The 213,186-nt window shown below is 69.9% G+C and carries 207 protein-coding genes and 5 pseudogenes; 137 read left to right on the top strand and 75 right to left on the bottom strand.

Annotated features, from left to right (window positions below; all coding sequences use genetic code 11):
* Positions 1–1,469 precede the first annotated feature (1,469 nt).
* A complete protein-coding gene (locus tag ABH940_RS17810) occupies positions 1,470–2,081 on the top strand; it encodes a chloramphenicol phosphotransferase (protein WP_370069980.1) in 612 nt (203 codons plus the stop codon).
* A 42-nt stretch (positions 2,082–2,123) separates the two neighbouring features.
* On the opposite strand, the gene ABH940_RS17805 is transcribed toward ABH940_RS17810, so the two are convergent.
* On the bottom strand, positions 2,124–2,372 hold the full coding sequence (locus ABH940_RS17805; protein ID WP_370105682.1) for a DciA family protein: 249 nt from the start codon (positions 2,370–2,372) through the stop codon (positions 2,124–2,126).
* Between the two features lie 368 nt (positions 2,373–2,740).
* On the opposite strand from ABH940_RS17805, the gene ABH940_RS17800 reads away from it, so the two are divergent.
* Positions 2,741–3,394, top strand: coding sequence for a hypothetical protein (locus ABH940_RS17800; protein WP_370105673.1), 654 nt, complete (start codon positions 2,741–2,743; stop codon positions 3,392–3,394).
* Between the two features lie 105 nt (positions 3,395–3,499).
* Here the strand turns inward: ABH940_RS17800 and ABH940_RS17795 are convergent, their stop codons facing one another.
* Entirely contained in the window at positions 3,500–3,709 is a 210-nt protein-coding gene (locus tag ABH940_RS17795) for a hypothetical protein (protein WP_370069986.1), read from the bottom strand.
* A 598-nt stretch (positions 3,710–4,307) separates the two neighbouring features.
* Here ABH940_RS17795 and ABH940_RS17790 point away from each other — a divergent pair.
* Complete coding sequence (locus ABH940_RS17790; protein WP_370105672.1) at positions 4,308–4,502, top strand: hypothetical protein; 195 nt, start codon at positions 4,308–4,310, stop codon at positions 4,500–4,502.
* A gap of 14 nt (positions 4,503–4,516) precedes the next feature.
* On the opposite strand, the gene ABH940_RS17785 is transcribed toward ABH940_RS17790, so the two are convergent.
* Positions 4,517–4,882 carry a hypothetical protein gene (locus tag ABH940_RS17785; protein WP_370105671.1) on the bottom strand — a complete coding sequence of 122 codons (366 nt, stop codon included), beginning with the start codon at positions 4,880–4,882 and terminating at the stop codon, positions 4,517–4,519.
* Between the two features lie 399 nt (positions 4,883–5,281).
* On the opposite strand from ABH940_RS17785, the gene ABH940_RS17780 reads away from it, so the two are divergent.
* From ABH940_RS17780 to ABH940_RS17765, 4 genes are all read left to right on the top strand, one after another.
* A complete protein-coding gene (locus ABH940_RS17780) occupies positions 5,282–5,803 on the top strand; it encodes a hypothetical protein (RefSeq protein WP_370069988.1) in 522 nt (173 codons plus the stop codon).
* 275 nt (positions 5,804–6,078) lie between these two features.
* On the top strand, positions 6,079–7,053 hold the full coding sequence (locus tag ABH940_RS17775) for a hypothetical protein (RefSeq protein WP_370105670.1): 975 nt from the start codon (positions 6,079–6,081) through the stop codon (positions 7,051–7,053).
* Positions 7,054–7,873: 820 nt separating this feature from the next.
* Entirely contained in the window at positions 7,874–9,067 is a 1,194-nt protein-coding gene (locus ABH940_RS17770) for a hypothetical protein (protein ID WP_370069992.1), read from the top strand.
* Between the two features lie 271 nt (positions 9,068–9,338).
* A complete protein-coding gene (locus tag ABH940_RS17765; protein ID WP_370069994.1) occupies positions 9,339–10,445 on the top strand; it encodes a DUF6528 family protein in 1,107 nt (368 codons plus the stop codon).
* Between the two features lie 72 nt (positions 10,446–10,517).
* Here the strand turns inward: ABH940_RS17765 and ABH940_RS17760 are convergent, their stop codons facing one another.
* The 6 genes from ABH940_RS17760 to ABH940_RS17735 all read right to left on the bottom strand — a co-directional run bounded on the left by ABH940_RS17760 (position 10,518) and on the right by ABH940_RS17735 (position 17,676).
* Entirely contained in the window at positions 10,518–11,105 is a 588-nt protein-coding gene (locus ABH940_RS17760) for a GNAT family N-acetyltransferase (RefSeq protein WP_370105669.1), read from the bottom strand.
* Positions 11,069–11,524: a hypothetical protein gene (locus ABH940_RS17755; protein WP_370105668.1), complete on the bottom strand. Its 456-nt coding sequence runs from the start codon at positions 11,522–11,524 to the stop codon at positions 11,069–11,071. The genes ABH940_RS17760 and ABH940_RS17755 overlap by 37 nt, the downstream gene beginning before the upstream one ends.
* Before the next feature lie 331 nt (positions 11,525–11,855).
* Positions 11,856–14,057 (bottom strand): exo-alpha-sialidase, encoded by a 2,202-nt coding sequence (locus ABH940_RS17750; RefSeq protein WP_370105667.1) that lies wholly within the window; start codon positions 14,055–14,057, stop codon positions 11,856–11,858.
* Between the two features lie 403 nt (positions 14,058–14,460).
* On the bottom strand, positions 14,461–15,090 hold the full coding sequence (locus ABH940_RS17745) for a hypothetical protein (protein ID WP_370105666.1): 630 nt from the start codon (positions 15,088–15,090) through the stop codon (positions 14,461–14,463).
* Complete coding sequence (locus ABH940_RS17740) at positions 15,090–17,342, bottom strand: helix-turn-helix domain-containing protein (RefSeq protein WP_370105665.1); 2,253 nt, start codon at positions 17,340–17,342, stop codon at positions 15,090–15,092. Before ABH940_RS17740 ends, ABH940_RS17745 begins: the two co-directional genes overlap by 1 nt.
* Entirely contained in the window at positions 17,335–17,676 is a 342-nt protein-coding gene (locus ABH940_RS17735) for a GntR family transcriptional regulator (protein ID WP_370070002.1), read from the bottom strand. The genes ABH940_RS17740 and ABH940_RS17735 overlap by 8 nt, the downstream gene beginning before the upstream one ends.
* Positions 17,677–17,899: 223 nt before the next feature.
* On the opposite strand from ABH940_RS17735, the gene ABH940_RS17730 reads away from it, so the two are divergent.
* On the top strand, positions 17,900–18,460 hold the full coding sequence (locus ABH940_RS17730; protein WP_370070004.1) for a hypothetical protein: 561 nt from the start codon (positions 17,900–17,902) through the stop codon (positions 18,458–18,460).
* A gap of 195 nt (positions 18,461–18,655) precedes the next feature.
* Here the strand turns inward: ABH940_RS17730 and ABH940_RS17725 are convergent, their stop codons facing one another.
* The gene (locus ABH940_RS17725) at positions 18,656–19,993 is read right to left on the bottom strand and encodes a PLP-dependent aminotransferase family protein (RefSeq protein WP_370105664.1); all 1,338 of its coding nucleotides are present in this window, start codon (positions 19,991–19,993) and stop codon (positions 18,656–18,658) included.
* An 89-nt stretch (positions 19,994–20,082) separates the two neighbouring features.
* Here ABH940_RS17725 and ABH940_RS17720 point away from each other — a divergent pair, with 89 nt between their 5' ends.
* The 4 genes from ABH940_RS17720 (at position 20,083) to ABH940_RS17705 (ending at position 23,072) form a co-directional block, all read left to right on the top strand.
* Positions 20,083–20,706: a DJ-1/PfpI family protein gene (locus tag ABH940_RS17720; RefSeq protein WP_370105663.1), complete on the top strand. Its 624-nt coding sequence runs from the start codon at positions 20,083–20,085 to the stop codon at positions 20,704–20,706.
* A 395-nt stretch (positions 20,707–21,101) separates the two neighbouring features.
* A complete protein-coding gene (locus ABH940_RS17715) occupies positions 21,102–21,338 on the top strand; it encodes a DUF4287 domain-containing protein (RefSeq protein WP_370070010.1) in 237 nt (78 codons plus the stop codon).
* 52 nt (positions 21,339–21,390) lie between these two features.
* The gene (locus tag ABH940_RS17710) at positions 21,391–21,726 is read left to right on the top strand and encodes a YciI family protein (RefSeq protein WP_370070012.1); all 336 of its coding nucleotides are present in this window, start codon (positions 21,391–21,393) and stop codon (positions 21,724–21,726) included.
* A 71-nt stretch (positions 21,727–21,797) separates the two neighbouring features.
* Entirely contained in the window at positions 21,798–23,072 is a 1,275-nt protein-coding gene (locus ABH940_RS17705; protein ID WP_370105662.1) for an RNA polymerase sigma factor, read from the top strand.
* A 78-nt stretch (positions 23,073–23,150) separates the two neighbouring features.
* Here ABH940_RS17705 and ABH940_RS17700 read toward each other — a convergent pair whose 3' ends face one another.
* A complete protein-coding gene (locus ABH940_RS17700) occupies positions 23,151–23,783 on the bottom strand; it encodes a maleylpyruvate isomerase N-terminal domain-containing protein (protein WP_370105661.1) in 633 nt (210 codons plus the stop codon).
* A gap of 233 nt (positions 23,784–24,016) precedes the next feature.
* Between ABH940_RS17700 and ABH940_RS17695 the strand changes: the two genes are divergently transcribed.
* Positions 24,017–24,310, top strand: coding sequence for a helix-turn-helix transcriptional regulator (locus tag ABH940_RS17695; protein WP_370105660.1), 294 nt, complete (start codon positions 24,017–24,019; stop codon positions 24,308–24,310).
* 26 nt (positions 24,311–24,336) lie between these two features.
* Here ABH940_RS17695 and ABH940_RS17690 read toward each other — a convergent pair whose 3' ends face one another.
* Positions 24,337–25,254 (bottom strand): helix-turn-helix domain-containing protein, encoded by a 918-nt coding sequence (locus tag ABH940_RS17690; RefSeq protein ID WP_370105659.1) that lies wholly within the window; start codon positions 25,252–25,254, stop codon positions 24,337–24,339.
* A 168-nt stretch (positions 25,255–25,422) separates the two neighbouring features.
* Here ABH940_RS17690 and ABH940_RS17685 point away from each other — a divergent pair, with 168 nt between their 5' ends.
* The 8 genes from ABH940_RS17685 (at position 25,423) to ABH940_RS17650 (ending at position 31,743) form a co-directional block, all read left to right on the top strand.
* A complete protein-coding gene (locus ABH940_RS17685) occupies positions 25,423–25,782 on the top strand; it encodes a peptidase inhibitor family I36 protein (protein WP_370105658.1) in 360 nt (119 codons plus the stop codon).
* 82 nt (positions 25,783–25,864) lie between these two features.
* On the top strand, positions 25,865–26,881 hold the full coding sequence (locus ABH940_RS17680; protein ID WP_370105657.1) for a hypothetical protein: 1,017 nt from the start codon (positions 25,865–25,867) through the stop codon (positions 26,879–26,881).
* A gap of 238 nt (positions 26,882–27,119) precedes the next feature.
* Positions 27,120–27,422 carry an urease subunit gamma gene (locus tag ABH940_RS17675; RefSeq protein WP_370070022.1) on the top strand — a complete coding sequence of 101 codons (303 nt, stop codon included), beginning with the start codon at positions 27,120–27,122 and terminating at the stop codon, positions 27,420–27,422.
* 14 nt (positions 27,423–27,436) lie between these two features.
* Entirely contained in the window at positions 27,437–27,748 is a 312-nt protein-coding gene (locus tag ABH940_RS17670; RefSeq protein WP_370070024.1) for an urease subunit beta, read from the top strand.
* Positions 27,745–29,538 (top strand): urease subunit alpha, encoded by a 1,794-nt coding sequence (locus ABH940_RS17665; protein ID WP_370105656.1) that lies wholly within the window; start codon positions 27,745–27,747, stop codon positions 29,536–29,538. Before ABH940_RS17670 ends, ABH940_RS17665 begins: the two co-directional genes overlap by 4 nt.
* 13 nt (positions 29,539–29,551) lie before the next feature.
* On the top strand, positions 29,552–30,229 hold the full coding sequence (locus tag ABH940_RS17660) for an urease accessory protein UreF (protein ID WP_370070028.1): 678 nt from the start codon (positions 29,552–29,554) through the stop codon (positions 30,227–30,229).
* Between the two features lie 78 nt (positions 30,230–30,307).
* Entirely contained in the window at positions 30,308–30,994 is a 687-nt protein-coding gene (ureG, locus tag ABH940_RS17655) for an urease accessory protein UreG (protein ID WP_370070141.1), read from the top strand.
* Positions 30,991–31,743: an urease accessory protein UreD gene (locus tag ABH940_RS17650; protein WP_370105655.1), complete on the top strand. Its 753-nt coding sequence runs from the start codon at positions 30,991–30,993 to the stop codon at positions 31,741–31,743. Before ureG ends, ABH940_RS17650 begins: the two co-directional genes overlap by 4 nt.
* 89 nt (positions 31,744–31,832) lie before the next feature.
* Here the strand turns inward: ABH940_RS17650 and ABH940_RS17645 are convergent, their stop codons facing one another.
* Together ABH940_RS17645 and ABH940_RS17640 are read right to left on the bottom strand one after the other, a co-directional pair.
* Positions 31,833–33,065: a MalY/PatB family protein gene (locus tag ABH940_RS17645; protein WP_370070032.1), complete on the bottom strand. Its 1,233-nt coding sequence runs from the start codon at positions 33,063–33,065 to the stop codon at positions 31,833–31,835.
* Between the two features lie 51 nt (positions 33,066–33,116).
* Entirely contained in the window at positions 33,117–33,803 is a 687-nt protein-coding gene (locus ABH940_RS17640) for an alpha/beta fold hydrolase (protein WP_370070034.1), read from the bottom strand.
* A 223-nt stretch (positions 33,804–34,026) separates the two neighbouring features.
* Between ABH940_RS17640 and ABH940_RS17635 the strand changes: the two genes are divergently transcribed.
* From ABH940_RS17635 to ABH940_RS17620, 4 genes are all read left to right on the top strand, one after another.
* On the top strand, positions 34,027–34,353 hold the full coding sequence (locus ABH940_RS17635) for a PadR family transcriptional regulator (RefSeq protein WP_370070036.1): 327 nt from the start codon (positions 34,027–34,029) through the stop codon (positions 34,351–34,353).
* Positions 34,350–34,706 (top strand): DUF1048 domain-containing protein, encoded by a 357-nt coding sequence (locus ABH940_RS17630; RefSeq protein ID WP_370105654.1) that lies wholly within the window; start codon positions 34,350–34,352, stop codon positions 34,704–34,706. Before ABH940_RS17635 ends, ABH940_RS17630 begins: the two co-directional genes overlap by 4 nt.
* Before the next feature lies 1 nt (position 34,707).
* On the top strand, positions 34,708–35,034 hold the full coding sequence (locus tag ABH940_RS17625; RefSeq protein ID WP_370070040.1) for a DUF1048 domain-containing protein: 327 nt from the start codon (positions 34,708–34,710) through the stop codon (positions 35,032–35,034).
* A 461-nt stretch (positions 35,035–35,495) separates the two neighbouring features.
* Positions 35,496–37,091 (top strand): peptidoglycan-binding protein, encoded by a 1,596-nt coding sequence (locus ABH940_RS17620; protein ID WP_370070042.1) that lies wholly within the window; start codon positions 35,496–35,498, stop codon positions 37,089–37,091.
* A gap of 173 nt (positions 37,092–37,264) precedes the next feature.
* Here ABH940_RS17620 and ABH940_RS17615 read toward each other — a convergent pair whose 3' ends face one another.
* Both ABH940_RS17615 and ABH940_RS17610 read right to left on the bottom strand, forming a co-directional pair.
* Positions 37,265–38,128 carry a class I SAM-dependent methyltransferase gene (locus tag ABH940_RS17615; protein ID WP_370105653.1) on the bottom strand — a complete coding sequence of 288 codons (864 nt, stop codon included), beginning with the start codon at positions 38,126–38,128 and terminating at the stop codon, positions 37,265–37,267.
* 58 nt (positions 38,129–38,186) lie between these two features.
* Positions 38,187–38,450 carry a hypothetical protein gene (locus tag ABH940_RS17610; protein ID WP_370070046.1) on the bottom strand — a complete coding sequence of 88 codons (264 nt, stop codon included), beginning with the start codon at positions 38,448–38,450 and terminating at the stop codon, positions 38,187–38,189.
* Between the two features lie 299 nt (positions 38,451–38,749).
* Between ABH940_RS17610 and ABH940_RS17605 the strand changes: the two genes are divergently transcribed.
* The 3 genes from ABH940_RS17605 to ABH940_RS17595 all read left to right on the top strand — a co-directional run bounded on the left by ABH940_RS17605 (position 38,750) and on the right by ABH940_RS17595 (position 41,083).
* Positions 38,750–39,046, top strand: a complete 297-nt coding sequence (locus ABH940_RS17605; protein ID WP_370070048.1) for a hypothetical protein — start codon at positions 38,750–38,752, stop codon at positions 39,044–39,046.
* Between the two features lie 367 nt (positions 39,047–39,413).
* Positions 39,414–40,244 (top strand): PIG-L family deacetylase, encoded by an 831-nt coding sequence (locus tag ABH940_RS17600; protein ID WP_370070050.1) that lies wholly within the window; start codon positions 39,414–39,416, stop codon positions 40,242–40,244.
* 137 nt (positions 40,245–40,381) lie between these two features.
* Positions 40,382–41,083: a restriction endonuclease gene (locus ABH940_RS17595; RefSeq protein ID WP_370070052.1), complete on the top strand. Its 702-nt coding sequence runs from the start codon at positions 40,382–40,384 to the stop codon at positions 41,081–41,083.
* Positions 41,084–41,115: 32 nt separating this feature from the next.
* Here the strand turns inward: ABH940_RS17595 and ABH940_RS17590 are convergent, their stop codons facing one another.
* Positions 41,116–41,694: a hypothetical protein gene (locus tag ABH940_RS17590; RefSeq protein ID WP_370070054.1), complete on the bottom strand. Its 579-nt coding sequence runs from the start codon at positions 41,692–41,694 to the stop codon at positions 41,116–41,118.
* Positions 41,695–41,717: 23 nt separating this feature from the next.
* Positions 41,718–42,470, bottom strand: a complete 753-nt coding sequence (locus ABH940_RS17585; protein WP_370070056.1) for a hypothetical protein — start codon at positions 42,468–42,470, stop codon at positions 41,718–41,720.
* Between the two features lie 411 nt (positions 42,471–42,881).
* Here ABH940_RS17585 and ABH940_RS17580 point away from each other — a divergent pair, with 411 nt between their 5' ends.
* Positions 42,882–45,080: an MMPL family transporter gene (locus tag ABH940_RS17580; RefSeq protein ID WP_370070058.1), complete on the top strand. Its 2,199-nt coding sequence runs from the start codon at positions 42,882–42,884 to the stop codon at positions 45,078–45,080.
* A gap of 89 nt (positions 45,081–45,169) precedes the next feature.
* Here ABH940_RS17580 and ABH940_RS17575 read toward each other — a convergent pair whose 3' ends face one another.
* On the bottom strand, positions 45,170–46,414 hold the full coding sequence (locus tag ABH940_RS17575) for an NADH:flavin oxidoreductase/NADH oxidase family protein (RefSeq protein WP_370070060.1): 1,245 nt from the start codon (positions 46,412–46,414) through the stop codon (positions 45,170–45,172).
* A gap of 98 nt (positions 46,415–46,512) precedes the next feature.
* Between ABH940_RS17575 and ABH940_RS17570 the strand changes: the two genes are divergently transcribed.
* Entirely contained in the window at positions 46,513–47,157 is a 645-nt protein-coding gene (locus tag ABH940_RS17570; RefSeq protein ID WP_370070062.1) for a TetR/AcrR family transcriptional regulator, read from the top strand.
* A 3-nt stretch (positions 47,158–47,160) separates the two neighbouring features.
* Here ABH940_RS17570 and ABH940_RS17565 read toward each other — a convergent pair whose 3' ends face one another.
* Positions 47,161–47,667, bottom strand: coding sequence for an SRPBCC family protein (locus ABH940_RS17565; RefSeq protein WP_370070064.1), 507 nt, complete (start codon positions 47,665–47,667; stop codon positions 47,161–47,163).
* A 333-nt stretch (positions 47,668–48,000) separates the two neighbouring features.
* Here ABH940_RS17565 and ABH940_RS17560 point away from each other — a divergent pair, with 333 nt between their 5' ends.
* From ABH940_RS17560 to ABH940_RS17550, 3 genes are all read left to right on the top strand, one after another.
* The gene (locus tag ABH940_RS17560; protein WP_370105652.1) at positions 48,001–49,293 is read left to right on the top strand and encodes a CopD family protein; all 1,293 of its coding nucleotides are present in this window, start codon (positions 48,001–48,003) and stop codon (positions 49,291–49,293) included.
* A 217-nt stretch (positions 49,294–49,510) separates the two neighbouring features.
* Positions 49,511–51,031 (top strand): serine/threonine-protein kinase, encoded by a 1,521-nt coding sequence (locus ABH940_RS17555; protein WP_370070068.1) that lies wholly within the window; start codon positions 49,511–49,513, stop codon positions 51,029–51,031.
* On the top strand, positions 51,031–51,501 hold the full coding sequence (locus tag ABH940_RS17550) for a PPOX class F420-dependent oxidoreductase (RefSeq protein WP_370070070.1): 471 nt from the start codon (positions 51,031–51,033) through the stop codon (positions 51,499–51,501). Before ABH940_RS17555 ends, ABH940_RS17550 begins: the two co-directional genes overlap by 1 nt.
* 42 nt (positions 51,502–51,543) lie before the next feature.
* Here the strand turns inward: ABH940_RS17550 and ABH940_RS17545 are convergent, their stop codons facing one another.
* Together ABH940_RS17545 and ABH940_RS17540 are read right to left on the bottom strand one after the other, a co-directional pair.
* Positions 51,544–53,460, bottom strand: a complete 1,917-nt coding sequence (locus tag ABH940_RS17545; protein ID WP_370105651.1) for a protein kinase — start codon at positions 53,458–53,460, stop codon at positions 51,544–51,546.
* A gap of 163 nt (positions 53,461–53,623) precedes the next feature.
* Positions 53,624–54,553: an SGNH/GDSL hydrolase family protein gene (locus ABH940_RS17540; protein WP_370070074.1), complete on the bottom strand. Its 930-nt coding sequence runs from the start codon at positions 54,551–54,553 to the stop codon at positions 53,624–53,626.
* Positions 54,554–54,843: 290 nt separating this feature from the next.
* Between ABH940_RS17540 and asnB the strand changes: the two genes are divergently transcribed.
* From asnB to ABH940_RS17515, 5 genes are read left to right on the top strand one after another with little or no spacing between them, the layout of a single operon-like run.
* Positions 54,844–56,673: an asparagine synthase (glutamine-hydrolyzing) gene (asnB, locus tag ABH940_RS17535; RefSeq protein WP_370070076.1), complete on the top strand. Its 1,830-nt coding sequence runs from the start codon at positions 54,844–54,846 to the stop codon at positions 56,671–56,673.
* The gene (locus ABH940_RS17530; RefSeq protein WP_370070078.1) at positions 56,673–57,746 is read left to right on the top strand and encodes a PrpF domain-containing protein; all 1,074 of its coding nucleotides are present in this window, start codon (positions 56,673–56,675) and stop codon (positions 57,744–57,746) included. Before asnB ends, ABH940_RS17530 begins: the two co-directional genes overlap by 1 nt.
* Positions 57,739–59,175 carry a dihydroorotase family protein gene (locus tag ABH940_RS17525; protein WP_370070080.1) on the top strand — a complete coding sequence of 479 codons (1,437 nt, stop codon included), beginning with the start codon at positions 57,739–57,741 and terminating at the stop codon, positions 59,173–59,175. Before ABH940_RS17530 ends, ABH940_RS17525 begins: the two co-directional genes overlap by 8 nt.
* Positions 59,172–60,470, top strand: coding sequence for an MFS transporter (locus tag ABH940_RS17520; protein ID WP_370105650.1), 1,299 nt, complete (start codon positions 59,172–59,174; stop codon positions 60,468–60,470). Before ABH940_RS17525 ends, ABH940_RS17520 begins: the two co-directional genes overlap by 4 nt.
* Positions 60,467–62,287 carry a multicopper oxidase family protein gene (locus ABH940_RS17515; RefSeq protein WP_370105649.1) on the top strand — a complete coding sequence of 607 codons (1,821 nt, stop codon included), beginning with the start codon at positions 60,467–60,469 and terminating at the stop codon, positions 62,285–62,287. Before ABH940_RS17520 ends, ABH940_RS17515 begins: the two co-directional genes overlap by 4 nt.
* Positions 62,288–62,354: 67 nt before the next feature.
* Here ABH940_RS17515 and ABH940_RS17510 read toward each other — a convergent pair whose 3' ends face one another.
* From ABH940_RS17510 to ABH940_RS17500, 3 genes are all read right to left on the bottom strand, one after another.
* Complete coding sequence (locus tag ABH940_RS17510) at positions 62,355–62,522, bottom strand: hypothetical protein (protein ID WP_370105648.1); 168 nt, start codon at positions 62,520–62,522, stop codon at positions 62,355–62,357.
* A gap of 189 nt (positions 62,523–62,711) precedes the next feature.
* On the bottom strand, positions 62,712–64,931 hold the full coding sequence (locus ABH940_RS17505) for a sensor histidine kinase (protein WP_370105647.1): 2,220 nt from the start codon (positions 64,929–64,931) through the stop codon (positions 62,712–62,714).
* Positions 64,932–65,034: 103 nt separating this feature from the next.
* Entirely contained in the window at positions 65,035–65,751 is a 717-nt protein-coding gene (locus ABH940_RS17500) for a response regulator (protein ID WP_370105681.1), read from the bottom strand.
* A 249-nt stretch (positions 65,752–66,000) separates the two neighbouring features.
* Here ABH940_RS17500 and ABH940_RS17495 point away from each other — a divergent pair, with 249 nt between their 5' ends.
* The 7 genes from ABH940_RS17495 to ABH940_RS17465 all read left to right on the top strand — a co-directional run bounded on the left by ABH940_RS17495 (position 66,001) and on the right by ABH940_RS17465 (position 74,145).
* Positions 66,001–67,257, top strand: coding sequence for a beta-ketoacyl synthase (locus ABH940_RS17495; protein ID WP_370105680.1), 1,257 nt, complete (start codon positions 66,001–66,003; stop codon positions 67,255–67,257).
* 44 nt (positions 67,258–67,301) lie between these two features.
* Positions 67,302–68,186 carry an alpha/beta fold hydrolase gene (locus ABH940_RS17490; RefSeq protein ID WP_370105646.1) on the top strand — a complete coding sequence of 295 codons (885 nt, stop codon included), beginning with the start codon at positions 67,302–67,304 and terminating at the stop codon, positions 68,184–68,186.
* A gap of 31 nt (positions 68,187–68,217) precedes the next feature.
* Complete coding sequence (locus ABH940_RS17485; RefSeq protein WP_370070092.1) at positions 68,218–68,457, top strand: acyl carrier protein; 240 nt, start codon at positions 68,218–68,220, stop codon at positions 68,455–68,457.
* A complete protein-coding gene (locus ABH940_RS17480) occupies positions 68,454–69,725 on the top strand; it encodes a beta-ketoacyl synthase (RefSeq protein WP_370105645.1) in 1,272 nt (423 codons plus the stop codon). The genes ABH940_RS17485 and ABH940_RS17480 overlap by 4 nt, the downstream gene beginning before the upstream one ends.
* A 210-nt stretch (positions 69,726–69,935) precedes the next feature.
* Positions 69,936–70,721, top strand: coding sequence for an ABC transporter ATP-binding protein (locus ABH940_RS17475; protein ID WP_370070096.1), 786 nt, complete (start codon positions 69,936–69,938; stop codon positions 70,719–70,721).
* A 73-nt stretch (positions 70,722–70,794) separates the two neighbouring features.
* Positions 70,795–73,440, top strand: a complete 2,646-nt coding sequence (locus ABH940_RS17470) for an ABC transporter permease (RefSeq protein ID WP_370105644.1) — start codon at positions 70,795–70,797, stop codon at positions 73,438–73,440.
* Between the two features lie 156 nt (positions 73,441–73,596).
* The gene (locus ABH940_RS17465) at positions 73,597–74,145 is read left to right on the top strand and encodes an isoprenylcysteine carboxylmethyltransferase family protein (protein WP_370070100.1); all 549 of its coding nucleotides are present in this window, start codon (positions 73,597–73,599) and stop codon (positions 74,143–74,145) included.
* 12 nt (positions 74,146–74,157) lie between these two features.
* Here ABH940_RS17465 and ABH940_RS17460 read toward each other — a convergent pair whose 3' ends face one another.
* Positions 74,158–74,742, bottom strand: a complete 585-nt coding sequence (locus tag ABH940_RS17460) for a TOPRIM nucleotidyl transferase/hydrolase domain-containing protein (RefSeq protein WP_370070102.1) — start codon at positions 74,740–74,742, stop codon at positions 74,158–74,160.
* Between the two features lie 71 nt (positions 74,743–74,813).
* Positions 74,814–75,338 (bottom strand): WHG domain-containing protein, encoded by a 525-nt coding sequence (locus ABH940_RS17455; RefSeq protein WP_370070104.1) that lies wholly within the window; start codon positions 75,336–75,338, stop codon positions 74,814–74,816.
* Between the two features lie 97 nt (positions 75,339–75,435).
* Between ABH940_RS17455 and ABH940_RS17450 the strand changes: the two genes are divergently transcribed.
* A complete protein-coding gene (locus ABH940_RS17450; protein WP_370105643.1) occupies positions 75,436–76,143 on the top strand; it encodes an MBL fold metallo-hydrolase in 708 nt (235 codons plus the stop codon).
* Between the two features lie 23 nt (positions 76,144–76,166).
* Here the strand turns inward: ABH940_RS17450 and ABH940_RS17445 are convergent, their stop codons facing one another.
* The 3 genes from ABH940_RS17445 to ABH940_RS17435 form a co-directional block, all read right to left on the bottom strand.
* On the bottom strand, positions 76,167–76,820 hold the full coding sequence (locus tag ABH940_RS17445) for a Bax inhibitor-1 family protein (RefSeq protein ID WP_370070147.1): 654 nt from the start codon (positions 76,818–76,820) through the stop codon (positions 76,167–76,169).
* Positions 76,821–76,907: 87 nt separating this feature from the next.
* The gene (locus ABH940_RS17440) at positions 76,908–77,591 is read right to left on the bottom strand and encodes a class I SAM-dependent methyltransferase (protein WP_370105642.1); all 684 of its coding nucleotides are present in this window, start codon (positions 77,589–77,591) and stop codon (positions 76,908–76,910) included.
* A gap of 183 nt (positions 77,592–77,774) precedes the next feature.
* Positions 77,775–78,122 (bottom strand): hypothetical protein, encoded by a 348-nt coding sequence (locus ABH940_RS17435; protein WP_370070111.1) that lies wholly within the window; start codon positions 78,120–78,122, stop codon positions 77,775–77,777.
* A gap of 448 nt (positions 78,123–78,570) precedes the next feature.
* Between ABH940_RS17435 and ABH940_RS17430 the strand changes: the two genes are divergently transcribed.
* Positions 78,571–79,176, top strand: a complete 606-nt coding sequence (locus tag ABH940_RS17430) for a DNA-binding response regulator (RefSeq protein ID WP_370070113.1) — start codon at positions 78,571–78,573, stop codon at positions 79,174–79,176.
* Positions 79,177–79,222: 46 nt separating this feature from the next.
* Positions 79,223–79,867 carry a carbonic anhydrase gene (locus ABH940_RS17425; RefSeq protein WP_370105641.1) on the top strand — a complete coding sequence of 215 codons (645 nt, stop codon included), beginning with the start codon at positions 79,223–79,225 and terminating at the stop codon, positions 79,865–79,867.
* A gap of 83 nt (positions 79,868–79,950) precedes the next feature.
* On the opposite strand, the gene ABH940_RS17420 is transcribed toward ABH940_RS17425, so the two are convergent.
* On the bottom strand, positions 79,951–81,180 hold the full coding sequence (locus tag ABH940_RS17420) for a peptidase S8 (protein ID WP_370105640.1): 1,230 nt from the start codon (positions 81,178–81,180) through the stop codon (positions 79,951–79,953).
* A 401-nt stretch (positions 81,181–81,581) separates the two neighbouring features.
* Here ABH940_RS17420 and ABH940_RS17415 point away from each other — a divergent pair, with 401 nt between their 5' ends.
* Positions 81,582–82,613, top strand: coding sequence for a serine hydrolase (locus ABH940_RS17415; protein WP_370105639.1), 1,032 nt, complete (start codon positions 81,582–81,584; stop codon positions 82,611–82,613).
* Between the two features lie 128 nt (positions 82,614–82,741).
* Positions 82,742–84,511, top strand: a complete 1,770-nt coding sequence (locus ABH940_RS17410; RefSeq protein ID WP_370105638.1) for an MFS transporter — start codon at positions 82,742–82,744, stop codon at positions 84,509–84,511.
* 54 nt (positions 84,512–84,565) lie between these two features.
* Here ABH940_RS17410 and ABH940_RS17405 read toward each other — a convergent pair whose 3' ends face one another.
* Complete coding sequence (locus ABH940_RS17405; RefSeq protein WP_370105637.1) at positions 84,566–86,113, bottom strand: alkaline phosphatase family protein; 1,548 nt, start codon at positions 86,111–86,113, stop codon at positions 84,566–84,568.
* 112 nt (positions 86,114–86,225) lie between these two features.
* Between ABH940_RS17405 and ABH940_RS17400 the strand changes: the two genes are divergently transcribed.
* Positions 86,226–87,353, top strand: a complete 1,128-nt coding sequence (locus ABH940_RS17400; protein ID WP_370105636.1) for a tyrosine-type recombinase/integrase — start codon at positions 86,226–86,228, stop codon at positions 87,351–87,353.
* 239 nt (positions 87,354–87,592) lie between these two features.
* A complete protein-coding gene (gene istA, locus ABH940_RS17395) occupies positions 87,593–89,074 on the top strand; it encodes an IS21 family transposase (protein WP_370105679.1) in 1,482 nt (493 codons plus the stop codon).
* 6 nt (positions 89,075–89,080) lie between these two features.
* On the opposite strand, the gene ABH940_RS17390 is transcribed toward istA, so the two are convergent.
* The gene (locus ABH940_RS17390) at positions 89,081–89,362 is read right to left on the bottom strand and encodes a hypothetical protein (RefSeq protein ID WP_370105678.1); all 282 of its coding nucleotides are present in this window, start codon (positions 89,360–89,362) and stop codon (positions 89,081–89,083) included.
* A 59-nt stretch (positions 89,363–89,421) separates the two neighbouring features.
* Here ABH940_RS17390 and istB point away from each other — a divergent pair, with 59 nt between their 5' ends.
* On the top strand, positions 89,422–90,195 hold the full coding sequence (gene istB, locus ABH940_RS17385) for an IS21-like element helper ATPase IstB (protein ID WP_370105635.1): 774 nt from the start codon (positions 89,422–89,424) through the stop codon (positions 90,193–90,195).
* 110 nt (positions 90,196–90,305) lie between these two features.
* Here the strand turns inward: istB and ABH940_RS17380 are convergent, their stop codons facing one another.
* Positions 90,306–90,479: a helix-turn-helix domain-containing protein gene (locus ABH940_RS17380; RefSeq protein WP_370105677.1), complete on the bottom strand. Its 174-nt coding sequence runs from the start codon at positions 90,477–90,479 to the stop codon at positions 90,306–90,308.
* Positions 90,480–91,153: 674 nt separating this feature from the next.
* Between ABH940_RS17380 and ABH940_RS17375 the strand changes: the two are divergent.
* Positions 91,154–91,384 (top strand): annotated as a pseudogene (locus ABH940_RS17375) (IS110 family transposase); the annotation flags it as partial.
* A 300-nt stretch (positions 91,385–91,684) separates the two neighbouring features.
* Here ABH940_RS17375 and ABH940_RS17370 read toward each other — a convergent pair.
* The 3 genes from ABH940_RS17370 to ABH940_RS17360 are packed head-to-tail and all read right to left on the bottom strand — an operon-like array spanning position 91,685 to position 94,607.
* The gene (locus ABH940_RS17370) at positions 91,685–92,887 is read right to left on the bottom strand and encodes an acetyl-CoA carboxylase biotin carboxylase subunit family protein (protein ID WP_370105634.1); all 1,203 of its coding nucleotides are present in this window, start codon (positions 92,885–92,887) and stop codon (positions 91,685–91,687) included.
* Positions 92,884–93,318: a hypothetical protein gene (locus tag ABH940_RS17365; RefSeq protein WP_370105633.1), complete on the bottom strand. Its 435-nt coding sequence runs from the start codon at positions 93,316–93,318 to the stop codon at positions 92,884–92,886. The genes ABH940_RS17370 and ABH940_RS17365 overlap by 4 nt, the downstream gene beginning before the upstream one ends.
* A 47-nt stretch (positions 93,319–93,365) precedes the next feature.
* Positions 93,366–94,607, bottom strand: coding sequence for a hypothetical protein (locus ABH940_RS17360; RefSeq protein WP_370105632.1), 1,242 nt, complete (start codon positions 94,605–94,607; stop codon positions 93,366–93,368).
* A 1,261-nt stretch (positions 94,608–95,868) separates the two neighbouring features.
* On the opposite strand from ABH940_RS17360, the gene ABH940_RS17355 reads away from it, so the two are divergent.
* The 10 genes from ABH940_RS17355 to ABH940_RS17310 all read left to right on the top strand — a co-directional run bounded on the left by ABH940_RS17355 (position 95,869) and on the right by ABH940_RS17310 (position 111,080).
* Positions 95,869–96,708, top strand: coding sequence for a TauD/TfdA family dioxygenase (locus ABH940_RS17355; RefSeq protein ID WP_370105631.1), 840 nt, complete (start codon positions 95,869–95,871; stop codon positions 96,706–96,708).
* A gap of 168 nt (positions 96,709–96,876) precedes the next feature.
* Positions 96,877–97,734 carry an isocitrate lyase/phosphoenolpyruvate mutase family protein gene (locus ABH940_RS17350; protein WP_370105630.1) on the top strand — a complete coding sequence of 286 codons (858 nt, stop codon included), beginning with the start codon at positions 96,877–96,879 and terminating at the stop codon, positions 97,732–97,734.
* Positions 97,713–98,840 (top strand): phosphonopyruvate decarboxylase, encoded by a 1,128-nt coding sequence (aepY, locus tag ABH940_RS17345; protein ID WP_370105629.1) that lies wholly within the window; start codon positions 97,713–97,715, stop codon positions 98,838–98,840. Before ABH940_RS17350 ends, aepY begins: the two co-directional genes overlap by 22 nt.
* Positions 98,837–99,976 (top strand): phosphonoacetaldehyde reductase, encoded by a 1,140-nt coding sequence (locus ABH940_RS17340; protein WP_370105628.1) that lies wholly within the window; start codon positions 98,837–98,839, stop codon positions 99,974–99,976. Before aepY ends, ABH940_RS17340 begins: the two co-directional genes overlap by 4 nt.
* Positions 99,973–104,997, top strand: a complete 5,025-nt coding sequence (locus ABH940_RS17335; RefSeq protein WP_370105627.1) for an amino acid adenylation domain-containing protein — start codon at positions 99,973–99,975, stop codon at positions 104,995–104,997. Before ABH940_RS17340 ends, ABH940_RS17335 begins: the two co-directional genes overlap by 4 nt.
* 13 nt (positions 104,998–105,010) lie before the next feature.
* On the top strand, positions 105,011–106,261 hold the full coding sequence (locus tag ABH940_RS17330; protein WP_370105626.1) for a biotin carboxylase N-terminal domain-containing protein: 1,251 nt from the start codon (positions 105,011–105,013) through the stop codon (positions 106,259–106,261).
* Positions 106,262–106,293: 32 nt separating this feature from the next.
* Positions 106,294–107,163, top strand: coding sequence for a hypothetical protein (locus ABH940_RS17325; protein ID WP_370105625.1), 870 nt, complete (start codon positions 106,294–106,296; stop codon positions 107,161–107,163).
* A 51-nt stretch (positions 107,164–107,214) separates the two neighbouring features.
* The gene (locus ABH940_RS17320) at positions 107,215–108,525 is read left to right on the top strand and encodes a lysine N(6)-hydroxylase/L-ornithine N(5)-oxygenase family protein (RefSeq protein ID WP_370105624.1); all 1,311 of its coding nucleotides are present in this window, start codon (positions 107,215–107,217) and stop codon (positions 108,523–108,525) included.
* Between the two features lie 57 nt (positions 108,526–108,582).
* Positions 108,583–109,818 (top strand): acetyl-CoA carboxylase biotin carboxylase subunit family protein, encoded by a 1,236-nt coding sequence (locus ABH940_RS17315; RefSeq protein WP_370105623.1) that lies wholly within the window; start codon positions 108,583–108,585, stop codon positions 109,816–109,818.
* Entirely contained in the window at positions 109,815–111,080 is a 1,266-nt protein-coding gene (locus ABH940_RS17310) for an MFS transporter (protein ID WP_370105622.1), read from the top strand. The genes ABH940_RS17315 and ABH940_RS17310 overlap by 4 nt, the downstream gene beginning before the upstream one ends.
* A 77-nt stretch (positions 111,081–111,157) precedes the next feature.
* Here the strand turns inward: ABH940_RS17310 and ABH940_RS17305 are convergent, their stop codons facing one another.
* Positions 111,158–111,601, bottom strand: a complete 444-nt coding sequence (locus ABH940_RS17305) for an NUDIX hydrolase (protein ID WP_370105621.1) — start codon at positions 111,599–111,601, stop codon at positions 111,158–111,160.
* Between the two features lie 548 nt (positions 111,602–112,149).
* On the opposite strand from ABH940_RS17305, the gene ABH940_RS17300 reads away from it, so the two are divergent.
* Positions 112,150–113,085 carry a DUF5655 domain-containing protein gene (locus ABH940_RS17300; RefSeq protein ID WP_370105620.1) on the top strand — a complete coding sequence of 312 codons (936 nt, stop codon included), beginning with the start codon at positions 112,150–112,152 and terminating at the stop codon, positions 113,083–113,085.
* Positions 113,086–113,180: 95 nt separating this feature from the next.
* Here ABH940_RS17300 and ABH940_RS17295 read toward each other — a convergent pair whose 3' ends face one another.
* Positions 113,181–113,927 (bottom strand): site-specific DNA-methyltransferase, encoded by a 747-nt coding sequence (locus tag ABH940_RS17295; protein ID WP_370105619.1) that lies wholly within the window; start codon positions 113,925–113,927, stop codon positions 113,181–113,183.
* 577 nt (positions 113,928–114,504) lie between these two features.
* Here ABH940_RS17295 and ABH940_RS17290 point away from each other — a divergent pair.
* The 23 genes and pseudogenes from ABH940_RS17290 to ABH940_RS17180 all read left to right on the top strand — a co-directional run bounded on the left by ABH940_RS17290 (position 114,505) and on the right by ABH940_RS17180 (position 133,188).
* On the top strand, positions 114,505–115,659 hold the full coding sequence (locus ABH940_RS17290) for a C40 family peptidase (RefSeq protein WP_370105618.1): 1,155 nt from the start codon (positions 114,505–114,507) through the stop codon (positions 115,657–115,659).
* Positions 115,660–115,751: 92 nt separating this feature from the next.
* A complete protein-coding gene (locus tag ABH940_RS17285) occupies positions 115,752–116,060 on the top strand; it encodes a DUF6112 family protein (protein ID WP_370105617.1) in 309 nt (102 codons plus the stop codon).
* A 2-nt stretch (positions 116,061–116,062) separates the two neighbouring features.
* On the top strand, positions 116,063–116,761 hold the full coding sequence (locus ABH940_RS17280) for a hypothetical protein (protein WP_370105616.1): 699 nt from the start codon (positions 116,063–116,065) through the stop codon (positions 116,759–116,761).
* Between the two features lie 28 nt (positions 116,762–116,789).
* Positions 116,790–118,166: an ATP-binding protein gene (locus ABH940_RS17275; RefSeq protein WP_370105615.1), complete on the top strand. Its 1,377-nt coding sequence runs from the start codon at positions 116,790–116,792 to the stop codon at positions 118,164–118,166.
* A gap of 144 nt (positions 118,167–118,310) precedes the next feature.
* Positions 118,311–119,774, top strand: a complete 1,464-nt coding sequence (locus tag ABH940_RS17270) for an SCO6880 family protein (RefSeq protein WP_370105614.1) — start codon at positions 118,311–118,313, stop codon at positions 119,772–119,774.
* A 34-nt stretch (positions 119,775–119,808) separates the two neighbouring features.
* Positions 119,809–120,261 carry a DUF6238 family protein gene (locus ABH940_RS17265; protein ID WP_370105613.1) on the top strand — a complete coding sequence of 151 codons (453 nt, stop codon included), beginning with the start codon at positions 119,809–119,811 and terminating at the stop codon, positions 120,259–120,261.
* Between the two features lie 29 nt (positions 120,262–120,290).
* On the top strand, positions 120,291–121,796 hold the full coding sequence (locus ABH940_RS17260; RefSeq protein ID WP_370105612.1) for an ATP-binding protein: 1,506 nt from the start codon (positions 120,291–120,293) through the stop codon (positions 121,794–121,796).
* A gap of 29 nt (positions 121,797–121,825) precedes the next feature.
* Positions 121,826–122,905 carry a hypothetical protein gene (locus ABH940_RS17255; RefSeq protein WP_370105611.1) on the top strand — a complete coding sequence of 360 codons (1,080 nt, stop codon included), beginning with the start codon at positions 121,826–121,828 and terminating at the stop codon, positions 122,903–122,905.
* Between the two features lie 201 nt (positions 122,906–123,106).
* Positions 123,107–123,862 (top strand): hypothetical protein, encoded by a 756-nt coding sequence (locus ABH940_RS17250; protein WP_370105610.1) that lies wholly within the window; start codon positions 123,107–123,109, stop codon positions 123,860–123,862.
* Between the two features lie 26 nt (positions 123,863–123,888).
* Positions 123,889–124,386, top strand: a complete 498-nt coding sequence (locus ABH940_RS17245; protein WP_370105609.1) for a hypothetical protein — start codon at positions 123,889–123,891, stop codon at positions 124,384–124,386.
* Positions 124,387–124,455: 69 nt separating this feature from the next.
* Positions 124,456–125,148: a hypothetical protein gene (locus tag ABH940_RS17240; protein ID WP_370105608.1), complete on the top strand. Its 693-nt coding sequence runs from the start codon at positions 124,456–124,458 to the stop codon at positions 125,146–125,148.
* Between the two features lie 190 nt (positions 125,149–125,338).
* Complete coding sequence (locus ABH940_RS17235; RefSeq protein ID WP_370105607.1) at positions 125,339–127,123, top strand: type IV secretory system conjugative DNA transfer family protein; 1,785 nt, start codon at positions 125,339–125,341, stop codon at positions 127,121–127,123.
* Positions 127,120–127,350, top strand: a complete 231-nt coding sequence (locus ABH940_RS17230) for a hypothetical protein (protein WP_370105606.1) — start codon at positions 127,120–127,122, stop codon at positions 127,348–127,350. Before ABH940_RS17235 ends, ABH940_RS17230 begins: the two co-directional genes overlap by 4 nt.
* Positions 127,347–128,513 carry a DnaB-like helicase N-terminal domain-containing protein gene (locus ABH940_RS17225; protein ID WP_370105605.1) on the top strand — a complete coding sequence of 389 codons (1,167 nt, stop codon included), beginning with the start codon at positions 127,347–127,349 and terminating at the stop codon, positions 128,511–128,513. The genes ABH940_RS17230 and ABH940_RS17225 overlap by 4 nt, the downstream gene beginning before the upstream one ends.
* Before the next feature lie 37 nt (positions 128,514–128,550).
* Positions 128,551–129,129 (top strand): hypothetical protein, encoded by a 579-nt coding sequence (locus tag ABH940_RS17220; RefSeq protein ID WP_370105604.1) that lies wholly within the window; start codon positions 128,551–128,553, stop codon positions 129,127–129,129.
* Position 129,130: 1 nt separating this feature from the next.
* A pseudogene (locus tag ABH940_RS17215) lies at positions 129,131–129,313 on the top strand (DNA methyltransferase); the annotation flags it as partial.
* A 121-nt stretch (positions 129,314–129,434) separates the two neighbouring features.
* Positions 129,435–129,668: pseudogene (locus tag ABH940_RS17210) on the top strand (C-5 cytosine-specific DNA methylase); the annotation flags it as partial.
* A 525-nt stretch (positions 129,669–130,193) separates the two neighbouring features.
* Positions 130,194–130,331: a hypothetical protein gene (locus tag ABH940_RS17205; RefSeq protein WP_370105603.1), complete on the top strand. Its 138-nt coding sequence runs from the start codon at positions 130,194–130,196 to the stop codon at positions 130,329–130,331.
* A gap of 150 nt (positions 130,332–130,481) precedes the next feature.
* Positions 130,482–131,066, top strand: coding sequence for a DUF4913 domain-containing protein (locus tag ABH940_RS17200; protein ID WP_370105602.1), 585 nt, complete (start codon positions 130,482–130,484; stop codon positions 131,064–131,066).
* Positions 131,063–131,815, top strand: coding sequence for a glycosyl hydrolase (locus ABH940_RS17195; RefSeq protein ID WP_370105601.1), 753 nt, complete (start codon positions 131,063–131,065; stop codon positions 131,813–131,815). Before ABH940_RS17200 ends, ABH940_RS17195 begins: the two co-directional genes overlap by 4 nt.
* Positions 131,812–132,291: pseudogene (locus tag ABH940_RS17190) on the top strand (hypothetical protein). The gene ABH940_RS17195 and the pseudogene ABH940_RS17190 overlap by 4 nt, the downstream one beginning before the upstream one ends.
* Positions 132,288–132,476 (top strand): hypothetical protein, encoded by a 189-nt coding sequence (locus tag ABH940_RS17185; RefSeq protein WP_370105600.1) that lies wholly within the window; start codon positions 132,288–132,290, stop codon positions 132,474–132,476. Before ABH940_RS17190 ends, ABH940_RS17185 begins: the two are co-directional and overlap by 4 nt.
* Positions 132,477–132,528: 52 nt before the next feature.
* Entirely contained in the window at positions 132,529–133,188 is a 660-nt protein-coding gene (locus ABH940_RS17180) for a hypothetical protein (RefSeq protein ID WP_370105599.1), read from the top strand.
* Between the two features lie 6 nt (positions 133,189–133,194).
* On the opposite strand, the gene ABH940_RS17175 is transcribed toward ABH940_RS17180, so the two are convergent.
* Entirely contained in the window at positions 133,195–134,328 is a 1,134-nt protein-coding gene (locus ABH940_RS17175) for an IS630 family transposase (protein WP_370105598.1), read from the bottom strand.
* A gap of 69 nt (positions 134,329–134,397) precedes the next feature.
* On the opposite strand from ABH940_RS17175, the gene ABH940_RS17170 reads away from it, so the two are divergent.
* The 3 genes from ABH940_RS17170 (at position 134,398) to ABH940_RS17160 (ending at position 136,260) form a co-directional block, all read left to right on the top strand.
* Positions 134,398–134,958, top strand: a complete 561-nt coding sequence (locus ABH940_RS17170; protein ID WP_370105597.1) for a hypothetical protein — start codon at positions 134,398–134,400, stop codon at positions 134,956–134,958.
* Positions 134,959–135,319: 361 nt separating this feature from the next.
* Positions 135,320–135,475, top strand: coding sequence for a hypothetical protein (locus ABH940_RS17165; RefSeq protein WP_370105596.1), 156 nt, complete (start codon positions 135,320–135,322; stop codon positions 135,473–135,475).
* Between the two features lie 20 nt (positions 135,476–135,495).
* The gene (locus tag ABH940_RS17160) at positions 135,496–136,260 is read left to right on the top strand and encodes a DUF317 domain-containing protein (RefSeq protein ID WP_370105676.1); all 765 of its coding nucleotides are present in this window, start codon (positions 135,496–135,498) and stop codon (positions 136,258–136,260) included.
* A 557-nt stretch (positions 136,261–136,817) separates the two neighbouring features.
* On the opposite strand, the gene ABH940_RS17155 is transcribed toward ABH940_RS17160, so the two are convergent.
* A complete protein-coding gene (locus ABH940_RS17155; protein WP_370105595.1) occupies positions 136,818–137,084 on the bottom strand; it encodes a hypothetical protein in 267 nt (88 codons plus the stop codon).
* Between the two features lie 440 nt (positions 137,085–137,524).
* On the opposite strand from ABH940_RS17155, the gene ABH940_RS17150 reads away from it, so the two are divergent.
* The 8 genes from ABH940_RS17150 to ABH940_RS17115 all read left to right on the top strand — a co-directional run bounded on the left by ABH940_RS17150 (position 137,525) and on the right by ABH940_RS17115 (position 145,009).
* The gene (locus ABH940_RS17150) at positions 137,525–137,638 is read left to right on the top strand and encodes a DUF317 domain-containing protein (protein WP_370105594.1); all 114 of its coding nucleotides are present in this window, start codon (positions 137,525–137,527) and stop codon (positions 137,636–137,638) included.
* 32 nt (positions 137,639–137,670) lie between these two features.
* On the top strand, positions 137,671–137,883 hold the full coding sequence (locus tag ABH940_RS17145; protein ID WP_370105593.1) for a hypothetical protein: 213 nt from the start codon (positions 137,671–137,673) through the stop codon (positions 137,881–137,883).
* Positions 137,884–137,977: 94 nt separating this feature from the next.
* Positions 137,978–138,295: an esterase gene (locus tag ABH940_RS17140; RefSeq protein WP_370105592.1), complete on the top strand. Its 318-nt coding sequence runs from the start codon at positions 137,978–137,980 to the stop codon at positions 138,293–138,295.
* A 202-nt stretch (positions 138,296–138,497) separates the two neighbouring features.
* Positions 138,498–139,616, top strand: a complete 1,119-nt coding sequence (locus ABH940_RS17135) for a hypothetical protein (protein WP_370105591.1) — start codon at positions 138,498–138,500, stop codon at positions 139,614–139,616.
* A 956-nt stretch (positions 139,617–140,572) separates the two neighbouring features.
* Positions 140,573–141,124, top strand: coding sequence for a hypothetical protein (locus ABH940_RS17130; RefSeq protein ID WP_370105590.1), 552 nt, complete (start codon positions 140,573–140,575; stop codon positions 141,122–141,124).
* A 70-nt stretch (positions 141,125–141,194) separates the two neighbouring features.
* Positions 141,195–141,848 (top strand): hypothetical protein, encoded by a 654-nt coding sequence (locus ABH940_RS17125; RefSeq protein ID WP_370105589.1) that lies wholly within the window; start codon positions 141,195–141,197, stop codon positions 141,846–141,848.
* A 550-nt stretch (positions 141,849–142,398) separates the two neighbouring features.
* Positions 142,399–144,051: a hypothetical protein gene (locus ABH940_RS17120; RefSeq protein WP_370105588.1), complete on the top strand. Its 1,653-nt coding sequence runs from the start codon at positions 142,399–142,401 to the stop codon at positions 144,049–144,051.
* 649 nt (positions 144,052–144,700) lie between these two features.
* Entirely contained in the window at positions 144,701–145,009 is a 309-nt protein-coding gene (locus ABH940_RS17115) for a thioredoxin family protein (RefSeq protein WP_370105587.1), read from the top strand.
* Positions 145,010–145,237: 228 nt separating this feature from the next.
* Here ABH940_RS17115 and ABH940_RS17110 read toward each other — a convergent pair whose 3' ends face one another.
* The 9 genes from ABH940_RS17110 to ABH940_RS17070 form a co-directional block, all read right to left on the bottom strand.
* On the bottom strand, positions 145,238–145,669 hold the full coding sequence (locus ABH940_RS17110) for a hypothetical protein (RefSeq protein WP_370105586.1): 432 nt from the start codon (positions 145,667–145,669) through the stop codon (positions 145,238–145,240).
* A gap of 79 nt (positions 145,670–145,748) precedes the next feature.
* Positions 145,749–147,494 carry a mobilization protein gene (locus tag ABH940_RS17105; protein ID WP_370105585.1) on the bottom strand — a complete coding sequence of 582 codons (1,746 nt, stop codon included), beginning with the start codon at positions 147,492–147,494 and terminating at the stop codon, positions 145,749–145,751.
* The gene (locus ABH940_RS17100) at positions 147,491–147,913 is read right to left on the bottom strand and encodes a MobC family plasmid mobilization relaxosome protein (protein WP_370105584.1); all 423 of its coding nucleotides are present in this window, start codon (positions 147,911–147,913) and stop codon (positions 147,491–147,493) included. Before ABH940_RS17100 ends, ABH940_RS17105 begins: the two co-directional genes overlap by 4 nt.
* A 179-nt stretch (positions 147,914–148,092) precedes the next feature.
* Positions 148,093–148,317 carry a hypothetical protein gene (locus tag ABH940_RS17095; protein ID WP_370105583.1) on the bottom strand — a complete coding sequence of 75 codons (225 nt, stop codon included), beginning with the start codon at positions 148,315–148,317 and terminating at the stop codon, positions 148,093–148,095.
* Positions 148,318–148,416: 99 nt separating this feature from the next.
* Entirely contained in the window at positions 148,417–149,490 is a 1,074-nt protein-coding gene (locus ABH940_RS17090; protein ID WP_370105582.1) for a DUF2637 domain-containing protein, read from the bottom strand.
* The gene (locus ABH940_RS17085; RefSeq protein ID WP_370105581.1) at positions 149,487–150,032 is read right to left on the bottom strand and encodes a WhiB family transcriptional regulator; all 546 of its coding nucleotides are present in this window, start codon (positions 150,030–150,032) and stop codon (positions 149,487–149,489) included. The genes ABH940_RS17090 and ABH940_RS17085 overlap by 4 nt, the downstream gene beginning before the upstream one ends.
* A gap of 119 nt (positions 150,033–150,151) precedes the next feature.
* The gene (locus ABH940_RS17080) at positions 150,152–150,859 is read right to left on the bottom strand and encodes an ATP-binding protein (RefSeq protein WP_370105580.1); all 708 of its coding nucleotides are present in this window, start codon (positions 150,857–150,859) and stop codon (positions 150,152–150,154) included.
* Complete coding sequence (locus tag ABH940_RS17075) at positions 150,859–151,878, bottom strand: hypothetical protein (RefSeq protein ID WP_370105579.1); 1,020 nt, start codon at positions 151,876–151,878, stop codon at positions 150,859–150,861. The genes ABH940_RS17080 and ABH940_RS17075 overlap by 1 nt, the downstream gene beginning before the upstream one ends.
* Position 151,879: 1 nt before the next feature.
* Positions 151,880–152,206 (bottom strand): transcriptional regulator, encoded by a 327-nt coding sequence (locus tag ABH940_RS17070; protein ID WP_370105578.1) that lies wholly within the window; start codon positions 152,204–152,206, stop codon positions 151,880–151,882.
* Positions 152,207–152,708: 502 nt separating this feature from the next.
* On the opposite strand from ABH940_RS17070, the gene ABH940_RS17065 reads away from it, so the two are divergent.
* The 4 genes from ABH940_RS17065 (at position 152,709) to ABH940_RS17050 (ending at position 156,067) form a co-directional block, all read left to right on the top strand.
* Complete coding sequence (locus ABH940_RS17065; RefSeq protein WP_370105577.1) at positions 152,709–153,161, top strand: helix-turn-helix domain-containing protein; 453 nt, start codon at positions 152,709–152,711, stop codon at positions 153,159–153,161.
* Positions 153,162–153,375: 214 nt separating this feature from the next.
* Positions 153,376–153,747 (top strand): hypothetical protein, encoded by a 372-nt coding sequence (locus tag ABH940_RS17060; protein ID WP_370105576.1) that lies wholly within the window; start codon positions 153,376–153,378, stop codon positions 153,745–153,747.
* 8 nt (positions 153,748–153,755) lie between these two features.
* On the top strand, positions 153,756–154,862 hold the full coding sequence (locus ABH940_RS17055) for an MAB_1171c family putative transporter (RefSeq protein ID WP_370105575.1): 1,107 nt from the start codon (positions 153,756–153,758) through the stop codon (positions 154,860–154,862).
* 14 nt (positions 154,863–154,876) lie between these two features.
* Positions 154,877–156,067, top strand: a complete 1,191-nt coding sequence (locus ABH940_RS17050; protein ID WP_370105574.1) for an amidohydrolase family protein — start codon at positions 154,877–154,879, stop codon at positions 156,065–156,067.
* A gap of 524 nt (positions 156,068–156,591) precedes the next feature.
* On the opposite strand, the gene ABH940_RS17045 is transcribed toward ABH940_RS17050, so the two are convergent.
* A complete protein-coding gene (locus ABH940_RS17045) occupies positions 156,592–157,125 on the bottom strand; it encodes a TetR-like C-terminal domain-containing protein (protein WP_370105675.1) in 534 nt (177 codons plus the stop codon).
* Between the two features lie 164 nt (positions 157,126–157,289).
* Between ABH940_RS17045 and ABH940_RS17040 the strand changes: the two genes are divergently transcribed.
* The 3 genes from ABH940_RS17040 (at position 157,290) to ABH940_RS17030 (ending at position 160,477) form a co-directional block, all read left to right on the top strand.
* Complete coding sequence (locus ABH940_RS17040; RefSeq protein WP_370105573.1) at positions 157,290–158,300, top strand: zinc-binding dehydrogenase; 1,011 nt, start codon at positions 157,290–157,292, stop codon at positions 158,298–158,300.
* 383 nt (positions 158,301–158,683) lie between these two features.
* Positions 158,684–159,721: an alpha/beta hydrolase gene (locus tag ABH940_RS17035; RefSeq protein WP_370105572.1), complete on the top strand. Its 1,038-nt coding sequence runs from the start codon at positions 158,684–158,686 to the stop codon at positions 159,719–159,721.
* A gap of 123 nt (positions 159,722–159,844) precedes the next feature.
* Positions 159,845–160,477 carry an HAD-IA family hydrolase gene (locus ABH940_RS17030; protein WP_370105571.1) on the top strand — a complete coding sequence of 211 codons (633 nt, stop codon included), beginning with the start codon at positions 159,845–159,847 and terminating at the stop codon, positions 160,475–160,477.
* Here ABH940_RS17030 and ABH940_RS17025 read toward each other — a convergent pair.
* Complete coding sequence (locus ABH940_RS17025; RefSeq protein WP_370105570.1) at positions 160,463–161,749, bottom strand: helix-turn-helix domain-containing protein; 1,287 nt, start codon at positions 161,747–161,749, stop codon at positions 160,463–160,465. The genes ABH940_RS17030 and ABH940_RS17025 overlap by 15 nt on opposite strands.
* A gap of 223 nt (positions 161,750–161,972) precedes the next feature.
* On the opposite strand from ABH940_RS17025, the gene ABH940_RS17020 reads away from it, so the two are divergent.
* The 9 genes from ABH940_RS17020 to ABH940_RS16980 all read left to right on the top strand — a co-directional run bounded on the left by ABH940_RS17020 (position 161,973) and on the right by ABH940_RS16980 (position 172,503).
* Positions 161,973–162,431: a hypothetical protein gene (locus ABH940_RS17020; RefSeq protein WP_370105569.1), complete on the top strand. Its 459-nt coding sequence runs from the start codon at positions 161,973–161,975 to the stop codon at positions 162,429–162,431.
* A gap of 217 nt (positions 162,432–162,648) precedes the next feature.
* The gene (gene fxlM / locus ABH940_RS17015) at positions 162,649–163,917 is read left to right on the top strand and encodes a methyltransferase, FxLD system (RefSeq protein WP_370105568.1); all 1,269 of its coding nucleotides are present in this window, start codon (positions 162,649–162,651) and stop codon (positions 163,915–163,917) included.
* Between the two features lie 53 nt (positions 163,918–163,970).
* The gene (locus tag ABH940_RS17010) at positions 163,971–164,126 is read left to right on the top strand and encodes an FxLD family lanthipeptide (protein WP_370105567.1); all 156 of its coding nucleotides are present in this window, start codon (positions 163,971–163,973) and stop codon (positions 164,124–164,126) included.
* A gap of 41 nt (positions 164,127–164,167) precedes the next feature.
* A complete protein-coding gene (locus ABH940_RS17005; protein ID WP_370105566.1) occupies positions 164,168–164,344 on the top strand; it encodes an FxLD family lanthipeptide in 177 nt (58 codons plus the stop codon).
* Between the two features lie 92 nt (positions 164,345–164,436).
* Positions 164,437–167,463, top strand: coding sequence for a lantibiotic dehydratase (locus ABH940_RS17000; protein ID WP_370105565.1), 3,027 nt, complete (start codon positions 164,437–164,439; stop codon positions 167,461–167,463).
* Positions 167,460–168,632 (top strand): lanthionine synthetase C family protein, encoded by a 1,173-nt coding sequence (locus ABH940_RS16995; RefSeq protein WP_370105564.1) that lies wholly within the window; start codon positions 167,460–167,462, stop codon positions 168,630–168,632. The genes ABH940_RS17000 and ABH940_RS16995 overlap by 4 nt, the downstream gene beginning before the upstream one ends.
* Positions 168,629–169,597, top strand: coding sequence for a thiopeptide-type bacteriocin biosynthesis protein (locus ABH940_RS16990; RefSeq protein ID WP_370105563.1), 969 nt, complete (start codon positions 168,629–168,631; stop codon positions 169,595–169,597). The genes ABH940_RS16995 and ABH940_RS16990 overlap by 4 nt, the downstream gene beginning before the upstream one ends.
* A 702-nt stretch (positions 169,598–170,299) precedes the next feature.
* Positions 170,300–170,572, top strand: coding sequence for a hypothetical protein (locus tag ABH940_RS16985; protein WP_370105562.1), 273 nt, complete (start codon positions 170,300–170,302; stop codon positions 170,570–170,572).
* Between the two features lie 443 nt (positions 170,573–171,015).
* On the top strand, positions 171,016–172,503 hold the full coding sequence (locus ABH940_RS16980) for a PQQ-binding-like beta-propeller repeat protein (RefSeq protein WP_370105561.1): 1,488 nt from the start codon (positions 171,016–171,018) through the stop codon (positions 172,501–172,503).
* Between the two features lie 447 nt (positions 172,504–172,950).
* On the opposite strand, the gene ABH940_RS16975 is transcribed toward ABH940_RS16980, so the two are convergent.
* The 7 genes from ABH940_RS16975 to ABH940_RS16945 form a co-directional block, all read right to left on the bottom strand.
* Positions 172,951–173,271 carry a tyrosine-type recombinase/integrase gene (locus ABH940_RS16975; RefSeq protein ID WP_370105674.1) on the bottom strand — a complete coding sequence of 107 codons (321 nt, stop codon included), beginning with the start codon at positions 173,269–173,271 and terminating at the stop codon, positions 172,951–172,953.
* Between the two features lie 34 nt (positions 173,272–173,305).
* Positions 173,306–173,647, bottom strand: a complete 342-nt coding sequence (locus ABH940_RS16970; RefSeq protein ID WP_370105560.1) for a tyrosine-type recombinase/integrase — start codon at positions 173,645–173,647, stop codon at positions 173,306–173,308.
* Positions 173,648–173,740: 93 nt separating this feature from the next.
* Complete coding sequence (locus tag ABH940_RS16965) at positions 173,741–174,034, bottom strand: hypothetical protein (protein WP_370105559.1); 294 nt, start codon at positions 174,032–174,034, stop codon at positions 173,741–173,743.
* A gap of 644 nt (positions 174,035–174,678) precedes the next feature.
* On the bottom strand, positions 174,679–175,650 hold the full coding sequence (locus tag ABH940_RS16960; RefSeq protein ID WP_370105558.1) for an aldo/keto reductase: 972 nt from the start codon (positions 175,648–175,650) through the stop codon (positions 174,679–174,681).
* 125 nt (positions 175,651–175,775) lie between these two features.
* The gene (locus ABH940_RS16955; protein ID WP_370105557.1) at positions 175,776–176,543 is read right to left on the bottom strand and encodes a glucose 1-dehydrogenase; all 768 of its coding nucleotides are present in this window, start codon (positions 176,541–176,543) and stop codon (positions 175,776–175,778) included.
* 104 nt (positions 176,544–176,647) lie between these two features.
* Positions 176,648–177,052 (bottom strand): cupin domain-containing protein, encoded by a 405-nt coding sequence (locus ABH940_RS16950; protein ID WP_370105556.1) that lies wholly within the window; start codon positions 177,050–177,052, stop codon positions 176,648–176,650.
* Between the two features lie 70 nt (positions 177,053–177,122).
* Entirely contained in the window at positions 177,123–177,449 is a 327-nt protein-coding gene (locus tag ABH940_RS16945; protein WP_370105555.1) for a carboxymuconolactone decarboxylase family protein, read from the bottom strand.
* A gap of 209 nt (positions 177,450–177,658) precedes the next feature.
* Here ABH940_RS16945 and ABH940_RS16940 point away from each other — a divergent pair, with 209 nt between their 5' ends.
* Positions 177,659–178,561, top strand: a complete 903-nt coding sequence (locus tag ABH940_RS16940; RefSeq protein ID WP_370105554.1) for a helix-turn-helix transcriptional regulator — start codon at positions 177,659–177,661, stop codon at positions 178,559–178,561.
* A gap of 389 nt (positions 178,562–178,950) precedes the next feature.
* Here the strand turns inward: ABH940_RS16940 and ABH940_RS16935 are convergent, their stop codons facing one another.
* Positions 178,951–179,535 (bottom strand): TetR/AcrR family transcriptional regulator, encoded by a 585-nt coding sequence (locus ABH940_RS16935; RefSeq protein WP_370105553.1) that lies wholly within the window; start codon positions 179,533–179,535, stop codon positions 178,951–178,953.
* A gap of 94 nt (positions 179,536–179,629) precedes the next feature.
* Here ABH940_RS16935 and ABH940_RS16930 point away from each other — a divergent pair, with 94 nt between their 5' ends.
* From ABH940_RS16930 to ABH940_RS16920, 3 genes are all read left to right on the top strand, one after another.
* Entirely contained in the window at positions 179,630–180,751 is a 1,122-nt protein-coding gene (locus ABH940_RS16930; RefSeq protein ID WP_370105552.1) for a zinc-binding alcohol dehydrogenase family protein, read from the top strand.
* A gap of 101 nt (positions 180,752–180,852) precedes the next feature.
* Entirely contained in the window at positions 180,853–182,640 is a 1,788-nt protein-coding gene (locus tag ABH940_RS16925) for a CocE/NonD family hydrolase (protein WP_370105550.1), read from the top strand.
* 485 nt (positions 182,641–183,125) lie between these two features.
* On the top strand, positions 183,126–183,869 hold the full coding sequence (locus tag ABH940_RS16920; protein ID WP_370105549.1) for an alpha/beta fold hydrolase: 744 nt from the start codon (positions 183,126–183,128) through the stop codon (positions 183,867–183,869).
* A 108-nt stretch (positions 183,870–183,977) separates the two neighbouring features.
* On the opposite strand, the gene ABH940_RS16915 is transcribed toward ABH940_RS16920, so the two are convergent.
* The 4 genes from ABH940_RS16915 to ABH940_RS16900 all read right to left on the bottom strand — a co-directional run bounded on the left by ABH940_RS16915 (position 183,978) and on the right by ABH940_RS16900 (position 186,081).
* On the bottom strand, positions 183,978–184,682 hold the full coding sequence (locus ABH940_RS16915; RefSeq protein WP_370105548.1) for a hypothetical protein: 705 nt from the start codon (positions 184,680–184,682) through the stop codon (positions 183,978–183,980).
* Positions 184,683–184,745: 63 nt separating this feature from the next.
* A complete protein-coding gene (locus tag ABH940_RS16910) occupies positions 184,746–184,970 on the bottom strand; it encodes a hypothetical protein (protein ID WP_370105547.1) in 225 nt (74 codons plus the stop codon).
* Between the two features lie 26 nt (positions 184,971–184,996).
* On the bottom strand, positions 184,997–185,446 hold the full coding sequence (locus tag ABH940_RS16905; protein WP_370105546.1) for an ATP-binding protein: 450 nt from the start codon (positions 185,444–185,446) through the stop codon (positions 184,997–184,999).
* Complete coding sequence (locus ABH940_RS16900; protein WP_370105545.1) at positions 185,443–186,081, bottom strand: HAD family hydrolase; 639 nt, start codon at positions 186,079–186,081, stop codon at positions 185,443–185,445. The genes ABH940_RS16905 and ABH940_RS16900 overlap by 4 nt, the downstream gene beginning before the upstream one ends.
* Positions 186,082–186,321: 240 nt before the next feature.
* Here ABH940_RS16900 and ABH940_RS16895 point away from each other — a divergent pair, with 240 nt between their 5' ends.
* From ABH940_RS16895 to ABH940_RS16885, 3 genes are all read left to right on the top strand, one after another.
* Positions 186,322–187,707, top strand: coding sequence for a Tat pathway signal protein (locus tag ABH940_RS16895; protein WP_370105544.1), 1,386 nt, complete (start codon positions 186,322–186,324; stop codon positions 187,705–187,707).
* 24 nt (positions 187,708–187,731) lie between these two features.
* Positions 187,732–188,208, top strand: a complete 477-nt coding sequence (locus ABH940_RS16890; RefSeq protein ID WP_370105543.1) for a TrmO family methyltransferase — start codon at positions 187,732–187,734, stop codon at positions 188,206–188,208.
* 178 nt (positions 188,209–188,386) lie between these two features.
* Positions 188,387–188,872: a hypothetical protein gene (locus ABH940_RS16885; RefSeq protein ID WP_370105542.1), complete on the top strand. Its 486-nt coding sequence runs from the start codon at positions 188,387–188,389 to the stop codon at positions 188,870–188,872.
* Between the two features lie 113 nt (positions 188,873–188,985).
* Here ABH940_RS16885 and ABH940_RS16880 read toward each other — a convergent pair whose 3' ends face one another.
* The 3 genes from ABH940_RS16880 to ABH940_RS16870 form a co-directional block, all read right to left on the bottom strand.
* Entirely contained in the window at positions 188,986–189,873 is an 888-nt protein-coding gene (locus ABH940_RS16880; protein ID WP_370105541.1) for a hypothetical protein, read from the bottom strand.
* A 217-nt stretch (positions 189,874–190,090) separates the two neighbouring features.
* Positions 190,091–190,483 carry a hypothetical protein gene (locus ABH940_RS16875; RefSeq protein WP_370105540.1) on the bottom strand — a complete coding sequence of 131 codons (393 nt, stop codon included), beginning with the start codon at positions 190,481–190,483 and terminating at the stop codon, positions 190,091–190,093.
* Between the two features lie 175 nt (positions 190,484–190,658).
* Positions 190,659–191,558: a LysR family transcriptional regulator gene (locus ABH940_RS16870; protein ID WP_370105539.1), complete on the bottom strand. Its 900-nt coding sequence runs from the start codon at positions 191,556–191,558 to the stop codon at positions 190,659–190,661.
* A gap of 100 nt (positions 191,559–191,658) precedes the next feature.
* Here ABH940_RS16870 and ABH940_RS16865 point away from each other — a divergent pair, with 100 nt between their 5' ends.
* On the top strand, positions 191,659–192,663 hold the full coding sequence (locus ABH940_RS16865) for an NADP-dependent oxidoreductase (RefSeq protein WP_370105538.1): 1,005 nt from the start codon (positions 191,659–191,661) through the stop codon (positions 192,661–192,663).
* Positions 192,664–192,998: 335 nt separating this feature from the next.
* Positions 192,999–193,199 carry a hypothetical protein gene (locus tag ABH940_RS16860; RefSeq protein ID WP_370105537.1) on the top strand — a complete coding sequence of 67 codons (201 nt, stop codon included), beginning with the start codon at positions 192,999–193,001 and terminating at the stop codon, positions 193,197–193,199.
* Between the two features lie 221 nt (positions 193,200–193,420).
* Here the strand turns inward: ABH940_RS16860 and ABH940_RS16855 are convergent, their stop codons facing one another.
* On the bottom strand, positions 193,421–193,783 hold the full coding sequence (locus tag ABH940_RS16855; protein WP_370105535.1) for a peptidoglycan-binding protein: 363 nt from the start codon (positions 193,781–193,783) through the stop codon (positions 193,421–193,423).
* A 374-nt stretch (positions 193,784–194,157) separates the two neighbouring features.
* Here ABH940_RS16855 and ABH940_RS16850 point away from each other — a divergent pair, with 374 nt between their 5' ends.
* From ABH940_RS16850 to ABH940_RS16835, 4 genes are all read left to right on the top strand, one after another.
* Complete coding sequence (locus tag ABH940_RS16850) at positions 194,158–194,640, top strand: ATP-binding protein (protein ID WP_370105534.1); 483 nt, start codon at positions 194,158–194,160, stop codon at positions 194,638–194,640.
* Positions 194,641–194,815: 175 nt separating this feature from the next.
* Positions 194,816–194,956, top strand: a complete 141-nt coding sequence (locus tag ABH940_RS16845) for a hypothetical protein (protein ID WP_370105533.1) — start codon at positions 194,816–194,818, stop codon at positions 194,954–194,956.
* 620 nt (positions 194,957–195,576) lie between these two features.
* Positions 195,577–196,149, top strand: a complete 573-nt coding sequence (locus ABH940_RS16840; protein ID WP_370105532.1) for a hypothetical protein — start codon at positions 195,577–195,579, stop codon at positions 196,147–196,149.
* The gene (locus ABH940_RS16835; protein ID WP_370105531.1) at positions 196,146–196,616 is read left to right on the top strand and encodes a hypothetical protein; all 471 of its coding nucleotides are present in this window, start codon (positions 196,146–196,148) and stop codon (positions 196,614–196,616) included. The genes ABH940_RS16840 and ABH940_RS16835 overlap by 4 nt, the downstream gene beginning before the upstream one ends.
* A gap of 161 nt (positions 196,617–196,777) precedes the next feature.
* Here the strand turns inward: ABH940_RS16835 and ABH940_RS16830 are convergent, their stop codons facing one another.
* A complete protein-coding gene (locus ABH940_RS16830) occupies positions 196,778–197,845 on the bottom strand; it encodes a fatty acid desaturase (RefSeq protein WP_370105530.1) in 1,068 nt (355 codons plus the stop codon).
* 287 nt (positions 197,846–198,132) lie between these two features.
* Between ABH940_RS16830 and ABH940_RS16825 the strand changes: the two genes are divergently transcribed.
* Complete coding sequence (locus ABH940_RS16825) at positions 198,133–198,321, top strand: transposase (protein ID WP_370105529.1); 189 nt, start codon at positions 198,133–198,135, stop codon at positions 198,319–198,321.
* A gap of 266 nt (positions 198,322–198,587) precedes the next feature.
* Positions 198,588–198,716: pseudogene (locus ABH940_RS16820) on the top strand (hypothetical protein); the annotation flags it as partial.
* A gap of 132 nt (positions 198,717–198,848) precedes the next feature.
* Here the strand turns inward: ABH940_RS16820 and ABH940_RS16815 are convergent.
* A complete protein-coding gene (locus ABH940_RS16815) occupies positions 198,849–199,109 on the bottom strand; it encodes a hypothetical protein (RefSeq protein WP_370105683.1) in 261 nt (86 codons plus the stop codon).
* Here ABH940_RS16815 and ABH940_RS16810 point away from each other — a divergent pair.
* The gene (locus ABH940_RS16810; protein ID WP_370105528.1) at positions 199,054–199,662 is read left to right on the top strand and encodes an integrase core domain-containing protein; all 609 of its coding nucleotides are present in this window, start codon (positions 199,054–199,056) and stop codon (positions 199,660–199,662) included. The genes ABH940_RS16815 and ABH940_RS16810 overlap by 56 nt on opposite strands.
* Here the strand turns inward: ABH940_RS16810 and ABH940_RS16805 are convergent.
* On the bottom strand, positions 199,581–200,486 hold the full coding sequence (locus ABH940_RS16805; protein ID WP_370105527.1) for a hypothetical protein: 906 nt from the start codon (positions 200,484–200,486) through the stop codon (positions 199,581–199,583). The two genes, ABH940_RS16810 and ABH940_RS16805, sit on opposite strands and share 82 nt — an antisense overlap.
* Positions 200,487–200,598: 112 nt before the next feature.
* Positions 200,599–201,381, bottom strand: a complete 783-nt coding sequence (locus ABH940_RS16800) for a GntR family transcriptional regulator (protein ID WP_370105526.1) — start codon at positions 201,379–201,381, stop codon at positions 200,599–200,601.
* Positions 201,382–201,949: 568 nt separating this feature from the next.
* Here ABH940_RS16800 and dapF point away from each other — a divergent pair.
* A complete protein-coding gene (gene dapF / locus ABH940_RS16795; RefSeq protein WP_370105525.1) occupies positions 201,950–202,795 on the top strand; it encodes a diaminopimelate epimerase in 846 nt (281 codons plus the stop codon).
* Positions 202,796–203,016: 221 nt separating this feature from the next.
* On the opposite strand, the gene ABH940_RS16790 is transcribed toward dapF, so the two are convergent.
* Complete coding sequence (locus ABH940_RS16790; protein ID WP_370105524.1) at positions 203,017–203,220, bottom strand: hypothetical protein; 204 nt, start codon at positions 203,218–203,220, stop codon at positions 203,017–203,019.
* Positions 203,221–204,459: 1,239 nt separating this feature from the next.
* Here ABH940_RS16790 and ABH940_RS16785 point away from each other — a divergent pair.
* The 3 genes from ABH940_RS16785 to ABH940_RS16775 all read left to right on the top strand — a co-directional run bounded on the left by ABH940_RS16785 (position 204,460) and on the right by ABH940_RS16775 (position 208,081).
* Positions 204,460–205,518 carry a helix-turn-helix domain-containing protein gene (locus ABH940_RS16785; protein WP_370105523.1) on the top strand — a complete coding sequence of 353 codons (1,059 nt, stop codon included), beginning with the start codon at positions 204,460–204,462 and terminating at the stop codon, positions 205,516–205,518.
* 14 nt (positions 205,519–205,532) lie between these two features.
* On the top strand, positions 205,533–205,700 hold the full coding sequence (locus ABH940_RS16780) for a hypothetical protein (protein WP_370105522.1): 168 nt from the start codon (positions 205,533–205,535) through the stop codon (positions 205,698–205,700).
* Positions 205,701–205,990: 290 nt separating this feature from the next.
* Entirely contained in the window at positions 205,991–208,081 is a 2,091-nt protein-coding gene (locus ABH940_RS16775) for a SpoIIE family protein phosphatase (RefSeq protein ID WP_370105521.1), read from the top strand.
* A 192-nt stretch (positions 208,082–208,273) separates the two neighbouring features.
* Here ABH940_RS16775 and ABH940_RS16770 read toward each other — a convergent pair whose 3' ends face one another.
* Positions 208,274–208,516, bottom strand: a complete 243-nt coding sequence (locus ABH940_RS16770; RefSeq protein ID WP_370105520.1) for a hypothetical protein — start codon at positions 208,514–208,516, stop codon at positions 208,274–208,276.
* A gap of 400 nt (positions 208,517–208,916) precedes the next feature.
* Here ABH940_RS16770 and ABH940_RS16765 point away from each other — a divergent pair, with 400 nt between their 5' ends.
* Together ABH940_RS16765 and ABH940_RS16760 are read left to right on the top strand one after the other, a co-directional pair.
* Complete coding sequence (locus ABH940_RS16765) at positions 208,917–210,152, top strand: PucR family transcriptional regulator (protein WP_370105519.1); 1,236 nt, start codon at positions 208,917–208,919, stop codon at positions 210,150–210,152.
* A gap of 252 nt (positions 210,153–210,404) precedes the next feature.
* Positions 210,405–212,177: an FUSC family protein gene (locus ABH940_RS16760; protein ID WP_370105518.1), complete on the top strand. Its 1,773-nt coding sequence runs from the start codon at positions 210,405–210,407 to the stop codon at positions 212,175–212,177.
* A gap of 286 nt (positions 212,178–212,463) precedes the next feature.
* Here the strand turns inward: ABH940_RS16760 and ABH940_RS16755 are convergent.
* Positions 212,464–213,186, bottom strand: a 723-nt coding sequence (locus tag ABH940_RS16755; protein WP_370105517.1) for a molybdopterin dinucleotide binding domain-containing protein, incomplete at its 5' end; no start/stop codon positions are given.

Here is a 213,186-nt window from a genome sequence, read left to right as displayed (position 1 = left end):
GTCGAGGCTTCTTCTTCCCCATGTCTTCCATGATGGACATCCCTCCGGGGCCGTGACCCCTGATCTCGGATGTCCGTCAAAGCGGACCAACCTCAGGCATCGTCTGCGACCTGGGCCCCCTGGCCCGTGCGCACTTCTACGTCCAGATCCCAGACCAGCCAACCGGGGCGCAATGGCACCACCTATAGCTGCTACACAGGCACGTTCCCAACTGACCGTCCACGGGGAAAAGTCAGTGGCCGCTGTCACGTCGGATAGGTGCCGTCCGTCGCGCAAGCGCCCAGGGTCACGACAGGGTCTTCGACAGCAGCTCCACCTGCAGCGCTCGGCCGTTCTTCCCGGAGCCCCCCCACGCAAGCGGATGCCCCGGTGGCAGTCGCTATCGCCCTGCACATGGCAGACCGTGGCTGTCCATGCGCATCTGCGGTTGCCGACACGCAACACGCGCAGTCTCGTCTTCACGCCGTCCACCCTGCCAAGGAATAGCCAAGGACACACGATGCATCCATCCACAAGGGCGGCGCCAGCGAATACCCCCAAGGCACCGGCGACCGCCCGTTCCATTGAGACCAGCCGCTACATGCCACTAGGGTCTCGGAGAACCCTTCACTATCCGGTCCCCTGGAAGTCCCCATGCCTCGCCGATCACCGGGCGAGATCAGGTCACGGCTACCGCGACGCACCGCACGCGGCCGACCTGCAGCTATCTACCGACGGCCTCCGGTCATACGGCGGCTCTCGGCTGCTACGAATCGTCAGATCGCTGACTTCGAACGCTCCCACAGCCTGCACCCCGGGTCCGTCGCCCACGCCTTCCGGCGATGGGCCTACACCGGCCGGCGTCCGCATCGAGACCCGGCACCCCACTACGGACCTGACGACTCGAACCTGCGCAGCGGCTATCACCACGTCAGGACGCTGCTGGAGCGGGCCGCCTGTTCTCTCCGGCCCCGGGCCCGGCGAGAGCTGCGGAGGGAACTCGGACCGCTCGACGATCGCGTTATCGCCCGGACAGTCAACGACCCGTTCGCCCCGCACGACCTCCCATGGTGGAAACGACGGATCGAGACCTAACGCCCGAGTGATCGTCGAGAGCCCGTGTGTGCCGGAGCCGGAAGCTGCGGCCGAGGTGCCGTCCGTCGGCACGCACCAGCGACGGCACGCCGCGCGGGCGGGGTCGATCGTGCCTGTGTGACTGCCCGCGCTGACCGCGGATGTGCTTGCGGTGACTACCGGCAGCTCCTTTCCGCCCTGGTGGAACGCCGCACGGAGGAGGACAGGGTGATGACGTGCCAGGAGGATGGCCGTCGTACTCGGGCTGGAGCTGCGCCCGGCCAGCGTGGAAGGGGTACGGTCGAAGACGAAGCGCCTCGTGGACCGCGGCTGGGCAGCCGAGCCGGCCCCCGGCCGGTTCGCCCTCGCCGACGGGCCATCCTGCGGCGCATGAGCATCGAGACAAGGGTTCTTGTATGGATGGCAAGCCCCCACTGTGTGTGGTGATCACCGGGCCTTCCGCCGCCGGAAAGTCGACGTTGGCGGCCGCTATCCAGGAGCACGCCCGTGAGCCCCTGCTGCGCTTCGGAGTGGACGAGCTTTACCGAATGGTGCCCGGGCAGTGGGCCGGTGGCGTTGCAAATGCCCGATTCGCAGAACGCGGTTTCACCTACCAGGATGTCCCGTCCATGCCTGGGGCGCGACGGATCAACAACGGCGTCGACGCCATCGCCATGCTCCGCGCGATGAACGCGGGGATCGTGGGAATTCTCGGCGCTGGCGTCGGTGTGATCGTCGACGGTCAGGCGTTCGAGCCCGTCGTCAACACGGACCTCGAAGGCCGACTCCTCGACTTGCGTGCACGGGGGCTGGCCCGGGTCGCCTTCATCGAGCTCTCGGTCACCGACGAGCCGCTGGCTGACCGGCAGCGCCGCCACGCTCATCCGGTCGGCCTTTCACTGCATCAGAACAATCTGCCCAAGCAGGCCACCAAACCCGACCTCGTCGTCGAGACGAGCGGTATGTCGGCCGGCAAGGTGGCCGCGTTCGCGTGCCGTTGGCTCGACCAGGAGTATCCGGAGGCGTGACCGCGGGCTTACCGGTCACGCCTTGTCTCCGATCAGTGCAGATCACCACCTGATCAGGCATGATCTGCTCTGTGAACGCGACAACGTATCGGCTCCGGGCCGGTTCACGCTCGCCGACGGGCCATCCTGCGGCGCACGAAGATTCAGTGCGTTGAGCAGCACCCTTGTCAGGAGCCGTAGTTGAGTCAGCCAGGCAGTGCTGGAGACGGTCATGGTCACCAGGCCAGAGCATTCGCGGAAGGACACGACCTGCGAGTGATCGGTAGTGGCCGGTCCTGCAGCGTCTTCCAGGGGATGGCCGCAGCGCCCGTGCCAGTGTCCCAGCCGCGGTCCGCGAGCATCGCGGAGAGTACGCGCACAGCGGCAGGGGCGAGCCCGGCCGCCGACGTCCTCGCCTGCGGCTCCTCGAGTTCGAGTCCGTCCCGAGCGTAGTGACTCCAGCAGGCGTAGTAGCTCAGACCGGGACAGGGCCGCTGGGGGCCTCCGTCGTTGAACTGGCTGTTCTCAAGGGAGAGTTGCATGGTCGCTCGCCTCATGCGCAGGGAGCGAAAGCCCCCACTAGGTGTACGGGCCGGGCCCCTCCTGACGCTCTCGTACGAGACGCCCGGTTTGCCGAAGGCAGCGTTGGAGGTGTGAGGGAAGTCGTTACAGTTCCGGGCATGGACTTCCCTGAGATAGCTGCACGGCTCGCTCATGACATTCCTGAGGCACGCCGACTGGTCGCACGGCTCGAAGGTAATAGCAGCACCACGACGAAGCCGGTCTACGCCGATGTGGGGCGTTCGCTCACGTCCGCGTTGTGCCACCTCAGCGCGATCGGCATGACGCATGTCTCCAACAAGGCAGGGATGTTCACAAAACGGGCGAGGACACGGCCGTTGACCCCGGCAGAGGCCGAGCAGGTGCACAGGCTGGTCGCCGAGGTCATCGTGGTGCTCGCGCAGTTGGACAAGGCACCGGGCCGTAGCCCGGAGGTCCCGGGGTACCTTGCCGAGCTACAGCGGCTGCTCGCGCAGATCGACGCCACGTGGGGCCGCTATCAGGGCAAGGCGCAGCTGTACATCCCCTTCGCCTTGGGGAAGACCGTGCTGGCGGGCGGGGTGGAGCGGATCAGCGCAACGGCGAAGTTCCGCGGCATCACCTTCACGGGCCTGGCCGGCCAGAACTCTGATCCCGATACCCCCAAGGTGGCGCAGAAGAACCTCATGGCCAGTCTCGGCAGGGAAATCGACCGGAACGGTATCGCGTGGGAGGCGCTGCCGATCCGGCCGGCGCAGGGCCCCGCAGCCGAATTCACCGCCACCGCACGCTGACAGCTGGCGAATTGGTACGCCGCGCGGGCGCGCGGCGACGGCCCAGGCGCCTGGCAGTCCACCCCCGATGCAACCTCGGCCAGGATCGAACCGCGCCCGGCGCCGTCACTCCCGCCATGACCCCCACCATGCCTCCCCTCCGTGCTCGTCATCCCCCGCGTGACGGCTGTCGACCTCGCTCCCGCCCGCCGGGCCGCCACGGAGTCTGCGGTGACGGCGCACCATGTCACGGCTCAACACGGTGATCATCAGGAGCACCAGCACCGTCATCGGCACGACCACCACGAACAGCACGACCAGCTTGAACACCTGCACGCGCACCCCTCGGGTCAACCAGCCGTGCCGAGCAAGGCCGGGTGAACAGCATCTTCCACCGCCACCAGCGGTTCACACCCCCCGATCTCCGGTGCGCCAGCTGCGGCGCAAGAACATGCGGGTGCTGCGCTCAGGCCCCGCCAGCCGCCAGCCCTTTGGCCGGGACCCGCCGCTCAGCCCGCCCCCAGTCCACCGGATAACAGCGATGACGCTCCGCGCAGAGCCCGCCCATCTCGCACCAGGCATGAGCTGCAGCATCAGCCCCTGTCGGCCGCTCCTTCGATGACCACCAGATCGTCGCCACAGCGGACCTGGAGCCGGTCAACCCCGTCTTTACGCTCAGCGGCCACGGCCAGCGACGGCTCCCGCACACCAGCACCCGCGGCTCACTCAAGGCCACCACCAAGGTGAGCGGTCGTCAGGATGGAGCGGGGGCCAGTGCCGTACGAGGACTGACCGTGCCGATTTTCGTGCGGGGACCGCTGCGGTGCGTCGTCATGAAGCTGTTCTTGTTCCAGCACGCCCAGGACGTGTGGCCCGAGGGCGAGAGCGTGCTCCATGTGTACGTCACCCCTCAGATCGAGATCGTGAGCAGCACATGACGCTCGACCACATCAGCGATGGCCACGCGGTACTGATCACGAAGGGCGCGCGGGAGGATCTGATCGCCGCCCTCACCGAGGCACTCGCGGATTTCGCTCCCTTCGAGGTCATGGATCGTTGCTGTCGTACCACCCGGAAGTCGCTGCTTATCGAGCTCGCGCATGGTCGGCGGTGGGACGTCGAGGGGTGAACTGGCGGCGCCGTTCACATCTGCTCGCCAGTCGTGCGGACGGCGGTCTGCTGGTGTGACAGCAGTCCGGCTACGGCTTGGATCGTGTCGGTCATGTGCTCGCGGCGGGCGGTCTCCAACTCGGCGGCACGCTGGTCGAAGAGTCCCAACTGGTCGCGCAGGCTGGTGAGGACTGCGGGGCAGGGGCGCAGCGTCGCCACGTCGTGGATGCGGGGCAGGACCTGGCGGGTGATGTGGGTGGGCAGGCCGGCGCCGGCCCAAGGACGTTCGCGGCCGTGGACACCCAGCCGCTGGGCGTGCGGGGGCACACAGGTCTGCGGCGTGCAGTGGCCGGCGGGGCACACCGGGCCGGGCCGCGGGCTGTCCAGTGCCCGACTCAACGCACGGTAAATCCAGTAGGGTTGCCCTGATTCGAGTGGACTGGCTCGGTCCGTCTACGTTACCCACGATTCGAACCCGTGAGGACGCGACAACCATCCCCCGGCTGCAGCCACCTCCATCCGCTCACGCGGTTCGGCCCACCTGGGTAGCCCGCAACGCCTCACATGATCGTCCCACAGAATCGTCACATGCCCCCGCATTTGCCCAGCTCAGATCGTGCCCCGTCCCACAGAACCGTCAATTCCAGGGCCGGTCTGGACACCCCTGGCAGGCGAGCCGAAAGATCCTCGGCGTCGGTGTGGATCACCGTCACCCGCCCCGGACAGGGTCGGGATCGCAGCGCCGGAATGGCCCATGGCATCGCCACCCATCCGGTCAGCAGAAGGGTTGATGTGCAGATGAGCACTTCCTCACGACGTGGGGCGCGCCTGGCCAAGGCCGCGGTGGTGGGCGCGGTTCTCGCGGCCACGACGCTCGGGGTCGCCGGGACGGCCTCGGCCAACGGCTTGGTGACCTGGACGAACAAGGCCACCGGCGACTCCCTCGCCTACGGCACGAACTGCGGCTGCGTCTACACCGGCGCCGGCGAGGACAACACCCCGTACGGCGAGTGGTACGACTACCAGCAGCCGAACGGCACCTGGATCGAGGCGAACGACGGCGAGGGCGGCAACTGGTGCCTTGACAGCAACACCCAGTGGGACAACGGCCAGCAGGGCAACGTCTACCTGACCTCCTGCAACCCTCCCACTCCCACCAACACCTACCAGCACTGGTACGAGATCTCCACCAGCAACGGCTGGGCCCTGCGTTCCCAGCAGACCGGCCTGTACCTCGACGGCGGCAGCGGCCCAGCCAACACGGGCGTCTACACCAACGGTGCCTACGGCCTGGGCAACAACTACCAGCACTGGAGCTGACGCTCTAGCACCCCTGGCCGCCGAAGGGTCCGCTCCCGGCGGCCAGGGGCAGGCATGGTATTCCACGACGCTCCTGGGCTGGGGCTGCACCCGCCCGGTCCAGGAGCGCGAATCGGGTACAGCCCGGCGCTCCTACCGACCCAGCATCCAACGCTTCCTGGTTTCGGCCGGCCTGAGCGACCGTCATCCAGCCGCGCTGGGCTGAATGCTGTTCCCGTCCTTCGGACGGGGCAGGGCACGTTCCCCTCCACCACACGACCAGGAGCCCCTTCGCGATGCAGACCGACTCCACCCGCCCTCCCCGCAAGGAGGGAGCCGTCCGACAGCCGCTGCGCCGCAAGGCGGCCCTGATCGGTCTCGCCGTCATCGCGGCCGGGGCCGTCGCCCTGGCCCGCCTGAACCAGGCACCCGTCCCACCGGCGGCGCAGCTGAGCGCGTTCACGGTCACCCCACCGAGCGGGGTGACCGTGACCTACCGGACGAGCGGCGCTGACCTCCTGTCGGACGGCTCGATGATCCTTCCGCTGGACGCCTACGACGCCTACGCCACCGCAGGCGACGAGAATCTCGTCTTCAAGGCCGCCACCCAGATCGAGCAGTCCTGCATGCACGCCCAGGGACTCACCCTGCCGACCGGGTGGGGCGGCAACTACCTGCCCACCCCCACACCCCCGCTGGTGTACTACGGCGTCTCCACCATGGCCGACGCCGAACAGTTCGGCTACCGCATGCCCGACGCCGGCTCCGGCTCCGGCTCCGGCACTCAGCCTGCCGTCCCGCAGGCCGTCGTCAACGCCTTCCACGGATGCGCGGGCAAGGCCTACACCGCACTCGACATCACCGCGGCCAACGACGCCGGCAACGCGCTGGAGAACCTCCGCTCCAACACCCTGGACCAGGTCTTCGCCGACCCCCGCCTGCGCGCCGCCAACACCGCCTGGAGCGCCTGCATGAAGCAGGCCGGCTACACCTACCCCAACCCCCTCGCCCCCCAACACGACCGAAGCCTCCTCGGACGCGGCCTCCCCGTCCCCAAGGGCGCCACGCTCCCCCCGCCCTCCCCCTACGAGAAGCACGCAGCAGAAACCGACGTCACCTGCAAAACCCGGACCCAGTACCTGCAGACCTTTACGACGCTCTGGGCCACCTACCAGCACCAGACCATCAACAACAACACCGCCCAGCTCCAGCACATCCTCAGTGAATGGACCACCGTCCTCCAACTTGCCCGCGCCCACCAAACCCCCTGACGAAGCCTCCCGGCAGTGCAGTGCCCACTTACGGTCTGCCGCACGGGCGAGCGGCCGCGACACGTGGGCACCGGGCACCACCCCGGAGCCGGCTCGGGTCGCGAGTCTGCAACCATCGGCGCACGGCCGGGCGAATGGTGGGGCGCTGGCGCGGCCAGTTCCGTTGACAGCCCGTGCAGTTCGTCATTGGCGACTACCGCGAACAGCGAGTAGTCGGTGTGCATCAGGGTGGCCACCCGCACGAGCGCGCCCAGCTGCTCGGACGCCGCATCGCTCGTGACGGCCGATGCCTCCGTCAACCTGTCGTGGAGCTCCTGGCGGCCGATGCGCGCCAGTTCGGCCGGCAGGTGGCTCTGGGAGGGGGGGTCGTGCGAGTACAGGGTCGCGGAGTTGATACCGATGACGGAGGCGACGGCGCGGATCGAACCGGCGGCGAAACGCTCCCTGGGAGGAGCCGCCGGCAGCGGTCGCCTTCGGCGGGGAGAAGAGCTGCATCCACACACCGGCCGAAAACCACCCATGTGTTGACGTGCTGGACTGTCTTGATCGCGATTCTGTTAACGCTTTATCTTCCGGCCGTTAACGGAGCTGTGGGTTTCGCATAAGGCATTGACCGGGCTCGAGCAGGTCTGCTTCGCTACACCCCGGCCAGTGGTGCACCGCTCGCCCGATCTACCGGCACTTCCTCAAGCACGTTTCCTTATCAGCCAGTTGGCACATCCCTGTCCGCGAACCCGCGGGTCAGGGGTGCGTCGGCGCACGGGAGCCGTCCCGTCCCACCCCCTCGGACGGCCCGAAACGCAGAGAGGTACTACCTTCCATGGGTCTCCCCCACCCCCACAGCGCGAGCCGCAAGCTCCTGACCGGACTCGCCTCGCTGACCCTGATCACCGGCGGCCTGCTCATCGCGGCGCAGGCCCCTGCCGCCATGGCGGCGAACGCACCGCACGCCGCAGCGCAGGCGAACCCGTACGACCCGCAGTACCAGCACCCCTACCGGCACGGAGCGATCCCCACCCTCCAGGGGAACGCGAAGGCGCAGGGCTGGACGAAGGCCCACACCGCGGCGGCAGCGACCACCGGCCCCGAGACGCTGGCCTACGGCGGCGGCATCGACGGCATCGGCGTGAACAGCGGCCATGCCAAGGTCTACCTGGTCTTCTACGGCACCCAGTGGGGCACCGAGGGCACCGACTCCAACGGCAACGCGACCTTCACCGGCGACGCGGACCACGCCGCCTCGGCCGCACAGCAGATGTTCAAGGGCATAGGCACCAACGGCGAGACCTGGTCCGCCGACCTGACCCAGTGGTGCGACGGCCCGAACGTCGCCGCCGGCGCGACCAGCTGCCCGACCAACGCCAACTTCATCCCTTACCAGACCGGTGGCGTGCTGTCCGGCGTCTGGTACGACAACTCCGCGAAGTCCCCGTCCGCCGCCACCGGCCACCAGCTCGGCGTCGAGGCGGTCAACGCGGCTGCCCACTTCGGCAACACCACCGCCGCTGCCAACCGCAACGCCTACTACGTCATCCTCTCCCCCCACGGCGTCGACCCGGACGGCTACGAGAACCCGTCCACGGGCTACTGCGCCTGGCACGACTGGAACGGTGACACCACCCTCAGCGGCGGAGCCGTCACCTCGCCGTACGGTGACATCGCGTTCAGCAACCAGCCCTACAACATGGACTTCAAGATCAGCGGCCAGAGCGCCTGCGGCATCGACTTCGTCAACTCCGGCACTAAGGGCACGCTCGACGGCTACACCATGACCATGGGCCACGAGTGGCACGAGATGATGTCGGACATGAACCCGGCCGGCGGCTGGACCAACCAGCAGACGTCCAGCTCCTACTACCAGGAGGAGAACTCCGACGAGTGCGCCTGGCTCTCCCCCGGCACGGCGGGCGGCGCGGCGAACATCTCGTTCGGATCCTTCGGCACCTTCGCTGAGCAGTCCAGCTGGTCCAACGACACCAACAGCTGCGCCATCTCCCACGCGATCCTGCACTGACACGCATAGCGGCATTCGCGTGAAGCACACGTAGAACCGCTGGGGCAAGACTTTGAACCAGCCCTGCCCCTGCCGTGGCGGGGGTGAAGGGGGCACGCGCAGTGACCACAACCCTTCACCCCCGAACACGGCCACCAGCGGGTTTCGACCTACCGCGCCGGCAGCCGGACCGGGCGAAGCCTCAGAGCTCCCCCGGCTGCGTCCTGCGCCGCGTGTTCCCGGGCGCGTGTCACTGGCCCTCTGACACGCCTTGACGTAGTGCCATGGAGGGATGAGCCCGTCCTCCACTGGAATCCTCGTGCCCCCGCGCCAGCTTGCGGCGCCGTCACGGCGGGCCGTGATCAAGGCCGCGGCCGGTGTGATCGGCGTGAGCGGCTCGGCCGCCTTCGCGAAGGACCGGCCCTGCCGGGAGCCCGCTCGGTCGGCCCCGCGCCGTGCCAGCCGCAGCCTGATCCTTGCGGCGGACCAGGCCAGCGAGCGGGTGCTCCTGCTCGACGGCAGCAATCCGTCATGGCAGCACGTCACGCCCCGGGTGCACGACCTGGGAGCTGTCCGGGCCGCCTCCTGGTCCTGGACCCCTGTGGGCCGCACGGAGCTGAGCGTCCTGGACCCGAAACGCACCTGGAGCAATGTCAACGAGGCCAAGTACCGGCTGTGGGACGGTGAGCACTGGGTGCTGACCTGCGCATCGGGGGGCTTGGCCGCGATGGTGGCCTACCCCGGCGGGTGGGTGCGGTGGGCCGGGCTCACCGGCGCCAACGCGCACACCCTGGAGGTACTCCCTGACGGCAACATCGCGATCGCCGCCAGCGTCCAGGACTTCGTGCGGATCTACACCGCCTCCCAGTCAACGCTGTCGGCCCGCTACACGCAGTTTGACCTCGCAGGCGCACACGGTCTGCAGTGGGACCAGGCCCGGCAACTGCTCTGGGCTGCGGGCACCAACCGGCTCGTGGCCCTCGCCGTCACCGGCAGCCCGAGCCGGCCGCACATCACATTGAAGAAGTCCGTGGTCCTGCCCAACCAGGGCGCCCACGACCTGAACGCCGTCGCCTCCGCCCCGAACCTGATGTGGGTCACCACCAACAGTCACGTCTACCAGTACTCCACCCCAGGGAACGCGTTCGTTCCCTTCACCGGAGAAAAGGGCATCGACGCGCCGGGCGTGACGAGCATCAGCGACGATCCCGCAACCGGCCAGGTCCTCACCGTCGCAGCCGACGGTGCGAACCCGTGCGAGTGGTGCACCTCCACCCTCACCTTCCATCTCCCCGACGGCACGCTGCGCATCGCGAAGACCAGCCTGTACAAGGCGCGCTGGATGCCCCCGATCCCGGCCGGAAGACCGTCTCCCCTCCGTCCGCCGAAACACGCCTGACAGCAAGGCAGTAGGTGGAACAGGTGTGCCCGTCCGGGGCCGAACGCGTCGGCGCCGGTCCGCGCTGTCACGTCACGGACTTACTGACCGTTTCAGAATGTGCTGCGCCACCGACGGCGTACCGTCGGTCCGCTGGGAGACCTGGGGCCCCGCATCACACGTCGCCGCGCGTCTCGGCCCGGCGCCACTACCACCCAGCTCGGGAGTCCGGACGTAGAGCCATTTATGCCAGGGGTGGGCGTCCGGCGTATATCCGGTGCGATGCATCGCTGCCATCATCGGCTGGTTCGCAACGTCGACCAGTGAGAGCATCCTGTCGAAACCGCGTGCCCGCGCCGCGAAGCTGCCTGCGTGAATCAGTACGTCAACGTATCGCTTCCCGCGATGTTCGAGGAGGACACCGATCAGGACCAGAGTTCCCGCTTCCGGCTCGTCCGGTCGGCCGGCCACCCCGACGAATCCGACCGGTGTCCCACTCTCCGTGGCGGCCAGGAGCCATGATGGCTCGTCGACGGGCTTCGCATGGCGTTCGAGAAAGCGTTCGACCCACTCCCGAGGGGTGTGCCGGATGAGCGTGAACGCGTCGCTGCGGTCGACGAGGGTGCCGAGCAGACACCGGCCGATCAAGGTGACAAAGGGCTTCCGCCCGACCATCGACATCGGTCGCGTGGTGAGTCGCGGGACTCCGGTAGCGGCTGGCCGGTGTCCGCCCAGAGAAAACCCTCCTTCTCCTGGAACAGTTCCAGCCCGCATGCCACGGCCAAGGCCCGGCGGTCGGAGTGGTCCTTGCTGACCGCAGCACTGACGGGGAAGTAGACCGATGCACCCGCGGGAGCGCAACTGAGCGCCTCCGTCCTCACAGCCTGGGCGGCGTCCAAGCGTCCTTCGCCCCAGGAAAGCCGTGCCAGCACATACTCCGGCTGCTCGCGCTCAAAGACCTCGGCGCGACCCAGAACCACCGATGCACCGTCCGCGTTGTGACGTTGCGCCGTATAGCGCGCGATCGGCTCCAAGGTCGAACCAGGCACCACTGGCCCAGGATCGAGCGGGATCCGCCGCATGTCGAAGACCCCAGACATCAAGTCCCCTTCGCCTATCCCGGCCTACCCAAGCCGTGATCATCGGTTTTCCGTGCTCGCTCCCACGCCGCGCTGGGGCGAGTCGATCAGTCATCCTCGTCCGCGTTCACCGGTGATCGTAGAAGGCTTGGCAGTGTCGCCTCACCCCCTACGGCCGAGGGCGAGCGGCCTTTCGGAGCGCCCGGTGTACGGGTCGGGGCATCGATGGGCATCGCGATGGACATCGTGCTGATCGCCGCGGGGTGCACGTCGGAGCACCCCGCGGCCCCACTGCGGTCGGGGGGTGGGTCGCCCCCGGTTCAGGACGTGTGTGTCACGGTCCGATGGTGGTTCACGAGGCGTTCAGGGCCGTGTCGTCGATGACGAACGAGGTCTGCGCGCCGGCCTTCTCGACGCCGGTGAACTTCAGGGTCACCGTCTGGCCGGCGAACGAGTTGAGGTCGAACGAGTACTGGGTGTACCCGTTGCCCGCGTTCAGGTTGGAGTAGGTGGCCAGGGTCGTGGTCGTGGAGCCGCTGGTGACCGTGGTCTTGAGGGTGTCGACAGCGGTGGTGTTGGTCTTGCCGGTGTCGACGTGCAGCCAGAAGGAGAGACCGGCGCTGCAGCCGGCCGGGATCGCGATCGACTGCGACAGGGTGTCGGTATGGCTGCTGCCGTAGCCGTCGAGCCAGGCGTCCCAACTGCCCGAGTGGGCAGGCTCGCTGGTGGTGTCGTTGTTGAGCACGCCCGCGGTCGTGCTCCACGGGGAGGCGGTGCCGGTCTCGAAGCCGGGGTTGCCGATCTTCTGGCCGGGGCTGGTGCAACCACTGGAGCTGTTGACCGTCCAGGTGAAGGACGCCTGGCCGGAGGCCGTGCCTGAGGTGGCGGTGACAGTCACGCTGGACGTGCCGGCCGCGGTCGGGGTGCCGGAGATCAGGCCGGAGGAGGAGATCGACAGACCCGCCGGGAGACCGGTCGCCGAGTAGGTCAAGGCCGCGCCGCCCGAGTCCGTGCCGGAGATCTGCAGCGAGACCGCGGAGCCGACGGTTGAGGTCTGGCTGCCCGGGTTGGTGACGGTGACGGTGTTGCCTGTCGCGGTGCCGACGGGCAGTCCGCCGACGGGCGCGTACATCGCCATGTTGAACGTGCTGCCGCTGGGGGCCTGGGCGACGGGGATGACGGTGACGGCGTTGCCGCCGGCGAGGACGGAGGTGGAGATGTAGTCGCCGAACATCCGACCCTGGCTGGTGTTCGGCAGCCAGCCCAGTGTCATCGGGCCGGCCAGCTGTACGGGTGCGGTCCAGGTGGTGCCGCCGTCGGTGGAGGAGACGTAACCCGCGTCGAGCTGGCAGGTGCTGTCCGTACAGTTGGCGTTCGGGTAGTAGTAGTACGTCAGGCCGATCCGGGCGGTGCTGCCCGAGCTGGAGGGGTCCACGCCGATGCCCGGGGTGAAGTGGTCCGCGGTGCTGGTGGCCGCGTCGATCGGCACCCGCACCGGCGTGCTCCACGAGGTGCCGTTGGTGGAGGTCGACATGATGATGTCGTTGCTCGTGCAGCCGCTGCGGAAGCGGCAGTCGGACCACACCGTGTAGACCTTGCCGGAGGCGTCGATCTCGGCCGACGGCAGCGGGCTCTCCCGAAGGGTGTCGCGCGGGGAGGCCTGCTTGGCGATGTCGGCGGCGTCGTCGTCCAGCCCGGACACCGTGTGGTGCGAGACGGTGGCGATCTGCACGCTGGAGCCCCAACTCGCGCCGCCGTCGGTGGAAGTGAAGGCGCGCTCGGCGTTCGAGCTGGCCGAGGAGAAGGGCACGACGACGGTGCCGCTCGGCTGCACGACCGGCTGGCCGCCCAGCCCGCTAGGGCTGTCCGCCGGGCCCGACTCGGCGCCCCAGGTCTGGCCGCCGTCGGTCGAGGTGCGCATGTGCTCGATGTCGCCGGCGCCCGCGTCGTCGTACTCGGTGTAGCAGTGGCCGTAGTAGGGACTGGACGCGTGGTCGTCGCAGACCGTCCAGTTCTTGTCGTAGGACGCGCCGGTGGAGACGGCGACGGGGTTGCCCCAGGTCTGGCCGCCGTCGGTGGAGCGGCTGAGCTCCACGTCGACGTTGTTGCCGGAGGTGATGCCCAGCCAGGAGACCATCCAGACGCCGTCCTTGGCGTCGTAGGACACCGACGCGTCGCTCACCTGGCCGTAGGCGCCGCCGGTGTTCGCCGTGGTGTCGGGCATGTACCCGTGGGTCCAGGTCTGACCGCCGTCGGTCGAGGTGGCCCAACCGATATTGGACGCGCCGCCGCCGGTGACCCGGCCGACCTGGAAGGCCGAGACGATCGTGCTGCCGGAGCTGAACGTGTCCGGCTCGACCTCGGTGGCGTGCTGGGCCTGTGCGTCGGAATACGGATCGCTGCTGACCTGGGCGAGCGCGGGGGTGGTGGCGTGCGTCGCGCGGCCGTGTGAGGCCGCCGGGGCGGTGGTCGCGAGCGCGGGAGCGGCGATGGCCAACACCGCGACGAGGGCGCCGACGAGGGGTAAGGATCCTGTTCGAGCCAGTCCGGACATGTCTCTCCTGACATGCAGAGCGGTACCGGTAGGTGTCGGCGGCCGCCGACACGGGACAGGCGAATGCTGGTGCCACCCCTTCCGATGGGGGAAGAGCATCGCCATGGCGGGAACATGACATGGCATGTCGTGTCGTAATCGCGCCAGACAGTCGCACCCACGCTGACGGACCATCGGGGGCGTCCCCGTATCCACCCCGGCACCCGCGCCGCGGGCCTACAGTGCCGCGGGCCTGCCGCTCCGGTGGCCCGGGCGGGAGGTGAGGGTGCGTCACCTGGTTGGGAGCTCCGCCACCAGCAAAAGGCCCGCAAAGCCGAACAGCGCAAGGTCACCGGCATCACCCAGCGCTCCCACCACGAACCCGCGCGCCGAGAAGACACACCTGCCTGCCGTGCGGCACCGCTCAGCGCAGGTCGAAGTCGCTTTCGTCCCATTCGAAGTCGTCCGGTCCGAAGCCACCGTAGACGCCGCCGTTGAAGTAGTCCGCCAGCGCTTGGCCGATGACGGCGCGCACCCCGGCCTCGTCTTCGGCCAACGCCAGGGCCGCGGCCTGATCGCCGGTCAGGGTGACGTGGACGTCGCGGGAGCGGACGGCGTCCGAGCCGCGGATGCTGAAGGTGGTGGCGCGCCCGACGCGGGCGGTGTGGCCGGAGAAGACGCCGAGCTGCTGCAGCTGCTTGGCCTTGCGCTCGCGGCCCCGCTCAGTGGTCTGCGCACGGACCGCGTCGTTGGCCAGCCGGTCGGCCGAGGTGGTCGGGCGCGGCAGCGGCGGGCGGCCCTGCCGGGCACGGACCGCGTTCTCCTTCTCCCACCGCCGCTCGGCGGCTCGGGAGAGCTCCGGGGGCGTGCGGGTGCCCTTGATCCAGCGCTCGACGCTGCGCTGGCTCACACCGTAGGCCTGGGCCATAGCCCTGGTGGAGCCGCCGAACATCTTGTCCCGCACGTGCTCGGCCTGGGTGGTGGTCTGCACCGGGGCCTTCCGCGAGGGGAACAGCGCCTCGCGCACCCTGCCGAACATGCCCCGGCCCGCCATCAGAACCCACCGTCTTCCCGGGCGTTGGCATCGGCCTGGACGACAGGCGTGCCGTCGGTGCCGTACTGGTGGACCAGCCGGGACGGGTGCTCACGGCGCTCCATCGCCACGATCGCCTCGGCAAGCGGGATCGAGGACTCGTGCTTGTGGGAGCCGGGCGCGATGCCCAGGCGCAGCGCGCCGGGCACCGGGGAGCCGTCCTCCTTGACCGGCAGCAGCTCGATCGGTGACGGCGCGTCAGTGGCGTACAGGTAGGAGTCGACGTTGACCGCGAACGGCGCCCGGCCGGTCAGCTGGAGCGTCTTGCGCAGCCGGCGGTGAGCGGCGATACGGGCGGCGGCGATGATGTGGAACCGGATCTCGGGCCGGTAGGCCCAGGACGCGGCGACCTTCTCCAACCACGTCTGGTCGTCCAGGTGTCGGGCGGAGTCGGACCACTTCCCGATGCCGCCCTTGTAGACGTTCTTGTACAGCCCGGCCAGCGTCATCGCGTCGGCCAGCTCCGGATCCCGGCCGATGTCCTTGTGCAGGGCGTAGATCGCGAGGAACGCGTCCGCGCCGAGGCCGTCGACCAGGCCGAGGACGGCGTAGGCGCGTTTGTAGCCTGCGCGCACCCTGGCGGTCCACTCCTTCAGCATGGGCGCCGTATGCACCGACAGGTACGCCTCGGTGATCGTGCCCGGGTCGAAGCCGTACGCCTGGGTCATGTAGGCGACGGTAGGGGTGGCGTACCAGCCCGGTCCGGTCGGCGCCTGCCCGTGGAACGTCGCCGGATGCGGCAACAGCTCATCAGTCGCCACCGTAGTGAAGTCCGCCCACCACAGCCCGGCGGACTTCTCGTCCCACACCGGGCTGGTCACCAACTGAAGCGGGCCGACCGGCAGGCGCAGGGACTCGGTGACGGACAGGTAGGAGGCGCAGACATCGACCGCGACCGCGAACGGCCGCTTCACCTCATCGTCGGTGAGGGGGCGGGCCCACCACTTGTAGTCCTCCTCCTCACACACCACCCCGCCCTCGACGAGGAGCTGACGGGTCAACGGGTGCCGGGCCCCGGCCGCAGGAGCCACGCACAGGTCCCCCGCCGGGAGTGCGCCCTCACGCAGGTGGGAGGTCCACTCCCCCGTCGACTCGTCTCGCACCCACTCGATCCTCGGGCGGACCGCGTCCAGGAGCAGCATCGCGGTCGACGCCGTCGACGCGCCGGGGGCGACACCGAGGTCGGCGGTGAAGGCGCGGATCCGGCGGGCCAGAGTGAGCCCGTCCGCGCTGCCGTCCACGCCCGTTGCGAGGGGCGCGGCCAGCGCGCTGGTGGCCTGCTGGCGGGCGTCGCCCTGCCCCAGCCACGGCGCAACCAGCACCCGCAGCGAAGTGCGGGGACCGCCCGCGGACCCCTTACGACGGAAGGCGCGGAACGCCGGACCGACCTGGTCGGAGACCTCCATCCCGACAGCGGCAGCGGCCTTCGCCAGCTTCGCCTGCAGCGCCGTCAGAGCCTTCTCCGTCGACGGCAGCACGGCCGGCAGGCCGAGCGCGGTGAGCGCGCCGGCAGTCAGCACCACCGTCCCATCGCCCCCACGACCCGCCGCGTGGACCCGCTCGATCCGCAAAGGCAGGCCAGTGCCCAGCCACGCGAACAAGTCCGTCAGCCTCGCGCCCGCCGGGGCCGGGACCTGCGGCACATCCAGCACCCAGCCGTCCGGCACGACGTCCAGCGCGACCGCGGGCCACCATCGAGCAGCAGACTCGGGTGCGCTCGGTCCCGGGGTACGCGGGGCAGCGGCTCGCCCACTGGCACGGGTCGGAGCAGTACGCCGGGACGGCTCAGCAGCCTGCGTGCTCGGGCGGGACGGCTGCGCCGGGGGCGCGGTCGGCGCCGGGGGCGCGGTCGGCGTGACCGGCGCCGACTGCACCGGGTCGGCCGAGCGCTCCGGGGCCGACGTCACAGTCGGCGGGGCGGCCGGGGCGGCCGACTCCACGGAATCCGCGGCCGCAGGGTAGCGCTGGGCCAGGCCCTCCAACAGCCGCCGGTACGCCGCCAACCGGTCACCGGTCGGCTCGCTGCGCCCGGCCTCCCACGACTCCAGGGTCGCGGGACGCGTACCCAGCGCCTGCGCCACGGCCGCCACGGTCAGACCGGCGGACTCCCGCAGGCGCACCCGCTCCGCCGGGACCGGCAGCACGGTGCCCGCGTTCACGGCAGCGAGCAGCGCGTCGACGCCAGCGAACCTGCTGTCGTCACTGTCAGACATCAGGCTCCCCCTCCGCCGCGGCGACCGCGATCGTCCGGCCCGCGGCCTCCAGCGCCGCGATGGCGTCGCCGATCGCCACCTGGGCGCCACGCAACCGCTCCAGCAGCTCCTCATTCGTGGACTGCGGCAGCGCGGCCAGGAACGTCCCCTCACCCTGCGAGATCCGCAACACGCCCTCGTCGCGCAGGGCGTTGGTCGCCCTGCGGACGGTATTCAAGGACGCGTCATAGTGCCCCACAAGGGCTCCCAGATCGGGGAGTTGGTCCCCGACCCCCCACTCCCCAGCGGTAATCCGCCGACGCAGGTCGATATAGATGTCCCGATACAACGCCATAAACCAAGACTAGCAGTCTATCAAGGTCTATTCCGAGCCATGAATGCTCTGGCGAACGGTGGAATTCCCGGCCGCGACAGGCATCCTGCGCTCCCGGCACCCGGCCGCGGGCCGTGTTGACGCCAGATCAGCCGGCCTTCATCCCGTCAAGGTGACCAGGAAGCACGCCAGAACAAGACCCCCCGGGGGTTGACGCATGCGGAAACCCCCGTAGGGTTGACGCATGCGGAAACCTGTCCCGAGGGACGTCATGGGCCCCACTCCGCCGAGCAATCCCGGCGGACGCCCCGAAGTCGGCCCCAAGATCGATGTTCGCCTGCCAGTTGACACTCTCCGGCGTCTCGACGCGCGGGCTGAAGCCGCCGGCGAGTCCCGTGCCGTCACCATCCGCACCCTCATCGACGACGGCCTCGAACACCCCCGCACCCTCGCGGAGCTCGCCGCCGAACGCCCCCTCGAACTCGTCGACCAGGTCGTCGACGGCGACCGCCCCCACGGCGTCTCCGTCCACAGCAGCGGCCGCACGTTCTGGCTCTCCAGCTGCCCGGACGGATGGATCCTCGCGCACAGCAGGGACGCATACCGCATCGCCGCCTTCCAAGGCGCGGCGCTACTCGCCTACCAGCGCCTCCCCGTCAGCGAAGTGACTCCCCATCTCCGCTCCGACGAGCCCGCCTTCCCCGCCCTGATCGCCGCCGGACGGGCCATCCTCGACGACATCGGCGCACAGGAACGCCTCCTGATGCGGCACCTCGACACCATGCACTGGCCGCCCATGCTCTGACTGACGCGGGCACGCTCGGCGTCGCATGGAACAACGACAGCCGCCTCCAGAGCTGACGCTTCAACAAGTCAAACCATCCGAGGGGGGCTGACGCACCGACTGGTGCAGGAGCCCCTCTCACGGGAACACGCGGCCGTCACGGGAGGGTCTGGCCGAAGGAATCAGAATCGGCCAAATCGGCTGGCCGACGGGAGTTCAGGTGTAGGCGTCCTCGACGGCGACTCGTCGCACTGTACGCAGCGTCGACCGGAGACTTTCCAGATCGGTCGAGCCCAGGGCGAGGCGGAGCGCCTGCGGTGTGTGCGTCGAGGTGGTGAACGGCTCCGCCGTGGTGACCGAGATGTGCCGGCGCGCGAGGGTGGCCGTCAGGCGGTCGGCGCGTGCGTCGTCGGGCAGCGGCAGCCATGCGAAGTAGGACGAGGGGTGGCTGACGAGTGGCAGGCCTGCCAGCTCTTGTCCGGCGAGTTCCTGACGGGCCCTGGCGTCGTCCCGTTTCTGCGCTTCCAGGTGGTCCACCGTTCCGTCATCGAGCCAGCGGCAGGCGATCGCTGTGGTCAGGGCGGGCGTGTTCCAGGTGGTCGCGCGGATCGCGCGTTCGAGCGAGGGCACCGTGGACGGAGGGGCGACGACGAAGCCGACCCGCAGGCCGGTGGCGATGCTCTTGGACAGTCCCGAGACGTAGACGGAGATGTCCGGCGCGGTCGCGGCCAGGGGCGGTGGAGGGTCCTCGACGAGGTAGGCGTAGGAGGCGTCTTCGATGACGAGCGGACCGTGCTGCCGAGCGATCTTGATCAGACGGGTGCGGTCGGCCGCGGACATGACCCAGCCCAGAGGGTTGTGCAGGGTGGGCATGGTGTAGATCGCGCGCACCGGGCGGGTCGCGCACAGTTTCTCCAGGGCATCGAGATCCGGCCCGTCGGAGGTGACGGGGATGGGCTCCAGGTCGAGATGGAAGGCGTGCGCGAGCACCTTGAAACCCGGGTAGGTGAGTGCGTCGACCGCGACGACGTCGCCGGCGCTCAGCGTGGCCATGACGGTGACGGCCAGGCCGTGCTGCGCACCGTTGACGATGAGGACCCGATCCGCCTGTGTGGTGATCCCCCGGCGTCTGAGGTGTCGTGCGATGGAGGCTCTGTCCTGGGGACGCCCGCGGTGTGGTTGATAGCGCAGCAGCGAGTCGAGATCACCGCTGGTGGCCACCTCTCGCAAGGCCTGCCGCAGAAGATCGGCCTGGCCGGGCAGCGACGGGTAGTTGAAGCTGAGGTCGACCGCGTCCGTGGCAACGACCTGCTGGTCGATGCCGTGACCGGCGGGAACCGCGACGTCACGCACGAACGTGCCGCGGCCCTGTTCCCGGCTCACCAAGCCCATCGCTTCCAGCTCGGCGTACACCCGGGTGGCGGTCACCACGGCGATGCCCTCGCGGGCGGCGAGCCCCCGATGAGTCGGCAGCCGCACACCTGCGGTGAGCCGCCCGGTCCGGATCTCGGATGCGAGCGCGTCGACCAGCGTCTTGTATCGCGAGGCTGCCATGCACCGGATTGTATCCATGACAATTCTTTGACTGTCCTGCTCGCGGGTTCCTACCGTCTGGACCCAACTCACCCGGAAGGACAGCCACGGTGCACATCGCCATCCTCACCTTCGAGGGATACAACGAGCTCGACTCCCTGATCGCGCTCGGTGTGCTCAACCGCGTCAAGACCGACGACTGGCGCGTCACCATCGCCACCCCCAGCCCCAAGGTCACGTCGATGAACGGGGTGGTGATCGAGCAGATGTCCACTCTTGAGGAGGCGTGCGCCGCCGACGCCGTCATCGTCGGCAGTGGCAGCGCCACCCGCGAGGTCGTCGAAGACCCGGCGATCATGAACATCCTGCGCGGCCTGGACCCCTCGCGCCAACTCATCGCGGCGCAGTGCTCCGGCGCGCTCGTGCTGGCCAAGCTCGGCCTGCTAGACAACATGCCCGCCTGCACCGACCTGATCACCAAGCCATGGGTCGTTGCCGCCGGCGTCGATGTCCTCAACCAGCCCTTCTACGCCAAGGACAACACCGCCACCGCCGGCGGCTGCCTGGCCTCGCACTACCTCGCCGCCTGGATCATCGCCCGCCTTCAGTGCCACGACGCCGCCGAAGGCGCGCTGCACTACGTCGCCCCGGTCGGCGAGAAGGACGCATACATCGAGCGTGCCTGGCGCAACATCTCCCCCTACCTGCCCGCTCCCGCTCCGGCACTCAGCTGACCAACCAGTCGTAAGCGGTCAGAGCCGTTCTCGACCGTCCTCATCGCCGTCGCGGTCCCCGCTGCCAGCGCCACGCAGACGCACCGCGCAGACCACCGCCGGCACCAATGCCAGCACGGGCCCCCACCCCCGACCCCGCCCCACACAAACCCGGAATAGGCCACGCCCGGAAACGGCAACCACACACCCCGAAACTGCCGCAGGCACGCCGAGCCCGAGGCCCTGCCCACTGATCGCCATGCCCGAGCCGCGGCCATCCGCCGGGTTCCGCCTCGCCGGCCGAAAAATATTTCCGGACGGTGTCGATCTGTGCCCGCGCCGTTCGAAGCATGCATGAGACCGGGTGACCAGCCCGCCGAACCACACACGCGAAGAGGTCCCTTGAGGAGAACGCCATGACCCAGCCCGTCACCGGACCCGCCTTCTACTTCCCCTCCATCGAGAAGAAGTACGGGCGACCGATCAACGAATGGATCGACCTCATCCGCTCCAGCAACCTCACCAAGCACAAACAACTCGTCGACTGGCTCAAGGCCGAGTACGGCGTCGGCCACGGACACGCCACCGCGCTCGTGGGCTACACCCTGGCCGGCCACACCTCCTGGCAGCCGACCGACCCGGATCCGTCCTGATCCCGGCAAACCACCACGCGTCAACGACCGACCCGTTCAGAAAGGAACGATCATGCGATACCTGATGACGACCTACGCCGGCGGCAGCGCCCCGGACGAGAAGATGTACGCCGAGATGGGTGCCTTCGTCGCGGAGTTGTCCAAGTCCGGCGCGCTGCTGGCCACCGGCGGCCTCGAACCGCAGGGGACGCACGCCTCCTCGACCGGCGGGCGGGTCACCTTCACCGACGGCCCGTACGTCGAGGCCAAGGAGCTGATCGTCAGCTTCGCCCTGCTCGACGTCCACTCCAAGGAGGAAGCCCTGGAACTGGCCCGGCGCTTCTGGACGATCGCCGGCGACGGCGAGGGCGACATCCGCCAGGTGTTCGGGCCCGAGGACGCGTCCTAAGGCCTGACCCCCAGCGCACGCCCGCGCGCCGCGCTTGCCATGGGGCCGACCCCGATGCTGGGATCGGCCCCATGGCGCAGTCCGAGGTGAGCCGCGCGGTCGAAGCGGTCTGGCGGCTCGAGTCCGCACGGATCATCGGCGGCCTGGCCCGCATCCTGCGCGACGTCGACCTGGCCGAGGAGATGGCACAAGAAGCCCTGCTGGCCGCACTCGAGCAGTGGCCCCGCGACGGAGTTCCCCCGAATCCGGGCGCATGGCTCACCGTCATCGCCAAACGCCGCGCCGTCGACCGGCTGCGTCGCCTCGAACGGCTCGAACGCAAACAGCAGGAGCTCGTAGCGGACCTGCACGACATGCAGCGAGCCCTCGACGACGACGCGGCCCTCGACGAACGCGAGATCAACGACGACGTGCTGCGCCTGATGTTCGTCTGCTGCCACCTGGCGCTCTCCGTCGACGCCCGCGTCTCCCTGACGCTCCGGCTCCTCGGCGGCCTGACCACCCGGGAGATCGCCCGGGCCTACCTCCTGCCCGAAGCGACGGTCGCGCAGCGCATCGTGCGGGCCAAACGCACCCTCGCCGCCCGCCGTGTCGCCTTCGAACTGCCTCCGACCGGCGAGCGTGCCGAACGCCTGGCCTCGGTCCTCGAATGCCTCTACCTGGTCTTCAACGAAGGCTACGCCGCGACGAGCGGCGAGGACTGGACGCGCCCGGACCTGTGCTTCGAAGCCCTGCGGCTCGGCCGGATCCTCGCCGAACTCGCTCCCCAGGATGCCGAGGTCCACGGACTGGTCGCGCTGATGGAACTTCAGGCCTCGCGCCTGCGGGCTCGGGTGGGCACCGACGGCGAGCCGATCGGGATTCTCGAACAGGACCGAAGCCGCTGGGACCGGCTGCTGATCGCCCGAGGATTCGCCGCGCTGCTGCGCGCCGGACAGTGCCCGCCGGGGCCGCCTGGACCCTACGTCCTGCAAGCCGCGATCGCCGCCTGCCACGCACGCGCCCGCCTGCCCGAAGACACCGACTGGTCCCAGATCGTCGACCTGTACACGGCACTGACCGCCGTCACTGCCTCGCCCGTCGTGCGCCTGAACCGGGCCGTCGCGGTGGCGATGGCCTCCGGGCCCGCCGAAGGCCTCGCCCTGGTCGACGAACTGCTCAGCGAGAACTCCCTGAACTCCTACCACGCGCTGCCGAGCGTGCGCGCAGACCTCCTTGCCAAGCTCGGCCGCCACGCCGAGGCCCGCGCCGAGTTCGAACGCGCCGCCGCCCTGACGGACAACGCCAAGGAACGCGCCATCCTGCTCAGCCGGGCCGCCGAACAAGATGACGCGCACGGCGCGTAGGACATCACCCAGCCCCGATCCGCCAACCCCTCGCCCGACACCCCACGGCGCACACGGCACGCGAGCGCGTCACCCTCGTCAGAAGGCGGCGATCGTGGCCGGCGCGCGTTCCGCCCGGGTCAGCGCGCGCAGTACGGGCACGGAGCCGTGCCTCCTGGCCGCCAGCGTGGCCAGGAGGCCGACGACCGCGTCGGTCGCCGGGGCGGGCAACTCGGGCGTCGGGACGCCCACGCTGACCGCCAAGTCGTCGAGGTGCACGACCAGTTCCATCGTGCGGTTGGTCAGCAGGTCGTCCAGGCGCAGTGACGGCGGTCCCCACGGGAACTGCACCACCCGGTGCGGGGCCTGGCGCGGTAGGTCCCGGCGCAGCCGGTCGAGCACCTCGGCGGTCCGGGTCGCCAGCGCTTGCGGGCCGACCTCGGCGTACTGGTCGCCGCTGCCTCTGATCCCGCGGTGGACCTCGCCGTCCTGGTCGGCGTCGATCCAGCTGGCCTGAAGGAAGTAGTCCAGCAGCGCCACGGGTTCGGTATCCGGTTCCGGGCCGTCGAGCGCCTTGGCCACCACGTTGACCTGCCCGGCCAGATGGCCCGCGAGCCCGCTGACTGCGTAGCCCGCCAGGGCGCTGGGCTTCTCCCACGCATCGGCCACGGACTGGTGCGCCAACAGTGACACCGCTGCTTCGGCGGCGGCGAGGTAGCTCTCCCCCATCATGTTCGTGTTATACCACGCACCTGGTGACGGCGGGCCGGCCAGCCCGCCGGATGAGGGGACGAGCCAGCCGTCGTCAACAGCCCGGGAGTTCAGCCCAAGCCCACAGCCAGTGGCACGACCGAAAAACAGCGCCGGAACCGGGAACCACCACCCCCGCCGACCAACCCGACCCAACACCCGGCACAGCGAAATACCCGAACAACAGGACAAGAGGAAAACGGGACACCAAGCACATGCTGGCCGCCGGACTCACCGACCAAGCCATCTCCCGCCACCTCGGCATCCACGAACGCACCGTCCGCCGAAAAATCGCCGAGCTCACCACCAAACTCCACGCCAACAGCCGCTTCCAGGCAGGCGTCAACGCCACCAAAGCCGGCTGGCTCAACAACACGACCCAACCACCTGAAAAGCCGGATCGGCATGCGCGTGTACTCCTGCTCCAGCCACCGCTGACCCACGACCCGATTTCGGCCCCGCCGACAACACGACGGCGGGGCCGCTGTGTTGAGCACATGCCGCGCTGACAGCCGGCGGTACACCCGGTCCGCGTTCAGCCGGCCGCGGCCCGCCCGTGCGGGCGCGGGACGCCGGGGCCCGCGTCGTCCATCAGTACGCTGGTCACCTGACCCGGGAGGAAGTCCCGCGGGTCGGTCCTGGAGCCCGCGACACGGTCCGCCCGGAACTGGCCCGGCGTGCAGCCGACCATGCGCTTGAACGTGCGGTCGAAGTGTGACTCGTCGTGGAAGCCCGCCTCCGCCGCCACCCGCGACCAGGGCAGCCCCGCCTCCTGCCGCCGTAGTGTGTGCTGGAGCCGGAGCACCTGGGCGTAGGACTTGGGACTCGGTCCGACCTGCTGGCGGAAACGGCGCTCCAGATGCCGGCGGCTCCAGCCGGTGGCGACCGCCAGCTCCTCCACCCGCACCCGACCGGCCGTGCGCCGCAGCTCGGCGCAGCACCATGCCACTTCGTCGCTGACGGCGGGGCCCCGGTCGAGCCGTTCGGACAGCAGCCGGTCCAGCAGGGCGAACCGTCCGGCCCAGTCGGGGGCCTCCGCCAGGCGCTCGACCAGCGATCCGGTGCCGCCTTCGACCAGGTCGTCGGGGGCCAGGCTGAGCTCGGCCCACTCGTCCATGGGGACTCCGAACACCCGGTAGGCCGCAAGCGGGGTGAGCAGCACCGTGATCCCCTCCAGCCGCCCCCGGTGCTCGCCGACGACCGCGGAGGTACGCACCCCGCTGGCGAGCGAGTCGACCGTCACCGCCCGTCCGCTGTCGAGGGCGTCCACGACGCGCAGCGGGCCGCCGAAGCCCCACATCACCTTCACGACACCGTCCGGCACCATGAGCCGACGCCGCACCCCCCTCGGTCCGAGGCGGAACCCGCGATAGCCGAGCACGCTGCCTCGCAGTTCCGCCGCCGCCTGCTGCCGGACCAACCCGGACTCCGCCCCTGACCTGTGCTGATGCACCATCTTCTCCCCCGCGAGCTCAGGATTTTGACTGCTCATGCCAAGGCTAGGCGGCTTCCGGCCCCGCCCGGTCCCCATGTCGCATTCGTCCAATGCACCGATCGGCTCGCCGACAGAAGCTGTCTGCGTCCCGGTAGCCACCGGGGGAAGGCAATCGGAGGGATGCACATGTTCAAGCGACTCGCTGTGACGGTGACCGCAGCGGCAGCTCTGGTCGGCGGCGGGCTGGCGACGGCCGGCCAGGCGTCGGCGACGAGCTACTACCACTGCCCGGCCGGGGACTTCTGCCTCTACACGGGCAACGACGGCCAGGGCTACCCGACCCACGAGTTCTCCGGCACCAACTCCAACTGGGCCCCGTACGGAGCCGTCGGCGCGGACGGCTCGGCGCTGAACTGGGGCACGTCCGGCATGAGCGTCACCGTGTACAACGAGTGGGGCAACTGGGACTACTGCGTGCCGTGGCACGGGCACGAGTCCAACGCCGGCAGCGTCGGCGGCTCCAACTTCTGGGTCAGCAGCTGCTGACGGTCCGGCCACGACGGGGTCCGTCGGCGTACCTGCCGGCGGACCCCGTCGCACCACCCCGCAGGAAGGAAAGAGGAGTGGGATGAACGACGCAGAGGTCGGATCGGCACGGGCCGGGGGCGGTGGAACCCACGGGAGGCGGCGGGCACGCTGGATGCTCCCCGCCCTGCTGGCCGTGGCCGTCGGCTGCGCGGGGGGCGCGTGGAGCCTGTGGAGTCCGTCGGCGGCGCCCGCGGCGACCACATCCGCGCCCGGGTCCACGCCCGTGATCGCGGGCGCACTGCCGCAGCAGGACCTGGCCACCGTCAGCCTCGCCGACCAGATGCTGCTGCAGTCCTGCATGCGCGGCAACGGCTTCCGGTACAGCCTCTTCGGCACGGGCGGCACCCGGTCCCCGGCCACGCCAAGCGCCCCCTTCGACCAGAGCGTGGCGCAGGCCGAGGCACACGGCTACGGAGGTGCCGCGCTGGCCTCGTCCCTGCACGGGAACCAGCCGCCCGACCTGAACGCCCGTTACATGACGTCGCTCTCCCCCGCCGAGCTCGCGCGGTACGAGACCGCCGCTGCGGGGTCCCCCGGAGACCGGCTCCAGCAGCGCCTCGTCAACGGGTCGATCTGGAGCGTGCCCGACCACGGCTGCCAGGCGGACGCCTACGTCCGGCTCTACGGGAGCCTCACGGCATACGCGCGGTACTTCACCTTCTCCGCCCAGGTGACCGAGGCAGCCACGCAGGAGGCAGCCGCCGATCCGGCGTACAGGTCCGCCCAGCGGGCCTGGGTGGGCTGTGTCCGTGCCCAGGGCTTCCAGGCCGCCGACCCGACAGACCTCATGGATCAGGCCCTCGCCCCCTACGCCCAGCACGGAGCGAACCTGACCGCCGTCCGCAAGCACGAGACCGCCATGGCGGTCGCCGCCGCCCGCTGCAACGCTTCGACCGGCTTGGAGGCCGCCTTCACGCGGGCCGAGCAGGGAGACATCGACCGGCTGGTGGCCCTCAACTCCGACTCCGACGCGGACTACGCCCGGACGGGCCTGCGGGCACTGGCGGCGGCAAAGACCGTCGTGGCCGACTACCGCACCGCGCCGAGCCTGCCGTGACGTTCCACCCTGCGGCCTCCGGCCACCCCGGCCTTCTGAGGGCCCTGCTTCGTCCCGGAACGGCGTGGGGCGCACGGGCCACCCCGGCATGTTCCGGCGTGCGTGGCGGGGTGTGGGTCGGTCAGGTTACTTCTGCGTGACACCCCTGGTTCTCCGGTTCTGATCCGGTAGCTTGGCCGAAACCGCGGCACGACGGGGTGCTCGCGTCCTTTCCTCCCACCCGAGGAGTTCGGCGCCGATGAGACTGACCCCGCACGAGCAGGAACGGCTGATGATCCACGTCGCCGCCGACGTCGCGTTCTCGCGACGGGCGCGCGGGCTGAGGCTGAATCATCCGGAGGCTCTCGCGATCCTCACCGTGCACGTGCTGGAGGGCGCGCGGGACGGACGCAGCGTCACTGAACTGATGGCGTCCGGACGGTCGGTGCTCGGGCGCGAGGACGTGATGGACGGCGTGCCGGAGATGATCCGCGACGTGCAGGTGGAGGCGACGTTCCCGGACGGGACGAAGCTGGTGACCCTGCACGAGCCGATCCACTGAGCGGGGGGCGTGACGTGATTCCGGGCGAACTGCTGCTGGGTGAGGACGACGTACCGCTCAACAGGGGACGGGCGGTGACGGGGCTGCAGGTGGTGAACACCGGCGACCGGCCGGTCCAGGTCGGCTCGCACTACCACTTCGCAGAGGCCAACCCCGGGCTCCGCTTCGACCGCGCCGCCGCGCGCGGCCGGCGGCTCAACGTGCCTGCCGGGACGGCCGTGCGGTTCGAGCCGGGGATACCGATGACCGTGGAACTGGTGCCGCTCGGCGGTGCCCGTGAGGTGTGGGGGCTGCGCGGCGAGACAGCGGGGCGGGTGGACGGATGAGCGCCGACGAGATGAGCGCCGACGAGACGGGTGCCGGCAGGACGAGCGCCGGTGACCCGCGGGCCGCCGCGCTGACCGTGACCCGGCGCCGGTACGCCGACCTCTACGGCCCCACGGCCGGGGACCGGATCCGGCTGGCCGACACCGACCTGCTGGTCGAGGTCGAGCAGGACCTGTGCGGCGGCGGGGACGAGGCGGTCTTCGGCGGCGGCAAGGTGATCCGGGAGTCGATGGGCCAAAGCCGCGTCTCCCGCGCCCAGGGCGCCCCCGACACCGTGATCACCGGAGCGGTGGTGCTGGACCACTGGGGCGTCGTCAAGGCGGACGTGGGCATCCGCGACGGACGGATCACCGCACTCGGCAAGGCCGGGAACCCGGAGACGATGGACGGCGTGCACCCGCAGCTGGTGATCGGCCCGGAAACGGAGGTGATCGCCGGCAACGGACGGATCCTCACCGCCGGGGCCGTGGACTCCCATGTGCACTTCATCTGCCCGCAGTTGTTCGACGAAGCGCTGGCGAGCGGGGTGACCACGCTGCTCGGCGGCGGCACCGCCCCGGCGGAGGGTTCGAAGGCGACGACGATCACGCCGGGCTCCTGGCATCTGGCGCGGATGTTCGCCGCCGCCGAGCAGTACCCCGTGAACCTCGGGCTGCTGGGAAAGGGCAACACGGTCTCGACCGAGGCGCTCCGTGCCCAACTACGCGGCGGAGCAGCCGGGTTCAAGATCCACGAGGACTGGGGTGCCACCCCGGCCGTCATCGACGCCTGCCTGCGCGTCTGCGACGAGAGCGGGGCGCAGCTCGCGCTCCACACCGACACCCTCAACGAGGCCGGGTTCGTCCAGGACACCCTCGCCGCCATCGCCGGTCGCGGCATCCACGCCTACCACGCCGAGGGCGCGGGCGGCGGGCACGCGCCCGACATCATCACGGTGGTCTCCGAGCCCAACATCCTGCCCAGCTCCACGAATCCGACCCGCCCGCACACCCGGAACACCGTCGCCGAGCACCTGGACATGCTGATGGTCTGCCACCACCTCAGCGCCGACGTCCCGGAGGACCTCGCCTTCGCCGAGTCGCGGATCCGACCGTCCACCATCGCGGCCGAGGACGTGCTGCACGACCTCGGCGCGATCTCGATGATCAGCTCGGACTCGCAGGCGATGGGCCGGATCGGCGAGGTCGTCCTGCGCACCTGGCAGACCGCGCACGTGATGAAGCGGCGCCGCGGCTCGCTGCCCGGCGACGGGCGCGCGGACAACCTGCGGGCACGTCGCTACGTCGCCAAGTACACGATCAACCCGGCGATCGCGCAGGGTATGGACGGCGAGATCGGCTCCGTCGAGCCGGGCAAGCTCGCCGATCTGGTGCTGTGGACGCCGGCCTTCTTCGGCGTCAAGCCGGACCTGGTGGTCAAGGGCGGCCAGATCGCCTGGGCGCAGATGGGCGACGCGAACGCCTCCATCCCCACGCCACAACCGGTGCTGCCGCGCCCGATGTTCGGCGGGGTCGGGCGGTCGCCGTCGGCGAACTCGCTCAACTTCGTGACGCCGTGGGCGCTGGAGGACGGACTGCCGCAGCGGCTGGGCGAGGAGCTCGGCGTCGCCAAGGCGTTCGTGCCCATCCGCGACACGCGCGAGGTGCGGAAGGAGCATCTGCGCGAGAACGCCGCGCTCCCCCACGTCACCGTGGAGCCGGACACCTTCACGGTGCGGATCGACGGCGAGGTGGTCGAACCGCACCCGGTGGCGGAACTGCCCATGGCCCAGCGGTACTTCCTCTTCTGAGGCGCGCTCCGTGATGAGGGAGTCCTCGGTCCACCCCGCCCTGCTCGTCCTCGCCGACGGGCGCTTCCCGGCAGGCGGCCACGCCCACTCCGGCGGCGTCGAGGCGGCGGTCCGGGCGGGACGGGTGGGTGACGCCGCGAGCCTTGCGGCGTTCTGCGCCGGACGGCTGCACACGGTCGGACTCACCAACGCCGCCCTGGCGGCGAGCGCGGCGGCGGGCACGGACCCGCTCGCGCTCGACGAGGCGGCGGAAGCGCGCACGCCCTCCCCCGCGCTGCGGGCCGCGTCGCGCCGCCTCGGCCGCCAACTGCTCCGCGCGGCACGGGCGGCCTGGCCCGACCCGGCGCTGGAGCGGCTGGCCGCGGCGTGCCCGGGCGGGGCACACCAGCCGGTCGTGCTCGGCGTGACCGCCTCCGTGGCGGGCCTCGGCCCGGCGGACGCGGCGACAGCGGTGGCCTACGAGACGGTGTCCGGCCCGGTCACGGCGTGCGTGCGACTGCTGGGCCTGGACCCGTTCCAGGCCACGGCTGTGCTCGCCCGGCTGGCGCCCGCCGTCGGCGAGGTCGCGGACCAGGCGGTCACCGCGGCGGAACCCGGCGACGTCGACCTGCTGCCGGTCCTCGGCGCGCCGCTGCTGGAGATCTCGGCGGAACAGCACGCGGCCTGGCCGGTCCGGCTGTTCGCCTCATGAATCACCCTTGGCGCCCGGTGCCCGAAGGCCCGCGTCGCTGCGGGCCGTCCCAACCGTCCCCCCATGAACGGAGCCGTCATGCACCTGGACCCCGACCTTCCCGCACCCGACCACCACCCGGCCCCGGCCGCGCCCCGAACCGGCTCCGGGGCCCGGCGTGCCCTGCGGATCGGCCTCGGTGGGCCGGTCGGCTCCGGCAAGACGGCAACGGTCGCGGCCCTGTGCGCCGTGCTGCGCGACGAACTCTCCCTCGCCGTCGTCACCAACGACATCTACACGACCGAGGACGCCGAGTTCCTGCTGCGCAATGCCGTGCTGCCGCCGGAGCGCATCACCGCGGTGGAGACCGGCTGCTGCCCGCACACCGCGATCCGCGACGACATCAGCGCCAACCTGGAAGCGGTGGAGGAGCTGGAAGCCGCGGTCGGCCCGCTCGACCTGGTCCTCGTCGAGAGCGGCGGCGACAACCTGACGGCGACGTTCAGTCGCGGGCTGGTGGACCACCAGATCTTCGTGATCGACGTCTCCGGCGGTGACAAGATCCCCCGCAAGGGCGGCCCCGGCGTCACCAACTCCGACCTGCTGGTCGTCAACAAGACCGATCTGGCCCCGCTGGTCGGCGCGGACCTGTCGGTGATGGCCCGGGACGCGGCCGCGCAGCGCGGCGAACTGCCGGTCGTCTTCTGCTCGCTGGTGGGCCCGGACGGAGTGGCGCCGATAGCGGCGTGGGTATGCGAGCGCCTCGCGGACTGGCGCCGGGCATGAGCGGTGTCAGCGCCGTCGCCCGGATCCGGGCGACGGCGGACGCGCGCGGAGGCACGGCCCTGCGCGAGCTGACCGGCGACGGCCCGCTCGCCTTGCGCCGCTCCCGCCACCCGCAGGACGCGGGCGCCGCACACGTGGTCCTGGTGGGCGCGATGGCCGCGCCCCTCGGCGGGGACCGGCTGCGCGTCGAGGTGGTCGTCGAACCCGGCGCCCGACTACTGGTCACCAGCGCAGCCGCCACCCTCAGCCTCCCGGGCCGCGAACCGGCACCAGCCCACTACGACCTGGACCTGACCGTCGCCGGGGACGCCGAGCTGATCTGGCGTCCGGAACCGGTGATCGCCGCCGCGGGCAGCGAGCTGCGGCTGTGGACCCGCGTCCACCTGGATCCGCACGCCCGGCTGCTGCTCCGCGAGGAGCAGGTGCTCGGACGCCACGACGAACGACCGGGGCGCCTCACCTCCCGCCTGACCGTCCGCCAGGGCGGCCGGCTCGTCCTCGACCAGTCCACCGACATCGGTACCGGCGCCCCGCCCGGCTGGGACGGCCCGGCGGTCCTGGCAGGCCATCGGACGCTGGGTCAGATGCTGACGACCCGCGCGGGCACGGTGGGGGCGTCGGCCGAGGCCGCCGCCTTCCCGCTCGGCGAGAACCTGACCCTGCTGACCGCCGTCGCCCAGGACATCCCCGCACTCCGCGCCGCGCTGGAGGCACCCGACCCGACACCAAGACCCGTGCCGGTGCCGTAAGCCCTGCCCGCAACGGGACCGGGCGCGGTTCAACGCCTGGATCGATCTCGCATGTCGGCGACCACCGCGACCACGGCGACACCGTGCGGTCACAGCTCGGCGACCGCACGTCCCATGCGTTCCACCGCCTCGCGCAGGATGGCCGGGGAGGTCGCGAAGTTGAGGCGCACACAGCCCGCGCCGCCGGTGCCGAAGACGTGCCCGGAGCTGAGGGCGACCCGGGCCCGGTCGTAGAACATCCGCGCCGGGCCGGCGAGTTCGCTGACCACGCCGGGGCCGTCGGACCCGTCCGCGTGCAGGCCGAGCGCGGTGCAGTCCAACCAGGCCAGGTAGGTGCCCTCGGGCTGACGGTACGTCACCCCGGGCAGGTGCCGTGCGACCAGGTCGCCCAGGAGACGCCGGTTGGCGTCGAGTCCGGCCCGGAGCTCGTCGAGCCACTCCCGACCGGACCGCAGGGCCGCCGTGTGGGCGATGACGCCCAGATGGCTCGGTCCGTGGCTGACCTCTTCGGGCATGCGTCGCAGATCGGCCGCGGCCTCGGGACCGGCGATGGCCAGGGCCGCCTTGATGCCCGGTAGGTTCCAGGCCTTCGAGGCAGAGGTGACCGCAAGACCGCTTTCCGCGCCGGGGACGCTGAGAAACGGGGTGAAGGTGGCCCCGGCGAGCGCGAGCGGACCGTGGATCTCGTCCGAGACGACCCTCACCTGGTGCGTCCGAGCGAGCTCCGCGACGACCCGCAGCTCGTCACGGGTGTGGACCACGCCGGTGGGGTTGTGCGGGTTGCACATCAGGAACGCCACGCGCCGACGGCCGTCGCACCGCGCGCGCACGAACGCCTCCTCGAGGCTCCCGAAGTCGATGCGCAGGTCGGCGCCGAGCGGGGCCTCGACGACCTCCCTCGCGTCATGACCGACGAACGCGTAGAAGGGCGGGTAGACCGGTGAGCAGACCACCACGGCATCGCCGGGGTCGGTGACCAGCCGCAGCAGTTCGACCACGCCCATCATCACGTCGGGCACGATCGCCGTGTGGTCGACGCGCAGGCCGTCCCAGTGCCAGCGCTCGTGGGCGAAGTCCGCCAGCGCCTCGGCGTAGGCGGTGCCGTAGGGGTAACCGGTGTCACCGAGGTCGATCGCTTCACGCAGCGCCGCCGCGACGGCGGGCGCGAGCGGGACGTCCATCTCCGCGACCCAGAGCGGGAGTACGTCCTCCGGGAAAGCGCGCCACTTCATGCTGGTGCGCCTCCGCAGCCGGTCGAGATCCAGCTGCACCAGCGGGTCGGTCCGCGCGGCGTTCGCAGCTTCGGGACCTTCGCTGCTCATACCGTCCATCACACTCCGGCCCGACCGTCGTCGTGGGGTCCTGCCGTTTGCCTAAGCCTCCAGGGTCTTCGCGGCGTCGCGGATCGCGTCAAGGACGACGTCGGGATGCGAGAGCATGGGCACGTGGCTGCTGTCGACTGCGTAGGTCTTCGCGCCCATGCGCTCGGCTGCGGCCCGCTCCAGGTCCGGGTTCACGGTGCGGTCGTTGTTCGCGACGATGTACCAGCTCGGCTTCGTGCGCCAGGCCGTGCCGGGGACCTGCTGCGTGAACAGATCCGGGACCGGCACGGCGCCTGTCGCGAGGACGAGCTTCTGCTCGGCTGCCGGCAGATCACCGCAGAAGTCGGCAACGCCCGCCTCAAGGAGCCAGATGCGGCCGTCAGCGACGTCGATGTGCTGGAAGACGGGCGTGGGGGCGAACTTGTTCTGCTGGTCCTGTGAGGTCTCGTCCTCGTCGGGGGCGAGCGCGGCGATGTAGACCAAGGCGCCGACGCGGTCGTGGGTGCCGGCTTTGGTGATCAGGGTGCCGCCGTAGGAGTGGCCGACGAGCACGACCGGGCCGGGCACGTGGTTGATGGCGCGGGTGACGCACGCGACGTCGCCTTCGAGTGAGTCGAGGCCGTGCTGCGAGCTGTAGACCTCGTGGCCTTCCGACTGAAGCGCGGGAATGAGCTTCCCGAAGCACGACCCGTCGGCCCACAGCCCATGGGCGAAAACGATGCTGGCCTTGCTGACCATGACGTCCTCCTCTGCAGATACCAAGTCGCACTAGTAGTTACAAAGAGTATCCAACTCGACACAATGAGTGGTCGCGCCACGTCTGACATTGCATCTGACATGGTCGTGCATCCCGTTTCGCCGCGATGGGCGCGCAGCCTGCTGACATCCCCCACTACTCGGTGATACTGTGTAGTGGTACTCGGTAGCACGCAGTACCGAGAGAAGCTGAGGAGGGCTAGCGATGGACGACCTGACGGAGATGCTGAAGGGCACGCTCGAAGGGTGCGTGCTCGAAATCATCGACAACGAGGAAACCTACGGGTACGCCATCACCCGTCAACTGAACGAGCTCGGCTTCGCCGATGTCGTCGAGGGGACGGTGTACACCATCCTGCTGCGACTGGAGCGGAACGGACTCGTCCAGGTGACCAGACGCCCCTCCGAGGCCGGTCCGCCGCGCAAGTTCTTCACGCTCAACGACGCCGGACGCGAGGAACTCGCGAAGTTCTGGGCGAAGTGGCAGTACGTCTCATCACGCATCAACAAGCTCAAGGAGGGCGGGAGATGAACTTCTGGGAGACCATCACAGGCAACGATCTCACCAGGGATTGGAAGGCCTTCGAAGTCCGGGCCGAGGCCCTGCCCGACGACTACCGGGCGGCGTGGGAACAGATCAAGGGCCACCTCTTTCCCCATGGGGGCCTCACCGGCCGCAACCTTATGCCGATCTTCGACGCCGCGCTGGCGCTGCTGGAGGAGACGGCGGCGGACGGGCTGAGCGTCAGCGAGGTGCTCGGCGACGACATCCGTGGCTTCTGCACGGCGCTGGCCGGTGGAGAAGGCGCTCGAACCTCTCGCGACCGATGGCGTGAGCAGTTGAACAGGAACGTCGCAAGGAAACTGAGCCGGCTGGAGGGCTGACGTGAGCGTCCACGACATCATCGAGGGCAAAAAGCAGTGGCGGGCGCACATGGCTCGGGTCAAGGCTCTCCCGCCGGACTACCAGATCGTCTACAAGGAGATGCAGAGGTACTTGTTCAAGGTCGGACCGACCGAACTCGCCGACGGGCCCCTGCTCCCCGGGATCGTCGACTTCTTCGAGGAGGGCGTCGCCGCGGGCAAGGGGGTCCTGGAGCTCATCGGCAACGACGTCGCCGCGTTCTGCGACGACCTGGTCAAGGACTCAAGCACCTACGCGGACCGCTATCAGGAGTCCATCAGCGGGAATCCGGGCCCGGCCGAGAAGTAAGACCCGTCGCCTCATGCCTCCAGGGTCAACCGCCCGACCCAACACCGAGCGTGACGTCGCGTCAGCAAGCGGAACCAGCGCACCGCTCAACTTTGAAGACCCCGGAAGGCTCTGGGCGGCTTCCTGCTGCTTCCACAGCGGGAAGCCGCCCCGCGGCAGAGACCTGGGTCGGCACCCACGCAGCCGCCCTGTTCGGCGGCCCGCGCCGACGCTGTCCCGCCCAACCGTCACGCCGCTGCGGATCCCTGCAGGTCAGGGGCGGTGCCGTCCCGCAATCCCAGCAGATCCCGACTCGCTGTGGACACGGGCCGGACCGGGGCCCAAAGATCACCTGCAGCGCTGCTTCCGACTGACACCGCCCAAGCGCTGGACAGTTGGGTTCGGCAGGGACTCGAATGCCGCGTCGCCCAGCGGCTCCCGCGTTGCTTCCCGCAACCAGAGGTCAAGAATTGGAACGTGTCATGGACCTGTTTGACCACGGCCATCGATTGTCTCGACGCAGGCTGCTGACCCTCGCCGGCGGCGCCGCGGTGGCCACCGTGGCCGGCGTCGGATTCGCCCGGTCGGCGTCCGCGGCTACCGCGGCGTCCTCGGCGACCGGCTACGGGATCGACTACTCCGACGCGTCGCTGACCGCCAGTTCGGTCGCCGCGGCGGGCTACGGCTTCGTGTGCCGTTACCTCAGCTGGCTGCCGAACCCGAAGGTCCTCACCCTGTCCGAGGCTCAGGCCCTGACCGCCGCAGGTCTGGGCATCGTCTCCAACTGGGAGTCCGACGGGCTGCAGTCCTGGCAGAGCGGCGTGCCCTCCGACCCCTACTCCCAGGGGGCCGGGCATGCCACCGAGGCGCAGCGGCAAGCGCTGGCCAACGGGATGCCGTCGTCGCGGCCGATCTACTTCAGCATCGACTTCGACCTTCAGCCCTCGATGTACTCCGCGCTCAACTCCTACTTCGACGGCGTCGCCTCGGTGATCGGCCAGTCTCGGACCGGTGCGTACGCCGGCTACCACGTGATCCAGGAGCTCTTCAACAACGGGAAGATCGCCTGGGGTTGGCAGACCTACGCGTGGTCCGGCGGGAACTGGGACAGCCGCGCGCAGTTGCGGCAGGTCCAGAACGACATCACGGTCGCCGGGCATGACGCGGACCTCGACCAGGCGATGGCCGCCGACATCGGGCAGTGGGGCGGCAAGGGCGGCGGCGGGGGTGGCGGTGTCATCCTGCCGTCCTGGCCGAACATCACCGACGGCATGACGGGGCCCAGCGTGCAGGCGGCGCAGTACCTGCTGCGCTACCACGGTGCCTCGATCACCGCCGACGGCCAGTTCGGGCCGGCCACCCTCTCCGCGACCGAGAGCTTCCAGTCCGCGCACGGCCTCGGCGTGGACGGCCAGATCGGCCCGCAGACCTGGTCGGCGCTGATCGTCCAGGTCCAGGAAGGCGCCAGCGGCGACGACGTCCGCGCCGCCCAGGTCGAGCTGAACCGGTTCGGCTACGGCCTCACGGTCGACGGCAGCTTCGGCTCCGGCACCGACACCGCCGCCCGGGCCTTCCAGTCCGCGCACGGCCTGGGCGTGGACGGCCAGGTGGGACCGCAGACCTGGCAGATGCTCGTGGGTACCGGGAACGGCGCCTCCGGCGGTGGCACCGTCGCGCCGCCCTGGCCGAATGTCATCGACGGCGACACCGGGAACAACGTGCTGGCGGCGCAGTACCTGCTGCGCTACCACGGTGCCTCGATCACCGCCGACAGCCAGTTCGGGCCGGCCACCCTCTCCGCGACCGAGAGCTTCCAGTCCGCACACGGCCTCGGCGTGGACGGCCAGATCGGCCCGCAGACCTGGTCGGCGCTGATCGTCCAGGTCCAGCAGGGCTCCAGCGGCGACGACGTCCGCGCCGCCCAGGTCGAGCTGAACAAGTTCGGCTACGGCCTCGCGGTCGACGGCAGCTTCGGCTCCGGCACCGACACCGCCGCCCGGGCCTTCCAGTCCGCGCACGGCCTCGGCGTGGACGGCCAGGTGGGACCGGAGACCTGGCAGATGCTCGTCGGCAGCTGACCGCCGAGCCCCTCCGGTGGCGAGTGTGCGGGGCGGATGAGCGCGACGGTTCGTTCGTCCCGCACTCGCTCGCCGCGGCGGAGACAGGCCCCCGGAATCATCGATCCCGAAGGCCGGGCCCGTGCCGGCGAGGCACCGACATCACTCCCACATCACTCAATCAACGTCAGTAGCTAGCCGTTCGGTGGGCGTACGGCCGAGACCAGGCTGCCGGGGCCTTCCTTGCTCTGGGGCGGGGTGCTGATAGGGCGCCCGTAGGCGGCGCCCCGCTCGCGCAGGGTGTAGACCTCGGCGTCCCATCCGTGCCCGGCCAGCCAGCCGACCGGGTCCTCAGGCATCTCCGAGACCCACATGGACGCGGCCGATCCCGGTCCGGCGTCCGCCCCGAACCGGTCGATCACCCCGCGCGAGCCCAGGGTGAGCCCCATCCGGCTGCCGGGTGCGGAGGCGGCGCCGATCCGGGTCAGCAGCAGTTCCACCGCGTCCTCGGGGAGGTAGATCAGCAGCCCCTCAGCGATCCACACCGTCGGCAGCGCGGGATCGTGCCCGGCGGCGGCCAACGCGCCGGGCCAGTCCTCGCGCAGATCCACCGGGACGGTGATCCGGGTGCAGCGCGGGACAGCCCGCTCCTGGCGCAGCACCGAGGCCTTGAAGTCCAGCGGCTCGGCGGTGTCGACCTCGAACAACCGGGTGCCCTCGGGCCAGTCCATCCGGAAGGCCCGGCTGTCCATGCCCGCGCCGAGCAGCACGACCTGCCGGACACCGGCCGCGGCGGCCTGCTCCAGCAGGTCGTCGAGGAACTTCGTCCTGACGACGATGGAGAACGCCACGCCCATCCAGCGCCGCCGGGAGGCTTCGTCCCCGCGCGGCGGCGGGGCCGAGTCCGGCCCGCGCCCGCCGGCGGTGGCGAAGGCCAGTGCGAGCGGGTCACGGAACAACGGGTTCTCCCGCGCGGTCTCCAGGGCTCGCACCCGAGCCACCCCGACCGCCGTGGCCCACACTCCGGACGGCTGCACCGGCCCTCGCTCCTCAGTCATCCCAGCAGCCTAGCGCGGTACGACCGGGCAGTTCGGACGGGCCTGTTGAGCACCGCCGCTAGGCTTCGACGTACATCACCAGCGAGTCGGGATGCACACCGTCGTGCTTCATCGCGGCAGCGGCCTCCGGGCCCTGTAGTGCGGCCAGGAGAGCGTCAAGGTCGGCCACCTCCATCGTCAGCGCGACCTTGGTCGGATCCTGCGGGTTGGTGAACGTCCGGATGTTCGTGACTCCGAGCGGCCGGAAGAATTCCTCGCGCTTGGTCGAGGTGAGCCAGTGCTTGGTGTCATCGACACTGTGGTGGACAACGATGGTCGGCACGATGCCTCCTGGGCGGACGTGATTGGCGCAGCCGTGGCAACGGTGGCCCTGCGGCCACGCTACGACCGGACAGTTCGGGGCGCGTGTCGATCACCAGCGCATGCCTGGGCCTGCTCGTCGACCGGCTCCGGTTCGTCGGCGATCTCCGTGAGCAGGATCCGTGCCGCCGCAGTTCGCAGGCCCGTCCCGGTTGGTCCCGCGCACCAATGGACCTCCCGGGAGGCGTCCGAGACATGTCCCGAACAGGCTTGCATCGATGGCACGCAGGTGCCGCCACACAGACTGAGAGTGGGTACGCCATGCGAGTTCTGCTCACCGCCGAGATGGACACGGAGAAGGCCAACAAGGCGATCAAGGACAACCGGCTGCCGGACATCATGAAGAGGGCGATCGGGTCGCTTCAGCCGGAGGCCACGTACTTCGGGGCCAAGGACGGCCGCCGTACGGCCTTCATCGTCTTCGACCTCAAGGAGCCGTCCGACATCCCCTCGGTCGCGGAACCGCTGTTCGCTGAACTCGACGCCAAGGTGGAACTCATCCCGGTGATGAACTTCGACGACGTCCAGGCCGGCCTGAGCAAGGCCAGCCACAACTGACGGTGACGTCGAAGGCCCCCGGCCCCGAGTCGGCGGATTCGAAGGATGGTCGCGACACGTGGTCGGTTGTCCAGGCCGCGAGCAGGATGTACAGGCGCTCGGCTGGGGTTGCCCAGCCGAGCGTTCTGCGTGGACGAGATTCCGGGCGACGGCGTCGACGCGGCGGGAACAGCCGGTCCGGCCGCCGTTGTTGCACTGCCCGAGCAACCGGCACGGCGCGGGTGGGGAGCGCAGGTCGACGGGTCACCCGCGCGACTGGATACTGAGCCCTCGGGCCTGCCCGAACGCCGGTCGCCGCGGCACCACGGGCGACCGCCTGCCGGCGAGGCCTGAGACCCAGAACGAGCTTGCACCGGAGGACTCTCTGATGAACGACCGGCCCCTGACCCTGATGGCCGTGCACGCCCACCCCGACGACGAAGCCACCGGGACCGGAGGCATCCTCGCCCGCTACGCGCACGAGGGCATCCGGACGGTCCTCGTCACCTGTACGGACGGAGCCTGCGGCGACGGGCCCGGGGGCGTCAAGCCGGGCGAACCCGGACACGAGCCGCAGGCCGTGGCCGCGATGCGGCTCCAGGAACTCAAAGCCAGCTGCGAAGTCCTGAACGTCCATCATCTGGAGACACTCGGTTACGCCGACTCCGGGATGATGGGCTGGCCGGCCAACGACGCCCCCGGGTCCTTCTGGCAGACCCCCGTGGAGGAGGGTGCGGCCCGTCTCGCCGAACTCCTGCGCCTCTACCAGCCCGACGTGGTCGTCACCTACGACGAGAACGGCTTCTACGGCCACCCCGACCACATCCAGGCCAACCGCATCACCACGGCCGCGCTGGCCATGACCGAAATGACGCCCAAGGTCTACTGGACGACGGCGCCCCGCTCGATGATGCAGAAATTCGGGGAGGTCATGCGCGAGTTCGGCGCGGACTGGGAGCCGGAACCGGACGAGGCCGCCACGATGCCCGAGATCGGACTCCCGGACGAGGAGATCACCACCTGGGTCGACACCACCGAGTTCGGCGGCCAGAAGTTCGACGCCCTCGCCGCGCACGCCAGCCAAGGCGAGAACATCTTCTTCCTGAAGATGGGCAAGGAGAAGTTCACCGGGCTGATGGGTGTGGAGACCTTCGTCCGCGTCCAGGACACCACAAGCGCGCCCCTCCCCGAGAACGACCTCTTCGCCGGACTGCGCTGACGATCGCCGTCGGACGGCCGGCGGGTCACACCGCGCGGGGCAGCAGCAGCGGCCGGCGCGCCGCGTCCGCACAAGAGTGTTCGCTGTCGCGCCGCCCTGGGGAGGGATGACGGCAGGTCACTTCACAGGGGGTCGGCATGGCGCGCAGGAGAGGGACCGCTGCCGCCCGGCGGCGCACCACCAGGCTCAAGGCACTCGCGGCGCTCGGCGCACTCGTCAGCGGGATACTCCTGGCCGCCCACTGGGGCACGGTGTGGCCGTACGTCACTGTCCTGGTCGGCGCCGCGGCGGTCGGTGCGGCCGGTCAGGCGCTGTGGCGCCGCGACCGGGCCGCACGCCGCCAGGACCGGCTGTGGCGCGAGCAGGACGCGATCGCGGCCGGGCACCGCACCCTCGCCGAGGTCGACCAGATGACGGGCACCCAGTTCGAGGACCTCGTGGCCGCCCTGTGCCGCCGCGACGGCTGTACCGAGGTCGTCCGCGTCGGAGGTGCCGGCGACAACGGGGCCGACGTCCGCGGGCTCCTCCCCGACGGGCGCACCATGGTCGTGCAGTGCAAGCGCTACGCGCCCCGTAACGCGATCCCCGCCCGGGAGATCCGTGACCTCATGGGCGCACTGCAGCACCACCGGGCCCAGGTCGGGATCTTCGTCACCACCACACGCTTCACCCGCCCTGCCCAGGACCTGTGCCGCCAGCACGGAATCTGGGCACTGCACCGCGACCTGCTCGGCCTGTGGAACAGCGGCACACCCCTGACATCCTTCCCCCAGGTCAACGGGGCCGGGCAAGGCGACAGGCAGCACCGCGCCCGCTGGAAGAACACCTACGAGAAGTAAGCGCCGCAGGGCCGGACACCGGGCCTGGGCTGTCACACCTGCGTGAGCCGGAGGTACGTGTCGGTGGTGCGGACACTCGTGAGGGGCGAACTCGCGCTGCACCCACCCGTGACGCTGATCACCGCGTCTGCCGAAAGGCCGGTCACCGACATGGTTGCCCCCTTGAACACCCCGGAAGAGACAGTTCCGGCGAGCACGGTGCTCCCAAGGTCCACCTGACTCGCACTCCAATTGACCCGGGAAGATCCGACGGCTGCTCCGTTGGCCTTCTTCCAGGTGATCGCCATGGTGCCGTTCAGCTTGACAGCACGCAGTGCCGGGTCGGTGAAGCAGCTGGCCTGGCCCATTCCTGTGAAGGTGGCGTCCAAGCTGGTGATGCCGTCGGCAGCAGGAGCGCAGGCGGGCCCCGCGGTCTGCCCCAGTCCGTGCAGAACCCCGCCGACGCTCTGTGGAGCGGACACCATCTGGACTCCGGGGCTGAAGCTCTCCTCGGCGCTGATGGTGCAGGAGAGGAGCTGCGTCCCTGCAGCGTGCGCCGGAGCGGCGATGCCGAGGGCGGACGGGGACGCGACTGTCAGCGCGGAGGCGAGGGCAGCAAGGCCGCGGTGCATGCTCTTCTCCTTCGGACGGGGAGTCACAGTGGTTTCACGAGTGGACGGTAGACCTGCACGCTGGAGATCTCGGTGGTGATGGGCGTCAAGGTCGTCGGCTCCCGACCCGGCTGCCCGGAGATGCTGAGGTTGACGATCAGATATGCCTTCCAGTCGGCCGGCACGCCCTTGTGGTCGTTGAAGACGGCTTTCAGGTCCCGCACTGAGTCGCCGAGATACCAGGTGACGGAGTCGGTGCCGAGCCGGGCACCGACGTATATCCACTTTCCGAAGCCGAGGAGACTGTTCCGGACCAGCGCGCCGTTGTCACCGTCCACATGGTTGACGAACTCCGCGAAACCGGGCAACTCGCTGTGCCACTCCAGGATGTCGACCTCGTTGTCACCGTCGTTCCACGTCCACACTCCGGGCCAGGCCGCGTGACCCCCGCCCTCGGTGCGGTTCGGCAAGCGTAGATGGACCACCACGTAGTCGTCGGGGCGCACCATGAACCCGTCGCCTCCGCAGGGGCCGCCGTCCCAGGGCTCGGTCGTGAGCAGACCCGTGGCCCACTGACCGACCGGAGAGTGCGTGAGCGGGCGGGCACGGAAGAGCACACCCCCGCCTTTGACGACGGACATCGCCCCGGTCGTGATGTTGTCCAGCTTCAAGTTGCCCGGGTTGGTCCGCCCGTCGGGATAGGCCGACGTGTAGGGGCACCACACGGCACCGGGCCTGCCCCAGTCCGCCTTCCGGAACAGATCGCTGAAGACCAGAGGCGTCTGCGGAGGAATCACCGGAGAAGCCGCAGCCGGAATCACCTCAGCGGCCGCAGCCGGTTGGGGCGTCACCAGTGAGATCGCAATCAGCGGGAGCAGCCCGCAGAGCCATACTCCGGGACGCGGACATATCTGGGGCCAGGACACAGGCCGATTCCCCTCTGGGACAACGCGCGACAGCCCCTGCTCATGACGGGCACTCACCCAACAAACGCCATCCCCACGCGACTCGCACTCCCCGCTGAGCCGTTCGGGATGTTCTGGAGCGGATCCCCACCTGCGGGGGCGCCGACCAGGGCGGGCCGGGAGCCCCGGCTGGACGCGCCCGAATCGCGCGAGCCCACCGGCCTGCACAGAATTGCGTGGACAGCGCGGCCGTCCCGGAGCAGATGTCCGGCGTGCCGACCGGCATCCTGCGGAGGCGCCAGCGTGTCCACGTACCTGTTCCAGCTCGCCCGCTGGGCGTTTCGGCGCCGGCGGATCGTGCTCTGCTTCTGGCTGGTCGTGGCCGTGGTCGCGATCGTGCTGGCGACAGCGAGCGGCGGCAAGACCAACGACACGTTCACCATTCCGGGCACGGAGTCGCAGCGGACGACGGACCTGCTCAAGCACACGCTGCCGGCGCTGGCCGGGGGTCAGACGCAGGTGGTGTTCGCCGCGCCCGCCGGGCAGGCGGTCACCAACCCGGGCCCACGGGCCGGTGTGGAGGCGTCCCTGGCCAGGATCAGGGGCGTGCCGCAGGTGGCGACGGTCTCCGACCCCTACGCGGCTCACGGGGTGTCGCCCGATCAGAAGGCCGCGCTGGTCAGCGTGCAGTGGAACGGGCAGCCCGGCGACGTGAAGGACGCGTCCCTGAACGACCTCAAAGCCGCGGTGGCCCCCGCACAGCAGGCGGGCGTGCAGGTGGAGTACTCCGGCAGCGTCTATCCGGGCTGGCGACTGGTGCCCTCGGAACTTCCCGAGCTCATCGGCCTGATCATCGCCTTCTTCATCCTGCTGGTCACCTTCGGCGCACTCGTCGCCGCCGGAATGCCGATCCTGACCGCGGTCCTCGGGGTCGTCGTCTCGCTGATGGGTATCACCGCACTGGCCTCGGTCATCAACATCGCCTCCGCATCGACCACGGTCGCGATCATGCTCGGGCTGTCCTGCGGCGTCGACTACGGCCTGTTCATCCTGTTCCGGCACCGCAACCAGGTGCTCCAGGGCATGGATACGGAGCAGTCCGTCGGCCTGGCCGTGGGCACCGCAGGCGGGTCGGTCGTCTTCGCCGCGCTGACGGTGATCATCGCGCTGTGCGGCATGTCCGTGGTCGGCATCCCGTTCCTGACGGTCATGGGGCTCGCCGCCGCCGCCGCGGTGGCCGTCGCACTGCTGATCGCACTGACGCTGCTGCCCGCCCTGCTCGGGTTCGCCGGCACGAGGATCACCTCGTTCGTCAGCGGCCGGCTGCGCCCCGGGCACCACGAGCGGGTGGCCAAGACCTCGGCGGAGGAGTCGCCTCGCGCGTTCGGGGCCCGGTGGTCCCGGTTCGTCGTGCGGTACCGGCCGCTGGTCGCGGTGGCCGGCGTCGGCTTTCTGCTGCTCCTGGCCGTCCCGGCGCTGGACATCCAGCTCGGGCTGCCGAGCGGGGCCTCGAAACCGACCTCCGACACCTCACGCCGCGCCTACGACCTGATCAGCGATCACTTCGGCCCCGGTTACAACGGTCCGCTGCTGGTGGTGACCGAGCACGGCGTGCCGCCGGCGAACGCCCAGCGGCTGGCGGCGGAACTCGCGACCCAGCAGAACGTCGCCGCAGCGGCGCCGCTGGCGGTGACCCCGCAGGTGGCGATCGTCCGGGTGATCCCCAAGACCGGCCCCAACGACACCGCGACGGCGGATCTGGTGCACGGCCTGCGCGACCACCGCGCCGCGATCGAGGCGGTCGTCGGCGCACCGATTCTGGTCGGCGGGACGACCGCGTCCAACATCGACGTCTCCCAGAAACTCGCCGACGCCCTTCCCGTCTTCCTCGCCGTGGTCATCGGGCTGGCGTTCGTGCTGCTGACCCTGGCCTTCCGGACGATCCTGGTGCCGATCAAGTCGATCATCGGCTTCCTGCTGTCGGTCGCGGCGGCGTTCGGCGCGCAGGTGGCGATGTTCCAGTGGGGCTGGGGACGGCACATCTTCGGCATCACGCCGACGGAGACCATCAGCTTCCTGCCGCTGATCATGCTGGCCATCATCTTCGGCCTCTCCAGCGACTACGAGGTCTTCGTCGTGTCCCGGATCAAGGAGGACTTCATCGCCACCGACGACGCGCGCGGCGCCGTCGAACGCGGTACGTCGCGGGCCGCGCGGGTGGTCACCGCGGCCGCCCTGATCATGTTCTCGATCTTCGTGGCCTTCATGTTCACCAACGACCCGACCATCAAGGCCATCGGCTTCAGCTTCGCCATCGGCGTCCTCCTCGACGCCTTCGTGGTCCGCCTGACCGTGGTCCCGGCGGTGATGGCGATCGTCGGCGCCCGGATCTGGTACCACCCACGCTGGTTCACTCGCTATGTACCCGACCCGGATATCGAGGGCAGCCGCCTGGAGCACCTCCAGACCGTCGACCGGCCCGCAGCCAAGGAATCCGGCTGAGCCTGGAGAGGCACTCTGGTTCGCACCCTCTGCCGCCATGACGGAGAACCAGAACGCCGGTCTGTGGGGTGGTCATCGCACCCGGACCGTCACCGGGTGGCCTGCGACGTGGGCAGCCAGGCGCGGTAGCCGCGCAGTGCCTTGCGCTGGTGACGCTGCTCGGCCAGCAGCGCGACGGCCGGGCGGGTGCCCGGCTTCGGGGCGCTGCCGCGGGCGATGCGACGGAGCTGGTGGCGGACCATGGCCATGCTGGCGGCCGAGGCGAGGGCCTTGTCGGACCAGGTCACCGGCCGGATCTGCCGGTCGGCCTCGCGGCCCTCGACCCAGCGGTTGGGCAGGTCGGGGGTGACGGAGAGGGCGGTGCCCATGCCGATGACGTGCACGCCGCTGTCCAGGACCGCCTCGGCGGTGTCGCGGCGGGTGATGCCGCCGGTGAGCATCAGCGGGAGGGGGCTGGTGGTGAGCAACTCCTTGGCCAACTCCAGGAAGTAGGCCTCCCGGGCCGCGGTGCGGGCGTCGGCGGGGCGGCCGGTCATCGCCGGGCTCTCGTAGCTGCCGCCGGACAGCTCGACCAGGTCGACGCCGAGCGGCGCCAGCCACTCGATCACCTGACGCGCGTCGTCGGCGTCGAAGCCACCGCGCTGGAAGTCGGCGGAGTTGAGCTTCACGGCGACCGCGAAGGAGGGCGAGACGACGCCGCGGACGGCGCGGACGACGTCCAGCAGCATCCGGGCCCGGTTCTCCAGCGACCCGCCCCACCGGTCGGTGCGCTTGTTGACCAGGGGCGAGAGGAACTGCGACAGCAGGTAGCCGTGTGCGGAGTGGATCTCCACGCCGTCGAAGCCCGCCTCCTCGGCGCGGCGGGCGGTGACCGCGAACCGGTTCACGGTGGCTTCGATCTGCTCCGCGGTCATGGCGACCGGCTTGCCGAAGCGGCTGCTGAGCTTCCCCAGATCGACACCGACGGCGGACGGTCCCCACACGACGCCGGGCATGTCGGACGAGACCTGGCGGCCGGGGTGGTTGATCTGCATCCAGATCGACCCACCGGCGGGCTTGCCGGCCTTGGCCCACTCGACGAACGGCGCAAGCGGCGCGGCCTCGTCGAGCACCACGCCGCCCGGACCGGTCAGCGCCTCGGCGTGGACCATGACGTTGCCGGTGATCAGCAGGCCGGTGCCGCCGGCGGCCCAGCGCCGGTAGAGGTCGATCAGCAGGCGGTCGGGCAGCTGACCCGCGCCGGCCAGGTTCTCCTCCATGGCCGCCTTGGCGATCCGGTTGGGCAGCACCGCCCCGGAGCGCAGCTTCAGTGGCGAGAACAGCGTGCTGGCCATCGGGAATCTCCTGTCCATCGATTTCCTCGACTACGATGTGTACAACGCTCACATTAGGCCAGGAATGTATGCGGCGTAAACATCAGAGAGGGTGACCCGTGCCACAGCCGACCAGCTCCTATCACCACGGCGATCTGCGGGCCGCGTGCCTGCGCGCGGCACGGGAGTTGCTGGAGGAGGACGGCAGCGCCGGTCTGTCCCTGCGGGCCGTCGCGCGCCGGGCCGGGGTGTCGGCGACGGCCCCCTACCGCCACTACGCGGACCGCGACGCACTGGTGTCGGCAGTCGCCGCGGAGGGCTACCGCGAGCTGGCCGACGCCCTGGCTGCCGCGCACCCCTCACCCGCGACTCCCGACGAGCTGGCCACGGTCGCGGTCGCGTACGTGCGCTTCGGGCTCGAGCGCCCGGCACTGTTCCGGGTGATGTTCGCGGAGCCCTGCGATCCGAGCAACGAGGAGCGGGTCGCTGCGACAGCCGCCATCTCGCAGTACGTCCGCGACATCGTCCACGGCGTCTTCCCTGGCAGCGATCCGGAGGCGCTGTCGACCGCGGTGTGGGCCCTGGTCCACGGCCTGGCGTTCCTGCACCTGGACGGAAAGCTCGACTCCGCCACCCCCGAGGTGGTCGCAGACCAGGTCCGCGGAGCGGTCCAGGCGATACTCGCCGCCTCCATGGCAGCTCCGCGGACGGAGGGTGGGCCGCTGGAGGAGGTCGGGACCCAGGCCGACCTTCAGCGGTCCTGACGTTCAGGGATGCTGTTCGTCTGCCGTCGAGTCGGCCTCCAGCGAGCGCTTCAGCGCGGCGAGCGTCACCGTCATGTTCCTGCGGTTCCATTCCGCGCGGCCGCCGGTGCGCAGCACGGTCTCCGTCGTCCAGGCGCTGACCCGGTCGCGGCGGTCCTGCCAGAACTGCTCCACCACCGTCACGCCGCCGTCCGCGCCGCCCGGTGTGAGGCGGAATCCCCAGCGGGCGACCGGTATCGGCCCGAAGCTGACGTCCCAGGCGAAGCTGCGCCCCGGCTCGGCTTCGACGACGCGGCAGACGGTGCTCCAGCGGATCCCGCCCTTGCGGTTGCGCCCCTGAAACCGCGCACCGAGCACCGGTCCGCCCGGACTGCCCCGCCAGGCCGCACCGGTGCACTCGGGGCTCCACTCGCCCATGCGCGTCACATCGGCGACCGCGGCCCAGACGGCGTCCGGCGCGGCGGCGATCTCCGTCCGGACGGACACGTATTCACGGCCGGCACTGGTCATGCGTACCTCCTCCTGAGGATGATTCAGGCATCGCACCGCGCCCGGGCTCGCCGCGTCAACGTGCGCCGGGTCACCGCGTCAGCGGGACGCCGTCGCGGTCATGAACGAGTGTCAGCGGAGCCGGGCAGGTGGCGGCGGTCTCCGAGTTCTGACTGGTTGTCTCAAGCGCTTCATCAGCACCGCGACAGGTCCGGCGGCCGGACGGTCCGTCAGCCGACCCCCGACCACCCGGCATGAAGCCGGTTTGCGAATCACTCGCCCCTTGAGGTTAGGTAAGCCTTACCTAAGCCAGCCTTTGCGCTGCCCGCCCTCACCCGCTAAGGATGGTTCGCCATGCCCTTTTCCGACCCGCTGCCGCAGTCGCTTCCGACTGCGGCGCCGTCGCCGTCCACCCCGCTGGGGCCGTTCCTGGACAGCGCACTGGCATGGGCGAGTTGGAGCACGGTGATGGCCTTCGTCGGGCTGATCGTGCTCGCCCTGCTGGTGGCGGCCCCCTCCGGGCGGGTCGGAGCCGATACCCAGGCCCGGGTCCGCACCCGGCTGACCGCAGCCGCCGTCGCCGCCGGAGCGCTCGCGGGCCCGGCCGCCCTGGTCGGCCTGGCGCACGACGCCGCCGGCGGACCGGGCGGAGGCTACGACTACCCCGCCGCCTGGGCCGGGCTCTTCGACGGCAGCGGTGGCGGGTTCCTCTCCGGCCTGCAGGTGGGTCTGCCGATGCTCGGGGCCCTGCTGCTCATCCCAGTGGCGCTACGCCGCGCCCCGGCCGGACGCTTCCACGGCGCACTGCTGTGGTCGGGGCTGACGGCCGGTCTGACAGCCCTGGGCAGTGCCAGGTTCCCGACGCAGGTCCGCAACGGTCTGGGGCGCACCGTCTTCGAGACGGTCGTCTGGCTGGCGCACCTCTTCGGCGCCGCGGTGTGGTTGGGCGGACTGGTCGGCCTACTGCTTCTCGCCCTGCCCGGCGCGGTGGCACCGGCCGACCGCGGCACCTTCTGGGCGCCGACCATCCGGCGCTTCTCCCTGGCGGCCACCGTCTGCGTCGCGGCGATCACCCTGTCCGGACTGTTCCTCTACTGGGAGCACGTCGACGGCCCGGGGCAACTGCTCAGCACCATGTACGGGCGCGTGCTCGGCGTGAAGATCCTGATATTCGGCTCGGTGCTCGTGCTGGGCGCCTTCAACCAGTTCTGGCTCCACCCCCGGGTCCAGGCACTGCGCACCGAGGGCGACGCCGGACGCGCCGCCGGTGTCGCCCTGCGCCGCTTCCCCATCGTCGTGGCGGCGGAGGTCGCACTGGTACTGCTGGTGCTGTTCGTCGCACCGTTTCTGCACGGCTCGGCCCGCAGCCAGGCCTACCAGGCGCAGCAAGCACAGCAGGCACAACAGGTAGGCAAGGCGCGGCAGACGACCCTCGCCGACGCCCCGCCGCCGAAGCTGCCTGCCAAGCAGGCAAGCGCGTCCACCTGGGCCTACGGCAGCGCCGAGACGGCGGTGGTGATCGCCGTCATGGTCATCGGCTACCGCTGCTCGGGCCGCCTCGCGCGACGTCGTGCCATGGCCGTGGCAGCGACCACCCCGACCTCGCACCCCTTGCCTACGAGCACGGCCCGGAACGTGCCAAGCTGATGACCCGCCACCAACAGACGCCATTTCAGGGTCGTTCACAGGCCAGGGGCGGCCCGCAGGGCGCACAGCGCCGCCGGGTGTCGCAGGGACCGGTGACGGCCGACGAGGTGCCTGCCGCGCTGGAGACGGTCCCCGACCCGGATGCTGCTCTGCCGCGTGTCGGGATCTGGAACACTGCGGTGGCGGACTGTACTTGGGACGGGGACGGGGGCAGAAGGTGTCGCAGGAAGGCAACGACGTCGGTGTCGTCGGGGACGCCGGCGCCGGCCGACCGGGGCAACTGGTCGGTGGGCGGTACCGGCTCCAGAAGCGGCTCGGCACTGGCGGGTTCGGCAGCGTGTGGCAGGCCCACGATGAGGTGCTCGGTGTGGACGTGGCCGTGAAGGAGGTCCAACTTCCCCCCACGGCCTCGCCGGAGGAACACACCGAGCGAGTGCTGCGCGCCCAGCGGGAGGCCCGCCACGCGGCCCGGTTGCGGGACCATCCGAACGTTGCCGGAGTCCACGACGTCGCCGTGGACTCCGGCGTGCCGTGGATCGTCATGCAGTTGATCGTCGGTCGTTCACTGGGCGACCGGATCGCCGAGGAAGGCCCCCTCACGCCCGTCCATGCGGCGCGGGTGGCACAGGCCGTTCTTGCCGCGCTCGCCGCGGCTCACGCGGCCGGGATCGTCCACCGTGACGTCAAACCGGCGAACATCCTGTTGGCCGACGACGGCCAGGTGCTGTTGGCCGACTTCGGGATCGCGGTGCAGCAGGACCAGACGGCACTCACTGCGTCCGGCGTGTTCATCGGATCCGTGGACTACCTCGCGCCCGAGCGGGCCCACGGTTCCCCGGCGGGCCCCGCCGGAGACCTGTTCTCGCTGGGGGCCACGCTCTACCAGGCCGTGGAAGGGCGGCTGCCGTTCCGGCGTGACACCCCCGTGGCCACCCTCGCGGCGGTCCTGTTCGAGGACGCTCCGCCGACGGCCCTGGCCGGTCCGCTGGCCTCGCTGATCAACGGACTGTTGGTGAAGGACCCGAAGGCGCGCCTCACCGGCCCGCAGGCCGAGTCGCTGCTCGCCCGGAGCCTGTCCTACACGCCGACGGCACCCGCCACCCGGCCGGTCGCCGGCGGGCCCGGCATCCACGCCGCTTACCCGCCGCCGAGGCAGCCACCGGCCTCGCCTCAGACCGCCCCCGGACCACAACCGCGGTACAGGGCCGCGGCATCCGTACTCGGGCCGGTCGGCGTGCTGGCGCTGTGCGGCATCGCCATGCCGCTGAAGGCGGTCGGCCTCCGGCTCTCTCCAACACTGGGCCTCCCCCAGGGCATGGCCGACCGGAGCAACCTGGCGCTCCACAGCGCGCTCGGACTCGACCAGTTCCCTTCCCTCTCGTCGAGCGGGACGCTGCTGCCCTGGCCGTGGCTCCTGCCCGCCCTGGCCGCGCTCGTCTGCGCAGCTGTCCTGCCCTACCGGCCGCATCCCGGCCTTCGGATCCTCGGATACGCCTGCGCCCTGGTCCTCCCGATCTGTCTGGTCATCACGGACCTACAGCTACGGCCCGATCACTTCGCGGTGGTTCACGCACTGCCGGCGGCCGTCCAGGCGGGGTTGTCGGTCACGTTCGGCCCGGGATGGTGGCTGCTCCACGCCGGTACCGCGTTGATCATCGCCACGTTGGTCTGGACACACATCCGCAGTGCCAACGGCTCGAATAGGGTGGCCGAAGGCCTCCGAGGGGAGAAGAACTGATGGCACGAAACATCGCGGCGAACACGAAGGTCGAGCGTGACGGCCTGCTGGAGTTCATCCGCCCGCGGCACCGGATGATCCTGATCACCCGGCGCGCCGACGGGGCGCCGCAGGCGTCCCCCGTGACCGGCGGTGTCGACGACTCCGGCCGGATCGTCATCTCCAGCTACCCCGAGCGCGCCAAGGCTCGCAACGCCCGGCTCCGCCCCGAGGTCAGCGTCATGGTGCTGTCCGACGAGTGGGACAGCGCGTGGGTGCAGGTGGACGGTCACGCCGAGGTACTCGAAGCGGCCGAGGGGCCGGCCGCCCTCGATGCCTTCGTGGAGTACTTCCGCAACATCTCCGGCGAGCACCCGGACTGGGCGGAGTACCGCGACGCGATGGTCGAGCAGGGCAAAGCGCTCGTGCGCATCACCCCCGACCGCTGGGGCCCGATCGCCACGGGCGGGTTCCCCGCCCGCCTCGGCTGACGGCTTTGACAGCCCGCACAGCCCGCACACCCTGACAGTCCGTCAGTCGTTGGACCAGATCTCGTCGGCGGAGGAGCTGCAGGCGGTGAGGACCGCGTAGCCGCCCACGGTGGCGTCGTTCTGGAGGCACTGCCCGGCTGAGGGGTTCTCCAGCGTCGCGCCGGAAGAGGTCGGCTGGCCGAAGCTCCACACGTCGGCGCTGGTGCTGCCGCAGGAGACCATGTAGGTGTAGTTGTCCCCGCTGCCTGCCAGGCAGTTGCCGGAGTCGGGGTTCAGCAGTTCGAAGGTGCCGCCGGAGACCGACGCGTAGGTCCACTCGAACGGGCTGCCCGAGGCGCAGGCCGCGATGTAGCCGGAGGTGCTGTGGGACGCACTCTGGGCCAGGCACTGGCCGTCCAGGGCGGACCTGAGCCGGTGGGTTCCGCTCGGGGTGACGCTGCCTCCGGAGCCGCCCGTGCCACCGCGCGTTCCCGTGCCGCCCGACGTCCCCGAGGTGGTCGAACCGGTGGCGCCGCCTGGCCCCGTGGAGCCGTTGGCCCCGGTGGAGTTGTTGGATCCGCCCGACGTCCCGGCACCACCGCTGCCGGTGCTGGTGCCGCCGGAGCCGCCCGTACTGCCGCCGTTCGCCCCGCCGGTGCCCCCACCGCTGGCGCGGGGCGACGTGGAATCGCTCGCCTTGGGCGAGGACGGCGACGACGGCGAGGCCGACGCGGACTTGCTCGCGGAGGCGGAGGCGGACGCGGACGGCGTGCCGAGCGTGGCGACCGCGCTCGTCGTGCCGCTGCCGGAGGCGGAGGGCGTGCCGCCCGCATGCTGGTCCATGAGGTACGGCACGAGCGCCACCGCGCCTGCACCGACGGCTACCAGCAGGGGAATCACGAACCCTCGGAATCCGCGCCGCCTGGGCCTCTCCGGCTCGCCGGCCGGCGCCACGATCTGGGCGACGGGCGTAGCGGGCCCGGCCGGTCCGGCGGGGCCGTCCGGCACGGGCGCCATCACCATGGTCGCCACATCAGGGACGCGCTGCACGGCATCGGCGCGCAGTGCCAGGCGCTCGCGGACCCCGGACGGCCACGGTGTCACGTCCAGGCCCACGTGCCGCGTGGCCCGCGCCACCAACTCGGCGCTGGTGGGCCGATCCTGCGGAGCGCGCGCGAGGCACTGGGCGACCACGGCGGCGAGTTCCTCGTCGACCGCACGCAACGGCTCGAGATCGGGCTGCTCGTGGACGATGCGGTAGAGCATCTGCACGCCGCTGCCGTCACCGTACGGCGGCTTCCCCGTCGCCGCGTACCCCAGCAGGCAGCCGAGCGCGAACACGTCTGTTGCCTCAGTCACCGCGCGGTCGCTGGACGCCTGCTCGGGCGACATGTACGACGGGGTGCCGATCACCATGCCCGACTGGGTCAGCCGGCTCTGCTCCAGGGCCCGCGCCACGCCGAAGTCGATGAGGGTGACGCCGTTCTGACGGAGCATCACATTCGACGGCTTCAGGTCCCGGTGCACGATGCCGATCTCGTGCACGGCTGCCAGCCCTGCGGCGGCCTCCCGCAGCAACAGCCAGATGTCCGGCACGGGCAGCGGTCCGCGGTTCAGCTCCAGCGCCTCGTCCAGGGTGATACCGGGGACGTACGCGGCGGCCAGCCACGGCGGTTGGGCCTCACGGTCGCTGTCCAGCAGGGCGGCGCTGACCCCGGCGGGCAGGCGGGCCAGGTTGTCCAGCTCGTGGCCGAAGCGCTGGACGAACTCCTTGTCCTCGGTCAGGTGCGGGTGGACCTGCTTCACCGCGGCGAATCGCCCGTCGGCGACCCCCAGGAAGACCCGGCCCATCCCGCCGGAGCCGAGCCGACCCGTCAGCGTGAACGGACCGATCCGCCGCGGGTCGCCGCCGGCCAACGGCACGGCCCCGAGGCCATGCAGGTCCGAGCCGTCCGCACTGTCTCCCCCGAGCGCCGTCATGCCGAGCAGGCTAGCCAATTCCTGCACGCGTCGTCATGTCAGAGTCACTAACTCCCCAGCCCACCACGGTTTCCGCACAACGCGGAAGGCGTCGGAACAGGCCGGTGCCGGTCGCAGGTGGCCGAGACCCTGCGCCCGGCGGAGGCCCAGCGGTGACGCTCGATCAGCCCTGGGCCAGGTGCTCGACGATGATCCGGGCGAAGTTCTGCTCACCGAGCAAAGTGGGGTGCATCGGGATGGTGCCCCCGGTGTGACCGGGGACGATCAGGTTGACCCAGTTACTGGTGGGCCGGCAGCCGTCGTGTCCCGCCCCGGGGCCGATGAAGTCGACGTACTGGGCGTGGTGCTGTGCGGCGACGGCCTCGGTCACCCGGCCGAGCTGGTCCACCAGCCCTTGCAGATACGCGGCGTCCTGCGGCCAGAACGGCTGGCGCGGGAAGCAGCCGGCCGCTCCGAAGTAGTCGGCGTAACTGGTGATCAGAATCCGGGCCTGCGGGGCCCGCTGGTGCACCGCGTCGAGGACGGCGGCCAAGCGGGGGGCCTCCGCAGCGACCAGTGCCGCGCCCTTGTCGACGCCGCCTGCGGTCTCGGTCGCCTTGCACGAGGTCCCGAGCGGGGGCGGCATCAGGTTGACGCAGCCCGCGGCGAACTGGGCCAGGTCGATGTCGTTGGCGCCGATCGTGAGGGTGACCAGCGCCGTGGACGGCGACACCGCGCCGATCTGCAGCGGGACTCCCGATCCGCCCGGCAGGTCCGCCGTCTGCGGAGTGGTCAGGACGTTCGCGCTGGTCGCACCGCTGCAGGTGACGTCGCGGAACGCGGTGATGCCCAGGTCCCTCGCGAGCAGATGAGGGTAGTCGACGTCCGACTGCAGGCAGGGGTCGGGGTGGTAGCCGTCCTGCGGCATGAGGGTCGGACCGGCCGCGAACGAGTCGCCCAGGGCGATGTACTCGACGCCCGCCGCAGGCGCGGCGACTGCCGCGGCCTGGGTGGCTGGAGTGGCTGGGGTCGCTGACACAGCAAGCAGCGCGCCGAGCAGCGCCGTCCCCGAACGCCGAAAACCCCTGCTCACCGCACGGTCAGTGGCGCTCATCGCGTCTCCTTCGATGAAGGCGTACGCGATGCAGGTTACGCTCCGTCAGCATCGGCCCGTGGGCGACGCCACGCGGATTCGCCGACGACGAGCGCAGAGTCCACCCGAACGGGGCGCGGATGCGGCGCGCCGCTGGCGGAGCCCGTCGGGCAGGAGGCTCACCCGGGCGAGGACCGGGCCCGGACCGGGCGAGGTCGGGACAACGGGCTCAGGCGGGCGGGACAGCGGGCCGGGGAGGTTGGGGGCATCGGGAATACCCCGAGAACCCCCAGTGGAAGGCACGGGCCATCATGTGCAGGATCCACGGCCACTTCGACGCCGACCTCTCCCCGCACGACATGCGCGCGGCCGGCGCGCTGCAGCGGCACGGCGGGCCGGACGAGGCGCGGCTGGCGTACGGCGCCGGTTGGGCGCTGGGCTGCAACCGGCTGGCGATCACCGATCCGGCGGGCGGGCGGCAGCCGTACGACGGCGCGGGCGGCCGGATCAAGGCCGTCTTCAACGGCGAGATCTACAACCACGACGAGCTGCGCGCCCGCCTTACGGCACGCGGCCACCGCTTCACCGACCGTTGCGACGGCGCGGTGCTGCCCGGGCTCTACCAGGAGCACGGGACGGTCTTCGCCGAGCACCTCGACGGCATGTTCGCCCTCGCGCTGGTCGACCTACGCGCCGAGCCGACGCTCGTGCTGGCCACCGACGACGCCGGGATGAAGCCGATCTACTACCGGTGGGACGGCCACCGGCTCCACTTCGCCTCCGAGCTGCCCGCGCTGCTCGCCATGGGACGGGAGCGGCCCGGCCTGTGGGAGCCCGGGCTGGAAAGCTACCTGGCGACCAAGACGCCGTTCGGCGAGCACACCCTCGTCGACGGGGTGCAGGTGCTGCCGCCCGGGACCACCGCCGTCTGCACGCGCTCGCGCGGGCTGCGGCTCCACCGCCGCCCCGCCCCCGAGCGTCCGCCCGTCGGTGAAGGCGCGCCGGGCGAGCAGGTGCGCGAGGCGCTGGCCCACGAGGTGCGCCGACTGTCGGTCGCGGACGCGAACGTGTGCGCGATCACCAGCGGCGGGCTGGACTCCAGCCTGGTCACCGCGATGATGGCCGCCGGCCGGCCCAGAGCCGCCGTGCACTCGTTCAACATCGCCTACCGGGGTGAATGGCCGCACGACGAGCGGCACTTCGCCCGTGAGGTCGCGGGCCGGGCCGGGACCGCGCACCACCAGGTCGAGCTGGACGCGGCCCGCTTCCCCGAGCTGCTGCCCGCCGTGGCCTGGCACCTGGGCCAGCCGAACGCCGATCCGATCACGCTCAGCACCTACGGCCTCTTCGAGGCCGTGCACCGGGCCGGGTTCAAGGTCGCGCTGACCGGCGACGCCGCCGACGAGATCTTCGCCGGGTACGGCCGCGTCCACACCGCCGTCACCACGCACGGCACCTGGCTCCCCGGCTACGTCGACGCCCTCGCGGCGATCCCGGCCGAGTACCGGCCGCGCCTGTACAGCGCCGAGTACGCCGCCTTCGTCCGCCAGTACGGCAGCGCCTCGGAGGCGATCACCGACCGGCTGAGGGAGGAGGCCGTGCACCGGCCACGGCTGGACGTGCTGAGCGACTTCGAGACCCAGGTCCGGCTTCCCGCCTACCACCTGCGACGGGTCGACCACCTCAGCATGGCGCATGCGGTCGAGGTCCGACTGCCGTTCTGCCAGCGGTCGGTGCGTGAGCTCGCCCGCGCCCTGCCGCCGGACCAGCGGCTCGCACCCGGGAGCGGCCGAGGCAAGGTGGCCCTCTACGCCGCCGCGCGCGGACTGCTGCCGCAGAGCGTGCTGGACCGGCCCAAGCAGCCGTTCACGCTGCCGATCACGGCCATGCTCGCGCCCGGGACGCCGCTGTGGGCGTACACGCGCGAGGTGCTCTCCCCCGCCCGGCTGCGCACCGGCGGACTGCTGGACCCTGCCGCCGTCGACCGGCTGCTGCGGGCGCAGCAGGCCCGCCCGGCCGACTGCCTGGCCCTGGCGACCTGGTCGCTGCTGATGTTCGAGCTGTGGCGCGAGGAGTTCGCGGTGCGCCGCACCGCCGCCCTCCACCCGGCCCAGGAACGAGAACTGACGGAGGTGGCGTGATGACCGCCACGATGACGACGCCCACGATCACGACGGCCCGGCCACCGACCGCTGCGCCACTGACCACGCCGACGACCCACCTGGGCTTCGCCGCCCTCGCCCGGGCCATCGGCGCGCCCGGCCCGACCCTGGTCCTGGACGCCGACGCGCTCCCCGATCCGCTCCCGGGCGACGGTGCCGAGCTCCTGTCCGCACTGACCGGGATCCGCCGCCACCTGCCGCGGCGGGCCGGTGAGCCGGAGGTGCTCAAGTGGGCGCTGATCCGGCCGTCCGCACACCCGCTCTTCGACGTGGACTACCGCTTCGTCCAGGCGATGCCGGACGCGGCCGACCACTTCGACCTGAACGGCAACTGCGGCCACTCACTGCTGGCCGCGGTGACCGCAGCCGCGCAGGCCGGGCGGTTGCCCGCGCTCCACGCCGGGGACCGCGTCCGGGCGCGGGTGCTGAACAACGGTGACCAGGTGGTCTGCCAGGTGGACCATGCCGCAGGCCGGCGCGCCGTGTTCACCGCGCACTTCATCGCCCCGCCCGGCACCCGGCTCGGCACGCTGCTGCGCGACGGCGGCCGGGTGGTCGCCATGGGCAACCCCTACCTCTTCGTCGACGCGGCCCATCTGGGCGTGCGGGACCGCGAGGCGCTGTTCCGGGGCGAACAGCCCGACCTCTACGCGACGTTGGAACGCCTGCGTCGCCAACAGGCGGCCCGGTTGGGCTGGCCGCAGGACGGGGCGTTCCCCAAGGTCGCCGCCGTCGTGCCGGTCGCCCCCGGTCACCTCGCCGTACGAGCGCTGACGGTCGGGGGGTGGCATCCGGAACTGGCGCTGACCGGCGCGGTCTGCCTCGCCGCAGCCTCCGCGCTGCGCGGCACGGTCCCGGGCCGGCTGCTGACGGCGGCCGGTGACAGCGCATGCGCCCCCGGACAGCTGGTCATCGACACGCCGGCCCGCCAGGTCGTCGCGTCCTACGCGGCCACCGGCGACGGTCCGGACGACGAGCTGGAGTGGGTCAGCGTCGGCGGCAAGGAGACCCGCGCGCTGGGCACGGTCGCGGTGGGTGTCGGCGATGAGTGAGCTGAGTGGGCCGAGTGACCTGACGACGCACCACCAGGAGCAGCCGTACGACCTGGTGGTCACCGGGGCCCGCCTCGTGAACGGGGACGAGGTGGTGACGGGCGGGCTGGCCGTGTCGGGCGGCCGGATCGCCTGCCTGCTGGGGCCGAACGAGCGTCCGCCCGCGCGGCGGACGCTCGACGGCGGCGGACGCCACCTGCTGCCCGGCCTGATCGACTCCCATGTGCACTTCCGCACACCGGGGTTGACGCACAAGGAGGACTGGGCGCACGCGAGCCGCGCCGCCGTCGCGGGCGGCGTCACCACGGTGATCGACATGCCCAACACCGTCCCGCCGCTGCGCACCGGCGAGCAGGCCCACCGCAAGGCCGAACTCGTCGACGGCAGTTCGCTGGTGGACTTCCGCTTCCACCTCGGCGTCGCGGGCGACGATCCCGCACCGCTGCGCACGGTCGGCCCGCGCGAGGCGACCAGCGTCAAGGTCTTCCTCGCCGGGCACCACACCGCCCCGGACGTGGTGCGGGACCCGGTGCAGCTGGAGAAGATCTTCCGCACCGCCGCCGAGTCCGGCCTGCGGCTGCTGCTGCACGCCGAGGACGACGGGGTGTTCGGGCTGCTGGACGAGTGGCGCGGCGAGCCGTCCGGCTACGCCGAGTACGAGCGGCACCGGCCGCGCAGCGGCGCGATCGTCGCGGTCGCGCGGGTCCTGGAGCTCGTCCGCCGCCACGGCACCACCGTGCACATCCTGCACGCGTCCACCGCGGAGGAGGCGGACCTGCTCACGGCCGCCGCGCACGCGGGCCTTCCGGTCACCTTCGAGGTGACGCCGCATCACCTCTCCTTCACCGCCGCCGAGACCTGCCGGGTCGGCGCGCGGGCCCGGCTCAGCCCCGCGCTCCGGCAGCAGCCGGACCAGGAGCGGCTGTGGCGTGCCATCCGGAGCGGTCAGGCCGCCTCCCTGGGCAGCGACCACGCCCCGCACACCCGCGAGGAGAAGCTCCGCTCCCCCGCCCAGGCCCCGCCCGGACTGCCCGGCGTCCAGGAGATGCTGACGGCCGTCCACACCGGCCTGCGGCGCCGCGCGCCCTTCGAACCGCCGGACGCCCACCTGTCCCTGCTGGTCCGGCTGCTCGCCGAGCGCCCGGCGGAGCTGTTCGGACTCGACGAGCGCAAGGGCCGGCTGCGGCCGGGCCTGGACGCCGACTTCGTCCTCTTCGACGCGGACGAACGCTGGATGCTCGGGCCCGGCACGATCCACTCCAAGTGCGGCTGGTCCGCGTACGAGGGCTGGACGATGACCGGCCGGGTCCTGCACACCGTCCGCCGCGGCGAGACCGTCTACCTGCGCGAGGGCGACGACGCGGAGTTCGGCGCGCCCGACGGCCGCTGGCTGGACGCCCGCCGCCCTGCGGACGTGGAACCGCGATGACCGAGTCCACCGCGACGACCGCGACACCCCGGACGACGGCGACGCTGCGGCGCGGCGAGCTGGCGGTGTCGGCGTTCGCCTGCGGCGTCGGCGTGGCCGGGATCTACTACGCCCAACCGCTGCTCCCCACGATCGCCTCAGCGTTCCACGCCCACCGGTCAAGCGCGGCATCGGTGGTGACGGCAGGTCAGCTCGGCTATGCGGCAGGCCTGCTGCTGATCGTCCCGCTCGGCGACCGCCTCGCCCGGAACCGGCTGGCGACGGCCCTGCTGTGGGCAGCCGTCCCGGCGGCGGTCCTCGCGGCGACAGCCCCGGCGCTGCCCGTGCTGTGCGTCGCGGCGGCGGGGCTGGGCCTCTTCGGCAGCGCGGCACAAGTGCTGGTCGCGCGGACGGCGTCAATGGCGGGCGCGGAGCGGCGGGGACGCGCGGTCGGCACCGTCATGGGCGGGTTGACGGCGGGGATCCTGCTCGCACGGGTGGTGTCGGGACAGGTCGCTGCGCTGTGGGGGTGGCGTGCGGTGTACGCGGCGGCAGCAGTCTTGTTTGTGACGGCAGCAGTTGCACTACCTCAGGGGCGCGGGGAACCACGCGACAAGCGACCCACGCCGGTGGAGCCCACCATGCGCAGGGCTATCCGCACAGGGGGGTTCGCGGCGGAGCCGCATATCAGCAGAGCCTCGCGCCCCCGGATAGGGCATCTCCTCGCCGGGGAACGCTTGCTCCTCGCCCGGTGCTTCTCCGGCTTCGCCATCTTCGCCGCGTTCTCCGCCTTCTGGACGCCCACGGCATTCCTCCTCTCCGGTCCGCCGTTCCACTTCGGGGAGAGCGCCATCGGGTTGTTCGGGCTGACCGGCATCGCCGGCGTCCTGCTCGCACAGCCCGCAGGCAGGGTGTGCGACCACGGTCACGTGCGCCCCGCACGCTTCGGTTTCAGCACGTTGATGGTCGTGGCGTTCGTGCCGCTCGCGCTCGGCCGGGGGAACCTGGTGCTGCTGGGTGTCGGAGCCGTCCTGCTGGACCTGGGGCTGCGCGGGGTGCAGACCGCCAACCAGCAGCAGATCTACGCCCTGCTGCCCGCCCACACGCACAGCCGGGTGACCACCGCCTACATGACCTGCTACTTCGTCGGCGGCGCGGGCGGCTCCGCGCTCTCCGCCGCGGTCTGGGCCGCCGCCGGATGGTCCGGCGTGTGCCTGCTCGGCGCGGCGTTCGCCGCGCTGCCCCTGATCCCCCAGGTCGTCGCCGCGCTGCGGCCACGGCCTACCACAGTCACCGGTTCCGAGGAGGCGTCGTGACATCCACCGCCACAGCCACCAGTTCCAAAGCCAGCAACACCGTCCTCACCAAGTTCCTCGATCCGCTGCGGATCCCGCGACGGCTGCGCGTGGACCGCGCGGAGCGCGAAGCCCGGTTCACCCTCCGCACCGTCGGCGTCGACCTGCGGTTGCACACGCAGCTGCCGCCGACGCCGCTGTGGACGTACGACGGCGAGTTCCCCGGCCCGGTGTTCGACGTGCACCGGGGGCAGCGGCTCCACGTGACATGGGAGAACGGCACCACGACGCCCTACCCCGTCGTGGACGCCTTCCTCACCGACGCGCCGGGCAACCCGTCGCTGGCGATGAACGACCCGGGCATCGGCCAGGCCCAGCCCGTCAAGGGCGTGGCCTCGCTGCCCGCCTGGCAGGTCACCCACCTGCACGGCGCCGTGACCGGCGGCAACAACGACGGCTGGATGGAGAACGCCGTCCTGCACGGCGACATGCAGCTGTCCGAATACCCTGACGACCAGCCCGCGATGACACTCTGGTACCACGACCACGCCATGAACATCACCCGCCTGAACGTCTTCGCCGGGCTGGTCGGGATGTACCTGCTGCGCGACGACGAGGAGGATGCGCTCGGGCTGCCCGGCGGCGACCGCGAGATCCCGCTGATCGTCTGCGACCGCAACCTGGAGACGGACGCGGCAGGGCGGTTCACCGGCCGACTGCTGCACAAGACCACCGGCACACTGCCCTTCGTCGGGCCGTACACGCTGGTCAACGGCACCATCTGGCCGTTCCTTGAGGTACGCCCGGGCTGGTACCGGTTCCGGGTGCTCAACGCGTCCAACTCGCGCACCTACCGGCTGCACCTGCTGGACGAGGCGGGCACGGTGGTCACCGGCTCCGCCTGGCAGATCGGGACGGACAGCGGTCTGCTGGGCGCTCCGCTGCCGATCACCGACGCGGGGCTGACCCTGGCCCCGGCCGAACGGGCGGACGTGCTGGTGGACTTCGGCGCGTTCCGCGACCAGTCACTGCGGCTGGTCAACTCCGCGCAGGCGCCCTTCCGCGGCGACCCGCTGCCGGCCGGTGTCAAGCCCGGCGACCCGCTCCCCGCCGACCGGCTGCCGGAGCCGGACGTGATGCAGTTCCGCGTCGCCGACGCGCCGCTGACCGACACCTTCCGGCTGCCGACGACGCTCTCCCCGTCGTACTACCGCCTGACCCACGACCGGCTCCCGCCGGACCACATGCACCGGATGCTCGGACTCGCCGCCGACCCCGACGGCACGCTCGGGCTGTGGGAGCTGGGCGAGGTCCCCTCCTCGGAGGGGCCCACGACGGCGGTGAAGGACGGCATCATCCAGGTCACCGACCAGAACGGGGTGACCACCACCTACCAGCGACTGGCCCGCCACTTCGACGACCAGCTCAACTGGCGTGCAAGGCAGGACAGCTGGGAGGTGTGGCGGATCCTCAACCTGAGCGGGATCCTGCATCCGATCCACATCCACCTGACCCGCTTCCAGCCGCTGTCGATCGACGGCTACGACACGGCCGCTTTCCTGCCCGCGAAGGGCGGCACGGCCCCCGGCGCACCGGTCGCACATCTGGACTCGCTGCCGATCGACCCGTCGCTGACCGGGTGGAAGGACGTGATGCGGGTGCCTCCGGGCACGATGGTCACCGTGGCGGGCCAGTTCCGCGGCGCGTCCGGGCGGTACATGTACCACTGCCACATCCTCGAACACGAGGACGCCGGGATGATGCGGGAGTTCTCGGTCATGCCCGGCGCCGTCATGGACGTCGGCGGGATGGGCGGCATGGGCGGGATGAGCTCATAGGCCGGCACGCCGCAGCGTCTCGCCGACGGACCCCGGGGTCCGTCGGCGAGACGCTGTGAGGCGGTGCTCAGTCCGCCGTGTCCGGCGGTTCCGACTCCGGCGCGCACGGCTCGTGGTGGCAGCCGTCGGGCGCGGGCGACGGTTCCGGGGCGGGCATCGGCGGGCACGGCGGGTGCTCGCACCCCGGCTGGTCGGCGACGGCCTCGTCGCTCTCGATCGCTGGGTTGACGGTCATCGGTAGCTCCTGACTTTCTGCCCCTGTTGCGAGGAGCGTCCCCCTGGGTGTCGGAGGCTGGTGCGGCCTCCGAGGTCGAATGTCCGCCACCGGTTGTCCCGGGCGCATGGGTCCAGCGTCCCAAACCGGTCCCGAACGGGCATCCGGACGGGCCTTCGGACGCCGGTCCGTCGCGCGTTCAACAACAGCTCAGGCGCCGGACCGGACCGGGATCTCCGCACGGACCACCACCCCTGTCCGTCCGACACCCGACGCCGACGAGTCCACCCGCAGTGAGCCGCCGAGCTCCTCGGCCCGCTCCGCCATCGACCGCAGGCCCACCCCACCGCCGCTGCGTGCGCTCGCGTGACCGGCATGGACGCCGTCCATGCAGGTCGCGCGGTCCATGCGGTCCACCCCGTCCATCCCGGTGCCGTCGTCGCCGATCTCCAGCCGGGCCGCGCCGTCGGCCACGCACAGGCGCAGCCAGGCCCGCGCGGCGTCGGCGTGGCGGACCACGTTGTGCAGGGCCTCGGCCGCGATCCGGTACACCGCCACCTCGACGGCGGCCGGCAGTTCCGGCAGCGGATCCGGAAGCAGCTCCACCTCGATCAGCAGCTGTCGCCCGGCCAGCCCGGTCGCGAGCTGCCGCAGACCGACGCCCAGACCCTCCCGGTCCAGCGCCACCGGCGTCAGCCCGGCGGTGATCCGGCGCAGTTCGACGATGGCGTCGGCGATTCCCTCCGACACGCCGCCGAGCCGACGGCCCGCCGCGTCGTCCTCGGGCAGGCCCGCGCGGGCGGTGTCGACCTGGAGCCGAAGCCCGGACAGCGTCGGGGCGAGGCCGTCGTGCAGCTCCCGGCGCAGCCGCCGCCGCGCCTCCTCGCGCGCCAGCACGATCCGCTCCCGGCTGGCTTGGAGCTCCTCGTAGAGGCCGAGTGAGGCGATGGCGGGCGCGGACTGGTCCGCGAGCAGGCGCAGCACGTCGTGGTCCTGCTGGTCCAGGTCCGGCTCGGACTCGCGTGCGGCGACCTCGAGTTCGCCGACGGCGTCGCCCTCGAAGACCAGCTCGAAGCGGTGCCAGACGGGCCCGACCGCCTCGCCGAGCGTGGCGGTCTCCCGGTTGCCGCCGCTGGTGCGGACCAGCACCCGCGCCGCCGGGAACCGCAGCGTCGTCACCACGCTCGTGCAGAGCAGCAGCGGCGCCTCACCCGGCGTCACCGTCCGGCTCAGCCGCCCGGCGAGCTCCCGGACGACGTGGTAGGGCCGCGCCCGGTCGCCGTAGTAGGAGCGGTCGACGCCCCGGACCGCCCAACCGCCGGTGGCCCGCAGCAGCAGTCCGATCGCCAGCGATCCGACCGCCAGTACCAGCGCGCCGGGCGTCCGGGTGCCCGGCAGCACGTCCGAGAGCCCGATCGCGAGTGCGAAGTAGCCGACCACCAGCACCGCAAGGACCACCAGCGCGGCGAGCACCCGGCGCGTGGCCCGGTCCAGGTGCGCGGACCGGTCGCGGGCGAAGAGCACGATCAGGCCCAACGGCCACAGTGCGAGCGGGCCGTAGAAGAGCACGAGGGCCGCGTCTCCCTGGACGGGGAAGAAGTAGTCCGCGTAGCTGCCCGCCGTCAGCAGCAGGAACGGGATCGTCATCACCAGCAGCACGCTGCCCGGCACGGCCTGACGCCCCGTTCTCCGCCGCGTCAGCAGCCAGGCGCGGACGGCGAGGACGACGAATCCCAGCGCGGAGAGGGCGACCGGCACGTAGCTGATCGGCGCGCTCAGGACCGGTTGGAGCGCATGCGTGATCGAGGTCCACGGACGGTCGGTGGCAAGGGGGTTGCTCATGCCGTACCACTCGTCCCTGGTCGCGGTGTCGAGCCAGACCTCGCCGAGCGTCCACACGCCGATCGCGCCCACCAGCGCCCGCCCCCAGCGCCGTCCGGGCAGCGTTCCGTCGGGCAGCCAGAACGGCAGCCCGTAGAGCGTGAAGACATACAGGACGTCACCAGTCAGCCCCGCCAGGACGACGACGGTGCGCATGGCATGGTCGGCGCCCAGCGCCGCGCCCGCGATGGAGGCGGCGTGCCCGACCAGCTCCCCCGTCGCCGCCACCAGCAACAGCCGCCCGACCGCGCCACCGGAGGGATGGACGAACGTGAACGTGCCCGCCAGCGCGCAGACCAGCATGAACAGCATGCGCGAGCCGAACGGGCCGAAGTCCAGGCCGGTGAGGCGCGATCCGCCCAGATCGGTGAAGGCGAGGGAGAGCCACACGAAGCAGGCCCCGAGCGAGACCGCGCAGGCGACGACGGCGCGTCCCAGCCGGCGTCCACCCGGTCCGGGCGCCCTTCCGCCAGTCCGGGCGCCTCCGCCAGTCCGGGCGTCTCCGCCGGTCCGTGCGTCTCCGGCGCTGCTCGCGGTCAGTTCGGCCATCGCACTCCCCGGCCCTTCCTGCTCCCTCCCCCGTCCGCCGTGGCGAATCTCCAGCCTCCCTCGGGGGTTGTCCCGGGCGCATGGGGCAGCAGTCCCGCATCCGTCACCCCGCCGGTCCGACCGGTCCGGCCGGTCGCTGCGGCTCCCCCAGCCCCGCGTCGCGGGCCCGGGCGGCGGCCTCGGTACGGGAGGCGACGTTCAACTTGTCGAAGATGTGCGAGATGTGATTGCGGACCGTCTTCTCGGCCAGGAAGAGCTCGCGGGCGATCCGCCGGTTGTCCAGGCCCCTTGCGACCAGGTCCAGCACCTCGACCTCACGCGACGTCAGCGAGGGGAAGGCCTGCTCGGCCCCCCGCCGCGCGCCTCCGGCCAGCAGCGCGGAGATGCGCGCGGCGATGTCCCCGCTGAAGACCGCGCCGCCGTGCGCGACCGTACGGACCGCGTGCAGCACCTCGTCCCGGCCCGCGCCCTTGACCAGGTAGCCGCGCGCACCCGCCTGCAGCGCGCCGAGCAGGCTGCCGTCGTCGTCGGAGGTGGTCAACACCAGCACCGGCAGGCCGGGATGCAGCTGCGCCAACCGCTTGGTCGCCTCGATCCCGGAGGCGTCCGGCAGCGACAGGTCCATCACCACCACGTCGGGCCGCTGTGCGGCCACCACCTCCAGGGCGGCGGCCGTCGTCTCGGCCTCGGCGACCACCCGCACGTCCGGCGTGCTCTCCAGCGCCGCCCGCAGCCCCTCGCGGAACAGGGGATGGTCGTCCACGACCACCACCCGCACTCCGCCCGCGGCCCCGCGCCGGTCCGCGTCTGCACCGTCGATCTCCACGCGGCACATGCTACTCATAGTTGGTACACGATCACCCTCGGCCACGACGTGGGCCTTCAGGCCGGGCGGCGACGCCGTGTCCTTTGGGGCCGACGGTCGTTGGTTGAATGTGGCCTTTCACGGAACAGCCCGGGCTCCGGGCGTCACCCCCACGCTCCAGGGGGTCAGACGCCGGTGCGTCGCGTCCTCGTCGGCCCCGTAGCCGCCACGGCTCTTCCCCCACAGCACCAGGAGCACGCCGCGTTGCCCGAGCACCACACCTCCCACCAGGGCGCGCCACCGTATGCCGTGGCCGTGACGGGTCTCGGCCTGATCAGCGCGGCCGGAGTCGGCGTGCCGGACTGCTGGTCGGCGGTCACGCAGCGGACCAGGCCCACGGGCGTGCGCCGACCCGAGCTGCTCACCGGGCTGCCGACCGACTTCATGTATCTGGTGGACGACGACCTCTCCGGCGCGCTGGACGTCACCGAACGCCGACTGATGGAGCGTTTCGCGCAGTTGGCGGTGCTGGCCGCCCGCGAGGCCGTGGGCGACGCGGGCCTGGATCCGGCGCAGTGGGAGGGGCAGCGGGTGGCCGTCGTCATCGGCAACGCCAACGGCGCGCTCCCGCTCTACGACGCCCAGCACGCCACGCTGCTGGAGCGCGGCCACCTCCGCGTCTCCCCGATGCTCCCCGCGCTCTTCAACAGCAACTGCGCTGCGGCAAGCGTCTGTCGGGACCTGGGTGCGCGCGGACCGAGCATGGCGGTGACGTCCACCTGCGCGTCCGGCGCGGACGCGATCGGCCTGGCCCGGCAGCTGCTGCGGGCCGGCATGTGCGACATCGCGATCGCGGGAGGCGCCGAGTCGGCGTGCTCGCGGATGCTGATGGCGGGGCTGTGCAAGACGCGGGCGCTGTCGACGCACCGTCAGGACCCCGCCGCCGCCTGCCGCCCCTTCGACGCGGCACGGGACGGGTTCGTGGTCGGCGAGGGCGCCGGACTGCTGGTCCTGGAGCGCTCGGAGCACGCGGCGGCCCGCGGCGCCCGGATCCGGGCCCGGCTCGTCGGCTACGGCTCCAGCAACGACGCGTTCGCGCCGGTGGCCGCCCATCCCGACGGCCTGGGCGCGGAGCAGGCCTTACGCAGCGCGCTGGCCGAGGCGGGCGTGGCGGCCTCCGAGGTCGGCCACGTCAACGCCCACGGCACCGCCACCGTGATGAACGACCAGATCGAAGCCGCCATGCTGCGACGGGTGTTGGGCGAGCAGCCGCTGGTCACCTCGACCAAGGCGATGACCGGCCACACGCTCGGCGCGGCGGGCGGCATCGAGTCGGTCTTCACCGTGCTGGCGCTGGAGCACCAACTGGTGCCCCCGACAGCCAACCTCGGCTCGCTCGACCCGGACATCCCCGTCGACGTGGTGGCGAAGGAAGCACGTCCCGCACGGTTCGACCACGCGGTGAAGACCTCTCTCGGATTCGGCGGCCACAACGCTGCCCTGGTATTCGCACGCGCATGAGCAGTGAGCAGGCAGACGAGCACGCGCGTGAGCGAAGGAGAACCATGAACAGCGAAACGGTCAGGACGATCACCGTGGCGGGCCTGACCTGCCACTACCGACGCATCGTCAACTCCCGGCGGGAAAGCCCGGCCACCGAGCCGGTCCTGCTGCTCGGCGGAGCGCTCCAGCACAAGGACGGCTGGGGCGCCTTCGACGAGGGCGTCGGGGCGGTCGCGGACCTGATCACCGTCGACATGCCCGGCGCGGGAGCGTCCGACCAGCTCCGACCCGGCCAGGGCATGGACGTGATGTGCCGGGTGGTCGAGGCGGTGCTCGACGACGCCGGGGTCAGCCGCGTCAACCTCTTCGGGTACTCCTTCGGCTCGGTGATCGCCTTCACCTTCGCCCGGCGCCACCCCCACCGCGTGTCGCGCCTGATGCTCGGCGGGACGCCCGCCAACCTGACCGAGGCGGAGTGCGCGGAGTGGCGGACGGCCGCGGAGCGCGGCGCGGCCGGCCACGAGCAGGAGTTCGTCGACTTCACCATGGGCTTCTGGCTCTGCCAGGACGAGAGCCGCGTCATCCGCAACCGCCGTCTGGCGCACCGCTACGTCAGGCGGATCGTGACGCACGCGGTCACCCTGCTCCCGTACGGCCTGGCCGTGTTGAACCGCTCCGCCGACGAGTGGCTGGACACCTCGGGCGGCCTGGCCGGCGTGCCGACCCTGGTCTTCTGCGGCGAACACGACACCGTGTCCGACGCGCGCCGCCAGCAGGACTTCGCGGCCACCATCCAGGACAGCGCCTTCGTCACCATCGCCGAGGCCGACCACTGGGCGACGCTGGAGCGTCCCGCCGAGGTCGTCGACCTCGTCGTCCGGTTCTTCACCGACCAGACCCTGCACGGCGTCGACTACCTCGGCGCCTCCGCACCCGCACTGGCCTGAGCAGCACGCATCCCTCGGAAGGAACACAGACATGGACGTCACCGAGCACATCGTCACCGCGCTGACCGGCAAGTTCGGGGTGGCCCCCGCCGCCATCGGCGACGAGGTCCCGCTGCGGCAACTCGGCCTGGACTCCCTGGCGTTGGAGGAGCTCCGGCTGATCATCGAGGACGGCCTGGACATCGATCTGGACGACGTGCAGCTCACCTCGCGGGACACCTTCGGCCAACTGGTACAGGCGGTGCACAGCAAGACCGGGGCGAACGCGTGAGGCCGAGCGGCGAGAGTGGCGCGACCGGCGGCCCGCACACCGACGGCTACGCGGCCGCCGTCACCGGCCTGGGCCTGATCACCGCGGCCGGTGCCGGTGCCGACGCGACCTGGCGCGAGGTCACCACCGCCGAAGCCCCGCGCGGCGTCCGCTTCCGCGAGGAGCTGCGCGACCTGTCCTGCGACTTCTTCTACACGGTCGACGGCCTCGACCCGCAGGCCGAAATCGGCGTCGCCGGGGCGCGTCTGATGGACCGATTCGCCCAGCTGGCCGTGCTCGCGGCCCGCGAGGCCGTCGCCGACGCCGGGCTGGACCCGCAGACCTGGGACAGCGACCGGGTCGCCGTCGTCATCGGCTCCGCCCACGGCGGCCTGCCCTCCTACGACGCGCAGGCCGACGTCCTCGCTGCGAGGGGCGCCCGGCGGGTGTCGCCGACGCTGGCCCCGCTGGCGGCGGTGAACGGCGCCGCCGGGAGCGTCTGCCGCGACCTGCCCGCACGTGGTCCCAGCCTCGCGGTGACCACGGCGTGTGCGTCGGGCACGGACGCGATCGGCACCGCGCGGGCGCTGCTGCGTGCGGGCCTGTGCGACGTGGCCATCGCCGGGGGCGCCGAATCCGTCTGCTCACGGCTGCTGGTCGCCAGCGCCTGCCGGCTCCGGGCGGTCTCCACCCGCCGCGACGACCCGGCCGCCGCCTGCCGTCCCTTCGACGCCGACCGGGACGGCTTCGTCATCGGGGAGGGCGCCGGTCTACTGGTGCTGGAGCGCCCCGAACACGCGCGTGCCCGTGGCGCACGGATCCGGGGCCACCTCGTCGGCTACGGCGCGAGCAACGACGCGTTCGCCCCGGTCGCGCCGGACCCGGACGGCGCGGGCATCGAACGCGCGCTGCGCAGCGCGCTCGCCGACGCCGGTCTCAGCCCGGCCGACGTGGGTCACGTCAACGCCCACGGCACCTCGACCGTGCTCAACGACCTGATCGAGAGCACCGTGCTCCGCCGGGTCCTGGGCGAGCACCCGCTGGTCACCTCCACCAAGGCCATGACCGGCCACACCCTGGGCGCGGCCGGGGGCATCGAGGCGGCCCTCACCGTCCTCGCGCTGGAGCACGGCCTGGTCCCGCCGACGGTGAACCTTTCGTCCCTGGACCCGCAGGTGCCGGTCGAGGTCGTGGCGAAGCAGGCGCGCCCCGCCCGGATCGACTGCGCCGTCAAGACCTCGCTCGGCTTCGGCGGGCACAACGCCGCCCTCGTATTCACCCGCGCCTGACGGCACGCCCCGCGCCGCCGGACCGACCGACCTGACCGCGGATTATCGATGCTCGCGGGCGGCCCCGTGTCATACCTGAGGAGGAGGTGATCACCTCACCGATACATCCGTGGTCACCCCCTGAATGGGTCCCGGGGGCCACGGTTCGCCACCGACCAGCGTCGAGGATGGTGAACCGTCGCAGTGACCCGATTTGCACAGGAGTGCCCAGTGACGACGACCCAGGCCCCGGCCACCGATGGAGCGACCAGGGCTGGTGCGGTCGCAGCCCGCGCGTCCGGCCTGACCAAGATCTACGGCGAGGGCGAGACCCGCGTCGTCGCGCTGGACGGCGTCTCGGTCGAGTTCCGCCGCAGTGAGTACACCGCGATCATGGGCCCGTCGGGCTCCGGCAAGTCGACGCTGATGCACTGCATGGCCGGTCTCGACACCATATCCGGGGGCTCCGCCACCATCGGGGACGTGGAGCTCAGCAAGCTCAAGGACAAGAAGCTCACCCAGCTGCGCCGCGACAAGATCGGCTTCATCTTCCAGGCGTTCAACCTGGTGCCGACGCTCACCGCGCTGGAGAACATCACGCTGACCCTGGACATCGCCGGGCGCAAGCCCGACAAGGCCTGGCTGGACCAGATCATCGGCACCGTCGGCCTGTCCGATCGGCTCTCGCATCGCCCCGGGCAGCTCTCCGGCGGCCAGCAGCAGCGCGTGGCCTGCGCCCGCGCCCTGGCCTCGCGCCCGGAGATCATCTTCGCGGACGAGCCGACGGGCAACCTCGACTCCCGCTCCGGCGCCGAGATCCTGGGCTTCCTGCGCCGCTGCGCCCGCGAGTTCGAGCAGACCGTGGTGATGGTCACCCACGACGCCACCGCCGCCTCCTACGCGGACCGCGTGCTCTTCCTCGCCGACGGCAAGATCGTGGACGAGCTCGCGAACCCCACCGCGGACAGCGTGCTGGAGCGGATGAAGCGCTTCGACGGCAAGGGCCGGACCAGCTGACGCCGGTCACCGACCCGCGCGGCCAGTCCCGCCGTCCGTCCCGAACGTTCCATCCGCAGAAGGAATCCCCACAATGTTCCGCACAGCCTTGCGCAACGTACTGGCGCACAAGCTGCGCCTCCTGATGACCATGCTGGCGGTGCTGCTCGGCGTCGCCTTCGTGGCCGGCACCCTGGTCTTCACCGCGACGCTCAACCAGGGCATGAAGGACCTGCTCACCAAGAACTACTCCGACCTCGCCGTCGCCGTGCACGCCGACGGCACCAACGCGCACGGCGGTGCGGGCGGTGGCGGCGGCCCGGGCGGCGGCGGTGGCGGTGGCGGCGGGAAGGGCGGTGGCGCGCTCGGGCACGGCGGCCACGGCTCGTCCGCGTCCGCCAAGCCCGTCGGCATCGACGACGCCACCCTCACGAAGCTGTCCGGCCTGGCCGGCGTCTCCGCCGCCCAGCCGATCGTCTCCGGCTTCACCGGTGTCGCCGACGCGCAGCACAACCTGATCGGCAAGGGCTTCTCGACCCTCGGCGGCAACTTCGCGCCGGGCGCGAACGGCCAGGACTCCCGCTACGCCTTCACCTCCGGCACCGGTCCGACGACCGGCGGCGAGATCGCCCTGGACTCCGGGACCGCGGCCAAGGGCGGCTTCCACGTCGGTGACACCGTCGACATCTCGATCGACGGTCCGGTGCTCAAGGAGAAGCTCACCGGCATCTTCACCAGCACCGACCAGGCCGTCGAGGCGGGCGGCACGCTGACGCTGTTCGACAACGCGACCGCGCAGCAGCTGCTCTACAACCCCGGCCTCTACCAGGAAGTCGACCTCAGCGCGACGCCCGGTACCAGCCAGGCGCAGCTGATGACCGAGGTCCAGCAGACGATCCAGGGCCAGACCGGCCTGACCGCCGAGACCGGCCAGACCCTGATCGACGATCAGACCACGGCCGTCGCCTCGGACACCTCGACGCTGAACACGATCTTCCTCTCCTTCGCCGCCGTGGCCCTGTTCGTCGGCGTCTTCCTGATCGCCAACACCTTCACCATGCTGGTCGCCCAGCGCACCCGTGAGCTGGCACTGCTGCGCGCGGTCGGTGCGAGCCGCCGTCAGGTGACGCGGTCGGTGCTGATCGAGGCGGTGCTGGTCGGCGTGCTGTCGTCGGTCGCCGGCTACCTGGTCGGCCTCGGCCTGGCGATCGGGATGCGCGGTCTGATCGCCAAGTCCGGTGGCGGGCTGCCGACCAACTCGCTGGTGATCACCCCGTCCTCGGTGCTGGTGTCGCTTCTGATCGGTGTACTGATCACGGTGGTGGCGGCCTGGCTGCCCGCCCGTCGCGCGGCCAAGATCCCGCCCGTCGCCGCGATGAGCAGTGTCGACGCCCCGCCGAAGCAGCGCAGTCTGATCGTCCGCAACGTCCTGGGCCTGCTCTTCGCGGCGGGTGGCGGTGCGCTGATCTACCTGGGGATCCAGGCGACCGGCAGCAGCACGGGCAACCGGTCCGGCGTCATGGGCGGCGGCGCAGCTGTGCTGTTGATCGGCATCATCGTGCTGACCCCACTGCTGTCCCGCCCGGTCATCGCGCTGTTCACCCCGCTGCTCGCCCTCTTCGGCGTCACCGGCCGTCTGGCCCGCCGCAACTCGCTGCGCAACCCGCGCCGCACGGCGGCGACCGCCACGGCGCTGATGATCGGGCTCACCCTGATGAGCGCGATGGGCGTGCTGACCCACTCGCTCCAGAGCGGTCTCGCCTCCGTCGCCACCAAGGGCGTCAGCGCGGACTACATACTGGCCAACGCCAACGGCCGCGCGCTCGACCCCTCGGTCGTCGCGTCCGTGAAGACCGTGCCGGGCGTTGCCGCGGTCAGCGGCCAGCAGGCCCTGTCCCTCACGGTGAACGGAGTCACCGAGGACACCGACGCGGTGGACACCACGGCCGTCTCGCAGGTCCGCAACTTCACCATGGTCAGCGGCACGGTCGACAACCTCGGCGCGGACAGCGTCGCGGTCGACCAGCAGGACGCGACCACCAACGGCTGGAAGCAGGGGCAGTCCCTGACGGTGACGCTGCCCGACGGCAAGAAGAAGCAGGCCACCGTGGCCGGCATCTACCAGCACTCGATGATGACCCCGGCCGTGCTGATGGACCTGTCCCTGCCCAAGGGCCACGTCTACAACACCTCCCTGGAGGCGGTCTACATCAAGGCCGCTCCCGGCCAGGCCGGTTCGGCGCTGCAGGCCTCGATCAAGTCGGCGCTCGGCAACAGCCCGATCCTGCAGGTCGAGACGAAGCAGGACCTGCTGGCGCAGGCCGACGCGATGATCAACCGCATCCTGTACATGGTCTACGGACTGCTCGGGATGTCCGTGATCGTGGCCGTCATCGGCGTCGTCAACACCATGGCGATGTCCGTCTTCGAGCGGGCGCGCGAGATCGGCATGCTGCGCGCGATCGGCCTGAACCGCCGTCAGATCAAGCGGATGGTCCGGCTGGAGTCGCTGATGATCTCCGTCTTCGGCGCCATCCTGGGCCTGGGCGCGGGCACCCTGCTGGCCTGGGCCGCCAGCCGCCTGATCGAGCCGCACTTCTCCTCGTACTCGATGCAGATCCCGTGGTCCCAGTACGGCGCCTTCGCGGCTGCCGCGCTGATCGTCGGCGTCCTCGCCGCCATCTGGCCCGCCCGCCGCGCCGCCCGGCTGAACGCCCTGGAGGCGATCAAGACGGACTGACGCTCAAGACGGACTGACACCTCTGTCGGCACCGCGCCGGGCGTGCACCATGGACGGGGCACTTCTTAAGTGATATCACTTAAGAAGTGCCCCGTCCCGCGTCTTCGGAAGCCACCGAGCGGCACACTGGAAACAGCAGCTGGGAGCCTGAGCCTCATGACAGCGATCGAACTGGTCTTCCTGGTCGGCTGGGCCGCGTTCTGGCTCGGCTGGCTCGGCGCGGCGGCCTGGACCAAGCCGGGACAGCTGAAGTGGGGCAGTGCCCTGCGGGTCCGGCTGGCGATCCTGGTCGTCGTGGTCGTCCTGGTGCGGCTCGGACCCCTGCGGGGTCGGACGGTGGTTGGCAACCCCTGGCTGCAGGGCGTCGGCCTCGCCTGCTTCGCCGTCGGGCTGGCGTTCGCGGTCTGGGCTCGGGTGTACATCGGCCGGAACTGGGGCACCCCGATGTCGCAGAAGAAGGATCCCGAGTTGGTGACCTCCGGGCCGTACCGCTGGGTCCGGCACCCGATCTACTCCGGCATCATCCTCGCGATGATCGGCACGGCCGTGGGCCTGAGCCCGATCTGGCTGGTGCCGGTCGCGATCGTCGGCGGGTACTTCGTCTTCAGCGCGACCCAGGAGGAGCGCTACATGACGGAGCGCTTCCCCGACACGTACCCGGCGTACCAGCGGTCGAGCAAGATGCTGATCCCGTTCCTCTTCTGACCTGCCTTCCCCTCAACGGCGACCGTCCCCCAGCGCGCAGGCCAGCACCTGCGCCAGCGGCCTGGGCACCTGCTCCAGCGCGACCGCCTCGGCCATCAACGCCGCGTACCGCTCCTTGCCGCCCGAGCGCCCGCTCATCAACCGGCGCAACTGGTCGTGCAGGCTCCGAGCGCGCAGCGCGGGCTGCTTCTGCAGCGTCCGGAACGACCGCAACTCCCCCTCGGCCGCGACCAGGTCCTCGACCGCCTCCGGCCCGAGCGCGCGGATCAGTTCGTCCTCCAGGTCGGCCGAGCAGCAGTAGAACCCGTGCGCTTCGAGCCCGTCGCGAGCCTCGTCCGCCGCCATACCGGTGAGTCCGACCTGCTCCAGGCCGCGCCGGACGAACCGTCCCTCGGCCTCGTCGTACAGCCCGGCCACCCGGACCCCCGGGGCCGTCGCACCGTAGTACGCCAGGAAACGCCCGACGTTGGTGATCCCGTGCATCGCCACGACCGACACCCCGGCCGCGCCCAGACCGATCCCGCGCCGCCGCGCCACCACCTCCAGCGCGACCCGGTCACTGACTCCTTCGACGAGCACGACAGCCTCAGACGCCACGCCCTCATCCTGCGCGACCCGCCGCCCGAGCACCACCGGGTTTCAGTGCCTCAGAGCATGGGCGAGCGCCGTCACCCAAGGGCTCGGCGCATGCCGGCCAGGCCGTACTCGAAGGCCTGGTCGATGTCACCCCTGAACCGGAAGGCACCGTTGAGTTCCATCTCGATGAAACCGGTGACCCACGCCGTCAGCAGACGCGCGGCGTTCAGCGCCTGCTCCTCGCCCACGAGTTCCCTGGCGACGCGCAGGATGGGGCCGGCCGCGCGGGCGAGCGCCTGAGGCGGCGCGTGCACGGAGTGCAGTACCAGCCGGAACCCCTCGGGCCAGCTCCTGGCGAACTGCCGGTAGCAGCGCGCCAGTTCCTCGAGCGAGCCATCGGTGGCGTCCAGGCTCGCGGCGAGCTCGTCGACGGTGGCCTCGGCCACCGCACTCAGCAGCGCCGCCCGGTTGTCGACGTGCTTGTACAGGGACGGAGCCCGCACACCGACGCGCTCGGCGACGATTCGCATCGTCAGTTCCTCCCGACCGCCGGCCTCCAGCAGGTCGCGGCCCGCAGACACGATCTGACCGAGAGATGTCTTCTCCGGGGTCGGCATGGTCAGCCCCTCCTCACTGAAAGCTATTGACGTTAGCCATGATAGCTAACTACCTTAGCCATCTCGGAAGCACCCCGGTCACGCACCTGGAGACACGGTGAAACTCGCACCTCATCTGCACCGCCTCGGCAACGACGTGGTGGCCTGCTACCTCATCGACACGCCGGAGGGCATCACGCTCGTCGACGCCGGCCTGCCCGGGCACTGGCACGACCTGCAGCGCGAACTCCAGTCGCTCGGCAAGTCCCCCGCCGACATCCGTGGACTCGTGCTGACCCATGGCGACTCCGACCACATCGGCTTCGCCGAGCGCCTGCGCAGCGAGTACGACGTGCCGGTCTACATCCACACCGCCGACGCCGCGCGCGCCCGCACCGGAGAGAAGCCCAAAACGGCGACCGGGCCCATGCGCCTCGGGCCGACGCTCAAGTTCTTCGGCTACTCGCTCAGCAAGAACGCCCTGCGCACCCGCTACCTCGGCGCTGTGACCGAGGTCGACGACGGCGCCACCCTGGACCTGCCCGGAGAGCCGGTCATCATCGGCATGCCGGGTCACTCCCCGGGGAGCGTCGCGATCCACGTCCCGCTCGCTGACGCGGTCTTCGTCGGCGACGCGCTCACCACCCGACATGTCCTCACCGGACGCACCGGCCCGCAACCGGCGCCCTTCACCGACGACCCCGCCGAGGCCCTCGCCTCCCTGGACCGGATCGCCCCGCTGGCGGCCTCCTGGGTGCTCCCCGGCCACGGCAGCCCCTGGAACGCCTCACCGGCGGAGATCGCCCGCGCCATCAGGGAGGACTGAAGCGCCCCGCGGTTTCTCGTCCCTCAGTCCCGACTGCCGCCGCCGAAGATGTTCAGGAAGAACAGGAACACGTTGAGGATGTCCAGGAAGATCGACGCGGCCAGCAGCGGCGCCGACTCGATGTTCTGCGACCGTCGCAGCCGCTGGAAGTCGAAGAGCGTGAACCCGGCGAAGATCACCAGCCCGACCACGCTGTAGATCAGCGACCCGTGCGGGATCCGCACGAAGATCGCCACGACCCCGAAGACCAGCAACGCCAGGAGCGCCCAGAAGCACATCCGCGCCAGCCCCGACAGGTCCCGGTTCGTGGCGTAGCCGATCGACCCCAGCCCCGCGATGAACAACGCCGTCGCGCCCCCGGCCTGCCACAGCGCGTGCGGATCGGCGGTGGCGTAGTAGACCAGCGTCGGGGCCATCGCGACCCCCATGAGCAGCCCGAACGCCCCGAGCAGCGCGACCGTCGCCTCCCGCGACCGGCTGGCCGCGAACCGCATCGCGATCAGGCACACGAACGCGCCGATGAACGCGGCGATGCCCGCTCCGTGGGCAAGGTTCCGGCCGACGTACGCGCCGAGTGCGAACAGGGCGGCCGTGGCCGCGACGAACGTCATGGTGCGCGCAAAGAGGGTGTTGGTCGAGATCCCGTAGCTCCGGCGAGCGGTGGTCGTGTCGTACATGGTCAACCTGTACCCACCTTCGGCCGGGATTCTCAGCGCCGGGTGGTGGACCTGCCCCGGTTGAGCGCCGTCTGCGCCTCCCGACGGCTATCCCGGTCGGCAGGCGGCGATGCCGAGCAGGTCCGGGACGGGCTGCGGGCCGTCGTCCTCGGCAGTGGCGAGGAGGCTGAACCCGGCGTCGAGGACCGCGTTGAGCAGCACCGGCAGCGGTACGTTCACCACGCCGACCCGGGAGCGAATGCCGTCGCCGAGCAGCGGGTGGTGCTCCACGCGCCCGTGAACCCGATACCCCGGGTGGACGCTGCACGTGCCTGCGGCGTCGCGCTCGACGTAGACACCGCCGAAACACGGATGGGCCGCGACAACGGCCAGGCGCCCGCCCGGGCGCAGGACGCGGTGGGCCTCCCGGAAGACGGCGGGCAGGTCGTCGACGTCGGTGGTGGTCATGATGGTCGCCACCGCGTCGAACGTCGCGTCGCCGAATGGCAGGTCGTCCGCACTGGCCACAACCGCGTCGACCCCACGGCGGCGGGCGATCTCCACCTGGCGCGCGGAGAGGTCCACCCCCTGCACTCGCCAGCCCAGGCCGGTCAGCGCCGGGATGTGGGCCCCGCCGCCACAGCCGAGGTCGAGACACGTCCCCCCGTCGCCCTCACCCAGCAGCCGGGCGACCAACCGGTCGGCGGCCTCCGCGAACGGACGGCCCACCCCGCTGTGCACGTAGGCGTCGTACCAGTCGGCGAACTCGTCGTAACGAGGGCGATGCGTCATGCCGACACCTGACCAGACCACGCATCCCCTGCCAACCGAATTAGGCGTAGGGCCTGTCCTGTCGACCTCTGCCGGCCAACATCCTGTGCGAGCTCGGCGGCGCCCATCGCGCCCCGAAGGATCTGCCGAAGGCGACCGAACCACTGGAGCAGGCGCTGACCGGCTACCGGGACGCGTCGCGCGTCAGGTGGAGGACGCGCGCGTCGCGGCCAAGGCGTCGACGATCACGCGGAGGACCGCGTCGATCCCCTCGACGCTCCCGGTCGGCGCGCCGAGCGACACCGCAGTGGTCCGGGCCGCGCGCAGCGCCTCCTGGGCGCTCAGGAGGGCGCGGCCGTCGTGGGCCGGCTCGCAGAGCAGCTCGGCGTTGTCGAGGACCGCCATGGCGGCGGCCGCGCCCATGGCACGGTCCGTCGCAGCGCGGACCGGTCCCGGATCGCCGGTCGGGGCCAGAGCGGCGCCCGCCTCGGTGACCTCGGCGTTGAGCTGCGACAAGGGCCCGCCGGCCAGGCTGGAAATGGTTCGGGACACGCGGACTCCCCCTAGGACTGCCGTTCGCATCGGTGCACCGCGCCCCACCCGTCGCATCGCTACGCCGTGCCGGGCCCGGCGTCGCCCAGTCTGCCCTGTCCGGGTCAACCCTGTCACGCACCCCCTCCCACCTGCGGTCCGGCGGGGGACCCCAGGCTGACGCCTGCCGCGCCGCAGACCGTACCGAGCCGCACTCCGGCACCGGCAAGGGGCCACCCTGCGCGCGGGCCTCTTCGGCGTCGTGCTCGGCGGCCTCCTCGGCGTCGCCTCGGCCTTCTGCTGTGTCGGCTGCGCGTCGAGCGAGCAGGGGCGAATCTACGCGCGGCGGAGATGTACGCAGATGTTCGATCCACCGTCAGAAAGCGGAACTTACGATGTGCTGATATGGGATCAACAGGGCGTATGCACACTGCGCTTGGGCCGTGAGGAAGAAAGACGGTGGTGGGCCGTGATCAGCATTCTGATCGCCGAGGACATGCTCCTGCTGCGGAAGGCACTGACGTCGCTGCTGACTCTGGAGGACGATCTCGAGGTCGTCGCCGAGACCGCCAGAGGGGACCAGGTGCTCCCCCTCGCACTCCGGCTCAGACCCGACGTCGCGGTGCTCGGCACCGAACTGCCCGGTGTGGACGGCATCACCGCATGCCGTCAGCTGCACGACCAGCTGCCGTCCTGCCGGACCATGATCCTCACCGAGGTCGGCGGACCGGGCAGGCTCCGCCGGGCACTCGCCGCCCACGCCGTCGGCTACCTGCTGACCGACTCCGAACCGGCCGTCCTCGCAGGCGCCATCCGCTCCGTCGCCGCCGGCGGACACGCCATCGAGCCCAAACTCGCCCTCGCCGCCCTCGAAGCGGGCAGGAGCCCACTCACACCCCGCGACTTCGAGGTCCTGCGGCTGACCGCCGACGGCGAGGACGTCAAACAGATCGCCGACCACCTCTACCTGGCCTCCGGCACCGTCCGCAACTACCTCACCAACATCGTCAGCAAGCTCAACGCCCGCAACCGAGTCGACGCCGTCCGCATCGCCCAGGAAGCGGGCTGGTTGTGACTATCCCCATCACGCGCGACGAGCGTGGGGGACGTAGTCTGCGGGCATGACTGCCACCATGACGCCCACGCCTCGCGAAGCCTTCGAGATGCTGATGGCCGGCAACCAGCGCTTCGTCGCCGGTTTCCCCGAGCACCCGAACCAGGACGCGGCACGGCGCACCGGTGTGGTCCCTGGACAGAGCCCGTTCGCGGTGCTGTTCGGCTGCTCCGACTCCCGCCTCGCCGCCGAGATCATCTTCGACCGCGGGCTGGGCGACCTCTTCGTGGTCCGTACCGCGGGCCACGTGATGGGTCCGGAGGTGCTCGGCAGCATCGAGTACGGGGTGAGCATGCTGGACTGCCCGCTCGTGGTGGTGCTGGGCCACGACTCGTGCGGGGCCGTCGCCGCCGCACGTGCCGCCGTCACCGAGGGCGCGTCCGTCGACGGCTACGTGCGCGACGTGGTCGAGCGGGTGACCCCCAGCATCCTGGCCTCCCGCGCCGCCGGGCACACCGAGGACTCCCAGTTCATAGCGGACCACGTGCGCATCTCGGTGGACCTGCTGCTCGACCGCTCGCGTGCGCTCAGCGACGCCGTCGCCGCAGGCCGCACCGCGGTGGTCGGCCTGGCCTACCGCCTCACGGACGGCACCGCGCACATCGTCACGACGCGCGGCCTGGACGTGGCCAGCACCGACACGGCGGCCTGACGCCGCTCACGTCCGATAGGCCCGCCCACGACAGTGCCCGGCCCGGCCGTGGGCCGAGCCGGGCACCTTGGGGTGACGGATCGTCAGCCGGTGAAGGCTGTCAGGCCGTTGGGCGTTCCCAGGCCGGTCGGGCCGTCGTAGCCGGGCCCGGCCGTGCAGAGGTAGGACGGCGAGCAGGTGGCGGTGGAGCCGGTGGTGACGTCGTTGAGCGACGAAGCGTTGGCGTAGGCGATCGAGGCCGGGACGGCGGCGGTGTGCGCGCCGGCGTCCGCGTAGACCGCCGCGATCAGCGGGGAGGCCACACTGGTCCCGCCGTAGACGTTCCAGCCGCTGGCGCCGTAGGTCTCGTAGACGGCGACGCCGGTGGCCGGGTCGGCGACCGCGGAGACATCGGCGACGGTGCGCTTGCTGCAGCCGCTGTCGGTCTGCCAGGTGGGCTTGGCGTCGTAGGCGGAGCAACCGGAGCCCGCGCCCTCGGTGCTGCTGGTCGACCAGACGCTCTCCTTCCAGCCACGGGTGCCGGAGGCCTTGGAGAGCGAGGTCCCGCCGACGGCGGTGACGTACCGCGAGGCGGCCGGGTACTCCACGCCGTAGCCGCTGTCGCCGGAGGAGGCGGTGATGGCGATCCCCGGGTGGTTGAAGTACGTGGTGTCGTCGGTGGTGTCCGCGCTGGACTCCGAACCGCCGTAGCTGTTGGAGATCTCCGTCGCGCCGAGCTTGGCGGCCTCGTTCACGGCGGTGCCGAGGTTGACCATGGAGGCGGTCTTCGCCTCGACCAGGATGATGTGGGCGTTCGGGGCGATCGCGGAGACCATGTCGAGGTCGAGCGAGATCTCGCCCGACCAACCCGCGTTGTTGGCCGGAAGGGTGGTGGTGCCGGTCTGGCTGACCTGCTTGAAGCAGCCGGTGGCCTTGGTACAGGCGGGCAGCCCGTACTGCTTGCGGTAGACGGCCATGTCGGCGCCCGCCTTGGGGTCGTTGTAGGCGTCGACGATCGCCACGGTCTGCCCGGCGCCGCCGTTGGCGGGGAGCGCGTAGGCGGAGAGCAGATCGGCGGGTCCGAAGCCCGACGGCGTCGCGCCGGGCGTGACGCCGGTGGCGTTGACGTGCTCGACGGCGTCGGTCACCCGCAGGGCGTTGCAGAACGCCTGACCGGGCTGCAGGTCGACGGAGCAGGAGCGGGTCCAGCTGACGGGGTGACCAGCGGCGCTCGCGGGCATCGCGGCGAGCAGGCCGGAGACGGCCAGAGCGGCGGTCCCGAGCAGCGGGACAGCGGCTCGGCCGAGCGGGACGGCGATCTGTGGGGTGCGCAACGTACGGCCTCCTGAGTCGGGGGAATCGGGGGCGTGCAGGTGCGTGCCGCGGAGCAAGGGGGCGTCCCGTGCACGGCGTGGCGCCGAGGGATGCGGGAGCGTGTCACCCTCTGGCGGGGTGACTCGGTCGTGAAGGTAGCAACCCGCTCCGGGCGTGGCAACAGAGTGACCGTGTTCCACCAACTCGCCCTGTGGGCACGGTGATCCGCAGCGCCGCCCCCGCGACGCATCGCCGCGGCACAGACAGCGCCCGCAATTGACCCGTCGGTGTGACCGTGGCGCCCGCGTACCGCGTGTCCTCCCCGTCGCCCCGGCCTGACGGCGTATCACGTGAGGGGACCAGCACGCCTCCCGAAACCGCACCGGTAGCTCGTCGTCCGCACACACCTCACCGGGGCCCCATGATCACGCAACCGCAGTCCGGTCGATCCGGTCAGCCGGGAAAGTCCGGTCAGCCCCGTCAGCCGGGAAAGTCCGGAAAGACCACGCTCTGGTTCTGCTCCGCCGTCGGCATCGTGGTGCTGACCACTGTCGTGCTGGCGGCGCTGCTCGTCCGACCGGCCTCGGGGCCCGCAGCCGAGGCGAGCGCCGTCCAGGCGTGGCGGCGGACCGCCCACGGGAGCCCGGCCGTTCCGGCACCCCGCACGACCGTGCGCACCGCGCCTCACACCGTCCGGCGCGTCGCCGTCACCACGCACCGGCGGGTACCGTCGTCGGACGCCGCCTCGGCGGGCCTCGCGCTCACCCAGGCACTCGGGCACGTCCCCGGCCACCTCGCCGTCGCCGCGCTGGACCTCACCGACGGAGCCACGCTCCTGCGCGGCTACACCTCGCACCGGTTCGTCACGGCCAGCATCTGCAAGGTCGACATCCTGGCGACGCTGCTGCTCGCCCGGCAGGACGACGGCCACACCGGGCTGGCGTCCAGCCAACTCGCCCTGGCCACCCGGATGATCGAGAACAGCGACAACGACGCCGCGGACGCGCTGTTCCGGCAGGCCGGTGGCGCATGGGGACTGACCGAGGCGAACACCCGGTTCGGCCTGACCGACACCAGCGTCGACGCGCCCAGCTGGGGACTGACCCGCACCACCGCCTCCGACCAACTACGGCTGCTCCGCGAGGTGTTCACCAGCAACTCGGCGCTGGACCGGTCGTCCCGCACCCTGATCCAGCAACTGATGGGACAGGTGGAGCCCGACCAGGCCTGGGGCGTCAGCGCCGTCCCCGGCACGCAGGCCGAGCTCAAGAACGGCTGGCTGCCACGCCCCGACGGAAGCTGGGTCGTCAACAGCATCGGCGGTGTCACCCCTGCCACGGGACACAGCCTCCTGATCGTCGTCCTCACCGACGACGACCCGACCGAGGACGCCGGCATCGCGCTCACCGAGACGGTGGCCCGCGACGCCGCGACCACGCTCGGCGGTGCATGACGGCCACCTGGCCGCCTATCTCTTCGGTCACCGCCGTGCCCAGAAGTCCCGTCCCACAAGATGCCTGATGACAGTGGACCCTTCGAACTGAAATAGTTGCACAGGGCATCAATCGAAGGGACTCCTCCATGCACAGCTCACCCGCCGACTCTCCGCCGGGCGGATCTCCTGCCGCTCCTCCCGCTCCGTCGGAGGCGTCGGAGGCCGCCGACCACCCGCACGGACCCCGTTACAAGTGGGTCGCTCTGTCGAACACCACGCTCGGCATGCTGATGGTGATGATCAATCAGTCCATCGTGCTGATCGCCATGCCGAACATCTTCGACGGCATCCACCTGGACCCGCTCGACCCTCACAACACCAGCTACCTGCTGTGGATGATGATGGGCTTCATGGTGGTCACCGCCGTGCTGGTGGTGTCCTTCGGGCGGCTCGGGGACATGTTCGGCCGGGTCCGGATGTACAACCTCGGCTTCGGCGTCTTCACCGTGTGCTCCATTCTGCTCTCCCTCACCTGGGGCAGCGGGACGCAGGCGGCGCTGTGGCTGATCGGCTGGCGGGTGGCCCAGGGGGTCGGCGGGGCGCTGATCTTCGCCAACTCGACCGCCATCATCACCGACGCGTTCCCGGCCCGGCAGCGCGGGACCGCGCTGGGCATCAACGTGATCGCGGGTATATCCGGCGCGTTCATCGGGCTCATGCTCGGCGGCGTCCTCGGCCCGGTCGGCTGGCGCTGGGTGTTCCTGGTGTCGGTGCCGGTCGGCGTCTTCGGCTCGGTCTGGGCCTACCTCAAGCTCAAGGACACCGGTCACCGGCAGCCCGCGGCGATCGACTGGTGGGGCAACCTCACCTTCGCGGCCGGTCTGATCACCGTGCTGGTCGGCATCACCTACGGCATCCAGCCCTACCACGGCGCGACCACCGGCTGGGGCAACCCGTGGGTGCTCAGCGCCATGGGCGTCGGGGTCGCGCTCCTGATCGTCTTCTGCGTGATCGAGGCGCGGGTCGCCGAGCCGCTCTTCGACCTCTCGCTGTTCCGGCTGCGGACCTTCGCCGCAGGCAACCTCGCCAGCCTGCTCACCGCGCTCGGGCGCGGCGGGCTGCAGTTCATCCTGGTGATCTGGCTCCAGGGGATCTGGCTGCCGCTGCACGGCTACAGCTTCGAGCAGACGCCGCTGTGGGCGGGCATCTACATGATCCCGCTGACCGTCGGGCTGCTGGTGGCCGCGCCGATCTCCGGTCTGCTGTCGGACCGCTTCGGCTCGCGGTTCTTCACGATCACGGGCGCGCTGCTGAACGCGGCCAGCTTCGGCCTGCTGATGATGCTTCCGGTCGACTTCCCCTACTGGGCCTTCGCGTCGATCCTCGCGCTGAACGGCCTCGGCGCGGGCCTGTTCGCCTCCCCCAACCGGGCCGAGATCATGAACTCGGTGCCCGCCCGTCAGCGCGGTGTCGGCGCAGGCATGACCGCGACCTTCCAGAACGCGGCGATGGTGCTGTCGATCGGCCTGTTCTTCAGCCTGATCGTCCTCGGTCTGGCCCAGAGCCTGCCCGGTGCGCTCGACCACGGCCTGGTCGCCCAGGACGTGCCCCCGGCCGTCGCCGCCAAGGTCGCCCAACTCCCGCCGCTGGCCGTGCTCTTCGCCGCGTTCCTCGGCTACAACCCGATCCGCCAGCTGCTCGGCCCCCAGGTGCTCCAGCACCTGCCCGCCGCCAGGGCGAACTACCTGACCGGCCGCAACTTCTTCCCGCACCTGGTCACCGGCCCGTTCCAGGACGGCCTGGCGGTCGCCTTCTGGTTCGCCCTCGCCGCCTGCCTGGTCGCGGCCGTCGCCTCGGCGTTCACCTCCCGCCCGGACCAACCGGGCGCAGCGCCGCACCTGGTCGCCAAGGGGTGAAACGCGTGAGCAGCGCGGCACCCGCAGGGCCGCGCTGCTCTCAACCTGAGCTGTTCAGCTCGCGACCAGCGAGAGGTCGTCGCAGCTGGACGTCGCCGGGCCGGTCGGCACGTAGCAGAAGACGGTGGCGCTGGTGTTGCTCGCGCCGGTGGTGAAGGTGTCGGACTCCTCGGTCCAGGACGTGGCCGTGCTGTGCGCCTGGACCTGCTTGCCGCCGTAGTTCTTCACGCCGAGGCTGGTGCTCGCACCGCCGGTGCGGACCCAGCCCGAGTACACGTAGGTGGTGTTCGGCGAGAGTCCGCTCACCGTGTACTCCATCGTGGCGTAACCGCCGGACGGCGCGGTCAACTGCAGGTCGTGCGTGGGGCTGTGCGCGTTGGCGTCGGTGACGACGCTCGCGTCGTGCACGGCCCAGCCCGGCAGGTTGCCGGACTCGAAGTCACCGCCGGTGATCAGGTTGGTGACACCGGAGCCGACCGTCCAGGTGAAGCCGGTGCTGCCCGACGCGCCCGTCCCGTCCGTCGCCGTGACGGTGACCGAGTCGGAGCCCGCCGTGGTCGGCGTGCCGCTGATCTGCCCGGTGCCGGAGTCGATCGACAAACCGGCGGGCAGGCCGGAGGCGCTGTAGCTGAGGGTCTGTCCGCTCGCCGAGTCGGACGCCTGGATCTGCAGTGGACTGATCGCCGTGTTCGGGGTCGAGCTCTGCCTGCCCGGATCGGTGACGGTCACGGTGTTGCCGGTGCTCGCGCCGCCGCCGGTGAACACCTCGTTGTACGGGGTGGCCCACTTGTCGTTGTCGGTCATCGACGGCAGGCCGAGCGCGCCCTCGATCACCCGCGCGGTGCTGTAGTGGTCGTAGCGGTTCGGGTCCTGGTAGCCCGCCTTGACCGTGCCCTGCGAGCCGATGGCGATCGTGGCCACCTGGTTCGACTGGCCCGGACCGAAGCCGCCGGGCGCGTTGTTGCCGTCCTCGTCCCAGGTCAGGATCAGCAGCGACTTCTGCGTGGTCCACGCGGGGGAGTTGAAGAGGTCCGGCAGCGTCTGGCTCAGCCAGGTGTCACCGGCCGCGATCCCGCAGCCTTCCATGTCGTTGCACGAGTCCGCGTCCGCCCAGACGAACGCGGGGGTCGTCGACGCCGACTTCAGGTCAGTGTTCAGCAGCTGCGGCAGCGGCTGCCAGTGCGCCTGGCAGTACGCGTTGTCGCTCTGCATCTTCGGGTCGTAGTAGAACGGGACGTCGTCCGACTCGTAGTTGCCGCTGTTGGCGGTCTCGCAGTTGCTGGTCTGGCTCTGGACGTACTGCTTCCAGCTCTTGCCGGCCGCGTCCAGGTTGTCGTTCAGTCCCGGGTTCGTCGCCGCGCAGGCCGGGTTGGTGATGCAGTCGGCGCCCGGGGTGCTGTGGTTGCTGCGCCCGTAGGAGTTGCCGAACGCGATGGCCTCGTAGTTCGGGTCGGAGCTGTGGGTGTTGCCGTGGTAGTTCGTCAGCAGCGACCCCATCGGCAGCAGCGTGTTGTTGATGTACGGGGCCGAGGAGTTGCCGATGATCCCCGCGCCGCCGTCGGCGGTGTTCGAGGCAGCCGAGTAGTTGTTGTTATCACGCAACTGGCGTTTCCGCCAAGGTCAGGGACGTGCAACACCATTCGTGGTCAGCAAGTCGTCAGCAACGGGTGCGAGAGGCCGAACCACGATGACAAGCAAAACCCTGGCCCGAGGCATGGGCAGCTTCTTCAAGGACTGCGAGCACCCCAGCGCTCGCTGGTCGAAGTGCCCTCACTCCTACAAGATCCGCTACCGGAACGCGCGGGGCAAGCAGACGGAGGAGTCCGGCTTCGCCACGCAGGAAAAAGCGATCGAGCGGCTGACAGAGGTCTACGCGGCCAGGAAAGCCGCACCGCAGAACCAAAGCAGGGCCGAACGCATCCGAAAGTACGGTTCGATGCGCTTCGAGGAATACGTCGCCGAGTGGAGGGCTGGCCGACGCGACCTGGCCCCATCCTCCCTGCGCCGCGTGGACTCCCTGATGGAGCATCACCTGCTGCCAGCCCTTGGCAGCCGCCGCATGAACACCTTCGACTTCAAGGTCGTCGAGGACTTCATTCGGACGATGGAGCGCAACGGCGTCGGACTGGCGACGCAGTCCCAGGCCTACATCAGGTTGCAGAGCATTCTGCTGGAGGCTCATCGCCTCGGTATCTTCGCAAGCCACCCGCTCAATGGCGTCACACCGCCACAATACGACGCCGCACGGGCGGTGATCCCGTCGCCAGAGCAGCTTCGGGTGATCCGGACCATGGGAGACGATGCGTTCCTGCTCATCGCAGACCTGATGAGCGGCTGCGGCCTACGGAATGGCGAGGCGGCCGCAGCCAACATCAACAACATCGTGGCCGACGACGTCTATCGCATCACGGAGCAAGTCAACGCCACGACCAAGAAGTACGGCCCCCTCAAGCATCGGAAGGTGGGCGAGTACCGAGACGTGCCTCTGCCGGCACGGGTACGGGAGAGCATCGAGCGGCACGCTGCGAAGCATGGAACCACCGACGGGTACCTCTTTCGCCACCCCGACGACCCGGAGCGGCCCTACCCCGCACACGGCCTCGCGAACCAGTGGAGGAGGCTGAAGGTAGCTCAGGAGGTGGAGATACCTGAGGGGATGGTTCTCTACGGCCTGCGTCACTTCTTCGCCTCGAACTGCCTTGCCCACGGCATCCCGATCACCGATGTGGCGGAGTGGATGGGGCACCGCAGCGTCGACATCACCTTCAGGGTCTACCGGCACCTGATGCCGGGGTCGATCGGCCGTGCCGCCAAGATGCTCAACACTGGTCTGGCCGCTTAGCCCTGGGGGCTCTCGGCCTCGCCGGGAGCCCCCAGTCAACGCGACGGCGGACGTGCGAAGCTCCCGGTGGGCGGCCAGTTGAGTCGAGGCTGATGGCCAGCGGAATTCCTGGTGGGTGGCCTGCGTGGTGTTCCTGATCGCCCTCTTGTTCGAGCGGCCCGTCCGGTCCGGTTTGCTGATGTTTGCGGACATTGGCGAACCGACCGGAGAGGCCTGTGACGAAGTCTGACACGGAGATCATGGAAATCCTTGAGGCGTACGACCTCACCCGGACCTTCTGGTCGGCGGCCGAGTTGGCCCGCTGCGACCCGAAGACCGTGCAGCGGTATGTCGAGGCCCGCGCCAGCGGGACCAACCCGTTCGAGCGGGCCCCGCGGCCCAAGTTGATCGACCCGTTCCTGGAGAAGATCGAGGAGTGGGTCGACGCGTCGAAGGCGAAGATCCGCGCGGACATCGCCCACGACAAGCTCGTCGCGATGGGTTTCACCGGCAGCCCGCGCTCGACTCGGCGGGCGGTGAACGCGGCGAAGACGGCCTGGCGGGCGGGCAAGCGCCGCACCTACCGGCCCTGGATCCCCGAGCCGGGTATGTGGCTGCAGTTCGACTGGGGCGAGGGCCCGAGGATCAACGGGCGGCGGACCTGGCTGTTCTGCGCGTGGCTGGCCTGGTCGAGGTTCCGGGTGGTGATCCCGGTCTGGGACTGCACGGTCGGCACGCTGGTGTCCTGCCTGGAGACCACGCTGCGGCGGATCGGCGGGGCCCCGATCTACGTGCTGACCGACAACGCGAAGACCGTGACGCTGTCGCACGTCGCGGGGATCGCGGTCCGTCATCCGCAGGTCGTTGCCGCGGGCCGGCACTACGGCTGCCAGGTCGAGACCTGCGTCCCCTACGACCCGGAGTCCAAGGGCGGGGCTGAGGCCACCGTCCGGATCGCCAAGGCTGATCTGGTCCCCACCGAGGCCAACCTGCGGCCCGACTATGCGACCTTCACGGACCTGGCCGAGGCCTGCCGGCAGTGGTGCGAGCAGGTCAACACCCGCCGCCACCGGGCCACAGGGCAGGTCCCGGTCGATCGCCTCCACGTCGAACGACGGCTGCTGCACCGGCTCCCGGACGCCCCGTTCGCGCTCGCGCTCGGCGAGGAACGGCTGGTCGGCGACGACCAGACGATCAGCTTCGCGTCGGTGCGCTACTCGACTCCGCCCGGCCACGTCGCCACGAAGGTCTGGGTCCGTGTCGTCGGCGAGGAACTGGTGGTGACCGCCCGTCAGGACACCGACCTGGTCGAACTCGTCCGCCACCAGGTCTCCACCCCGGGGGCTCCCCGGATCTTGGACGAGCACTACCCACACCATCCCGGCGGCCGAAGCATCCACAAGCCCCGCCCGAAGCCGAGGACCGAAGCCGAGGTCGCGTTCCTCGCGATCGGCCCGGGCGCCGAGCGCTGGCTGCTGGAGGCCGGACCTGCAGGCGCCGTCCGGATCCGCGCGAAGATGGCCCGCGCGGTCGAACTCGCGACCGTGGTCGGCACCGACCTGGTCGACCGGGCCCTGGGACTGGCCGCGGTCAACGGGCGCTTCAACGACGACGACCTGCCCGCGATCGTCGACCACCTGGACGCGAACGCCGCGGTCGGCGTCACCGTCCGCGCGGACGAGGCCCACTCCGTCCAGCCCGGCACCGGCGGCTGGCAGGCCCTGGAGCAATCTTCGGGCTGACGGCGGTCAGTCGCCGATGAACCACAAGAAGCGGTGCGGCTTTTGCAGCACAGCCCGGCCCAGAGCACGGACCTCGTCGACCCACTGCCCCTGGCACTGGTCCGGCAGCTGGTCCAACTCGCGCAGCAGCACCGGAATCTGGCGCTGGTTGAACACCGCGTCGCCATACGGATCCAGGCCGCCCAGCAACGGGAACCGGGCCCGGTCCAGCTCGCTCACGGTCCCGAGCCACCGCAGGCCGCACGCCGCTCTGGCGACGACATTGCCGTTCTCTTCCCTCACCACCATGTCGATCACGCGCAGACGCTATCCGGCCGACGCGACCCACGAACAGGAAGTTTTCCCCGATGACGTTTCCCCAGGCACCGGCCCTGCCAGAGGAGTTGGACCGGCTGATCCGCCGGATGCGGCTGCCCTACCTGCGCAAAGCCGCCCCCGACGTCCTGGCCACCGCTCGGGCCCAGCGCTGGGACCCCGCCGAGGTCCTGCGCGTCCTGATCCACGAGGAAGTCACCGGCCGCGACGCGGCCACCCGCCGGCTCCGCCGGTCCTCGGCGAACTTCCCCACCGGCAAGACCCTGGCTTCCTGGCGGCCGGAGGACTCCACCATTCCTGAGGCCACCCAGAACGCGCTGGCGACCCTGGAATGGGTCAGCCGGGCGGAGAACCTCGTCATCGCGGGCCCGTCTGGGACCGGGAAGTCGCACTTCACCGAAGGTCTCGCGCACGCGGCCATCGAGAAGGACCTCCGCGTCGCCTGGTTCACCCTCGAATCCCTGACCACGACGATCGGCAAGGCCAAGGTCGACGGGTCGGTCGCCCGGACCGTCGCGAAGATCTGCCGATGCGATCTGATCGTGGTCGACGACATCGGCATGCTGCCCGCCGGCGACGATGCGGCTGAAGCCTTCTACCGGATCGTCGATGCCGCCTACGAGCGCCGCTCGATCGCAGTGACCAGCAACATTCACCCCTCAGGCTTCGACACGATCATGCCGAAGACCCTCGCCACCGCGACCGTCGACCGGCTCCTGCACCACGCTCACCTGGTGCTGACCAAGGGCGACTCCCACCGCCTCGCCGAAGCTCTCGCCGGGAAGGGCGTCGTCGCCCTCGCCTGACCACCCACCCGGAACAACACGGCCATCAGCATGGAATTCTGCTGGCCACCAGCCCAGACACCCTCCGGCCGCCCAGCCGGGCAACTACATGACCGTTGACACAACGGACATCAGCCCGCGAGCCGTCGCTGCTTGATCCAGTGGTCGACCTCAGAAATCTTGAACTGAATCTTGGAATTCTGACCGCCTCCGAACTTATACGGCACAAGCCCCATACGGGGGGCCTCCCGGTACACCCACTGCACCGACACGTTCAGGTACTCCGCAGTCTCCCGAGCATCCATGAATTGACGTCGCATTCTTTCCTCCCACAACCGATCGATCCACGAACAGCAAGCTCGTGCATCCAGAAGGCTTCAGGTGTGGGGCGCTTTGGCGAAGCCGGGCTCTTGTGCTAAATGACCGATGTCGATTGTGTGAGCTCGCGCTGGGTCTCGACGTCGACGAAGACGACAGGTTCGGCTTCCTCGCTGCGCTTGGCGCACCCCCGGCCAGCCCTCCGGCTGTGGCTCCGTGGCGTAGCACAGCGGGCGCCAGCCGCTCGCGAGTAGCAGCGCTACTGTCCGGCCTACGGCGGATCAGGTACGGCAACTCTTCATGCTGATGGATCATTAGGAGGGCTTCAGCGAGGATCTTGGACCTGCGTTGCCTGCGCCCCAAGTGCTGACACAGCCAGCACCCAAGGAAATCAGCGACCGTCGCAGCGATCCCGGTGATCAACGTTACTTCGGCAGTGACGTTCGTTCCGGCGTCTCCCCCTGGCGGAGTCATGGAGGCTCTTCCAACCTGGTTGGGTGGTCGTCCCCGTTGGGGTGACGGAACGACGAAGCTCCTGGTAAATGGGTTGTCTACCAAGAGCAACCTTCTCCACCAGGAGCTTCGCGTGCTTGTTTACCCGTCTGGGCTGGATCTGTCCGCTTCCGCGCTGCGGCTGCTGCAACGGGAGTTGGCCGCTCGGCGGCGCTACCACCGGCGGCTCCTGCGGGTCTTCTACCTCTCCGCCCAGGTCGCCGCCCGCTGCTGCCCCACCTCACAGGCCTTCTACCAGCGCAAACGCGCCGAGGGAAAGACACACAAGCAAGCCGTCCTCGCCCTCGCGAGGCGCCGACTCGACGTCCTGTGGGCACTCATACGCGACCAGCGCACCTTCACCACCGAGCCACCCCAGCCCCACCACGCAGTGGCATAGCCAGCTCACCACACGTCACATCGGGGCTTGACAAACCAGATTGGGAATCAGTATCTCCATGTCCTTCTCCCGCTCACTCACCGGCAACAGGCGCAACAGAGCAAGGGCATGCGTGGCAAGGTAGACCAGGCGCAGTACCACGAGAGATCATCCTGCCGCCCTCCCCTGCCGCCAAAGAGCTACCGGACAATCACCCGGAGCCAGCGATCACGACCTTGACCTGGCCAGATGAATTATCGGCACCCGAAGGTACCCCACTCAAGGGAACGCCCGACCCCCTTCATCCCCAAAGGTGAAGAGTTATCGGGAAGCCTTGTAGACGGACCGGATCTCTTCGAGGTTCGCAAGATAGTGTGCCTGGGTCGGAGCAGTCACGATGTACTTGTCGACATAGTCGGTGCCGTGGCGCGGCTTTCCGTTTCCATCGCCTGACCATTCGTTGCGCTTGTGCTCGACAATGCCCAGGTCGGCGAACCGATCCGCGGAAATTCCCAAGGGAGGCGCTCCGTCAAGATAGAAACCGACTCGCCCCCATACTGCGGCGGACGCGGCGGCCGACTCCTCGATGTCGACGTCGAGTCCTGCTTCGATCCGGATTGCGGTTTCGATGAGATGGATTCCATGGGCGTACTGATTCATCTTTTCGATGCCTCCGCCACCCGGGCGTGCTGCAATTTCGCAGAAGACCAGTTCGTCCTCTATGGTCTGGAATACCTCAAGATGGGTGACGCCGTCCCGGATTCCCAGCGCTGTAGTGACCTGGGCGTTGAGCCGGCAGATGCGTTCGTGGAGCGTTCCTTCCGGCAGGAGGTAGCTGCCTGCCATACCGCCGGGCCGGTAATCGCCGGGACGTGCGGTGTACTCGCCGACGGAGACGAAGGCGATGCGTCCGTCCAGGATGACGGCGTCGCAGTGGAACATGGCGCCATCGATGAACTCTTCGATCTCGTACTGGCCCGGGGCGGGGTCGAGGCTGCGCCACACGGCCCGGGCCTCTTCCGGTGAGGTGACGAAGTGGATCTGTGCGGCGCCGGCACCGTACCGATCCTTGAGCACCATGGTGCCGGAGTGCCAGGGCACTTTGTCCAGATCATCTTCCTTGTCAAGAACACAGTAGGCGGGAACGCGAACCCCTGCGGTGCCAACGGCGTCCTTCATTGCGATCTTGTCGCGGAAGAGCAGCGCCGGCTCGTACTGCATGCCCTTCAGGCCGTACTTGGTGCGGAGTCCGGCGCCGAGCAAGAGCATTTTCTCGTGGAGCGCGACAACGCGTTCCACGCCGTGCTGCTCGATGATCCATTCGCTGAGCCGGGTGATCTCATCAAGATCGAAGATGTCGCACACGGTTGTGCGCGGAAACAACCGGGCGTCGAAGCCTGTCACACCGCCGAGCCAGTTCGTCAGGAGGTGGATGTCCGACTCGTCGGTCGGCACGATGCAACGACCCGAGTCAAACATCCACGAGTACTCATGCTTGTTGATGAAGAGGGTGGTCTGCTTCACGACTCCTCCTGCCCGCATATCGAGTTGACACCCACTCGCGAGAGATCGACGCCTGAGGCGGCTTTAACCTCGGCTATGAGCAAGGCACTGGGAAGATGGCATGCACAGCCGGGGACCGGACTTCCCGAACCGGTACTGCCGCGGTCCGTGCAGGCCAGGCTGAGTGCCGCTGTCGCAGCGGCGGAGGGGACCACCGCGTCACGAGACGCGGCGATCACCCTGAGCGGCGCGAGCGGCCTGAGGACCTGCATGACGAACCTATCGAACGAGCTGTCGGTGTAATCGATGGAATAGACCGACGAGCGCGTGCCGGCATAGAGGTTCACGCGTGCGCCAGGACGGATGACGTGAACCGGTGCGGATCCCTCCGCCGCTTGTGCGTTCAAGGCCTGGGCGGTGGCTTCGTCAGCACCTATGTACACAGTCTTCACGGAATCTCCTTCCTGGAGATGCTCGGGGACCCGGGGATGTCGACCGGTCAAGGACTTTGAAGCCCATCTCGGAGGAAGGAGAGCTTCGAGTAGAGCGAGCGTTCTGCGGCGATGTCACGCCGCGCCAGGTGCCGCTCGACTCCGGCCGTGAGCTCCTCCAGATCCGCGTCAATCGTTGAGCTGGCCATGCCGTGGTGCACGCGGGTCTGCAGGTACTCGAGTTCGACCTGGCGCAGCCTGCGGGGCTGATCCTCCAGCGTGGTGACTTCGTCGATCTCGATACCGAAGTAGTGTCCGGTGATGCACGACTCGACGTTGAGGTCGAAGCGGGTGCGGACGAACCCGGCAAGCGGCCGGACCTGGAGCTTCGGATACTCGGCCTGCAGGAACTCGGCGAACTTCCGGTCCGGGATCTCGAGACCCTTGCGGAACGACTCTTCACGGCGGATCGCATCTGCGGCGAAGCGCTTGTGCTTGAGTTGGTACGTTCCGTCGGGCTGCTCCTGGAACCCGAAGTGGCCCTGCTCCCCGTCGGGACCGCTGATCTCGAAGTTGTGCTGCACGAAGTGCCAGCGCGTCAGTTCATAACCAGGGTCGGTCATGTAACCCGGGAAGTCACCGCGGTCGATGGCAGTCCACAACTCGCCGGCCAGGCCCCAGATGGGCACCGGCGCCAGCAGGTTGATCTTCTGCTCGATCTCCGTGCCGGCCTCGAACGTCGTGTAGCCGTGGGCCTGGATGCGTATGTGGTCCCGGAGTTCGGGAAGTGCGGCGAGCGCGTCCGTGACCAGGTCGACCAGTGGTGTGTCGCCGTCATGGGCGATCCGCGAGACTCGGATGAACACCGTTCCGACACTTCGGACACGCGAGCACACGAGAACGTCCGTAGAGGCCGTGTCGCCCGCGTTCGTGGTGCGCAGCAGGAGCAGGGGGCTGAGCGCGTCCAGATCCTCCGGACCGACCGATGCCGCGAGGCGGTCTTCGAGCAGCGCGCGGAGCCCCAGCCCCAGACTCCCGCCGCGCCACGACTCGACCCGGAACGGACTGGCGAGACTCTGGATGCCGCGCGTGACGCGATCGATGACGTGAACGCGCTGGGAGTTGCTCTGATCGGGGCGGACGAACTCGACCGCGCGCGGCGTGTCAGCCTCCTCGGATTCCAGTTCGACCACTACGAGCGGGGCGGCCGGACGCGGAGTCAGGGAGTACTGGAGCGCAGCATCACCCAAAACCAGACTCCGGGTGACGGTGGAACGCCTCGGGCGGTCATCCGTGAGCGGGTCGTGCATCGTCCCCTCCTCGATTCAGCAGCAGACGCTCGGTCGGCGCAGCTGCGCGTCAACAGCACGCGCTTGGTGAGCGCTGCCGTGCTTCCCCTGTCAAGGGGCGTCATACGGATGCGGCGTATCAGCGTGGCGAACACGGGTGCCCGGAAGTGGGCACCGCGGCCAGGAGATTTGTGGGCTGATGCCACGACGAGCGTTGATCTTTGCCGGACCCGACTGAGGCTGTCAAACGTCCCGGGACCCTGCCGGGGTATTCCGAGTCCGCCGGGAGGCCCGGCCTCGACACGCCTGCCAACCGGCCGTTTTGGCAGGCAGAAGGCGTGATCGGCGTGCTGTTCGCGAGCCTGGTCGACGTGCCGCCAACAGACTAATAGGACATCAAATTACCTTCGCTTGGCCCTACATTCTGTACGAAGCGGTGGGATATACCGCGCTCGGCGCATGAAGTCGCCTGTATGTCGCCAGTCGCAGCAAAACACCCATAGCTCCACTCATGGCGTGTCGAAGGTCACAACCTTTGGATCACGCTTGACGATCACACGTCGGTCTCGGTTAGCCTCGCCGAGCGTTCATGGCTTGTTCGGAGCCGGTTCACGAACGATGAGCTTCAATCGGGGGGGCTGATCATATGGGGCAAATCTGCCTACTTAAGGTGTTTTCGTCGGTCTGTGGGCGGGCTCGACCGCATCCACCGGCTCGCTGGACCAAGCGAAGTCATCACACACCCGTCTGAGCTGTCGGCGGCGTCATCGCGGGTGACGGCGTCGGGAGTTTGCGGAAAGCATGTGACGGTCCGCCAGCGACCAGCTGTTGCAGCATGGTGGACCGTCGGCACCTCCGCGCCGTAGTCCGAGTGAGCACGTAACCAGGTGCGGAACTGACGTGGGTTCACACATTCGCTCGGCCTCAACTCTGCGCGCACTCAGTCCGCAGTCACCGATCTCGCCCGGCTCGAGCAGAGGGCCGCGCATCGCCACCGTACTCGGCCGCCATTAGGCCGCGTGCCGCCCTGGTCTCTGCGGCTGACCTGCGCCGGGCGTCGAGGGACTCTGTGGCCGGCATGCGCCGCATCCACGGCGTTCGACGCGGTCGGCTGCACCGAAGCACCCAACACGGCAAACCTGCCCCACGGGTGGTCGGTGTCGTCCGTCCTCGCATGTTCAGCCGAGCTGAGGGACATGAGGCTCGGCACCGGCACACCTCGGCCTGCCCACACGTCGGGGCACCGCCAGAGACGAACAGCACGACTTCTTGAAAGGCAATGATGACCACAGCTGCCCGACCGGGTATCGCACGCCTTGCGATCCCCGAGGAACTTGCCCGCCGTGACCCGGACCTGACCGCCCTTGCCGCGCTGTTGCGCCCGCTGGCCGAAACCCACCTCGACTCAGGTTCGGGGTACTTCATCCTCTCCGGTCTCGACCGTCTGGATCCCGCGGAGTTCACCGCGTTCACCCTCGCCGCCGCAGGCGCGCTCGGCAGGCTCGTCCCACAGGACAGCAAGGGCACGCTCCTGCGCGAGGTGCGCGACCGGGGCGTCAAGCTCGGCGAAGGCGCGACGGGGCGGTACTCCGACTCGCGGCAGGGCGGCAACTTGCATACCGACTCCCCGCACCGGCCCGGCACCGTGCCCGACTACTTCGCCCTCGGATGTGTCTACCAGGCGGCTGTCGGGGGAGAGCTCCTGCTCGTCCCGCTCGCGGACGTGCTGGAACGACTTGCCGAGCGCGCCGACGTCCTTGAAGCCCTGCACACGCCCGTGTACTTCGACACCCGCGACGACGCGCCCGGCGCGCCGCGCACCGTGCTGCGTCCCGTGCTGGAGGAGCGCGAGGACGGCACGCACGTTCACTACCTGCGTGAGTACATCGAGATCGGGCACCGTCAGCCGGGCACAACGCCGTTGACGCAAGTTCAGCTCCGGGCCTTCGACGCGCTGGACGACATCCTCGACGACCCGGGAGTTTGGCGCCGGGAGCGGTTGAGCGCCGGTGAAATCGTCTTCATCGACAACCGGTGGACCCTGCACGGCAGGACCGAGTTCGTCGACCACGCTGGCGCCGAACAGCGCTTGATGATCAGAGTCTGGATCTCAGCCGACTGACTCTGCCCAGGTTCGCACCACTAAATCACCTGCACCTCCACGGAGACCCGCAGTTGTTCGGGCCATTCCGTACATCCTGCATGCGCTCGTTCCACCACCGATGGAGCGAGCCCTTCCGGCGCTCAGCGCATACCACGCCTTCACGCCCGATCTGAGGAGACACTGATCATGCCTACAGGCACCCCCTCGTTCCGAACCGTCATCAACCGAGGCGAGTTGGTCCGTGCTGCCGGTGCGCACGACGCCCTCGGCGCCACTCTGGCCGAGCAAGCCGGGTTCCAGGCAGTGTGGTCCTCGAGCTTCGAGATCTCCGCCTCCCGCTGCCTGCCGGACGCCAGCGTGTTGACCATGACGGAGTACCTCGCCGCCGCTGCGAACATGCAGCGCGCTATTTCGATCCCCGTCGTCGCGGATGTCGATACCGGCTACGGCAACAACCTCAACGTCGCGCATATGGTGCGCGAGTACGAGGCCGCCGGAATCACCGCGGTGGCGATGGAGGACAAGCTCTACCCCAAGGTCAACAGCTTTGCGGCCACCTCCCACGCACTCCTGCCCGTCGACGAGTTCGTTCGCAAGATCCACACTGCCAAGAACGCACAGGCCGACGACGAGTTCTACCTGATCGCGCGCAGCGAGGCGCTGATCAACGGTGAGAGCGTCGAAGAGGCGCTCAAGCGCTGCAACGCATACGCGGACGCCGGTGCCGACGCGATCCTCATCCACTCCAAGTCGAAGTCCGAGAACGAGATCACCGAGTTTCTCGGACAGTGGGACGGCCGCATGCCCGTCGTCGTGGTCCCCACCACGTACCCGCACTGGTCGGCACACGAGGCCCGCAAGCATGGCGTCTCCGTCGTCATCTACGCCAACCAGGGTCTGCGGGCCACCATCGAGGCGGTGCGCAGCACGTTCAAGACCATCTACGCGGAGGGCACCTCGCTTTCGGTCGAGGACTCGATCGCGCCGGTCTCCGAAGTCTTCTCACTGCAGAAGCTCGACGAGTGGCTGGGGCTCGAGGCGTGATCTCCAACACCGAATTCTGCGACGCGCTGGAACGGCGCGGAATCCGTTTCGTCGCTGGTGTCCCGTGCTCCTTCTTCACCGGACCGATCGAGCTGCTGACGCGTCGAGGCCACTACCTGGCCGCCGCCAACGAAGGGGCCGCGCTGGCAGCCGCGGCTGGGGCCAGCGTGGCCGGGCACCGGGCAGCGGTCATCGCGCAGAACTCCGGGCTCGGCAACCTGATCAACCCGCTGACCTCGCTCGTCCAGACCTACGACATTCCAGTGCTGGTCTTCATGAGCCTGCGCGGCTGGCCGGACCCCTCGCAGGACGAGCCCCAGCACCGCGTCATGGGTACGTCGACGCACGCGATCCTCGATGCCGTCGGCGTCCCGCACATTACAGTCGCCGCCGACGCGGAGAGCATCGACCCGGCCCTCGACGAAGCGGACGTGCACCTGGCCGCCGGCCGCAGCGTGTTCATCCTCGTCCAAAAGGGCGCGGTGGAGAAGTGCGGCGGGGCTCCGGAGGGCACGGACGACCGACCCTCCAGGACCGGGTCGCTGCGCGCAGTCGAGCACCTGCTCACCCAGGCCGCAGTGGTCTCCACGACTGGATACACCTCCCGTGAACTGTTCGGGGTCACGGGTTCGAAGGATCACTTCTACATGCAGGGCTCGATGGGTCACGCTGCGGCGTTCGGGCTCGGCGTGGCGCTCACTGAGCGGGACACGCCCGTGGTCGTGCTCGACGGCGACGGGGCGGCGATCATGCATTTGGGCACGCTCTCGAGCGTCGGAGCCACGCTGCCCGCCAACCTGGTGCACATCGTCTTCGACAACGGATCGTACGAGTCGACCGGCGGCCAGGCCACGACGGCTGGCACCACGGACTTCACCGCGGTCGCCCGCGCCGCCGGATACGCGCACACGCAGACGTGCCGATCGACCGACGAACTGGTGGTCGCCCTGGACCATGCGCTGACGCATCCGGGCCCGCACTTCTTGACCGTGCCGGTGAGCCGGGGCGGAGCCTCGGAATTCTCCCGAGCGACCGCAGCGATGACCACCGATCAGATCCGTGGCGGCTTCGCCACCCGGATCCGCCGCTGCGGTGGCCCGTCATGACCGGGACGACCCACGACCGCCTCGTCTTCGGCAGCGGGAGTGTCGCACTGCTCGAACAGACGGTCAGGGCCGCACCAGACGCCCGCGTTCTGCTCGTCGCGAGCCCCCGGGCACTCGAGCGGGCCGGCCTCGGCCACTGGTCTGCCAACCCTGCCGTGCGGGTGTTCTCCGAGTTCCGGCCCAATCCCGATCTCGACGACGTGCTCCGCGGCTGCGCCGTGCGGGACACGTGGCTGCCGACGACGATCGTGGGGCTGGGGGGAGGCAGCGCCATGGATGTCGCCAAGCTCGTCCGGTGCCTGCCGACCGAGCGCACCGCCGCGCTCGACGAGCTCCGCGCGCCGACCGAGGACCTCACCAGCAACGTCGAGCAACTCGTCCTCGTTCCGACCACAGCTGGCACCGGCAGCGAGGTCACCCGTTTTGCGACGGTGTTCGACGGAAACCGCAAGCTCTCATTCGACCACGAGCTGGCGGCCGCGACCAGCGCCGTGGTGGACCCCGGCCTTGCGACGACCTGTCCGCAGGACGTGACGTCGAGCTGCGCCATGGACGCGCTGTGCCACGCGGTGGAGTCGTTGTGGGCGCGCCGATCCACCGGGGCGTCGCGCGCCGCAGCGCGGCTCGCGTTGCGCACGCTCGTCCCGCTGCTCAAGACGGGTCTGCTCGATCCGTCGCTGCGAGTGCGGGAGGAACTCGCGTCAGCGGCGCTCGAGGCCGGACGGGCCATCAACGTCTCCCGGACCACCGCCGCGCATGCCTTCGCGTACCACCTCACTCGCCGTTTCGGTGTCCCCCACGGGGTGGCGTGCTTGCTCAACCTTCAGTGGCTCTACGCCTACAACCGCGACAACGTCGCCGGTCGTTGTATCGACGAACGCGGGACGGACCACGTCGAGGAGCAGCTCGGCCATGTGGCCGAGGTGTTCGACCTCTCCCCGGACGAGATCCCCGAGGGCCTCGGCAAACTCCTGGTCGTTCTCGGCTGGTCCGCCCAACTGCGCGACTACGGACTGACCCGGCAGGATCTCCCGGGCTGTGTGGAGGCGGGGATCGGCGCCACCGCGCGCGCGGACAACAATCCAGTGGGCCTGCACGCGCCGACCGTTCTCGACGCGCTGGGCGGCATCCTGTGACCAGCCCTGCACAGCTGGCTGCCGTGCCGCGCACGGCCCCGTTCGGCACGTGGCCGTCCCCAGTGTCTGCGGACGAGGTCGCGAACGCCGACAGCGCACCGAACTGGCCGGGCTTCGTCGGCGGGGAGGCCTGGTGGACGGAGCGGCTGCCCCGCGAGAACGGCCGCACGACACTGATGCGTCGTGCCGCCGACGACGGGGCCGCCGCCAGTGTGCTGCCCCCACCGTGGAGTGTGCGCAGCAGGGCGTTGGAGTACGGCGGCCGCGCTTGGGCCGCCGTGACCGGTGGGAACGGGCCACTAGTGGTGTTCGTGAACGCCTCCGATCAACGGCTCTACCGGTTCGAGCCGGAGTCCGGCGAGGCTCCGTCGGCGCTCACCGCCGTGTCCACCGACGGCGACGAGTACGCGTACGCGGACCTCGTCCTGTGCGCCGATGTCGCGGAGAGGAGTCGTTCCGCCGCACAGGTCGTCTGGTGCATGCGCGAGCACACACGCCCTGGTGTTCCCACCAAGCGCTCGATCGCGGCCGTTCCGCTGGACGGGTCCGCGGTCGCGGACCCCGCCCGGGTTCGCAGTGTGGCTGAGGGCACCGACTTCGTCACGGGTCCACGTCTGTCCGCCGACGGTCGGCACATGGCGTGGATCGGTTGGGACCACCCGGCGATGCCGTGGGACCGCAGTGGGGTCTACATTGCCCGGGTGGAGCCCGACGGGACCCTCTGTGGTGTCCGCGCGGTAGCCGGACCGGCCGAGCGGTCCATCGCCCAGGTGCAGTGGACCGACGACGGGTCCTTGTACGTGGTCAGCGACGAGTCGGGCTGGTGGAACATCCACCGGGTCGATTTGGAGGACGGCCAGTGCCATCCCGTGTGCCCACGGGAGGAGGAGTTCGGCGGACCGCTGAGCAAACTCGGGCTCACCTGGTGCAAATCGCTGCCGGGCGGGCGACTGGCGGTGATCCACGGCACCGACCGCACCCGACTGTCCGTGCTCGACACCGCGAGCGGCGAACTCAGCACCATCGCGTCGCCGCACACGGACTGGGCTCCGCTGCTCGACTCCGACGGCGAGCGCGTGCTCGCCGTCGCGGCCTCACCTACCGCCGACTACGCCGCGGTTCTCGTTGACGTGGCGACGGGCCGTTGGCAACAGGTCTCTACGGACCGGGTGCGCGTCGATCCGGAGTTCCTGCCCGAGCCCCGCTCCCGGACCTTCGCTTCGGAAGGCGGAGAGCCGGTGCACGCGGTCCAGTTCCCGCCGCGTAACCCGGACTACACCGGCCCTCCCGGGCAGCTGCCTCCCTACGTCGTCCTCGCCCACAGCGGACCCACGGCCCGCGTTCCGGCGGTCTACGACCTCGAGATCGCGTACTTCACCAGCCGTGGGATCGGCGTGGTCGCGGTGAACTACCGTGGCTCGACAGGATTCGGTAGGTGGTACCGCGAGCGGCTCCGCGGCGCGTGGGGCGTGGCCGACGTGGCCGACTGCGCCACCGTGGCCCGGGCCCTCGTAGAGGAGGGCTCGGCGGACGGCTCACGTCTGGCGATCCGTGGCAAGAGCGCGGGTGGCTGGACCGCCGCGTCCTCGATCACCGATTCGTCGGTCTACCGGTGCGCGGCCCTCTACTACCCGCTGCTCGATCCCGTGCTCTGGCGCGAATCGCAGACCGACGGATTCGAAGCCCACTACCCCGACGCCCTGATCGGCCCCTGGCCGGAGTCACGCCGGATCTACGAGGCCCGTTCTCCGGCCGAGCGCGCGCAGGGGGGCACCGCCGCGGAGTTCGTGCTGTTCCAGGGCGAGAACGATCCCATCTGCCCGCCGGGCCAGGCCGAGAGGTTCATTGCGGCCGCACCCCCCGGGGCAGTACGGGCCCACCGGGTCTTCGCCGACGAGCGGCACGGGCTCAAGCGTGCGGAATCGATAGCCGAGAGCATGGAGACGGAACTCGCGATGTACGTCGCCGCATTCTCCGCCGAGACGGAGTTCGTGGATGAGATGGTGCGGGCCGCTGCCCACCGCGCGCCGGACCGCACCGCCGTTGAGGACGCCGAAGGGGCCTGGACATATCAGGAGCTGATGGAGCGTGCGGACGCCATCGCCTCCGAGCTGGCGGACGCGGGGGTCGGTCCCGGAGAGCGGGTCGGAATCCTGCTGGGCCGCACCCGGTTCCTGACCGCCGCGTTGCTGGCGATCCTGCAACTCGGGTCCGCCTACGTGCCACTCGACCCCGAATATCCGGCCGAGCGCCTTCGCTTCATGACCCACGACGCGGGGCTCCGCGCGATCCTGATAGACGGCGACGGTCAGGGCGCGATGCCGCCGGCCGGCACGCATACCGTCGTCTGCGTCCGCAAGGCAGCGACGGCAACCGTGACCGCGGGCCGACTCCGGTCGCGTCGGTCGCCCGAGGACGCTGCTTGCCTGATCTACACGTCGGGCTCGACCGGCACACCGAAGGGCGCTGTCCTGGCCCATCGCGGCATCTGCAACATCCTGCGCCACAGCCGGAGCTACTTCGGCTTCACACCGGCTGACGCAGTACTGGCCCTGGCCTCGTTCTCCTTCGACTTCGCCCAGTTGGAGCTGCTGCTCCCGCTGAGCTGCGGTGGTCGAGTACGCATCGCGGAGCGTGCCGTCGCCCTCGACGCCGACCTGCTCGAACCCGAACTCACCTACAGCGGAGCCACGTTTCTCATGGGGACGCCGTCGATGTTCGGCGCCTTGGCGGCGCTCGGCTGGCGACCGACCTCGAACCTCAAGATCGTTTCCGGTGGGGAGGCGCTCACGCCGTCCATCGCCGGGTCGCTGCGTCCGGCGGGCGCGGTCTGGAACATATACGGCCCCACCGAGACGTCGATCTACTCCTTGTCCGAACCGGTTACCGGCCCTGAGATCACCATCGGCCGGCCGGTGTCCGGCACGGTCGTGGAACTCCTCGTCGGCGCGCGGCGGTGCGCAGAAGGAGAGGTGGGAGAACTCCATATTGGCGGCGCGGGACTCGCGACGGGATACCACGCCAGGCCTGACCTGACCGCCCAGCGGTTCGTCCAGGACCCCTTCCGACCAGGGCAGCGGCTCTACCGCACCGGCGACCTTGCCCGTCGGCGGGCGGATGGCCGATACGTCTACGAGGGCCGGATCGACGACCAGGTGAAGATCCGCGGCCACCGGGTGGAACCGGGCGAGATAGAGGAGCAGCTCCGGCGGCACCCGGACGTGCGGTCCGCGGCCGTGGTGGTCGAGCGCACCCGGCACGCGGCACGCCTGAACGCCATCGTGACTCTGGAACCACCCGCAGCAACCACGACGGACGAGCTCGCCGCCTACCTGGCCGAGCGACTGCCGCCCTACGCACGTCCGTCCCGGGTGGTGATCGTGGAGGAGATCCCGCTGAGCCCCAACGGGAAGACCGACCGACTCGCGCTCAGCCGACTGTCCGCCAGGCCTGCGGTAGGACCCAGCTTCGCCGCTGTGTGGCGCGCGGTGCTCGGCGTCGCGGAAGCCGCGCCCGACGACGACTTCTTCGACCGGGGCGGTGACAGCCTCGCCGCGATGGACCTGGTAGCCCGCGCCCGGGAGAGTGGTCTGCGGCTGCGGACGCGTGACGTCTATACCGCCCGGACCTTCGCCGCTATCGCCGCCGCCGCCCAGGCCGTCGAGCCGTCGGAGCCCGCTGATCCGGACCCGGGACGGCCCGACGCCCCTCTGTCGCCGGCCCAGCAGCGCTTCCTCGAGTGGGACTACGCGGACCGCGACCACTACAACGTCAGCCTGCTCTTCGAGTCGGACCGACCGCTGGACCGCGCCCGACTCGCAGCAGCGCTCGCGCACGTCTCCGGGCGACACCCGGCACTGCGTCTGCGCCTGCCGGGCCAGGCTCTGCGGAAGCACAGCACTGCGGCGGCGCCGGAGGTTCCGCTCAGCTGGCACGAGCTGGGCGATCTCGGGGAGGAGGAACAGCGCGAGACTCAGGCGGGCATCGCCGAGAGCCTCCAACGTTCCCTCAGCCTGAGTGACGGGCCGGTTTGGGCGGCCGCACGCTTCGGTTACGGTGGGCGGCACCCGGAGCAGGTGCTCGTGGTCCTACACCACATGGTCGCCGACGGCGTCTCGCTCAAGGTGATCGCCAGGGAGGTCGCCGCGTACTACGCGGCGCCCTCGGACGGGTTTCTGGAGACCACCGCGGCCCCGCCTCCCTGGCAGGCCCATACCGCCTCGCTCCAAGCAGTGGTCAACGGTCCGCTCTCCGACATGTTCAGGCGCTTCTGGACCGACCGGCCCTGGGCACACACGGGAGGTCTGCCGGCCGCGCGTCCGGACGGGAGCATGCATGTCGCGCACGTCTCCTCCTTCGAGACCACCGTTGAATTCGGCGAGGCGGTGGACACGGTGGTGACTGAAGAACTGCTGATCGCCGCCCTGGGCACGGCGGTCGCCGCAGCCTGCGGAACGCCTGCGGCCGCCGTCGCTGTGTGCCGACACGGACGCGAGGATCTCGCTGGCGCGGAAGGCTTCGCCGGGACCGTCGGCTGGCTGAACAGCATCGCGCCGTATGTCGTCGACGTCGCGGGCACCGCCTCGACCGAGTCGACGCACGATCGACTCCTTGGCCAGATCCGGCGGACTCGGCAGCTCGAATCGACGTGGGGCGCGCTGCTATACCTCCACACGGACCCGGCCGTGCGCCGACAGACAGCTGCACTCGGCTCCCCTGAGGTGTACCTGAACTACCTGGGCAGTCGCATGCGGGACCTGTCGACGACGCCGCCGCTGCGCGTCATGTCCGGTGAGATCGGCACGGAGATGACCCCCGACCGCACCCAGCCTTACCGCATCAAGGTGCACGCCGAGACGGTGGACTACCGGCTGAGCCTGAAGTGGAGTTTCAGCGCCGACGTCGATACGGAGGAGTCCGTCCGCGAGATCGCCGCTGCCTGCGCCGACGAGTTGACGCGGCTTCACGCTGCCACGCGGCTCGCCGGTCCGGCGCCGTCCAACCTGACCCCAGAGAACTGACAAGGGCCGAACCATGCCACACGTACTCATCGCGAACCGCGCCGCCATCGCGGTACGCGCCGCCAAGACTCTGCGCGCGCTCGGTGCCACCACTACCGCCGTGGCGGCGGAGACCGACCTGCAGAGCGGACACGTCCGGTCTGCGGACAACCGGGTCGACGTGCCCGGCTGGGGACTGCCTGACACGTACGACTCACCGCGGCGCATGCTCGGGGCTGCGCTGCTGGCCGGAGTCGACGTCGTCTACCCCGGCTACGGCTCGCTCGCGGAGAACGCCGACTTCGTCGCCGGTCTAGAAGCGGCGGGTATCCGCTTCGTGGGGCCAAGTTCCGCCGCACTTCGTCTGGCCGGGAGCAAGGCGGAAGCCATCGCCACTGCAGCCCGCATCGGTGTGCCGGTGCTCGCGCATGCTTCGGCCGTCGGCGTCGCAGAGACGCTCGCCTGCGTCCAGCGGCTCGGGCTCCCGGTGATCCTCAAGCCCGAGCACGGTTACGGAGGCCAGGCCGTGCGGATCGCCCACACCGAGGACCAGGCGCGGCGCGTCGTCGAGGCGAGCCCCGCGACCCACTGGTATGTCGAGGAGTTCCTACCGCACAACCGCGTGATCGGGATCTGCCTCGCGATCACCGAGCGCGGAGAGGTCATCGAGCTCGGCGAGCGCGAGAGTCTGCTCAGCGTCAGCGGGCTCAAACTACTAGAGGCTTCCCCGGTTGCGGGCATCGAGCCGGACATGCTCGACCGGATGCGCGCGGACGCGGTCCGCGTCGCCCGCGAGATCGGCCTGAAGAACGTGATGACGGTCGAGTTCATCGTGGACGAGGACCGGTACTACTTCCTCGAAGTCAACGGCCGGCTCCCGCTTGCCTACCAGATGTCCGAGGCCCAGACCGGGCTCGACCTGGTGGACCTGCAGACGCGCATCGCACGCGGCGAAGCCATCGACCCGTCCACGGTCGCGGTCGACCGAACGATCCACTGCCTCGAGGCGCGCTTCTTCGTACACCCCGACGAATTGACGGACTTCCCCCGCGTCGGCTCCCTGGACCGCCTCCGCTTCGCGGACGTCGACGACATCACCTACGCCTGCTCGATCGACCCGGCCAAGCCGCTCGATTACGAGCTGATCGTCGCCCAGGCGTTGTGCACGGCACTTGAACGGCAAGCCGCCGCCCGCTCTCTGCGCAAAGCGATCGAGAACTCCGAGATCTCCGGCCTGAACTGCTTCCAGGACGAGATCCTCGACCGTCTCAACGCCGAGCGGTAGCCCCAGTACCCGCCACGAAAGGACGCTGTGACATGACATCAGGATTCTCCGTCGCATTCCTCGGTATCGACGGAATCGGCAAGAGCACGCTGTGCCGTGCCTTCGAGGAGGAACTCAAGGCCGCCGGGCACGAGGTTGTCTCGGTCAGCTGGCGCTCCGCGCTCAGTTCCACCTCGGAGCCGTGGCCCGCGGTGCCTCTGCAGCAACTGTGGCTCGAGTCCTTCCGTGCCCTCTACGGCGCGGGTCGACGTGAGGGCCGCGCCGTAGAGATCCCGCGCGGTTACGACATGTGGGAGTCGCTCGGATGCGAGGCCGACCTCGCGTCCGCGCCCGTGGACGGCAACCGGGCGGCGGGGGCGCTGGCAGCCGCGTTCGTGGAACTCTCCGGCAACGTCATCCTCGCCGCCGAGGTTATAAAGCCCGCTCTGGACCGGGGGGCCGTCGTCGTCCAGGAGTCGTATCCGCTCAAGCACGTGCTCAAGGAGCTGGCGGTCGCGGACCGGCTTGCCCACGAGGCGCGGCCGACCGAGCCCTCCGCTGCGGCGGTCGCTGACCTCTCCCGCGTCCTGCGTGGCGCCCTCGACGCTGTCTTCGGTTCCCAGTTGCTCATCCCAGATGTCGGCATCCTCGTCGACGGCCCGGCGGCGTACGCCTACCGCTGGCGCACGGCGCAGAACGGGGCGATCGGTGCTCTCGAGGACTTCGGTGCGGCCGGCGAGCGGAGCGAGGAGTCGTTCCGACTGCTGCAGGAGGAGACGGCGAAGCTCTTCCGCGAGTACGCCGAGAGCTGGGGTTGGCTGCACCACCGCGTCGACGACACCGGACTCGAGGCGAACCTGCGCCGGGGCCTCGACACGCTGAGGGCCCACCCCTTGATCGCCGAACGACTCGCTGCGCGCTGAGTCGGCCCGACCACGCCGCAACGCCATCTTCGTCCAGAACGGAAAACCCTCATGTACGAGTTCGACTTCGTCGGGGTCGGCATCGGCCCGGCTAACCTAAGTCTGGCCGCGCTCGCCGCACCCGTCCCCTCGCTTCGGCCTCGCTTCTACGACCCGAAGCCCGGCTTCTCGTGGCATCCGGGGCTGATGCTGCCCGAGGCGCATTTGCAGGTCTCGGTCCTCAAGGACCTGGTAAGCCTGGTGGACCCGACCAACCCCTTCACCTTCCTCAACTTCCTGGTGAGCGAAGGCCGCGCCTACCGTTCCCTGGTGGCCAACGGCCTCAGCTGCTCACGCCAGGAGTTTGAGCAGTACTACCGCTGGGTCGCGGAGCAACTGCCCACGCTCCGCTGGAACCGGCGTGTCGACGAGGTCACCGTGAACGGCGACCGCTTCGAAGTCGTCTGTGTGGACGGAGAACGGTCCGTCACCGACACCCTCGTCCTCGCCTCCGGCCGCGAGCCGTCGCTTCCCGATTTCGCCGAGCCGCATCGCGGCCGCGACCTGCTACATGGCAGTGACCTGCTCACCGTGCGCCCTGCACTCGCGGGTCGGCGGCTTCTCGTCGTCGGTGCCGGGCAGAGTGGCGCAGAGGTCGTCAACTACGCGCTGAGCGGCGAGGGCGGCATGCCGAGCGCTGTGACCTGGATCTCCGGCCGGGTCGGCTTCCAACCGATCGACGACTCCCCTTTCACCAACGAGTGGTTCGCACCGGATTACGTCGAGCACTTCTACAACCTCAGCCCGGAACGCCGTGAGTTCCTGCTCGGGCACCAGCGCCTGGCGAGTGACGGCGTCTCGGAGTCGCTGCTGAGGAAGATCTACCAGCGGCTCTACCAGCTCGACACAGTGAACGGCGGCGCTGTAGCTCACCGGTTGGCACCGTGCCGTCGAGCCACCGACCTGCGCCGCGAGAACGGCCACTACGTCGTGGGCATCCACGACCTGGACCGCGACGCCCGAGAGGAATGCGCCGCTGACGTCGTCGTGTTCTGCACCGGATACCGCAGTGCACTGCCGAGCTACCTCGACCCGATCCGCGACCGCATCGTCGACACGTCGGGTGAACTCCGCGTCCAGCCCGACTACTCGCTCGACTGGGACGGCCCGAGTGGCTTGCGGATCTTCGTCCAGAACCTTGCCGAGCGCTCCCACGGCATCGCCGACCCCAACCTCAGCCTGGCGTCCTGGCGCAGCGCGAAGATCCTCAACGCGATCGTGGGCCGGGACGAGTACCGCACTGACCACACGCAAAGCGCCACGGCCTGGTCCTCCACCGCCTCCGAACAGTCTCAGCTGGAGCAATTGCTGACCTCGGTCTGACCACCGCCCGAACCCCGGGGCGGATCCGTTCCCCACCTCCGTCCGAAAGGCACCATCTTGAGCACCAGTCAGACCGATCCTGCCGTATTGCTTGTGGGGCGCTTCTACTCGGCTGCTCTGGCCATGCAGCGCCTCAGCTTCCGAGCGATCAACATCGTCACCCCGAGCGACCTCAGCACACTGCATGCCGAGGTGTCACGCGACGACGTCATCGTCGTCTCGGAGACCGACGACATCGGCGAGCTTCTCTCGGCCCTCGCCCGCCATGGCCTTCGCCCCGAGGACTTCCAGGCCATCTACAGTCAGCGCGAGCGGGCCGTAATCGCCGCGAGCGTCCTGGCTCAACTCGGTGGTACTGAAGGCATGTCTGTGCAGGTCGCCCTGGCGCTCCGCGACAAGCAGTTGCAGAAGATCATTGTCCGTGAGGCAGGGATCACTACCGCCCGCAGCCGTGTTGCCGACCAACTCAGTGAGTTCACACCCGGCGACGATTTCGAGCCCTGCGTCATCAAGCCGCTGGATGGCGGCGGCTCACAAGACACACATCTGGTCCGTAGCCATGCGCAGTTCGACGAGCTCTCCGAAAGGATCGGATCCACCGGCCCCTGGCTGATCGAGGAGCTGATCGAAGGCACCGAGATCCACATCGACGGCGTGGTCAAGGACGGCACAGTCACCTTCTTGAGCATCGGCCGGTACCTGCACAACGTGATCTCCATCAAGGATGGGGCGTTCATCGCGTCCGTCCACCTCGATCCCCAGCACGAGTCCGGCCTCTACGCCCGCGCTCATGACCTGGTGCACGCCTCGCTGAACGCACTCGGACACCGCGACGGCAGTTTCCACTTGGAGGCGTTCGAACGCGGTGAGGAACTCGTGTTCAGCGAGTGTGGCGGTCGTATCGGCGGCGGAATGATCCGCGAAGCGGTCGAATGGAAGTACGGCGTCGTGCTGGTCGAGGAGTGGGCTCGCGCTGTCTGCCACATCGAAGAACCGATCGCTGTGACCGTCCGCGAGGGCACCTGCGGCTTCGTGCACCTGCCCACGCCACCCGGCCGCATCTTGCGTATGCCGACGAAGGAGGACCTGCTGGCGATGCCGGGCTGTGTGGCCGCGGACGTATACCAGAAGGCCGGCGGCACGGCGCCCGATGTCTCTCGTGCCTCCAGCGCAAGGGCTGCCCGTGCCCTGGTCAGCGGCCGAGACGCCGACGAGGTGCGCGACCGCATCATCAAGCTCGTCGATTGGTTCCTCAATGCTGTCGAGGTTGAGCCCGTCGGATCCACCAAGTGAGCGGCGGCCGATCGCTGGACTCCGGTCTCCGCGGGTGGTTCCGCCACTACCTCCCGGCTGCGGGAGCCGGGCGCACCTTCTTCTGGATGAGCCTGATCAGTGCGATCGGCACCGGCATGTACGTCACGACCAGTGCGTTGTTCTTCGTCGACTACGTGGGACTGTCCGCGGCCAAGGTCGGCATCGGACTCTCGGTCGGCGGCCTGATCGGGCTGGCATCCGGCATGCCCGTCGGCCGCCTGGCGGACCGGCGGGGACCGCGCGGCATCATGCTGACGACTTTCGCCGTGCAGACGCTGGCGATGGCCGGGCAGATCCTGGTCCACTCGTTCTGGGAGTTCGTCGTTGCGACCATGCTCGTCTCCCTCGGCTCCTCGGCCAACGCGTCGGCGCGCGGTCCGCTGATCCGTGCGGTGGCCCAGGATCACGCCACGACGCTGCGCGCCCAACTCCGCTCCGTGAGCAACCTCGGGCTGATGCTGGGGGCGGCGCTGGCAGGTATCTCGGTGAGCCAGAGCAACAAGGACGTGTACGCCCTGATGGTGCTGGGCAATGCGGCCTCGTTCGGGCTGTGCGCGGTCATGACGCTCAGGCTTCCGGTGATCCCGCCGGTCCCGCCGAAGGGGAACATCGGCAACTGGCAGGCGCTGCGGGACCGCAGATACCTCGGATTCACAGCGATCGCCGTGGTCCAATACCTGCAGATTCCCGTGCTCACCCTGGTCCTGCCACTATGGATCGCCGATCACACCCACGCGCCACGCTGGATGATCAGCGTGATGATCGGGATCAACACCTGTATGGCTGCGGTGCTCCAAGTCCGGGCTGCACGCGGCGTGGACAGTCCCCGTGGGGCGGCCAAGGCCCTGGTGCGGTCGGGCCTCGCGTTTCTCCTGAGCTTCATTGCCATCGCCGGCGCGGCACACCTCCCCGCCGCTGCCGCCACGGTGGTGCTCCTGCTCGCTGCCACCGTCTACACGCTCGGTGAACTGCTGAGCACGGCGGCCTGCTACGAACTCAGCTTCAGCTTGGCGCCGGCAGAGGCCCAGGGCCAGTACATGGGCCTGTATTCGACGGGGACAGGGCTCGGGCGGGTCGTGTCGCCGAGCATCACCGGCGCCCTCTGTCTCAGCTGGGGCGCCTCCGGATGGGTGTGTCTGGGAATCGTCATGCTGCTCGCGGCTGCCGCGGCCTACCCCATCACAGCGATGGCCGCGGACCACGCCCAGCCGGAGCCTGCTGTAGCGGTGTCAACCCGCTAGACATCCGAACGCGTGAGCGCCGCCGGCCCGTGGGGCCGGCGGCGCTCACGCGTCCAGGTCGCATTGCGCGGACTGGCTCACTGCGGTGAAGTTGCTCCAGCCCTCAGGAGCCGAAGCCCGTCGATGGCCGCAGGAGAGAGAGCCGACTCCTGCAGGGCTGCCAGCGGGAACCAGTCCACGTCGGCAGTGGATCCGCCAACCTCGACGACTGTCGGCGCGTCAGACTTGAGGTCGACGGTATAGAACAGGGCGACCAGATGCCAGTCCACCCCGTTCCTGCGGACAGCGTACGCGTGCGCGGCCACCAACCGGGCATCGACGAGCTCCAGTCCCGCTTCCTCCTGAAGCTCACGAGCCAGCGCCGCCTCAGGCTGCTCGCCCGGGTCGATCCCACCGCCGGGCAGATGCCACAGACCTGGCGTGAAGATCGGCGAAGCGTCCGACAAGCGGGTCAGCAAAAGCTGACCATCATTCACGGCGAGCGCGTAGGCCGATACACGAGTCTCCTTGCGAGGCTCCATGCCGACTCCCTCCCAAAAGCACGATGCCAACGTGGAAACTCTAGTCCACATGATCGGATCTGGGGTGCCGACAAATCGTCCGGCCAGGTCAAGGCCGTGATCGCTGGGTACCGGTCATTGCCCGGTCGGCTGTTCGGCGGCGGGAGAGGGCAGCAGGATGATCTCTCGTGCTACTGCGCCTGGTCTACCTTGCTGCCACCAACACTGAGAGCGTGGTGGTGAACCGGTCTGTAGCTCGATGACCAGCGGCTTTCGGGTGGTCGCGGTGTCGGGGCACCTGGATGGACCTCACCACTCGCCAACCTGGGTAGATAGACGATGGGGAGCTGAACCCTCTTCTCCAGGGCATAGGTCAGCTCCCGTACCTGCCCGGCGAAGCCCGCAGCGCGCGGTAACGCTTCGCCCCCTCATGTCGTCGGCAACATCCCTGGCATGCGGGTACGCAGCCCTGGGAGCTGGCGAAAGAGCTGTGTCGGCTGAACGGATGAGGAATACCCAAAGCCTCCCGCTGATTGGTTCTCTTGCAGAGATCACAGGAGGGGGCGCTGGTGGCCGAGCTCATGTTGTTCCGGCGGGACGCGGACGGGCGGGACGTCGAGCTGCCCGGTTCGACGGTCGCGCTGGAGATGGAATTGCAGCGGCGGGTCGAGGCTGGCCTGGAGGCGATGCTCAGCATCCGGTTCCTGGCGTCGGAGTACCCGACGGGGCCGTGGCACCGGGGGCGGATCGACACCTTGGGGCTGGACGAGAACGGCAGCCCGGTGGTGATCGAGTACAAGAAGGGGTCGGGCAACGGGGTGATGTCGCAAGCCGTCTCCTATCTGTCCTGGCTGGACTCCGCACACCACGAAGTCGAGGCGCTCGTCCGGAAGATGCTGGGGCCAGAGGCAGCTGAGACCATCGACTGGCGCCGCCCGCGGATGATCTGCATCGCGGCCAGCTTCTCCCACCACGATCGCGTGGCCGTACAGCGGCTGCCCGAGCGCATCGACCTGGTGCGCTACCGCGTCTTCGAGGGCGGCTTGCTGAGCCTGCTGCTGGTGGACTCCTCGCCCGGCTCGGCGAACACTCCCTCGGCCCGGCGGACCAGGGAGCGGGACGCCGCGGTCACGAGCCCGCCGACGGCCCCGGCGACTTCCACGCCGGCGGGCCCTAGTCTCGTCCCGGAGTGTCTGCGGGACCTGTACGCCGAGTTGGACGAGGCGCTCACCGCGTGGGGCGAGGTGGAGGTGGCTCCGCTCCGGCACTACATCGCCTACCGCCGGATGGTGAACCTCGCCTCAGTGATCTTCCGTCCGAAGCACGAGGCGATCCTCGTCTACCTCCGGCTGGACCCGGACACGGTCGCGCTGGAGGAGGGTTTCTCCCGCGATATGCGCGGCACCGGCCACCTCGGCACGGGCGACCTGGAGGTCCGCATCTCCTCGGCCGCGGACCTGGAGAAGGCCGGACCACTGATCAGGCGGGCGTTCGAGGCTGCCTGACGCAAGAGGAAGGGCGGCTGGCGCATCGGCTTCTCGATGCACCAGCCGCCCTGTCATGTCTGCGGTCCGTCTGCCTGGTCTGCTCGTTCTCATGCTCACGCCTCCGGTCCGGCCAGGACGAAGTCCTTCTGGCTCAGTTCCGCCTGGAGCCTTCGCTCGGCGACGGCGGCGTAGTGCGACGAGAGTTCGGCTCCGACGAACTGCCGGCCTTCGCGCAGGGCGGCGACTCCCGTGGAGCCGGATCCGGTGAAGGGGTCGAGCACGGTGCCGCCTTCGGGGCAGATCTGGACAAGTTGCTGCATGATCTCGACTGGCTTCTGGGTGATGTGGACGCGGTCCTTGCGGGGCTGGGAGGCGATGAAGTGGCCGGGCAGGTAGATGTCCCGGTCCTTGTTGAGGGTGCCCTTGACGCCCCAGGTGATGAGCTCGGCGGACTGCTTGAAGCCGCCCTTGCGGGGTCGGCTGGCGGGCTTGATCCACGGGATCGTGCCCTGCCAGGTCCAGCCCGCCATCTGCAGGGCGTCGGACGTGGTGGGTTCCTGGCGCCAGTCCGTGAAGACCATGGCGACGGAGTGCTCGGTGGATGCCCGGTAGGCCTCGGTGAGCAGTTCGGTGAGCCAGCTTCGGTAGGAGCGCTGGTCGCGGTTCTCGCCGGGGAAGTTCTGCAGGTCGTGGGCGGATCCGCTGGTGACGTACTTGGCGCGCGCAGTTCGGCTAGTGCGGTCCGAGCTGGTGCGTCCGCCGGAGTTGTAGGGCGGGTCGGTGATGACGGCGTTGACGCTCTCGTCGGGGAGGGTCTTCAGCACGGTGAGGGCGTCGCCTCGGTGCAGCGTGTAGCTCATGTGCGGGGCCTCTTTCAGGGCACGGCGAGTCTGAGCCCGCTCTCCGCGACGCTCAACAGCGGTCACTCGGAGTGGGGTTGCGCCGGAGGTTAGCCGCGCTTTCCGGCCGCACCTAACGGACCACGGCGCGCTCGGAGCCCTGGTTCGGCAGCCGTTTGGTGCGGCCGGATTCCCGGTCTACTGTCTCGCCATGTCACCGGGACGGAGCCTCGCTCCACCCCAGTTGACCTGTGCTTATCCATGCCACCCTGTCCAATTGGGCGGCGGAGATGGCACGTTGCTGAATCGATTCTCGACGCCGTGAGGAGATCCGGTGTATCGCCTGAGATTACGAGCGCGGCCGGCTGCCGCGCGTGACCCGAGACCGGCGTCCGGGAGCTACCAACTCCCCTGACCCGGGCCCGCCCTGAGGGGCGGATTCACATCGGCGCGGTGCCGACGGCTTTGCACGAGAGGTCGGCGCCGCGCCTCCTACGAACCCGCGAGGAGCCGCTGCGATGCAGCACGCCCTGATGCACCCACGCCCCGACCCGATCCCGCACCGCCGACTCGTCTCTTCCCAGCAGTGGCGACGGCCGTGAAGAAGACCGCGGGAGCCGCCGTCGGCCTCTTCGCGTGCGGTCCGCTGCTGCTGGCGGTTCCGATCCTCGCCGTAGGTGCCGCCACTGCTTCGGCCACCTGCTCGACTGGTGGTACAACGGCTGTGGATACCGCAGCCGTCGCCACTCAGGTGAAGGCGATCCTGGAAGAAGGCGGCAAGGGGACGGTCTCGGTGCCCGGTCTGGACGACCCGGCCGAGCAGGTGCCCAATGCGAAGACCATCGCGGCCACCGGCGTCGCGATGAGCATCCCGGCCCGGGGCCAGATCGTGGCGCTGGCGACCGCCTTGCAGGAGAGCGGCCTTCGGAACCTGCCCTACGGGGACCGTGATTCGCTGGGCCTGTTCCAGCAGCGGCCTTCCCAGGGTTGGGGGACGGCCAGCGAGATCCTGGACCCAGTGCATGCCAGCACCGCGTTCTACACCGCGTTGGAGAAGGTCTCCGGGTGGCAGTCGATGACCGTCACCCAAGCCGCGCAGGCGGTACAACAGTCCGGGTTCCCAGACGCCTACGCCAAGTGGGAACCCTTGGCGACAGCCTTGCAGAAGGCCATCGCCCCGCTCTTGGCACCAGCGGCCGGAGCCGCGCCGAGCCCGTCCCCCTCGGGTTCCGGTGGCATCAGCGCTGCTCCTCCCAGCGCCGCTGATGGTTGTTCGAGTGGCGGGGATGGATCGGGCTTCGGCACGATCCCGGCCGGCGCGGCACCGGCCGGGTACGCGATCCCGGCGAGCTCTCCGCCGCAGGTGCAGACGGCGATCCGGTGGGCGATGGGCCAGCTCGGCACCCCGTACCAGTGGGGCGGCAGCTGTACCAACTCCCATGGGGTGGACCCGATGGGGCGCTGCGACTGCTCGTCACTGATGCAGCAGGCGTACAAGGCGGCCGGGGTCACGTTGACTCGGACGACGTTCACGCAGGTCACCGAAGGCAAACCTGTCTCGGTGGACGCCCTGCAGCCCGGCGACCTGGTCTTCACCGCCGGGTCCGACGGCACGGCGGCCAACCCGGGTCACGTCGGGATGTACATGGGCGACGGATTGATCATCAACGCGCCGCACAGCGGGGCGGTCGTCTCCGTCGAGTCCCTGGCGTCGTGGCGTTCCCAGATCGTGGCGGTCCGCCGCGTCGTCTGACCGATTCCGCTTCTCCTTCCCTTCTTTTCTCCTTGCATCGCTGCTTCGCCCTGCTCGGGCTTCAGCATGCCCAGAACCAACCTGGAGTTCCTATGTATCTCGCCGACAAGGCGATTCAGCTCGCCTACGACCCCGGCATCAAGCCCAACGAAGGCGGCCTGCCGGGCCTTCCGGTCCTCAAGGAGGTGATGGGCTCGGTCAACCTGTTCGCCATCATCGCCGTGGTCGGAGCGCTCGCGGTGAGCGCGGGCGTGTGGGCCTGGGGCCACCACTCCGGTGGCCACCAGGCCGAGGCCAACGGCAAGAAGGGCGTGCTGGTCTGCGCCGGCGCGGCCCTGCTGCTCGGTGCTGCGAACGGCGTGGTGGCGTTCTTCTCGACGCTCGGTTCGCAGGTGCACTGATCATGCAGAATCGTTTCCTCGCCCACGATTCCGGTCGTGGCCGCGCATCGCGTGTGCGTAGCCGGGCGCTGCTCGCGACCATGGTCCTTTTGGTGCTCGTCGCCGTCGCGGGCTTGGTCGCCTACCTCACTCGCGACGACAGGTCCCCTTCCAAGGTCCCTGTTGCGACGCCGAGTTCGCCCTCCCGTCTCACTCCGGCAGCGTCGCCGAGCGGTACGCCACCGACTGGGCACCGTGGTGCTCTTCCTGTCCCGCCGGTGACGCACGATCCGATCGTGTTCGGGAAGGCCGCAGCGGCGGCGCTGTGGTCGTACGACACGCGTGCCTACCCGCAGCCGCAGTTCGTGGCTGCCCTGCACGGGTGGCTGACCAAGGAGTCCGCGTATGCGGACCCCGCCTCGGTCGATGCGCTCGTGCCCTCGGCCGCGCTGTGGCAGGAGATGGCCGGCAACGGCCAGTTCGCCACCGCCAACGTGGCCGAGGGCCACTTCCCGGCTGCGTTCACGCAGGCCCTGCAGGCGAATCCCGGGGCGCTGACCACTGCGTACATCTACGCCGTGACGGTCTCCGGCACGCAGTCCATCGGCTGGTACGGCTCCCCCGCCGGGGGCTCCGAGGGCCGGACCGCCACCCTCGCGGTGCAGTGCCGCCCGTCCCACCCGTGCGCGCTGGCCGGTGTCCTGCCTGCCGTCGCGCCCTGACCCCGACCCGAGTTAAGGAGGTATCACTGTGGGAGTGTGCGACTTGCCCTTGATGGGCACCGTCTGCGACACCGTCGACTTCGCCAGCAACCCCGGCGGCGCCGTCACCGCTGGCATCGGGGCGTGGATCGCGAAGTCCGCGGGTGAGCTTGCCGCCAGCGCGGCCGACCTGGCGGCCAAGGCCGTCAACGCCACGACCGCGATCGATCTGAACGCCGGTTGGTTCCGGGCCAACTACGAGCTTCTGCTGCCGATCGGGCTCGCGCTGACGGTCGGGACGTTCTGCATCCAGTTGATGTTCGCTGCCTGGCGCCGGGACGAGCGCGCCCTCGCGCAGGCTGCGATCGGGACCATGACCGGGGTCCTGTTCTCCTTCTGCGCCGTAGCGTTCACCTCGGTCGCTGTGACCGTGGTCGACGCCCTCAGTGCCGGGTTGTTCCAGGCGGCCAACACCTCGGAGGGCGATGCGATCCGTCGCGTCGTCAAGGTCACTGAGCTGGGGGCGATGTACAGCCTGGGCTGGGCGGTCCCGGCTCTGGTCGGCCTGGGGTGCGCGATCGGGGCGTTCTTGTACTGGGGCGTCATGGTCGCCCGCAAGGTCGGTGTCCTGATCCTGGTCGCGCTGGCGGTGTTCGCCGGCTCGGGCGGGGGCTGGGAGGTCGCCAAGCGCTGGCGCAGGGGATGGATCGAGGCCACCGCCACGCTGGTCGTCTCGAAGTTGCTGATGACCGTGGTCTTCCTGATCGGGGTCTCGGCGATGGGCAAGTCCGACGCCCACGACGGCATGTCCGCCCTTTCGGATGCGCTGGCCGGGATCGTGGTGATGGTCCTGGTGCTGCTCTGCCCTTACGCCACTTACAAGTTCGTCCACTGGGCGTCCGACGGCGGCGGCCACGACGACGTGCACCGTGCCGGCGTCGGCGGCATAGCTGTCGGCGCGGGGGCGGTGAAGACCGCGGGCAGCCTCGCCATGCAGGCCCGCCTGGGTGCGCCGGCTCCGCAGGGACCGGGCCAGGTTCCCGGCGCGGGCGCGGACGGTGTCGCCTCCGGCATCAACCCGTCGGGCGGAAACCTGAGCAAGGAGGGCATCGACGCCGGACCGCCCACGGCACGGACGAGCTTCCGCTATGGCGAGGACCAGAACGCCTCCGGTGACAGGGGCCGGGCCCTGGTCCAGCGTCCCGGCATCCCGCCGCTCATCGCCCGGCCCAGCCGGGCGTCCGCAGCAGAGTCGTCGGGGCGCGACAGCGGATCCGGTCTGCTCGCCAGCGCACCGGCACCGGGCGGTGGCATGACTCAGGTCGGGGACGCTGCGCCGACTGGCCCGTCCAGTGGTCCATTTGCCGCTGGGTCCGCGACGCCGACGCGGTGGGTGTTCCCCGACCAGCCGCCATCCCGGTCCTGACCGACCCTCATCCAGGGGCGGGCTGGTCCTCCCAGCCCGCCCCTGCCTCCACTGTCGATCACCTGAAACGGAATCCTTCGCCATGACTTCCGGAAGAGCACCGCGCGTACCGCCCCCCACCCGCCCTCACCGTCTGGAACCACCATGCCCGCAACACCCCAAACGGCAGCCACCGTCACGTTCCCGCACCGCTCACGGCGCGGCATCCTGCTCGGCCTGACCGCACCCCAACTGCTCACCGTCGCCCTGACCGGCCTGCTGCTGCTCGCCGTGATCCTCACGCGCAGCGTGGCCGGCGCTCTCGAATTCGTCCCCCTGTGGGGCACCATCGGCGCGTTCGTCTTCGTCCGCTACCGGGGCCGGGCGCTGGCCGACTGGACTCCGATCATCACCCGGTACCTCCTGCGTCGGATGCGGGGCCAGGTTGTCTGGCTGGCACAGCCTTCGCGCCGCCCGGTCCGCGAGGGACTGCTGCACCTGCCCGGCACGGCGGCCAGCCTGCGCGTGGTCACCGCGCCCGACCGCCGGTACGGTGCGGTCCACAACCCTCACACCGGCACGCTGGCCGCCGTGGTCAAGGTGTCTTCCCGCGCCTACGCGCTGCTCGACCCGGGTACCCAGAACGCCAACGTCAACGCCTGGGGACGCGCCCTTGCGGCGCTGGCCCGCACCGGTCATGTCGCCCGCATCCAGGTGATCGAGCGCACCGTCCCGGACTCCGGCGACGCACTGCGCCGCTACTGGGAGGAACACGGCCGACCGAACGCGCCTGTGGCGGGGGCGATCTACAGCGAGCTGATCGCCAGCGCCGGACCGGCCGCGGCTCCACACGAGGCATACGTCGCCGTCTCCCTGGACGCGAAGGCGGCGCGGCGGGTAATCAACCAGGCCGGTGGCGGTCTGACCGGGGCGTTCAGTGTGCTGGCGCAGCTGACCTCGACCTTCGACCAGGCCGCCCGCACGGCCGGGCTCAACCCCACCGGCTGGCTGAGCGCCCGCGAGATCGCGGCCGTCGTGCGGACCGCATACGACCCCAAGTCCCTTGCCTCACTCGACCGCTGGTCCACCGGAACCCGGCCGGAAGCCGAGACGGCCGCTGGCGGTCCGGTCGTGATGGTCGAGAAGGGCGATCACATCGCGACGGACTCGGCCGTGCACGCCACGTACTGGGTCGAGAACTGGCCCCGCACCGAGACCTCTGCCGGGTTCCTGCACCAGCTCCTGTTCACTGCCGGGGTGAGGCGCACCCTGTCGCTGTCCTACGAGCCGAAGGGCCTGGACGCCGCCTTGCGCGATGTGCAGCGCAAGAAGGCGTCCGTGATCGCCGATGCCGCCGAGCGCGCCCGGCGCGGCCAGGTCGACTCCGAGGCGGACGCGATCGAGTACCAGGACATCAAGTCCCGTGAGCGCCAGCTCATCGCGGGCCACGCGGACGTGGCCCTGACCGGCCTGCTGACAGTCTCCGCCGACACCGAGGAAAAACTGCGTTCCGCCTGCGCGGTCGTGGAGACCGCGGCCGTCGGCGCCCAGCTCGACCTTCGGCCGCTCACCTGGCAGCAGGCCGAGGCGTTCACCGCCGCCGCTCTGCCGCTCGCCCTCGCCGCCTGACGGCCCTCCACCCCCGTTTCGAAAGAGCACCGTGATGTCCCGCACCCCTAGTACGACCGCGCAGGACTTCGTGCCCTTCGCCACCGCCGCGCTCGACTTCCACCGCGCGCTCAACATCCCCGCAGGCCCGCTGGTCACCACCCGCGCCGAGCTGGACGCCCTGCACTCGCACCTCGTCTCGCTGCACGGCCTGCTCGACGCCCACACCGACCGGACCGGCGGTCTCGTCCCCATCGAGGGCGACCAGCTCCACGCTGCCCGCACCCGGATCTGGCAGGCCGCCGACCACGTCCACGCCGCCTACCACGCGGCACCGCGGCCGGACTGCGGCGAGATCCCGGACCGCGAGGCGTGCCACGCCGGACTCCCCGAGGGGGCACCCGAGCTGACCATCTGCCAGCGCCACCAACGCGCCGCCCACCTGGTCCGCCGCCGAACCACCCCAGCTGACCTGCACGCGCCGTTCACCGGCCTGCGTCGGCACTGATCCCGCAACTTCCCTCTGGAGAAACGTTCATGCCCCGCACCCGCGCCACGGCCTCCCCCTTGTTTGTCCCTCGAAAGGCGTCACCTGCCCAGCAGCGTGCCGCCCGCGCGGACTTCACCGAGGCCCGCCACAAGGCCCGCCGCGCCGCAGCCCCGCCGAAGCGCCACCGCGAGGCGACCACTGACCCCGAACTGCGTCCGACCTACGCTGCGTCCGGGCGCCCCGGACCCGCATCGGCTCGTGGCGGCAAGCTCCGCCTGCCCGCCCACCGGATGACCACCGCCACCGTCTCCGGGGCCTATCCCTTCCTCGCCGAAGGCGGTCTGGGCGCGGAGGGGATCTTCATCGGCCGCGACGTCCACGCAGAGGCGGCGTTCTGCTTCGACCCCTTCTCGCTCTACTCCAGCGGCCGGATCGAGGGCTTCACCAACCCGAACGCAGTCCTGGCCGGGATCATCGGCATGGGCAAGTCGGCGCTCGCCAAGTCCATCGCTACCAGGGCCATCGCCCACGGCTACCGCGTCTACGTCCCCTGCGATCCCAAGGGCGAGTGGACCACCGTCGCCCGGGCACTCGGCGGCTACAGCATCGCCCTCGGGCCCGGGCTTCCCGGCCGGTTGAACCCCCTGGACGCTCCGACCCGGCCCGCCTCCGTGAGCGAGGACGACTGGGTGGCCGAGGTCCGCAAGCGCCGCCTCCTGCTCCTGGCGGGACTTGCCCGCACCGTGCTCAAGCGCGACCTGTTGCCGATGGAGCACACCGCCCTGGACCTCGCACTCGACCTGGTCGTCGCCGACGCCGAAGCCAACGCAACGGTGCCGCTGCTGGGCGAGATCGCCCAAGTCCTCGGCTCTCCCGAGCGCCTGGACCGCGCACTCGGCGACCAGGGCGGGCGCATGGGGCTCGCCGCTCAGGACCTCGCGCACGCCCTGCGCCGACTCGTGCACGGCGACCTGTCCGGCATGTTCGACGCCCCGAGCACCGTGGCGTTCGACCCCAGCACGCCGATGCTGTCCATCGACCTCTCCCGCCTCGGCGGCTCCAGCGACGACACCGCCCTCGTGCTCGCGATGACCTGCGCCTCGGCCTGGATGGAGTCCGCGCTCGCCGACCCAGGCGGCGGCCGACGCTGGGTCATCTACGACGAGGCCTGGCGCGTGATGCGCCACGTCGGCCTGCTGGAACGCATGCAGTCCCAGTGGAAGCTCAGCCGTGGCCTCGGCATCGCCAACCTGATGATCATCCACCGACTGTCCGACCTACTCAGCGCGGGCGACGCCGGCTCACGCGGCCGAGTCCTGGCCGAAGGCCTCCTCGCCGACTGCTCCACCCGCATCATCTACCGCCAAGAACCCGACCAACTCGCAGCCGCCGCTTCCCTCCTCGGCCTGACCGGCGTCGAGACCCAGGCCGTGGCCGCCCTCACCAAGGGGCGCGGGCTCTGGAAAGTCGCAGGTCGGAGCTTCATCACGCAGCACATCCTGCACCCGGCCGAACGCGAGCTGTTCGACACCGACAGCCGCATGAGCGCCTGAACTAGCCTTATTCAGAAGGAAATTGACTAATGCCACAGTCTATCCCGAACCCCACTCATGGAGCGGTCGAGGACAGCGGCATCCGCACCCGGTTCGACCTCCGCGACACGACGGCCGCGATCGTCGAGCGTCTGCCGTCCGGCTGGGCCGTGGAGATGTGCGATCTCTCCGCTGGGCAGGGCGAACTCGCCGACCAGGCACGGGATCTGGGCAGCCTGCACGGAGCCATCTCCATCTTCGCGCTCGACGAAGCAGCGATCCTTACCGGCCCAGGCGACCTGCGCCTTCTCGCCGTCCGGCAGCCGAGGAGCCGCGACCATCTCCTCATCGGTGCGCTGCGGCCGACCACGATTCCCCGCGCCCTGCTGGATGCCCACGGCGATCAGGCCGTGCCGTGGGCCGTTGCCGTCAATTCCGATCCCGCTAGGGCCGCCGCCGAGATCCAGCAGCGCTTCCTTCCGCGCTACCACCAGGCACTGTGGCAGGTCCGCGTACGCGCTCTCACCGCGGCGGCCGACGGTATCGAGGAGGCGCTGGCGGCCTGGGACGCGGTCTCCGACTCACTGTGTGACGACCAGGGCTGGCCGATCGATGACGCCGCCTACGAGGCAGGCAAGATCACCCGCGATGCGCGGGCCTGGGCGCACGTCGAGACCTTCCTCGCCCTCGGCCCGGTTTTGCTCTCGGACGTCCAGGGCCTCCTCGTCGACGGCGACTTGGCGGACGGTCCGCTGAGTGAGGACCTGCGCCGCATGTCCGGCATCGGCACCACGTTGACCCGCGCCGCCGCCGTCCGCGAGGAATGGGAGCAGGTCGTCGCCCTGATGGACGGCCTCATGCCCGGTCTCACCCAGGCGGACGCCATGGAGGCAGACATAGCCCGCAACGAGGACGGCTGGCCCTACGCCCAGGAACTCGCCGACAACGGCCGCGCCTTCGCCGCAGCAGCCGAGAAACTCACCGATCGCATGACCGCGCAACTCACCCCGGACCACCAGCGGACCAGGGCCGCGCTCGCGCGCTCCGGCGCGGCGGCACCCGCTCCCTCCGCGTCCGGCCCGGCAACGCCTGCTGCCTCGCCTGCCCGTGCCGCCCGGCGCTCGCGGTGACCCACTAGCACGGGTCTCCGGCCGGGCCAACTCGCGACTTCTCCGGATCCTCGTTCCACGGACCGGTCCTACGGTCCCGCGCACTCTCGTCCCGCTGCCGGTCTCTGACCGGCCTCCCACTCAGGAGTCCTCCATGCCTGCCGCCAGCAGAGCCGTCCCCGCTGCCCGACCACCGCCGCCCCTGCACCGGATGGATCCGCCATGCCCACGCACTACCACGACCCACTGCCCGACATCGCGATCGGCCACCACCCCGACTACGGCATCGTCGCCGCCAACCCCAAGCAACTGGCCGCCAGCACCTGGACGTTGAAGCGCCTCGACTTCCGCCCCGTCCCCGACCAGCCCACCCTCTACGCGCTGGCCGACCAGCAGAACGACGGGCCCAGCCGCACCGCCCGAGCCATCGCCCTGCTGCGCACGGCCGGCTACCACGTCGATGTGGACCCCGCGCTCGCATCCGAATCAGACCTCGACCCCGAGCCGCGCGTCGAGCCGGACGTCGCGTTCGCCGAGCATCCGCGCCTCGGCATCGTCGCCGCCACCGCGGACACGGCCCGTGCTGTCGAGCGCGGCGCAGCGGTCCTCGAAGCACACGGCTGGCGCTTCAACCACGCGCTGGACATCTACACCCTCCCCACTTCCACCGGCCGCAGCGAGGCGCTCGGCAAGGTGGCCACCGCCACGCTCCAGTTGCACCGGGCCGACCTCCAAGTCGCGGTGCAGCCCTCACTCGCCCAGGAAGTCACCACCCACCGCGCCGTGCCCGCGGCCACCGCGAACCACCAGCGCGGCTCGGCCCCCGCCTCGCAGCGGTTCCCTCGCGATGCTGCCACGCTCGCTTCCAGCCCCGCCGTGGCAGGCCTGCCCGGCAAGCACTCCGTCGCCGCTCCCACCGCGACCGCTGCAGCGGCCCGGCCGGTGGATCCGCGCATCGCGTTCGCCCGCACCCACTGACCCAACTCCCGTAAGGCGCAGTACCCATGGCCGTGAAGAAGACCTGGGACATCGAGCACGCCTGTGGCCACCTGGCCTCGGCGGACCTGTCGGATCGTCCCGCCGACCAACGTGCCGGGTTCGCCCGCTGGCTGGCCGCACGTGACTGTACGGACTGCTGGCGCGCGAAGCACCAGCGCGACGCCTGCGAGACGGCGGCCTGGCTGGAAACCAAGCGCGCCGAAGAGCAAGCCGAATCCGACGCCTGGTCGCAGCAGTACCGGATGCCCCCGCTGGAGGGGACCGACCGTGCGATCGCCTGGGGCGTTCGCTGCCGCCACCAGCTCCTGGCCGCCGCCTACACCGCCCTCGTCCTCGAAGGCTCAACCAGCGAGGCCGAGTGGGAGGAGATCGAGGACTCCGCCCGCACCGTCACCCGTGCCGGGTGGTGGATCGACCAGCGCTCCTCCGAGCCCGGGGACCTCGCCGAACTGCTCCAGGCCGCCACCGAGACCGATCGGCCCACCGAGAACCCCCACGTCTGAACGCCCGGCTCCGGTCTCCCCACCCCCGGCGGGGGCACCGGCCCGATCTCAATACCCCAGGAGCTTCCTGTGCCCATCACTGTCACCATCACCGCCGAGCCCAGCGGCAGCGTCGTCGCCCGCGGCGGCGACAGCCTCGCCATCACCCTGCTCAACCACGCCGGTTTCGCCTTCACCAACGACTGGCACGGCCCCCGACACCGCCTGCCGACCACCATGGACCGGACCGAACAGCGGGCCATCGCCTCCCACGCCACCGAGATGCTCCGCGCCGCCCGCTACCACGTCGCTCTCGACCCCGCCCTCAGCACCACCCTGGCGAACCCGCTCGGGTCCTACACGGTCGGGGCGGAACTCCTGCAGCTCACCGACCAGATCCGGTCCGCCGAGAACGGCACCGAGCTGCTGCGCGCGGTCGATCACCTCCTCCATCCCGAGCACGGAGCCCTGGAGCGCCTCCGGGAAGCGCTGGAAGCGGCATCGGAGCAGATCACCGACCTGGACGACGAGGCCTACCAACTCTCCGACCGGTTCGGCTTCGCCGCTGACTTCGTCAGCGCCGCGCAGTCCGAACTCACGGACTGCGAGGCCGAGTTGCACCGCACCGATACCTCGACGCAGGTCGCCGCGCCCACCGCGCAGATCGCGGCAGTGGCCACATCGCCCGCTGCAGCCAAGGCCAAGGCCCCGTCGACGCCGGATCCCTGGACCGCGAGCGTGTCCGTTCCTCCCGCGCAGTCCCCCGGCCCGCGCAAACGCTGAGCAAGTCCTCGCGGTCCGCTCACGATGCCGAGCTGGCCGACAACCAAAACGGCCTTCCCCCAGTCGGGCCCGCAACCGGAGTTCCCGGCCGCCCACCCCTGATCCGAACAGGAGCTTCCCCTCGATGACCAGCAGAAGAGCGCCGCGCGCCCCACCCGCCATCCGCCTGCGCTCACTCCCAGGAACATCCATGCCTGCCCCTCGTACCAGCGCGCCCTCGACCACGACCGGCACCGACGCGCTCCTCTACCTCCTCTTCGGCTTCCTCGGCATCGCCATCGCCTTCGGCTCCCTGGCGTGGCTGACCGGCAACGTCACCAACACCCTCTTCGGCAGCGGCCCGTGGACGCCCTTCACCGCCGACGCGCTGCTCCGCCCCGCCGCCGTATGGCCGCACCTGAGCCCCACCGCTGTTCTCGTCGGCGCGCGGATCATCCCCGGTCTGCTCTGCATCGGCCTCGCCGTCGTTGGCCTGGTCGTGTGGATGCGGTTGCGCGGCGGCGCGAAGAACGGCCTCGCCCGCAAGACGGACGTCGCCCCGCTGCTGAAGAAGGAGATCACCGCGAAGGCCCGGAGCCTGCGGCCGAGCCTGGCTGATCGCAAGCCGGGCGAGATCGCCCCGGCCGACCGCGGCATCCTCGTCGGCTCCGTCTCTCCAGGCCGCACTGAGGTCCGCGCCTCGTGGGAGGACGTGATCGTCGCGATCATGGCCCCGCGCTCCGGCAAGACCAGCGGGCTGGCGATCCCCGCGATCCTCGCCGCCCCGGGCCCGGTCCTGCTGACCTCCAACAAGGCAGCCAACGACGCCTTCACCGCGACGGTCGACGCCCGAGCAAAGGTCGGCACCGTCTGGACGCTGGACCCGCAGCAGATCGCCCACCACCCGCGGCAGATGTGGTGGGACATCCTGGCCGACGCCCGCGACCTGGCCGGGGCCAAGCGCCTGGCCGGGCACTTCGTCGCCGCCAGCGTCAACGAGTCCAGCGGCTCCGACTTCTGGTCCACTGCCGCGAGCAACACCCTCGGCGCGCTGTTCCTGGCCGCCGCGAGCCACCGCCGCCCGATCACCGACGTCCTGGCCTGGCTCGCCTCGCCCGCCGACCGCACCCCGGTGGACCTGCTCACCGACGCCGGCCACGATGCGGTCGCCGCCCAGCTCCAGGGCACCGTCTCCGGCGCGACCGAGACCCGCGACGGCATCTACGAGACCGCGCGCCAGTACGCAAACTGCCTACTGGACCCGGACGTTGCCGCCTGGGTCACCCCCAACCCGCACCTGCCCCAGTTCCAGCCCTACGCGTTCGCCACCTCCCGCGACACGCTGTACCTGCTCAGCAAGGACGGCGGCGGCTCCGCCTCGGCCATCATCGCGGCAGCCGCCGACGCCGTGATGCGCGCGGCCGTGATCGTCGCCGAGCGCTCGGGTGGACGACTCGACCCGCCCGCGCTGTGCGTCCTCGACGAGGCCGCCAACGTCTGCAAGATCAGCGACCTGCCCGACCTGTACTCCCACTTGGGCTCGCGGGGCGTCATCCCGATGACGATCCTGCAGTCCTACCGGCAGGGCCAGCGGTGCTGGGGCGAGGCAGGCATGGACGCCCTGTGGTCCGCCGCCACCGTCAAGATCGTCGGCAGCGGCATCGACGACGCGGACTTCGCCGACCGCCTCAGCCGCCAGATCGGCGACCACGACGTGCAGACCAGCTCGGTGTCCACCAGCGAGGGAGGTAAGTCCACCTCGGTGAGCATGCGCACCGAGCGGATCCTTCCACCGGACGCCATCCGCGCCCTCCCCAAGGGCAAGGCGCTGCTCCTGGCCACCGGGATCCGGGTGGCCATGCTCGACCTGCGGCCCTGGTACAAGGAGCCTTCCGCCAAGGTGGTCGGCCCCGCCTCGGCCCGTGCGACCAAGGCCATCACCGAGCGCGCCCTCGCGAAGGCCCGCGGCCTTGACGACTTCGGGCTGTCGGCATGAGCGCCCCGAAGCCTCACTCCACGCGCTTGCTTTGCGCCCCCGTCGTTCAGCGCGACGGCCGCTGGTGGCTGGTCAGCCGCACCGGCACGATCCCGGCCACCGATCCCGCCTTCACCCAGGCGCTGGACCGCTTCTCCATGGCAGTGGCCGCTGCCGACCGGGCAGTCGCCGAACTGCAGATCCGGCAAGAGGCGATGTCGGCCATCGAGGATGGGGGTCGGCGATGAACCCGCTGCTGAGTGCGGAGCAGGCGGTGCTCGGTGCCGTGCTGCTCGATCCGGGCCAGCTCGGGCACCTGAACTGGCTCGCGCCGGACCACTTCTACCGGCTGGTCCACCAGGCCCTGTTCGCCGCGCTGCGCAAACTCCGCACCGACGGCCACCCCGCACTGACCACCGACAAGGCCGTGCCGCTGTCCTGGGTGACCGACGCAGTCACCGAGGCCGGCCGCCACGTGCGCGGGCTGACCGCCTCGTACGCCCACACCCTCGTCACGGCCTGCCCGCGCCCTGCGCATGCTCCGGTGTACGGGCGCATGGTGCTGGAAGGCGCGATCCACCGCACCGTCGCCGAACACGCGATCCGCCTCCACCAGGCCGCTCGCGCCGACGCCCTGCGAGGCGAAGTCGACGGAGCGCTTCACCAAGCCGACGTCCTGCACGGCGTGCTCACCGACCTCGCCAGGCGGTGGGGCACCGAGCCACGACCAGTCCCGCCCACCACCGTTGAGGTCACCGCCCCAGCCGCATCCGCAGAGTCAGCGAACCGGGCCAGCGAGGACGAGCGCTTCCTGCTCGCGGTCCTGGTCGACCGACCGGCAGCCATGGGCGACGTAGCAGACTGGCTGCGACCAGGCGACTTCGCCGACCCCGCACACGGACAGCTCTACCGCTGCCTCGGAGCACTGCACCACCGCGGCGAACCGATCGACCGACTCACCGTCCTCTGGGAAGCCCAACGGCGCGGGCTCCTGACCGACGGCACCCTCACCGGGGCACAGGTCACCGCGATCTGCGACGGCCTCGCGCCCGGCAACGCCGAATGGCTCGGCGAGCAGGTCATGCGCTCCTCGATCACCCGCACCGCAGCTGCCTCCGCCCAAGCCATCCGCGCCCTGGCGGAGAACAACGCCCTGGGCCCCGGGCCGCTCATCAACCACGCCCTGCACTCCCTCGGGCCACTCGTCGAGGCCCGCAGCCGCTGGCAGATCGCGAACGACACCCCCGCCGCGACACCAGCCGCCGCCCCCACACCGGACGGACCGTCAACCGCACAGGTACGCGCCGCCCTGGCCCGTAGCACGACGCGCCCCGCCCAAGCCCCCTCAGAGCAGCCGGGCCGCCTGACTGCTCCTATCCCCGTCCGGTCACCCGCGCGCGGCCACAACTGAACCCGCCCCTCATTTCCCCTGCCTACTGGAACTTGCCATGACCGCTATCTCCGACGCCCTGGCCCTGCAAGCCTGGGCCGATGCCTTCCATGCCCAGCGCGGCCAGCTCCCCTGGAGCTTCTCCCGACCCCGACCTCTCGACAGCGCTGCTGTCGCCCGGCAGCTATCCGAGCTCGGCAGGCTGATCAGCGAGCTGGGCGACGAGGTCCTTCTCCGTGCCGAGGCCGGACCGGCACCGGGCGGTCGCCAGGCCCGGGTTGTCACCGGTTTCGCCTCCGCCATGCGGCCCGCGGGGAAGGCGGCATCCGCACTGGGCGAAGTCGCCCACCAGCTCGCCTTCCTGGACCAGACTGAGCACTTGCGCGACCAGCCCGACGCCCGCGATGCCCGGGAAGCCGCCGTGCACGTCATCGCTGCCGCCCTCGGCGCGGCGAACCACGCGCTGCACGAGGCGGCCCGATCCCTTCGCGCCGCAGCGGCGACCGTAGCGCCGCCGTCGGTCCGGGTCCAGGCCGCCCGCAGCCGGTCCACCAACCCCATCGCCGCCTCCGGACCGCTCCCGTCGACGGACACTACGACGGCGCCCGTTCCGGGCCGGATCGCGCGGGGCCGCTGACATGGAACCCGCCATCGCGCCCCCGCCGTTGATCGGCTCGCTCTGCTCGGGATACGGCGGACTCGACCTCGGCGTCCAGGCCGCCCTCGGCGGCACGCTGGCCTGGCACGCCGAGGTCAACCCGGACGCCTCCCGCATCCTGGCCCGCCACTGGCCCGGCGTGCCCAACCTCGGCGACATCACCACCACCGACTGGTCTCAAGTGCTCCGGGTGTGCGTCCTGACGGCGGGTTTCCCCTGTCAAAGACGTCTCGGTCGCCGGCCGCCGGGCTGGACTCAACCCGCAGACCCGTTCCGGGCTCTGGCTGCACGTCGCGCGCGCTGTCGAGGCCCTCCGCCCCTGCTTGGTGGTGATAGAGAATGTGCGCGGCCTGCTCACCTCACCCGCCGGTTCCCCTGGCGAGGTGGAATCCTGCCCGTGGTGTCTGGGAGACGACCCAACCCAGCCTCCTGTGCGGGCACTCGGTGCCGTACTCGGATCCCTTTCCGACCTCCGGTACGACGCTCGCTGGCTCGTGCTACGGGCCTCCGACGTCGGAGCGCCCCACCGCCGCGAGCGCGTCTTTCTCACCGCCTGGCCCGCAGGGCACCCTGCTGAAGACGCCGACCAGCAACATCGGCAAGAACGGGGGCTCCCAGCACCCGGAGAAGAGGAAGAGCGGGGGCCACGGCCCGAACCTGGCCGACGAGGTCGAGTGGCTCCTGCTACCGACCCCGACGGCGTCGGACGGGACCAAGGGCTCACCGAACCAGCGGCACGGCAACGGCGACATGACCCTGCCCAGCGCGGCGGCGTCACTGCTTCCGACGCCCAGGGCGAGCGACACCGGCACGCCGGGGCGGCGTCCGGGCAAGGGCCGGCGGCCACCCCTGTCAGCAGTGGTCCTGCCGCTGTGGACGCGGCCCGCTCCGGGAGTCGAGGACCCGACCGGCGATGGGGAGCCTACGGATCCGCCATCGCCCGATGGGAGACCCTCACCCGCCCAGCGCCCGAACCCACGGACGCGGGCGGGCGTCTACGCGCCGAGTTCGTCGAGTGGATGCAGGGCCTCCCAGCAGGCTGGGTGACCACCACCCCCGGACTCGGACGCCCGGCCCAACTCACCGCCCTCGGCAACGGCGTCGTCCCCCAACAGGCAGCCCGCGCTGTGCAGTTGCTGGACCCGCCGTTCCCCCGCTGTCCACGCTGCACCGTGCTGTAGCGCTCCCCTATCGCGATTTTCCGGCCTCACCAAATCGCGAATCTTCTGCATCCTCTTCCCACCAGCCGACCCGTGAGCGGAGTACCTCAATGCCCTCCAGAAGACCGCGATCCCCACCCCCGTCCCTCCCGCTCTCCCCTTGGATCCGCCATGTCCGACCCCACAGCAGACACCGAGCCGTTCCGCATTCCCGACAACGAGCTCGACGACCTCGCCAGCTCGCTCGCCAAGACGATGGCCGAAGTGCGCGAGCACGGCGTCATCCTCGACCGCCTCGCCTCCGAGGCCGCCCCCACTGCCCGACCGACTGCTGCCGACGCGTCCGACACCAACTCCCCGGCCCAGTCGACGTCAGTGTTCATCGCCGCGCTCGGCGGCAAGGAGTACGCCGCCGAACTGGCCGAACTGCGCTTCTGGGTGGACCACCTCTTCCTCCCCGTCTACGGCAGGGAGATCAGCACCACCCGCCCCTGGTGCGCGCAGTGGCACGAACACCCCGAGGCCGTCGCCCGGCTCCACGCCCTCTGGCTCGCCTGGCAGGAACTCACCGCCACCAAGGCCGGCCTGACCGGCCCCTCGACGTGGCACCGCGACCACCTCGACCAGGCGCTCGTCCACCTCCGCGCCCCCGACGGCCCCTTCGCCGCCTGCACGACCAGCCCCACCCGGCCCAACCACCGCGTCCTGGCCACCCCCGCACCCAAGCAGCCGGAGCAGGCGGAGCTGGCGGCATGAGCACCGAACTCGACTTCCAACTCCACGACCTCGCCCCCGCCGACCAGGCGTCCGAGCGCGCGGAAGCGCGGTACGGAGCCGGTGACCTGACCGTCCTGGCCCAGCACCACACCCCCAACAGGTCCCGCAGCTTCGTCGTCGCCCACGACCGCTCGGCCACCTGGGGCGTGCCCGGCGCGCCGCAGATCCGCGCCATCAAGGTCACCCGGGACCTGGACCGGAACACCTTCACCTTCGAATCGGCCCGTCACTCCACTGCGCCGTGGGCGCAGAACTGGCTGATCGAGCGCGGCTGCCCGCCCAGGCAGATCGGCCAGCTCGGCGGCGACTTCATGCAGCCCGCCGACGACCTCACCGCAGCGATCGAGCAACAGCTCCGTATGTCGGGCAGCCGGTACGAGGTCCTCGACAGCTACACCTGCGACTACGACCCGTGCGAGACCTGGACCTTGGCACGCGACTCCCACGCCGCCGAGGATCCGTTCCGCCTCTTCGTTGAAGAAGGGGACTACGAGGCCCACACCTACACCCTGCGCGAGGGAGCCTTCGCGGACGAGGCGTCGGCGCGGCAGTGGCTGGACACCCGTGCCAACCCGCTGCCGCTGGAGCACCGCGATGAGGATCTCCGGGCCCGTGCCGCGCTCACCCGCTCCCCCGCCGCTTCCGCGGCTCCACACGGGAACGCCAGCGACCACGTCACACGGGCAACCCCCATCGTCCGACCGTCGAGCGTCGGGAGGTCACTGTGAGCCGGGCACGGTTCGCCTTCGCAGCCCACCCTGACGCGATCACGGATCTTCGGGAACTCCCGCACGATATACGCGACTTGGCGCTGCTGGAGTTGCAGAACCTCGTGCACGGCAGCGACGACTGCCTACCGCTGCAAGGCCGACTCGCAGGCTTCCACAAGGTCTACGTCGACCCGTCGGTCTCCTACCGGCTGGTCATCCAGTTCCGCCCCGCACCGCCGACCTCCAGCCACAAGCGCGAGATCTACCTCGTGGCCGCCGGCAGCCGCAAGGACTAAGCCGTCTACCGCTCGGCCCAACTCCGCACCAGCCCATACCGGAGCACCGAGTCCGAGGCAGCAACCGAAGCGCGCGTGCGGGCAGCGCGATCCCGCTCTCCCCTCGCCACCGAACTCGCGGCGACAGCAGCCCCACCAGGCGCGCCGGCAGCTCACCAGCCCTCCGCTCCCGCCACCCGAAAGGCACTCCACCGATGACCGCCAACCCCTCCCAGCTCTCCCGCTCCGACCTGGCGGACCTCCTCTCCGACGCCGCCCAGCGGGTCTCCCAGATCATCAGCGCCGAGTACCCGACACCTCCCGGCCGCTCCTACCTGCACCCCGTACTAGTGCCGCATCAACCAACCTTCGCCCTGTTCGGTGTCGGGTCTTCGGGCTGGTAGCGTCGCCCTCTTCGGTGGGCGGTGGCTCGCTGGAGTCTTGACGGGAAGCGTCGTGTCCAGCTCTGATGCTCAAGCTCTGCAGTCGGCGATCGCGCGCGTGGCCGAGGTGTTCGCCGGCATGACAGTGGGCCCGGACGAGATCGGCTGCCAGCGCTGTTACGGCCCTGCCGAAGTCGCGTTGCTGCGGGTCGCGGATGCCGTCCTGCCGGTGGATCTGGTCGCCTCGGTCGCGCAGGAGACTCCTGATCACTGGGATGACCAGCCAGCCGTGATCCGTCGCGTGCTGCCGCAACTGGTGGTGGTGCTGGCCCAGGGGACGGCCTCGCCGGACATGGTGGCGCGCGGGCTGGCCGCCGCCTGTTGGCCCGACTGGCCCCAGCCGCAGGCCCAGGCATTGGGTGGCTTCTTGGAGGCATGGTGGACATGGACCCTGGGTCAGGAGACTCCGCCGACCTCGGCCCGCGAGGTCTTCGAGAGCTGCGTGACGGCGAGTTCCTCGGTCACGCCCTGGCTGGAGCTGTGGGTTGCCCATGAGCAGCCAGCTGCCGACCGTCACCTGTCTGAGTGCGCTGCCTGGTGGTGGGATGACCTGGACCAGGACGCCTCGCCGTTTACCTGTTGGTGGGGCTCCGACGTGCAAGAGCAGGCGGCCTGCCGGGAGCTCGCCGACTGGCTCGCTGTGCGGGCCCCGCGCGACGATGGGGACCGTTGATGCTCGTCAGGCGACGTTTGCCCTGGTCACGACCTTGTCGAGGCGTTCGTCGGCGGCGTGCATGTTCCGCCAGATGATGTAGCGGCGGATCATGCTGCCCTGGGCTTTGTGGCTGGGGTGGTCGGTGCCGTCGAGGGCGAAGTAGCGCAGGGCGGTGAACTGGGCCTCGATGCGGTTCAGCCAGGAGCTGTTGGTGGGGGTGTAGGCGATCTCGACGTTGTTGGCGTCGGCCCAGTCCGCGACCCGGCGGCACCGCTTGGTGGTCAGGTGCGGGGAGTAGTTGTCACATACGATCGCGATGCGCGTCTCGGCGGGGTGCAGGGTGCGCAGGTAGCGGCAGAACTCCAGGAACTTGGAGCGGTTCTTCGTCTTCTTGATGTGGCCGTAGAGCTGGTCTTTGCCCAGGTCGTAGGCCGCGAACAGGTGGCGGACCCCGTGTGGGCGGGTGTAGGTCGCGCGTCGGCGCGGCCTGGGCTCGCGGTCGGGGTCCTTGTGCTTGCCGCTGCGTTCGGCCCACTGGCGTCCGGGGTGGGGCTGAAGGTTGAGCGGCCCGAACTCGTCCATGCAGAAGATGACTTCGGGCTCGCCTGGCTCCGGTATGACCTCGCCGTCGGCGATCGCGTAGAGGTGCTCGACCCGGGCCTTCTTGGCCTCGTAGTCCGGGTCCTTGGAGGTCTTCCAGGTCTTCACGCGTTGAAAGGTGACGTCTTCCTCGCGGAGCAGGATGCGCAGGCCCTCGTGGCTGATGTCGTCGACCACCCCCTCGGCGACCAGGAAGTCGGCCAGCTTGACCAGGCTCCAGGTCGAGAACGGCAGGCCGTGTTCGGCCGGCTTGGACTTCGCGATCTTCTTGATCTCCCGCCGTTCCGGAAGCGTGAAGGTCTTCGGGCGCCCGCCCTTGTACTTGGGGTAGAGCGCCTTGAAGCCGTCGGCGTTGAAGTTGTGGATCACGTCGCGGACCCGGTCCGGGCTGGTGAATGTCACCTCGGCGACCTTGTTCACGGCCATGCCCTGAGCGGACAGCAGCACCATCTGTGCTCGGCGCCAGGTCACCACCGATCCCGTGCCCCGGCGAATGATCCGAAGCAGCCGCTGTCCCTCGTCGTCATCAATCTCACGCACCCGCACACGCTCAGCCACCAGGACAGCATGACGGGTCCGGGCCGCCCGGACCCGTACTCCGGACGGCGCGTCACAACAGGGCGAAGGTTGGTTGATGCGGCACTAGGAGCACTGTCCGTCGGGCCGAAGGTCGTCGGCCAACTGAACGAACGACTCGAAGACTTCGTCGCCGATGAACCGCTCCCCTCCACGCCAGCGGGCCTGTTCGCCCTGGCCTCCTACGCATCCGCACTGGGATGGCTGACCGAGTCGCTCGCCGAGCTGACGGCCTCGGTCGACCAGATCTGCACCCGCGTCGGCATTCCCACGGAGCCGACGGCCCCAGCCGCCGCATCCACCGCGGCGGCCGAGCGGGACCACGGCTTCGACTTCACCTTCAGCGCACTGGAGTTGGCGGCGATCCGAGCCGCCGCCGAGGCCGCAGGACTCCCGCCCGGTGAGTACGTCGAGGTGCTCTCCCAGGCCCTGCTCGCCGCCGCCCGGATCACCGACGCCTGCATGGAAATCTCCAGCGGCCTCCTCGAAGACGCCGCGCACGTCCTCAGCGAAGCCACCGACCACGTCTGGATCGACGACAGCGACGACAGCCTGCCCACGCTCATCCGCTCACTCCTCACACGGATGAGGACGGCCGAACAGCCCCGGTGACCCGGCACGCCCAACATGCCAAGGCCCACCGAGGAGTTCGGCCTCGACCGCCATCCCCGACGCGCCATGCATGGAACCAGCACGGTCCCGCTCGCAGCCCCACCCCCTTTTCCCCGCAACGGAGTTACTCCCATGTCCACCTGTACACAGCCCACCCCCTCTCAGCTCGTGTCGGTCGACGTCCAGTTCAGCCACACTCCCCAGCCGCAACCGCAGGTGCCCAGGGCAGTCGCCGCCCGCTCTGGCCCCCGAGCGAGCCCGGTGAGCAGAGCAAGCCGGCCCTCTTGCACGACGGCGCCCGCGCGCAAGCCATCCGCCATGCGCGCGGGCGTGTTCCCCTTCCACGCCCGGAGCCAGGATCGTGAACTCCCAACAGCCCTACGACCAGCGCCCCCATCAGGAGGTCCTGGTCAGCCCGATGTATCTGGCCGGGTCGAACGGGACCGGCGACGCAGGCTTCGCCCCCGTCGCCCACTGGCCGCACCACTACCTTGATGACGCCCCTGCCAGCTCCTAGTCACCTCACCCGACCAGAGGATCCGTATCGGCTGGTTCGGCGACGACTTCGAGCTCTGGAAGATCACCGCCGCCGACGACGCCGTCTCCACGCCGCGCTGGACAGCGACGTTCAACCACGTCACCCCGGCCGAGATCGTCGCCGGCCTCACCAGCGCTCTCGCACGCGACTACACCGAAGCCAAGCCCCATGACGGCCAAGCACGATTCCTCGCGAGCCCGTCGCCGTACTGGGCCGACGCCGTCCGGCCCCTGACCGACGCCGGCTGGCGACGCGAAGCCGCCGAGCGCGGCACCGTCGAACTCATCTCCCCTGGCAAGCACGCAGGCGTTCTGATCGACAACCGTCCTTCCCACCAGAACCAGGAAGCCGTGACGCTCTGGGCCGGTCCCCCAGGCTGGGGCACTCGCGCGGAAGCCGTCTTCTCCGCCCGAACTCCGACCCATCTGATCGCCGCGACGGCAGCGGCCATGGTCGACCCCACTCCGGCAGTACGTGAACGGCACCAGCTCTCCCACGAGTTGGCGAACCTTGCCACCCTGACCCCCGTCAACCCGAGCCCCGTCCAGGTCCCTCGGGCTCCGACACCACTCGACGTGCGCCGCACCGCGGTGACCCAGGCCGTCCAACGCGCCGCCCGATCTCCACGAACAGCGGCGGAGTTGCGCGTCGTGGCCGCCCGCAGCCGTTCCGCGATTCCGGGCCGGACCCGGAGCAGCGCTCCCGCCCTCGGGCCAGGAGCCGGGGCTTTGCGCAGTTCGGCAACCCCACGCCGCAACCGATGACGCACAGCTCCGCACGCTCGGGGCATTACCACCGACCGCAACACCCTCTCCACTTGGGAACCCCGTCACGTCCAACACCTCTGCCCTCGACCAAGCCACCACATTGATCGAGAAGACCTGGGGCCGACCGATCGAAGCCCTGGAATCCCTCGCCACCCGTCGCCCCGCCGACGACCCGCTCCTGCGCGCGGCCATCCACATCCGCTCGTCCCTGGTCATCACCGACAACGCCGTCGCCGTGCACCGCGACCAGCTACACGCCCTCACCCGGCCAGGGCACGCGCCGGACTTCTACGACCTGGAACGCATCACCACCTCGGCGGCGGACCTGCGCGTCGCCCAGGCCGAGAGCCGCACCGCCCTCAAGGCAGTCAGCCACCTGATCGATGCCCACGAAGCCACGGCTACCGGGGACCTGGCACCGGCGCGCCGCCGGGTCCAAGCCGCTGTCGCCCGCTCCGGGAACGCACTGCTCAGCGTGGGCCTGGCAGCCGATCAGACTGCCCGTCAGCCTCCGTCGGCCCGCCTCGGGCCGGGTTGGGGCCGCGCGCCGCTGATCAGCCGGGGTCCTCACCGTGGTGGGCATCCCGGACGCGGGAGCCCACCTTGCGGGCCAACTCGTCGAGCGTCAGTTCGACTTGACGCCCATCCTCGACCCGCCGCTCCACCAGCGTGTCCTCATCGCGTCCTCCACCGGCCCTTGCGCCGACAGCCCACTGGCCGTCGGCGACCATCGCGATGTCTCCCACCGTCCACCGGCGCCCCGCCGCACGGACCTTGCGTTCCAACCCTGCTCCGCCCCAGTGTCTGCTCGCTCCCGCCACATTCCGCGCCGCCTTCAGCCTCGTGCGGCGCTTCGCCGCAACCTCAGTACGCCCCCCCGGCTGCCGGTCCATTCCCCCGGCACGGCTGCTAGTTCGCTGATGGCAGACGCCCCCTGCTGGGAAACGACTACGTGATGCTGCGGACCGCATGTCAACGTACGGATGCCGGGAATAACCGCTGGTCAACGAAGGGAACGTATAACCGTGAACGCCTCCGCCGCCCTCCTGCCGAGCGTCGTCCGCCCCACCGTGGAGGAGCGCTCCTGGCTCACCACGGACCACTGCGCGGGCCCGGTGCTCGACCTCCTTAACGCCTGCGGCTGGCCGACCGTTCAGACCCCGGAGGCCAACATTCACGTCACCAGCCCCGATGGCCACGTTTACGTCGGCTGGCTCCCAGAGAGGACCCCGACGCCTGGCGGCGCGGCATCCTCTGGACGGTGCGGGTCCTAACCACCAACGGTGAGCCGTGGGCCCAGGAGTTCGGCCGCGACACCCCGTCCGAAGCCGTCTCCGGGTTCCTCGCCGCCCTCATCGCCCACCCCGTCCGCTGACCACTCCCCCAGCACTCTTACCGGAGGCTCCCATGCCGCACTACCTGACCGTCGGCCACCTGCTGCGCCAGCTCCAGGACCTCGACCCCGAACTGCCGGTCCGTCTCGCCATCAACCCCGACTTCCCCTTCACCCACTTCGTGGGTGCACAGATCGTCGTCCGGGACGGGCGGGCATTCATTGCCGACGACGGTCAAGAGGACTACCTCCCCACGGCCGTCAGCAACGCCCTCGCCTGGGCCTGACCCACCCACCCCGGAGGCCCACATCCCAACACAGTCCCCTCATCGCCGCACCCTCCCGCTGCAGCCCCTCGCTGTCCGCCCCATGCCCAGCGGCATGCGCGGCGCACTCGTCCAACGCGTCACCGCCGCGCCCGACGGGCCGCTCGACATCGCCTGGCTCGCCACCGACACTCCGCGCCTCACACTCGGCCGAATCAGCCTTCACTGGGAACCAGCGTCCCGCTCAGGCTGGGACGTGACAGCCCGTCTCGGCCTGGCAACCACCGAGATACATCTCGCATCCTGGCCCGCAGCCCCCGACGACTGGCCCCGCCTGGTCCGCCCCACCATCCACGAAGTGCGCGGCCTGTGCGCCGCGCTCGTGATCGCCACAGCCGCCCTCAACCTCTCGAACCACCTCGCCCAAGCCTGACCGATACCGCACGAGGCCGCCCCTGCCGATAGGCAGGGGCGGCCTTTCCCTGTGCCGGGGGCAGCGCGCGATGTCGACGGGCTTCGCCCTCTCTGGCTCCTACGCCACGGCTTACGGAGTGGGCGCTCATGCTGTCCTGGAAACCGATTGGCTGGCCGCTGCCGAGCTGCGATGATGCCTCCGTTTCCCACACGGAGGACATTTGTTCGTTTTCGTTTGTGCGGCGTGCAGCGCTGAGCTGACCACTCCGCTGTCCCAGGTCGCCCTGCCGGTCCACGCTCATCAGAAGTACGGAAACGGGATCCAGCTCCCAGTGCTCATGGAGTCAGGCACCTTCGCCGTGGACTCGGAGCCCTGGGGGCCGCCGTGGCGGACGTGGGAGGAGGTCCATCCGGACGAGGCAGCCGCCCGCGGTGTCTACGCGCCGGTCTACGCCCTGTCCGACGGCGCGCCGGGCGCGATCGTCATCGCGCCCGGCGACGCCCGCGGAACCGTGCTGATCCCGGAGAATCGCGGAGGCGGCTACTGCTGCGGCCTTGACGGGGCCGACGGCCCCAATGTGGCCTGTGTGGCGTGTGCCCTGCCCGTGGCGAGCCGGATCGACGACTGCTCGCTCTGGCAGGCGATGTGGCTCGCCCCGAACGCCGTGCGCCGCCTTCCCGCCGACGGCGCCGACGCGGCACCGCTTTCCTGGGCGGAGCTGATGGCGGAAGGGAAGGGCACGCCCCCGTTCGAGCCGATCGCCACGTGGGGGTCGCGGATGAGGGCGGGCCACTGGTCGAACCACCAGTGGTCGTGGAGCCCGCAGTGGGAGGCAGCAGCCGGCCGGGCGCTCGCCCACCTGCTCGTGGCCTCGGAGGGCCGGCCGGTGATTGTCCCGGACGGGTTGGTCGGGGAGGTGTTCCAACATGCGCTCGACGCCCTGCTGCCCGCGGGTCCGCCGGCGCGGCGCGCGGTCCTGGCCGGACCGGGGCGGCCAGCTCCCGGCGGGGACACCGACATCCTCCTCGTGCCGTCCCATCCGCAGACGGGGGAGGTCTGGGCCCCAGTCGGCACGGCGGCGTACCCAGTGCCGTTGCCGTTCGGGGTGTGGCTGTGGCTGGTCTTCCCCGAGCCGGACCTGCCCGTCCCCGCGTCGGGCGGCCTACCCAACGGCATCCGCGACGACTTCGACCCACCCGCGCCGCGCCCCCATCACCTGTTCCGGGCCGACCCGGGAACATTCCGGCACACCCTTGTTCGGCTGCCGGCCGTCCGCAGCCCGTGGCTACGCGAGATCGTCGATGGCCTCACACAGCACAGTCGCGCCGGCTTCTTCTAGCCCGCCGCCCGCTCACTGGTTGGCCCGGCCCTGCCGAGTCGAGCCGCGGCCGAGAGCGCGGTCCGGGGAGGGGCTGGCGCACAGGTCGGGGGCTCTTCGTCACTCAGCGTGTCCCTTCCACGGAAGTTGAGCCAGAACCACTCACATACATTGATCAAGGAGCCGAGCCTGCAGTAACTCCCGAACGCAGGGCGGAACAACATGCATAAGCACTGACACAGCCACACCGTCGGCGATCAGCCTGTCGCCCGGCTGATGACCCAGCACATGCATAGGAACGCTGGCCGACCGCCGCTCGCTTCACCTTGCTTCAACCGCGGGCAGCAGTCCCGTGGGATGACAACGTCTCAGCCTGCGGTGGCATCCCGGGTGACGCACCGTAGCCACGGCTTCGTCCAGTCCAGTTCGGTGCCTGGGCTATTGCAACTGCTGCGGTGCCGCTCGCTATACCGGCGGAGAGCACTTATTCCTGACGCGCCGTATTCTCCGCCAGCGCGGGTGGAGCCAGCTTCGGCGCCGGGTTTCGGCTGCCTCCGCCTAGCTCGGAGGCTGTCAGTCTCGGGGACCGCTTCGCCCTGATGGGGATATTTGAATCTCCCCGGAGGTGATCTGCTTGTGGGACAAACCTGCTTGGGTTGGTTCCCCACCCCTCGGGTCGTGTCGTCCGACGTGTCGGTTTGATGGTCGCGGTGAGCTACGGCAGATGACGAGGCGGACCAGACCCGCGGTCAACGCGGAGCCGTCGATGCATGAAATCAGATGATCTTGCCATCGCGGCGCGAGAGACTGGTGCGGTGACTTCGGAACTTGCCTCTGCGCAGGAGATCCACGCCTACCTCGTCGAAGGGCTCAATATGTCCCTCCGCAGGACCGGCGTAATGGGTGGAGAGATCCACATCAGGAGGCTCCTAGACCTACTTCTGTTCGCTGAGCGCCGCCAAGATGCCTGAGGCGAGGTGATCGGCGAAGAACTGGAAAAGCGTGACGCGTGGACCAACTGCGGAGCCCTGGGCGCATTCAGGCAGTTCCTCCCCACCGATCAAGGCCATGCTGTCACTTCTCTGTACGCCGAGATCGCGCGGAGGCAGGGGTGGGTTCGATTTGACCGGGTCCTGGATGGTGACGAGTACCGTTCGATGCTCGCCACGATCGACTCGTGGGCCAGCTGCGACCGCGTCTGGGAGGAGGTGACGTCGGCCTTCGGTTCACCCTCCATAGTGTTTGGCGGGAGCAGCTCGCTCTACCCCAAGACGCTCGGCTACGCGACGAGGGAGCCGTTTGATCCCATGGTGTTCTTCCACCTGTGGAACGGTTCGGAGCCGGAAGCTGAGTCCTGTGGCCGCCGGCGTACGAACAGCCGCTGCTCCTGGCGGTCCGCCGCGGTGACGCGCCGCTGCCCATCGCCCTCACGTTCACTCCGGAAGGACTACGGCGCCGACCCGCTCACCCCACGCGTTGATACGCACTCAGGACATCTCGTCTCTCTCGCAGAAACGCTTGATCTCTGAGGTGGTTCGCCGAACTGTCAGTCGAAAGCCCACGTTGCTATCACCGACCACATGTCTGGAGGGGACACCTATGGGCACGTTCCGACGCACCACCCTCTTCTACGGCGTCGACCATGAGCGGGTGTACGCCGCGCTGGAGGAGTTCTGGCAGCAGGAAGGGCACAGCTTGGAGGGGCTCCGCGACGACGACGTACGTCGGCGCTGGTACGGCGACTACTACACCCTTCACGAGCAGTGCGACGGCTGGACGGTGTTGGAGTGGACGAAGGGCTGGGAGTGGGACCTGCGTCGGCGCGCCCAGCTGTACGTCTCGCGGGTACACGACTGCCCCGGGCTGCTGGTCTTCATCTACGACGACGACTTCTGGGGCTGTGAGCTGTTCAACCAGGGCACGGTGATCGACCAGTTCCAGCAGCAGACCGACAACATCGGCTCGTTCTTCGGTGACCTTCCGTGCCAGGGTCGCCCGGACCTCCTGCTCGCTCAGTTCCCGGCCCTGGACCTGGACATCGAGCACGCTCGCGCCTATCTGACCCACTACAGCATCGACGACCCCGCATATGAAGACATCGACTACGAGGACGAGCACGACCCCCGCAACCAGCCCGTCCGCGCGGGCGACGGGTGCGGCCGCCTGGACGGAGGCGTCTACTGGGCGTTCCAGAACTTCCTCGGCGTTGGCCGGGGGCCCGCCTGGCGCAAGTTCACCACGGAACCCGTGTAGCGTCCGGTCGCTCTCCGAACGATCTGGGGAGGAAGATCCACGCTGGTCGATTTCAAGAATCGCCATCAGCCCTTCACGGGGTCGAGGACCATACCGCGGCGAGGAGCGGGATGAGTGCCTGCAACGCCCTACCGGAGCGACTTGTCCAAAAAGCGCCGGGTATGCGCCTGTCGATGGCTGCGTTGACGTGTCAGCCTGTTGAAAGGCCCGCGCATCACGTTGGCGGCCGGCAGGTTTCGATGGGAGCAGGGGCATGTCGATGACTGGGAGAGGCGGGCCGAACTGTGGCATGCAGGGGACGAAATGCGGCATGGGGGCCGCACGTTCCCTCTTCAGAGCGGAGGCTCTGTACGCGTGGTGCCAGACCCGCGTCCCTTCCCTGGAGGGTGACCCTGCTCCCGATGTGATCGCGGATCTGCAGGGAGACTACGTCTTGCCGGGTCAGCATGTACGCAGCGACAGTCTCGCGTTGGCGATGTTGGAAGTCGCGAGGTGGGATGGGCCTTTGTCAGGGTGCGTCGCCGCCCATGACCTGGAAGTAACTCCGGCGGTGGCAGAGTCCTTCGCAGAGTGTTTCCAGCAGTTGCAAGCGGAAGAGAAGATGGGGGTGCTGGTCGGACGGTTCGCGTCGATCTATGAGGCGGCCCATGCGAACACGAGCGGCTGTGCCGAGGGCCGGGACGTCATGGCGGCCTGCTCCGCATTGACGGCGGTCGTCCATGGAAAGATCAACCGAGCGGCCTGTGTGCGGACCCGAGACACCGCCGCGGCGCAGTCGGTGCCTGAGAGGTACTGGTCCAGTGGCGAGGACACGGACCTGGATACGGCGACAGCCGGGTGGCGCAGGGGGGTGCACGACCACCTGCTGGTGTGGGAGAGGCTCCTGCTGGGCCGCGAGAACAAGTACCGGCAGGGGCGCGGGCTGCCGATCCTGGTCTACTACGCCGGCTGCCACTTCGCGTGTTCCGATGTGCTTCCGCCGCCCGCGGAACTCATCCTGAGTCAGACACCGGCGCTGGACTACGGGATCTGGTCAAACGCCATGATGTCGGCCGCCGAGGACGACTACGGCAGCGAGATCGTGGCGGACGTGATGACCACGGCCGCCGCGCTGCCCCGGGACGACCGGGGTGTGCAGATGCTCGCGAAGTGGCTGAACATGGCCGCGTATCAAGACTGCATGCTCGCCTCGCGATCGAGGCTCGGAACCAGGGTGAAGAACGCACCGCTGCTACTGGGGACCGGCACCGACCACACCGGCATCATGCTCATGCGGGGTCTTGACGCCATGGGGTGGGCGTTCGGCAGCGAGGAAGGCCGACTGTGGCTCGATCCGGAAGAGATCGAGTACCAGGTGCTCAACTACTACCCCCACGATGTCCTGGACGTGTGGCGGGACTACATGGACGGGGAGACGCACAACGCCTGGCGGATGCATTACGGCGGCGGCGACGTCGCGGAGATGTACGCGGAATCCCTGGCCGTCGCACACGTGAATCTGTCCAGCTGCGAGATGAGTCACCGAGCCGCGCGGCGCGGGGACCCCCGTGCCGGAGTCGGCCTGGCCACCGGGCTGTTCACGGTGGTGAACTGCCAGCTGAGGCATCTGTTCAAGAACATGCTGGCGATGGCGGCCCTGACCACGCCGGAGGAGAGGCGGGAGTGGACGGGGGCCTTCGTGGCAGGCGCCCAAACGCCGCACCCAACGACCTACTCCGAGCATCTGGGAGGTCCCGTCTATGCCTGGACCGCCACTGGCAGGCCCCGATGGCCCGCCGGGCTGTTCGAGGTGATCGAAGCCGCGCTCGGTGAAGACCAGCAGCGCACCTGGTGGCCGGTCCACGTGGACTCGAGGGCGTGCCATGTGCTCCAGGACCTACTGGTGGGCAATCTTGCCCGGTTGATGATGTCGGCCGGCGAGGGAGAGCTACGGGATGCCGCCCGCACTATGGATGCCGAGGTCGACGCTGCGGTCGGCGCGCTCGGCGAAGAACTGGAGGGGATTGAGGGCGAGCACGCGCGGCTGGGGGTGATGAAGAACGCGCTTCTGTGCATCGGTGCATGGAGCCTGGGAGTCCCCGTGCTGATGAATCTGGCCACGTTGGGCCTGCTGGCACGCGAGAGGAGTGAGGTGTATTCCACCGCGGCGGCCGTCTGTGAAGCAATCCGACTGGTGGACACTGGCCTGGGACCAGGCCAGTAGCGGGCGTCTGGCCGTCCGCGCGGCAGCCGGTACTCGGGACGAACACACCTGCACTCTGATCGTCCAGGGTCTCAGGGGACCGTAAATCCGTTTCTGGTAGCGGCCCCGTCCGGGTTGGTGGAGCGCCGCGCTACGGGGTCCACGGATACGCCTGGGACGGCACCCGCTGAGGCTGGGTCGACCTGACCGCCTACCGCACCACCTTCAACCCCGCACCCACCAGCCCCATGCGCTAGAAGATCCACGGACCGAGAAGGGCCAACCACTGCCCGACCGACACCCCGCCCGGCACGTGTTGCATCCAGCGAAACTTCGTTGCATCGGCTACGGACAGCGCCCCAGAGACTCCTCGATCAGGCGACTCGCCGAACCACCCTGATGCAAACATGCTGCTCACGGGCATGCTCGCAACGGCGCCGACGTTGCATCGGACGCGATGCCGTTCTAAAGGTGAAGTGCAGTTATTCCTGACGCGTCGTATTCTCCGCCAGCACGGGTAGGGCCGACTTCGGCACCCGGTCGGCGGAAGTAGCGGTTTGGGTTGGTGTGGGCGGGGAGAGGATCGGAGCCAGTAGTCCAGCTCCGTTGTGGCCATGCGCTGATTCGGCCGCGGTCCGCAGACGGAATCTCCGAGCGAAGGGCTCACCACATGGATGTCACGGACGCAAGTTTCGAGGTCGATGTCCTGAAGGCTGAGGGGCTGGTGCTGCTGTTGTTCTGGGCAGAGTGGAGTGGGGCATCGAAGCTGCTCGCGCGCGATTTGGACGATATCGCCGTGACATACCGAGGCAGGCTCAAGGTCGCCCGGCTCAACATCGACGACAACATCGTGACACCGGCCAAGTACGCCGTTCACGCCGTCCCGGCTCTCTTCGTCTTCAGGAATGGGAATGTGGAGATCCGGTCCTCGGCTCGCTCCAAGTCCCAACTGGTGGACCTCGTCGAGGCCAGACTCTGAGCGCTAGAAGGGAAGACGCCAACACCAGGGGTCTCCTGTTGCTGGTCAGACTTTGCCGCGACGGGGCAGGGAACTGTGGGGGCCTGCGACCTGCGTCTCTTCGGGCGAAGGGCCACTGCGGTTGGGATCGACGAGACCGCGCTTGGTGAGCGCACGTCAGCGGCTTCGGCCAGGGCACAGATTGGAGACCCGTACCCCGACCGAGCTGCATCAATGCAATTCACGGCATTATCTCCAGCAGGTGCCGGCGAGGAGTCCGTCGAAGCCGAGCGCGGCGAGTCCTTGTTCGACGCTTGGGTAGGTCGTCCCGTCCGGGACGGTGATCAGGGCGTCGAAGTCGGCGCGGCTGAGCTCTGGTTCGAGCCACTGGTTGCTGCACCGGCAGACGATCCAGACGTTGCGGCCGTGGTTGATGAGCAGCCAGTCGCGTCGGGCGCGGCAGGCGGAGCATGTGACGGGGATGCCGCGCAGGGAGAGTTCGCTCGGGTGGGTGAGGCAGCGCGTTGCTCCGGGGCCGCTGGGTGGGTGGGTCTCGTGCTCGAGGTGCAGCAGGGGATCGCTTCCGGCCGCGTGGTCGGGCAGCACGGGGTTCGGCGTGGCGGGGCGGTCGGTGGTTGTGAGCACGAGCGTCGTCTCCCGGTAGGGGCCTTCGGTTTCCATCCGTAACAGGAGGTGGGGGTGGGTGTCCAGAGGTTTCTGGCGGTCCGGCAGGCCGGTGATAGGCCTACCGGACCGCTGGTCAGCGGCGTCGTGTGCGGCCGTCCGGGGCGGTGGCGGCGGTGCGTGGTGTGGCCGAGGGCTCGGTTCGGGCGCGGGTAGTCGCGGCCTTGCCGCCTCCGGTGCTGGCCTGATGACGGCGAGGAGCTTCGCCTGGATGGGCCGGGAGCCGGGCGAGGCGGCGCAGTCGCCAGACCAGGACATCGGTGACGTCGGCGGCGGTGTCGAGTTCGCGCGAGTCGATGGCCTGCTGTAGCAGGGCCTGGGGATCGTGGCCCGCCTGCTCAGCCTCAGCGAGTGTGGCGGCCAGGGCGTCGGTCCGGGGCGCGCTGTCTGCGCTGGTCAGGATCTTTAGCAGGGCAGCGCGGATGGTGGCCTCCTGGCTGCGGCGTTCGCCTGCGGGGAGGGCGCGGCCGTGGGCGTGCAGGGTCTGCATCGGGGTGGCCGCGGCTTGTCGGTAAGCGGCTCGCAGGTGCCCGGCGGTCTGCCGTGAGGCGTGGGCTTGCTGGGCGTGGCCGCGTGCGGAGTGCCAGCGGGCGGCTGCGAGGGCGACCAGGACCAGGGTGGACAGGAGCATGGCGGTGGTTCCGCCGTCCTCGCCTCGGCCCAGCGCAGTGCCGGCCTGGATGATGCCCTGGGCTGCCGAGCGGATCGCGCGGGTGTCGGCGCGCTCGGCGCGGACGTGGCTGCGGGTGGCGCGCTCGAATGCGCGGGCGGCAGCGCTCAGTTCGGCGCGGGTGGCGGCCGGGGAGGTCTGGGCGACCGCGTCCAACAGTTCACCGATCCCGACGAGTTGAGCGGCGCCTTCGTCGTCGTCCCGGTCAAGTAGGGTGGCCGTGTGCTCGGCGATGGCGGTGGAGGTGCGCCGTTCCCGGGCAGGCCGGGACCAGTCCGCCCGGCCGGGGGCGGCCGACTGGCTCGTGGCGTCGTCCGGGCTGTCGGACAGGCGAAGGCGGATCTTCGGCAGGGACAGGTCGGGGGCGAGCTTGGAGCCCGAGAACCAGATGGGCTGGCCGTCGCGGTTGCGGTCGCCGGGCAGTGCGACGTTGTAGCCGATGGCGTCGCCGGAGGGGGCGTTGCGGATCCTGACGCGTAGGCCCGCCTCGCGCAGCCGGGTGAAGAACTCCTTCTCGGTGGCGGATCCGGCGAGGGCGCGGCGTACTGCTTCGCGGAGTGTCTCGCGTGGGGGTTCGGGGCGGCCGGTTCGCTTGGCTTTGAAGCGTTCTTGGCTGGTGGGGTTCTTGGCCGCGGTGCCGTCTCCGGCGTTGAGGCGGCGCAGGTCGTAGTCGGCTTCGATGGCGCGGGCCTCGGCCTGGGCTTTGCGCTTGTCGAATTTGAGGTCGGCGAGGCGGCCGTCCTGGCGGACGAGGGTGGCGGCGATGTGGATGTGGTCGTCGGCGTGGCGGACGGCGACCCAGCGGCAGGCGGTGGTGTCGCCTTCAGGGGCGATTCCGGTGGCCTGGACGATGCGGCGGGCGATGTCGGCCCAGGCGACGTCGTCGAGGTGGCGGTCGCCGGGGTCGGCGCGCACCGAGCAGTGCCAGATGGTGGTGGCGGGTGCCCGGTCGCCGATGGCCTTGACGGGTTGGTCGAGCTGGCCTGCGAGTTGGGCGATGGTCTGGTTGGGGTTGCGTCCGGGGTCAGGGGCGTAGTTGTTCCAGGATGCGACGAGGTGCTGGTCGGTGTGCTCGTCGTGGTTGCCTGGGCCGAAGAGGTAGCGGATCAGACCATAGGTGCCGCCGGTTCCGGTGCGGATCTTTGGGATCACCGGCGGACCAGCCAGGCGACGGCGGCGTCGACGCTGCCAAGGGCGGCATCGACGCGATGCAGGAGCTGTCGCAGGTCAGCGCCCGCGTGACCGCCCGCGTTGAGGTGGTGCGCGACTTGGTTGAGGTTGTTGCCGACAGCGGCAAGCTGACGGTTGGACTCCATCAGCTCTTGCACGCCGCGCCGATAGTCAGCGACGGCAGCGGTGGGGTTGGCGCTGGTGGCAGCGGCAAGGGTGGCAGCGGCGGCGAACCCGCCCGGGGCGAGGTCAGCGGCATCCGCCGCCTCTTGCACGACGGTCCACTCGGCCTCGCTGAAGCGCAGGCTCGTGCAGGTGCGGCGCTGCGAGCTATGGCGCGGGCGGCGACGGCGCGAGACGACGCGGGCTGAGCCGCTCGGCTTCTCCCCCTGCGTCGGCACCCCTGGGCCGGCCTCCCGTTCGACGCCGGGCACCCCTGGGCCGGACGTCGAACGGGAGACTCCCGCCCCCTGCGGGGCGGGGCCGGGGTAAGCATCGCTTACCCCACAACTTGCTCCGGCAGGAGCCGTGGTGGGGTCACGGTGCAGGCCGGTCGTGGTGGCTGACGGGTCGTTGACGGTCATCGGTGCGCGTCCGGGTTGTGCTGGCGGATTTCGCGGACGAGGTCCTCGATCCAGTCCATGGCCAGGACCGGGTGGTGCAGGGTCCACGGGCGGCTGTGCCGGGTCCGTTGCACGGTCCAGGTTGTGTCGGGTCCGGATTGGGCGCGGTGGAGGTGGCCGCCCTGGTGAAGGACGGTCAGCCAGGAGTCGACCTCGGTCGCGGTGGCGGGGTGGGTGCGCATGGGAGCTGTTCTCCGGTTTGCTGCGGGGGTCTGTGAGGGGGTTTTCTGCGGGTGACCGGCCAAGGTGTTGGGCTCGGTCACCCGCTTCGTGATGTCCGGTCAGTTCCGGGCGTAGGTGGCCGACTTCCCGTGCTGCTGGCGGAGCTGGACCATCAGGGCGGTCAGCGTGTCGCTGGACAGTGGGATCTGCTGTCCCCGGATCGCCTGGGCGACGACTTTGCGGGTCAGCTTGTCCTCGGCCATCACCGCTGACCGGGCGATCTCCAGCAGTTCCTCGGTGTCCGGGTCAGCCCGCCGGTCACCGACGGTCCGAGTGACCTGGTCGGTAACCGGGTGCGGAGTGACCTGCTGGTCAGTGACCGGCGTCGGGCTGTCCTGCTGACCGGGGACCGGGGCGGTCCCGGCGGGGCGGGCGGTGACCGGGAGCGGAGTGTCCGGCTGTCCGGGCAGGTCAGTGGCCTCGTGCGGGGCCTCGCGGCGCCCAATCGTCGAGCCACTGCTGTCCGTCGGGGCGCTGTCCCTGGTCACTTTCCGTGGGCTCGGCGTCTGCTTGTCCAGGGACAGGCGCGGCCTCTCACTTAGGTCAGTGACCGGGTGGCCGGCACTGACCTGACCGGCCTCGGGCTGCTGACTGCGTCGGTCAGTCCGGCTGACCGCGATGACCTCGGCTCGGTCGGCCTGACCGAGGTGACCGACCTGTTCCCGGTCGTCACCGTCACTTCGGTCACTCACCTTCATTGGGCCCCGGGCGATGAGGATGTAGAGGTGAACCGCTCCGGCCAGTGCGAGCGGGGCGATGGTGGAAAGCACCGCGACCACCAAGTTGCCGAGCCGCAGCCCGGTGGCCGGTGCTGCTTCCTCGTTGAGCCTGACCGCGTGGAGAGCGTTGGCCCAGATGCTGGCGGCGGTGGCGGTGCCGAAGAGCGTCCAGACGTAGAGCCGGGCTCGCAGCGGCGCGTTCCGGAGGACCAGCAGGGCGCGGATGCCGTAGGCGATGAAGCCGTCGATCACGAGCGGGAAGAGGTAGGTCAGGAAGCCGCGGACGTGGATGGCGACGGCCATCTGCTGGAGGGCGTCGTAGGACAGGGCGCATCCGGCGCCGCCGAGGGTGATGACGACGACGCGGTCCCAGTTGGTGATGTGCGGCGCCTTGGGCGCGCTGGCGGCGATCACGCTGCCGTCCCGAAGTCGTCGCGGCCCAGGGGCTGCGTGGTCTTCCTGGTCTGCTCCAGATCTCGGTTGCGCAGGGCCCGACGGGTCTGGCGGTACAGCTTCTGGGCGTGTTCCTCGGTGATCTTCAACAGCCGGGCCAGGCGCTGCTCGGACAGGCCGTGCTGGTAAGCGGCGTAGACGACCGCGCGGCGCTCGGCCTTGGTGAGGTGGATGTCGCGCCCGGCGACGGTGGCATTCACGCGGCTGTAGTCGAGGCGGTGGTGAAGGTTCTCGTGGAGCGGCTGGCGCTCCTCCTCGGTCATGCCGCCCCGGATGCCGTGGGTGTCGCCGCTTTCGAGGGCGGCGTCCAGGCAGGTGCGGCGGGCCGGGCACTGGCCGCAGAGCGACTTCGCGGTGGCGATCTTGTCGGTCTCGTCGGGCTCCGGGAAGAAGACTTCGGGGTCGACCGAGTTGTACTCGGTGCTCTGGCAGACGGCCTGGTCCTGCCAGGTGTGGTCGCCGAGCGACCGGTGGTGGGCAGGGCTGATCGTCGTGGCGGTCATGCGGGTGGCTCCGATCGCCCTCCGCGCGCAAGCGGCGTCGGCGGAGGGGTGCGCTGGGTCAGAGGTGCATCGGGCGGCGCGCTTCGGGCGCAGCCCGGCGAGTGCGGCCTGAAGGCGGGTCAGGCGGCGGGGCGCAGGCGTCTGCGGTCGACCGGTTCGAACTCGACCCGGGTGGTCATCTGGGCGAGTCTGCTGGTGACGCGGTCGCCGAGGTAGGCGCGGAGGTCCTTGATCGCCAGGTTGGTGGTGACCAGGGTCGGGAGCATGTGGTTGTACCGGCGGTTGATCAGCCGGTAGGTCATTTCCTCGACCCACTCCGACGACTTGGCCGCGCCGAGGTCGTCGATGATCAGCAGCGGCACCCGGCTGACGGCCGCCAGCTCCCGCTCGCTGTCCGCCCCGGCCCGAGGGCGCAGGTCCGCGTACAGGTCGGCGGCGGTGGTCGCGCGCCAGCGCACGCCGACCCCGCTCTGCACCAGGGTGCGGACCGCGCCGTAGGCCTGGTGAGTCTTGCCCGCGCCGACCACGCCCGCCATCAGCAGGCTCGGCCCGGTGGTGACTTGCCGTCGGGCCCCGAGGCTGGGGGCGACGGCCGTCTCGGCGACCTGGCGGGCCCAGGCCAAGACCTGGGGGTGGTCGGCGACCGCGCCCTGGTAGCGCGGGGGCATCCCGGCGGACAGGGCAGCCAGCGGACAGAAGGGCTCGGGCTCGTCGGCCTGCGAGGCGATGGCGGCCGGGTCGATGTTGCGGCTGGCCAGGATCCGGGCCAGCCGGTCCAGGGTGCCTTCGCCGCCGAGGGTCTGCGGTTCGCGGCTATGGGTGCGCATCACAGCTCCTCGGCGTAGGCGGCGGCAGCGTCGATTGGGTTGGTCCACGCCTGGTGAGCGGGCACTTTAGGCCGGATTCCCGGCCGCGCCAAACCGGCGGAGCGTGCGTTCATGGCCTCGTTGACCATGCTGGTCAGCACGCTCGGATGCTTCGGGTTGGCGGCGATGTTCGCCAGCCCGGCCCGGATGTGCTCCGGCGCGATCCCCTCGCCGAGCAGCTTCTTCGTGATCCGCCCGAGATGGCCGATCACGTCGCTGGGCGGGCGCACGTCGCAGGCGGCGATGTACTCGCCGACGAGCTGGCTGGCCGAGACGGACTCTGCGGGCGCGGTGCGCCCCGTAGGGAAGGAAGATCCAGGATCCAAGATCCTAGATCCAGGCGCCGAGCCCTCCCCGAGGCTTCCGGGAAGGTTCCGGGAGCCTTCCTGGAATGTGCTCTGACCTGGGATTTTCATGCCTGCCGAGCCAGAGGTGTCGGCCATGCCATCGAACGTCGCCTGTCGGGCGGCCGGAGGCCCGCCCGCCTTGCCGGAAGGCGTCACATCGGATCGCGCGGGCAGATCGAGGGCTCGGGGAGCATTCGGCGAAGCCTCGGCGAGCCCTCGGGGTGGGGTGGGCGACTGCTCGGTCTGCCGGGTGCAGATGCCCTTGCACGCCCCGCATCGGTCGGCGGTGTGGTGCTGCGGGCACGAGGACAGCCGGGACTGGCTCGGCTTGTCGATCTTCTGGTGCTCGGACCAGGTCACTACGTGGAGGTAGCGGCGTCCGTCGCAGCCGGTGTAACGGCAGATCAGACCTGCGTTCGCTAGCTGGTGCAGGTCATCCTCGACATGGACCGATGTGTGCTCCGCACGAAGCGGCCAGAGCAGCCCCGCGATGATCGCGGCATTGTCACGGTGGCGCCCGTGGTCGTCGGCCTGGCACAGCAGTCCGAAGAAGGTCCGCTCGGCCTCGACGCTCACCTCGGCGAGCGACTCGGAGACGAACGCCTCCGGCTTGATCGTCCGGATCCGCGCCATCTCAGCGCCCCCTACCGGCGGCGATCAGGTCACTGCGGGTGAGGGTCGCGTCAGCGAGGTCGAAGGTGTGCGGCCGGTTCCAGTCCGCCTCCGGCCATACCCGAAGGATCCAGCGGGCCACGACCCTGGCAGTCGTGCGACCCAGCTCCATCGTCTGCCCGGCCTCATCCTTGACGACGGCGTGCGGATGGGGCCAGGCCTGCGCCGGGCCGTCCAGGCTGACGCGGATGGTGACCGCACCCGGGATCACGTCCGCGAGCCGGGCCGCGAGACGCCGCTGGCGGTCGGCATCCGGGCAGCCCGAGGTTCCGCTCGGCATGGCGTGCATGCGATACTCCGTTGTTCGTAGGAGCGCGGTGCGGCGTTCTCGTGCAAAAGGCACGCCGCCCGCGAGATGTGAATCGGTACCCCTCGGGGTGCTGGCCCGGCGCCCAGGAGTTGGTAGCTCCAGGGCGCCGGTCTCGTTTTCACCCCGGCGGGACGATCACGGCGGCCTGTGAGTCATCCGCCCCTCCCCCCTTCGCCGAGTCGCGCTCCCGCCCTTGCGGGAGCAGCAACATATGAGGACTGCTGGCAAGAGTCCAGCCCGTTCTCAATTGCCCTCACCAGCGGTTTTCAGTTCGAGGCGCTGGATCCGCGCCTACGCGAGGCACCCCGAACAAGTCGAACCGCATCCACTGGGGTGAACGTCTCCAACGCCAGATGATTCACACGTCAGTGGAAACCTGCGGGGCAGCGTAGCACTCTCTTCACTGTGGTGAACGGTGCCCATTGCAGTCTTTCCACTCATGTAGAGTGGCCCGCGTCCATCGACCAGAAGGGAGGGACGCTTGAGCGAGCAGACGGCCCGCAGCCTTGCAGGCAAGATCAACCATCTGTTCGACACCATCAGGCGCCGCGACGGGCATGAGTACAGCAACACTCACGTAGCCGCAGCCATCGCAGAGGCAGGCGTCACCACCATCTCTCAGAGCTACATCTGGCAGCTGCGCAAGGGCGAAAAGACCAACCCGACGATCAACCACCTGCAGGCGTTGGCCGACTTCTTCGGCGTTCCGGTCGCATACTTCTTCGACGACGAGGTGGCGAGCAGAGTCGAGCGCGATGCGGCGGCTCTGGAGGAACAGGCCCGAGCGAACGAGGCCATGGGGGGCAGCGAGGCCAAACTGATGGCGATGCGCGCCGGCGAGCTGTCGCCACAACGACGCAAGCAGGTGATGGATCTCCTGGACGTGGTCTACCAGCTGGAGCAGGCAGAACGACGTAGCACCACGAACGATTGACCAATACCGAAGTTGACTCTTAACGGGCAGGAAGGGGAGGTCGTGCCGTTGATGTACAGGAGAGATTTCCTTGAAGGAGCGAGAGCTTCGACGCCGCTGTAAGCGGGAACTGAGAGCCTTGGACATACGGCCTCCGCTGCGTGTGGACCAGTTGTGCCAGCAGTTCGGCGAGCGCAGAGGACGCCCCATACGTTTGGTGGCCCATCCCCTCCCGATGCCCGGTCCGTTCGGGGTGTGGATCGCGACGGATTCCGCCGACTACATCCTGTACCAGGAGCAGACCAGCAAGGCCCATCAGGACCACATCATCCTGCACGAGGTCGGCCACATCATGGCTGACCATCACGGTGTCGACACCGATGACGAGTTCTTGCAAACCACCATGCCCGGTCTCTCGCCGGGCATGGTCACCCGCGCACTGCGACGTACCTCTTACGACGAGGCCCACGAGCGTCAAGCAGAGCTCGTCGCGACGATCATCCTGGAATGGGCATCCGTTCTGGACCGGGTGACTCCGCGTCCAGCGAGCGATCCGTCAGTCCACCGCGTTCAGACGGCTCTCGGCGACCACCGGGGGTGGCTGTGACGGCCGCAATGTACCTCACCGCCGCACTCTTCCTCCTGGGCGTGCTCTGGAAGGTCTACCAGCTCGCCCAAGCCCCCCAGGACCGCGCCCTGCGCGCCGTGACCGCCTGCCTCGCATGCACGGCGGTCTCGTTCTCCACGGGCCTGCCGGCTGAGAACCACGCCCTCAACTCGATGGCGGTCGGCGCATCCAGCCTGGTCTCGAATGTGCCGCTCATGGCCGCCGTCTACTTCCTGCTCTCCTTCTACCTGTACTCCGCGACTGATCGCCAACGGGCAAGTCGCCGCGCCCGCTTGGAAGCAATACCGCTCACCGTGACGTTGATCGTCATCACTGTGGCGACCATCGCCACTCCGGTGGGCGTTCGCGGTCGTCCCTACGGGTCCGCGGATCTGCACGTGCCCCAGGTCGCGGTCTTCTTCATCGTGGCGCAGCTGTACCTGGTCTACGCACTTGCGACGACTGCCTCGTGGACCGGCCGGGGCGCCCGGCTGGCACAAAGGCCCGCGACAATCGGCCTGTGGTTGACCGCCGGGTCGTTGACCGGCATGGCCGCCGCCAACGCCCTTCGCACCGCGATGGACCTGATCAGCTGGAACGGTGCTGCCGTCCCCGCAGTGCTGAATCAAAGCGCCGCAATGCTGTACGCGCTCGCGGTACCCGCCTTCGTCGTCGGCCTGAGCTATCCCGCCGTCATGATGCGCGTGGCCGGCCTGCGCATCTGGCTCCAGCACCGCCGGACCTACCAGCAGCTCGGTCCCCTGTGGGAGTTGCTGCACGAGGCGTTCCCACAGGACGCCTTGCATCGCGCACCCACTGCCGGCACGCTGCGCGAAGTTCTGTGCATACGTGGTGTCCACCGCCGCTACTACCGGCGGGTCATCGAATGCCGTGACGGCCTGGTGAGGGTCAGCCCCTATCTCGCCCAGCAGGGTGTCCAAGACGGAGCCACGCCCCAGGCCCTCGCCAACCGCCTCCCGCCAGCGCTGCGAGCACAGGCGACAGGCGAACCAGCGTCATGTCAGGCGCTCGCGGTCGCGCTCCCCCGCGAGGACAGCATCGACGCTGATGCACAACAGCTTGTGGCCCTGTCCGACGCCCTCGGAACTTGTTGAGAAGGAGTCAGTTCATGGTGGATCTACTCATCACCGCCGGTCGGGTACTCACCGGGCCTAACGGCGAACACCTCGAGGACGGGGCCATTCTTGTAGCCGGAAGCACCATCGCGGCCGTCGGGCCGCGCGAAACCCTCGAAGCGATGGCACCCGAAGGACTGCCCACGCGATCCTTCCCGAACGGCACCGTACTGCCAGGGCTCATCGACTCCCACGTCCACCTCGCCTTCGACGCGGGGTCAGACCCGGTCGCCGCTCTCCAGAGCAGCGACGACGAGACCCTGCTCAAGGACATGGCTAACCGGGCACGCCAGCTACTCAGCAGCGGAGTAACGACGGTCCGCGACCTCGGCGACCGAAACGGCCTGGCCGTACGCACCCGCGACCTGATCGCCGCAGGATCCCTGCCCGGCCCGCGAATCCTGTCCGCCACGACACCACTGACCGCGCCCGGAGGGCACTGCTGGTTCTTCGGCGGCGAGGTCGAGGGCGCGGACGCCATCCGCGCCCTGGTACGACGCAACGTGGACGCCGGGGCAGACGTCATCAAGGTGATGGCGACGGGCGGCGGTCTCACCCGCGGCGGACCTGCAATCTGGCAGTCACAGTTCAGCGCACACGACCTCCGGATCGTGGTCGAGGAAGCCCGCCGCGCCGGGTTGCCGGTCGCAGTCCACGCGCACGGCACCGAGGGCATCGAGGCGGCCGTGGCCGCTGGCGTCAGCACCATCGAGCACTGCACCTGGATGGCCGAGGACGGCGGCTTCGACCTCCGCGAGGATCTCGTCGCCGCCATCAAGGCCGCCGGGATCCACGTCTGCACGGCCACCAGCCCCAACTGGCGTGCGTTCGCCGAACGGGTCGGCCCCGAGCGCGCCGAGGAACTCTTCACCTCGATGCGCTGGATGGCACAGCTAGACGTTCCGATGATCGCTGGCACCGACGCCGGGGTCACGCGAGCCGTCTTCGACAAGATCGCCAGCAGTCTGGACTTCTACCAGTACCTGGGCATCCCCCTCGCGAAGATCATCGACATGGCCACCGTTAACGCTGCCAACGCGCTCGGCATCGGGTCCAACACCGGACGGCTGGCCAAGGGATACCGCGCCGACGTCCTCGTTGTGGACGGCAACCCCCTTGATGAGCTCGACGCCCTCAACCGCGTGCGCCTGGTCCTTGCTGCTGGCCGCTCGTTCGGGCGCTGACCCTAGCCACCGCTCCAGCACCCGGGTGCCCGCCGTGTCGGGGACGGCCCGGCCCGACTGCCATCGGTCTTCCTGGTCCAGCGCGGCCAGATCCGGGTGCTCCAGGAGTTCCGCCATCGTTCGCGCCGCATCTCCGGCAGGTACGCGGCGCACAGCTGTTCCGGTGTCGACGGTCACGCAATTCCCCACCCCAGGCGTCAGCTTCCCCGCCCACCAGTTCGACCCGACGGAAACTCAGACACTGCAGGCCAGAGGCCTACGAGCGCGATCTCCCGCGGGATTCGATGACCGCCACTGCCACGTGAGGTCACGGGTTGTGGCCTCGTCGTAGGCGTGAGAGGACACGGCCCGGCGAGCCCCGCGCGTGGTACCGCGGCTCCTGTGCTGGGTTCTCGCCGTATGCATTCTCGCGAGCATCGCGGCGGCGGTCGCAGCCTGGCACAGGTGCCAGTTGCTCCTGGCATTGCCGCCGATTCGCCGAAGTAGCTCCGGCGAATCGGGGAGTTGTCGCACCCGGCCATGGGTCAGGTGCGCGCGCCGTCGAGGACCAGGTCGACCAGGCGCGGGACCAGGGTCTCCTCCAGTGGTTCGCCGGTGAGCAGGACCCGGGCGAGGAGGGGGCCCGCGACGGCTTCGACCAGGAGGTGGGGGTCGGTGTCGGCGGGCAGGTCCCCTCGGTCGATGCCGCGCCGGACGAGGGCTTCGGCGCGCTCCAGGCGGTCTTGCCAGTAGGAGCGGCGGCCTTCCTCCAGGTCGTCCTCGCCGCGCACCGTGCCGAGGTGCAGCAGTGCGGCGCCGGCGGGCGTCGCGAGGTACCGGGCCAGCGCCGCGAACAGCAGTGTCAGGTCTGCGCGCACGTCGCCGGTGTCCGGTGTCGGGAGCGCTGCGTCGGAGTGGGTGGCGAGCGCGTCGAAGATGAGGTTCTCGCGGGTCTTCCAGCGCCGGTAGACGGAGGTCTCGTGGACGCCCGCCGCGCGTGCGACGGCGGCCACCGTGGTCGCGGCCAGCCCCTGGGAGGTGAGCAGGTCGACGGTGGCGGCCAGGACCGCCTGCCGCATCGGCTCACCGCGGCGTCTGAGCGGCGGCGCTTCTTTGTCATCCGTCACGACACTCACCCTAACGCAAGTGTCCTTGCGATATGGACCTGGCGGACGTACGTTGGAAAGCAAGTCGACTTGCGATAGGTCGCAGGCCGCCGCCGACCCGAACGGACCAACCCGCCATGGACCTCATGCGTGCCGCACGGCTGCACCTCCCCACCCGGACACTGACGATCGAGGAAATACCCCGGCCCATACCCGGTTGCGGGCAGGTCCTGGTGAAGGTCGAGGCGGCGGGTGTGTGCCTGTCCGACGTCCATCTGATCGACGGCACCCTCACACCGACCCACCTGTCCGACGGCATCGTCACCCTCGGGCACGAGGTGGCCGGGACGATCGCCGCACTCGGACGGCACGTGTCCGGCTGGACGCCCGGGCAGCGGGTCGTGCTGCAGGCGGGCGAGGTCCGCGACGGCCGTCTGCTGACGCGAGGTGTCGACTACGACGGCGGCTGGGCCGAGTACACGCTCGCCAGCGCCGGGACACTGTTCGCGCTGCCCGACTCGATCCCCAGCGAGCAAGCCGCGATCATCCCGGACGCGGTCTCCACGCCCTGGGGAGCCATCACCACTACCGCCGGCGTCCGGCCGGCCCAGGCGGTAGGCGTGTGGGGCATCGGCGGACTCGGCGCCCACGCCATCCAGCTGCTGCGCACGGTCGGGGCCTGTCCGATCATCGCGGTCGACCCCGCACCGGCAGCCCGCCGACGCGCCCTCGACTTCGGCGCCGACCTCGCCCTGGACCCGGCCGACCCCCAGCTGCGCCAGCAGGTGCTCGCCGCCACCGGCAACCAGGGCCTGGAGACCGCGTTCGACTTCGCCGGCGCCGCCGCGGTCCGCGAACAGGCCCTCACCGTCCTCGCCCCCAAGGGACGCCTCGTCCTGGTCGGACTGACCGACCAACCGCTGACCGTCGCCGACGGCCCCCGCTTCAGCTACCTCCAGCACCAGATCCTCGGCCACTACGGCTCCCAGGACGACGCCGTCCCCCAACTGCTCGCCCTCACCGAAAGCGGCCGACTGGACTTCTCACGCTCCATCACCGACGTCCTGCCGCTCACCGACGCCGCCAAAGCCGTCCAACGCCTGCACACCAAACAAGGCGACCCGATCCGACTGATCCTGCGCCCCTGACCCCCTCACCCCAACCGGGAAAGAGAGCCGCTGCTCACCCGCCCCGCGCCCCCGGCCACACCCCATCGAAGGAAACGTGCCCCCCATGCCAACTTCCAGCAGCCAGGCGTCTCGGATGATCTCGTCGCCGCAGATCACGACCCCACCTGCAGACCAGATCATCCGAGACGGGACAGGGCCGACAGTGGATCGTGCCCCGACCGGCTCAGCTGTGAGGCGGGCATGCCGGGTGCGGCATACGTTGTGGGCGTGGCGGGGCGTCGTCGCGCCGTGGCGGTCCGCAGACCTGAGCCGAAAGGCGTGACCATGCCCCTGGACCCTGCCATCGCTGCCCTGATGCATCAGCTGGGCGTGGATGGGCCGCCACCCCGACGGTCGCCGAGATGCGCGCGGGGAACCGGCAGCTCTCGCTGGCCGTCGCCCCGAATCCGCCGCTCGCCGTCGGATCGGTCCACGACGACACCCTGGCCGGCGTGCCGGTGCGGATCTACCGACCCGACGCGTCTGATCCGGTGCCGACCATCGTGTTCTTCCACGGCGGCGGGTTCATCGTCGGTGACCTCGACACCCACGACAACGTCGCCCGGCGGCTGTGCCGGGACCTGGACGCCGTGGTGGTCAGCGTCGGCTACCGGCTCGCCCCCGAGTTCCCCTACCCCGCCGCCTACGACGACTGCCTGACCGTCACCCGACACGTGGCCGACCACACCGCAGGCTTCGGCGCCGGACCGCTCGCAGTGGCCGGCGACAGCGCCGGGGCCAACCTGGCCGCCGGGGTGGCCCTGGCCTTCCGGGACGAGCACCGCCCGCTGGCGGCCCAACTCCTCGCCTACCCGCCCACCGACCTGGGCGGCGAGTGCCCGTCCCTGCGGGAGAACGCGACCGGATACGTGCTGACCACGGCCGAGGTCGCCAACGACATGCTGCTCTACTTCGCCGACGAACCCGACGCGGCCACCCGCGCCCCGGCCTCGCCGATCTTCGCGGACAGCCACCGGGGCCTGGCCCCGGCCGTCATCGGATGCGGCGAGTTCGACCCCCTGCGCGACGAGGGCCTCGCCTACGCCCGCGCCCTCAAAGACGCAGGCGTGGACCTCTTCAAACGGAACTACGACGACCTCACCCACGCCTTCCTCAACTTCTTCGGCATCTCCCAGGAGCCGAAGCCGCGACGGCCAAGCTCACCGCACAACTTCGCCAGCGACTCACCTGGGCCCACTCTCCGCCCCATCGGGAGGTCGCAGAACGCGGCTAAACCCGCCTCCGCCCGCTGGTCGGGCAACCTCACTGGACCCGAAGCTGCATCCGCCGACTTCCACCGGACCGGCACGGCGAACGAACTCAGCCGCCAGGCAAACAGCGCGGCCTGCCACCAAACAGCCCGCCAACAACAGACGCTCAGTCACACTGCCGCCGCCTGACGTCATTCACTCAACGTGCCGGCCGGGTCGAACTGCTGGATGGGGAAGCTGACGCCTAGGGTGGGGAATCAGGTGACCGTCAACACGCAGGCGAACGGGGCAGCCCGAAGCTAGGCTTCAGGGATGGCGATGGCAACGACGCCCAAGTTCCGTGGGCTGATCTTCGACTTCTTCGGAGTACTCACCTTCAACATGGTTGAGGTGATCACATCCTTCGAGGACCGAGAGAAGATTCGGCGGGGCACCTTTCTCCGCGCCTGGGCAGACGAACGTGGACAGGAACTGTTTCGCCGCCTGGAGCTGGGCGAGATCTCGCAGACCGACTGGAACGTCGGCTTCGCCGCCCTGATGGACGTCGAACCCGACAACTTGATGGCCCGCTACCTGCACGACGCCTTTCCTGCTCACCTGGTGCTGCGGGTGGCAAAGCAGGCACGCGCTGCCGGCATCAAAACGGCAGTGGTGTCGAACAGCCTCGGCCGGGAGCCATATGACCCGTACGCCGGGTTCGACCTCCCTGGGCTGTTCAACGAGGTGGTGCTATCGGCGGAGCACGGAGTACGGAAGCCGGACCCAGCCGTGTTCCGGTTGGTCCTCGACAAGTTCGGGCTCGCGGCAGAGGAGTGCTTGTTCGTGGACGACAGCGAGGAGAACTTGGCTGCGGCGCACGGACTGGGGTTCAGCACTCTGCACGCGTTGGACGAGCGGGTGGCCGCCGCGCAGCTCCGCTCGGTTCTGGGACTAACCGACTCCTAGAAAGTCGCGCACTGCCGGGTGCGCGGTGTGCTTGGCCAGTTGGCTTCGAAGGCCGGCCAGTTCAGAGGCGGAGCGCGCCGAATCCACTATGCCGAGGCAGCGGGCAGCGTGGCGAGCACTGGCCACGGCGGCGTCGAGGTCATGCCGTGCGATGTGCGCTTCGGCGGCGCGAGCCATGTAGATCGCATGGCTGCGTGGGTACTCATCATCGCCCGGATAGGCGGCGGACATGGCGGCCTGGAAGCAGCGTAGCGCTTCCTCCGGGTCTCCCAGTTGCAGTGCAGAGGAGCCCGCGATCATCTCGATCTCGCCGTAGTCCACCCAGTACAGCGCCCTTGGGTCGTCATCGTGCACGCCCTTGTCCAGCAGGGCGCGAGCGGTGGCCAACTGACGGGCACACTCCTTCTTCGCTCCAGTCTTCGACAGGGCGCGAGCAGTACGCGCGGCTAGCATCGCCCCCATCCGCGGGGTGGTCCTCCGCTTGATCTTCTCTTGGGCTGTCTCCAGCAGCGAAACTGCGCGCTGCGCCTGCTGCGGTGTCGAGTAGCACTGGATCGCCGCGAAGGAGAGTGTGTAGGCCCCGCTGACCGGATCTCCGGCGATAGCAGAGGCCCGGAGTGAACCGTCGAAGTACCGCTGCGCAACACCCGGCCGACCTTGGTCGAAGGCACTCCAGGCGACCTGCCTGGCCGCTTCTGCGGCCAGGCTGTAGAGGTGGTCCAGCGATGCGCCCGTGTGGCGCCCTGTCTTGATCAACGTCACCGCGTACAGAAGCTCGCCGCGCGCCAGTCGATGGACCTCGCCGCTGCCCAGTTCGTCATCGAGATGCCGAAGTTCGTCGAGCCGATCATCAATGCCGTTCAGTTGCCTCGTGCCGCCCGCAAGAAGGACGGCCTGCCGGCTCACGTCGAGCGTCCGCGCCCAGTTGCTTGCCGAAACGGACAGGGCCACGCCGGACGCCAGGAAGCTGCGGCGATCCACGCCCCTGCCTCCGTCGACTAGCTCGCTCAATACCGCAATGCCTCCGTCTCGGTCCCAGGGAGCGTCCTTCGCCCCACCGGCGACTGCCGCAGCCAACGACTCGGAGAACTCTCCGCCGGTACCCAGCACGCGGTCATAGGCAGCAGCTACCTCGGCGGTCAGGGCGCGGTTGCCGTTTTCGACGTTACGCAGGTATGCCTCGGCGAAGCCCGCTGCGCGGGCGAACTGCGCCCAACGCACGCCGGATGCCCTGCGCCGTTCACGCATATCGTTCCGCGGCTCGTCAAGCACGGGCGTCTCCCCGGGGCGTGGGATCGGTGTTGGATCGCCCCGGGTCATTGTTCCCCGGGGCGTGGCGGTGTGTGATCGGTTCAGCCCAGAACGTGCAGGACGTGGCGAACTCCAACTGCACCGACTCAGGGTCGGTGACCCGCCCCGCGCTTCCCTGCTCGCAACCCGAGGCACACATGAGCGAGTTAGCCCCTGTCCGCCGCCCGACACGAAGGCATCTGCCATGACCAGCCAACGCACAGCCGTGATCGTCTACGTCTGCACCGCCGAGGACGACGCCGCAGACCTCCTCATGGGCCACTGCGCCCGGTTCGCCACCGGACAGGACTGGATGCTGGCAACGGCCCCCATCCGCGACAGGGACCGCCAACAGCCGCTGGCTGAGCGGCCCGGCTGGTCCCTGGTGCTCGACCAGCTCGCCAAAGGCCAGGCGCAGGGCGTGGTGACCTACAGCGGAGAGATGATCCACCTCGTTGAGATCACCCGTCAGATCGTCGTTGAGGAGCTGCTTCGCGAGGGGGACTGGTTCCTCGTCACCTCGCGCACCCCGGCCAGGCCCGGTCCGCTCCCCCACCGCCGTCCCGGAGGCGACTCACCCGCCAGCACCGGCCGCAGGCACTCCGGCACCTGGCCGGACGCGTTCACCCCTCGCGCCGCCCGGCCGATACCGGCCGCGAGCTGAGACGCCCCCTGGTTCCCGGGCTGCCGCTGGTTCACCAGCAGCTGCAGTCCGGGGCAACACCCGGCCCCGAGGCAGGCGCGTGGCTCCGCGCGGGAGGGAACCGCCGAGGCGGCCGAGGTGGGGGCGAGCCCGAAATCCCCCGCTGGGGGCCCGCCCCCACAACACCCTTGACCGGCGCGCACCGCGCCCGGCCGCTCGAATCCAGAAAGGCCCGTTCATGACCAGTCCCGCCACCAGCAACGACGTGGAGCAACTGCGCGAGCAGTTGATCCGCCGCCTCGTCGACCTGGACGCGATCCGCAGCCCCCGGGTCGAACGTGCGATCCGCGCCGTCCCCCGCCACCTGTTCGTTCCCGAGGACGAGCCCGAGATGGCGTACGAGGCCGAGCGGGCGTTGGTGACGAAGAGGGACGAGAACGGAGTGTCGCTGTCGTCAATCAGCGCAGCACGGATCCAGGCGATGCAGTTGGAGCAGGCGCGGGTCAAGGCCGGGAACCGGGTGCTGGAGGTCGGCTCTGGTGGGGTGAACGCGGCCTACCTGTACGAACTGGCCGTCGAGGAGCCGGAAACGCCGGACGAGCAGGCCCGCGGCGAAGTGACCACGATCGACATCGACCCGGATGTGGTCGAGCGCGCCCGCAAGCTCCTGCCCGCCGCCGGATACGGGCACGTCCGCGCCCTCGTAGCCGACGCCGCGCACGGTGTACCCGAGCACGCACCGTACAACCGGATCGTCATCACCGTGGAGGCGCCGGACCTGTCCGTCGCGCTGGTGGACCAGCTCGACGCGACCGACGCGCGGATGGTGCTGCCGCTGCGGCTGCGCGGCCTGACCCGCTCGCTGTCGTTCACCCGCGAAGGGGACCACCTGGTCGCCCGCGACCCAGAGCTCTGCGGGTTCGTCCCGATGCGCGGCGACGACGCCCAGCAGCAGACGCTCCTGTTCCTCCACAACGAGGAAGGCAACGAGGTCGGATTGCGGCTCGACCACCCCACCGTGGAGGTGGACGGCGACGCACTTCGGGCTGCGTTCGCCGGCCCGAAGGCGGAGAGCTGGTCCGGGTTCACGATCGAGTCCGGCAAGTCCTACGACCCGCTGGACCTGTGGTTGGCCACCGCGCTGGACGGCTACGCCCGCCTCACCGCGACCGCGAAAGCGCGCAAGAGCGACCTGGTGGCCGCCTGGTCGCCGATGGGCTTGTCCGCGCTCGTCTGGGGCGGCACCTCCTTCGCCTACATGGCACTCCGCCAGGCGAACGAAGAGCGCAGCGAATGGGAGTTCGGCGCAGTCGGCCACGGCCCGGCCGCGCAGGAGGCCGCGGACCGCCTCACGGCGGAGATGGGCGTGTGGGATCGCGAGCACCGGGGCCAGCTCCCGGAGATCCGCGCCTACCGCGCCGGCACACCCGATGCGGAGCTGGCCGCCGGCCGAGTGGTCGACCGCCGGAACTTCCGCTTCACGATCTCCTGGCCCAAGAGCAGCTGATCTGGGGCCAGGTGTACCACCACACTCACCATCAACCGTTCCTGGAGGACGACATGACCCAGAGCATCACCGCCTCGCCCACCCTCGACCTCGACCTCGACGTGCTGTTCGCGGCGAAGGGCCCGGCCGTCGGCGAGCTGATGAACGACACCAGCGACGGCTGCGGCTCCACGAGCCAGAGCGCCTGCGCGGGCTGCGTCACCGACTGAACATCCCCACCCCGAGATCGCTGATCGTCAAGGAGGACGCCATGTCCCAGAGGATCACCGCCGCCGTGCCCGTCGTCGACTTCACGTTGGACGTGAGGTTCGCCGCGCGGGGCCCGGCGATCGGCGAGCTGATGAACGACACCAGCGACAACTGCGGCTCGACCGGCGAGAGCGCCTGCGCCGGCTGCACGCCGCCCAGCGGCGGGGACAACGACTGACCCCGTTCGCTCGCTCGTGGCGGCACCGGAGCACCTCTTCTCCGGTGCCGCCACGGCCCCTGACCGACCGAGACCCGAGAAGGGAGCGATCCATGTACCAGTACCTCGGTGCGGCCTTGTTCCGGTCCACCGTGTTCCCGTCCGGCCTCGACCTGCCCGCGCGTCCGGCCAGCAGCGGCGACCCGGACGCCGACAGTGCGGCGCTGCGCGACTGGATCACCGCTGTCTGGGCGCACGCGGCGGTGCGGGAGCCGGTGTCCGCCGCCAGCCCCCAGCTGGCCGCCCGCCTGGAAGCGGTCACGAACGGGACAACCCTCGCGCCGCGGCTAGTGCGCCGGGCCGCGCTCGCGCTGCACCGCTACGTTCTGCGCCAGCAGCACCGCCCGACCCCCTTCGGCCTGGTCGCCGGGATCACCCCCGCCACGGTCGGCGAACACGCGCACGTGGTCTGGGGAGAACGCCACCGGGTGCGGGCTCGTGCTGACGCGAACTGGGTCCGCGCAATGGCCGACGTACTGGAGGCACAACCAGACGTCCTGGCGGGGCTGCTGGTCACGGCCGACGCTTCCGTGACGGTCCGCGGCGACCGCCTCGTGCTCCCCTACCGGCCGGCAGACGGCCCGGACGCGGCCCCTGGGGAGATGAGCGTGCGAAGCATCCCGCTGGTCCGCGCAGCCCTCCTGCAGGCCGAGCAGCCGATCCCGTTCCCCGACCTGGTGGCGGTGCTCGTCGCGCAGCACTCCGGGGCGGAGCCCGAGCCAGTTGCTGCCCTGGTGCGCGGTCTCGTCACCGCCGGGCTGCTCCACACCAGCGCGCACCCGCCGATGACCGCCACCGACCCGGTCCGCCACCTCCTGGTCGAGGCCGAGAAGGCTCCCGGCGATGCCCCGCCCGCCACCACAGCGACGGTGGCCGGGCTACGGGCCGTGCATCACCTGATGCTGCGTCATGACCGTGCCCCTGCTGGACGCAAGGCGGCGCTTCGCGCCGTAGCGCAGGCAGCGATGACCGAACTGTCCCCGCGCTCTGCGCAGCCCCTCGATGTCGACCTCCACCTCGACGCCCAGGTGACGCTCCCGCACCGGATCGTGCGGGAGGCGGAGCGGGCGGCCGATCTCCTGTCCCGGCTCACGGCCCGCCCTGACGGATCGCGCGCGTGGGCGGAGTTCCACCGCCGCTTCCTCGACCGCTACGGGACCGGCGCGCTGGTGCCGTTGCTGCGCCTGGTCGACCCGAACCTCGGACTCGGGTGGCCCGCCGGATACCGCGGCGCCCTCACCCCTAGCTCGACGGCCGGGGTGAGCGCGCGGGACCGCCAGTTACTCGCGCTCGCGCAGCGCGCAGCGCACGAGCACCGGCATGAGGTGGAGCTGACCGAGGCCCAGATCGTGGGGTTGGACCAGCGCCGCCCGAACCGCCGCTACCACGAACTGCCGCATCTGGACATGCGTCTACAGTTGCACGCCATCTCCCGCCAAGCCGTCGACAGCGGAGACTTCACGATCAGCATCGACGGCGTCGTTCCCTGCGCCGGGGCGGCGGCCGGCCGGTTCCTCGACCTGCTCGACCATCGGGAGCGCAATCGGTTCGAGGCAGCCGTGGCCGCAGCTGCGACCGTCGTGGCCGGCGCGGCGAAGGTGCAGATCTCCAGCCCGCCGCTCACCGTCTCGACCGGCAGCGTCACCCGTGTCCCCGCGCTGCTCCCGGTCCTCGCGGTCGGGGAGTCGGCTCCGCGCGGCGGCTTGACCGTGGACATGCTCGGCGTCGGCGCGGACGCCCACCATCTCTACCTGGTCGACTTGGACAGCGGGTCGGTCGTCGAGCCGATGCTGCTGAGCGCGGTCGAGTTGGTCCACCGCACCCACCCGCTGGCTCGGTTCCTGGCTGAGCTGCCCAGAGCGCGGACGGCCGCATTCGCCCCCTTCGACTGGGGAGCCGCCGACGCTCTGCCCTATCTCCCACGTGTGCGGCACGGCCGCGCGATCCTGGCCCCCGCCCGCTGGCGCGTGACCGGCGAGGACCTGGCCGACGGGATCGCGGCCTGGCGGGAGCACTATCAGGTGCCGCCGGCGGTCGAGATCGGCGGTGCCGACCGACGCCTGCGCCTGGACCTTGACCAGCCTGGCGAAGCCGAGCTGCTGCACGCCGCGCTGACCCGGGACCCGACGGTGACGGTCCGAGAGGCAGCAGACCCGAAGGTCTTCGGCTGGTGTGACGGCCGCGCGCACGCCCTCACCCTGGCGCTCGGATCCACCCAGTCCCCGCGCCCGCGCCCGGCGCTGAGTCGCCGCCCGCTCGGCGCGCGCAGCGCTCAGTTGCCCGGCCAAGTGGGTTGGTCCACGCTCAAGCTCTACGGGCATCCCGAGCACGCGGACACCGTCCTCGCCAGCCACCTGCCGGAGCTGGGGCAGCCGACCTGGTGGTTCATCCGCTACCGCGACCCCGAGCCGCACCTTCGCCTGCGGTTCCCGATCTCCGCGCCGGAGGACTTCGGATCGCTGGCCGAGCGGGTCGCCGCCTGGGTCGATGACCTGCGCGCGCTCGGCCTGGCCAGCCGCGCCGTGTGGGACGGATACCAGCCGGAGACGGGCCGCTACGGCGAGCGCCGCGCGATGTCTGCGGCGGAAGGAGTGTTTGTCGCGGACTCCGCCGCGGCGCTGGCGCAGGCCGCATTCCAGAGCGCCAGCGGCACACCGGCCGAAGCGGTCACGGCGGCGAGCCTGCTCGACCTCACTGCATGGCTGCTTGGCGACGCCTCCGAGGCCGCCCGCTGGATGGTGAAGGCCGTCAACACCGCGCACACCCCGCACCCGGCCCGGGACGTTCTCACCCGCGCGATGGCTCTCGCCGCGGCCGACCCGGCCTACCCGTCGCTGCGCCGGTTGCCGGGCGGGGCCGAGCTGGCACAGGTGTGGACAGCCCGGGGCCAGGCCCTGGCCGCGTACCGGATCGCTCTGCGGGAAACCGGCGGGCCGACGCTGGCAGAGGCCGCCTTGAGCCTGCTGCACATGCACCACATCCGGGCAATCGGCCCGGACGAGAAGTCGGAGAGCCTGTGCCTGCGCCTGGCCCGCTCCGCCGCACTGTCCTGGACCGCCCGCGAAGGAGCAACCCGATGACCACGCTTACCGACCAGCGCCCAGCTGCCCCCTGGCTGGCCCAAGACCTCGGCAATGGCGCCATTGGCTCAGCGCTCCTCGCGATAGAGCGCGCCCACCTCAGCCTCGCCCCCTGGGACGACGCCCACCGGGTGCTGAGGGCCTGCACCCACGAACTGGTGGTGGACGACCGCGCCTCCCTGTTCTATGGCGCGCCCGCCGTCGCTTTCGTCCTCCACACTGCCTCGCTCGGCTCGACCCGGTACGCACGGGCGCTCGACCAACTGGACGCGGAGATCGGCGCCGTGGTGCGCCATCGCCTCGAGCTGGCCCACCGGCGCATCGACTCCGACCGCAACGCCAGAGTCAGCGAGTTCGACCTGCTCTACGGCCTGACCGGGCTCGGCGTCCTGCTGCTGGAACGTGGCACCGACCCCGAAGGGCTGCACGCGATCCTGGCCTACCTGGTGCGGCTGACGCTCCCCCACGCCGGCGGGCTCCCGGGCTGGTGGACCGACCTCGACCCCTCCGGCCGCAGCAGTGAGGCGTTCACAGGAGGCCACGGCAACGCCGGCATCGCACACGGGATCTGCGGCCCCCTCGGCCTGCTGGCCCTCGCCGCGCTGCGCGGGTTCACCGTCGAGGGCCACCGCGAGGCGATCAACCGCATCCTCGTCTGGCTCCACTCGCTGCGCTGCACCAGCGCGCAGAACACCTGGTGGCCGGAGTGGATCACCTTGCAGGGGCACCGGACCGACGCGCTGCCCCGCACCTTGCCGACCAGGCCGAGCTGGTGCTACGGCCTGCCCGGCCAAGTCCGTGCGCAGCAGCTCGCCGCGATGGCTCTCGGCGACACCACCCGGAAGCAGGCGGTGGAGGCAGCACTGCTCACCGGGCTCAGCAACCCCAGCCAGCTCGCCCAGCTCCGCGAGTCCGGCTTGTGCCACGGCCTCGCGGGTGTGCTGCTGACGGTCCACCGGGTCGCCGCCGACGCAGCCCAGCCAGAAGGCTTCCGGCCACTACTCAGCGCGCTCCGCGCGGGTATGAGCGAAGCCCCCGCAGGCCGCCCCGACGGCTTCCTCCAGGGCCCCGACGGCGCGGCGCTGGTCCGACTCGTCCACCAGCAGCGCGGCGACACCCGCTCCGGCTGGGACGCCTGCCTGCTTGCCTCCCCCTGGAGCCCCAGGTGAGCGTGCCAGTGACCGAGGAGCAAGTCCTTGCGATCCTCGCGGCCAGCACCGCCCCGCTCGACCCGGACCTCGCCGACGCCGTCGCGCTCTACCGCGCTGCGGGCCGCGCCGCGCTGAGCCAGCGGCAGACGGAGCCGTGGGTGCAGGCCCGAGTGCGGTTCTCTGACTGGGCCGAAGCCGAGACACTGGCCGTGTCCCACCTGATGCCCCACCTCGAAGCCCTCCAAGCCGTCAAGGTCCTGGACAGCTGGTGGTTCCTGCGCAAGCACCCCGACTGGCGGCTTCGCTGCCTACCCGCCCCGGAGAGCGGAGCGGAGGTGACTGTGCGCCATCTCGGAGACCTCCTCGACCACCTCACCGACGACGGACACGTCGTTCGCTGGCGCTGGTCACGGTACGAGCCCGAAACCCTGGCCTTCGGCGGCCAGCAGGCTATGGCCATCGCGCACACCCTGTTCGCAGCTGACAGCCGCGAAGTGCTCGGACTCGTCCGAACCGGCCGCACCCGCCCAGGGCGCCGGGAGCTGTCCGTCGTGCTGTGCAGCGCGATGCTCCGCGCCGCGCTGCTGGACCCGATCGAGCGCGCCGAGGTCTGGCAGCGGGTCGCCGACAGTCGCTCCCGGGAAGCGGCCCAGGTGGCAACCGACCAACTCGTCGGGATGACACAGGCACTGCACCAGCTCCTTCACCTCGACACCCGCGCCTCCAGCCCGGTGTTCGCCGCAACAAAAGCGCTCGACTTCGCCGCCGGCTGGACAGCGGCCTTCCGTAACGCGGGAGCGGCGCTCGCCGAAGCCGACCAAGACGGCCGTCTCCACCGGGGGCTGCGCGAGGTCCTCGCCACAATCGTCCGCCATCACTGGAACCGCCTCGCTCTGTCCGACCACGAACAGGCGCTTCTCGCGCTCGCCAGCCGGCAGGCGGAGATGACCCCCTACTTCACGCCCGCCGAGACGAGCCGATGAACAGCACCGTCCCCACCTCCCGGACCCGCACGCGCATGCTCGCCGCCCACGGGCACGCCCGCGCCGCCCTCGGCGTGTAACTGGATGCCAGAGGCCAGAACGGCGAGGCGTGGGGCTGACAGGGCCGCACCCTCGGCCTTCCCGTGAACGCCGACCAGACCGCGGCCTGGCTGCGCGTCGCGAGCGACCCTTAGCTACGGCACCTTCTGGTGGAACGGCACCACGGAAGCCGTCGCCTTGGCGGGCTCCTGCCCCGGCCTCGACATCGCGCCAGTTACCAGTGGGGAGACGAAGGCTGGAGGTATCGCGCGGACCTATTCGACCGCACCCTGGCTACTCTCTCCGCCCCCCTCGTCCTCCGCCACGACCCAGACCTCCCAGCCGCCTGGTGGATCCAGCTTCGCGGCGCCCTCGACTGCTTGGCGGGCACCACGACATTGATGAGGATGGTCGAAAATTCAGCAGCGTCATCATTGTCGAAGGTAGGCGCGGTTGGCGCGGGAGCCGAACGCCCTATCCAGACCCTGTTCGGCTGGGTGCGCGGCTGGCCCGGACCCGTGCGGGGCGCCCGATGCCCTCGAGGACCGGCCGGAACTGCGGGCTGTCGTGGCGCTGTGCTCGGGGGGTACCGCGTCCGCAAATGGAGCGGCACGCACGGCAGACGCAGCCCCAGGTGGCCAGCCATTCCACGATGTAGAGCCCGTGACCTTCGATGTCATGGCTAGCCCTTCACTAGCACGGCGCGAAAGCAGGCCGGGCTTCCCGCTGCAACGGCGCCAACAGCGCAGCGAGGAACGCGCGGTCCTCCGGACCGAACTGCACCCTGTCCCCACCGAGCTGCCGCTTAAGGACAGTGATCTGATGACGCAGAACGAGGATCTCCGCGTCCTTCTCTCGGTCGCTCATCGGCAACAGCCGGACAGCAGCGAAGGTACGGGCGACCGCCGAGTGGGCAAAGCGAAGCAACACAAGTGATCATCCTGCCGCATCCACCCGCGAGCCCTCTGAACTGCATGGATGACATTCTCGGCAGGCGCACAGTTGCCGCATCGTTTCACGGGTGTGACCAGAGCAGATCCGACGCCAGGGCCATCACCGAGTGCCGACTGCCAGAACGCCACTCTGCTCTACTCCGCGCTCGCAGCGCAGTGGACCGCGTCGGGGCGGACGGTACCCCGGCGCCCGGACCAGCAGACCGCACGGCTACCTGCCGCCGACTGACTTCGTTGAGGCTGTCCTGTCCGTCAAAGTCGAGGAATGGGCCGCATTGCGCTGGTCAGATGTTCCTTTCCCGTGGGTACCGAATAAGGTGCAACGTCTATTGGAGTCGTGGTCCCAGCTGGTGGAACTCAGGCGTGGTGACCGCCGCCGGGCGCGGCGCGCTCGCCGTGACGGGGCCGGACGCTGAAACTGAGATCATGCCCTCTCGTCACGGGGCCCGAGGTGCCCTCCGCGCGCCCGGCCGCCTCCCGCGGGGGCTGCGCCCATTCGCCGTACTGGCGGCTCTCACACTCGCCTTCGTGCCCGCCTGCACGAATTCGTCGCCGTCTGCGCACCGGTCGCCGAGCCCGCCGCCCGGCGGAGCGGCGATCACACCGCAGGAGTACCAGCCAGGCGCCGCTCCGCCCCCGCCTACGCTTCCCGGCGACTGGCTGACCTACCACCGCGACGCGACCCGCAGTGGCGACGTGCCGGACCTGCCGCCGCCCGCCCGTCTGACCAGGAGCTGGTCGGCGGCGCTGGACGGGGCGGTCTACGGGCAGCCGCTGTTCGTCCGGGGCGTCGTCATCGCGGCGACGGAGAACGACAGCGTCTACGCGTTGAACCGGAGCAGCGGGCGCGTCCTTTGGCGGACCCGGCTTGGGACGCCCGCCCCGCTCTCCTCGCTGCCCTGCGGCGACATCGACCCGCTCGGGATCACCAGCACGCCTGTCTACGAGCCGACGACCGGGCTGGTCTTCGTCCTGGCGGAACTGGCGGGCGGGCGGCACCTGCTGGCCGGGGTCGACCCAGCCGACGGCACGGTCCGCGTTCGCCGGGAGGTGGAGCCGCCGCGGGGGACGGCCGGGGACCACCAGCAGCGCGGCGCGCTGGCTGCCTACGACCGGCGGATCCTGGTGGCCTTCGGAGGCTTGGAAGGCGACTGCGGCAACTACGTGGGCGCGGTGGTCTCCGCCGCTGCCACGGGGGCCGGTCCGCTGCTCTCCTACACCGTCCCCACGACCCGGCAAGGCGGGATCTGGGCGCCAGGCGGTCCGGTGGTGACGGCCGGAGCGGGCGGCCGACTGGCGATCATGACCGCCGTGGGCAACGGCGCCGCCATCGGCGGCGACTACGACGGCTCGGACTCAGTGGTCGCCCTCGACCCGAAGAAGCTGACCCGCACCGACGTCTTCGCCCCGAGTACCTGGGCCGCCGACAACGCCCATGACCTGGACCTCGGGTCTCTCACCCCGGCCGTGGCAGGCCGCTACCTGCTCGCCGTAGGCAAGAGCGGCAACGGCTACACCCTCGACCCCGCCCATCTCGGCGGAGTCGGAGGTCAGGTCGCACAGGCCCGCCTCTGCGACGCGCCCGGTGCTTTCGGCGCGACCGCGGTGGTCGGCAGCACGGTCTTCCTTCCGTGCGCGGACGGCCTGGTCCGGGTGGACGTGGACGCCGCTGGTTCGGCCAGACCTGGCTGGCGGTTTGCGGTCGTCGCCGCGGGCTCACCGGTCGTGGGCGGCGGCGCAGTATGGGTGACCGACTACGCGAAAGGCGTGCTCTACGCGCTCGACCCGGCGACCGGCCGGGTGCTCACCTCGGCGGGGACCGGGACGCTGCCGCACTTCGCCTCGCCTGTGCTGACGGGCGGCCAGGTGCTGCTAGGCACGGAGACAGGCGTGCTGGCCCTCCGCGGCGCGTAGGGCGCTGAGCCGCCGAACTGGCTCGCCGTAGGGTCGAAGCGAAGGTGGAGAGCCACCGTAGAGCACCAGTTGAGAGGTCCCACGAAAAGCTCGCGACCAGTGGTCTCCGAGTAGTTCCCGTTCAGTCATGGGTTGACGTCCTGGGGCTGAAAGCTGCACGCTACTGAACTTGATTGAGGTGATGTCGGGGTCGTTTGCCTGCGCGGGACACCAACCGTCACCGAAGCGGGTCGTGCCTCCTTCTGGCGTGACGGACGGTAATCACCCCACGGTGTGGCTGGCCTTCCGTCGACGGGCCGTGCGGATCGGCCGGTTTCTGGGCATACGGAAGCCCCGACGGCGCCAGTTGCCTTGTCGGGCGACGCGCGTGGGTTGATGCCGGTTCTGCTTCTCCTGCCTGTTGGCGATCGGCGTTGTCAGCGCTGGTTCGCGGTGGCCTTCTGGTCGTCAGGCTGCGTGGCTGAACAGCGGGTTCGGCGGTCGTGCGGTGTCGAGGAGGTCGCCCCAGCGGGCTTGGGCCTCGATGAGGCGGAGCCTGGCTTCGATGGTGTGGACCGCGGCGAGGGCGACGTCCCAGGTCAGGTGACTGTAGATGTTCGCGGTGGTGGACAGGGTGGAGTGCCGCAGCGTCTTGGAGACGACGGTCATCGACACGTCGCCTTCCAGGGCGATTGTGGGGGCGAGGTGACGCAGGTCGTGGATGGTCACGTGCGGCAGGCCGACTTCTTCGCGCAGCTGGTGGAATCGCTCCCGGACGGCGGCCGAGATGAGGGGCTACCCGTCGGGGCCCTGGAAGACGTGGTCATTGCCCGCCTCGGTGGCTTTTGGCCATGGCCCGTTCGAGGGCCGCCGCGACGCGGTCGGAGAGGGGCACCCAGTTGCGGCTCTTCTTCGTCTTCGGTGCGGTCAGGACGAGTTCGTGGTTGTCGATGGCGGAGAGGGTGTGGCGGATGAACATGACGCGGTCGCCGATTCGCACGCACCGGCGCTGGAGTCCGAGTGCTTCGCCCTTGCGCAGGCCGGTGCCGATGATGACTTCGAAAGGGTCGGCGAAGGCGGGGTCGGCGTCACGGCAGTGGGCGAGGAACTGGACGGCCTGCTCCACGCTCCAGGGGACGCGTTCCGCTGCGGCCGGCCTGCGCATGGGCAGGGGCTGGGCGGCGTTGTGGGGCAGGCGGTGGGTGCGAACGGCTGCTCCGAGGGCACTGGAGAGCGTGGCGAGGCAGTGGTAGACGGCCTAGCGTCCGCGGCCTTGGTCGAGTTGATGGTTGGTGTAGGCGGCGATGTGGTCGTGGGCGAGTTCCTCCAGGCGTATAGCGCCGAAGACGGGGATGAGCTCGCCCTGTACGTAGGTACGGTAGCGGGCGTAGGTGGTGGGTTTGAGCAGCACTTCCATGTTCTTGAGCCACTTGGTGAGGTAGGCGGCCACCGTCTCATGGGGATCGGCGTCGAAGCCCAGGCGGCGGCCCTCCAGATACCTGCGCAGCGCCGCCTCGGCGCTCCAGGCGTCTTCGAAGCCTCCGCGGCGCACGGTGCGGCGGCGGCCTGCGACGGAGGGGACGTCGACGGCGAAGTACCAGGTCCCGTGGTCCTGCCCGGCGAGGCCGGGGCAGCTGGGGCCATGCTGGCGGCGGTGGGCGTCCCGGCAGCCGCACCGGCGGTAGATCCGGCCTTCCGCTGTGTCCTGCGCATGTTCTTGCGGCTCCCACGATGTCGGTGCTTGATCAACTCGCGGAGGCTAGTGGCTGGGCGCCCTGGTGAGCGGCCGCGACCACGATGCGACCACCAGCACGGTTTCCGGCCTGTGACCTGCGGTCCTCGGTGAGGATCCGCACCTGAGTCGGGCGGTAGCGAGTTCGCTGGGAAGGTGTCTCGCTGCTGCAGCTCGATTCCGCTGCCGAGAGCCTCGCCGCGGCGGTGGCCCCGACGCGCCCGCCACGGACCTGTCCTCGCGGGCGGCCTCGCACCGCAAGGCCCGCTCCACGCGGGAGAACTCACCCGGTGTGAGCGATGAGGCGCGCAGGAGATGCGGTCGAAACTGGCTGCGCTCGCACCCCTGCCGGCCTGCGTCGGACCCTCGACGTTCGGACATCTGAGCGCCGAGGACCTGAACCGTGCGTGTGGCGCGCGGGAGCGTCTCGCTCGTCGCCGCCGTGCCCTGGGCGGGTCTGGTGATCAGAACCAGGATGGTCCAGCGTTGGTGTAAGGCTCCTCCAGGGCGGCCACTTCTTCGTTCGACAGCTGGAGATCGAGCGCGTCGACGGCCTGGGAGAGGTGGTGAGGCTGGGTGGCTCCCACAATGGGGGCGCAGACCAGCGGGTTTCGCCGGACCCAGGCCAGCGCGACCTGGGCCATACTGACGCTGCGGGTTTGGGCCACCTGCTGGACTGCGTTGATGACCGGTTCGTCGTGAGGGCTGTCGAAGGACTGCACGACGTGGTCGGTACGGGAGCGGGTGCTCTGCTCGCCCACGGGCCGCGCGAGGCGGCCCTTCCCGTTCGGCGAGTAGGGCACGAGCCCCACGCCCATGTCGCGGCACATGGCCATGAGTTCGGGCTCGTCCTGGCGGCGCAGCAGGTTGTACTGGTTCTGCATGGACACGAAGCGGGTCCATCCGCCGAGGTCCGCGGCGTGCTGGAGCTTGGCGAACTGCCAGGCGTACATCGACGAGGCGCCGAGGTAGCGGACCTTCCCGGCCTTGACGACGTCGTGCAGGGCTTCCATCGTCTCCTCGACCGGCGTCTCGTCGTCGAAGCGGTGGATCTGGTAGAGGTCGATGTAGTCCGTGCCCAGCCGGGCCAGGGAGGCGTCGACCTGCTCAAGGATGGCCCTGCGGGACAGGCCCTCACCGCCGGGTCCGTCGTGCATCCTGCCGCGGACCTTGGTGGCCAGGACGATGTCCTCGCGCCGGGAGTACTCGACTATGGCACGGCCGACGAGCTCCTCGGAGCTGCCTGCCTGGTAGACGTTGGCGGTGTCCCAGAAGGTGATCCCCAGCTCGACGGCCTGCCGGAAGAACGGTGCGCCCCTGTCCTCGGTCAGCGCCCACGGGTGGGCGCCGGGTACGGTCGGATCGCCGTAGCTCATGCACCCCAGAGCGAGCCGACTCACCTTCAGACCGGTGGTGCCGAGACGGGTGTACTCCATAACGAAGTTCCTTTGCTGATGCACGTCCCCGCGGCGGCACCTTGTCAGCCGTCAGCCGCTTGACGTGGCGGTGTGATGCGGACGGTGGCCGAGCCGGAGTCAGGGCCAGGGTCGGGAGTGGCGGTTCAGTGGGTGGTGTATCCGCCGTCGACGGGCAGGGCGACGCCGATCACGAAGCTGGCGGCGGGGCTGCACAGCCACAGGACGGCGGCGGCGACTTCCTCCGCCTGGCCGAGCCGGCCGATGGGCTGCTGGCTCATGATCTCGGCCATGGCGTCGGCCTGGCCTTCGAGCATGTCGGCGACCATAGGGGTCTCGATCACGCCGGGGCAGACGGCGTTGATGCGGATGCCCTTGGTGGCGTACTCGACCGCGGCGCTCTTGGTCAGCCCGATCACGCCGTGCTTGGAGGCGTGATAGGCGGCGCGCTCGGGCAGGCCGACCAGCCCGCCGAGCGAGGAGCAGTTGACGATCGCGCCGGAGCCCTGGGTGCGCATCTGACGCAGCTCGTGCTTCTGGGCAGCCCACACTCCGCGCAGGTTGACGGCATTGACGCGGTCGAACTCCGCGGCGCTCTCGTCGGCGGCGTCCGAGGGCGGGGCCTGGATTCCGGCGTTGTTGAAGGCCATGTCCAGGCGGCCGTAGGTGTCCACCGCGCTGCGGACCATGGCCGCAGCCTGGTCCTCGTCGGCGACATCGCACACCACGCCGATGGCCTGGTGGCCGGCGTCGGTGAGTTCGTTCGCCGCCGTCTGGACGGCGTCCTTGTCGATGTCGGCGAGCACGACGGCGGCGCCGGATTGGGCGAAGGCGCGGGCGGTGGCCAGGCCCATGCCGGAGGCGGCGCCGGTGACCAGGGCGACCTGGCCGTCGAAGGTGTACTGCGGGTTCATGCGGGGGTGTCCAATCTCCGTACCGGCCCAGGGCCTCGGGGCCTCGTGCAGGGGTTCGAGCCAGGCGCCGCTGCTTTGGTCGCGGCGGGTGCGCCCGGAGAATGTCAGGGGGTGCGGGCGGGAAGGCGGTGGCCGGCGTATTCGTCGTCTGTGACGTGTTCCAGCCAGTCGACCTCGTCGCCCTCCCACAGCGCGATGTGCGCCATGAACCGGTCCGGTGCCGCGCCGTGCCAGTGCTCCTCACCGGCTGGTGTGAAGATCACGTCGCCGGGACGGGCCTCGATGATGTCGCCGCCACGGGACTGGATCAGGGCGATGCCCTCCACGATGTAGAGAGTCTGGCCCAGGCCGTGGGAGTGCCAGGCGGTGCGGGCGCCGGGCGCGAAGCGCACCATGTTCGCCCGCGCGTGGGAGGGGTCCTCGCCGCGGTAGATCACATCAGCCCAGGCGTCTCCGGTGAACATCTGCGCCGGAAGCTTGACTGTCGCGGGAGGCTGGATGATCTCCATGATCGTGCTCCTTGCATACCTTAAGTCGCGGGGTTGACCACGCGTTGGTGCGAGTGGGGGCCGGGCGAGGTCACTCGTCGGTCAGGGCGCTGCGGGTGACCGTGAGCGCGGACATGGCCTTGGGCCATCCTGCGTAGAACGCCAGGTGGGTGACCGTGGCGATCAGCTCCTTGTCGCTCACACCGTTCTCGCGCGCCTTGCCCAGGTGAAACGCGAGCTGGTCGGTGCTGCCGCTGGTGATCAGGCTGGCCACGGTCACCAGACTGCGGTCCCGCGCGGACAGGTCCGGGTCCTCCCACACCTGCCCGAACAGCACGTCCTCGCTGTATCCGGCCAACGCGGGCGCGAGATCTCCGAACAGCTGCCGCGGACCTTGGGTCCGGTTTTCCTCCGACATCGACTCACACCTTCCGCTGGGTCACTCCTCGGGACTTCCATTGCGCCCCGCGGCAGTGGTCCCAGCCACTGGGCGGACGGAGCCCCGCTGTCCGTCGTGCTTCGTTCCCTACCGATGAAACGGCAGGTCATACCCGCGCGGAAGGACTCGTTGATACGTGTACTGGCAGTACACCCCTGGCTCATCGAGAGCGTCGTAGCCTCGAAGGCATGGACAACCGAAGCGAGGTCCGCGAGTTCCTCACCAGCCGCCGCGCCAAGATCACCCCGCAGCAGGCCGGGCTGCCCGCGGCAGGCCAGCGGCGTGTCAAGGGACTGCGCCGGGAAGAGGTCGCGATGCTGGCCGGCGTCAGCGCCGAGTACTACGCCCGGATGGAACGCGGCAACCTCTCCGGAACCTCCGAAGCCGTCCTTGACTCACTCGCCCGCGCACTGCAACTCGACGAGTCCGAGCGCGCCCACCTCATGGACCTGGCGCGCACTGCCAGCACCACCCGCCGCCCCGCACGCCGACGCGCCGCGCAGCCGATCCGGCCCGGCTTGCAGCAACTCCTCGACGCGATGACGGAGGCACCCGCCTTCATCCGCAACGGCCGCCTCGACATCCTGGCCACCAACCAACTCGGCAAGGCCCTGTACTGGCCGCTCTTCCAGGACCCCGCCCGGCCGGTCAACATGGCCCGCTTCCAGTTCCTCAACCCCGCCGCCGCCGAGTACATGACCGAACTGGACCACCAGAGGGCCGCAGCCGCCGCCCTGCTGCGCACCGAGGCCGGCCGGGATCCCTACAACCGCGACCTCAGCGACCTGATCGGCGAACTCTCCACCCGTAGCGAAGAGTTCCGCACTCTGTGGGCCGCTCACAACGTGCGCCTGCACCACACCGGCCTCAAGCAATTCCGGCACCCCGCCGTCGGCGACCTCACCCTCGCCTTCGAGGCGCTGCCCGTACCGACCGACCCCGGCCTGACCCTCACCGCACTGAGTGCCGAGCCCGGCACCACATCCGACGACGGCCTCAAACTGCTCGCCAGCTGGGCCGCCACACTCGACCAAAGTGACCGGTCGAACGCCGAGTTCGCCTGCAACCAAGAGATCTCGCCCCAGCCCTGAGGCAGCCTCACAAGCGCAGCCATGGCGGCGCGGCACGTCGAGAGTGGCACTGTTCCGAGCTGGTGCTTCATGCCGACGCCAGGATGCGAAACACCGTGATCAGGCACGTTCGCACCAGGCTGCTCTGTCCGATGACTCGGCAGGTTGTTGGCCGAGCTCACAGGACCTTGGGAAGCGGCCGGGCAGTCCGCATCGCGGGCCGAACGCGGCAGGGAGCGCAAGCGGGCGGATGGTGCCGGGCGCGAGCCGCAGCTCGCCCGCCTCTCACCTTGCACTTCGACCACATCAACTCCACGGCCCTGCGCGTCCTTCCGCCCGTCCGAGGCGAGCCGCGGGCGGCTGCGCGAATCGTCGGCCGACGCGGACGGCGGGACCTTGGCCCTTGCGGGTCAGCTCTGGCCTTCGGGGGCCGGCGTGTGGCCGAGGGCGTTGCGGAGGTCGTCGAGTGAGCGCTGCATCAGGATGTGGAGGTCGGCGCCGGTGTCGCTGATCCAGTCGGCGTAGGCGGCGGTGAACACGGCCGCTGCCGCCTGCGCAGTCAAGGTGGCGGTGGTGGCGGGGACCCTCCGTCGGCGCAGGGCCTCGGCGATGGCCGAGGTCAGTGCGGCTGTCTTGATCAGGTCGCGTTCTTGCAGCTCGGTCGAGGAGGCGATGAGCCCTTGGCGGGCCCGGGCGTATTCGCCGTAGCGGGCGAGTTCCTGGCCGGCACGGGTGAGCGCCTGGGTGGCCGCGTCGATGGGTGCGAGGTCGTCATCGGGATCGGCCAGGTGCGCGACGACGCTGTCCTCGAAGGCCTGCGCGCCGGCGAAGAGGACTTCCCGCTTGTCGGCGAAGTGGTTGAAGAAGGTGCGCTTGGTCAGCCCGGCGCGGTCGGCGATCTCGGCGACCGTCACCTCGGCGTACCCGCGTTCGGCGAAGAGCTCCATGGCCGCCTGCTGCAGCCGCCCCTGTGCATCCGGTTCCCAACGTGCCACGCGGACCATCCTAGCCCAGCGATTGCACTCGGTGTCATCGCGTGCCACACTCAAGTCATTGCACTTGGTGCAATCACTATGTGGAGGTAGCCCCGTGCCGACCAACGCCGCCGCCTGGATCAAGGCCGCCAACGCCAAGCTCGAAGTAGGGCCCGCGCCCTACACCCCACCCGCCGCGGACCAGATCGTCGTCCGCAACCGCGCCGTCGCGATCAACCCTCTGGAGTGGATCATCCAGGGGGCCGGCAGCCTCACCTACCGCTGGCTCGCGTATCCGACCGTGCTCGGATCCGACGTCGCGGGGGAGGTGGTGGAGGTCGGCTCCGCGGTCACCCGGTTCCGGGTGGGCGACAGAGTGCTCGGTCACGCGGTGGGCACCGACAAGGACAGCAACCGGGCGGCCGAGGGCGGCTTCCAGCTCTACCCCGCCCTACTCGAACGCATGGCAGCCCCGATACCGGACACCCTCGCGTTCGAAGACGCCGCCGTGCTGCCGCTCGCGGTCTCCACCGCCGCATGCGGTCTGTTCCAGAGCGACCAACTGGGCCTGCGCCACCCGTCGGTGAATGGCGGGCCGACCGGGCAGACGCTGCTGGTGTGGGGCGGCTCCACGAGTGTGGGCAGCAATGCGATCCAGTTGGCCGTGGCCGCCGGGTACGAGGTCATCGCGACGGCCTCGCCACGCAACTTCGACTACGTCCGCTCGCTGGGCGCTGCCCAGGTCTTCGACTACAGCAGCCCGGACGTGGTGGCGGACGTCGTCGCGGCGTTCACTGGCCGTACCCTCGCGGGCGCGATCGCCTTCGGCACGACCGCGGCCGCGTCCTGCATCCGGATCGTCGGGGCCTGCCAGGGCAACAAATTCGTCTCCATCGCCACCCCGCCGGTCTCCTTCGCCCAGCTTGCCGAGCCCGACCGCGGCCGACTCGCCCTGCCGAAGCTGATCGCCCGGCTGGTCGCCTCCAATGTGGCGCTCCAGATCGGGGCCCGACGGCGCGGGATCCGCACCAAGTACATCTTCGGCACGACGTTGAAGGCCAACGAAGTATGCACGCTGATCTACCGCGACTTCCTGCCCACCGCCCTGGCCGGGGGCCACTACCGCGCCGTGCCCGAGCCCACCGTCGCAGGCCACGGCTTGAGCGACATCCAGCACGCCCTGGACGTCCAGCGCAAAGGCGTCTCCGCAGCAAAGATCGTCGTCACCCTGCCCTGACGCCCCGGCAGCGCGGCAGGTCCGCAGACAATCCCGCCCCGCCGACGCTTTCGCCGCTGCGCAGGCAGACACCCCGCCCATCCTTGAGGGGACACATGTCCATGAGCGAGACCCCGGACCTCAGCGGCCCGTACCGCATCGATGTCAACGACGGGATGACCATCGAGTGGGACGTCCCGATCCAGATCGACGACGGCAGCGTGCTGCGCGCCGACGTCTTCCGCCCCACCGGACCGGGTACCTATCCGACCCTGCTCGCCTCCGGGCCCTACGGCAAAGGCCGCCCGTTCCAAGACAGTTGGCCCGCGCAGTGGCACAAACTGGTCGCCGACCACCCTGACGTCCTCGACGGCTCCAGCGGCCGGTACCAGGTCTTCGAACTCGTCGACCCCGAGAAGTGGGTACCCGACGGCTACGTGTGCGTGCGCGTCGACTCCCGCGGCGCCGGACGCTCACCCGGGGTGCTCGACCCGTTCTCCGAGCGCGAGACCCGGGACCTGTACGAATGCATCGAATGGGCCGCACGGCAGCCGTGGAGCAACGGCCGGGTCGGCCTGAGCGGCATCTCGTACTTCGCCATGAACCAGTGGCGCATCGCCGCGGCCCCGCCGCCCCACCTCAGCGCGATCTGCGCCTGGGAGGGCGCGGCCGACTGGTACCGCGACATCACCTACCACGGCGGCATCCTGTCGACCTTCATCGACTTCTGGTACGGGGCGCTGATCTCCGGCTCGCAGTACGGCCTCGGCGAGAAGGGCGGACGCAACCCCCACACCGGGCAACTGGTGTGCGGCGATGAGACCTTCACCGATGCACAGCTCGCGGAACGCCGCGTGGACCTGCGCCGGGTCGTCCGGCTGCACCCGCTGCTCGACGACCACCACCGCAGCCGCTCCGCCGACCTGTCGAAGGTCACCGTGCCGTTGCTGTCCGCCGGCAACTGGGGCGGCCTCGGGCTGCACCTGCGCGGCAACACCCGCGGCTTCGAACTGGCCGCCTCCCGCGACAAGTGGCTCACCATGCACAACGAACACCACCTCCCGCTGTTCTACGCCCAGTACGGACGGGACCTGCAAAAGCGCTTCTTCGGCCACTTCCTGAAAGGTGAGGAGACCGGCTGGACCCGGCAGCCGCGCGTGCACCTGCTCACCCGCCACCCCGACGGAACCACCAGCGAGCGCACCGGCAAAGACTGGCCCCTGCCCGAAACCGCCTGGACGCCGCTCCACCTCGACGCGAACGACCACAGCCTGCGCCCGACCCCGGCCCCGGACGCCGGGGCCACCAACTACACGGGCCAGGAAGGCCGATTGAGCTTCACCTACCGCTGCCCCCACGACATCGAGATCGCCGGCCCCGTCACGGCGAAGCTGTACATCGAGTCCACCACCACCGACGCCGACCTCTTCCTGGTCCTGCGCGCCTTCCGGCCCGACGGCACCGAGATCGTCTTCGAAGGCGCCAACGACAACCACGTCCCCATCACCCAGGGCTGGATGCGTGCCTCCCACCGCAGCCTCGACACCGCCCAGTCCCGGCCGCACCTGCCCGTCCACCGCCACGACCACGCCGAGCCGCTGATCCCGGGAACCGTGTACGAGCTGGACGTCGAGATCTGGCCCACCAGCCTGCACCTGACCGCAGGTCACATTCTGACCCTCGACATCCAAGCACACGACTACGTCCACCCCGGCGCCGTCGCCGAGGTCCGGCCGGACCTGCAGATCCCGTTCACCGGCTCCGGCCCGTTCCTCCACAACGACCCCGACGACCGGCCCGACGATATCCACCAGGGCACCCTCACCCTCCACACCGGCGGCCCACACGCCTCCCGCCTCCTGCTGCCCGTCGTGTCCGTCCAGCCCGGCACAGATGCGGGCTTCCGCTAGTCCGATGCACAACCTGTCTGCGCACTTGCCCAGATGAGACCGGACGACAGGCTGCTGCGGGGCGCGATCGGCGCGTGCTCTCAGATCTGCGCACTCGTGACGCCAAGGCGTCCTCCTCACCTGCGTGCCTGCGGTCCGACGGTAGGGCTGGCCCCCGCCCGGACTCGGGGGCGGGCCCCGTCGCGACCGGGCCCGCGCCCAGCAAGGCTGGGGCACAAGGCTTTTGCCCCTTGAGTCGACTTCGATCAGTCGTTCTGGCTTGCCATCAACTCTCCACCCTCGTGAAGGGACTTCCAGTGACTGACCCCACCGCAACCCGGCGCCCGCATGTGCGGCGCACCGCTATGGCATTGGCCGGTGTCGTCCTCGCCGCGTGCGGACTGACCGCGTGCGGCTCGGCCCAGGCGAAGGGCCGACCTCCCGCCACACCCATGCCCGGGGCGGCCACAACCAGTGCGAGCACTGCCCGGCAGCCGGCACTGCACATGATCACGAACCAGGGACACAAGCTGGCGTTCTACGTCACACCGGGCCGGCTTCCGGCGATCGTGCTGGACGCCGGCGGCGGACTCGACGCGTCGTACTGGAACAAGATCGTGCCCGTGCTCGCCGAGGACACCGGGTCCGAGATCATCACCTACGACCGCTCCGGGGAAGGCCGCAGCAGTGACGTGCCCGGTCCCTGGCGGGCCCAGAACGCGGCCTCGGACCTGGCCGCAGGCCTGACCCAGCTGGGCGTCACGAAAGACGCGGTCCTGGTCTCCCACTCGCTGGCCGGAGAGATCGCCACCTACTTCGTCAACGAGCACCCGCACTGGATCGTCGGCGCCGTCCTGGTCGACGCGAGCCTGCCCGAGTTCTACACGCCCAGCGAGACGGCCAGGATCGTCGCCGCGAACCAGCAGCAGATCGCGGCACTGAGACAGCAGCCCCAGACCCGCGCAACCCGCCAACTCCTGGCCGAGGCCGACAACTACGGCCCCGTCCACCTCGCCTACCACGCGATGGCCTGGCCCCAGAACGTGCCCGCCATCGCCATCGTCTCCTCCCAGACGCCCTTCCCCACGCCCCTCGACGCAGGGCTGTGGCGGCAGGCCCAGCAGGAATTCGTCAGCGCGGCCCCCAACCGGCACCTGATCGTGGCCGAGCACAGCTCCCACGACATCCCGCTCGACCGACCGGACGTGGTCATCAGCGCAGTGCAGGAGATGGTGAACCAAGTCCGCTAGGCGGCTGCCCCTTGGGACTGATCAAACGTCCCAATCCGTTCGCGTGAAGTTCCTCCCGCTCTCACGGCCCCAGCCAGGGGCTGCGGGCGCCACGCGGACTGGGGCCCATCAAGGTCGGGCTTTGCCGAAGTACATGAGCTCCCACAGGGCGTCGTCGCTGTGGCTCTCCACGAGCTCCTCGCTCCGGTACCGGTCGACGCGAAGCTCGCCGGCGAAGCGCAGGTAGGCGCCGTCGAAGCCGATGAGTTTGGCTGCGGCCTTCTTGGGGCCCTTGAGGTCGTCGATGAACTTGACGGTGGCCAGGTCGGAGTGGCGGGTGAAGGTGACGACGTACCGCTCGTCGCCGTCGGTGTAGGTGTAGCGGGTGACGCCAGTAACGGGCTTGCCCGTCTCGGCCTCCGTGTAGCCGCCCAGTTGCTCGAAGGCGACCTTGGCGGCGTCGGCGGCGATCAGTTCGCCGTCGCGGGCAAGCATGAAGATCGGGACTTCGGCGTAGCTGTAGGCCTTCTCGGCCGTGATGTACGAGGCGATCACCGAGTACGGTCCGGCCGCGCCGCGCGCCCAGTACCAGTGGTGCATGAGCTTGAGCATCGAGGCGTTGCCCCAGTTGTGGTCCTGGTAGCCGATCCCCGTGGTCGTGGTGGTGTGGCCGTCCACGCGATAGGTGGCCTCGACCTTGCCCTGCGGCACGGACGGCAGCCAGGCGAAGTACTGCTCGCCCTGCTCGCCGAAGACCACGTGTCCGGTCTCGGGGCGCCAGGCGGGGACCTGCCCGGTCAGGGTGATGTCGACCGCGACCCAGGAGCTGGTCAACGAGGTGCGAGCCGATGAACCCTCCCGCTCCGGTCACAAGGGCTGATCGCACATGGTTCGGATTCAACAGGGCATCTCCTTCGTCAGTTGGTTGGGGTGGCAGATCCGCTGGTTGTCCCGTATCCGCGCGATCAGGGGCAAGGCGGCTTCACCGGACAGGCCGGCAGCGACAAGTCCCGTGCGGTGCACGGCGGGGGAGGTTTTATCGGGATGGGAGACATTCCGGGTGGGGATCACACGCTGGGTCTCGCCGGGGGTGCGCCCGGGCAAGGGCACGACGTTGCTCACAGGTCAACTCCAGGGTCGATGGTGGGTCAACAGACGGTGAGGGCCGGCGGATGGGGCGGATGGTCGGCCTCCTTCGCTTTCGGCGGGTGCAAGGTGGCCCACACGCCCTTCCCCTCCGGGGTCGGGTAAGAGCCCCAGGCGGCCGCGAGTACCGTGACGAGTTGCAGACCCCGGCCGCTCGTGTGGCCCCAACCGTGGTGCCGGGTGGGCTGGACGGCGCCGATGCGGTAGTCGCCGTCGGTCACGTCGACCGTGACGGTCTGGTCGACGAGGCTGATGGTGACGCCGATGTCGGTGTCTTTGCCGTGGCGCAGGGCGTTCGCGGCAAGCTCGGCCATGACCAGGAGAGCGGCGTCGGCTTGGTCTTCGTCGACCTTCCAGGCGGTCAGGACCGCCTCTGCACTGTGGCGGGCATCGTGGACGGCCTTCTCGGTTGGGGGGAGGTCCCAGCGGACCTGCAGCGGTTCCTGGCTCATGACTGGAGCGAGATGGCGAAGATGGATTGCAGGTCGTAGACGATCTGGCACACGTCCTGGGCGAGGACCGTGGTCATCCCGAGGTCCCGGGCGGGGTCGAGGTTGGTGACGATGTCGTCGACGAACACGCAGGAGGTGGCCGGCACGCCGAGGCGGTCCAACATGACCTTGTAGATCGCGGGGTCCGGCTTGCGCAGCCCCTCCCGCTCGGACACCACGAGGGCGTCGTAGCGGGTCTCCAGTTCGTAGCCGTCGTAGGGGTTGTACGGGGCGAAGCCGACGGAGTTGGTGAGGATGCCGACGCGCACGCCTCGCGCGCGGAGGAACTGGGCGGCGTCGATGACCAGCTGGCTCGGCTTGAGGGCCGCCATGGTGCGGCCCATCAGGTTCTCCGGCTCGACGCTAAGGAGCTGGGCGACGGCAACGTTCCAGTCTGCCTGGGAGACCTCTCCGCGCTCCACAGCGAAGTGGAGTTCCCGGCCAGACGCGGTGCCGTAGACCAAGCGCTCGTACAGTCCGGGGGTGAGCCCTTCGGATTGCTCGAACGCGGCGACGGAGTCGGCGATGGGAGTCGTGAGGACGCCGCCGAAGTCGAGGATCAGGCCGGACCCCGTGCGCTTGAATGATGTGGGCATGCCATATGACCTTTGCTGGAAGCAGTGGTGTTGCATTCGGCCCCGGATCGGCTGCTGCGCACCGCTTCGGGGGGTCGGAGGAGTCGTGGGCCAGCCGCGTTCGGAGATGACTGACTCTCACTCACGGTTGCTATCTGGTAGCTACATTGAGGAAACCGCTCGATCCCAGCCGCGGGCACCCAGTCAAGGGGCTGCGTTCGGGGAAAGCGGGGAAAGATCATCTTCGGACTGTGAGGCGATGTGGCTGCGAGGGGACAACGTGCGACCAGGCTGTCCGCACTGCTCGCCGAAGCGGGGCTGTCAGATGCCGCGACCGCGACCGCGTTACGGAGGCTGGCCTCGGAAAGCGGCGCTGAAGACCTTGCCGGCCTCTCCCGGTCCCACGTCTCCTACTGGGCGCGGGGCACGGTCCCATCCGATCCACGCATCCCGGTCCTGCTGTCCGAGCTGCTCACCCGAGAGCTCGGCCGCACGGTCACGATCAACGACATCGCCATGGGCCAAGGCTTCGCAAGCACGCCCGCCGGTCTCTGGTCGGGCGATACGCTGAGCGCGCTGATCGACATCGGGAGACGCGACTTGAGCATGGACCGCCGCCGCGCGCTCGGCGTCATGGCCTTCCAGACGGCCGCGCTCACGATCCCCAGCAGCCCTTGGTGGAAGGCAGCAGCCTCCGATGCCGCCTCCCGCCCATCAACCGGCCGCCGCGTCGGCCGCGGCGACGTGGAGGCCGTGCGAGACACCATCACGGCCTTCAGCCAGATCGACCAGCGCCGAGGCGGCGGCCACGCGCGCACAACCGTCGTCCAGTATCTGACCTCGGAGGTCGAGCCCCTACTGCACGGGAGCTTCGCCACCGACGACCTCCGCCGCCAAATGTTCTCCGCCGCCGGGGAACTGGCCTACCTGTCCGGCTGGATGTCCTTCGACGCCGAGGAACACCCGATCGCGCAGCACTACCTCACCAGCGCCGTGAGACTCGCCGCCGAGGCGGGCGATGATCCTCTCGCCGGACACGTCCTGCGCGCCATGGCGCACCAGGCCAACGACCTTGGCCACCACCGCGCAGCGCAGCGCGTCGCCGCGGCGTCCTTGGAAGGGGACCGCTGCCGGCGCGCCAGTTACCGCGAACGGGCGCTGCTCCGCGTCGTCCACGCCCGCACCCTCGCCACCACCGGCGACTCCAAGGGCGCCGCCGCCACGCTCAAGGCCGCCGAGGACGACCTCGCTCGGGCTGGCGGCCAGGAGGAACCCCAGCGGGTGTGGTTCTTCACCGAAGCGAGCCTCGCCCACGAGACAGCGTGCACGCTCCGAGACCTCGGCGACCTGGACGGTGCGGTGAGCGGGTTCCGCCGCAGCGCCCGGACCCGGGGCATCGAGTTCCCGCGCACCCATGCCGTGACCCTTGGGTACCTTGGCGAGATCCAGGCCCGGCAGGGCAACATCGAGCAAGCCTGCGCCACCTGGTCCCGGGCACTCGAACTGATGGAAGGCATCCGCTCGGGCCGGACCGTCAACACGGCGAGGCAGATGCGCAGCGCCCTGTCGCCCTACCGGCTGCGCGGCGTGCGAGCCGTCCATGACGTCGACGCGCGAGCCGCGTACTACCTCGAATACGCCACCTGACCGCTGATCCAGGAGGAGACCAGAATGCCGGAGCAGTACCAGATCGAAGTCGTGGCCCATGTGATCAACCAGCGGCCGGAAGTCAGCGACGACTACTGGGGCGGCGTACCCTCCATCATTCGCTTGCGCGACGACCTGCCGGAAGACACCCTCGCCGGCCTGAGCGAGTTCAGCCACATCCAGGTCGTCTTCAAGTTCCACCTCGCCTCCCCCGAGGACGTACATCTCGGAGCGCGCCCGCCGCGTAATGACCCGCGCTGGGAGCCGAGCGGTACCTTTGCGCACCGCAATCACCGGAGGCCCGCACAGATCGGCATCTCGCACCCGCGCCTGGTCAAGGTCGAAGGCCGGGACCTCCACGTCCTCGACCTCGACGCCGTTGACGGCACGCCCGTCCTCGACATCGCACCGTGGTTCACCGAATTCGGGCCCCGCGGCGAGGTTCACCAGCCGAGCTGGCCAACGGAGATGCTGGCGACCTACTGGGCAGAGTCCCCCTGATCGGCGCGTCAAGACACATCGCGCACTCACGACGGCAACGGGCGGTCGGTTCCGTCCGTGATCAAACGAAGGTGGTTATGAGCAACCACGCTTCGGCTTACGTCCCGCCCGTGCACCCGGTGTCCGTGAAGGGCTTCGTCATCGACGACCGAGGCAAGGTGCTATCGAGGCGCGCAAAGTGTCGCTTCTGGGCCCGCGGACGCTGGTCAAGGCCGAGATCCAGTGGACGATGTCCCGGCACTGCGACGAGCCGACCTTCGACAGCCACTGGCCGCTGATCTGGATCGAGTACGTCGCCGACCTATGCCACAGTCAGAGCGTCGGCTCCCTGGCCGACCTGGATCTTGACACGTGCTCGAAGTTCCCACCCCAGGACACCAAGGACGTCGGCTACATCGAGACCGACCACTTCGGCGTCCGTTACCGCGGTGCTTTGAGCCTGTTCGACCCGTGCCCAGGAACTCGCCAACCACGAAACCGAGACCGACGAGGAGGCAGCGTGAGGCCCGAGAACACCGCAGCCGCCATCGCCGCCCGCCGCAACCAGAGCCAGCAGAAGCTCGACCAGGTCACCACCGCGATCGGCCAGCTCCGCCGCGAACGCGGACGCCTTACCATCCGCGGCATCGCCCAGCGGCGCTGCCGTCCACGTCCGCCCCGATGAGGTGCGGGTCCTCGTGGAGTGGGACAGCTACATTCCTCCGAGTTGACGTGTCTTTTGAGACCGAGCCCTTGGTTAGCGAGCCGCTGGCGGGCACCTTGGCCCGTGCCGGCGGCTCACACTTGGACAATGTCGGCGCCGTCGGCCCGTATCACGACCCAGATGTCCGAGCCCGGCTCGGCCTTCTGCGAGACGCGCCGAATCCGGTCCTCCTGTCCTGGGGGCCAGATCGTGCCCTGATGCGACCAGCGGACACCGCTCAGGTCGAGCCCGGTCATGTCCACAGAGGCGAGGTCGGCCTTGGTGAAGTCGTCCAGCACCCCGTCGGTCAGTAGCGCGCCGATCCAGCCCCCGCGGGGCAGGCCGAGCGTGCGGCACGCCTGCATATCGACAGACCAACTGAGGGACCGGGCAAGAGTGAGGAGGCGGTCGGGGTCGAAGTCGCGCACACGGCCCAGGCGGAGGTCCAGGGCGTGGGCGTAGTCGAGCGCGCGGGCGCGGTTGGAGGCGCTGCCAAAGTCGTTCATGAGATCGCGGAACTCGCTGCGCACCTGATCGACGCTGCTGAGGAGGGCGCGGACGAGGTCGAGCTGGTGGCTGAGGACGCCTTGACGGTTGAGAACGATTCGGTGGTTGATGTCGTGCTGGTTGAGGACGAGGTCGAAAGCCAGGTCGAGATCGCTGGCGTGGTTCATGACCGTCTCAAGGCCGCGCCGGCGGCGGTGATCGCGGTTGAGTTCCAAGGACAAGATACCGAGGATGCGAGCAGCATCGATTTCGTCCTGGGTGCCGGCGAAGTCGAGGAGGAGGGCATGGGTGTGGTCGAGGTCCCGCAGCAGGTTGCGGGCGGTCTCCCCGTGCTGTGCCAGGCCGCGCACGAGGGAACTGCAGTGGATGCTGACCGCCACGACGGGGTGCCGGCGCAGAGCCAGCCGCTGCCCCGGGGGCAGCGCGTACAGCGCCCGGCGCAGGTCTTCGGTGCTGGCGCAGGCGCGTGGGGGCATGGACTCAGCCTCCCCCGGCTTCCCCCGCAGGACCGGCCTGGGCAAGTTCGCCGCCACAGGTTCGCCACCCTCGGACACGGTCTCGGCCGGGGTCGGTCGGGCCGGCTGGAAGGCGAGCGCCGCTCGCAGCCAGCCCCACCAACTTTTCTGGGGAGCAAGGGTCTGCGTCGGCCGGCCGGCCAGCCGACGCCGGATCTGCCTGTACACGGTAGGCAGGTCAGTGGACATCTGCCGCCTCCGGAATGGGCGTGCTCTCTTCCGACGACCGGGACTGTACCGTCGGCGCTGCGGCGCCGCGGGCGGTCCCGGCCGACGGTGTGCTCTCACGCTCCGCCATCTGCTTGATGACCAGCGGAGCGGCGATGCCGAGCGTCACCGCCCCAAGGACACCGTTGACCTGATGTGTCGCGCAGTAGACGGCGTTCAGTCCCACACCCATCACACACCGGCACGCGAAGGCGGCGACGTAAAATCCGACTATACGGTGGCCGCCCTCATCGATCCACGGCCAGCGCGGTCCGGCAGAGGGACTCACCGCCTTCCACATCAAGTAGGACTCGACCAGAGCGACCCCCACCAGCCCCCATAAGCATGCCTGCCATACCGTCATCAGCGCCTCCGCCTGTCAGGTGCCGAGCATCCGAAGGCTACCGGCCCGAAGGCTCCAGCACACAGGATCGGGCGCAAGGACGCGACGCGCAGGCGGCACCAGCCGGAAGTGCCGGTGATTCTCGCAGGACCCGCCCCTGCGCGAGGCCGCTGTAGCGGAGGCTGTCCGCTGCCCGTCAGGTGGCGGACTCGGTGGCCCTCAGCTCCCGCACCAGAGCGCGCACGACGGCGGAGCCTGCGAGTTCCGGGGTGGTCACGTAGCCGACGCAGCGCTTCGGGCTCCCCGGACCAAGATCGGTGATCTCGATCGAGCCCGATGCCTCAACCAGGGAGAGTGCGGGCATGATCGCCATTCCGTGCCCCCCGCCCACGAGCGAGAGCACTGCTCCGTCGTCCTCGGCCTCGATCGTGGCCCTGGGGATCCAGTCCTGCGCGCCCCACCAGGCGCGGGTGTAGGAGCCGCAGTTCTCGACCCAGTCGACGAGCGGCAGCGATCTCGGAGCCGGGTGTCCGGCCGGATGCACCAGCGAGTAGCTCTCCTCGAAGAGTCCGCTCGCCACCAGCCCCGTCGGCAACTGCGCTCCGTCCAAGACGGCGATGGCGAGATCCGCCCTCCCGTCGGCCACCTCGCCCGCCGTGCCGCGCCCGAGCTCGCGGACGATCCGCACCTGCGCCTCGATCCCCGGATGCCGCGCGCGCAGCCGCCGCAGGACCGGCGGCAGCAGGTGCAGCGCGGTGCTGCGGAAGGCCGCGATCCGCAGCAGGCCGTCCGGCCGCTGCGGCGCATCAGTCCGGGCGGCTCCCCGCGCCTCGGCGACGAGCACGTCCAGGAGGCGCAGGACGCGGCGCGCATGCGCGACAGCCCTCTCCCCCGCCGCGGTGGGTCGCGCACCGCGGCGACCGCGTTCGAACAGGACAGCACCGATCCTGCGCTCGCTGCCGCGCACCGAGTGGGAGACTGCGGACTGTGTGAGGCCGAGCGCCTCGGCCCCGGCCGAGAAGCCGCCGGCGTCCGCGACCGCGACCAGGACCCGCAGTTCGTGGGGAGCGAGATCGGTGTCGATCGTGCGGGCCACAGGGCGCTCACCTCAGGGTATGAGAAGTACTCATGGAACGGGGCGTCACATGAGGCCAACCGCCTGCCCAAGGGCTCCATTCCCGTCCTAAGGTCCCGTCATGACCGATAACGCGATCACCGTCCAGCAGACAGCCCGCCCCAACGGCTTCCCCACCGTCGAGGATTTCGCCTTCGTGGAGTCCACGATTCCCGATCCTGCGGTCGGCACCGCGCTCGTGGAGAACCTCTACTGGTCCGTCGACCCGTACCACCGCCAGATGATGGACCGGGCGCCCGGCGGCTTCGCGCTCCGCGCACCGCTCGAAGGCCGGACCCTCGGGCGCGTCGTCGCCTCACGGACGCCGGAGCTGGCCGAGGGCGAGATCGTGTTCCACCGGCAGGGATGGCGCACGCACGCCGTGGTCCGGCCCGAGGAGATCCGCAAACTCCCCCGCTTCGACAGAGTCCCCCTGGCGGCCTACCTGAGCGTCCTCGGCGGCACTGGGCTGACGGCCTACGTGGGCCTCACCCGTATCGCCCGGCTCCGTGAAGGCGACGACCTCTTCGTCTCCGCCGCGGCCGGCGGCGTCGGCACGGCCACCGGCCGGTTCGCCCGGCTGCTGGGCGCAGGCCGGCTGGTGGGCAGCGCGGGCTCGGCAGTCAAGGTCGACCACCTGACCCGGGAGGTGGGCTACGACGCGGCGTTCGACTACCACGACGGCCCCGCCGCTGAACTGCTCGCCAAGGCCGCACCGGACGGCATCGACGTCTTCGTCGACAACGTCGGCGGCGAGCAGCTGGCCGCCGCGGTGGGCGCGCTGCGCGAGTTCGGGCGCATCGTCCGGATCGGCACCATCAGCCGGTACAACACCCCCGACGCGCCCCCGCCGCACTTCAACTACTCGGACATCGTGGAGAAGAGCCTCCGCATGGAGGGCTTCCTGGTCAGCAGCTACCGCGACCTGCAGGACGAGCTGTATCAGTTCGCGGTCCCCCATCTGCAGAGCGGCCGGCTCGCCCTGGACCACACAGTGGTGGACGGGTTCGAGCACATCGTGGACGCGTTCCTGGCCATGCTGCACGGCAAGAACACCGGAAAGATCATCGTGCGCGACCACGCGTAGGCCAGGCCCTGCCGCCGTGCGCGCGTCGCCTCACTTCTGCGATAGCGGGAAGACCTCAGCCAAAGCATTCCACAGGCCCATCACACCGTCGCCGACGACCAGCCCGGGATCGCACATCCCGCGTCGGGGGCATTCCCGCAGCAGTCCGCCCACAACTCGGTGACTCCAGCAGGCCCTCCGCCAGCGCGATCAGCTCCTTCGTGCCGTCCAGGCGGACGCCCAGCAGGACCATCACGCACGAGCGCGCCTGGCCGAGGGGCACGTCAGTCGGCACCACCCTTTCCCAGTCGAGAAAAGCGACCCGATCGGAGTTAGCGAGGCTCTCCTGGCGGTCGGTGACCAGCCCCAATGTGGCGCACAACGAGACGCGCAACGCGTGCACCACGGCGGCTTCGAGCGCGCATCGAGGCCTGACCGGCCGGGCGATGACCCAGGGTCAGCTCAGTTACTCGGGCAGGGTCTTCGACTGGACGGTGATCATCCTGACGTGCGGCATCTGGTATCCGGTCTACGCCGGGGAGGAGCTCACTCCCTGACACACCAACAGGCAACCGGACGACAGCGTTTCCAAACGGTGGCGTGATCACCTCACGGTGATCACGCCACCGCCCACCCGCTTCGGCGTCCGATCCAGCAGCAACGGCTCAAGCCGCACCCGCCGCGTATCAGTTAATGGCACGTCCAAGCCACCGATCAGATGATCCGAAAGAGACGCCCGATCAGGACGGATGAGGTTCTCGGCAGGTGCAGGGCTCGCTCAGCAGAGCCAGCCAGTCGACGCCGACCAGTAGTCCAATCCAGCCCAGGTCACCGGACCGACCTGGCCATCGACGCTAAAATCGTCACAGGACTGGAATTCTTCAACACGGGCCAACGTCGCCGGGCCGAAGCTGCCGTCAACAGCAAGGTCCGGATGGCCCGTTGCGGGATTGAGTGAGTAGTTCAACTCGCACTGGAGCTGCTTGACCGCGATGCCAGTGGCACCTTCGGACAGGTTCGGCTCGCTGTTGGTGTAGGTGCAGTTTCCGACGGACTGGGCAGAAGCGCTGGGGGCGGTGGCCACCCCGGTGGCCAGGACTGCGACGGCAACGAGGCACATGGCGGTGAGGCGACTACGCATAAGGCGTTCCTTCACTGAGAGAGCCGCGGCAAGATGTCTGCGGCGAGGGGCCGGCGCGCAGCCTGTCTCACTGGCGAATACTGGTGCAAGGGCGTTCGGGCAGATGACGAGATCCTGGGACAGTGGTGGAGCTGACCTGGCTGGATACGCGTGTGTGTGACGGGACGCTGGGACATCCAGCAGCATCTTGAGCATCGAACCGTCCCGGTCCTGCCGCACAACCCGGTGGCCACGTCCGACTTCGGCAAGCTCGGCAAGGTCAGCCTCTTCGGCGGCTTCCGCCCGGTGGCACACCGCAGGCCCTGGGCGGCGGCGCGCAGGGACCCGGGGGCCGCCTCGTGGACCACCGCACGCTGCAGCGGCCGGGAGTACAGGTGTCCGGGCAGCGCCAGCTCGGCGTCCGCAACGTGCAGGTTCGCGGCTCTCCGGGCCCGGTAGGCGATCCGCGTCACCTCGACGCGACCCATCGTGGTGGCCAGCGGTCGCCAGTGCCGGCGCTCGGCGCGGGTGCGTACCCTCCCCTCCGCGCCGGTCACCTCCCGGTGGCGTTCCTCGGCGCGGGACCGGGCATCGAGCTGGTCCTGCATCAGGCCGTGGCCAACGCGGTCGAGCACACCGACACCGAAGAGGTGCGCGTGGTGATCCAGCACCACCCGCCCACCGGCCGCCTCATCTGCGCCGTCCACGACAGCAGCACAAACGTCCCGGCGGAGTCGGCCGAACGCCCGAGCCTCGACGCGGAGTCGGGCCGTGGCCTGCACCTGATGGAGTCCCTCAGCGAGGCGTGGGGCCACCTGGTCCGCCCAGACGGAAAGTGGACCTGGTTCAGCCTGCGCCCCTTTGGCGCGCAGAGCTGAACACCCCGAACGAGCCGAACTCGGAGCCCAGCATGGCAGCGAACAAGGAGCCGACCCTGATCCCCACCGAAGGGTCCGTCGCGGAGTTGCCGCCCCACGGCCGGCAGGGTCATGCTTCTCGTAGCCGAGGTACTCGGTCATTTCCGCTTCCAGGGCCCGCTCCAGCACGGCCCTGGTGATCTCCGTCAGCAGCCCGCCCTCCCAGCAGGGCCACCCCGCAGGCATCCGCGCGGTCCGTCCGCCGCTCGACGACCTCGTCCACCAACACGTCTTCGGCCAATTCTTCGACCGGCTCGGTCTTGTCCGCCATGACTGATCGTCCCGCCTTGCCACAGGACCGGGGCCGAGCCCTCGGCGAGACTGTCACATCACGGACTCACACGATCTTTCAGGCACGCTCGACTCACCGAGGCGAGGTTGGTCTCGAAGAGCTCCTGCAGGGGCAGACTGTCGGATGCGGTCATCGTGCTGGTCTCCTTCGGGCTTCGACACCTCGAAGATCAGCCGGTGGCCGTTCAACTATGCAGGCACCAACCCGATTCTGGAACAAATCCTGGATCACGTGGAAACCCCACACCACCTCCCACGACGCAACCGGACAAGGGGCTTGACCTCAGCAGCGCAGCCCCCGGACAGGGCGAAGCCGTCGCTGCCGTGTCCGTAGTTGTGCACGAGGTTGACGGGGTGAAGGTTGTGGCGGAGCCGATCTCGATCGCGCTGACTGTGTCCGGCACCACGTCTGGGGTGATCGGCGAGTCCACTGATCGTCACGCGCGCCTCCGCACGCCCCCAGCGTGCGGCAGTACCCCGTGCGCCCAGAGGGATGGTTGGTCTCGGCTCTGATGGAATCGATTCTGCGCACTCCCCGCTGAAGCCGCTTGCAATTAAAAGGCGTTGTAATCGTTGCTAATGAATGAGGCAGGCGTTTGTCAGCCTATGAACGCACTGCCGCCCGACGAGCGTGAAACTTCAGCCAAGATCGCGATTGACCTCGCCCGCGACGCCCAGACCGCCCTTGACCGGGGCGACTACCTCACTGCCAAGGCCCATGCGGATCTCGGACGCGTATACATCGGGCTGGCCTTCCCCCCGATTCCGACGATGCCCGCTCCTCGACAGGCCCCCGAGACGGAGGCAGAAGCAGAGGTCTGTATGCAAGAACCTCTCATCCTTGGCCCTGTCGCAGCACTGGAACTACCCGCGGTACCCGCCTCCTCGCAGTCCCAGACGCCATCTCACGCGCCCGATCTGCTAATTCGAGCCCACAAGTGCGTAGTTCAGGCTGGAGGCAAGATGTACAGCGCCAATCTCGCCGAGGCTCTGGGAATGACTCCACAGGCGCTGGGCTCCGAGCTGAGCAAGATCCTTCGCGAGGCGGGTGTCCGCCGTCCGGGCAAAGGCACGGTACGAGTGGGAACCGGGCAGCCTTTCCGGCTGGGCTTCTTGGCCGAGACCTTGGAAGCCGCCATCGCGATGTATCACGTCAAGGCCGCAGCAGTCGCCGCATGACCATCCAGTCCACGCACCGCTACGTCATTGCCGCCGTGCTTGCAGGTACGGTCGCTCTGCTGGCCGGTTGCTCGGCCATGGAGGTCAAGTCACCGCCGCAACAGAAGGCACGACTTCTCAAGGCAGCTGGCGTTCAAGCGTTCCGCGTCACGTGCACCAGTGACCTGTGGAACGAGACAAAGGCGTATGACGGTTCCATGGACAACGTCACCGTGGCGCATACCGAAGGGAAGGTCAAAACCTACCAGTTGACCGGACCCGAGCTGGTCTCCTACCTGGAAGCACTCGATCGGGAAGCACACGGTGGAGTCATGAACACTGGGGATAACCAGCCCGAGGCCACCCGGATGTACAACGCGCTTGCGCCCGTCGTAGACACCATCAGTTCTCGTCCCACCGCTGGTGCCCAGATCCCATCGGTCAACCTGGACGACACGGTGGCAGCCGCATCGCCCTCCCCTTCGTAGGTGCAGTTCCAGTTCCATTCACCTTCGTTCAGCGGCATCCGGTGGGCGGGCTGCCCGTATCTCTGCTGCAGCTCAGGACGGGGACGAATCCATCCGGAGTAGCGTTCCCGGGGCCCAGCCATTGCGGGCCGGTCCACTTTGCCACGTCAGCGACCCATGGGTTATTTGGTCGCTGACGTGGCAAGTGGCCCCAGCGCCCGGTGCGGCTCCGGCTTAGCCTGGAGCGCTTGGCGGTGGCGGCCGACGACGGAACTGGCACCGAGCATGAGAGCCCCGGGGGCGTAATATGGCAGCCCGAGCTGCCTCTCCAAGGCTGGCAGGTGGTTCCAGCGCACGCCGGGGTGGGCGGAGTGCGCGAAGTGGTGCAGGTCGCCGTACGGGAGCCAGGTCGAGGCGGCTAGCACGGCCAAGATACGGTTGCGCGGGTAGAGGCGCAGGCAGCGGCCTGCTTCGAGCTCGGCGTGGGTTGCTCCGGGCGGGGCGGAAGCGGGGTCGAACCAGGTGTGTTCGACCAGCAGGCTCAACCAGGCGAGTTGCGGGTAGAGCAGTAGGCGCGGGATCAGCCAGCCGAAGACGACGGCGGACCAGCCACCCACGGTGTAGGCAAGGGCGAGTACGAGCGCGACGGTGACGGCACGCAGCCGCGAGCCGGGCACGGGGCGCAGGTTCCGGGCCAGCGCAGAGATGTTGGCTGCGGCGCCGCGAGGGGTAAGCGGGTGGATGAGCGAGAGGGCGAAGCGCCCGGCGCCGACCCCAACGGTCAGTCCCGCGTCGGTGAGCTCGGCGAGGTTCGGGTCAATGCCTGCCACGGTGGCGTTGGGGTGGTGGTCGCGCACGTGCCGATGCCTTCGAACGGTCAGCGGAACGAAGCCGAGCGGGTGGTGCACGAGCGCCTCGCTCAGGAGCGTGCCGACCCGCCTGGTGCGGGTGAGCGCGCCGTGGACCGCGAAGTGCGAGACCTCTTGCAGGTGTCGGAGCTGGACGGCAACACCGATCGCCGCCGCACACCAGCCGAGCGGTCCTAGCTGGTCGGCTAGCATCCAGCAGCCGGCGATCTGGGTCCATTGACCGGCCATCAGTAGGGCCGGGGTGATGTCGTTGCTGCGGGCGCGCTGGTGTCGCATGAGAGCGGGCAGCCCGCCGTGGCCAGGGCGCTGGGCCGCCTGCCACAGGCGGTCGGCCTGGCGGAGGGCAACGCCGGCGACGGCGGTCACTAACCACAAGGGCATCGCGGGGCTCCAACAGAGATGGGAAGGGCATCGCGGAAAGAGGCACAAGGACATGCCCGACACCCAGCGTGATTCTAGTTAACTAGCTTTGGATTAGGGAGTCCTCTGGCGAAAAGGTTGCTGCTGCGACCGGAGACGGTAGTTCGCGGTTAGACAGGGTGGCTTGCGAGTGCAGCCCGGGGCGGGACGACTCAGCCTTCTGACCAGGGCTATCCGTGTCGCGCGTCAGACTATGTGGCAGGGCTCGTTTCTTGCGGGTCCTGCTGCGTGAAGGAGTCTGATCGTTCATGGCGAGGCCAGCGGCGGTGCCGCCGGAGGAGAAGGTCCGGATCGTGCTTTCGATCCTGGCCGGTGAGATAACGGTCGCCGAGGCCGCGAGGCGGGCGCAGGTGTCCGAGCAGTCGATCGGGAACTGGAAGCGGCAGTTCCTGGAGTCAGATCGGGCCGGGCTAGCCCGGGAAGTCCGGGCCCAGTAGCCGCGAACAGCAACTTGAGGCCCAGGTGGCCGACTTGACTCAGGCGTTGGGCGAGGCGGCGGTCGAGCTGCGGGTGTGGAAGAAGTCCGCGGAGGGCCGGCTGGGCCCTTCGAAGACCCTGAGGTGATCCGCTTGGACGCGGGCATGCCGACCGCGAGGTTCTACAGGTTGATCGGTGTCCCGAGCAGACCTGGCGCCGTCATCAGGCGCGCGCTCGTCGTGGGGCCGAGCCGCGGGGGCCGTGGCCGCGTCCTGCCCAGGAACGGGTGCGGGAAGCCGCTCGCCGGCACGCGCTCGCGCATTCGGCGTGGGGCCATCGGAAGGTCTGGGCGATGTGCCGTCATGACGGCCACGATGTGTCGCAGGCGACGGTGCTGCGGCTTCTGCGGGACGAGGGCCTGCTGCTGGAGGCGAACTACCAGCGCGAACGCAGGCAGCTCGCCGCCCGGCGCAAGGCGGCGTTCGCGACCGAGCCGACCGGCCCGAACCAGGTGTGGCAGCTGGACTTCTCCGAGTTCGAAACCACCTCAGGCGGCGTCTGGTGTCTGGCCGGCTGCCGGGACTACTGGTCGAAGTACGAACTCGGCTGGCACGTGGCCCCGACCGCGAACCAGCACGACGCGATCGCAGCGATCGAGCTCGCCCTGGCCGAGGCCGAGCGCCTGGCCGGGCACCGGCTGGTCGATCTGGCGCCGCGACGACGAGGGCGCCGTCCAGCCGCTGGTCACGATCGTGACGGACAACGGCAGCCCGTTCCGCTCGTTCCGGTTCGAGGCGTTCATCGCCACCCATCCGGAGTTGCGGCACGTGCGCACCCGAGTCCGCGCACCGGGCCAGAACGGTTCCCGCGAGCGCGGCTTCGGCTCGCTGAAGTACGAGAAGCTGTTCCTGGAGGAGATCCCCGACGCCCTCGAACTGGTCCGCCACGCCGAGGACTACCGGAGCGAGTACAACACCGTCCGCCCGCACGAGGCCCTGGCCTGGAACCGGCCCCACGACGTCCACACCGGAGCCGCCGACCCTTCGTCCCCAACTTTCCCGGCCGCCAAATCATGTCAGCAAGTTGACGCGGGACATCCGCAGCAGGAGAACTGTCGCCGTGTAGCGATCCGCAAACCGTCGCGTCCTGGGCTCGCAAACTACGATGTCCGGCCACCTCGTGACCTGCGAGCTCTCGCGCGGGCCTCGCGAACTATCGTGTCCGGACACAGCTGCCCCCGCCGGGACGAGCCGGCAGGGGCAGCAGTCAGGAGCTCGGGCTACAGGCCAGTGGCGGCCTTGGCCTTGATCCCGTCCCACTGGGCGCCGCTGATCAGCATGGGGCGAACAGCGGCCTCATAGCCCTGGAGTGTGAAGGTGGCGGATGCACTGCCGTGTCCCCAAACGGACTCGAACCGGCCGGTCCAGCGCTCGACCTGACGGAAGTACACCGAGCTGCGACCTCGGGTGTAGTCGGCGTCGCCCTGTTCCTCTTCGACCAGGACGGCGGCGGCGGAGAAGACGACGAAGTCGACGGCCTGATCTGCGCGCAGCCGGTCGCGGACGGCGATGCCGCAGGTGACGCCAAGGCTGCGGTGGTGGTCGACGAGTTCCAGGAGACGGCGGGCATAGTCCTCGCGCGCCAGGTCAGCGAGGTAACAGATGAACAGCCTGTTGACTTGGCCGCCGTCCTCGATGAAGCGGCGGTTCGCGTTCAGATACTCCCGCCGCTGGGTGAGCAGGTTGGGTGAGGTCGTGAGGTCCGCGGCCAGCACCCGGCGCGGCTGGGACTGGGAGGACTGGAGTGTGGCGAAGAGCATCACCGACAGGCGGGCGACCTCAGTCGCGTAAACCTGCAGGTGGCCGTCGGCGATGTCGCCGAAGTTGTCGATGAGGTCCTGCTCGAGCTGAGAGCGCATCAGGTCGAAGAAATGGCCGTCGCTCATCAACTTGGTGTTCGCACGCCGCAGCTGAAGATACGCCGACCGAGTCCACAACAGGGTGGCGAACAGCAGCAGGACCACCACCGTCTCGACCACGAACAGCACTTTCAGGTTGACCAGGTGGCTGAACAGCCCGACGAATGGGGTGATCAGTCCGACGACGGCCAGGACGTTTCCGACCGTCGGCGATCCGATGGCCTTCATGGCCTGGTCGAGTGGTCCGTGGCTGGGTGTGTTAGGCATCGTGTGGTCCTCCCCCGATCAATTCGACCGGCCCATGATTCCGAAGTTGACGCGGCCCCCACAAGCGAACGGGCTACTCCCACCCTGCGGGGAACCGGTTGTTGACGTGTGCTCAGTCCCCGCTGCCGAAGACCGGCAGCTCGTAGGCGATCTGCCAGCCCAGATCCGGGACGAGGATGTCCGCGGTCTCCACCGCCGTGCCATCGCCAGCGAAGTAGGTGCGCTCGATCAGGGTCGCCGCGGTGCCCGCCGGGACTCCGAGCTGCAGTGCCTGCTCCCGGTCGACCTGGGCGGGCCGTGGAATCTCGACCGCGCGGGTGACCGTGATGCCGATGTGGGCCATGCGCGCGACAACGCCGGCCCCGGCCAGTGGGCCGCCCTCGGGCAGCACGACAACCGTCCCCCCGGTAACGGCCATCGGCTCCCAGCTCGCGGAAAGCATGACGGGCTGTCGGTCGGCCAGGAACTCGTACCGGGTCCGCACAGTCAGCTCGCCCTCGGCGATGCCGAGCCGGGCCGCGATCCCGGCGGGGGCAGGCGTCTTTGCCTCGCTGTGCGACTCCCAGGTGCCGACCATCCCAAGCGCAGCCATCTCTGCCTTGAATAGTCCCCCACCGCTTCGGCCACGGGCCGCGCTCCGCAGCAACCGGCGCTGTGTGCGCGGAGCGCTCACGTAGGTTCCGGATCCGGCGCGGCCCTCAAGCAGTCCCTCGGAGATCAGGAGTTCCTGGGCGCGGCGGACCACGTTCTCGCCGACTCCGCCCATAGCGGCACCGAGCTCGGCCCGGGACGGGAGTCGATGACCGACCCCCCAGGAGCCGTCAGCGATCCAGAGGCGCATCCGGGCAGCCACATGCAGATAAGGGGCCACCTGCGCTGATTGGTCGTCAACCATGTGCCGCGTCCTTGGTCCGCCGGTCCTGCACTCGATTGACAATCTAGTCCACTAGCTTGAATCTAGTTAACTAGAACTACGGTTAGTAGTCGCAAGCGGAACGGACGGGACCCACAATGAGCCGCAGCCGGCAGGCGGCAGCCGAGCACGCGCGGGAGCGACTCAGCGCACTGGCGCGTACTACGGCCAGAACCGTCCAAGAGCACTCCGGGCTGCGGGTCGAGGTCGAGGTCACTCCAGCCGCTCGTGAGCACTGGGATGAGCTTCTCCGGGTCCTGACCAACGGCGATACCTTCGGCCTGGAGGACACCGCACAGGGACAGGTCGCCTGGCTGCGCCTGTGCACCGAGCAGGGCTCCTCCACTGACGCCGCTTGCCGCGCGTCTTCCTCCGGACGCGCTGACCCGGACGCGCCCAAGAGCTCCACCACCACGCCCCGCCGCGAGAGGCGGCATGAACACTGTCCAGGCCGGGAATCCCCTGGCCCAGACCACACCGCAGGTGGCCCTGCCGACACGCCGTGTGTCTGCAACCAGTGCACCTGCGGCACGGATCCGGGGACCGAGTAGTGGCCGACACGCTTAGGTGGTGGAAAGGTCACGGCGCGGAGAACGACTTCATCGTGCTACCGGACCCGGACAACGATCTCGATCTGACCTCGGAGCTGGTACGGCGATTGTGCGACCGTCGGCGCGGGGTGGGCGCAGACGGACTACTGCGCGCGGTCCGCTCGGCCGCACACCCGGATTCACGCGACATGGGCGACGCAGCAGAGTGGTTCATGGACTACTGGAACGCCGACGGCAGCCAGGGCCAGATGTGCGGCAACGGCATCCGCGTTTTCGCACGCTGGCTCGCAGAGGCACAGCGTCTCGGCGCAGGGCCGCTGGTTGTCGCCACCAGGGTCGGCACCCGGACCCTGCACCTAGCCACTGGCGCGGGCCAGATCACTGTTGAGATGGGGACCCCGATCCTGCCCGCCACCGGGCCGGTCCGGGTGACCGCTGGGGAGCGAACGTGGCCAAGCACGGCAGTGGACATGGGGAACCCGCATGCCGTCGCCTTCGTGGACGACCTCGCCGAAGCTGGTGACCTGCTCACTCCGCCTCGGATCGACCCAGCGGGCACCTTCCCCGACGGCGTGACGGTCGAGTTCGTCGTGCTGCAGCCCGACGGGACGCTGGCGGTGCGAGTCCATGAGCGAGGTGTCGGTGAGACCAAATCCTGCGGCACCGGGGCCTGCGCCGTTGTGGCAGCCTGGCGCCACCGCAACGACGTGACCGAGCCGGGCGACTACACGGTCCGGCTACCCGGCGGCGACCTGCACGTCACAGTGTTGGCGGACAGCACCACACGGCTGACTGGACCCGCGGTCCTGACCGCCTGGGGCACGGCCACAGGACTGGTCCTCTAACCACCACGGGTCATCTCGGCCAAGCCGGGGACGACGCCTGTGTCGGCCCCGGCCCGGTGCACAGAGCCGCGAACACCGCCGCTGGCAGCAGCCGCAGCGCCCCGGTATCCACCGACGACACCCCGCAAGACGCTTCGCGACGGCACTCTCGACCACGCGCCCACAGCAGCGCGACGAAGGAGATAGAGGGCACCTTCTAGCAAAATGCACCCACCATCCCGTCAGCCCTGTTCGAGGTATCCTCCCTGCGCCCGCAGACAGGCGCGCTGGGCCCGGCTCCGACCGCCGAAGAAGTCGGCGGCCCAGCGCACGTGGTTGGTCACGCTGCGCAGACTCATGCCCAGTCGCTCGGCAATCGCGCTGTCCGTGTAGCCGCTGACCGCGTACTGTCGGCGTCTGACGAAGGTGCCAACTTCAGGTGACATCACGAGTGGGTCTGGCTGAAGTAGCGTCAGCATGCAGGCGGGGGTGCCATATAAAGGCCCGTGGGAGGTCCCCGGCGGGGACGTCGAAGCGGATGAGTCCCCGCCGCGAGGCCGCAGTCCGGGAGGTCGAGCAGGAGCTGGGCCTGTCCTGTCGGCCGGAGCGGATCCTTGCGGCGGGCTGAGTGCCTCCGCGCCGGGAGCGCTGCGAGGGCGTCATCACCGTCTCCGACAGGGGCGTGCTGACCCCGCAGGACGTCACCGGTATTCGGCTGCCGGCCGAGGAGCTGCGGGGGTTCGTCTTCGTGGAGCTCGACCAGGCCGAGCTGCTGGCCTGGCGGGTCCGCGGGCGCGTCCGGGTTCTCGGGGCTCAGGAAGGCGGTGACACCACCGCCTGGCCAGGTGCCCAAGTCGGCTGCGGCGGGCCGCAGTCCGTGCACTGGGGTGATGCGGATGCAGGCGGTTGCGCGGATCCACTAGCAGGCAGTCCGCGCTGGAGCAATTTTCCGCAACGGGAGCGGTCAATGTTTCGCTTTCTTCTGTGCAGACTCCCTGGGCATATGCAGAAAAAGCGAATTGATAGGCGATATGTGCCGGTTCGCCTGCGACTCAGCGTGAGGCTACGGTCGCGATCAAGCAGGGCGGGCGGGCCCAGCGGTTCTGATCCAACCGCTGGGTGGGCCCGCACGCCCCTTTGTCTCCGACAACCAGGAGGACTCCTTTGCCAGGCTCCCCATGGCCGCCACCAGGCAAGTTGCCGCAGCAGCCCACCGATGGGTACCACCGTAGCGGTCGCGACGAAACCCACGGCTCGATGAACCAAACGGGCACGCACCTGCAAAGTTGGTTCGTTTCGCGCACCGCCGCTCCAACTTCCTTCCGGGCACCTGTCTGCGAGCGCGACAGGCAGCGGAGCCATCGCCCCCGCCGCAGCGCAGCCTGCTTCCGCTTCCCGAAGCGCAGCAAGCGAGGGCATCGAACGGCGGACGGATACCTTGCGGCGGCGACGAAACTCCGCCGCGCGTTCCGGCCGGAGATGCCAGGGAGCAGCCGATGAACGCCACAGGTACGTGCAGGATGTGCGGACTACCGGTAGTGCGGCGGGCCACTGGCCGCCCGCCCCTCTACTGCGGCACCCGCTGCCGCCAGGCGGCCGGCGCCGAACGCGCCCGGCACCGTGACGGACCCCGGACGCCCACGCGGGCCCGTGCCGCTGCGGAGCATGAACTCCAGGCAGAGCAGATGGAACTGACCATCGAGCACATCAAGGACGTGCATGATCGACTGCGCCAGGTGACGCGCTGCATCAATCAGGACGACGGCCGTGCCATCGACGCGCTGCCGCAACTGGTCGAGGTTCAAAAGACGCTCGACCGCGTAATGGATGCCCTGGTCTCCCGGGCCTCCTACCAGAACGCCTCTTGGAAAGAGATCGCCAAGCTCCTGGGCAAGAGCACGGAAACGGTGCGCAAGACGTTCGCCCCATCCAAAGTCGCCAACCGCCTCGGGCAGCTGCTTCGGCGTCGCCGCACCGGTGAGAAGCGCACCGATGGCGCGGGTCCCCCGGGCCAGGCGCCTGCCGAGCTGGCGACGATTTCCGCCGCGTCAAGCAGCCTGTCCCTCAACCGGCTCGCCCCCGAGCTCTCCGCGATGGCGCGACGGTCCAGAATGCCCCAGCGGATCCTCGCCGAGCGTGTGGGCTGCTCGCCCTCGTTCCTTTCACGTGTCCTGAACGGAGACCGCCTGCCGTCTTGGAGCCTGACGGAGCGGCTTGGCCAAGCCCTCGGCGCCGACCTCAGGGCACTCCGCGCTGTATGGGAGGGCGAGAAGCTGCGTGACAGGTCGTCACGCCCCACCCTGCTGCCAGCCAAGCCTGGCGCGTCCGAGGCTTTGCACGTCCTGCGCACAGCCATGGAGATCCTCCACATCCGCTCCGGCGGGACCCGACTGGACACCCGGGTGCTGCCCACGCGCTGGCGCCTCGTTGAGACCCGATACGCGGCCTTCCGGGGCGCCACGACGGTCCCGCACTGGGGCGATGTGAAATTCCTGGCCAACGCCCTCGGCGGGGACACCGAGCAGTTTCGGAAGCTGTGGCAGCAAGCCGAAAGCCAGGCACGGGAAGCCGTCAACCCCGGCAGGATCCCAGACCCGGCCACCGCACCGAGCGCCCTTCGCCGCCAGTCGCAACGCGACCGAGTGCGGATCGCGGACGTCAGCGAAGTGCTCTACTTCCACGAGACCAGGGAGAAGGACCGCCTCGTCCAGCGGGAGGCACAGCGCAAGGCCATTCAATCGTGACCAGGAGCACCAACATGGCACCCACCCCGCAGACACCACCCGGGCCCAAAGAGCACCCCTCGAGCTGGCGCACCACCCTGGGCCGCTACGGGCGGGCCGCCCTGCGCAACGCCGTGAACGGCGCCGGATACGCAGCCGGCGCCGGCACCGTCGGCCTGCTCTTCTGGTGGCTCCAGCGATAGACACGTGGGCGGGTGGACAGCTCCGCCCGCCCACGGTCGAGTGCCCAGCGCGGCGGGCCCCGCTCTCGCTACTCTCACGGCAGCGTCCCCGTTCTCTGCCACCTGTTCTCCATGCTGCGCGCCCTCGACGCGCCCCACTATTCGGCCCCGCAGGCCGCCGGCCGGAAGTCGACGTCCCGTCGAGTCGTCTTCCCGTCAGATCGTGTGGCATGGGGACGCGGCGCAAAATGTAGGCAAGGACCGGCCGATCTCACATTTTTCGGGCGGGGCTTGCTGAAGGGAGGCTGCGAATGCCGGCAGATGAGTCGCCACCGAATCAGGAGAGCGATCAAGGCTCCGGCCCGGAGCCCGCGCCGCCTGGCGGACTGCTGGACCTGCTGGGTGTGGCGGCCGTGGTGGTCGACGGGAACGGGCGGATCGTGTTCTGGAGCCCGCAGGCCGAGGACGTCTTCGGCTACTCCGCGCCCGAGGTGCTGGGCCGGCACGCGGCCCACATCCTGGTCCGCGGTGACCACCACCATCTCGTGGCCAGGCTGTTCGCGGAGGTACTGAACACGGGCGCAACCTGGGCCGGCGCGTTTCCGATCAGACACAAGGACGGAAGTACGCGCATGGTGGAGTTCCGCAACATGCGGCTGCTGGACGAAGCCGGCGGCGCCTACGCGCTGGGGATCGCCGCGGACCAGGGCAAGCTCAAGCAGGTCGAGACCGAACTGGCACTGTCGCGACGTCTGGTGTCCCAATCCCCCATCGGTCTCGGGCTGTTGGACACCGAGCTGCGGTACCTGCTGGTGAACCCCGCCCTGGATCGCATCACCGGTGTGCCTGCCGCCGAACACATCGGTCGGCTCCCGCACGAGATACTGCCGTTTCAGCATGTCGAGACGATCGAGTCCGCGCTGCGGCAGGTCCTGCGCACCGGCGTACCGATGATCGACCAGTACCTCGTCGGCCGCACGGCTGACGGGCTCGGCCATGACGAGGCCTGGTCCGTGTCGTACTACCGCCTCGAGGGGCCCGGGGGGCGGGTGATGGGCGTGGCGCACTCGGTCGTCGATGTCAGCGAGCGCCACCGCGCGGCGATGGAGGCCGAGCGCGTCCGGCGCCGGCTGGTGCTGATCGCCGACGCCTCGGCCCGGGTGGGCTCGACGTTGGAGGTGGAGCGGACGGCCAAGGAGCTGGTCGAGGTGGCGGTTCCCGACCTCGCCGACATGGCTGCCGTGGACGTGCTTGATGCCGTCCTCGCGTTCCGCCGCAATGGGGATCGCAGCGAGGGCCCGGAGCTGTTCCGGGCTCTGGCCGTTGCGTCCGCCTACCCCACGGAGGCCACCGACGCCGCGGACCAGGTCGGCGAGTTCGCCACCTACGGGGCCGATCGCCTGATCACCCAGTGCGTGCACACCGGGCGGCCGGTCCTGGTGGCCCAGGTCGGCGCGGTGGACCTGCTGCGCATCGCACGCGACCGCGCGGCGGCGGCGGACTTCGACCGGGCCGGGGTTCACTCCTATCTCGCCGTTCCCCTGATCGCCCGCAACGAGGTGCTCGGTGCCCTCGACCTGATGCGGGCCCGTAATCCGCTCCCGTTCGACGAGGACGACGTGCTGCTCGCGGGCGAGCTGGCGGCCCGCGCCGCGGTGGCGATCGACAACGCGCGTTGGTACGAGAGCGTCCGCAACGCTGCGGAGACCCTGCAGCGCAGTCTGCTGCCGGACGTGCCGCCGCAGCTCACAGGCCTGGCCGTCGCCTCCCTCTACCAGCCCGCCCAGGCCTCGGTCGAGGTGGGCGGGGACTGGTACGACGTCATCCCGCTGGGGGGCGAGCGAACCGCACTGGTCGTGGGGGACGTCATGGGCAACGGCATCGACGCGGCCTCGACGATGGGGCGTCTGCGGACGGCAACGCGCGCCTACGCCGATCTGGACCTGGCCCCGGAGCAGGTGCTGCAACACCTCGACAAGATCACCGGCAGGCTGGAACACTACATCGCCACCTGCCTGTACGCGGTCTACGACCCGCGGCGCGGCGAGTGCCTGATCTCGAATGCGGGCCACCTGCCGCCCGTGCTGCTGCGTGCCGGCCACCGCCCCGAGCTGCTGGACCTGCCCTCCGGAGCGCCGCTGGGCGTCGGCGGGGTCCCTTTCCACGCCACGGCCTTCAGGTTCAGCCCCGGGGACCGGCTGATCCTGTACACCGACGGCCTGGTGGAGACGCGGCACCAGCCCATCGACGAGCGGCTCACTGCCCTGCTCGATGTCCTCGACGGTTCGCTGAGACCGCTGGAGGAGACCTGCCGGTGGCTGGTGGAGACGCTCCGGGATCCTGACGACCACGACGACGTGGCCGTCCTCGTCGCCGAGGCGCACCCCACGCCCCAGCCGTAGACGGCGGCCCGGCACAGCGTCGTTCCGCATCGTCCGGGCTCGCGTCCGCGCGCTCGGCGGGAGCTCCCGGAATGCGCTCCGGGAGGGCGGTGGCACGCTGGTCAGCGACAAGGTCCTGCTGGAGTTCGACGTGTCCGCCATCAAGCAGCCGTGACACGGTTGCCGGCGCGTCGACTGCCGGGGATGTCCGCCTCAGCGGTCCGCGGGATCGACCGGGTCGACGAGGAGCATCCGCTCGCCTCGCCTGTCGAGTAGCTCAAGTGCCGCCGGCGCGGCACGGCCGCGCAGGTCGAAATGCTCCCGGATGTCGGTCAGAGCCGTGGGCAGGGCGGCCTCGGTGTCTTCGGACAGCAGACCCTTTTGCTGCCAGTGGAGTTCGAGCAGCCACTGGGCCGCGGCCTGTTCCCGGCGCGCAGGGGTGCCGCGGACCTCCACATCCAGTCAGTCGAACACTGCGACGATCGCTTTCAGGTCCTCATCGTCCATCAGGTCCGGGTCCTGCTCCACCAAGGCGTCGATCATCTGCCAGTGGCGCACTCCTGCTTGCCTTTCGGTCAGTGGTGGAACCCTGCGTAGGGGCATCGGGGAGGGGCTGCGTGTGCGGTCGAGGTAGTGGACGCTGGTTCCTCATTGGCCGCCTTCCCTCCTTTCCTCCTCGTGCCATGTACGGATGCGATGCCGTGTGCAGATACGGACGATCATGGCGAAAGGGCGCCCGGTCGAGCCATAGCGACGGCGACACAGTTCACTGTCGCCGACCACAGAGAACTTCTGTCCGCTGTGTCCCGGCGACGAGGATCGCGCGGTGTCGGGGGCGCTGGCCTAGGCTCGAAGAGTGCCCGATCCGGCTTCCTCCGACCCCGTGCTCGCCGACATCGCCGCTTCACTGCGTGGGCGGCGCGACTCGCTCGTCGACGCAATGGCCGATCTCATCGTCCGGGAGATCGAGTTCTACCGCACTGCCGTGGTCAGCCGGGAGGATCTCCTGAAGGGACTGCGCGGCAGCGTCGACTTCCTCCTCGCGCATCTGACCGCCCCTTCGGCACAGTCGGCCGACGTGAGGGCCCCGAGCGCGACCGGCAGACGGCGAGCCCTGCAGGGAGCGCCGCTGCCGGAGGTCCTACGGGTGTATCGCCTGAGCTTCGTCTACTTCTGGGAGCAGCTTCTGGCCGAGGCGCAGGCGCGTGGCGAGCACACGACGCGGGCGCTACTCGCGGCGGCTACGCGGCTCTGGGGTCTGTCGGACGTCTACGCGCTTGCCCTCACTGACGCCTACCGTGAGGCGATGGCCGAGCAGATGCTGGAGACAGCCCGCCGCCGCGCCGGCCTGGTCGCCGCGCTCGTAGACGGGGAACTGCCGGGCGGTAGCTCCGTGTGGGAAATCGCCCACATGCTGGATTTCCCGTACCAGGGCACATTCGTGGTGCTGACGGCTGAGGTGGTCAGGGCCTCCGAGCCGCCTCTGGCAGGCCTTGAGTCCAAGCTGCGGGCCCTGAAGGTCAGATCGGCCTGGCGAGCGCAGCCGGCGCATGAGATCGGCGTCCTTTCCCTGCCCGCGCTTCCCATGGCCTTCATCCTGGACGCGATCGGCGCGTGCGCGACCGGGCGCGTCGGGGTAAGCCCCGTCTACCACCAGCTCGACCACAGCGAGAGGGCGCTGCAGTACGCCCAGGTGGCCCTGGAGTCCCTGCCGCCGCAGGCGGCGGCGCTCCGCCAACTCGACGACACCCCGCTCAGGGATCTGGTGATGACCAACCTGGATGCCACCCGACACACCGTCAACCGCGTGCTGGGCGGCCTGCTGTCACTACCCGAGGAAGAACGCGCGAGGCTGCTGACCACCGCGCAGGCCTGGCTCGCAGCGGGAGGCTCGGCCGCGGAGACAGGACAGGTGCTGCACTGCCACGAGAACACCGTGCGGTATCGCATGCGCCGCCTGGAGGAGAACCTACGCGGCTCACTGGACGACCCGGTGATCGTCGCCGAGCTCGCCCTCGCGCTGGACGCGATCGGGACCTTCCCATCCCTGCTGGAGCAGTTCACCGCGCCGCAAGGGGGACGCTCACTCTAGGCTCCCCGGCGCTCGCCGAAGGCCGGGGGCCGAGGCCGTGTGCAGCATCTCCGAACTGCGCAGCGCCATGTACGGCTCCTGGTCGGCCGGGTGGCCGTCGTCGATGGCGCGTTGACGGTCGAGCTCGGGGTTGATCTCAGCGCCGAGGAGGAGAGTCAGATCTCAAAGCCACAGCCAGATCAGGAACGTGATGACGGCGGCCTGACTCCCGTAGACACGGACCACCTGCGGCTGGCCTGGTATACAGCGGGTATGTCCGCTCCTCACCGCCAACCCTCCGCCGCGCCAGGACGTATCGGCGTCCACCTGGCGAGGGCGCTGGCGCGAGAGATGTCCTCGCGGGGCGTGCTGGTACTGCAGCCGGTGGACGGCGCCCTGCTGTTCGCCGTGCGCGCGGCCACAGCCATGGCGATTCCGGCGCTGCCGATCGCACTGGCCGGACAGTCCAGGCTCGCCGTGTACGCGATGCTGGGGGCCTTCACCACGGCGTTCGGCCGGAACATGCCCTACCGACGGCGCGCTTGGGTCCTGGCCGCCGTGGCGTTGGCCATGACGACGGCGGTGGCCGCCGGGTCGGCCCTCGCCGCGCTGGCCCGACCCGCGGCGGGCGGAGAAGGCGCGGTCGTGGTGATCGCCGTCACCGCCGCCGTCGCGGGGACGGCGAAGTTCGCCTGCGATGCCGCCCGGTTGAGCGGACTGGGCGCGGTCCTACTCCTGTTCTCCTTCGCGGTCGCGGCGAACGGCTCGGCCACCGGCGCGGACATCGGACCACAGACCGGGGTTGCGGCGGCTGGCGCGGCATCGGCGTGGGTCTTGTCGTTGGTCGGGTGGCTGTGGCATCCCGATCGCCCACAGCGTCTCGCAGTGGCCGCCGCCCTGCGGGCCGTGGCCGACGTGGTGGGCATCCGCGAGCCGGGCGAAGTCGCACCGGCCGCGCGGCAGCGGGCCACCGTTGCCGTACTGCAGGCGTATCGCACCCTGGGCGCCCAACTGCCCACAGCTGCCGAGCGGGAAGCACGTGGTGGGGTCTGTGTCCGGCTGGCGGACCTGTCCTGGTCATTGTTGATCAGCTCGGCGAGGCAGCCGCAGCTCGAGCGGGCCGTGGTCGCGCGGCAGTTGCGCGCCCAGGTCCGTCTCCTGGTCAACGGGCGCCGTCGATCGCCGGTGCTGCTTGCCGAGCTTCGTCTGCGCTCCGTCCCAGAAGCGACGGGCGGGGCCTGCTCGTGCGCAGCCCGGACCCGTCGGTCCCCCGTCGAGGGCGCCGCCGGCCTTCGCGCGGCCGAACTCATCACGGGCCATGCGCCCGACCACTCCCGTCATCTGGCTGTTCTCATCGTGCCTGCGCTGCGGATGGCGCTGGGCACCGGCGTGGCCGGCGGGCTGGCACTGACGCTCGGTCTCGGACACGGCTACTGGGCGGCGATCTCAGCAGCCGCCGTGCTGCACTCGGTCAACCTGCGCACGACCGCACAGCGGGCCGTGCAACGGACCCTCGGCACGCTCGCAGGGCTGCTGATCGCCATCGCGGTCCTGGCCGCCGGCCCGGACACGACGGTCCTCGCAATGGCGATCGTGCTTTTGGAGTTCTCACTCGAATACTTTGTCGCGCGCAACTACGCGCTCGGCGTTGTCTTCCTCACCCCGCTGGCACTGCTGATGAGCGAACTGGCCGCGCCGACCTCGACCGAGGACCTGATCCTCGACCGCGGCTTGAGCAGCCTGCTGGGCATCGGCGTCGGCCTCCTGTGCGCGCTACTGGTCGCGCGCGACCGCGCCGCCGTCCGCGTGGAGCGAGCACTGCTCGCCTGCCGCCAGGCCTGCGACCGTGCGGAACGGCCGCAGGCGGTCGGGGCCGTCTCGCTCCAGCCGGCTCAGATGCGCCTCGCCGCCGCAGTCGTCGAACTGCGTGAGGCCGACGACGCGGCGGCCGGCGAACTGCTGCAGGCCGGGGTGGACCCAGCCGTGCTCGCCGCCGAGGAACAGCGTGCCTACGCACTGCTGGACCGGATGCTCCATGGAGGCTGAAGTGAGCCACCAGTCGACAGGGTGCCCATACCCGCCGGCGACGTCGGACTGCAGTACGTGATCTGGACTGTGACCGACCCCGACGCCCAGAGCCCGTGCGAGCAACTCCTGAACACAGGGGCGACACACACCTCAACCCGGCACGTCGACGGTTTCACCGTCGTCGAAGGGCTGCGACCCGAGCGCACCACGCCACGAGATCATGAATCGGATCTACGCCTGGTAGGCCACGTTCATCGGCACTCCGGAGGCCGGTCGAAGCTCGCCTGTTGCCGACTTGGTCAGGTCAGGCCAGGTGCGCGGGCTCCGCCCGGTCCGGCGGTGCGTGGATAGGCTCGGAGCGCACCACGGTGACCTTGAGGTGCTTCATGATCGGCTGGTCGCTCTGCGTGCTGTAGTCGCCGATCGCGCAGAGCACGTTCATCTCCGGCATGTACCCGGCCGCGCAGCCGCGCGGGATGTCGTACGGGATCGCCAGGTAGCCCTGGACCGAGCGCTTGGAGCCGTCACGCGCGGTCGCGACGATGTCGACCGGGTCGAACTCGGTGATGCCGCGCTCACGCATGTCGTCCGCGTTCATGAAGACCAGCGTGCGCAGGTTCTTGACGCCCCGGTAGCGGTCGTTGTCCGAGTAGATGGTGGTGTTCCACTGGTCGTGCGAGCGCATCGTGCCCAGCGCCAGCATGCCGGGCGCAGGGACGACGTCGGGCAGCGGCGCGGCGGAGAACTCGGCCCGGCCGGAGGGGGTGAGGAAGACCAGCTCGCGCGCGGGCTGCTTGATCCGGAAACCCAGCGGCAGCCGGACCCGGCGGTTGAAGTCCTCGAACCCGTCCAGCACCTGGGCCATGGTCTCGCGGACGCGGTCGTAGTCCTCGACGTACCACTCCCACGGCGTGCTGCTCTGCGGCAGCGCGGCGCGTGCGATGCCCGCGATGATGGCCGGTTCGGAGAGCAGGTGCGGCGAGGCCGGGCGCTTCATGCCACGGGACAGGTGCACCATGCTCATCGA

Origin of the sequence: Streptacidiphilus sp. BW17, from assembly GCF_041262485.1 — a bacterium.
Classification (GTDB): domain Bacteria; phylum Actinomycetota; class Actinomycetes; order Streptomycetales; family Streptomycetaceae; genus Streptacidiphilus.
Note: the sequence above shows the minus strand (reverse complement) of the source record. Positions and strands in the feature narration are given on the sequence as shown.

Coding starts and splice junctions, on each gene's coding strand:
- ABH940_RS17810 (WP_370069980.1), top strand. CDS start 1,470: ATGGATGGCAAGCCCCCACTGTGTGTGGTGATCACCGGGCCTTCCGCC.
- ABH940_RS17800 (WP_370105673.1), top strand. CDS start 2,741: ATGGACTTCCCTGAGATAGCTGCACGGCTCGCTCATGACATTCCTGAG.
- ABH940_RS17790 (WP_370105672.1), top strand. CDS start 4,308: ATGACGCTCGACCACATCAGCGATGGCCACGCGGTACTGATCACGAAG.
- ABH940_RS17780 (WP_370069988.1), top strand. CDS start 5,282: ATGAGCACTTCCTCACGACGTGGGGCGCGCCTGGCCAAGGCCGCGGTG.
- ABH940_RS17775 (WP_370105670.1), top strand. CDS start 6,079: ATGCAGACCGACTCCACCCGCCCTCCCCGCAAGGAGGGAGCCGTCCGA.
- ABH940_RS17770 (WP_370069992.1), top strand. CDS start 7,874: ATGGGTCTCCCCCACCCCCACAGCGCGAGCCGCAAGCTCCTGACCGGA.
- ABH940_RS17765 (WP_370069994.1), top strand. CDS start 9,339: ATGAGCCCGTCCTCCACTGGAATCCTCGTGCCCCCGCGCCAGCTTGCG.
- ABH940_RS17760 (WP_370105669.1), bottom strand. CDS start 11,105: ATGTCGATGGTCGGGCGGAAGCCCTTTGTCACCTTGATCGGCCGGTGT.
- ABH940_RS17755 (WP_370105668.1), bottom strand. CDS start 11,524: ATGTCTGGGGTCTTCGACATGCGGCGGATCCCGCTCGATCCTGGGCCA.
- ABH940_RS17750 (WP_370105667.1), bottom strand. CDS start 14,057: ATGTCCGGACTGGCTCGAACAGGATCCTTACCCCTCGTCGGCGCCCTC.
- ABH940_RS17745 (WP_370105666.1), bottom strand. CDS start 15,090: ATGGCGGGCCGGGGCATGTTCGGCAGGGTGCGCGAGGCGCTGTTCCCC.
- ABH940_RS17740 (WP_370105665.1), bottom strand. CDS start 17,342: ATGTCTGACAGTGACGACAGCAGGTTCGCTGGCGTCGACGCGCTGCTC.
- ABH940_RS17735 (WP_370070002.1), bottom strand. CDS start 17,676: ATGGCGTTGTATCGGGACATCTATATCGACCTGCGTCGGCGGATTACC.
- ABH940_RS17730 (WP_370070004.1), top strand. CDS start 17,900: ATGCGGAAACCTGTCCCGAGGGACGTCATGGGCCCCACTCCGCCGAGC.
- ABH940_RS17725 (WP_370105664.1), bottom strand. CDS start 19,993: ATGGCAGCCTCGCGATACAAGACGCTGGTCGACGCGCTCGCATCCGAG.
- ABH940_RS17715 (WP_370070010.1), top strand. CDS start 21,102: ATGACCCAGCCCGTCACCGGACCCGCCTTCTACTTCCCCTCCATCGAG.
- ABH940_RS17710 (WP_370070012.1), top strand. CDS start 21,391: ATGCGATACCTGATGACGACCTACGCCGGCGGCAGCGCCCCGGACGAG.
- ABH940_RS17705 (WP_370105662.1), top strand. CDS start 21,798: ATGGCGCAGTCCGAGGTGAGCCGCGCGGTCGAAGCGGTCTGGCGGCTC.
- ABH940_RS17700 (WP_370105661.1), bottom strand. CDS start 23,783: ATGATGGGGGAGAGCTACCTCGCCGCCGCCGAAGCAGCGGTGTCACTG.
- ABH940_RS17695 (WP_370105660.1), top strand. CDS start 24,017: ATGCTGGCCGCCGGACTCACCGACCAAGCCATCTCCCGCCACCTCGGC.
- ABH940_RS17685 (WP_370105658.1), top strand. CDS start 25,423: ATGTTCAAGCGACTCGCTGTGACGGTGACCGCAGCGGCAGCTCTGGTC.
- ABH940_RS17680 (WP_370105657.1), top strand. CDS start 25,865: ATGAACGACGCAGAGGTCGGATCGGCACGGGCCGGGGGCGGTGGAACC.
- ABH940_RS17675 (WP_370070022.1), top strand. CDS start 27,120: ATGAGACTGACCCCGCACGAGCAGGAACGGCTGATGATCCACGTCGCC.
- ABH940_RS17665 (WP_370105656.1), top strand. CDS start 27,745: ATGAGCGCCGACGAGATGAGCGCCGACGAGACGGGTGCCGGCAGGACG.
- ABH940_RS17660 (WP_370070028.1), top strand. CDS start 29,552: ATGAGGGAGTCCTCGGTCCACCCCGCCCTGCTCGTCCTCGCCGACGGG.
- ureG (WP_370070141.1), top strand. CDS start 30,308: ATGCACCTGGACCCCGACCTTCCCGCACCCGACCACCACCCGGCCCCG.
- ABH940_RS17650 (WP_370105655.1), top strand. CDS start 30,991: ATGAGCGGTGTCAGCGCCGTCGCCCGGATCCGGGCGACGGCGGACGCG.
- ABH940_RS17645 (WP_370070032.1), bottom strand. CDS start 33,065: ATGAGCAGCGAAGGTCCCGAAGCTGCGAACGCCGCGCGGACCGACCCG.
- ABH940_RS17640 (WP_370070034.1), bottom strand. CDS start 33,803: ATGGTCAGCAAGGCCAGCATCGTTTTCGCCCATGGGCTGTGGGCCGAC.
- ABH940_RS17635 (WP_370070036.1), top strand. CDS start 34,027: ATGGACGACCTGACGGAGATGCTGAAGGGCACGCTCGAAGGGTGCGTG.
- ABH940_RS17630 (WP_370105654.1), top strand. CDS start 34,350: ATGAACTTCTGGGAGACCATCACAGGCAACGATCTCACCAGGGATTGG.
- ABH940_RS17620 (WP_370070042.1), top strand. CDS start 35,496: ATGGACCTGTTTGACCACGGCCATCGATTGTCTCGACGCAGGCTGCTG.
- ABH940_RS17615 (WP_370105653.1), bottom strand. CDS start 38,128: ATGACTGAGGAGCGAGGGCCGGTGCAGCCGTCCGGAGTGTGGGCCACG.
- ABH940_RS17605 (WP_370070048.1), top strand. CDS start 38,750: ATGCGAGTTCTGCTCACCGCCGAGATGGACACGGAGAAGGCCAACAAG.
- ABH940_RS17600 (WP_370070050.1), top strand. CDS start 39,414: ATGAACGACCGGCCCCTGACCCTGATGGCCGTGCACGCCCACCCCGAC.
- ABH940_RS17595 (WP_370070052.1), top strand. CDS start 40,382: ATGGCGCGCAGGAGAGGGACCGCTGCCGCCCGGCGGCGCACCACCAGG.
- ABH940_RS17590 (WP_370070054.1), bottom strand. CDS start 41,694: ATGCACCGCGGCCTTGCTGCCCTCGCCTCCGCGCTGACAGTCGCGTCC.
- ABH940_RS17575 (WP_370070060.1), bottom strand. CDS start 46,414: ATGGCCAGCACGCTGTTCTCGCCACTGAAGCTGCGCTCCGGGGCGGTG.
- ABH940_RS17565 (WP_370070064.1), bottom strand. CDS start 47,667: ATGACCAGTGCCGGCCGTGAATACGTGTCCGTCCGGACGGAGATCGCC.
- ABH940_RS17560 (WP_370105652.1), top strand. CDS start 48,001: ATGCCCTTTTCCGACCCGCTGCCGCAGTCGCTTCCGACTGCGGCGCCG.
- ABH940_RS17550 (WP_370070070.1), top strand. CDS start 51,031: ATGGCACGAAACATCGCGGCGAACACGAAGGTCGAGCGTGACGGCCTG.
- ABH940_RS17545 (WP_370105651.1), bottom strand. CDS start 53,460: ATGACGGCGCTCGGGGGAGACAGTGCGGACGGCTCGGACCTGCATGGC.
- ABH940_RS17540 (WP_370070074.1), bottom strand. CDS start 54,553: ATGAGCGCCACTGACCGTGCGGTGAGCAGGGGTTTTCGGCGTTCGGGG.
- asnB (WP_370070076.1), top strand. CDS start 54,844: ATGTGCAGGATCCACGGCCACTTCGACGCCGACCTCTCCCCGCACGAC.
- ABH940_RS17530 (WP_370070078.1), top strand. CDS start 56,673: ATGACCGCCACGATGACGACGCCCACGATCACGACGGCCCGGCCACCG.
- ABH940_RS17525 (WP_370070080.1), top strand. CDS start 57,739: ATGAGTGAGCTGAGTGGGCCGAGTGACCTGACGACGCACCACCAGGAG.
- ABH940_RS17520 (WP_370105650.1), top strand. CDS start 59,172: ATGACCGAGTCCACCGCGACGACCGCGACACCCCGGACGACGGCGACG.
- ABH940_RS17510 (WP_370105648.1), bottom strand. CDS start 62,522: ATGACCGTCAACCCAGCGATCGAGAGCGACGAGGCCGTCGCCGACCAG.
- ABH940_RS17505 (WP_370105647.1), bottom strand. CDS start 64,931: ATGGCCGAACTGACCGCGAGCAGCGCCGGAGACGCACGGACCGGCGGA.
- ABH940_RS17490 (WP_370105646.1), top strand. CDS start 67,302: ATGAACAGCGAAACGGTCAGGACGATCACCGTGGCGGGCCTGACCTGC.
- ABH940_RS17485 (WP_370070092.1), top strand. CDS start 68,218: ATGGACGTCACCGAGCACATCGTCACCGCGCTGACCGGCAAGTTCGGG.
- ABH940_RS17470 (WP_370105644.1), top strand. CDS start 70,795: ATGTTCCGCACAGCCTTGCGCAACGTACTGGCGCACAAGCTGCGCCTC.
- ABH940_RS17465 (WP_370070100.1), top strand. CDS start 73,597: ATGACAGCGATCGAACTGGTCTTCCTGGTCGGCTGGGCCGCGTTCTGG.
- ABH940_RS17455 (WP_370070104.1), bottom strand. CDS start 75,338: ATGCCGACCCCGGAGAAGACATCTCTCGGTCAGATCGTGTCTGCGGGC.
- ABH940_RS17445 (WP_370070147.1), bottom strand. CDS start 76,820: ATGTACGACACGACCACCGCTCGCCGGAGCTACGGGATCTCGACCAAC.
- ABH940_RS17440 (WP_370105642.1), bottom strand. CDS start 77,591: ATGACGCATCGCCCTCGTTACGACGAGTTCGCCGACTGGTACGACGCC.
- ABH940_RS17425 (WP_370105641.1), top strand. CDS start 79,223: ATGACTGCCACCATGACGCCCACGCCTCGCGAAGCCTTCGAGATGCTG.
- ABH940_RS17415 (WP_370105639.1), top strand. CDS start 81,582: ATGATCACGCAACCGCAGTCCGGTCGATCCGGTCAGCCGGGAAAGTCC.
- ABH940_RS17410 (WP_370105638.1), top strand. CDS start 82,742: ATGCACAGCTCACCCGCCGACTCTCCGCCGGGCGGATCTCCTGCCGCT.
- ABH940_RS17400 (WP_370105636.1), top strand. CDS start 86,226: ATGGGCAGCTTCTTCAAGGACTGCGAGCACCCCAGCGCTCGCTGGTCG.
- istA (WP_370105679.1), top strand. CDS start 87,593: ATGGAAATCCTTGAGGCGTACGACCTCACCCGGACCTTCTGGTCGGCG.
- ABH940_RS17390 (WP_370105678.1), bottom strand. CDS start 89,362: ATGGTGGTGAGGGAAGAGAACGGCAATGTCGTCGCCAGAGCGGCGTGC.
- istB (WP_370105635.1), top strand. CDS start 89,422: ATGACGTTTCCCCAGGCACCGGCCCTGCCAGAGGAGTTGGACCGGCTG.
- ABH940_RS17380 (WP_370105677.1), bottom strand. CDS start 90,479: ATGGATGCTCGGGAGACTGCGGAGTACCTGAACGTGTCGGTGCAGTGG.
- ABH940_RS17360 (WP_370105632.1), bottom strand. CDS start 94,607: ATGCACGACCCGCTCACGGATGACCGCCCGAGGCGTTCCACCGTCACC.
- ABH940_RS17355 (WP_370105631.1), top strand. CDS start 95,869: ATGACCACAGCTGCCCGACCGGGTATCGCACGCCTTGCGATCCCCGAG.
- ABH940_RS17350 (WP_370105630.1), top strand. CDS start 96,877: ATGCCTACAGGCACCCCCTCGTTCCGAACCGTCATCAACCGAGGCGAG.
- ABH940_RS17340 (WP_370105628.1), top strand. CDS start 98,837: ATGACCGGGACGACCCACGACCGCCTCGTCTTCGGCAGCGGGAGTGTC.
- ABH940_RS17330 (WP_370105626.1), top strand. CDS start 105,011: ATGCCACACGTACTCATCGCGAACCGCGCCGCCATCGCGGTACGCGCC.
- ABH940_RS17325 (WP_370105625.1), top strand. CDS start 106,294: ATGACATCAGGATTCTCCGTCGCATTCCTCGGTATCGACGGAATCGGC.
- ABH940_RS17320 (WP_370105624.1), top strand. CDS start 107,215: ATGTACGAGTTCGACTTCGTCGGGGTCGGCATCGGCCCGGCTAACCTA.
- ABH940_RS17305 (WP_370105621.1), bottom strand. CDS start 111,601: ATGGAGCCTCGCAAGGAGACTCGTGTATCGGCCTACGCGCTCGCCGTG.
- ABH940_RS17295 (WP_370105619.1), bottom strand. CDS start 113,927: ATGAGCTACACGCTGCACCGAGGCGACGCCCTCACCGTGCTGAAGACC.
- ABH940_RS17285 (WP_370105617.1), top strand. CDS start 115,752: ATGTATCTCGCCGACAAGGCGATTCAGCTCGCCTACGACCCCGGCATC.
- ABH940_RS17280 (WP_370105616.1), top strand. CDS start 116,063: ATGCAGAATCGTTTCCTCGCCCACGATTCCGGTCGTGGCCGCGCATCG.
- ABH940_RS17270 (WP_370105614.1), top strand. CDS start 118,311: ATGCCCGCAACACCCCAAACGGCAGCCACCGTCACGTTCCCGCACCGC.
- ABH940_RS17265 (WP_370105613.1), top strand. CDS start 119,809: ATGTCCCGCACCCCTAGTACGACCGCGCAGGACTTCGTGCCCTTCGCC.
- ABH940_RS17260 (WP_370105612.1), top strand. CDS start 120,291: ATGCCCCGCACCCGCGCCACGGCCTCCCCCTTGTTTGTCCCTCGAAAG.
- ABH940_RS17255 (WP_370105611.1), top strand. CDS start 121,826: ATGCCACAGTCTATCCCGAACCCCACTCATGGAGCGGTCGAGGACAGC.
- ABH940_RS17250 (WP_370105610.1), top strand. CDS start 123,107: ATGCCCACGCACTACCACGACCCACTGCCCGACATCGCGATCGGCCAC.
- ABH940_RS17245 (WP_370105609.1), top strand. CDS start 123,889: ATGGCCGTGAAGAAGACCTGGGACATCGAGCACGCCTGTGGCCACCTG.
- ABH940_RS17235 (WP_370105607.1), top strand. CDS start 125,339: ATGCCTGCCCCTCGTACCAGCGCGCCCTCGACCACGACCGGCACCGAC.
- ABH940_RS17230 (WP_370105606.1), top strand. CDS start 127,120: ATGAGCGCCCCGAAGCCTCACTCCACGCGCTTGCTTTGCGCCCCCGTC.
- ABH940_RS17225 (WP_370105605.1), top strand. CDS start 127,347: ATGAACCCGCTGCTGAGTGCGGAGCAGGCGGTGCTCGGTGCCGTGCTG.
- ABH940_RS17220 (WP_370105604.1), top strand. CDS start 128,551: ATGACCGCTATCTCCGACGCCCTGGCCCTGCAAGCCTGGGCCGATGCC.
- ABH940_RS17200 (WP_370105602.1), top strand. CDS start 130,482: ATGTCCGACCCCACAGCAGACACCGAGCCGTTCCGCATTCCCGACAAC.
- ABH940_RS17195 (WP_370105601.1), top strand. CDS start 131,063: ATGAGCACCGAACTCGACTTCCAACTCCACGACCTCGCCCCCGCCGAC.
- ABH940_RS17185 (WP_370105600.1), top strand. CDS start 132,288: ATGACCGCCAACCCCTCCCAGCTCTCCCGCTCCGACCTGGCGGACCTC.
- ABH940_RS17145 (WP_370105593.1), top strand. CDS start 137,671: ATGCCGCACTACCTGACCGTCGGCCACCTGCTGCGCCAGCTCCAGGAC.
- ABH940_RS17140 (WP_370105592.1), top strand. CDS start 137,978: ATGCGCGGCGCACTCGTCCAACGCGTCACCGCCGCGCCCGACGGGCCG.
- ABH940_RS17125 (WP_370105589.1), top strand. CDS start 141,195: ATGGGCACGTTCCGACGCACCACCCTCTTCTACGGCGTCGACCATGAG.
- ABH940_RS17115 (WP_370105587.1), top strand. CDS start 144,701: ATGGATGTCACGGACGCAAGTTTCGAGGTCGATGTCCTGAAGGCTGAG.
- ABH940_RS17110 (WP_370105586.1), bottom strand. CDS start 145,669: ATGGAAACCGAAGGCCCCTACCGGGAGACGACGCTCGTGCTCACAACC.
- ABH940_RS17095 (WP_370105583.1), bottom strand. CDS start 148,317: ATGCGCACCCACCCCGCCACCGCGACCGAGGTCGACTCCTGGCTGACC.
- ABH940_RS17085 (WP_370105581.1), bottom strand. CDS start 150,032: ATGACCGCCACGACGATCAGCCCTGCCCACCACCGGTCGCTCGGCGAC.
- ABH940_RS17080 (WP_370105580.1), bottom strand. CDS start 150,859: ATGCGCACCCATAGCCGCGAACCGCAGACCCTCGGCGGCGAAGGCACC.
- ABH940_RS17075 (WP_370105579.1), bottom strand. CDS start 151,878: ATGGCGCGGATCCGGACGATCAAGCCGGAGGCGTTCGTCTCCGAGTCG.
- ABH940_RS17070 (WP_370105578.1), bottom strand. CDS start 152,206: ATGCACGCCATGCCGAGCGGAACCTCGGGCTGCCCGGATGCCGACCGC.
- ABH940_RS17060 (WP_370105576.1), top strand. CDS start 153,376: ATGCCCGGTCCGTTCGGGGTGTGGATCGCGACGGATTCCGCCGACTAC.
- ABH940_RS17055 (WP_370105575.1), top strand. CDS start 153,756: ATGTACCTCACCGCCGCACTCTTCCTCCTGGGCGTGCTCTGGAAGGTC.
- ABH940_RS17050 (WP_370105574.1), top strand. CDS start 154,877: ATGGTGGATCTACTCATCACCGCCGGTCGGGTACTCACCGGGCCTAAC.
- ABH940_RS17045 (WP_370105675.1), bottom strand. CDS start 157,125: ATGCGGCAGGCGGTCCTGGCCGCCACCGTCGACCTGCTCACCTCCCAG.
- ABH940_RS17040 (WP_370105573.1), top strand. CDS start 157,290: ATGGACCTCATGCGTGCCGCACGGCTGCACCTCCCCACCCGGACACTG.
- ABH940_RS17035 (WP_370105572.1), top strand. CDS start 158,684: ATGCGCGCGGGGAACCGGCAGCTCTCGCTGGCCGTCGCCCCGAATCCG.
- ABH940_RS17030 (WP_370105571.1), top strand. CDS start 159,845: ATGGCGATGGCAACGACGCCCAAGTTCCGTGGGCTGATCTTCGACTTC.
- ABH940_RS17020 (WP_370105569.1), top strand. CDS start 161,973: ATGACCAGCCAACGCACAGCCGTGATCGTCTACGTCTGCACCGCCGAG.
- fxlM (WP_370105568.1), top strand. CDS start 162,649: ATGACCAGTCCCGCCACCAGCAACGACGTGGAGCAACTGCGCGAGCAG.
- ABH940_RS17010 (WP_370105567.1), top strand. CDS start 163,971: ATGACCCAGAGCATCACCGCCTCGCCCACCCTCGACCTCGACCTCGAC.
- ABH940_RS17005 (WP_370105566.1), top strand. CDS start 164,168: ATGTCCCAGAGGATCACCGCCGCCGTGCCCGTCGTCGACTTCACGTTG.
- ABH940_RS17000 (WP_370105565.1), top strand. CDS start 164,437: ATGTACCAGTACCTCGGTGCGGCCTTGTTCCGGTCCACCGTGTTCCCG.
- ABH940_RS16995 (WP_370105564.1), top strand. CDS start 167,460: ATGACCACGCTTACCGACCAGCGCCCAGCTGCCCCCTGGCTGGCCCAA.
- ABH940_RS16980 (WP_370105561.1), top strand. CDS start 171,016: ATGCCCTCTCGTCACGGGGCCCGAGGTGCCCTCCGCGCGCCCGGCCGC.
- ABH940_RS16970 (WP_370105560.1), bottom strand. CDS start 173,647: ATGCGCAGGCCGGCCGCAGCGGAACGCGTCCCCTGGAGCGTGGAGCAG.
- ABH940_RS16960 (WP_370105558.1), bottom strand. CDS start 175,650: ATGGAGTACACCCGTCTCGGCACCACCGGTCTGAAGGTGAGTCGGCTC.
- ABH940_RS16955 (WP_370105557.1), bottom strand. CDS start 176,543: ATGAACCCGCAGTACACCTTCGACGGCCAGGTCGCCCTGGTCACCGGC.
- ABH940_RS16950 (WP_370105556.1), bottom strand. CDS start 177,052: ATGGAGATCATCCAGCCTCCCGCGACAGTCAAGCTTCCGGCGCAGATG.
- ABH940_RS16945 (WP_370105555.1), bottom strand. CDS start 177,449: ATGTCGGAGGAAAACCGGACCCAAGGTCCGCGGCAGCTGTTCGGAGAT.
- ABH940_RS16940 (WP_370105554.1), top strand. CDS start 177,659: ATGGACAACCGAAGCGAGGTCCGCGAGTTCCTCACCAGCCGCCGCGCC.
- ABH940_RS16925 (WP_370105550.1), top strand. CDS start 180,853: ATGAGCGAGACCCCGGACCTCAGCGGCCCGTACCGCATCGATGTCAAC.
- ABH940_RS16920 (WP_370105549.1), top strand. CDS start 183,126: ATGATCACGAACCAGGGACACAAGCTGGCGTTCTACGTCACACCGGGC.
- ABH940_RS16905 (WP_370105546.1), bottom strand. CDS start 185,446: ATGAGCCAGGAACCGCTGCAGGTCCGCTGGGACCTCCCCCCAACCGAG.
- ABH940_RS16900 (WP_370105545.1), bottom strand. CDS start 186,081: ATGCCCACATCATTCAAGCGCACGGGGTCCGGCCTGATCCTCGACTTC.
- ABH940_RS16890 (WP_370105543.1), top strand. CDS start 187,732: ATGCCGGAGCAGTACCAGATCGAAGTCGTGGCCCATGTGATCAACCAG.
- ABH940_RS16880 (WP_370105541.1), bottom strand. CDS start 189,873: ATGCCCCCACGCGCCTGCGCCAGCACCGAAGACCTGCGCCGGGCGCTG.
- ABH940_RS16875 (WP_370105540.1), bottom strand. CDS start 190,483: ATGACGGTATGGCAGGCATGCTTATGGGGGCTGGTGGGGGTCGCTCTG.
- ABH940_RS16865 (WP_370105538.1), top strand. CDS start 191,659: ATGACCGATAACGCGATCACCGTCCAGCAGACAGCCCGCCCCAACGGC.
- ABH940_RS16855 (WP_370105535.1), bottom strand. CDS start 193,783: ATGCGTAGTCGCCTCACCGCCATGTGCCTCGTTGCCGTCGCAGTCCTG.
- ABH940_RS16840 (WP_370105532.1), top strand. CDS start 195,577: ATGAACGCACTGCCGCCCGACGAGCGTGAAACTTCAGCCAAGATCGCG.
- ABH940_RS16835 (WP_370105531.1), top strand. CDS start 196,146: ATGACCATCCAGTCCACGCACCGCTACGTCATTGCCGCCGTGCTTGCA.
- ABH940_RS16830 (WP_370105530.1), bottom strand. CDS start 197,845: ATGCCCTTGTGGTTAGTGACCGCCGTCGCCGGCGTTGCCCTCCGCCAG.
- ABH940_RS16825 (WP_370105529.1), top strand. CDS start 198,133: ATGGCGAGGCCAGCGGCGGTGCCGCCGGAGGAGAAGGTCCGGATCGTG.
- ABH940_RS16805 (WP_370105527.1), bottom strand. CDS start 200,486: ATGCCTAACACACCCAGCCACGGACCACTCGACCAGGCCATGAAGGCC.
- ABH940_RS16800 (WP_370105526.1), bottom strand. CDS start 201,381: ATGGTTGACGACCAATCAGCGCAGGTGGCCCCTTATCTGCATGTGGCT.
- ABH940_RS16790 (WP_370105524.1), bottom strand. CDS start 203,220: ATGTCACCTGAAGTTGGCACCTTCGTCAGACGCCGACAGTACGCGGTC.
- ABH940_RS16785 (WP_370105523.1), top strand. CDS start 204,460: ATGGAACTGACCATCGAGCACATCAAGGACGTGCATGATCGACTGCGC.
- ABH940_RS16780 (WP_370105522.1), top strand. CDS start 205,533: ATGGCACCCACCCCGCAGACACCACCCGGGCCCAAAGAGCACCCCTCG.
- ABH940_RS16775 (WP_370105521.1), top strand. CDS start 205,991: ATGCCGGCAGATGAGTCGCCACCGAATCAGGAGAGCGATCAAGGCTCC.
- ABH940_RS16760 (WP_370105518.1), top strand. CDS start 210,405: ATGTCCGCTCCTCACCGCCAACCCTCCGCCGCGCCAGGACGTATCGGC.